General features: G+C 65.4%; 207 protein-coding genes, 7 tRNA genes, 1 other RNA gene and 1 pseudogene (2 of these 216 cut by a window edge). 115 read left to right on the forward strand and 101 right to left on the reverse strand.

Annotated elements, in window-relative coordinates:
- Both rph and rdgB read left to right on the forward strand, forming a co-directional pair.
- Positions 1–674 carry the 3' portion of a ribonuclease PH gene (gene rph, locus ACU0AG_RS04930; protein ID WP_482781144.1) on the forward strand. It extends 40 nt beyond the left edge of the window, so only the last 674 of its 714 coding nucleotides appear in the window; its start codon lies beyond the left edge, outside the window; it ends in the stop codon at positions 672–674.
- Complete coding sequence (rdgB, locus tag ACU0AG_RS04935; protein WP_482781145.1) at positions 671–1,297, forward strand: RdgB/HAM1 family non-canonical purine NTP pyrophosphatase; 627 nt, start codon at positions 671–673, stop codon at positions 1,295–1,297. Before rph ends, rdgB begins: the two co-directional genes overlap by 4 nt.
- A 4-nt stretch (positions 1,298–1,301) precedes the next feature.
- On the opposite strand, the gene ACU0AG_RS04940 is transcribed toward rdgB, so the two are convergent.
- Complete coding sequence (locus ACU0AG_RS04940) at positions 1,302–1,805, reverse strand: CAP domain-containing protein (protein ID WP_482781146.1); 504 nt, start codon at positions 1,803–1,805, stop codon at positions 1,302–1,304.
- Positions 1,806–1,910: 105 nt separating this feature from the next.
- On the opposite strand from ACU0AG_RS04940, the gene hemW reads away from it, so the two are divergent.
- Both hemW and ACU0AG_RS04950 read left to right on the forward strand, forming a co-directional pair.
- Complete coding sequence (gene hemW / locus ACU0AG_RS04945; protein ID WP_482781147.1) at positions 1,911–3,074, forward strand: radical SAM family heme chaperone HemW; 1,164 nt, start codon at positions 1,911–1,913, stop codon at positions 3,072–3,074.
- Positions 3,071–3,961: a tyrosine recombinase XerC gene (locus ACU0AG_RS04950; RefSeq protein WP_482781148.1), complete on the forward strand. Its 891-nt coding sequence runs from the start codon at positions 3,071–3,073 to the stop codon at positions 3,959–3,961. Before hemW ends, ACU0AG_RS04950 begins: the two co-directional genes overlap by 4 nt.
- Here ACU0AG_RS04950 and ACU0AG_RS04955 read toward each other — a convergent pair.
- Genes ACU0AG_RS04955 through rsmI form a run of 4 tightly spaced genes read right to left on the reverse strand, consistent with a single transcriptional unit; the run spans position 3,958 to position 6,817 of the window.
- Positions 3,958–4,575 carry a DedA family protein gene (locus tag ACU0AG_RS04955; protein ID WP_482781149.1) on the reverse strand — a complete coding sequence of 206 codons (618 nt, stop codon included), beginning with the start codon at positions 4,573–4,575 and terminating at the stop codon, positions 3,958–3,960. The two genes, ACU0AG_RS04950 and ACU0AG_RS04955, sit on opposite strands and share 4 nt — an antisense overlap.
- A gap of 25 nt (positions 4,576–4,600) precedes the next feature.
- On the reverse strand, positions 4,601–5,569 hold the full coding sequence (gene gshB / locus ACU0AG_RS04960; protein WP_482781398.1) for a glutathione synthase: 969 nt from the start codon (positions 5,567–5,569) through the stop codon (positions 4,601–4,603).
- Positions 5,570–5,591: 22 nt separating this feature from the next.
- A complete protein-coding gene (locus ACU0AG_RS04965) occupies positions 5,592–5,963 on the reverse strand; it encodes a YraN family protein (RefSeq protein WP_482781150.1) in 372 nt (123 codons plus the stop codon).
- Complete coding sequence (gene rsmI / locus ACU0AG_RS04970) at positions 5,960–6,817, reverse strand: 16S rRNA (cytidine(1402)-2'-O)-methyltransferase (RefSeq protein WP_482781151.1); 858 nt, start codon at positions 6,815–6,817, stop codon at positions 5,960–5,962. The genes ACU0AG_RS04965 and rsmI overlap by 4 nt, the downstream gene beginning before the upstream one ends.
- A gap of 42 nt (positions 6,818–6,859) precedes the next feature.
- Between rsmI and ACU0AG_RS04975 the strand changes: the two genes are divergently transcribed.
- The 6 genes from ACU0AG_RS04975 (at position 6,860) to ACU0AG_RS05000 (ending at position 13,606) form a co-directional block, all read left to right on the forward strand.
- Entirely contained in the window at positions 6,860–8,062 is a 1,203-nt protein-coding gene (locus ACU0AG_RS04975; RefSeq protein ID WP_482781152.1) for a penicillin-binding protein activator, read from the forward strand.
- A 57-nt stretch (positions 8,063–8,119) separates the two neighbouring features.
- Positions 8,120–10,120: a DNA topoisomerase IV subunit B gene (parE, locus tag ACU0AG_RS04980; protein ID WP_482781153.1), complete on the forward strand. Its 2,001-nt coding sequence runs from the start codon at positions 8,120–8,122 to the stop codon at positions 10,118–10,120.
- 76 nt (positions 10,121–10,196) lie between these two features.
- Positions 10,197–10,718, forward strand: a complete 522-nt coding sequence (locus ACU0AG_RS04985) for an RNA polymerase sigma factor (RefSeq protein WP_482781154.1) — start codon at positions 10,197–10,199, stop codon at positions 10,716–10,718.
- Positions 10,715–11,290, forward strand: coding sequence for a hypothetical protein (locus ACU0AG_RS04990; RefSeq protein WP_482781155.1), 576 nt, complete (start codon positions 10,715–10,717; stop codon positions 11,288–11,290). Before ACU0AG_RS04985 ends, ACU0AG_RS04990 begins: the two co-directional genes overlap by 4 nt.
- Positions 11,291–11,339: 49 nt before the next feature.
- Positions 11,340–12,656, forward strand: a complete 1,317-nt coding sequence (locus tag ACU0AG_RS04995) for a serine hydrolase (protein ID WP_482781156.1) — start codon at positions 11,340–11,342, stop codon at positions 12,654–12,656.
- 95 nt (positions 12,657–12,751) lie between these two features.
- On the forward strand, positions 12,752–13,606 hold the full coding sequence (locus ACU0AG_RS05000; RefSeq protein ID WP_482781157.1) for an AAA family ATPase: 855 nt from the start codon (positions 12,752–12,754) through the stop codon (positions 13,604–13,606).
- A gap of 6 nt (positions 13,607–13,612) precedes the next feature.
- Here the strand turns inward: ACU0AG_RS05000 and ACU0AG_RS05005 are convergent, their stop codons facing one another.
- Both ACU0AG_RS05005 and ACU0AG_RS05010 read right to left on the reverse strand, forming a co-directional pair.
- Positions 13,613–14,539, reverse strand: coding sequence for a L,D-transpeptidase family protein (locus ACU0AG_RS05005; protein WP_482781158.1), 927 nt, complete (start codon positions 14,537–14,539; stop codon positions 13,613–13,615).
- A 238-nt stretch (positions 14,540–14,777) separates the two neighbouring features.
- Positions 14,778–16,178, reverse strand: a complete 1,401-nt coding sequence (locus ACU0AG_RS05010) for a methyl-accepting chemotaxis protein (protein ID WP_482781159.1) — start codon at positions 16,176–16,178, stop codon at positions 14,778–14,780.
- Positions 16,179–16,303: 125 nt separating this feature from the next.
- Between ACU0AG_RS05010 and ACU0AG_RS05015 the strand changes: the two genes are divergently transcribed.
- Positions 16,304–17,488 carry a vWA domain-containing protein gene (locus ACU0AG_RS05015; RefSeq protein ID WP_482781160.1) on the forward strand — a complete coding sequence of 395 codons (1,185 nt, stop codon included), beginning with the start codon at positions 16,304–16,306 and terminating at the stop codon, positions 17,486–17,488.
- A complete protein-coding gene (locus ACU0AG_RS05020; RefSeq protein ID WP_482781161.1) occupies positions 17,489–18,346 on the forward strand; it encodes a DUF817 domain-containing protein in 858 nt (285 codons plus the stop codon). It abuts the gene before it with no gap.
- On the opposite strand, the gene ACU0AG_RS05025 is transcribed toward ACU0AG_RS05020, so the two are convergent.
- Positions 18,334–19,626, reverse strand: coding sequence for a spinster family MFS transporter (locus ACU0AG_RS05025; RefSeq protein ID WP_482781162.1), 1,293 nt, complete (start codon positions 19,624–19,626; stop codon positions 18,334–18,336). The genes ACU0AG_RS05020 and ACU0AG_RS05025 overlap by 13 nt on opposite strands.
- Positions 19,627–19,705: 79 nt before the next feature.
- Positions 19,706–20,905, reverse strand: coding sequence for an exo-beta-N-acetylmuramidase NamZ family protein (locus tag ACU0AG_RS05030; RefSeq protein ID WP_482781163.1), 1,200 nt, complete (start codon positions 20,903–20,905; stop codon positions 19,706–19,708).
- 71 nt (positions 20,906–20,976) lie between these two features.
- Between ACU0AG_RS05030 and ACU0AG_RS05035 the strand changes: the two genes are divergently transcribed.
- A complete protein-coding gene (locus ACU0AG_RS05035) occupies positions 20,977–21,459 on the forward strand; it encodes a TspO/MBR family protein (RefSeq protein ID WP_482781164.1) in 483 nt (160 codons plus the stop codon).
- Here the strand turns inward: ACU0AG_RS05035 and ACU0AG_RS05040 are convergent.
- Positions 21,456–21,971: a DOMON domain-containing protein gene (locus ACU0AG_RS05040; protein ID WP_482781165.1), complete on the reverse strand. Its 516-nt coding sequence runs from the start codon at positions 21,969–21,971 to the stop codon at positions 21,456–21,458. The genes ACU0AG_RS05035 and ACU0AG_RS05040 overlap by 4 nt on opposite strands.
- A gap of 77 nt (positions 21,972–22,048) precedes the next feature.
- On the opposite strand from ACU0AG_RS05040, the gene tyrS reads away from it, so the two are divergent.
- From tyrS to ACU0AG_RS05070, 6 genes are all read left to right on the forward strand, one after another.
- Positions 22,049–23,278 carry a tyrosine--tRNA ligase gene (tyrS, locus tag ACU0AG_RS05045; RefSeq protein WP_482781166.1) on the forward strand — a complete coding sequence of 410 codons (1,230 nt, stop codon included), beginning with the start codon at positions 22,049–22,051 and terminating at the stop codon, positions 23,276–23,278.
- Between the two features lie 93 nt (positions 23,279–23,371).
- Positions 23,372–23,710, forward strand: a complete 339-nt coding sequence (locus tag ACU0AG_RS05050) for a PilZ domain-containing protein (RefSeq protein WP_482781167.1) — start codon at positions 23,372–23,374, stop codon at positions 23,708–23,710.
- A gap of 76 nt (positions 23,711–23,786) precedes the next feature.
- Positions 23,787–25,055 (forward strand): MFS transporter, encoded by a 1,269-nt coding sequence (locus ACU0AG_RS05055; protein ID WP_482781168.1) that lies wholly within the window; start codon positions 23,787–23,789, stop codon positions 25,053–25,055.
- A complete protein-coding gene (gene cysK / locus ACU0AG_RS05060; protein ID WP_482781169.1) occupies positions 25,052–25,972 on the forward strand; it encodes a cysteine synthase A in 921 nt (306 codons plus the stop codon). Before ACU0AG_RS05055 ends, cysK begins: the two co-directional genes overlap by 4 nt.
- Positions 25,973–26,052: 80 nt before the next feature.
- Entirely contained in the window at positions 26,053–26,547 is a 495-nt protein-coding gene (locus ACU0AG_RS05065; RefSeq protein WP_482781170.1) for a hypothetical protein, read from the forward strand.
- A 182-nt stretch (positions 26,548–26,729) separates the two neighbouring features.
- A complete protein-coding gene (locus ACU0AG_RS05070; RefSeq protein ID WP_482781171.1) occupies positions 26,730–27,839 on the forward strand; it encodes a S8 family serine peptidase in 1,110 nt (369 codons plus the stop codon).
- Between the two features lie 73 nt (positions 27,840–27,912).
- On the opposite strand, the gene ACU0AG_RS05075 is transcribed toward ACU0AG_RS05070, so the two are convergent.
- The 4 genes from ACU0AG_RS05075 to ACU0AG_RS05090 form a co-directional block, all read right to left on the reverse strand.
- Complete coding sequence (locus ACU0AG_RS05075) at positions 27,913–29,718, reverse strand: acyl-CoA dehydrogenase C-terminal domain-containing protein (RefSeq protein ID WP_482781172.1); 1,806 nt, start codon at positions 29,716–29,718, stop codon at positions 27,913–27,915.
- A gap of 45 nt (positions 29,719–29,763) precedes the next feature.
- The gene (locus ACU0AG_RS05080) at positions 29,764–30,225 is read right to left on the reverse strand and encodes a MerR family transcriptional regulator (protein WP_482781173.1); all 462 of its coding nucleotides are present in this window, start codon (positions 30,223–30,225) and stop codon (positions 29,764–29,766) included.
- 31 nt (positions 30,226–30,256) lie between these two features.
- Complete coding sequence (hisI, locus tag ACU0AG_RS05085) at positions 30,257–30,685, reverse strand: phosphoribosyl-AMP cyclohydrolase (RefSeq protein ID WP_482781399.1); 429 nt, start codon at positions 30,683–30,685, stop codon at positions 30,257–30,259.
- 369 nt (positions 30,686–31,054) lie between these two features.
- Positions 31,055–31,735 (reverse strand): ComF family protein, encoded by a 681-nt coding sequence (locus ACU0AG_RS05090; protein ID WP_482781174.1) that lies wholly within the window; start codon positions 31,733–31,735, stop codon positions 31,055–31,057.
- Positions 31,736–31,791: 56 nt separating this feature from the next.
- Here ACU0AG_RS05090 and ACU0AG_RS05095 point away from each other — a divergent pair, with 56 nt between their 5' ends.
- Positions 31,792–32,562 carry a class I SAM-dependent methyltransferase gene (locus ACU0AG_RS05095; protein ID WP_482781175.1) on the forward strand — a complete coding sequence of 257 codons (771 nt, stop codon included), beginning with the start codon at positions 31,792–31,794 and terminating at the stop codon, positions 32,560–32,562.
- On the opposite strand, the gene ppdK is transcribed toward ACU0AG_RS05095, so the two are convergent.
- From ppdK to ACU0AG_RS05110, 3 genes are all read right to left on the reverse strand, one after another.
- Positions 32,559–35,231 carry a pyruvate, phosphate dikinase gene (gene ppdK, locus ACU0AG_RS05100; RefSeq protein WP_482781176.1) on the reverse strand — a complete coding sequence of 891 codons (2,673 nt, stop codon included), beginning with the start codon at positions 35,229–35,231 and terminating at the stop codon, positions 32,559–32,561. The two genes, ACU0AG_RS05095 and ppdK, sit on opposite strands and share 4 nt — an antisense overlap.
- A 123-nt stretch (positions 35,232–35,354) precedes the next feature.
- Positions 35,355–37,772, reverse strand: a complete 2,418-nt coding sequence (glyS, locus tag ACU0AG_RS05105; protein WP_482781177.1) for a glycine--tRNA ligase subunit beta — start codon at positions 37,770–37,772, stop codon at positions 35,355–35,357.
- Positions 37,772–38,704: a glycine--tRNA ligase subunit alpha gene (locus tag ACU0AG_RS05110; RefSeq protein ID WP_482781178.1), complete on the reverse strand. Its 933-nt coding sequence runs from the start codon at positions 38,702–38,704 to the stop codon at positions 37,772–37,774. Before ACU0AG_RS05110 ends, glyS begins: the two co-directional genes overlap by 1 nt.
- Before the next feature lie 200 nt (positions 38,705–38,904).
- On the opposite strand from ACU0AG_RS05110, the gene ACU0AG_RS05115 reads away from it, so the two are divergent.
- The 14 genes from ACU0AG_RS05115 to ychF all read left to right on the forward strand — a co-directional run bounded on the left by ACU0AG_RS05115 (position 38,905) and on the right by ychF (position 48,091).
- The gene (locus ACU0AG_RS05115) at positions 38,905–39,261 is read left to right on the forward strand and encodes a UrcA family protein (RefSeq protein WP_482781179.1); all 357 of its coding nucleotides are present in this window, start codon (positions 38,905–38,907) and stop codon (positions 39,259–39,261) included.
- A gap of 72 nt (positions 39,262–39,333) precedes the next feature.
- Complete coding sequence (locus ACU0AG_RS05120) at positions 39,334–39,816, forward strand: hypothetical protein (protein ID WP_482781180.1); 483 nt, start codon at positions 39,334–39,336, stop codon at positions 39,814–39,816.
- A gap of 46 nt (positions 39,817–39,862) precedes the next feature.
- A complete protein-coding gene (locus ACU0AG_RS05125; RefSeq protein ID WP_482781181.1) occupies positions 39,863–40,258 on the forward strand; it encodes a hypothetical protein in 396 nt (131 codons plus the stop codon).
- A gap of 4 nt (positions 40,259–40,262) precedes the next feature.
- The gene (locus ACU0AG_RS05130) at positions 40,263–40,457 is read left to right on the forward strand and encodes a helix-turn-helix transcriptional regulator (RefSeq protein WP_482781182.1); all 195 of its coding nucleotides are present in this window, start codon (positions 40,263–40,265) and stop codon (positions 40,455–40,457) included.
- Positions 40,444–41,094: a hypothetical protein gene (locus tag ACU0AG_RS05135; RefSeq protein WP_482781183.1), complete on the forward strand. Its 651-nt coding sequence runs from the start codon at positions 40,444–40,446 to the stop codon at positions 41,092–41,094. The genes ACU0AG_RS05130 and ACU0AG_RS05135 overlap by 14 nt, the downstream gene beginning before the upstream one ends.
- A gap of 51 nt (positions 41,095–41,145) precedes the next feature.
- Positions 41,146–42,057: a TraB/GumN family protein gene (locus tag ACU0AG_RS05140; protein WP_482781184.1), complete on the forward strand. Its 912-nt coding sequence runs from the start codon at positions 41,146–41,148 to the stop codon at positions 42,055–42,057.
- 16 nt (positions 42,058–42,073) lie between these two features.
- Positions 42,074–42,994 (forward strand): TraB/GumN family protein, encoded by a 921-nt coding sequence (locus tag ACU0AG_RS05145; RefSeq protein WP_482781400.1) that lies wholly within the window; start codon positions 42,074–42,076, stop codon positions 42,992–42,994.
- Between the two features lie 114 nt (positions 42,995–43,108).
- Entirely contained in the window at positions 43,109–43,711 is a 603-nt protein-coding gene (locus ACU0AG_RS05150) for a 50S ribosomal protein L25/general stress protein Ctc (protein ID WP_482781185.1), read from the forward strand.
- 93 nt (positions 43,712–43,804) lie between these two features.
- A complete protein-coding gene (gene pth / locus ACU0AG_RS05155; RefSeq protein ID WP_482781186.1) occupies positions 43,805–44,383 on the forward strand; it encodes an aminoacyl-tRNA hydrolase in 579 nt (192 codons plus the stop codon).
- Positions 44,380–44,802, forward strand: coding sequence for a DUF1330 domain-containing protein (locus tag ACU0AG_RS05160; protein WP_482781187.1), 423 nt, complete (start codon positions 44,380–44,382; stop codon positions 44,800–44,802). Before pth ends, ACU0AG_RS05160 begins: the two co-directional genes overlap by 4 nt.
- A 192-nt stretch (positions 44,803–44,994) precedes the next feature.
- Positions 44,995–45,267: a PEP-CTERM sorting domain-containing protein gene (locus ACU0AG_RS05165; RefSeq protein ID WP_482781188.1), complete on the forward strand. Its 273-nt coding sequence runs from the start codon at positions 44,995–44,997 to the stop codon at positions 45,265–45,267.
- 118 nt (positions 45,268–45,385) lie between these two features.
- Positions 45,386–45,895 (forward strand): AAA family ATPase, encoded by a 510-nt coding sequence (locus tag ACU0AG_RS05170; protein WP_482781189.1) that lies wholly within the window; start codon positions 45,386–45,388, stop codon positions 45,893–45,895.
- 25 nt (positions 45,896–45,920) lie between these two features.
- Positions 45,921–46,922, forward strand: a complete 1,002-nt coding sequence (locus ACU0AG_RS05175; RefSeq protein ID WP_482781190.1) for an SDR family oxidoreductase — start codon at positions 45,921–45,923, stop codon at positions 46,920–46,922.
- A gap of 68 nt (positions 46,923–46,990) precedes the next feature.
- Positions 46,991–48,091 carry a redox-regulated ATPase YchF gene (gene ychF / locus ACU0AG_RS05180; protein ID WP_482781191.1) on the forward strand — a complete coding sequence of 367 codons (1,101 nt, stop codon included), beginning with the start codon at positions 46,991–46,993 and terminating at the stop codon, positions 48,089–48,091.
- Positions 48,092–48,109: 18 nt separating this feature from the next.
- Here the strand turns inward: ychF and mutL are convergent, their stop codons facing one another.
- Positions 48,110–49,978 (reverse strand): DNA mismatch repair endonuclease MutL, encoded by a 1,869-nt coding sequence (gene mutL / locus ACU0AG_RS05185; protein ID WP_482781192.1) that lies wholly within the window; start codon positions 49,976–49,978, stop codon positions 48,110–48,112.
- Positions 49,979–50,209: 231 nt separating this feature from the next.
- On the opposite strand from mutL, the gene ACU0AG_RS05190 reads away from it, so the two are divergent.
- From ACU0AG_RS05190 to ACU0AG_RS05215, 6 genes are all read left to right on the forward strand, one after another.
- The gene (locus ACU0AG_RS05190; protein ID WP_482781193.1) at positions 50,210–51,253 is read left to right on the forward strand and encodes a rod shape-determining protein; all 1,044 of its coding nucleotides are present in this window, start codon (positions 50,210–50,212) and stop codon (positions 51,251–51,253) included.
- Positions 51,254–51,300: 47 nt separating this feature from the next.
- The gene (gene mreC, locus ACU0AG_RS05195; protein WP_482781194.1) at positions 51,301–52,236 is read left to right on the forward strand and encodes a rod shape-determining protein MreC; all 936 of its coding nucleotides are present in this window, start codon (positions 51,301–51,303) and stop codon (positions 52,234–52,236) included.
- Positions 52,236–52,790 carry a rod shape-determining protein MreD gene (gene mreD, locus ACU0AG_RS05200; protein WP_482781195.1) on the forward strand — a complete coding sequence of 185 codons (555 nt, stop codon included), beginning with the start codon at positions 52,236–52,238 and terminating at the stop codon, positions 52,788–52,790. The genes mreC and mreD overlap by 1 nt, the downstream gene beginning before the upstream one ends.
- Positions 52,790–54,931 carry a penicillin-binding protein 2 gene (mrdA, locus tag ACU0AG_RS05205; RefSeq protein ID WP_482781196.1) on the forward strand — a complete coding sequence of 714 codons (2,142 nt, stop codon included), beginning with the start codon at positions 52,790–52,792 and terminating at the stop codon, positions 54,929–54,931. Before mreD ends, mrdA begins: the two co-directional genes overlap by 1 nt.
- Entirely contained in the window at positions 54,928–56,064 is a 1,137-nt protein-coding gene (gene rodA, locus ACU0AG_RS05210) for a rod shape-determining protein RodA (protein ID WP_482781197.1), read from the forward strand. The genes mrdA and rodA overlap by 4 nt, the downstream gene beginning before the upstream one ends.
- A 118-nt stretch (positions 56,065–56,182) precedes the next feature.
- Positions 56,183–56,258 (forward strand) — tRNA-Lys (locus ACU0AG_RS05215).
- 21 nt (positions 56,259–56,279) lie between these two features.
- Here ACU0AG_RS05215 and ACU0AG_RS05220 read toward each other — a convergent pair.
- Entirely contained in the window at positions 56,280–57,107 is an 828-nt protein-coding gene (locus tag ACU0AG_RS05220) for a hypothetical protein (RefSeq protein ID WP_482781198.1), read from the reverse strand.
- Positions 57,108–57,232: 125 nt separating this feature from the next.
- On the opposite strand from ACU0AG_RS05220, the gene ribB reads away from it, so the two are divergent.
- From ribB to ACU0AG_RS05240, 4 genes are all read left to right on the forward strand, one after another.
- Entirely contained in the window at positions 57,233–58,480 is a 1,248-nt protein-coding gene (gene ribB / locus ACU0AG_RS05225; protein WP_482781199.1) for a 3,4-dihydroxy-2-butanone-4-phosphate synthase, read from the forward strand.
- A 5-nt stretch (positions 58,481–58,485) separates the two neighbouring features.
- The gene (ribH, locus tag ACU0AG_RS05230; protein ID WP_482781200.1) at positions 58,486–58,905 is read left to right on the forward strand and encodes a 6,7-dimethyl-8-ribityllumazine synthase; all 420 of its coding nucleotides are present in this window, start codon (positions 58,486–58,488) and stop codon (positions 58,903–58,905) included.
- Between the two features lie 186 nt (positions 58,906–59,091).
- The gene (locus ACU0AG_RS05235; RefSeq protein WP_482781201.1) at positions 59,092–59,259 is read left to right on the forward strand and encodes a hypothetical protein; all 168 of its coding nucleotides are present in this window, start codon (positions 59,092–59,094) and stop codon (positions 59,257–59,259) included.
- Positions 59,260–59,398: 139 nt separating this feature from the next.
- Positions 59,399–59,932 carry a MarR family winged helix-turn-helix transcriptional regulator gene (locus tag ACU0AG_RS05240; RefSeq protein ID WP_482781202.1) on the forward strand — a complete coding sequence of 178 codons (534 nt, stop codon included), beginning with the start codon at positions 59,399–59,401 and terminating at the stop codon, positions 59,930–59,932.
- A gap of 36 nt (positions 59,933–59,968) precedes the next feature.
- Here the strand turns inward: ACU0AG_RS05240 and eno are convergent, their stop codons facing one another.
- The gene (gene eno, locus ACU0AG_RS05245) at positions 59,969–61,255 is read right to left on the reverse strand and encodes a phosphopyruvate hydratase (protein ID WP_482781203.1); all 1,287 of its coding nucleotides are present in this window, start codon (positions 61,253–61,255) and stop codon (positions 59,969–59,971) included.
- A gap of 158 nt (positions 61,256–61,413) precedes the next feature.
- Between eno and ACU0AG_RS05250 the strand changes: the two genes are divergently transcribed.
- From ACU0AG_RS05250 to ACU0AG_RS05270, 5 genes are all read left to right on the forward strand, one after another.
- Complete coding sequence (locus ACU0AG_RS05250; protein ID WP_482781204.1) at positions 61,414–62,046, forward strand: hypothetical protein; 633 nt, start codon at positions 61,414–61,416, stop codon at positions 62,044–62,046.
- A 30-nt stretch (positions 62,047–62,076) separates the two neighbouring features.
- Positions 62,077–62,499 (forward strand): phage holin family protein, encoded by a 423-nt coding sequence (locus tag ACU0AG_RS05255; protein ID WP_482781205.1) that lies wholly within the window; start codon positions 62,077–62,079, stop codon positions 62,497–62,499.
- Entirely contained in the window at positions 62,496–62,861 is a 366-nt protein-coding gene (locus ACU0AG_RS05260) for a hypothetical protein (protein ID WP_482781206.1), read from the forward strand. Before ACU0AG_RS05255 ends, ACU0AG_RS05260 begins: the two co-directional genes overlap by 4 nt.
- Entirely contained in the window at positions 62,858–63,382 is a 525-nt protein-coding gene (locus tag ACU0AG_RS05265) for a hypothetical protein (protein ID WP_482781207.1), read from the forward strand. Before ACU0AG_RS05260 ends, ACU0AG_RS05265 begins: the two co-directional genes overlap by 4 nt.
- Before the next feature lie 82 nt (positions 63,383–63,464).
- Positions 63,465–63,695: a DUF4170 domain-containing protein gene (locus ACU0AG_RS05270; protein WP_482781208.1), complete on the forward strand. Its 231-nt coding sequence runs from the start codon at positions 63,465–63,467 to the stop codon at positions 63,693–63,695.
- Positions 63,696–63,803: 108 nt separating this feature from the next.
- Here ACU0AG_RS05270 and ACU0AG_RS05275 read toward each other — a convergent pair whose 3' ends face one another.
- The 5 genes from ACU0AG_RS05275 to carA form a co-directional block, all read right to left on the reverse strand.
- A complete protein-coding gene (locus tag ACU0AG_RS05275) occupies positions 63,804–64,091 on the reverse strand; it encodes a hypothetical protein (protein WP_482781209.1) in 288 nt (95 codons plus the stop codon).
- Positions 64,092–64,102: 11 nt separating this feature from the next.
- A complete protein-coding gene (gene greA, locus ACU0AG_RS05280) occupies positions 64,103–64,579 on the reverse strand; it encodes a transcription elongation factor GreA (RefSeq protein WP_482781210.1) in 477 nt (158 codons plus the stop codon).
- A gap of 114 nt (positions 64,580–64,693) precedes the next feature.
- On the reverse strand, positions 64,694–68,020 hold the full coding sequence (gene carB, locus ACU0AG_RS05285; RefSeq protein ID WP_482781211.1) for a carbamoyl-phosphate synthase large subunit: 3,327 nt from the start codon (positions 68,018–68,020) through the stop codon (positions 64,694–64,696).
- Positions 68,013–68,528: a hypothetical protein gene (locus ACU0AG_RS05290; protein WP_482781212.1), complete on the reverse strand. Its 516-nt coding sequence runs from the start codon at positions 68,526–68,528 to the stop codon at positions 68,013–68,015. Before ACU0AG_RS05290 ends, carB begins: the two co-directional genes overlap by 8 nt.
- Positions 68,528–69,706, reverse strand: a complete 1,179-nt coding sequence (carA, locus tag ACU0AG_RS05295; RefSeq protein ID WP_482781213.1) for a glutamine-hydrolyzing carbamoyl-phosphate synthase small subunit — start codon at positions 69,704–69,706, stop codon at positions 68,528–68,530. Before carA ends, ACU0AG_RS05290 begins: the two co-directional genes overlap by 1 nt.
- A 143-nt stretch (positions 69,707–69,849) precedes the next feature.
- Between carA and ACU0AG_RS05300 the strand changes: the two genes are divergently transcribed.
- The 5 genes from ACU0AG_RS05300 (at position 69,850) to ACU0AG_RS05320 (ending at position 75,198) form a co-directional block, all read left to right on the forward strand.
- Entirely contained in the window at positions 69,850–70,302 is a 453-nt protein-coding gene (locus ACU0AG_RS05300; RefSeq protein WP_482781214.1) for a GatB/YqeY domain-containing protein, read from the forward strand.
- Positions 70,303–70,421: 119 nt separating this feature from the next.
- A complete protein-coding gene (locus tag ACU0AG_RS05305) occupies positions 70,422–70,766 on the forward strand; it encodes a GIY-YIG nuclease family protein (RefSeq protein WP_482781215.1) in 345 nt (114 codons plus the stop codon).
- A gap of 49 nt (positions 70,767–70,815) precedes the next feature.
- Positions 70,816–72,666, forward strand: a complete 1,851-nt coding sequence (gene dnaG / locus ACU0AG_RS05310) for a DNA primase (protein WP_482781216.1) — start codon at positions 70,816–70,818, stop codon at positions 72,664–72,666.
- A 73-nt stretch (positions 72,667–72,739) separates the two neighbouring features.
- Positions 72,740–74,773: an RNA polymerase sigma factor RpoD gene (rpoD, locus tag ACU0AG_RS05315; RefSeq protein WP_482781217.1), complete on the forward strand. Its 2,034-nt coding sequence runs from the start codon at positions 72,740–72,742 to the stop codon at positions 74,771–74,773.
- A gap of 8 nt (positions 74,774–74,781) precedes the next feature.
- Entirely contained in the window at positions 74,782–75,198 is a 417-nt protein-coding gene (locus ACU0AG_RS05320) for a DUF4870 family protein (protein WP_482781218.1), read from the forward strand.
- On the opposite strand, the gene ACU0AG_RS05325 is transcribed toward ACU0AG_RS05320, so the two are convergent.
- Entirely contained in the window at positions 75,195–76,325 is a 1,131-nt protein-coding gene (locus ACU0AG_RS05325; protein WP_482781219.1) for a sterol desaturase family protein, read from the reverse strand. The two genes, ACU0AG_RS05320 and ACU0AG_RS05325, sit on opposite strands and share 4 nt — an antisense overlap.
- A gap of 111 nt (positions 76,326–76,436) precedes the next feature.
- Between ACU0AG_RS05325 and ACU0AG_RS05330 the strand changes: the two genes are divergently transcribed.
- From ACU0AG_RS05330 to rpsD, 8 genes are all read left to right on the forward strand, one after another.
- Entirely contained in the window at positions 76,437–77,672 is a 1,236-nt protein-coding gene (locus ACU0AG_RS05330) for an SEL1-like repeat protein (RefSeq protein WP_482781220.1), read from the forward strand.
- Positions 77,673–77,739: 67 nt separating this feature from the next.
- Positions 77,740–78,219: an RpiB/LacA/LacB family sugar-phosphate isomerase gene (locus ACU0AG_RS05335; protein ID WP_482781221.1), complete on the forward strand. Its 480-nt coding sequence runs from the start codon at positions 77,740–77,742 to the stop codon at positions 78,217–78,219.
- Positions 78,216–79,541, forward strand: coding sequence for a serine hydroxymethyltransferase (gene glyA, locus ACU0AG_RS05340; RefSeq protein ID WP_482781222.1), 1,326 nt, complete (start codon positions 78,216–78,218; stop codon positions 79,539–79,541). Before ACU0AG_RS05335 ends, glyA begins: the two co-directional genes overlap by 4 nt.
- 10 nt (positions 79,542–79,551) lie before the next feature.
- Positions 79,552–79,770 carry a hypothetical protein gene (locus ACU0AG_RS05345; RefSeq protein WP_482781223.1) on the forward strand — a complete coding sequence of 73 codons (219 nt, stop codon included), beginning with the start codon at positions 79,552–79,554 and terminating at the stop codon, positions 79,768–79,770.
- Between the two features lie 8 nt (positions 79,771–79,778).
- Positions 79,779–80,240: a transcriptional regulator NrdR gene (nrdR, locus tag ACU0AG_RS05350; protein ID WP_482781224.1), complete on the forward strand. Its 462-nt coding sequence runs from the start codon at positions 79,779–79,781 to the stop codon at positions 80,238–80,240.
- Positions 80,241–80,247: 7 nt separating this feature from the next.
- Positions 80,248–81,006, forward strand: coding sequence for an RNA methyltransferase (locus ACU0AG_RS05355; RefSeq protein ID WP_482781225.1), 759 nt, complete (start codon positions 80,248–80,250; stop codon positions 81,004–81,006).
- An 83-nt stretch (positions 81,007–81,089) separates the two neighbouring features.
- Positions 81,090–81,344, forward strand: coding sequence for a hypothetical protein (locus ACU0AG_RS05360; protein ID WP_482781226.1), 255 nt, complete (start codon positions 81,090–81,092; stop codon positions 81,342–81,344).
- 185 nt (positions 81,345–81,529) lie between these two features.
- Entirely contained in the window at positions 81,530–82,144 is a 615-nt protein-coding gene (rpsD, locus tag ACU0AG_RS05365; RefSeq protein ID WP_482781227.1) for a 30S ribosomal protein S4, read from the forward strand.
- 76 nt (positions 82,145–82,220) lie between these two features.
- On the opposite strand, the gene ACU0AG_RS05370 is transcribed toward rpsD, so the two are convergent.
- The 8 genes from ACU0AG_RS05370 to ACU0AG_RS05405 form a co-directional block, all read right to left on the reverse strand.
- Complete coding sequence (locus ACU0AG_RS05370; RefSeq protein ID WP_482781228.1) at positions 82,221–82,523, reverse strand: chorismate mutase; 303 nt, start codon at positions 82,521–82,523, stop codon at positions 82,221–82,223.
- Positions 82,523–83,659 carry a tRNA guanosine(34) transglycosylase Tgt gene (tgt, locus tag ACU0AG_RS05375; protein WP_482781229.1) on the reverse strand — a complete coding sequence of 379 codons (1,137 nt, stop codon included), beginning with the start codon at positions 83,657–83,659 and terminating at the stop codon, positions 82,523–82,525. The genes ACU0AG_RS05370 and tgt overlap by 1 nt, the downstream gene beginning before the upstream one ends.
- A gap of 111 nt (positions 83,660–83,770) precedes the next feature.
- Complete coding sequence (locus tag ACU0AG_RS05380; protein WP_482781230.1) at positions 83,771–84,310, reverse strand: outer membrane beta-barrel protein; 540 nt, start codon at positions 84,308–84,310, stop codon at positions 83,771–83,773.
- Between the two features lie 162 nt (positions 84,311–84,472).
- Entirely contained in the window at positions 84,473–85,510 is a 1,038-nt protein-coding gene (gene queA / locus ACU0AG_RS05385) for a tRNA preQ1(34) S-adenosylmethionine ribosyltransferase-isomerase QueA (protein ID WP_482781231.1), read from the reverse strand.
- Positions 85,511–85,552: 42 nt separating this feature from the next.
- Positions 85,553–86,278 (reverse strand): peptidylprolyl isomerase, encoded by a 726-nt coding sequence (locus tag ACU0AG_RS05390; RefSeq protein WP_482781232.1) that lies wholly within the window; start codon positions 86,276–86,278, stop codon positions 85,553–85,555.
- 89 nt (positions 86,279–86,367) lie between these two features.
- A complete protein-coding gene (gene coaD / locus ACU0AG_RS05395) occupies positions 86,368–86,880 on the reverse strand; it encodes a pantetheine-phosphate adenylyltransferase (RefSeq protein ID WP_482781233.1) in 513 nt (170 codons plus the stop codon).
- A gap of 25 nt (positions 86,881–86,905) precedes the next feature.
- The gene (locus ACU0AG_RS05400) at positions 86,906–87,817 is read right to left on the reverse strand and encodes a polyprenyl synthetase family protein (RefSeq protein WP_482781234.1); all 912 of its coding nucleotides are present in this window, start codon (positions 87,815–87,817) and stop codon (positions 86,906–86,908) included.
- Between the two features lie 5 nt (positions 87,818–87,822).
- A complete protein-coding gene (locus ACU0AG_RS05405) occupies positions 87,823–88,095 on the reverse strand; it encodes an exodeoxyribonuclease VII small subunit (protein ID WP_482781235.1) in 273 nt (90 codons plus the stop codon).
- 85 nt (positions 88,096–88,180) lie between these two features.
- Here ACU0AG_RS05405 and ACU0AG_RS05410 point away from each other — a divergent pair, with 85 nt between their 5' ends.
- From ACU0AG_RS05410 to purL, 3 genes are read left to right on the forward strand one after another with little or no spacing between them, the layout of a single operon-like run.
- On the forward strand, positions 88,181–88,588 hold the full coding sequence (locus tag ACU0AG_RS05410) for a DUF2177 family protein (RefSeq protein ID WP_482781236.1): 408 nt from the start codon (positions 88,181–88,183) through the stop codon (positions 88,586–88,588).
- A gap of 15 nt (positions 88,589–88,603) precedes the next feature.
- Complete coding sequence (locus ACU0AG_RS05415; RefSeq protein WP_482781237.1) at positions 88,604–89,278, forward strand: hypothetical protein; 675 nt, start codon at positions 88,604–88,606, stop codon at positions 89,276–89,278.
- A 30-nt stretch (positions 89,279–89,308) separates the two neighbouring features.
- A complete protein-coding gene (gene purL / locus ACU0AG_RS05420) occupies positions 89,309–91,561 on the forward strand; it encodes a phosphoribosylformylglycinamidine synthase subunit PurL (protein WP_482781238.1) in 2,253 nt (750 codons plus the stop codon).
- Between the two features lie 19 nt (positions 91,562–91,580).
- Here the strand turns inward: purL and ACU0AG_RS05425 are convergent, their stop codons facing one another.
- A complete protein-coding gene (locus ACU0AG_RS05425) occupies positions 91,581–92,378 on the reverse strand; it encodes a Coq4 family protein (protein WP_482781239.1) in 798 nt (265 codons plus the stop codon).
- Between the two features lie 106 nt (positions 92,379–92,484).
- Here ACU0AG_RS05425 and ACU0AG_RS05430 point away from each other — a divergent pair, with 106 nt between their 5' ends.
- Entirely contained in the window at positions 92,485–93,171 is a 687-nt protein-coding gene (locus tag ACU0AG_RS05430; RefSeq protein WP_482781240.1) for a nitroreductase family protein, read from the forward strand.
- 12 nt (positions 93,172–93,183) lie between these two features.
- Here the strand turns inward: ACU0AG_RS05430 and ACU0AG_RS05435 are convergent, their stop codons facing one another.
- Positions 93,184–94,020: a Coq4 family protein gene (locus tag ACU0AG_RS05435; protein ID WP_482781241.1), complete on the reverse strand. Its 837-nt coding sequence runs from the start codon at positions 94,018–94,020 to the stop codon at positions 93,184–93,186.
- Positions 94,021–94,155: 135 nt separating this feature from the next.
- Entirely contained in the window at positions 94,156–95,040 is an 885-nt protein-coding gene (serB, locus tag ACU0AG_RS05440) for a phosphoserine phosphatase SerB (RefSeq protein ID WP_482781242.1), read from the reverse strand.
- Here serB and miaA point away from each other — a divergent pair.
- The 9 genes from miaA (at position 95,033) to ACU0AG_RS05485 (ending at position 104,914) form a co-directional block, all read left to right on the forward strand.
- A complete protein-coding gene (gene miaA / locus ACU0AG_RS05445) occupies positions 95,033–95,989 on the forward strand; it encodes a tRNA (adenosine(37)-N6)-dimethylallyltransferase MiaA (protein ID WP_482781243.1) in 957 nt (318 codons plus the stop codon). The genes serB and miaA overlap by 8 nt on opposite strands.
- 174 nt (positions 95,990–96,163) lie before the next feature.
- A complete protein-coding gene (locus ACU0AG_RS05450) occupies positions 96,164–97,909 on the forward strand; it encodes an acetolactate synthase 3 large subunit (RefSeq protein WP_482781401.1) in 1,746 nt (581 codons plus the stop codon).
- Positions 97,910–97,925: 16 nt separating this feature from the next.
- The gene (gene ilvN / locus ACU0AG_RS05455) at positions 97,926–98,441 is read left to right on the forward strand and encodes an acetolactate synthase small subunit (RefSeq protein ID WP_073975495.1); all 516 of its coding nucleotides are present in this window, start codon (positions 97,926–97,928) and stop codon (positions 98,439–98,441) included.
- 106 nt (positions 98,442–98,547) lie between these two features.
- Positions 98,548–99,567, forward strand: coding sequence for a ketol-acid reductoisomerase (gene ilvC / locus ACU0AG_RS05460; protein ID WP_482781244.1), 1,020 nt, complete (start codon positions 98,548–98,550; stop codon positions 99,565–99,567).
- A gap of 97 nt (positions 99,568–99,664) precedes the next feature.
- The gene (locus tag ACU0AG_RS05465; RefSeq protein ID WP_482781245.1) at positions 99,665–100,324 is read left to right on the forward strand and encodes a YceI family protein; all 660 of its coding nucleotides are present in this window, start codon (positions 99,665–99,667) and stop codon (positions 100,322–100,324) included.
- 43 nt (positions 100,325–100,367) lie between these two features.
- Complete coding sequence (locus tag ACU0AG_RS05470; protein WP_482781246.1) at positions 100,368–101,519, forward strand: alpha-hydroxy acid oxidase; 1,152 nt, start codon at positions 100,368–100,370, stop codon at positions 101,517–101,519.
- A 177-nt stretch (positions 101,520–101,696) separates the two neighbouring features.
- The gene (locus tag ACU0AG_RS05475) at positions 101,697–102,155 is read left to right on the forward strand and encodes a hypothetical protein (protein ID WP_482781247.1); all 459 of its coding nucleotides are present in this window, start codon (positions 101,697–101,699) and stop codon (positions 102,153–102,155) included.
- A 210-nt stretch (positions 102,156–102,365) separates the two neighbouring features.
- Positions 102,366–104,054, forward strand: a complete 1,689-nt coding sequence (gene leuA, locus ACU0AG_RS05480; RefSeq protein WP_482781248.1) for a 2-isopropylmalate synthase — start codon at positions 102,366–102,368, stop codon at positions 104,052–104,054.
- A gap of 74 nt (positions 104,055–104,128) precedes the next feature.
- The gene (locus ACU0AG_RS05485) at positions 104,129–104,914 is read left to right on the forward strand and encodes a DUF2189 domain-containing protein (RefSeq protein WP_482781249.1); all 786 of its coding nucleotides are present in this window, start codon (positions 104,129–104,131) and stop codon (positions 104,912–104,914) included.
- Positions 104,915–104,917: 3 nt separating this feature from the next.
- Here ACU0AG_RS05485 and ACU0AG_RS05490 read toward each other — a convergent pair whose 3' ends face one another.
- Positions 104,918–105,442 carry an SEL1-like repeat protein gene (locus tag ACU0AG_RS05490; protein WP_482781250.1) on the reverse strand — a complete coding sequence of 175 codons (525 nt, stop codon included), beginning with the start codon at positions 105,440–105,442 and terminating at the stop codon, positions 104,918–104,920.
- Positions 105,443–105,620: 178 nt separating this feature from the next.
- Between ACU0AG_RS05490 and ACU0AG_RS05495 the strand changes: the two genes are divergently transcribed.
- On the forward strand, positions 105,621–106,664 hold the full coding sequence (locus tag ACU0AG_RS05495; RefSeq protein ID WP_482781251.1) for an amidohydrolase family protein: 1,044 nt from the start codon (positions 105,621–105,623) through the stop codon (positions 106,662–106,664).
- An 87-nt stretch (positions 106,665–106,751) separates the two neighbouring features.
- Complete coding sequence (locus tag ACU0AG_RS05500; protein ID WP_482781252.1) at positions 106,752–107,756, forward strand: NAD(P)H-dependent flavin oxidoreductase; 1,005 nt, start codon at positions 106,752–106,754, stop codon at positions 107,754–107,756.
- A gap of 1 nt (position 107,757) precedes the next feature.
- Here the strand turns inward: ACU0AG_RS05500 and ACU0AG_RS05505 are convergent, their stop codons facing one another.
- From ACU0AG_RS05505 to ACU0AG_RS05515, 3 genes are all read right to left on the reverse strand, one after another.
- On the reverse strand, positions 107,758–108,276 hold the full coding sequence (locus ACU0AG_RS05505) for an AHH domain-containing protein (protein WP_482781253.1): 519 nt from the start codon (positions 108,274–108,276) through the stop codon (positions 107,758–107,760).
- Positions 108,277–108,930, reverse strand: a complete 654-nt coding sequence (locus tag ACU0AG_RS05510) for a hypothetical protein (RefSeq protein ID WP_482781254.1) — start codon at positions 108,928–108,930, stop codon at positions 108,277–108,279. It abuts the gene before it with no gap.
- 232 nt (positions 108,931–109,162) lie between these two features.
- On the reverse strand, positions 109,163–109,660 hold the full coding sequence (locus tag ACU0AG_RS05515) for a flavodoxin family protein (RefSeq protein ID WP_482781255.1): 498 nt from the start codon (positions 109,658–109,660) through the stop codon (positions 109,163–109,165).
- Positions 109,661–109,742: 82 nt separating this feature from the next.
- On the opposite strand from ACU0AG_RS05515, the gene recJ reads away from it, so the two are divergent.
- The 8 genes from recJ to phoB all read left to right on the forward strand — a co-directional run bounded on the left by recJ (position 109,743) and on the right by phoB (position 118,294).
- Positions 109,743–111,548, forward strand: coding sequence for a single-stranded-DNA-specific exonuclease RecJ (gene recJ, locus ACU0AG_RS05520; RefSeq protein ID WP_482781256.1), 1,806 nt, complete (start codon positions 109,743–109,745; stop codon positions 111,546–111,548).
- A gap of 94 nt (positions 111,549–111,642) precedes the next feature.
- Positions 111,643–111,717, forward strand: a tRNA-Glu gene (locus ACU0AG_RS05525).
- Positions 111,718–111,816: 99 nt separating this feature from the next.
- A complete protein-coding gene (locus ACU0AG_RS05530; protein WP_482781257.1) occupies positions 111,817–113,088 on the forward strand; it encodes a sensor histidine kinase in 1,272 nt (423 codons plus the stop codon).
- A gap of 121 nt (positions 113,089–113,209) precedes the next feature.
- Positions 113,210–114,595, forward strand: coding sequence for a phosphate ABC transporter permease subunit PstC (gene pstC, locus ACU0AG_RS05535; protein ID WP_482781258.1), 1,386 nt, complete (start codon positions 113,210–113,212; stop codon positions 114,593–114,595).
- Positions 114,592–115,881, forward strand: a complete 1,290-nt coding sequence (gene pstA, locus ACU0AG_RS05540; protein WP_482781259.1) for a phosphate ABC transporter permease PstA — start codon at positions 114,592–114,594, stop codon at positions 115,879–115,881. Before pstC ends, pstA begins: the two co-directional genes overlap by 4 nt.
- Before the next feature lie 17 nt (positions 115,882–115,898).
- Positions 115,899–116,666, forward strand: coding sequence for a phosphate ABC transporter ATP-binding protein PstB (gene pstB, locus ACU0AG_RS05545; RefSeq protein ID WP_482781402.1), 768 nt, complete (start codon positions 115,899–115,901; stop codon positions 116,664–116,666).
- Complete coding sequence (phoU, locus tag ACU0AG_RS05550; protein WP_482781260.1) at positions 116,666–117,334, forward strand: phosphate signaling complex protein PhoU; 669 nt, start codon at positions 116,666–116,668, stop codon at positions 117,332–117,334. Before pstB ends, phoU begins: the two co-directional genes overlap by 1 nt.
- A 270-nt stretch (positions 117,335–117,604) precedes the next feature.
- Positions 117,605–118,294 (forward strand): phosphate regulon transcriptional regulator PhoB, encoded by a 690-nt coding sequence (phoB, locus tag ACU0AG_RS05555; RefSeq protein ID WP_482781261.1) that lies wholly within the window; start codon positions 117,605–117,607, stop codon positions 118,292–118,294.
- Positions 118,295–118,296: 2 nt separating this feature from the next.
- Here the strand turns inward: phoB and ACU0AG_RS05560 are convergent, their stop codons facing one another.
- From ACU0AG_RS05560 to ACU0AG_RS05590, 7 genes are all read right to left on the reverse strand, one after another.
- Complete coding sequence (locus tag ACU0AG_RS05560) at positions 118,297–121,791, reverse strand: error-prone DNA polymerase (RefSeq protein WP_482781262.1); 3,495 nt, start codon at positions 121,789–121,791, stop codon at positions 118,297–118,299.
- 1 nt (position 121,792) lies between these two features.
- The gene (locus ACU0AG_RS05565) at positions 121,793–123,241 is read right to left on the reverse strand and encodes a UdgX family uracil-DNA binding protein (RefSeq protein ID WP_482781263.1); all 1,449 of its coding nucleotides are present in this window, start codon (positions 123,239–123,241) and stop codon (positions 121,793–121,795) included.
- 148 nt (positions 123,242–123,389) lie between these two features.
- Entirely contained in the window at positions 123,390–124,628 is a 1,239-nt protein-coding gene (locus ACU0AG_RS05570) for a putative DNA modification/repair radical SAM protein (protein ID WP_482781264.1), read from the reverse strand.
- A gap of 73 nt (positions 124,629–124,701) precedes the next feature.
- Positions 124,702–125,040 (reverse strand): PilZ domain-containing protein, encoded by a 339-nt coding sequence (locus tag ACU0AG_RS05575; RefSeq protein WP_482781265.1) that lies wholly within the window; start codon positions 125,038–125,040, stop codon positions 124,702–124,704.
- Between the two features lie 33 nt (positions 125,041–125,073).
- Positions 125,074–126,666, reverse strand: coding sequence for a Y-family DNA polymerase (locus ACU0AG_RS05580; RefSeq protein ID WP_482781266.1), 1,593 nt, complete (start codon positions 126,664–126,666; stop codon positions 125,074–125,076).
- Positions 126,587–127,354 carry a recA-like protein gene (locus tag ACU0AG_RS05585; RefSeq protein ID WP_482781267.1) on the reverse strand — a complete coding sequence of 256 codons (768 nt, stop codon included), beginning with the start codon at positions 127,352–127,354 and terminating at the stop codon, positions 126,587–126,589. Before ACU0AG_RS05585 ends, ACU0AG_RS05580 begins: the two co-directional genes overlap by 80 nt.
- A 103-nt stretch (positions 127,355–127,457) precedes the next feature.
- Positions 127,458–129,020: an amino acid permease gene (locus ACU0AG_RS05590; protein WP_482781268.1), complete on the reverse strand. Its 1,563-nt coding sequence runs from the start codon at positions 129,018–129,020 to the stop codon at positions 127,458–127,460.
- Positions 129,021–129,215: 195 nt separating this feature from the next.
- On the opposite strand from ACU0AG_RS05590, the gene panB reads away from it, so the two are divergent.
- Together panB and ACU0AG_RS05600 are read left to right on the forward strand one after the other, a co-directional pair.
- Positions 129,216–130,088 (forward strand): 3-methyl-2-oxobutanoate hydroxymethyltransferase, encoded by an 873-nt coding sequence (gene panB / locus ACU0AG_RS05595; RefSeq protein ID WP_482781269.1) that lies wholly within the window; start codon positions 129,216–129,218, stop codon positions 130,086–130,088.
- 65 nt (positions 130,089–130,153) lie between these two features.
- Positions 130,154–131,221 (forward strand): DUF475 domain-containing protein, encoded by a 1,068-nt coding sequence (locus ACU0AG_RS05600; RefSeq protein WP_482781270.1) that lies wholly within the window; start codon positions 130,154–130,156, stop codon positions 131,219–131,221.
- On the opposite strand, the gene ACU0AG_RS05605 is transcribed toward ACU0AG_RS05600, so the two are convergent.
- The 6 genes from ACU0AG_RS05605 to ACU0AG_RS05630 all read right to left on the reverse strand — a co-directional run bounded on the left by ACU0AG_RS05605 (position 131,199) and on the right by ACU0AG_RS05630 (position 139,983).
- A complete protein-coding gene (locus tag ACU0AG_RS05605; protein ID WP_482781271.1) occupies positions 131,199–132,173 on the reverse strand; it encodes a bile acid:sodium symporter family protein in 975 nt (324 codons plus the stop codon). The genes ACU0AG_RS05600 and ACU0AG_RS05605 overlap by 23 nt on opposite strands.
- A 50-nt stretch (positions 132,174–132,223) precedes the next feature.
- A complete protein-coding gene (locus tag ACU0AG_RS05610; RefSeq protein WP_482781272.1) occupies positions 132,224–133,699 on the reverse strand; it encodes a tetratricopeptide repeat protein in 1,476 nt (491 codons plus the stop codon).
- Positions 133,683–135,050 (reverse strand): PEP-CTERM-box response regulator transcription factor, encoded by a 1,368-nt coding sequence (prsR, locus tag ACU0AG_RS05615; protein WP_482781273.1) that lies wholly within the window; start codon positions 135,048–135,050, stop codon positions 133,683–133,685. Before prsR ends, ACU0AG_RS05610 begins: the two co-directional genes overlap by 17 nt.
- Positions 135,050–137,176, reverse strand: a complete 2,127-nt coding sequence (gene prsK / locus ACU0AG_RS05620) for an XrtA/PEP-CTERM system histidine kinase PrsK (protein WP_482781274.1) — start codon at positions 137,174–137,176, stop codon at positions 135,050–135,052. Before prsK ends, prsR begins: the two co-directional genes overlap by 1 nt.
- Positions 137,173–138,558: a TIGR03013 family XrtA/PEP-CTERM system glycosyltransferase gene (locus tag ACU0AG_RS05625; protein ID WP_482781275.1), complete on the reverse strand. Its 1,386-nt coding sequence runs from the start codon at positions 138,556–138,558 to the stop codon at positions 137,173–137,175. Before ACU0AG_RS05625 ends, prsK begins: the two co-directional genes overlap by 4 nt.
- 66 nt (positions 138,559–138,624) lie before the next feature.
- On the reverse strand, positions 138,625–139,983 hold the full coding sequence (locus tag ACU0AG_RS05630) for a helix-turn-helix domain-containing protein (RefSeq protein ID WP_482781276.1): 1,359 nt from the start codon (positions 139,981–139,983) through the stop codon (positions 138,625–138,627).
- Between the two features lie 179 nt (positions 139,984–140,162).
- Here ACU0AG_RS05630 and ACU0AG_RS05635 point away from each other — a divergent pair, with 179 nt between their 5' ends.
- A complete protein-coding gene (locus tag ACU0AG_RS05635; RefSeq protein ID WP_482781277.1) occupies positions 140,163–141,761 on the forward strand; it encodes an isocitrate lyase in 1,599 nt (532 codons plus the stop codon).
- 96 nt (positions 141,762–141,857) lie between these two features.
- A complete protein-coding gene (locus ACU0AG_RS05640; RefSeq protein ID WP_069310113.1) occupies positions 141,858–142,043 on the forward strand; it encodes a hypothetical protein in 186 nt (61 codons plus the stop codon).
- A 77-nt stretch (positions 142,044–142,120) separates the two neighbouring features.
- Here the strand turns inward: ACU0AG_RS05640 and ACU0AG_RS05645 are convergent, their stop codons facing one another.
- Together ACU0AG_RS05645 and ACU0AG_RS05650 are read right to left on the reverse strand one after the other, a co-directional pair.
- Positions 142,121–143,434, reverse strand: a complete 1,314-nt coding sequence (locus tag ACU0AG_RS05645) for an amidohydrolase (protein ID WP_482781278.1) — start codon at positions 143,432–143,434, stop codon at positions 142,121–142,123.
- 23 nt (positions 143,435–143,457) lie between these two features.
- Complete coding sequence (locus ACU0AG_RS05650) at positions 143,458–145,293, reverse strand: SLC13 family permease (RefSeq protein ID WP_482781279.1); 1,836 nt, start codon at positions 145,291–145,293, stop codon at positions 143,458–143,460.
- Between the two features lie 212 nt (positions 145,294–145,505).
- On the opposite strand from ACU0AG_RS05650, the gene ACU0AG_RS05655 reads away from it, so the two are divergent.
- Together ACU0AG_RS05655 and ACU0AG_RS05660 are read left to right on the forward strand one after the other, a co-directional pair.
- The gene (locus ACU0AG_RS05655) at positions 145,506–146,558 is read left to right on the forward strand and encodes a fatty acid desaturase (RefSeq protein ID WP_482781280.1); all 1,053 of its coding nucleotides are present in this window, start codon (positions 145,506–145,508) and stop codon (positions 146,556–146,558) included.
- 35 nt (positions 146,559–146,593) lie between these two features.
- Positions 146,594–148,429 carry a DUF885 domain-containing protein gene (locus ACU0AG_RS05660; protein WP_482781281.1) on the forward strand — a complete coding sequence of 612 codons (1,836 nt, stop codon included), beginning with the start codon at positions 146,594–146,596 and terminating at the stop codon, positions 148,427–148,429.
- A 60-nt stretch (positions 148,430–148,489) separates the two neighbouring features.
- On the opposite strand, the gene ACU0AG_RS05665 is transcribed toward ACU0AG_RS05660, so the two are convergent.
- From ACU0AG_RS05665 to efp, 3 genes are all read right to left on the reverse strand, one after another.
- Positions 148,490–148,574: transfer RNA gene (locus ACU0AG_RS05665), tRNA-Leu, on the reverse strand.
- A 164-nt stretch (positions 148,575–148,738) separates the two neighbouring features.
- A complete protein-coding gene (locus tag ACU0AG_RS05670; RefSeq protein ID WP_482781282.1) occupies positions 148,739–149,557 on the reverse strand; it encodes an inositol monophosphatase family protein in 819 nt (272 codons plus the stop codon).
- A 98-nt stretch (positions 149,558–149,655) separates the two neighbouring features.
- On the reverse strand, positions 149,656–150,219 hold the full coding sequence (efp, locus tag ACU0AG_RS05675; RefSeq protein WP_482781283.1) for an elongation factor P: 564 nt from the start codon (positions 150,217–150,219) through the stop codon (positions 149,656–149,658).
- Positions 150,220–150,413: 194 nt separating this feature from the next.
- Here efp and ACU0AG_RS05680 point away from each other — a divergent pair, with 194 nt between their 5' ends.
- Complete coding sequence (locus tag ACU0AG_RS05680; RefSeq protein WP_482781284.1) at positions 150,414–150,863, forward strand: elongation factor P; 450 nt, start codon at positions 150,414–150,416, stop codon at positions 150,861–150,863.
- A gap of 163 nt (positions 150,864–151,026) precedes the next feature.
- Here the strand turns inward: ACU0AG_RS05680 and thiE are convergent, their stop codons facing one another.
- From thiE to tkt, 7 genes are all read right to left on the reverse strand, one after another.
- Positions 151,027–151,665 (reverse strand): thiamine phosphate synthase, encoded by a 639-nt coding sequence (thiE, locus tag ACU0AG_RS05685; RefSeq protein ID WP_482781285.1) that lies wholly within the window; start codon positions 151,663–151,665, stop codon positions 151,027–151,029.
- 55 nt (positions 151,666–151,720) lie between these two features.
- Positions 151,721–152,605, reverse strand: a complete 885-nt coding sequence (locus ACU0AG_RS05690; RefSeq protein ID WP_482781286.1) for a fructose bisphosphate aldolase — start codon at positions 152,603–152,605, stop codon at positions 151,721–151,723.
- Positions 152,606–152,728: 123 nt separating this feature from the next.
- The gene (locus ACU0AG_RS05695) at positions 152,729–153,181 is read right to left on the reverse strand and encodes a PaaI family thioesterase (RefSeq protein WP_482781287.1); all 453 of its coding nucleotides are present in this window, start codon (positions 153,179–153,181) and stop codon (positions 152,729–152,731) included.
- A 2-nt stretch (positions 153,182–153,183) separates the two neighbouring features.
- Positions 153,184–153,609 carry a DUF4440 domain-containing protein gene (locus ACU0AG_RS05700; protein ID WP_482781288.1) on the reverse strand — a complete coding sequence of 142 codons (426 nt, stop codon included), beginning with the start codon at positions 153,607–153,609 and terminating at the stop codon, positions 153,184–153,186.
- A gap of 3 nt (positions 153,610–153,612) precedes the next feature.
- On the reverse strand, positions 153,613–154,815 hold the full coding sequence (locus ACU0AG_RS05705; protein WP_482781289.1) for a phosphoglycerate kinase: 1,203 nt from the start codon (positions 154,813–154,815) through the stop codon (positions 153,613–153,615).
- Positions 154,816–154,951: 136 nt separating this feature from the next.
- Positions 154,952–155,959, reverse strand: a complete 1,008-nt coding sequence (gene gap / locus ACU0AG_RS05710; protein ID WP_482781290.1) for a type I glyceraldehyde-3-phosphate dehydrogenase — start codon at positions 155,957–155,959, stop codon at positions 154,952–154,954.
- Positions 155,960–155,974: 15 nt separating this feature from the next.
- A complete protein-coding gene (gene tkt, locus ACU0AG_RS05715; RefSeq protein ID WP_482781291.1) occupies positions 155,975–157,951 on the reverse strand; it encodes a transketolase in 1,977 nt (658 codons plus the stop codon).
- Positions 157,952–158,161: 210 nt separating this feature from the next.
- Between tkt and ACU0AG_RS05720 the strand changes: the two genes are divergently transcribed.
- From ACU0AG_RS05720 to ACU0AG_RS05740, 5 genes are all read left to right on the forward strand, one after another.
- Positions 158,162–158,368, forward strand: a complete 207-nt coding sequence (locus ACU0AG_RS05720; protein ID WP_482781292.1) for a hypothetical protein — start codon at positions 158,162–158,164, stop codon at positions 158,366–158,368.
- A 3-nt stretch (positions 158,369–158,371) separates the two neighbouring features.
- Positions 158,372–158,851: a cell division protein ZapA gene (locus ACU0AG_RS05725; RefSeq protein ID WP_482781293.1), complete on the forward strand. Its 480-nt coding sequence runs from the start codon at positions 158,372–158,374 to the stop codon at positions 158,849–158,851.
- A 10-nt stretch (positions 158,852–158,861) separates the two neighbouring features.
- Positions 158,862–159,035, forward strand: a non-coding RNA gene (ssrS, locus tag ACU0AG_RS05730) — 6S RNA.
- Positions 159,036–159,230: 195 nt separating this feature from the next.
- Positions 159,231–159,809: a 5-formyltetrahydrofolate cyclo-ligase gene (locus tag ACU0AG_RS05735; RefSeq protein ID WP_482781294.1), complete on the forward strand. Its 579-nt coding sequence runs from the start codon at positions 159,231–159,233 to the stop codon at positions 159,807–159,809.
- Positions 159,809–160,033: a DUF2842 domain-containing protein gene (locus tag ACU0AG_RS05740; protein WP_482781295.1), complete on the forward strand. Its 225-nt coding sequence runs from the start codon at positions 159,809–159,811 to the stop codon at positions 160,031–160,033. The genes ACU0AG_RS05735 and ACU0AG_RS05740 overlap by 1 nt, the downstream gene beginning before the upstream one ends.
- Positions 160,034–160,111: 78 nt before the next feature.
- Here the strand turns inward: ACU0AG_RS05740 and ACU0AG_RS05745 are convergent.
- The 5 genes from ACU0AG_RS05745 to ACU0AG_RS05765 all read right to left on the reverse strand — a co-directional run bounded on the left by ACU0AG_RS05745 (position 160,112) and on the right by ACU0AG_RS05765 (position 165,037).
- Positions 160,112–160,188 (reverse strand) — tRNA-Asp (locus tag ACU0AG_RS05745).
- Positions 160,189–160,306: 118 nt separating this feature from the next.
- Positions 160,307–161,605 carry a dihydrolipoamide acetyltransferase family protein gene (locus ACU0AG_RS05750; protein WP_482781296.1) on the reverse strand — a complete coding sequence of 433 codons (1,299 nt, stop codon included), beginning with the start codon at positions 161,603–161,605 and terminating at the stop codon, positions 160,307–160,309.
- 5 nt (positions 161,606–161,610) lie between these two features.
- The gene (locus tag ACU0AG_RS05755) at positions 161,611–162,663 is read right to left on the reverse strand and encodes an alpha-ketoacid dehydrogenase subunit beta (RefSeq protein WP_482781297.1); all 1,053 of its coding nucleotides are present in this window, start codon (positions 162,661–162,663) and stop codon (positions 161,611–161,613) included.
- On the reverse strand, positions 162,660–163,955 hold the full coding sequence (locus ACU0AG_RS05760) for a thiamine pyrophosphate-dependent enzyme (RefSeq protein WP_482781298.1): 1,296 nt from the start codon (positions 163,953–163,955) through the stop codon (positions 162,660–162,662). Before ACU0AG_RS05760 ends, ACU0AG_RS05755 begins: the two co-directional genes overlap by 4 nt.
- A gap of 113 nt (positions 163,956–164,068) precedes the next feature.
- Positions 164,069–165,037, reverse strand: coding sequence for a thymidylate synthase (locus tag ACU0AG_RS05765; RefSeq protein ID WP_482781299.1), 969 nt, complete (start codon positions 165,035–165,037; stop codon positions 164,069–164,071).
- A 112-nt stretch (positions 165,038–165,149) separates the two neighbouring features.
- Here ACU0AG_RS05765 and ACU0AG_RS05770 point away from each other — a divergent pair.
- Positions 165,150–165,226 (forward strand) — tRNA-Pro (locus ACU0AG_RS05770).
- A gap of 43 nt (positions 165,227–165,269) precedes the next feature.
- On the opposite strand, the gene ACU0AG_RS05775 is transcribed toward ACU0AG_RS05770, so the two are convergent.
- The 3 genes from ACU0AG_RS05775 to ACU0AG_RS05785 all read right to left on the reverse strand — a co-directional run bounded on the left by ACU0AG_RS05775 (position 165,270) and on the right by ACU0AG_RS05785 (position 171,395).
- Positions 165,270–168,239 (reverse strand): DUF2339 domain-containing protein, encoded by a 2,970-nt coding sequence (locus ACU0AG_RS05775; protein ID WP_482781300.1) that lies wholly within the window; start codon positions 168,237–168,239, stop codon positions 165,270–165,272.
- Positions 168,240–168,505: 266 nt separating this feature from the next.
- Positions 168,506–170,872: an EAL domain-containing protein gene (locus ACU0AG_RS05780; RefSeq protein WP_482781301.1), complete on the reverse strand. Its 2,367-nt coding sequence runs from the start codon at positions 170,870–170,872 to the stop codon at positions 168,506–168,508.
- Positions 170,873–170,975: 103 nt separating this feature from the next.
- Positions 170,976–171,395, reverse strand: a complete 420-nt coding sequence (locus ACU0AG_RS05785; RefSeq protein ID WP_482781302.1) for a DUF3429 domain-containing protein — start codon at positions 171,393–171,395, stop codon at positions 170,976–170,978.
- 113 nt (positions 171,396–171,508) lie between these two features.
- Between ACU0AG_RS05785 and ACU0AG_RS05790 the strand changes: the two genes are divergently transcribed.
- The 3 genes from ACU0AG_RS05790 to ACU0AG_RS05800 all read left to right on the forward strand — a co-directional run bounded on the left by ACU0AG_RS05790 (position 171,509) and on the right by ACU0AG_RS05800 (position 174,383).
- Positions 171,509–172,282, forward strand: a complete 774-nt coding sequence (locus tag ACU0AG_RS05790) for an SDR family NAD(P)-dependent oxidoreductase (protein WP_482781303.1) — start codon at positions 171,509–171,511, stop codon at positions 172,280–172,282.
- A 91-nt stretch (positions 172,283–172,373) separates the two neighbouring features.
- Positions 172,374–173,747, forward strand: a complete 1,374-nt coding sequence (locus ACU0AG_RS05795; protein WP_482781304.1) for an ABC1 kinase family protein — start codon at positions 172,374–172,376, stop codon at positions 173,745–173,747.
- 132 nt (positions 173,748–173,879) lie between these two features.
- Positions 173,880–174,383 carry a low molecular weight protein-tyrosine-phosphatase gene (locus tag ACU0AG_RS05800; RefSeq protein ID WP_482781305.1) on the forward strand — a complete coding sequence of 168 codons (504 nt, stop codon included), beginning with the start codon at positions 173,880–173,882 and terminating at the stop codon, positions 174,381–174,383.
- On the opposite strand, the gene recG is transcribed toward ACU0AG_RS05800, so the two are convergent.
- The gene (recG, locus tag ACU0AG_RS05805; protein WP_482781306.1) at positions 174,380–176,455 is read right to left on the reverse strand and encodes an ATP-dependent DNA helicase RecG; all 2,076 of its coding nucleotides are present in this window, start codon (positions 176,453–176,455) and stop codon (positions 174,380–174,382) included. The genes ACU0AG_RS05800 and recG overlap by 4 nt on opposite strands.
- 72 nt (positions 176,456–176,527) lie before the next feature.
- Here recG and ACU0AG_RS05810 point away from each other — a divergent pair, with 72 nt between their 5' ends.
- Together ACU0AG_RS05810 and mfd are read left to right on the forward strand one after the other, a co-directional pair.
- Positions 176,528–176,806, forward strand: coding sequence for an FAD assembly factor SdhE (locus tag ACU0AG_RS05810; protein ID WP_482781307.1), 279 nt, complete (start codon positions 176,528–176,530; stop codon positions 176,804–176,806).
- 54 nt (positions 176,807–176,860) lie between these two features.
- Positions 176,861–180,361, forward strand: a complete 3,501-nt coding sequence (mfd, locus tag ACU0AG_RS05815) for a transcription-repair coupling factor (protein WP_482781308.1) — start codon at positions 176,861–176,863, stop codon at positions 180,359–180,361.
- A 312-nt stretch (positions 180,362–180,673) separates the two neighbouring features.
- On the opposite strand, the gene ACU0AG_RS05820 is transcribed toward mfd, so the two are convergent.
- Positions 180,674–181,504: an EAL domain-containing protein gene (locus ACU0AG_RS05820; protein WP_482781309.1), complete on the reverse strand. Its 831-nt coding sequence runs from the start codon at positions 181,502–181,504 to the stop codon at positions 180,674–180,676.
- A 153-nt stretch (positions 181,505–181,657) separates the two neighbouring features.
- On the opposite strand from ACU0AG_RS05820, the gene ACU0AG_RS05825 reads away from it, so the two are divergent.
- The 3 genes from ACU0AG_RS05825 to ACU0AG_RS05835 all read left to right on the forward strand — a co-directional run bounded on the left by ACU0AG_RS05825 (position 181,658) and on the right by ACU0AG_RS05835 (position 187,219).
- Positions 181,658–182,452, forward strand: coding sequence for an NAD kinase (locus ACU0AG_RS05825; RefSeq protein ID WP_482781310.1), 795 nt, complete (start codon positions 181,658–181,660; stop codon positions 182,450–182,452).
- A 180-nt stretch (positions 182,453–182,632) separates the two neighbouring features.
- A tRNA-Asn gene (locus tag ACU0AG_RS05830) sits at positions 182,633–182,707 on the forward strand.
- Positions 182,708–182,902: 195 nt separating this feature from the next.
- On the forward strand, positions 182,903–187,219 hold the full coding sequence (locus ACU0AG_RS05835) for a Calx-beta domain-containing protein (protein WP_482781311.1): 4,317 nt from the start codon (positions 182,903–182,905) through the stop codon (positions 187,217–187,219).
- 61 nt (positions 187,220–187,280) lie between these two features.
- Here ACU0AG_RS05835 and ACU0AG_RS05840 read toward each other — a convergent pair whose 3' ends face one another.
- The 3 genes from ACU0AG_RS05840 to ACU0AG_RS05850 all read right to left on the reverse strand — a co-directional run bounded on the left by ACU0AG_RS05840 (position 187,281) and on the right by ACU0AG_RS05850 (position 191,236).
- A complete protein-coding gene (locus ACU0AG_RS05840) occupies positions 187,281–188,036 on the reverse strand; it encodes a sulfite exporter TauE/SafE family protein (protein ID WP_482781312.1) in 756 nt (251 codons plus the stop codon).
- A gap of 28 nt (positions 188,037–188,064) precedes the next feature.
- Positions 188,065–190,827: a preprotein translocase subunit SecA gene (gene secA / locus ACU0AG_RS05845; RefSeq protein WP_482781313.1), complete on the reverse strand. Its 2,763-nt coding sequence runs from the start codon at positions 190,825–190,827 to the stop codon at positions 188,065–188,067.
- A 121-nt stretch (positions 190,828–190,948) separates the two neighbouring features.
- Positions 190,949–191,236 (reverse strand): hypothetical protein, encoded by a 288-nt coding sequence (locus ACU0AG_RS05850; RefSeq protein WP_482781314.1) that lies wholly within the window; start codon positions 191,234–191,236, stop codon positions 190,949–190,951.
- Between the two features lie 89 nt (positions 191,237–191,325).
- On the opposite strand from ACU0AG_RS05850, the gene argJ reads away from it, so the two are divergent.
- Both argJ and ACU0AG_RS05860 read left to right on the forward strand, forming a co-directional pair.
- Entirely contained in the window at positions 191,326–192,552 is a 1,227-nt protein-coding gene (gene argJ, locus ACU0AG_RS05855) for a bifunctional glutamate N-acetyltransferase/amino-acid acetyltransferase ArgJ (protein WP_482781315.1), read from the forward strand.
- The gene (locus ACU0AG_RS05860; RefSeq protein WP_482781316.1) at positions 192,549–193,358 is read left to right on the forward strand and encodes an inositol monophosphatase family protein; all 810 of its coding nucleotides are present in this window, start codon (positions 192,549–192,551) and stop codon (positions 193,356–193,358) included. Before argJ ends, ACU0AG_RS05860 begins: the two co-directional genes overlap by 4 nt.
- A 79-nt stretch (positions 193,359–193,437) precedes the next feature.
- Here ACU0AG_RS05860 and trxA read toward each other — a convergent pair whose 3' ends face one another.
- The 8 genes from trxA to ahcY form a co-directional block, all read right to left on the reverse strand.
- A complete protein-coding gene (trxA, locus tag ACU0AG_RS05865) occupies positions 193,438–193,758 on the reverse strand; it encodes a thioredoxin (RefSeq protein WP_482781317.1) in 321 nt (106 codons plus the stop codon).
- A gap of 73 nt (positions 193,759–193,831) precedes the next feature.
- Complete coding sequence (addA, locus tag ACU0AG_RS05870; RefSeq protein WP_482781318.1) at positions 193,832–197,365, reverse strand: double-strand break repair helicase AddA; 3,534 nt, start codon at positions 197,363–197,365, stop codon at positions 193,832–193,834.
- Positions 197,362–200,400, reverse strand: coding sequence for a PD-(D/E)XK nuclease family protein (locus ACU0AG_RS05875; RefSeq protein WP_482781319.1), 3,039 nt, complete (start codon positions 200,398–200,400; stop codon positions 197,362–197,364). Before ACU0AG_RS05875 ends, addA begins: the two co-directional genes overlap by 4 nt.
- Positions 200,393–201,109 (reverse strand): nucleotidyltransferase family protein, encoded by a 717-nt coding sequence (locus ACU0AG_RS05880; RefSeq protein WP_482781320.1) that lies wholly within the window; start codon positions 201,107–201,109, stop codon positions 200,393–200,395. The genes ACU0AG_RS05875 and ACU0AG_RS05880 overlap by 8 nt, the downstream gene beginning before the upstream one ends.
- Positions 201,106–202,092 (reverse strand): aminoglycoside phosphotransferase family protein, encoded by a 987-nt coding sequence (locus ACU0AG_RS05885; protein WP_482781321.1) that lies wholly within the window; start codon positions 202,090–202,092, stop codon positions 201,106–201,108. Before ACU0AG_RS05885 ends, ACU0AG_RS05880 begins: the two co-directional genes overlap by 4 nt.
- The gene (gene tsaE, locus ACU0AG_RS05890) at positions 202,089–202,550 is read right to left on the reverse strand and encodes a tRNA (adenosine(37)-N6)-threonylcarbamoyltransferase complex ATPase subunit type 1 TsaE (RefSeq protein ID WP_482781322.1); all 462 of its coding nucleotides are present in this window, start codon (positions 202,548–202,550) and stop codon (positions 202,089–202,091) included. The genes ACU0AG_RS05885 and tsaE overlap by 4 nt, the downstream gene beginning before the upstream one ends.
- Positions 202,550–204,910, reverse strand: a complete 2,361-nt coding sequence (locus ACU0AG_RS05895) for a PAS domain-containing sensor histidine kinase (RefSeq protein WP_482781323.1) — start codon at positions 204,908–204,910, stop codon at positions 202,550–202,552. The genes tsaE and ACU0AG_RS05895 overlap by 1 nt, the downstream gene beginning before the upstream one ends.
- Positions 204,911–205,011: 101 nt before the next feature.
- Complete coding sequence (gene ahcY / locus ACU0AG_RS05900; RefSeq protein ID WP_482781324.1) at positions 205,012–206,436, reverse strand: adenosylhomocysteinase; 1,425 nt, start codon at positions 206,434–206,436, stop codon at positions 205,012–205,014.
- Positions 206,437–206,608: 172 nt separating this feature from the next.
- Here ahcY and ACU0AG_RS05905 point away from each other — a divergent pair, with 172 nt between their 5' ends.
- Positions 206,609–207,088 carry a redoxin family protein gene (locus ACU0AG_RS05905; RefSeq protein ID WP_482781325.1) on the forward strand — a complete coding sequence of 160 codons (480 nt, stop codon included), beginning with the start codon at positions 206,609–206,611 and terminating at the stop codon, positions 207,086–207,088.
- Positions 207,089–207,152: 64 nt separating this feature from the next.
- On the opposite strand, the gene ACU0AG_RS05910 is transcribed toward ACU0AG_RS05905, so the two are convergent.
- The 4 genes from ACU0AG_RS05910 to folE all read right to left on the reverse strand — a co-directional run bounded on the left by ACU0AG_RS05910 (position 207,153) and on the right by folE (position 209,673).
- Complete coding sequence (locus ACU0AG_RS05910; RefSeq protein WP_482781326.1) at positions 207,153–207,839, reverse strand: cytochrome b/b6 domain-containing protein; 687 nt, start codon at positions 207,837–207,839, stop codon at positions 207,153–207,155.
- A gap of 4 nt (positions 207,840–207,843) precedes the next feature.
- The gene (locus ACU0AG_RS05915; RefSeq protein WP_482781327.1) at positions 207,844–208,347 is read right to left on the reverse strand and encodes a c-type cytochrome; all 504 of its coding nucleotides are present in this window, start codon (positions 208,345–208,347) and stop codon (positions 207,844–207,846) included.
- A gap of 127 nt (positions 208,348–208,474) precedes the next feature.
- Positions 208,475–208,924, reverse strand: coding sequence for a hypothetical protein (locus tag ACU0AG_RS05920; RefSeq protein WP_482781328.1), 450 nt, complete (start codon positions 208,922–208,924; stop codon positions 208,475–208,477).
- A 125-nt stretch (positions 208,925–209,049) separates the two neighbouring features.
- Positions 209,050–209,673, reverse strand: a complete 624-nt coding sequence (gene folE, locus ACU0AG_RS05925; protein WP_482781329.1) for a GTP cyclohydrolase I FolE — start codon at positions 209,671–209,673, stop codon at positions 209,050–209,052.
- 223 nt (positions 209,674–209,896) lie between these two features.
- On the opposite strand from folE, the gene ACU0AG_RS05930 reads away from it, so the two are divergent.
- Positions 209,897–210,256, forward strand: a complete 360-nt coding sequence (locus ACU0AG_RS05930; protein ID WP_482781403.1) for a metallopeptidase family protein — start codon at positions 209,897–209,899, stop codon at positions 210,254–210,256.
- Between the two features lie 15 nt (positions 210,257–210,271).
- Here the strand turns inward: ACU0AG_RS05930 and ACU0AG_RS05935 are convergent, their stop codons facing one another.
- The 3 genes from ACU0AG_RS05935 to ACU0AG_RS05945 form a co-directional block, all read right to left on the reverse strand.
- Positions 210,272–211,237 carry an alpha/beta hydrolase gene (locus ACU0AG_RS05935; protein WP_482781330.1) on the reverse strand — a complete coding sequence of 322 codons (966 nt, stop codon included), beginning with the start codon at positions 211,235–211,237 and terminating at the stop codon, positions 210,272–210,274.
- A gap of 188 nt (positions 211,238–211,425) precedes the next feature.
- Positions 211,426–211,502 (reverse strand) — tRNA-Arg (locus ACU0AG_RS05940).
- Between the two features lie 61 nt (positions 211,503–211,563).
- Positions 211,564–211,974: a (deoxy)nucleoside triphosphate pyrophosphohydrolase gene (locus tag ACU0AG_RS05945; RefSeq protein WP_482781331.1), complete on the reverse strand. Its 411-nt coding sequence runs from the start codon at positions 211,972–211,974 to the stop codon at positions 211,564–211,566.
- Between the two features lie 99 nt (positions 211,975–212,073).
- Here ACU0AG_RS05945 and ACU0AG_RS05950 point away from each other — a divergent pair, with 99 nt between their 5' ends.
- Both ACU0AG_RS05950 and ACU0AG_RS05955 read left to right on the forward strand, forming a co-directional pair.
- On the forward strand, positions 212,074–212,256 hold the full coding sequence (locus tag ACU0AG_RS05950; protein ID WP_482781332.1) for a Flp family type IVb pilin: 183 nt from the start codon (positions 212,074–212,076) through the stop codon (positions 212,254–212,256).
- 115 nt (positions 212,257–212,371) lie between these two features.
- Complete coding sequence (locus ACU0AG_RS05955) at positions 212,372–212,560, forward strand: Flp family type IVb pilin (RefSeq protein ID WP_482781333.1); 189 nt, start codon at positions 212,372–212,374, stop codon at positions 212,558–212,560.
- A gap of 200 nt (positions 212,561–212,760) precedes the next feature.
- Here the strand turns inward: ACU0AG_RS05955 and ACU0AG_RS05960 are convergent, their stop codons facing one another.
- The 5 genes from ACU0AG_RS05960 to ACU0AG_RS05980 form a co-directional block, all read right to left on the reverse strand.
- Positions 212,761–214,233, reverse strand: coding sequence for a M48 family metalloprotease (locus ACU0AG_RS05960; protein WP_482781334.1), 1,473 nt, complete (start codon positions 214,231–214,233; stop codon positions 212,761–212,763).
- A 79-nt stretch (positions 214,234–214,312) separates the two neighbouring features.
- Positions 214,313–215,257, reverse strand: coding sequence for an acetyl-CoA carboxylase carboxyltransferase subunit alpha (locus ACU0AG_RS05965; RefSeq protein ID WP_482781335.1), 945 nt, complete (start codon positions 215,255–215,257; stop codon positions 214,313–214,315).
- A gap of 10 nt (positions 215,258–215,267) precedes the next feature.
- On the reverse strand, positions 215,268–216,155 hold the full coding sequence (locus tag ACU0AG_RS05970; RefSeq protein WP_482781336.1) for a tyrosine recombinase: 888 nt from the start codon (positions 216,153–216,155) through the stop codon (positions 215,268–215,270).
- A 9-nt stretch (positions 216,156–216,164) separates the two neighbouring features.
- Positions 216,165–218,099, reverse strand: a complete 1,935-nt coding sequence (locus ACU0AG_RS05975) for a hypothetical protein (RefSeq protein WP_482781337.1) — start codon at positions 218,097–218,099, stop codon at positions 216,165–216,167.
- The gene (locus ACU0AG_RS05980) at positions 218,096–218,296 is read right to left on the reverse strand and encodes a hypothetical protein (protein ID WP_482781338.1); all 201 of its coding nucleotides are present in this window, start codon (positions 218,294–218,296) and stop codon (positions 218,096–218,098) included. Before ACU0AG_RS05980 ends, ACU0AG_RS05975 begins: the two co-directional genes overlap by 4 nt.
- A 38-nt stretch (positions 218,297–218,334) precedes the next feature.
- Here ACU0AG_RS05980 and ACU0AG_RS05985 point away from each other — a divergent pair, with 38 nt between their 5' ends.
- Genes ACU0AG_RS05985 through ACU0AG_RS05995 form a run of 3 tightly spaced genes read left to right on the forward strand, consistent with a single transcriptional unit; the run spans position 218,335 to position 220,468 of the window.
- Positions 218,335–218,904 (forward strand): shikimate kinase, encoded by a 570-nt coding sequence (locus tag ACU0AG_RS05985; protein ID WP_482781339.1) that lies wholly within the window; start codon positions 218,335–218,337, stop codon positions 218,902–218,904.
- Positions 218,895–220,013 (forward strand): 3-dehydroquinate synthase, encoded by a 1,119-nt coding sequence (gene aroB / locus ACU0AG_RS05990; RefSeq protein ID WP_482781340.1) that lies wholly within the window; start codon positions 218,895–218,897, stop codon positions 220,011–220,013. Before ACU0AG_RS05985 ends, aroB begins: the two co-directional genes overlap by 10 nt.
- Complete coding sequence (locus ACU0AG_RS05995; protein ID WP_482781341.1) at positions 220,010–220,468, forward strand: GNAT family N-acetyltransferase; 459 nt, start codon at positions 220,010–220,012, stop codon at positions 220,466–220,468. The genes aroB and ACU0AG_RS05995 overlap by 4 nt, the downstream gene beginning before the upstream one ends.
- 15 nt (positions 220,469–220,483) lie before the next feature.
- Here the strand turns inward: ACU0AG_RS05995 and ACU0AG_RS06000 are convergent, their stop codons facing one another.
- Positions 220,484–221,611 (reverse strand): biotin/lipoyl-containing protein, encoded by a 1,128-nt coding sequence (locus tag ACU0AG_RS06000; RefSeq protein WP_482781404.1) that lies wholly within the window; start codon positions 221,609–221,611, stop codon positions 220,484–220,486.
- 27 nt (positions 221,612–221,638) lie between these two features.
- Positions 221,639–222,199, reverse strand: a pseudogene (locus ACU0AG_RS06005) (acetyl-CoA carboxylase biotin carboxylase subunit) (its annotated part continues 380 nt past the right edge of the window); the annotation flags it as partial.

The raw sequence follows: 222,199 nt of genomic DNA on the forward strand, positions 1-222,199 counted from the left end.
TCACCATCGAAACCGGTTTCACCCGCCACGCCGAAGGATCGGTGCTGATCGGCTTCGGCGATACCAGGGTGCTGTGCACCGCGAGCGTGGAAAAGGGCGTGCCGCCGTGGCTGCGGGGCAAGGGCGAAGGCTGGGTGACGGGCGAATATTCGATGCTCCCCCGCGCCACCCATACCCGCGGCGCCCGCGAGGCTGCCAAGGGCAAGCAATCGGGCCGTACTCAGGAAATCCAGCGGCTTATCGGGCGTTCTTTGCGCGCCGTTGTAGATTTGCAAAAACTCGGCGAGCGGCAGATCACGCTCGATTGTGACGTGCTTCAGGCCGATGGCGGCACGCGCACGGCGGCGATTTCCGGCGCGTGGATCGCGCTGCGGCTTGCCGTGAACGGCCTGATGGCATCGGGCGACATCAAGCACGATCCGATTTCCGCGCAGGTCGCGGGCATTTCCTGCGGCATCTACAAGGGCACGCCGGTGCTCGACCTCGATTATGACGAGGATTCGAACGCCGAGGCCGATGGCAATTTCGTACTGCTTTCGGGCGGCAAGATCGCCGAAGTGCAGGCCACCGCCGAGGGCGCGACCTATGACGAGGAAGGCCTGCTGCGCCTGCTGCGCCTCGCCCGGATCGGCGCCGACCGCATCTTCGCGGCGCAGCTGGACGCGGTGAAGTGACCAGAAGGCTCGGCTCCGGCAGCCTCGTGATTGCCACGCACAATGCGGGCAAGCTGAAGGAAATTTCGGCGCTGCTCGATCCCTACGGGGTCACGTGCATCTCTGCCGGATCGCTCGGCCTGCCGGAGCCTGCCGAAACCGGCACCACCTTTGCCCAGAACGCGCTGATCAAGGCGCGGGCGGCGGCGGAGGCTTCGGGGCTGGCGGCGCTGGCGGATGACAGCGGCCTTAGCGTCGCGGCACTTGATGGTCGCCCCGGCGTTTACACCGCCGACTGGGCCGAGCGGCAGTGGTTCGAGGGCGCTCCGGGGCGCGACTGGTACATGGCGATGGGCAAGGTTGAAGGGATGCTCGCCGACAAGGGCGCAGGCGCTGACCGTTCGGCCGCCTTCCACTGCGTGCTGGCACTGGCATGGCCCGACGGGGAATACGCGATTTACGAAGGCCGCTGCGACGGATCGCTGACATGGCCCCCGCGCGGGACGCTGGGCTTCGGCTATGATCCAGTGTTCGTGCCGACCGGAGCCACGCTGACCTTTGCGGAAATCCCGCCAGCAGAAAAGCACGCCATCAGCCACCGGGCCGATGCCTTTGCGAAGCTGGTGGCCGAACAGTTCGGGTGAGCCGCTAGCGCCGCGACAGCCGCTCTGCCGGATCGAGGCGGTAGCCCATGATGTTGCCTGCCGGAAAATAGCGGCACACCAGCACCTCATGCCGCGCATTGACCGCGGTGGCGCAGCCCACTTCGCGGGTTTCGGGCCAGATGATCTGGGTATAGTGCCCGACATCGCTCCACCGGCCCGTGGCCGAGACATCGGGAAAGACCCCGGGACGGAAATGGCGCTGTTCGGCAACGAACAGATCGATCATCTCCCACGGCGCGTGGCGTTCGCGGGTGCCCTTCCACAGGTTTTCGCCATGGCTCAGCATCCGCAGATCGGGATCGTGGCGGAAATCGCCGCGACGGGCGAGGGTTTCGGCCCATTGCGCAGCCGCCCGGCGCAGATCATGATTCCAGCGCAGCGGGCCCAGGCCCACATCGGCGCGGGCGGCATTGTGTTCGGAAAGCCATTCCTGCTCCGCCGGAAACAGCGGGCGCTGGTCTTGCGGGGTGGCTGGCGCGGCTGCCATAAAGAGGGCAAGGACCGAAAGGCGGGCGGCAAGGGGCATGATCGAGGAACTCCGCATGGCATCGAACTATCCCCCAACGATTAAGCGAGGCTGAAAATTCCCCCCTTGGTCCCCTCCACGGCGCGCGCGCTTTACATCCACTGGCCGTTCTGCGCGAAGAAGTGCCCCTATTGCGACTTCAACTCGCACGTGCGCGACGGGGTCGATGTCGCCGCCTGGCAGGCCGCGCTGATCGCCGACATGCGCGCCGAGGCCGAGGTGGCGGGCGGAGCGGCGCTGACTTCCATCTTCTTCGGCGGCGGCACGCCCTCGCTGATGCCCCCCGCCCTCGTCGCCGCGCTGCTGGCCGAGTCTGAAGCCCTGTGGGGGTTCGATCCTGCCATTGAAATCACGCTGGAGGCCAATCCCTCATCGGTCGAGGCCGCAAACTTTGCCGCGCTGGCGGGCGCAGGCGTGAACCGCGTGTCGCTGGGCGTGCAATCGCTCGACGATGCGGAATTGCGTTTCCTCGGGCGGCTGCACGGGGCTGACGAGGCGCTGGCGGCGCTCGACACGGCGCAGCGGCATTTCGGGCGGGTCAGTTTCGACATGATCTATGCCCTGCCCGGCCATACGCCCGAGCTGTGGCACGACCGGCTGACCCGTGCCCTGTCACTGGGCACCGGGCACCTGTCGCTCTACCAGCTAACCATCGAACCCGGCACCCGCTTTGCCAGCGACGTGCGGCGCGGGCGGCTTACTCCCCTCGATGATGACGCCGCTGCCCAACTTTTCGACATCACGCAGGAACTGACCACCGCAGCGGGCCTGCCTGCCTACGAAACGAGCAACCACGCCCGCGCCGGAGAGGAAAGCCGGCACAATCTCGTCTATTGGCGCTATCAGGATTATGCCGGGATCGGCCCCGGCGCGCACGGGCGGCGCGGCGGGGTGGCGACGGTGCGGCACAAGAAGCCGGAGAATTTCCTGAAGGCTGTGGCGGCGCAAGGCCATGGCATTGCCGAGGCGCGGCCGCTGGCCGTGGCCGATCAGGCGGCAGAGGCGCTGCTGATGGGTCTGCGCCTTGCCGAGGGGGTGGACCTTGCCGCCATGGGCGAACGCTTCGGCCTGCCGCGCGATGGGCTGGTGGATGAGGCCGCCCTCGCCCGCCTGACGACGCTCGGGCTGGTGTGGCAGGCGGGTGAGCGGATCGGGGTGGCGCCAGAGGGCCGCGGCGTGCTCGATGCGCTGCTGGCAGAGATTGTCGCCGACAGGCTGGTGGCGGCATGAGCGCTGCGGCGCTGATCGCGGCATGGCGCGCCCATCTGGCCAATAATCGTCGCCGCTCGCCCCACACCGTGCGCGCCTATGTTTCCGCTGCCGAAAATCTGTGCAGCAGTATCATGCCCGAAAACTGGGCAGACATCGCCCGCACCGAAACCCACCATCTGCGCAGCCACCTTGCGCGGCGCCGTGCCGAAGGATTGGGCAATGCCAGCGCCGCACGCGAATTGTCGGCGCTCAAGGGCTTCATCGCCTTTGCCCGCCAGCAGAGCGGCGATCCCGACCCCGCCCCGCCCCGCCTGCGCGGCCCGCGTCTGAAGAAAGGCCTGCCCCGCCCGGTCACGCCGGATGAGGCGGTGAACATCGCCGAACTGGTCGATGGCCTTGCCAGCACCGACTGGACCGGCGCGCGCGACCGGGCGGTACTTCTCTTGATGTATGGATCGGGCCTGCGCATCGCCGAGGCGCTGTCGCTGACAGGGCGTGAACGGATGCCGGGAGAGGTGCTGCAAGTGACCGGCAAGGGCGGCAAGCAGCGGGTGGTGCCGGTGCTACCGGTCACCCGCGCGGCAGTGGCGGAATATGTGCGGCTGTGCCCATGGCCGCTCGGCGATGGCGAGCCGCTGTTTCGCGGCGCGAAAGGCGGGCCGCTGTCTCCGGGGATGGTGCAGAAGGCCATGGCGCAGGCGCGCCGCGCGCTCGGCCTGCCCGACACGGCGACCCCGCACGCGCTGCGCCACTCCTTCGCCACGCATCTGCTGGGCGCGGGGGCGGATTTGCGCTCCTTGCAAGAGCTGCTCGGCCACGCCTCGCTGGGATCGACCCAGATCTACACCCGCGTCGATGCCGCCAGCCTGCTGGAGAATTACCGCAAGGCGCATCCCAGAGGTTAAGGCTGCTCCTCACGCACAGCGGCGGGTTTCCATGTCACCACGCGGTAGAGGTAAAGCGCCACCACGCCCGCGATCATCACCACCGCGACCCAGCCGTAATAATCGTCGAACTGGCTGAATTCGTTGCGCAGGATGTAGCCCGCGCCGATCAGCACCGAATTCCAGATGCCGGTCCCCAACAGCGTCCACATCAGGAACCGCAGCTGCGACATGATCAGCATCCCCGCAGGCAGCGAGATCATGGTGCGCACCTGCGGCAGGAACCGCGCCCAGAACACGATCGCGCTGTCGAACCGCTTGAAGATGCCGACGATCTTCTCGACCTCGGCCCAGTCGAGCGTCAGCCAGCGGCCGAAGCGGTCGATCAGCGGGCGGAAACGTTCATATCCGACCACCCGCCCGATCCAGTACCATACCCAGTTGCCCAGCACCGCGCCCAGCGTTCCGGCGGCGACGGCTCCGGCAAAGTCGAGCTTGCCGTCGGCCACGGCCATGCCGGTCAGCCCCATGATCACCTCAGAAGGGATCGGCGGAAACACGTTTTCGAGGAACATCGCGATCGCAACGCCAAGGTAGCCCCAGGCCTCGACCAGATCGATCAGGGTATCGGTCATTGTGTCATTATCCGTGCGGGAGAGATCAGGCCGCGGCGCGGCGTTCGGCCAGCCGCCGCTCGATCGCATCCCAGATCATCGCGGCTGTATCGGTATTGTTGAAGCGGTCGATGGCAACGATGCCGGTGGGCGAGGTGACGTTGATCTCGGTCAGCCACTTACCGCCGATCACGTCGATGCCCACGAAAGTGAGGCCGAGGCGCTTGAGGTCCGGGCCGAGCGCGGCGCAGATTTCCGCCTCGCGTGTCGTCAAGTCCGTCGCCTGCGCCGATCCGCCCATCGCGAGGTTCGACCGGAACTCGCCCTCGCCCGGAATGCGGTTGATCGCGCCGGCCACTTCGCCATCGACCAGCACGATGCGCTTGTCGCCTTGCGCGACCTCGGGGAGGAAGGGCTGGACCATGTGCGGTTCGGGCCAGGTCTGGTTGAACACCTCGAACAGCGCGGTGAGGTTTTCGCCGTTCTCGCCGATGCGGAAGATCGCCTTGCCGCCATTGCCGTGGATCGGCTTGACCACGATCGCGCCATGCTTGTCCATGAAGCGCCGCACTTCCTCGACCGAGCGCGTCACCAGCGTCGGGGGCATGAAGTGCCGGTAGTTCAGCACCATCACCTTTTCCGGCGAGTTGCGGACATTGGCGGGATCATTGACCACCAGCGTTTCGGCCCCGATGCGTTCGAGCATGTGGGTGGCGGTGATGTAGCCCATGTGGAACGGCGGGTCCTGCCGCATCAGCACCACATCGACATCGCGGCCCAGATCGATCCGCACCTTCTCCCCGCGCCGGAAGTGATCGCCTGCGACCCGCTGCACCGTGACCGGAAAGGCATGGGCGAACAGCCGGTCATCCTCGTCCAGCGTGAGGCTTTCGACGTGGTATTCATAGACCGAATACCCCCGCGCCTGCGCAGCCAGCATCAGCGCGAAGGACGAATCCCCGGCGATGTTGATCCGGTCGATGGGGTCCATCTGGACGGCGATTCTGAGCGACATCATTGACTTCCGTTGTGCTGGACTATGAAAACGGCATCCACGCGTTCTCGATGTGGTCGGGCTTGCGGCCCGGTGCAAGCAGGATCACGTCGATGCGGATATCCTCGCCCTCTCTGGCGTAATCGGGCGCGACGAGTTCGGCGGCCCTGGCCACCCGCGTCAGGCGCTTTTCGTCGATGGCATCGGCCAGCGCCGCAGCGCGGGCGCGCCATTTGACCTCGACAAAGGCGACAAGGCCGGGCTTGCGGATGACAAGGTCGATCTCGCCCGCCTTGGTCTTGACCCTTTCGGCGACCACCTGCCAGCCCTGCGCGGCGAGCCACATCGCCGCAGCCGCCTCGCCCTCGCGCCCGCGCTGGTCGGCCTCGCGCCGTTCGGGGGTTGAGCGGGTCACTGGCCCTTCAGCTCCAAAGCGCGGGCATAAAGCGTCGCCCGGTCGAGGCCGGTGGCCTTGGCGACGATCCCCGCCGCCTTGCCCGGCCCTGCATCGGCGAGCGCGGCGCGCAGCAGGCTGTCGGGATCGGCCACCTCCGCCTCTTCCCCGGCGGGCGGAGCGATGACCAGCACGATCTCCCCCTTGGGCGGATGCGCGGCGTAATGGTCGGCGAGCGCTGTGGCGGTGCCGCTGCGGCATTCCTCGTGCAGCTTGGTCAGCTCGCGCGCCACGGCAACCTCGCGGGCCGGCCAGAGTTCGGCAATGGCGCGCAGCGAGCGTTCGAGCCGCGGGGCGGTTTCATAGAACACAAGGCTGGCGGCAACCTTGCCGACATCCTCCAGCACCGCGCGCCGCGCCTTGTCCTTCACCGGCAGAAAGCCTGCAAACAGGAAGCGGTCGCTCGGCAGGCCGGCGATGGCGAGCGCGGAAACCGCGGCGCAGGCGCCCGGAATGCTGGTCACGGTGACGCCGCGTTCGCGGGCCTCGCGCACCAGTCGATAGCCGGGATCGGAGATCAGCGGCGTTCCCGCATCGCTCACCAGCGCAACCGCGCAATGCCTCGCCTCGTCGATCACCCGCGCCCGCACGTCCGGCGGCGCATGATCGTCGAGTCGCTGGAGTCGCGCCTTGATCCCGAAATGTTTCAACAGCTTGCCGGTGACCCGCGTATCCTCGCAAGCGACCAGCGCCGCGCCGCCCAGCACCTCGATGGCGCGCAGGGTCATGTCGCCCAAGTTGCCAATCGGGGTGGCAACGATATAGAGTCCGGGCGAGAGACTTCTGGACGGGACGGATGGAAGCTCGGTCGGCATGGCTGTCGCAAGCCATGAAGCAGCAGTGAGGGGTCGGCAAGGATGAAGCGCACAGGAACGCCGTTTTGGGCAGGATGGCTGGCCCGCATGGAAGGCGCGCTGCGCCCGCGCCATGTGGCACTGGCAGGGGCAGCCATGCTGGCGGCGGGCTGTCAGGTGATCCCCAAGACCGATGTCGCCACCGCGCCGCCCGCGCCTGCGCCCGAACCTTCGGCGACCGCGCTCCCCACCGATACCGGCCGCCACCGCATCGCGCTGCTGGTGCCGCTCAACGGCGAGACGGCAGCGGTCGGTCAGGCGATTGCCAATGCCACCACCATGGCGCTGATCGATACCAATGCGGAAAACCTGCGCATCACCACCTATGACACCACAACCGGTGTGCAGGGCGCGGCGCGGCAGGCGATTGCGGATGGTAACAAGCTGATCCTCGGCCCGCTGACCGCCGATGCCGTGCCTGCGGTGCAGGCCGCCGCGCGTGCGGCAGGGGTGCCGGTGATCGCGTTTTCCAACGATACCTCGGTTGCCAGCCCCGATGTGTTCGTGATGGGCCACAGCCCCGAACAATCGATCCGGCGTTCGGTGCAATTTGCCCGCAGCAAGGGCGCAAACCGCTTTGCCGCGCTGCTGCCCGAAGGCGATTATGGCACCCGGGCCGCCACGGCGCTCGACAATGCCCTGCGCGATTTCGGCGGCGCTCTGGCGCGGCGCGAGACCTATGCGCGCGGCAACACCTCGATCGTCAGCGCGGCGAGCCGCCTGCGCGCTGCCGGCGGCTACGACACCGTGCTGATCGCCGACAGCGCAAGGCTGGGCATCGAGGCGAGTGACGAACTCAACCGCGGCGCCCGCACCCGCGCCCGCATCCTCGGCACCGAATTGTGGAGCGGCGACGCTGCCCTCACCCGCGCAAAATCGATGGAAGGCGCGCTGTTCGCCGCCGTTTCCGACCAGCGTTACAAGCGCTTTGCCGAAAGCTACGAAGCCCGGTTCGGCGCGCAGCCTTACCGCGTGGCGACGCTGGGCTATGATGCCGTGCTGCTGACGCTGCGGATCGCGCGCGACTGGAAGGTGGGCAGCCCCTTCCCCAAGGGCGAGCTGTATGACAGCGGCGGGTTCCTTGGCGTGGATGGTCCGTTCCGGTTCGGCCGCAACGGGATCGCCGAGCGCGCGCTGGAAGTGCGCGCGGTGCGCGGCGGCGAGGTGATCGCGGTCGATCCGGCACCAACCGGCTTTACGCGCTGAGTAAAACAATGCGGGCGCGCTTGTGACGCGGCGCGGGGCGGGCCTATAGTCCGTCCCATGTCCGACACCACCCCCGACGATCTGTTCGCCAACACCCCCACCTCCAGCGGCGATTACAACGCCTCTGCCATCGAGGTGCTCGAAGGGCTGGAGCCGGTGCGCCGCCGCCCGGGGATGTATATCGGCGGGACGGATGACCGCGCCTTCCATCACCTCGCCGCCGAAGTGCTCGACAACGCGATGGACGAGGCGGTGGCCGGCCATGCGACGCGGATCGAGATGCGTCTCGACGAGGAAGGGCGGCTGTCGATTGCCGATAATGGCCGCGGCATTCCGGTGGACGAACACCCCAAGTTCCCCGGCAAATCCACGCTGGAGGTGATCCTTTCGACGCTCCACTCGGGCGGCAAGTTTTCAGGGAAGGCCTATGCCACCAGCGGCGGTCTGCACGGGGTCGGCATCAGCGTGGTCAATGCGCTCTCGGTCCACACGCGGGTCGAGGTGGCGCGTGACAAGCAGCTTTACGCGCAGGAATTCGCGCGCGGCGTAACCCTCGGCCCGATCCAGACCCTTGGCCCCACGCCCAACCGGCGCGGCACCACGGTCAGCTTCATCCCCGATCCCGAAATCTTCGGTGACCGCAAGTTCAACCCTAAGCGCCTGTTCAAGCTGGCTCGTTCCAAGGCCTATCTGTTCGCAGGGGTCGAAATCCGCTGGAAATGCGCGCCCTCGCTGGCGAGCGAGGAGGTGCCGGCCGAGGCGACCTTCAAGTTCCCCGGCGGCCTCGCTGATCACCTCGCCGAACAGATCGGCGGGCGCGAATGCGTAACGGCGCAGCCCTTTACCGGCTCGCAGGAGTTTCCGGCGGTCGATGGCGTGGGGCAAGGCCGCGCCGAATGGGCGATCGCTTGGCCGCTCTATTCCGACGGCTCGACCAGCTGGTACTGCAACACCGTGCCGACGCCCGATGGCGGGACGCATGAACAGGGCCTGCGCACCGCGCTCACCCGCGCCCTGCGCGCTTTCGGCGAGCTGGTGGGCGCGAAGAAGGCCAAGGATATCACCGCCGACGATGTGATGACCGGCGCGGAGGTGATGCTTTCGGTCTTCATCCGCGATCCGCAGTTCCAGTCGCAGACCAAGGACCGCCTGACCTCGCCCGAAGCGGCGCGTCTGGTCGAAAACGCGATGCGCGACCATTTCGACCACTTCCTCACCGACAATATGGAGCGCGGCAAGGCGCTGCTCGGCGAGGTGATGGAGCGCATGGACGAGCGCCTCAAGCGGAAGCAGGAGCGCGAGATCAAGCGCAAGAGCGCCACCAACGCCAAGAAGCTGCGCCTGCCCGGCAAGCTCACCGATTGCAGCGGCGAAGGCGGGCGCGAGACCGAACTGTTCATCGTCGAAGGTGACAGTGCGGGCGGCAGCGCCAAGCAGGCGCGTGACCGCAAGAGCCAGGCGATCCTCCCCATCCGCGGCAAGATCCTAAATGTCGCATCCGCCACCGCCGACAAGATCCGCGCCAACAGCGAAATCGCCGACCTCGCGCTGGCATTGGGCTGCGGCACCCGCAAGGACTGCAACGCCGACAATCTGCGTTATGACCGGATCATCATCATGACCGACGCAGACGTGGACGGCGCGCATATCGCCACGCTGCTGATGACCTTCTTCTTTCAGGAAATGCCCGACATCGTGCGGCGCGGCCACCTGTTCCTTGCCCAGCCGCCGCTCTACCGGCTGACTGCGGGCAAGGAGAGCCGCTACGCCCGCGACGATGCCCACCGCGCCGAACTGGAATCGACCGTGTTCAAGGGCAAGAAGGTCGAAGTCAGCCGGTTCAAGGGCCTTGGCGAGATGAACCCGCAGCAATTGCGCGAAACCACCATGGCCCCCGAAACCCGCGGGCTGATCCGCATCACGCTGCCGCAAGAATACGAAGACCGCGCCGGCGTTGCCCGTCTGGTGGACGAGCTGATGGGCCGCAACCCCGAACACCGCTTCAACTTCATCCAGAACCGCGCGGGCGAAGTGGACCGCGATCTGATTGATGCCTGATCCGCGCTCCGGCGGGGGCGGACGGAAAATCGCGGTCGCTGTGTAAGCAATCTGCGCCGGCAGCGACTAAAGGGGCATGACCGGCGCGATCGAACAGCTCTACAGGCAGGCAGGCGAACAATTCGCCCCCGCGCTTGCGCGCCTCGCCCGCTCGGTCGAGCGCGATGCGGACAAGGCCCGCGATCTCGAACAAGAAATGCATTGCGCGCTGTGGTCCAGCCTTGCGCGCTTCGCGGGGCAATGCAGCCTCAAGACCTGGGTTTACCGCGTCGCGCACAATGTCGCCGCCGATCATGTCGCACGGGCGGCGCGCGGCCCGAAGCGGGTGCCGCTGGAGGACATCGAGGCACTGCCGTCACCCGCCAACATCGAGGCCGAGGCCGGCGAGGCGCTGGTGCTGGCGCAGGTGGCCGAGCTCATCCGCCGCCTTCCGGCAATCGATATGCAGGTGATCGTGCTGTGGCTCGAAGGCGAGAGCGCCGCCGTGATTGCCGAAGTCACCGGGCTATCGACAGGCGCTGTCAATGTCCGGGTGCACCGGATCAAGGCGCTGCTGGCGAGCCATTTCCAATTCCCCGACACAGGAGAAACCCCATGACCACCCCCCCGCTGCCCCGATGGTGCGATACCGCGCCCGATGCTGCCTTCACGGCCCCTGCCGAATGTTCGCGCCAGGCAGACCGCTTTGCCCGCCGGATCCGGATCCGCAACGGCATCGAATATGCTGCCGGCGTGCTAGTGATCGCGTTGTTCGGCAGTTCCGCTGTCGGTGCCGCCGTCAAGGGCGAATGGCTGATCGCCGCCGCGCTGGCGTTGATCGTCGGCGGCTCGCTGGTGATCCTGCGCAATCTGCACCGGCGCGCCAGCAATGTCGAACGCCTGCCGGAAGAACCCTGCCTTGTGCATCTGCGCCGCCAGTATGCCCGGCAATACGCGGCACTGCGTGCGGTTCCGGCGTGGTATGTCGGACCGCTGATCCCCGGCTGCACGCTGCTTTATCTCGGCGTGGCCGCTGGTGTGGCCGAGAATGCGGGCTGGCGCACGGCGCTCACCGGAATTGCCCAGCCTGCCGCGATAACTTTCGGCATCTTCGCCGTGATTGCCTTGCTCAACCTCTTCGGGGCGCGCGGGCTGAAGCGCAAGCTCGATGCGCTCGACAGGCTGGCATAACCGCCGCGATCCGCTAGTCCCGTTGTGACGATTTGCCGGAGGACACCCGATGCAATTTTCATTCCTGACCGCGCCGCTGGCCGTGCTGGCGCTCGCTTTTGCTCCGGCGTTCAATGTTCCACTGGCCGCGCAGGAGCCCGTACCCGCTGTGGCCGAGGCGCCGACCGTGCTGGAGGCGCGCAGCCTTGAGGTGGTGGCGCTGCTCAATGGCAAGGCGGCGCCGGAGGATATCTTCACCAACGCCTTTCGCGCCGCGGTGGCCGATGCGCAGATCAAGGCGCTCAGCGCCAGCCTGACCGCGCAGTTCGGCCCCGCTCTCGAAGTCGCGCTGCTTGCCCCGCGCGATGGCACCCGCGCCGCGCTGGAAATCCGCTTCGAGCGCGGGCTGGCCAAGGGCGGGATCGCGATCGATCCGGCCGAGGACAACCGCATCAACGAACTGCGCTTCACCTCGGTCGATGCCGTGGCCGTGGCGGGCGACACGGCGGAGGCGATCAGCGCCGATCTTGCCGCCCTGCCCGGCAGCGTCAACGCATGGTTCGGCCCGCTGGATGGCAGCGCGCCCGCCATCAGCATCGCCGCCGACACGCGCCTCGCGCTGGGATCGACCTTCAAGCTCTATGTTCTTGCCGCGCTGGCCGAGGATGTGAAGGCAGGCCGCCGCAAGTGGACCGACGTCGTGCCGCTGACCGAGAAAAGCTACCCCAGCGGGCGCTTGCAGGACTGGCCCAAGGGGGCGCCGCTGACGCTCCACACGCTCGCCAGCCTGATGATGTCGATCAGCGACAACACCGCGACCGACCAGCTGATCGCCACGCTGGGCCGCAAGCGCATCCTGAAGCTGATGAAGGATAGCGGCCACAGCAATCCGGCGGCCAATGATCCCTTCCTCACCACCCGCGAGCTGTTCGTGCTCAAGACCATGGACCCGGCCTTCCTCGACCGCTGGCGCAGCCGCACGAGCGATGCGATCACCGCTGCCGAGGTGCTGATGGAAGTCGCCAACCCCTCGCTCGACGAGGTCAACGCTGCCTTTGCGTCCGGGCCCAAGGCGATCGACATCGAATGGTTCGCCTCTCCCGCGGACTTGCGCAAACTCTTCGCCCATATGCGCCGCACCGCCGATCCGAAGGTGTTCGACATCATGGCGATCAACCCTTCGGCCACAGCAGCGATCAAAGCGAAGTGGCGCTACATCGGCTTCAAGGGCGGCAGCGAGCCGGGGGTGATGAACCTCACCTGGCTTTTGACCGACACCGCCGGGCGCGATCACATCCTGACGCTGGGCTGGAACAATCCGGCGGCGGTGCTGGATGAAGGCAAGCTGGAGGCCATCGCCCAGCGCATCCTGCTGCTGCCCCGCTGATTTGCCCCATCATAAAAGGTGGTCCCCTGCCCCTTGCGCGAGGCCAAGCCGCCCCTTATCGCTGGCGTCCGAAATTCAGTCTCACAGGAAAACTCATGACCGAACAGCGTTTCGAAGGCACCAAGTCCTACATCGCGACCGAAGACCTGAAGGTCGCCGTCAACGCCGCTGTGACCCTGCGCCGTCCGCTGCTGGTGAAGGGCGAACCCGGCACCGGCAAGACCGTGCTGGCGCATGAAATCTCCAAGGCACTGGGTGCGCCGCTGATCGAATGGAACATCAAGTCCACCACCAAGGCGCAGCAGGGCCTTTACGAATATGACGCGGTCGCCCGCCTGCGCGATGGCCAGCTGGGTGACGAGCGCGTTCACGACATCCGCAACTACATCAAGAAGGGCAAGCTGTGGGAAGCCTTCACCGCGCCGCAGCTGCCCGTGCTGCTGATCGACGAGATCGACAAGGCCGATATCGAGTTTCCGAACGACCTGCTTCAGGAACTCGACCGCATGAGCTTCGACGTTTACGAAACGCAGGAGCGGATCGAGGCCAAGGAACGCCCGATCGTCGTGATCACCTCGAACAACGAGAAAGAGCTGCCTGACGCCTTCCTGCGCCGCTGCTTCTTCCACTACATCAAGTTCCCCGATCGCGAGACGATGCAGGAGATCATCGACGTGCACTTCCCCGGCATCCAGAAGGTGCTGGTGAAGAAGGCGATGGATATCTTCTATGACCTGCGCGAAGTGCCGGGCCTCAAGAAGAAGCCCTCGACGTCCGAGCTGCTCGACTGGCTCAAGCTGCTGCTGAACGAGGACATGCCGCTGGAAGTGTTGCAGGACAAGAACCCCGCCAGCGCCATCCCGCCGCTGCACGGCGCGCTGCTGAAGAACGAACAGGACATCATGCTGTTCGAACGCCTCGCCTTCATGGCGCGGCGCAATCCCAGCTGAAGCCCGCTAACTGACCGGAAAACAATCGATCCCGTCGCGTTTGAGCGCGGTGCAGGTGGCGTGTGCGCCCGGTGCCGAGAGGCGCAGGCGGTAGTATTGCGTGCCGTTGACGATTGCGGGGATCACCTGCACCTGCATCCCGGCCAGTTCCGGCCTGCGGGCTGAAACCTGCGCGAAGTGCGCCTTGGCGAGTTCGGGCGTCAGGGTCGCGGCGAGCTGGATGGTCTGCTGCCTTCCTCCGCCGGCGGGTGCGGGAATGGTGCGGGTGGCGGGCAGGCGTTCGGCGGCACTGGCTTCCGGTTTCGTCGCCGCCTTGCGTTCGCGGCGCAGCAGTTCGGGTGCAATCGGCACCACGATCGCGCTGCCCTTGGCCAGCGCCGCTGCCTCCGCCTCGCTCGTCAGCGGGCCTTCGACGATGATCACGGCCGTGGTGGTGGCGCCGGTGATCTTGAACAACTCGCTGGCGAATTCGCGCGGCAGGCGGATGCAGCCATGCGAGGCCGGATATCCCGGCAACTGCCCCGCATGGATCGCGATCCCGCCCCATGTCAGGCGTTGCATGAACGGCATCGGCGCATTGCTGTAGAGGTTGGAGCGGTGGAAGGTCTTTTTCTGGAGGATGGCGAACACCCCCGTCGGGGTCTCCTTCCCGCGCTTGCCAGTGGACACCGGGCTTGATCGCCAGAAGACGCCATCGCGGAACACGTGCATCTGCTGCGAGGCCAGGCTGACGGTGATCACAACGCCTTTCCCGAACACCTCGCCCACGGTCTTTTGCAGCGGCGGTTCGGGAGCGGGCGGCGGGGGCGGCGGGGTTGGCGCGGCGGCCTCTGCGGTCTGCGGCGCGCCTGCCCCTTGCGCTTCGGGCACGCAGGCCGTCACCAGCGCCGCACCACCGAGCAACAAGGCATCGAAAATCCGCCAGTGCCGCACGCTGCGCCTCCGTTAGCACCAATGGTTAACGGTTAGCCTTCTGCGGCTTACGCGGCAAGGGCGGGTTTGGTGGTGTGGGGCGCGCCTGATCCTACATGGGGCGTGGCAAGGCGATTGGCCAGACCCCGCCTAGGTCGTTCCAGACCCCCTCTAGACCCCCTCTAGACCCTTTCTAGGCCCTTTTCAGGGTGCTTTGGCGCGATGTTTCACGTGAAACATCGCCCTTTAGCGTGGCCGCTCAATCGAAGCTGTAGGCCAGTTCGAAATCGCCCCAGCGCTGGCCGCCGATCACCAGCGGGACATAGACGTTGCGCACCACGACATAGGAATTGCCGTCGCCTTCCTGCCGGTACACCGCCATCATGTAGGGCGCGGTGGAAGCCTTGGCCTTGCGGTCGATCGCCTCCAGCATGATCCGTCCGTTGCGACAGAACTGGGTGTCGTGCGCCAGATCGCCGGTGGGCGTGCGCGAACGCTCGGTCAGGTGGGTCGGCAGGAAGCCGTTCATGTCGGTGCAGGCGGCGGCCAGGACGCGGGAATCGCTCGCCTTTGCGCGGTCGAGGAAGGGGCGCCATTCGGCATGGGCCCAATCGGTCAGGCGGGTGCGGTAAAGCTGCGGATTGGTGCCCGGCACCGGCACGTAATCGCTGTCGAACAGCGCCGCCATGCTTACCGCGCCGCGTGCCAGTGCGGCCTCGGTATGGGCGGCGAGCGCCTGCATCATCTCCTGCGCCCGCGCGACCATCGCGCTGTCTTCGGGGCTGAGCCCGGCCTGCACGATGCGGTCGAACATTTCGGAGGCGGTGATCTCCAGCTCCTCCATCTTGCGGTGCGCGCCGTGGAGCCGGTCCTCGTTGGTGCGCGATGCGGCGTCATAGCTGGTCAGCACCCGCTGCACCTTGTCGACATGCCCGCTGATCGTGCCGGTCGAACGGGCGATGACATCGTTCTGCTTGTCGACCTCTTCCACCAGCGCGCCAACATTGGCCATGGTGCTTTCGATCCGGGCGACGCTGGCGCGGGCCTCGCCGCTGGCCCTGGCGCCGGTTTCGATCCGGCTGATCATCACCTCGGCCTCGCCGCCCAGGGCATCGATGGTCTGGGCGATTTCCTCGGTCGCCTTGCGAGTATCATTCGCGAGGCTTTTCACCTCGGCAGCCACCACCGCAAAGGTGCGCCCGGCATCCCCTGCCCGCATCGCCTCGATCGTGGCGTTGAGGGCGAGGATATTGGTCGTCTCGGCAATGTTGTCGATATCCTGCGCAGAGCGGCGCACCTGTTCCATCGCGGCGGAAAAGCTGGTGACGTGCTGGCCCAGAGTGTCGACCAGTTCGATCAGCCCGGCGATCTGGCCCAATGAGGACTGGATCAGCGCCGTGCCTTCGTTGAGGCGTTCGATCGCCCGTTCGGACAGCAGCCGCGCCTCGTCGCTCGCTTCGGCGACCTTGGTCTGGTCGGCCTCCAGCGCGCGCACGGTTTCGGCCAGCGCCTCATGCTCGCTGCGCAGGGTGCGCGAAGAGGCGATCACCGCTTCCACCACGCCTGCGACATCGGTGCAGCCGACCGTCACCGCGCCGCAGCTTTCGGGAATCATGCCCAGCGCATGGGCATTGGCGGTGTTGATGGCGAGCTGGTTCATTGCGCGGTCACGGCCCCGTGTTATTGCGGGCCGGAGCCTAGTCGCCGGATGGTAAGCGAAGGGTTAACCCCCCTGCCAAGAAAGGGGACTGGTCAGCACGGAACACGCGGGTTAAGCACGCCGCCATGTTCTTCAACTTCATCGACGAGCTGCGGGCGGCCGGGATCGGGGCCAGCTTCAAGGAACACCTCACCCTGCTGGAGGCGCTGGATCGTGACGTGATCGACCAGACTCCTGAGGCCTTCTATTACCTTTCGCGCGCGACCTTCGTGAAAGACGAGGGCCTGCTCGACCGCTTCGACCAGGTGTTCCACAAGGTCTTCAAGGGGATCATGACCGATTACGGCCAGAACCCCGTCGACATCCCCGAAGACTGGCTGAAGGCGGTTGCCGAGAAGTTCCTCACGCCCGAGGAGATGGAGAAGATCAAGTCGCTGGGCGACTGGGACGAGATCATGGAGACGCTCAAGAAGCGTCTGGAAGAGCAGGAAAAGCGACATCAGGGCGGCAACAAGTGGATCGGCACGGGGGGCACCTCGCCCTTCGGCAATTCCGGCTACAACCCCGAAGGCGTGCGCATTGGCGGGGAATCGAAGCACGGCAAGGCGATCAAGGTCTGGGAAAAGCGCGAGTTCAAGAACCTCGACAACACCAGGGAACTCGGCACCCGCAACATCAAGATGGCGCTGCGCCGCCTGCGCCGCTTCGCCCGCGAAGGCGCGGCGGACGAGCTCGACATTCCCGGCACCATCGAAGGCACCGCCAAGCAGGGCTGGCTCGACATCCGGATGCGGCCCGAGCGGCGCAATGCGGTGAAGCTGCTGCTGTTCCTCGATGTCGGCGGCTCCATGGACCCCTTCATCAAGCTGGTCGAAGAGCTGTTCAGCGCCGCCACGGCGGAATTCAAGAACCTCGAATTCTTCTACTTCCACAACTGCCTCTACGAAGGCGTGTGGAAGGACAACAAGCGCCGCTGGCAGGAACGCACCAAGACCTGGGACGTGCTCCACAAATACGGCCACGATTACAAGATCGTGTTCGTCGGCGATGCAGCGATGAGCCCCTACGAGATCACCCATCCGGGCGGCAGCGTCGAGCATATGAACGAGGAAGCGGGCGCGGTGTGGCTCCAGCGCGTGACCAACACCTACCCCGCGACCGTGTGGCTCAACCCGGTGCCGGAAAAGCAGTGGAACTATTCGCAGTCGACCAAGATGATCAAGCAGCTGGTCGGCGACCGGATGTATCCGCTAACGCTCGAAGGGCTGGACGATGCGATGCGGGAGCTGTCGCGGAAGCACGGGGCGTGATTGTCAGCGTCTGAGCGTCGCCACACCCGCTTCGAAGCCGTCCGCCTTCGGCTCGAAGCCTTCGACCCCGGCACGGGTTGGCGGCTGTGGCTGTATGAATTCCTGCTGTTCGGCTTCAAGCAGGGCTGGGCCTGCCTGTTCGGCGGCCTGCTGCTGGCGCTGTTGCTAGGAACGCACCTGTTCTACCCCGACAGCGCGCCCCTCCACCGCTATGACTTCCTGACCATCGCCGCCGTCGCCATTCAGGCCGGGATGCTCGCCTTCCGGCTCGAAACATGGCGCGAGGCGCGGGTGATCTTGATCTTCCACGTGGTCGGCACGGTGATGGAGCTGTTCAAGACCGCCGCCGGATCATGGACCTACCCAGAGGCAAGCGTGCTCCACATCGGCGCGGTGCCGCTGTTCTCGGGGTTCATGTATGCCGCCGTCGGCAGCTATATCGCGCGGGTGTGGCGGATCTTCGACTTCCGCTTCACCGGCTACCCGCCCGTGTGGATGACATGGGCCTTGGCGGCGGCGATCTACATCAACTTCTTCACCCACCACTTCACGGTAGACATCCGCTGGGGGCTGTTTGCCGCCACCGCGCTGATCTTCTGGCGCACCCGCGTCCACTTCAGGAACTGGCGGGTGCATCGCTGGATGCCGCTGCTGGTCGGCTTCGGGCTCGTCGCGCTGTTCATCTGGTTTGCCGAGAACATCGCCACCTTCGCCAATGCCTGGAACTATCCGGGTCAGGAGAAGGAATGGCAGATGGTCAGTCTCGCCAAATATGGCAGCTGGTATTTGCTGATGCTGATCAGCTTCGTGCTGGTGACGCTGGTCCAGCCTGTGCGGGAACCGGATCAGCCCTTCTGATCGAGTTCCTCGTTCAGCAGCAGCCCGCAGCGCCAGAAGAAAAACGCCGGCACCAGCCCCAGCACCGCGGCGCCATAGAGCACGTAGCGCACCGAATCCGCGCCGACCGCAGGCTGGATCCAGTCTGACAGCATCCCGAAGAACAGCGGCCCCAGCCCCAGCCCGATCAGGTTCTGGAAAAACAGCAGCGTCGCCGCCGCAATCGCTCTCGCCCGCAGCGGGACGAGGCCCTGTGCGGCCGAATAGGTCGGGCCGTAGTAGAAGGAATTGAACACCGTCGGCACGAACAGCAGCGCCAGTGCCAGCGGCCAAGTCGGCGCCTGATAGGCGAGCAGCGCCAGCGGCACCGCCAGCGCCATGCCGATCGCGGGCGCGCTCAGCACATGGCGGCGGTTCTTCGCGCCGAAGCGGTCCGCCAGATAGCCGCCGAGCCAGGTGCCGAGGATGCCCCCCACACCGCCCAGCAACCCGAACCACAGCCCCACCTGTCCCGGCGTCATCTCATGGGTGCGCTGGAAGAAGATCGTGGTCCAGGTGGTCTTGCCATAAGCGAGGAATGACGCTGCCGATCCGGCGCACAGCAGCAGGATGAAGGCACGCGATCCCATCACCTCGCGCAGGGCCTCGCCGATCGGCAGCGCGGCGGGCTGGTTCTGCGCGCGCAGGATCGCCTGGGCATCAGCCTGCCGCGGGTCTTTCAGCACGAACCACACGACCAGCGCGAGCGCGACGCCGGGCAGGCCGACGATCAGAAACGCCTCGCGCCAGCCAAGGAAATCCACCAGCGTCCCGCCGATGATCATGCCCATCAGCGTGCCGATAGGGATGCCGAGCGAATAGAACGCCAACGCCGAACTGCGCTTTTCGGGAGGCACCAGATCGCTGATCAGCGAGTGGGCTGGCGGCGTGCAGCCCGCCTCCCCCACGCCGACACCGATCCGGGCGAGCAGCAATTGCCAGAAATTCTGCGCCAGTCCGCACAGCGCGGTCATGGCCGACCAGACCGCCAGCGCGATCGCGATAAGTTTCGGCCTGCTGGTCGATGCGCGGTCGGCCAGCCGTGCGATGGGGATGCCGAGCACGGTGTAGAACAGCGCGAAGGCCAGCCCGGTCATCAGGCCGATCTGGGTGTCCGACAGGTCCAGATCGCGGGCAATCGGCTCGGCCAGAATATTCACGATCTGGCGGTCGATGAAATTGAAGATGTAGACGATCAGCAGGATCCACAAGGTCACCCTCACCCGGCGGTTGCCGGACGCCGCGTCCGCTGTCGTAGCCATTCTCAACTCTCCCATTGGTGGCGGTTCGTCCGCCATCCGTATTCTGCAGAAACTCCGGCTAGCGCCTGCCGGATTGGCGTCAGGCGTAGAGCAGGTGCTCGCGTGCCGCAGCGACCCATGCGGCTTCATCAAGTGACGTCATGGCGTCAAGGTCGTGCGGTGTCGCAGCAGGATCGTCGACCCATTCGCGCAAGGAAGGCCCGCCGTTGATGACGTCAATCGCAAGCCGCGTGAGTTCATACTCGTAAGGGAAATCGCGCCACAGCGGGTAATCGGGATAGAGCATCCGGATCGCCTTGAACGCCAGCGCCTGCATCCGCCACGGGCGGAAGGTGTGATGATCGTAAAACCGGCTTTCCGCGTGGATCATCAGCGCATTGCAGAGCTTTCCTGCGTGCTTGTGGAAAGTCGGTTCGAACCAGCATTCCCGCACCGCGGCACCCGCCAGCCAGTCCGGCGCGAGCTTGTGCATCACCTTCAGCACCCCGCCTGCGTCAACATCCGGCGCGCCGAACAGCACCTCCAGCGGACGGGTGGTGCCGCGCCCTTCGGACAAGGTCGTGCCCTCCAGCATCACCGTGCCGGCATAGCAGCGCGCCATGTTGACGTTGGCGGCATTGGGGGACGGGTTGATCCACAGGCGTGACGCCGGCCAGCCAAAGCCCTCGCCGTCAGGCTGCCAACCCTCCATCGCCACCACCTTGTAAGCGACGTCGAGCCCGAAATGCGCGATGAACCAGTGCCCCATCTCCCCCATGGTGAGGCCGTGGCGCATCGGCATCGGGGCGGCACCGACGAAACTTTCCTGCCCCGGCACCAGCAGCGTGCCCTCGACCGGGCGCCCCGCGGGGTTGGGGCGATCGAGCACCCACACCTCCTTGCCCGCCTTGGCTGCCTCTTCGAGCAGATAGAGCAGCGTGGTGACGAAGGTGTAGATCCGGCATCCGAGGTCCTGCAGGTCGAACAGGAAGACATCGGCGCTCGACATCATCTGCCCCGTCGGGCGCCGCACCTCGCCATAGAGCGAGAAGATCGGGATGCCGTAACGCGGGTCCATCTCGTCCGCGGTTTCGACCATGTTGTCCTGCTTGTCGCCCTTCAGCCCGTGCTGGGGGCCGAACGCGCTGTTCACATTCACCCCGGCAGCGATCAGCGCATCGAGGCTGTGCGTCAGATCGGCCGTGACACTGGCCGGATGGGCAACCAGGGCAACGCGGCGACCTTTGAGTTGGCGGAGCAGTTCGGGATCGGCCAGCAGCCGGTCAATTCCATTCTTCATGCGCCAAGGGGTGGAACAGGCGTGCGGCAAAGGCAATGGCATTTGCGTGCCTCATCCCTATATGTGTCGGCATGGATTGGACCTCAGCCCTCATCGCCGCCGCATGGGCTATCATTCTCGGCGGTGCTGGCGGCGCGCTGACCGATATTGGCCAGTGGTATCGGGACCTTCGCAAGCCGCCATGGCAACCGCCCGACTGGCTGTTCGGCCCGGCGTGGACACTGATCCTCGGCCTTGCGGGCTGGAGCTTCTATGTCGGATTGACCAGCGCCCCCTCGCCCGAAGCCCGCATGGTGGTGTTCGGCCTGTTCGGCGCGAATTTCGTGCTCCACTTCCTGTGGTCGCCGCTGTTCTTCAAGCTGCGGCGACCTGACTGGGCGCTGTCGGAAAACGTGTTGCTGTGGTGCTCGGTTGCCGCGCTGATGATGGTGCTGCCGCGCGTGGCGGGGGACAGTTTCGCCGGATGGCTCAACGTGCCCTATTTCATCTGGGTCAGCTTTGCCTTCGTGCTCAACTGGAAAATCGTTCGGCTCAACCGGCCGTTCGGAGCCTAACGCTCGATGATCAGCGTCCGGTTGGCTTCGGAATGGAATTCCGGGGCGCCGGGCGGAAAGCCCAGCGCCCAGAACTGCTTGCTGCCGTCGGCGTGTTCGACAATCGCATTCAGTGCGACCTGCGCCGGGGCGGGAAGTTCTGCGGCGATGCTGGCTTTCAGCACCAGCCCGCTCCCGTCATGCGAACAGGCAATCGCGATGGCCTCGACCGGTGCATCGCGCATCCCTTCGCGGAAGGAATCGAAGTCGTAGGCGGCCCAGCGGCCCGACGGCGAAAGGTTGAATTCGCGGTAGTATGTGTCGCCCAGCGGCTGCCAGAAGATTTCGAAGCAGGTGGTCTGCCACAGGTTGTCCATGCGTTCCGGCATGGCCGGTTCGGGCAGGACAATCGCCGGAACAGCGCCTTCAAGCCGGAACTCCGCCTCGCAGCCTTGCGCGGTGGCGGTGACGGAAGCGGTGACGGCGCGGATCGGGCCGGACTCGCAGGTGCGATGAAGCATGAGCGGGTGCATGACGCCGTAGTGCCGCTTTGCCCCTGCTCCGGCAAGCCACTTCCCGTTGCCCTTCCCCGCTGTTAAGCGCGCTGCCCATGACCAGCTACGATTCAGATCTCCTGCGCCTGCTCGAAGAGCGTGGCTACATCCACCAGATGACCGACGCGGCCGGGCTCGATGCCCTGGCGGCCAGGCAGATCGTGCCGGGCTATATCGGGTTCGATGCCACCGCGCCTTCGCTCCATATCGGCAGCCTCGTGCAGATCATGATGCTGCGCCGCTTGCAGCAGACCGGGCACAAACCGATCGTGCTGATGGGCGGCGGCACCACGCGGATCGGCGATCCCACAGGGCGCGACGAAAGCCGCAAGATGCTGACCGACGCGGTAATCGAAGCCAACGTCCGGTCGATCTTCACCGTGTTCGACAAGCTGCTGACTTTTGGCGACGGGCCGACCGATGCCGTGATGGTCAACAATCACGACTGGCTCGGCAAGCTCGGCTACATCGAACTGCTGCAGGAAGTGGGCACGCACTTCACCATCAACCGCATGCTGAGTTTCGATTCGGTGCGCCTGCGGCTTGAACGCGAACAGCCGATGACCTTCCTCGAATTCAACTACATGATCCTGCAGGGATACGATTTCCGGCATTTGTCGAAGACGATGGGTGTGCGCCTTCAGATGGGCGGCAGCGACCAGTGGGGTAACATCGTCAACGGGATGGAACTTGGCCGCCGGATGGACGGGACCGAGCTGTTCGGTCTCACCACGCCGCTTCTCACCACCGCGAGCGGCGCGAAAATGGGCAAGACCGCGGCCGGCGCAGTGTGGCTCAACGAGGAGCAGCTGCCCGCCTATGATTTCTGGCAATACTGGCGCAATGTCGACGATGCCGATGTCGGCCGCTTCCTCAAACTGTTCACCGACCTGCCGATGGACGAGATTGCACGGCTCGAAGCCCTTGAGGGGGCAGAGATCAATGCGGCGAAGATCGTGCTGGCAAACGAGGTGACGAAGCTCGTGCGCGGCGAGGATGCGGCGCAGCGGGCCGAGGCAACCGCCCGCGAGACCTTTGCCGGTTCGGGTGCGGGCGAGGATTTGCCCACGCTTGCGGTTGGTGCCGAAGGCATGCGGATGGCGGCGCTGCTGACCGAAATCGGTCTCACCGCCTCGAATGGCGAGGCCAAGCGCAAGCTTGCCGAGGGCGCGGTGAAGCTCGAAGGCGAAGTGATTTCCGATCCGGCCTATCTGGTCCTGCCCGAGGCAGGCCAGACCCTGCGCCTCAGCCTCGGCAAGAAGCGTCACGCACTGGTGACTCGCTGACTTTGTAACGCGCCTGTTACGCCTTTACCAATTATCAGCCTTTGTGCGGCAATCCTCGCCATCCCAGCGTGACGGATTGAAGGATCGCCAAGCGTGGCCGGTGGAGCAAACCTGAGTGTAACCGATCTGCGGCGGGCTGCCCGCCATCCGGTCGATTTTCCGGCCATCGTCGAGCATTTCGTGCACGGCGACCTGCACCTCCATGTCTCCAACCTGTCGGCCCACGGCTTCATGGTCGACAATGCCAGCAAGCTCCATCGCGGTGACCGGATCATCATCCGGCTTCCGGTGGTCGGCCGGATCGAAGCCTATGTGATCTGGACCCGCGACAATCGCGCCGGGTTCCAGTTCGAACGGATCATCCGGGTTGATGATTTCATGATGATCATCGACCAGCTCCAGCCCAATCCGCGCCTGCGCCGTCCGCGCTGAGGCGCGAAAGGCCAGCCATCCACCGCAAAAGTTTCACCTGCTTGGCAGCGGCGTTTGACCCTGCCATGGCGCGAGCGTGACCGAACCGACCTCCCCGCTTCAGATTGGCGATTACCGGCGTTACTGGCTGGCCCGCTTCATGGCGGTGTTTGCCACCATGTCGATGGTCGTCCTGCTCGGATACCAGCTCTACGAAGTGGCGCGTGACGATTACGGGATGAGCGTGGCGGCGGCATCGTTCCAGCTCGGGCTGCTGGGGCTGGCGCAATTCATCCCGCTGTTTGTGCTGACGCCCGTCGCAGGCCTTGCCGCCGACCGGTTTGACAGGCGCCACGTTGCCGCCTTTGCCAACGGGATCGATGGCTGTGTGGCGGTGCTGCTGGCGGTGCTGACCTGGGCCGATGGGCTCAATATCCCGATCCTGTTCGCGCTGGCGGCAGCCCATGGCGCAGCGCGGGTCTTCGTCGGCCCTTCGATGAGCGCGATTGCGCCGAACATCGTGCCCCCTGCCCTGCTTCCCAAGGCGATCGCGCTATCCTCGATTGCCTGGCAGACGGCGACTGTGGCGGGTCCTGCGGTAGGCGGTTTGATTTTCGCCAAGGCCGCGTGGCTCCCCCATGCGATTTCTGCGGGGCTGCTGCTGGCCGCGATGGCGATGATCCTGACCGTTCGCCCGATCAAGGCCCGCCACGAAGGCCCGCCGTTGAAGCCGCTGCGCCAGATTATCGAGGGCATGGTCTATGTCTGGCGCGAGCGGTTTCTGCTGGGGTGTATCACGCTCGATCTGTTTGCGGTGCTGCTGGCCGGAGCAACGGCGCTGCTGCCGGTGTTTGCACGCGACATCCTGTTTGTCGGCCCGGAAGGCCTCGGCCTGATGCGGGCGGCGCCTGCGCTTGGGGCGGCTGCTGTCGCTCTGTTCCTGTCGTTCCGCCCGCTCGAACGCGAAGTCGGGATCAAGATGCTGTGGGCCGTTGCCGGTTTCGGCGCACTGACGGTGGCGTTTGCCTTCTCTCGCAGTTTCGCGCTGTCGCTGGCCATTCTCGCGCTGATGGGAGCGGTGGACATGGTTTCCGTGTTCATCCGCAGTTCGCTGGTCCAGCTGTTCACGCCTGACGACAAGCGCGGGCGGGTTTCGGCGATCTCCGGTCTCGCCATTTCCGCCTCCAACGAGCTCGGTGAAATGCAGTCAGGCCTTGCTGCTGCCATCCTCGGCGCGACCGGTGCGGTTGTGTTCGGCGGCGCGGGTGCGATAGTCGTGACATTGATCTGGGCGTGGTATTTCCCCGAATTGCGCCGCGCCCGCAGCTTCGAGCCGCAGGCGCTCAAACGAGAGGTATCGACATGAAGGCTGACAATATCCTCGCCACCATCGGCAGCACTCCGCATATCCGCCTTGCGCGGCTGTTCCCGGACCACGAAGTGTGGGTGAAGTCGGAACGCTCCAATCCCGGCGGCTCGATCAAGGACCGCATCGCGCTCGCGATGGTCGAAGATGCCGAGGCGCGCGGCGCGTTGAAGCCGGGCGGCACGATTGTCGAGCCGACCAGCGGCAACACGGGGATCGGCCTTGCGATGGTGGCGGCGGTCAAGGGTTACAGGCTGGTTCTGGTCATGCCCGAATCGATGTCGGTCGAACGGCGGCGCCTGATGCTGGCCTATGGCGCCAGCTTCGATCTCACGCCGCGTGAAAAGGGCATGAAGGGCGCGATCGAGCGGGCTCAGGAGCTGGTCGAGCAGACCCCCGGTGCATGGATGCCAAGCCAGTTCGACAATGCCGCCAACCCCGCAGTCCATGCCCGCACCACCGCGCAGGAAATTCTCGCCGATTTCGCAGACAGCCCGATCGACGTGATGATCACCGGCGTGGGCACCGGCGGCCATCTTACCGGCTGCGCGGAAGAGCTGAAAAAGCACTGGCCCGCCTTCAAGGCCTATGGAGTCGAACCGGCGCTTTCGCCGGTGATCAATGGTGGCCAGCCCGGCCCTCATCCGATTCAGGGGATCGGTGCAGGGTTTATCCCCGGCAACCTTCACACCGCCGCAATTGACGGCGCTATCGCTGTCGATGCCGACGAAGCCAAGGACATGGCCCGCCGTGCCGCGCGCGAGGAAGGGATGCTGGTGGGCATTTCGAGCGGCGCGACTCTCGCCGCGATCAAGACGAAGCTGGCAGAACTGCCGCCGGGCTCCCGTGTGCTCGGCTTTAACTACGATACGGGTGAGCGTTATCTCTCGGTCCCCGATTTTCTGCCTGTAGAATAAACCCTTTCCTTAACCGGCTCGCGCTATGGCTTGCGTCAGGACGCGAGGCAATCGCGCGAGCTGTTCGGAAAGCGGAGCCCATGAAGTTCATCAAGCTGGAATCGCGCGGGGGCAATTACCTCGTGGTCGCAGCCAACGTCGCCTGGCTGCGCACTGCGGAAAACGGCCAGACCAGCGTCGGCATCATCGGCGGTCAGCCACTACTGGTGGTCGGTTCGGTGGAAGAGGTCGCAGCCAAAATTCTCGCAGGCGTCGCCGAGGGAGAGACGGCAGACGAAGCTGGCGCTGACAAGGCTGCCGAACAGCGGGCGCCAGCGCCAGCGTCAGCGTCAGCACCCGAGGAACCGGCGGAAGCGGTTGTGGCAGCCGAGATCGAGGCTCCCGAAGCTGTGGCCCCCGAACCTGTTCCTGTGGTGAAAGCGCCTGAAGCCGCGCCGGTTGCTCCGGCAGTTCCGGTGCCGCCCAAGCCTAAGGCCAAATCAGGCGCGCCCCTGACGCTGGCAGATCGCCTTGCCCGTGCGGCGGCCCCGTCGGTCAAGGCCGGGACGCAGCGATTCATGTCGATGTCCGAATAGGTTAAGCGTCGCTTTACCGCCGTTCTTAGCGATATTACGCCTCTTGCCGAGCCTGCCAAACTGCGTCATCTTCCCACCTGCAAATCTCGCGGGTCCGGCAGGAGGGGCGTTCGCGCACCCGCGGTTGGTGCGTTCGACACAGGCTGTGTGAGCCGGACACGCAGCGAACAGGGGCTGACTCAATGAAAATGACAAAGATTGCCTTGGTTGCAGGCGTTACTCTCGCGGCGCTCGCCGCTCCCGCTCACGCACAGAAGGCGGGTGACAAGATTGCCGGAAGCTACATCTGCGTGTTCGATGCCAGCGTCACCCGCGGCAATGTGACCGCCGAAGCGAACCGTTCGGCCAAGGCCGCCCAGGCACAGCTCAAGCATGTCTATTCGACCGCGCTGCGCGGCTTTGCCGTCAATGCTTCGGCACAGGGCGTGGCAAACATGCAGCGCGCCAACCCCGCGATCAAATATTGCGAGGAAGACCAGATCGTCTCGACCGTCCAGAAGGGCAAGCCGGGCGGCGGCGGCACCACTCAGCCCGCGCAGACCGTGCCCTGGGGGGTCACCCGCGTGCGCGGCGGCGCAGCCGGCACCTTTGCCACCGCTTGGATCATCGACAGCGGGATCGACCTCGATCACCCCGACCTGAATGTCGATGTCGCCCGCTCGCGCAGCTTCGTTTCGGATTCTTCGCCCAATGACGCGAACGGCCATGGCACCCACGTTGCCGGGACCGTTGCCGCGATCAACAACACCATCGGCGTGATCGGCGTTGCGCCGGGCGCTCCGGTGGTCTCGGTGCGCGTGCTCGACCGTCGCGGTTCGGGTTCGAACTCGGGCGTGATTGCGGGTGTCGATTATGTCGCAGCCAATGGCCGCGCCGGCGATGTCGCCAATATGAGCCTCGGCGGCGGGGTCAGCAGCGCGCTCGACACGGCGGTGCTGAATGCGGCGGCCACCGGGATCCGCTTCACGCTGGCAGCGGGCAACAGCTCGACCAGCGCGACCACTTCCTCGCCCGCACGGGTCAACGGGCCGAACATCTTTACCGTGTCGTCCTTCGCATCGGGTGATCGCTGGTCGAGCTTCTCGAACTTCGGCAACCCGCCGATCGACTTTGCCGAGCCGGGTTCCTCGATCCTGTCGACCTATCTCAATGGTGGCTATTCGACCCTTTCGGGCACTTCGATGGCGGCTCCGCACCTCGCAGGCATCCTGCTGCAGGGCGCAGTCGGCAACGGCGGTGTCGTGAGCGGCGATCCGGACGGCAACCCCGATACCATCGGCATCGTCAACTGATCGGCTGATCATTGGCAAAGAAAAGGGGCGCCGGTTGCACGGCGCCCCTTTTTGTTTCCCGCTTTCGAAGCGATCAGGCCGCCGTGGCGAAGGCCTCTGCCGGCAGCTTCATCATGTATTCGCTGCCCGCTTCCAGCTTGCGGCGCAGCGCGCCCGCATCGGGCAGGAAACGTTCAGCGTAGTAGTTGGCCGAAACCAGCTTGGCTTCGTAGAACGCCTTGTCCTCCGGCTCGCCCGCAAGCTTGGCCAGTGCCACCTTGGCCATCTTCAGCCAGAAGAAGCCGAGCGTCACGATACCCATGATGTGCATGTAGTGATGCGCGCCCGCGCCGAGGTGGTTGGGGTTGGCCATCGCGTTCTGCATGAACCACATGGTCGCCGCCTTCTGCTCGCCCAGCGCCTTTTCGAGGCGTTCTGCGATGGGCTTGAGGGTCTCGTCCTGCTTGGCCGCGGCGATTTCCTCGTCGATCATGGCGAAGAAGGCCTGAATCGCCTTGCCCCCGCCCGCAGCGAGCTTTCGCCCGCACAGGTCCATCGCCTGCACGCCATTGGCGCCTTCATAGATCATGGCGATGCGGCTATCGCGCACGAACTGCTCCATGCCCCACTCGCGCACGTAACCGTGGCCGCCATAGACCTGCTGCATGTTGTTGGCGATGTCATAGCCCTTGTCAGTGCCGTAGCCCTTGATCACCGGAGTCATCAGCCCGATCAGCAGATCGGCCATTTCGCGCTCTTCGGGGGTCTGGGCCTTGTGGGTCAGATCGACCTGCAAGGCGCCCCACAGGCAGAGCGCCCGCATCGCTTCGGTGAACACCTTGGCATCCATCAGCATTCGGCGCACGTCGGGGTGGACGAAGATCGGATCAGCCTTCGCCGCAGGGTCAGCCGGGCCGGTCAGCGCGCGGCCCTGACGCCGGTCGAGCGCATAGGTGACCGCGTTCTGGTAGGCGACTTCGGCCTGGGCATAGCCCTGAATGCCGACCCCAAGGCGCGCCGCGTTCATCATGATGAACATTGCGGCAAGACCCTTGTTCTCCTCGCCCACCATGTAGCCGGTCGCACCGTCATAGTTGAGCAGGCAGGTGGCGTTGCCGTGGATGCCCATCTTCTTCTCGATCGAACCGCAGGTCACGCCGTTGCGCTGCGCGGGGTTGCCGTTCTCGTCGAGCAGGAACTTGGGCACGATGAACAGCGAGATTCCCTTGGTCGAATCCGGCGCGCCCGGGGTCTTGGCCAGCACCAGATGGATGATGTTGCTGGTGAGATCGTGCTCGCCGGCCGATATGAAGATCTTGGTGCCGGTGATCGCGTAGGTGCCATCGCCATTGGGAACGGCCTTGGTGCGGATCATGCCCAGATCGGTGCCGCAATGCGGCTCGGTAAGGTTCATCGTGCCCGACCATTCACCCGAGATCATCTTGGGCACGAAGGTCGCCTTCTGCTCGTCCGAACCCTTGGCAAGGATCGCCGAGATCGCGCCAGCGGTGAGGCCGGGATACATCGCAAAGGCCTGATTGGCGGTGCCGGTGTATTCCTCGAGCACGAAGCCGAGCACGTGGGGCAGCCCCTGACCGCCGAATTCCTCCGGTTGGGCAAGTGTGCCCCAACCGCTTTCGACATAGGCCTGATAGGCCTCCTTGAAGCCCGGCGGGGTTGTGACGCTGCCATCTTCGTGACGGGTGCAGCCGTGCTCGTCGCCGGCCTGATTGATGGGGGCGAGCACCTCGGCGCAGAACTTGCCGGCCTCGTTGATCACGGTGTCGATCATGTCGGGGGTCGCGTTCTCGAAGCCCGGCAGGTTGCCGTAGCTGGCCAGGTCGAGCACTTCATTGACGATGAAGCGCGTGTCGCGGGTGGGCGCGGTATAGGTCGGCATCTCGTGATCCCTTCGGTATGCAGTCTTGATGAGGCGGGTTGCGGCTCAGCGCAGATCGAGCTTCTCGATCTCGGCGACGAAATCGGTCAGCTCGTTGATCGAGCTGTCGATGTCGTCGCGCTGGGCCTTGAGCTTGGCGATATGGGCGCGGCACTTCTCGATCGTGACGCGGCGCTGTTCGACACGGCCATCGTCGAGATCGTAGAGGTCGATCATTTCGCGGATTTCGGTGAGGCTGAAGCCCACATTCTTTGCCCGCATGATCCAAGCGAGGCGCGCACGGTCACGCTTGGAATAGACGCGGGTCAGGCCGACGCGCGCGGGGCTGATCAGCCCTTCGTCTTCGTAGAAGCGCAAGGCGCGGGCCGTGCAGCCGAATTCGGAGGTAAGATCCGAGATCGTGAATTGTTCGCGCTCGTGGACATCGGGCCGGTCAAGGTGCGCCCCGTTACGGCGCGTTTCGCTGGCGGAATCCGGAGCGGAAGTCTGTGCAGGAGCGGTAGCCATGCCCGTGCCTTACCTTACCTTTACGTGAGCGTCAAGTCTTGACCTTAACGAGAGCGGGAGATCCGCTCCCTGTTTCAACACGCCTGTAGAAGCAGCTTCTCGCGCCTGTGTGGCATGTAGGGCCGGCAGGCACGGCGCGAATCAGCAGCGCGTCCTGATCGCAATCGACCAGCATCCCGACCATCTCCAGCACATGGCCGGACGTCTCTCCCTTCATCCAGAGCTGCTGCCGCGAACGGGACCAGAAGGTCACCTTCCCGCTTTCAAGAGTGCGATCGATCGCCTCGCGGTTCATGTGGGCGACCACCAGCACATTACCTGACGCATCATCGACCACGACCGCGGTCAGCAGGCCATTGTCATCGAACTTCGGTGCGAAAGTCGCACCATTCTCGCGTTCGTCGGTGGACAGGGCTGTGTCAGGCACAGGTAACTCCTCGGGGAAAGACCGGCGCACCATGGAAGCCCCGGCGAAAAATGTCACGAAGGCGGCTCCATTGCGAGGAATGTTGCACGATCACAACAGCCTTTTGCAAAAAACGCGAAGTATGAAGGTTTGATCTTCCGCCTTTGCGATCGGAGTGGAAAAAGGCCAACGGAGCTTCCGCAAGGGGTTCTCCACCGAACAACGGCATCGCCTGATGCCAGTTCAGGGGGCGACCGGAGCGCAGGCTGGCAGCGGGGTGCCAGAGCGACCGGTTGAACGATGAGGGACAGGATCCCGGCAGCGAAGTTAGGGGGTCGCTGCCATGGCCCGAAAGGGTGGATCCAAACCGTTTCGTCACGTGGCGCCCGGGGTCGAAAGACCTCGGGCGTTATGTTTTGGGCCTCAAGCCTCGCCATCCACGCGTGCGAAGCAGGCCACCGCGAGGCCCTCCGGCATTGCCTGCGCAAGTGCGGCAAGGCAGGCTCTGCTCGTGGCGCCGCTGGTCAGCACATCATCGACAAGGATCACATCGCGCCCGGCAATGACCCCGGCGCGAGCGGGGTTGAGAGCAATGGCACCGCGCAGCGCCTGTTCGCGTGCCTCGCGCCCTAATCCGCCGAGGTTTGGCGTTCGCCGGTTGCGGACCAGACCGTCGACCAGCACCTCGCCCTTCCCCAGCCTTGCCAGTTCCGCGCACAGCAACGCCGCCTGATTGAACCCGCGCTGCCACAGCCGCCAACGATGGAGCGGCACGGGGACCAGCAATGGGGGCTCCCGCCCCTCGGGCAAGGGCGGGATGCGCGCTGCGATCAGGCGGGCAAGCAATCGCGCCAGTGCGATCCGGCTGCCATGCTTGTATGCCAGAACCAGCTTGCGTGATGTCTCGTTGTAAGCGGTCGCGGCGTAAATCCGGCTTCCTCCGCTGCTTTCGGGCATATCGGCCAGCAGCACCAGTTCGCCCCAGCAATCACCGCACAACCCGTCCTGCGCGGCGATGGCAGCACCGCAAGCAGGGCATCGCGGGGGATAGACCAGATCGATGACCGGTCCCAGGGTGCTGGCAAGGCGTGCGACCGCATGCATGGTTCGGTGTGTCGCACGCCTTGCGCCGGACTGGCAAGCACGGCAGGGCGAATCCCATGATGATGCCTTCACAAGTTCCGGTCATCTTCTCCGAGCAACGCCGTCTGGCGCGATTGCGGCGCGCCGGCGTGCGCCGACGGGACATCCGCGATGCGGCCTCGTTCCTGCTCGACGACATCGCCGAGGACATGGTTGATCGCCTCGGCTTTGTGCGGCATGCTCCGGCGCGGTCGCTTGTGATCGGCCATTGCCGTGAGCCGCTCGCCGGCTTTCTGCAAAGCGGCGATGCGAGTCTTGCCATCACCACCACTGCCGATCCCGCTGCACCGATCGAAGGTGGCCCGTTCGACTTTATCGGCGTCATCGGGCAGCTTGATGCGGTCAACGATCTGCCGGGCGCTCTGGTCCATTTCCGCAACGCGCTGGTTCCGGGCGGGTTGATGATTGCCAGCTTTATCGGCGGACAGAGCCTTCCTGCCTTGCGCGCCGCGATGCTGCAGGCAGAGCCGGATCGTCCTGCCGCCCGCCTGCACCCGATGGTCGATCCTCGTGCCGCGCCGCAACTGCTTCAGCGCACCGGATGGAAGGATCCGGTGGTGGATTCCCACACGCTGACCGTCCGCTACTCCAGCCTCGACCGGCTTGTTGCCGATCTGCGCGATCAGGGGCTGGGCAATGCGCTGGCCCGCCCGGCCCCGCCGCTCGGCAAAACCGCCCTCGCCCGTGCCCGCGCCGCCTTTGCCGCCCGCGCCGATGGGGATGGCAAGACGCCCGAGACGTTCGAGATCGTCACCCTCACCGGACGGCGATCCCTCGCCGGCACCTAGCTTCGCGCCAAGGCCGCCTGTGCCGCCGCAAGCCGCGCAATCGGCACGCGGTAGGGCGAGGCGCTGACGTAATCGAGGCCCACGCTTTCGCAGAAGGCGATGCTCGCCGGATCGCCGCCATGCTCGCCGCAGATGCCCAGCTTGATGTCGGGCCGCGTCGCCCTGCCCCGCTCCGCCGCCAGTTCGACCAGCTGGCCGACGCCTTCGATATCGAGGCTGACGAACGGATCGCGCGGGAATATGCCCTTGTCGACATAGACACTCAGGAACCGCGCCGCATCGTCGCGCGATACGCCGATGGTGGTCTGGGTGAGATCATTGGTGCCGAACGAGAAGAACGCCCCCTCTTCGGCAATCTCGCCCGCCATAAGTGCGGCCCGCGGCAGTTCGATCATCGTGCCGACGAGGTAATCGACCCTCGTGCCGACCTCGGCAAACACAGCTTCGGCGGTGGCGTCCACCAGCGCCCGCAGCAGTGCCAGCTCGCGCTTGGTCGCCACCAGCGGGATCATGATTTCGGGTAAAGGCGCCTCGCCGCTCGCCTGCTTGACCGCACAGGCGGCCTCGAAGATCGCCCGCGCCTGCATCTCGTAGATCTCGGGGAAGGTGATGCCCAGACGGCATCCGCGATGGCCCAGCATCGGGTTGAATTCATGAAGCTCGCCCGCGCGCCGCTTGAGGTGATCGACTCCCAGCCCGGTCGCATCGGCCAGTTCGGCGAATTCCTCGTCCGCGTGGGGGAGGAACTCGTGCAGCGGCGGATCGAGCAGGCGGATCGTGCACGGCAGGCCCGCCATCACATCGAAAATCGCGGTGAAATCGGCACGTTGTTCGGGCAGCAGCTTGACCAGAGCCCGCCTGCGACCGGCCTCGTCATCGGCGAGAATCATCTGGCGCACCGCGCTGATCCGGCTCGCCTCGAAGAACATGTGCTCGGTCCGGCACAACCCGATGCCCTCCGCGCCGAACTGCCGCGCCATGCGGCAATCGTCGGGGGTTTCGGCATTGGTGCGCACGCGCATTCGCCGCAGCTCGTCCGCCCACACCATCAGCGTCCCGAAATCGCCCGCCAGCTCCGGTTCGACCGTGGGGACGATGCCGAGCATCACCTGGCCCGTCGCCCCGTCGAGCGTGATCGCATCGCCCTCCTTCAGTTCGGTCGCGCCGATCCGCAGGCTGCGGGTTGCACGGTCGATCGACACGGCACCGGCGCCCGACACGCAAGGCCGACCCATGCCGCGGGCGACCACCGCCGCGTGGCTGGTCATCCCGCCGCGCGCGGTCAGGATGCCCTGCGCAGCGTGCATCCCGTGAATATCCTCCGGCGAGGTTTCCACCCGCACCAGAATCACCTTCTCGCCGCGCCCCGCCCATTGTTCGGCGGTGTCGGCATCGAGCACGATCCGGCCCGCTGCCGCCCCCGGAGAAGCGGGAAGCCCCGTGGTGAGCACATTGCGCGCCGCATTCGGATCGAGCGTGGGATGGAGCAGCTGGTCCAATGCCATTGGATCGACGCGCCGCACCGCTTCGCGGGTGTCGATCAGGCCCTCTGCCACCATGTCCACCGCCATCTTCAGCGCGGCCTTGGCGGTGCGCTTGCCCGAGCGGGTTTGCAGCATCCACAGCTTGCCGCGTTCTACTGTGAATTCAATGTCCTGCATGTCCTTGTAATGACGTTCCAGCAGGTCGAACACGCGGGCGAGTTCGGCATAGGCATCAGGCAGAGCCTCTTCCATCGACAGCGGCTTGGCATTGGCAGCCTCGCGCGCCGCCCTGGTCAGATATTGCGGGGTGCGGATGCCTGCGACCACATCCTCGCCCTGCGCGTTGATCAGGTATTCGCCATAATAGGCCCGCTCGCCCGTCGCCGGATCGCGGGTGAAGGCAACGCCGGTGGCGCTGGTTTCGCCCATGTTGCCGAACACCATGGCCTGCACGTTCACCGCGGTGCCCCAATCGGCGGGGATGTTGTTGAGGCGGCGATAGACCTTGGCCCGGTCGCTTTCCCAGCTGTCGAACACGGCGCGGATCGCACCCCACAGCTGTTCGGTCACATCCTGCGGGAACGGGCGGCCCAGTTCCTGTTCCACGATGCCCTTGTATTCGCCGACCAGCGCCTGCCAGTCTTCAGAAGCCATCTCGGTATCGTTGTAGAAACCCTTGTCTTCCTTGGCGATCTCCAGCGCTTCTTCAAACAATCCGTGATCGAGGCCGAGCACCACGTCGGAATACATCTGGATGAAGCGGCGGTAGCTGTCCCATGCGAAGCGCGCATCGCCCGATGATGCCGCCAGCCCCTCGACCGTCGCATCATTGAGGCCGAGGTTGAGCACCGTGTCCATCATCCCCGGCATCGAAACCCGCGCACCCGAACGCACCGACACCAGCAGCGGATCGCCCGCATCGCCAAAACGCTTGCCCACGGTGGCTTCGACATGGGTCAGCGCGGCGGCGACTGCGGCGCGCAGATCGTCCGAAAAATCCGCGCCATCCTTCAGATAACGCACGCATTCTTCGGTGGTGATGGTGAAGCCCGGCGGCACCGGCAGGCCGATGCTTGCCATTTCGGCAAGGTTGGCGCCCTTGCCCCCTGCGACGGTCTTGTCCTTCTGGCGCGGATCGGAGTGGTCGGCGTTGCCTCCGAATACATAGACCGTCTTCAGTGTCATGGCAGTTCCTGCGCTGTGTTATGTGGGTGACAAAGGTTACACCCTGTCACCCCGAAAATCAGAACCAAGCCCCTGATATTGAACACCCTTTACAAAGGTGACGGACAGGGGAACGGGCGGCTTTCATCCTTCGATCCGGCTGAAATCGGCGACGCGGTGCACGGCATCGCGAAAGGCGGCGAGCAGCGACAGGCGGCTGTTGCGCTTGTCGGCCTCGTCGGCGTTGACGGTCACCTCTTCAAAGAACCGGTCGATGGGAGCGCGCAAGGTGGCGAGCGCCGCCATCGCATCGGCAAACCGCTCCGCCTCCACCGCCTCGGCAGCGCGAGGCGCGGCGGCGGCCAGCGCGTCGATCAGCGCCTTTTCCGCCGGTTCGGGGGTGTAGGAAAGCGCGGCAAAGCCGTTCGCGTCGAGCGAAGTCGAGACGCCCTCGCCTTCGGTCTCTCGACTACGCTCGAGACGAACGGATGTGGGTTCGACGCCTTCCTTCTTGAGGATATTCGCCGCACGCTTGTAGCCCGCGAGGAGGTTGGTGCCGTCCTCGGTAGTGACGAAGGCTTGCAGGGCATGGACGCGGGCGAGCAGGCGGACGAGATCATCCTCCCCGCCGAGCGCAAACACCGCATCGATCAGGTCGTGGCGGACACCGGCCTCGCGCTGCTGGACCTTGAGGCGGTCGGCGAAGAAGGTGACAAAATCGGCGATCAGCACATCGCGGGGCTTCCAAGGATGGACACCTTCTGCACCGACAAACGCCATTTCATCATCAGTACCGACCGGCGAGTATGGGTCTCGTGCGCGACCGAACATTACGTACCAGTCACGATTTAGCCAATCGACCTCGAACGACTCTGGGTGGGCCGTGATCAATTGTTCGTTCGGTTCGTCGCCGTCCCAAGAGAAAGCGCGGTTTTGATCAGCGATCTGCCACAGCAGCAGCGAAGTCGCGTCAAATGCAGTCTGGGCTAGCGGAAGGCGAAGTCCGTTCTGCTGAATTAGCGCCAAAATTCCAAGCGCCGCTCTTCGAAGCGCGAACGGATCTTTCGAGCCAGTCGGCAACTCACCGATGGCAAAAAACCCTGCCAACGTATCCAGCTTGTCCGCCAGCGATACCGCCACCGTCACCGGCGCGGTCGGCACATCGTCCCCCTGCCCGACCGGCTTGTAGTGATCGCGGATCGCCTCGGCGACCTCGACCGGCAGACCTTCCTTCGCGGCGTAATAGCCGCCCATAAGGCCCTGCAATTCAGGGAATTCGCCGACCATCTCGGTGACGAGATCGGCCTTGCACAGGTGTGCGGCCTGTTCGGCGAGGTCGGCCAGATTCCCCTCCCGCTTGCGGGAGGGGTTAGGGGTGGGACTGTCGGCGGGTGAGGCTTCGTGCCCACCCCCGGCCCCTCCCGCAGGCGGGAGGGGAGTATCGGTGACGATACCGGATTCAACCAGCCAGCGCGCCAGCTTGGCCACGCGCTCGACCTTGTCGGCCACAGTGCCGAGTTTCTCGTGGAAGGTGATCCGCGCCAGCTTCTTCGCGTGCTCCGCAAGCGGCGTCTTCTGGTCCTGCTCCCAGAAGAAGCGGGCATCGGACAACCGCGCCGCGAGCACCTTGCGGTTGCCGTCCACCACCACGGCGGGGTCGCGCGGCGCGATGTTGGCTGTGCAGACGAAGGCATTGGCGAGTTTGCCCTGCCCATCCTCACACACGAAATACTTCTGGTTCACCCGCGCGGTGAGCTGGATCACTTCGGGCGGTACGTCGAGGAACGCCTCGTCGAAGCGGCCGAGCAGCGGCACGGGCCATTCGGTCAGGCCCGCATTCTCGATCACCAGGCCTTCATCCGCGACCAGCGCGAGGCCCGCGTCCGCCGCAGCCTTGGCCGCGCCTTCGCGGATCAGGCGGCAGCGTTCGGAGAAGTGGACGATCACATGGGCGGCGCGCAGGGTTTCCACATAGGCTGCGGCGTCGGCGATTTCGACCGGGCCGGAATGGTGGAAACGGTGCCCCATGGTGGTGCGACCGCTCGCAATCCCGTCCACCTCGAACGGCACGATTGCGCCATCAAGCAACGCGATGATGCCCGACAGCGGGCGCACCCAGCGCAAGCTTTCGGTGGTGAGCGAAGCGGCGCCCCAGCGCATCGACTTGGGCCAGGGGAAGGCGCGGATGATTGCCGGGATGGCTTCGGCCAGCACCACGGCGGTCTCACGCCCCGGCTTTTCGACCACGGCGAAATACACGCCGTCACGCTCGACCAGCTGTTCGGTAGCGAGGCCGACCTTGCGCAGGAAGCCCTCCAGCGCCTGCGGAGGTGCGCTGACCTTCGGCCCCTTGGTCTCCTCACTGACCGCCATGGTGGCGAGCGGCAGGCCCTTTGCGATCAGCGCAAGGCGGCGCGGGGTGGCGAAAGCTTCGATGTTTTCCGCCTGCAATCCGGCCTTGGCCAGCGCCTCGGTAAACAGCCGCGCCAGATCCTCCTTGGCCTTGGGCTGCATCCGGGCGGGGATTTCCTCGCACAGGAGTTCGAGCAGGAAGTCGGCCATCAGACGAGACTCCACCCGGGATACTTGGCCTGCCATTCCGGCGACATCTTCTCGGCATAGGCCTCGCACGATGAGCGCGCCAGATCGCGCACGCGGCCCATGTAGCTGGCGCGTTCCTGCACCGAGATCACGCCGCGGGCCTGCAACAGGTTGAACACATGACTCGCCTCGACCGCCTGTTCATAGGCAGCAATCGGCACCCCTGCGGCAAGGGCATTGCGGCACTCGGCCTCGGCCTTGGCGAAGAGATCAAACAGCGCATCGGTGTTCGCCACCTCGAAATTCCACTTGGACATCTGGCGCTCGTTTTCGAGGAAGACCTCGCCGTAAGTCACGCCCGCCGCGTTGAAGGCGAGGTCATAAACATTGTCCACGCCCTGGATATACATGGCGAGGCGTTCCAGCCCGTAGGTCAGCTCGCCCGCCACCGGCTTGCAATCGAAGCCGCCCATCTGCTGGAAATAGGTGAACTGGGTGACTTCCATCCCGTCACACCACACTTCCCAGCCCAGCCCCCATGCGCCGAGCGTGGGCGATTCCCAGTCGTCTTCGACAAAGCGGATATCGTGCGCCAGCGGATCGATGCCGATCGCGGCGAGGCTTTTGAGGTAGAGGTCCTGAATGTCCGGCGGGCTCGGCTTCAGGATCACCTGATACTGGTAGTAATGCTGCAACCGGTTGGGATTTTCGCCATAGCGTCCATCGGTCGGGCGGCGGCAGGGCTGCACGAAAGCGGCATTCCACGGCTCCGGCCCCAGCGCGCGCAGCGTGGTCGCGGTGTGGAACGTGCCGGCCCCCATGCGCATGTCATAGGGCTGGAGAATGACGCAGGAGCCGTGCTGGCTCCAGAAGTCATGCAGCGTCAGGATCATGTCCTGAAACGATCGCGCCGGATCGCGCGGCGCGGGGGTAAAGAGGGGTGCGGCACTCATGGCGGCTCGCCATGGCCGAACACCCCCACAGCGTCAATGCCGCAGCGCAGCAAGAAGGGTGCAGAACCGCCGATAGTCAGGCGATAACGACACAAAGTCAGGTTATCTTGACATGGTCAGCGAATCGCGACATAAAGTCAGGGCAACCTGACATTCCGGAAGGTTGTTCTGACAAACTCTTCCTCCCCAGGAGAACCCCTATGTCGCTTCGTTTGCCCTTTGCCGCTGCTGCTCTCGCGCTGATCGCCGGTGCCCCCGTCATGGCCAACCCTGTCAATGCGACGCCGTTCGAAACCGCAATCGCGCATGATGATCTTGACCTCGGCACCAACGACGGCGTGTCGCGCCTCGATGAACGGGTGCGCACCAAGGTTCGCCAGATGTGCCGCAATGGCGGACGCGACGGCGCCTCGCTGCGGCTCGAGCGTGAATGCCAGGCCGGTGCGCTGGCCGCTGCCGCTCCGGCGATCCGCGTCGCGGTTGCCAATGCCCGGCTTGATCGCGTGCGCCTCGCTGCCAACACCCCCGCGTCGCCCGCCGCCACTCCCGGCGCGTGACACCCCCGCAGGCGGAGGGGCTCGCCCCGCCCCTCCGCCCGCTTCGCTTATTCACTAGGACCGTAACCGACGATGGAACTGCCCCGCCGAACACCTAGAGAGCTGCGCTACCGCGCTTACTTCCGGCTTATGGATGCAAGCACGCTCGCCCTTGGCATCGGGGCTGCGGACTTTTTCGCCGCCGCCCTGTTCGACGCGGGATTGGAAGCCTTCGTGCCCGCGCCGTGGATCTACGTGATCGGGCTTCCCGTGCTGTTCTTCAATTTCCTTGTGCCGATGGTGCTGGTCGTTGCGCGGTTCATGCGCGACGATTATGCCGAGGGCCTGTGGCGCCGCGCCATGCTGGTCGTGGGTTACGGGGTCGCGGTCGGCCCGATCGCCCTGCTGGCGATATCCTGGCTGCTGTATCTGGCCGTCGGCCCGGTCACGCCGGAGTGGCTGCGCCCGGTGATTGACGAGCAGCAGCCGGTGAGCGTCCTCCTCGTCCTGTGGCAGGCGCATCTGATGCTGTTCGTGTGTGCCTTCCAGTTCCTGCGCTGGAGGGATGCACGATGAACAAGGCCGGGACCAATGCCATGTGCCGCCTGTTTGGAGACATGTAATGCCCTATCGACCGCGCGGCTTTAGCACAGGCAACTTCACGCCGGACGCTGACGATCGCTCCTTTGCCTATGCGGCGCTGTGGGCCGGACTGCCAGCGTCGCTTATCCTGCTGGCGAGCTTGGAATTCGGGCGGATCCCGATCCTCTCCTCGCTGGCCTCGGGCGTCACCGCTGGCAGCCTGATCGGGCTGGCGATCAGTTGGTCGAACGACGAGTTTGCACGCGCGCAGATCGCCTTCGCGGCCAACTGGGCGCTGGCGTTTGCTGGGCTGATCCTGTTGCTCGAAGTCATTCCTTCGTTGGGTGACCACGCGCCCGAACAGCGCTGGACTCTCGCGATCATGGCGACCATCTTTCATGTCGCTTTGGCATGGCGACGGTGGCGGGATAGATGATCCCATGAAGAACCGCCTCAAAGTGCTCCGCGCCGAACGTGACTGGTCACAGGCCGATCTGGCGATGCATCTCGATGTCTCGCGTCAGGCCGTGAACGCCATCGAGACCGGCAAGCACGACCCTTCCCTCCCCCTCGCCTTTCGTATCGCCCGGCTGTTCGACATGCCGATCGAGGAGATTTTCCATGACGAAGCCTGATCTGACCGAAACGGAGAGCTCCCTTTCGGACGGCGCGATCATCCTCCGGCGCGCGCTGCTGGCGATCGGCGGCGTGTTTGCGCTGACCTTCATCGCCGGGATAATCGCCGGCTATTCCAGTGTCATGATCGAAAACGGCCGGGTCGATCTGATCGACGTCGGCATGCTGGGCGCGATGCTGGCAACCGCTGCGGCGGTTGGCTACGGCATGTGGCGGTTCTGGCCGTCATCGAGCGGAGAGCCGGTCGCCCCGCGGGTCAGAAACGCCCGCCGGTTCATGCTTGTCGCCGTGGTTGTGAGCGTGCCGCTGGGGATTCTCATCGCTCTGGGGACGGACGGGCCGCCCAGTGTATTCTCGAATGCCCCGATCAGCCCGGCGATTGCAGCGGTTGCCATCGGCTTGTGGCTGATCGCCGGGCCCATTTCGACATTTCTGTGGCTGCGCAACGTCGATGAGCATGAAGCCGGTTCCTACCGCGAGGGCGCGTTTGTTGCCCTTCACGCCTACATGTTCGTGACCCCCGCCTGGTGGATGGCAACACGCGCCGGATGGCTGCCTGCGCAGGATCCGATGCTGGTGTTGCTGCTCGTCAGCGGGCTGTGGCTGATCGTCTGGTTCATCCGCCGTTACCTTTGAAATGACCAATACCCGCCTCATCTTCCCCCTAGCCCCCCAAGGAGACTACCGATGAAACTTGCCTCGCTGCTTGCCCTGACCGCCGCCCCCTTCGCCCTGTTTGCGGCAAATCCCGCGCTCGCCGATAACCACGCCCCCGCCGAAGCGGCGGCAACGGTTGCCGCCAAGGGCCCGGCGCTGTGGAAGGTCGCTGACGAGGACACCACGATCTATCTGTTCGGCACGGTCCACGTGCTGCCCACCGGGATCGAGTGGTATGACGATACCATCGCCGAGGCGCTCAACGGTTCGGATATCGTCGTTACGGAAATCCCGATGGACGAAGCCAGCAATGCGACGCTGACGCAGCTGACCATGACCAAGGGCGTGCTGCCTCCGGGCACCACGCTGCGTTCGTTGCTGACCCCCGAACAGACCGCGACTTATGAAGCCGCGCTCGCCAAGCTTGGCGCGCCGCCTGCGGCCTTCGATCCGTTCAAGCCGTGGATGGCGGGCCTCACCCTGTCGCTGCTGCCGCTGATGCAGCAGGGTTACAATCCCGAAAGCGGGGTGGAAAAGGTGCTGCTCGGCAAGGTCGCCGACAAGCCCAAGGGCGCGCTGGAAACCGCCGAATTCCAGCTCGGCATTTTCGACAGCATGCCGCAGGATGCGCAGATCACCTTCATGATGGACGCGGCAACCGGCATCGACGAAGTCAAGCCGATGCTCGACCGGATGGTGGCCGAATGGGTCAAGGGCGATGCCGATGCTCTGGCTGCGGTGATGAATGAAGGCATGAGCGATCCTGCCGTCGCCGAAGCGCTGCTTTACAGCCGCAATGCCAACTGGGCCGAATGGATCGACGCCCGCATGGACGAACCCGGCACTGTGTTCATCGCGGTCGGCGCGGGCCACCTTGCAGGCGCGAAAAGCGTGCAGGATTACCTCGCCGAAAAGGGCATCGCGGTTGCCCGCGTCAAGTAAGCGGAAAAGGCCTGTGATGGTGGGCAAGGCAGGGTCGATGGCGCAGCGGATTGCCGCGACCTGCCTTGCTCCGCTCGCCCTTTTCGCGCTCGCCGGATGCAGCGATGCCCCCGGGAGCACGGCAGACGGCCCTCCCCGCGATCCGCTGATCTACGAAATCGCCAGCGCCGATGACAGTGTCGAGGGCTGGATGCTTGGCACCATCCATGCCCTGCCCGAAGGCACCGAATGGCGCACCCCTGCCATCGGCAAGGTGATCGACACCGCCGATGTTCTGGTGGTGGAGATTGCCGATCTGGACGGCGGCGGGGAAGGCGCTTCGCTCTTCGCCAGCCTGTCGCAGACGCCCGGCCTGCCCGCCATCGCAGACCGCCTACCCCCCGATCTGCGGCCCAGGCTCGCCGGGATGATCGATCGCGGCGGGCTGGACAGTGCAGGTTTTGCGACAACGGAAACATGGGCCGCAGCGATCATGCTGGCCCGTGTCGATGCGACCGGCGATCCGGCACAGGGCGTTGACCGCGCACTGATCGACGCATTCGAAGGGCGGCCGCTCCGCGAACTCGAAGGCATGCGCGCCCAGCTTTCGATCTTTGACCGTCTGCCCGAAACCGCGCAGCGCACGATGCTCGCCTCGGTGGTGCGCGAAAGCGACCGGACGCGCGAGGATCCCGAACGGCTACAGCGGGCATGGCTGGCGGGCGATGCGGCGACAATCGAACAATCGACCCGCGAGGGTTTCCTTGCCGACAATGTCCTGCGCGAAGCCTTGCTGACCGGGCGCAACCGGCGCTGGGCCGAAGCGATTGCGCCGATGCTGGCCGAACCGCCCCGCCCGCTGATTGCGGTGGGCGCCGCGCATCTGGTCGGGCCGGAAGGTCTGGCGGCCTTGCTGGAGGCACGCGGTTACCGCGTCCGGCGCATCGGGGGCCGCTAAAGCGGTTGCCTTTCGGGCCATGTCCCTCTAAGGGCCCGCGCTTCGGCGCTCCGGACATCCCTGGAGGCGGTGCGCACGATAACGTCTATCAACACGCATTCGAAAGGCATTCGTATGAGCGAGACTCTTACCCTGCCGGCTGAAGCGCGCGAACGGGCTGGCAAGGGAGCCTCCCGTGCAATTCGCCGCGAAGGTCGGACTCCTGCTGTCATCTATGGCGGCAAGGAAGAACCCACCCTGATCCACGTCGAGGAAAAGGAACTGGTCCGTCAGCTGATGACCGGCCACTTCATGAACTCGATCGTTAACATCGAGATCGGTGGCAAGACCATTCGCACCCTGCCCAAGGATGTGGCCTTTCATGCGGTCACCGACCGCCCGGTGCATGTCGACTTCCTGCGCCTGACCGGCGACAGCCTGGTCGAAGTGCAGGTGCCGGTGGTGTTCGTGAACGAAGATGCCTCGCCCGGCCTGAAGAAGGGCGGCGTGCTCAACATCGTGCGTCACGAACTGGAACTGTCGTGCCCCAACGCCGACATTCCGGAAGAGATCAAGATCGATGTCACCGGCAAGGAAATCGGCGATTCGATCCACATCAGCGAAGTGACCCTGCCCAAGGGCGTCAAGAGCGTGATCACCGACCGCGATTTCACCATCGCCACCCTGATCGCGCCTTCGGGCCTCAAGAGCAGCGAAGGCGAAGCCGCTTCCGAGTAAGCGCGCCGCCATCAGCAGCTTCAGCAACGCCGGGCTTCCTTCGCGGGAAGTCCGGCGTTTCACTTTGTGCAAGGTGCAGGTAGGAGACACGCCATGCAAATCTGGGTCGGCCTCGGAAATCCCGGACCGCGCTATGCGCTTCACCGGCACAATGTCGGGTTCATGGCCGTGGATGTGATCGCGGACATGCATGGCTTCGGCCCGGTGCAGAAGAAATTTCAGGGCTGGGTGCAGGAAGGGCGGATCGGAGCAGCGAAGGTGCTGCTGCTGAAGCCTGCCACCTTCATGAACGAAAGCGGCCGTTCGGTTGGCGAGGCGCTGCGGTTCTACAAGCTCGGCACCGATGCGCTGACGGTGTTCCATGACGAGCTCGATCTCGCCCCGTTCAAGATCAAGGTGAAACAGGGTGGCGGGCACGCGGGGCATAATGGCCTGCGTTCCATCGACCAGCATTGCGGCGCCGACTTCCGCCGCATCCGCCTCGGCATCGGCCATCCCGGCCACAAGGGCCGTGTGACCGGCCACGTGCTCGGGCCTTTCGCCAAGGCGGAGGAGGATGATCTCGCCGCCATGCTCGGAGCCATCGGTGCCGAGGCGGAATGGCTCGCCAAGGGCGATGACGTGCGCTTCATGAACGATGTGGCGCTCAGAATGCAGGATATGACCCCGTGACCGGCCGCGTCCCTTTTTTCGAGGTCAGCCCGCAGCAGGGCGCGGCCTTCTTCGGCAGCCCCGAAACCGGCCCGGTGGTGATGCTCAACCTCCTGCGTTTCCGCGAGCGGGCAGACTATTCCCATGCCCCCGGCCTTGAGCCCGTTGGCGGTTGCTCGGGGCGCGAGGCCTATGATCGCTATATGCGAGAGATGCTGCCGCTGCTGGAAGCAAGTGGCGGGGCGGTGCTGTTTTCGGGCACCAGCGCGCCCTTCCTGATCGGCCCGCAGGACGAGATCTGGGATCACGTGCTGCTGGTGCGGCAGGCGAGCAAGGCTGCCTTCCTCGCTTTCGCCAGCGACCCTGATGCCCAGCGCATTACTGCGCACCGAATGGCTGCCATCAGCGATTCCCGCCTGCTGCCGATCCGCGAGGATTGATCAAGGGCAAGCGCGCAAGCGGAACGGCGTGCCAAGGGCGATCTCGTGCGCCTCGTGAACGATGCTGCGTTAAGGATGCAGAGCCAGCCCTGAACCATTGCGGGACAGCCGCGAGGAACGGGAAGACAGGATTTCCAACCTGTTATAGTGTCACCTCAATCGTTTGAAACCAAGGATTGGGGACACCACACAATGCTGAAGATGCTTAACCGTGCACGCACCGATGCCCTTTGCGGCCTGTTTGCTCTGTCGCTGGCAGGCGTGGCTTTCGCCGCCCCCGCGCAGGCAATGAAGCCCCCGCCGCAGGATCCGGGCAGCAGCTCGTCGACCTCGGGCGGCTCCACTTCGGGTGGCTCCACTTCGGGCGGGACTTCGGTGCCCGAGCCGTCGAGCCTCGCGCTGTTCGGTGCCGGTGCGGCTGCCTTCATGATCGCCCGCCGCCGCCGCGCCGCGAAGAAGGACTGATCGTCTCTCCGGCCTACCGGAAACGCCGGCAGGATCAGGACATCCCGCAATCGCCCGCCATGCAGCAATGCCTGGCGGGCGTTTTGTTGCGAGGCGCCAAGGCCCGGCCTACAGCGGCATGATGAAGCGCGTCCTCATCATCGGCCCTTGCGGTTCGGGCAAGAGCACCCTCGCCCGCGAACTCGCGCCGCGCATGGGGCTGCCGCTGGTCCACATGGACCAGCTGGGTTGGCAGCCGGGGTGGGTCGAAACCGGGAGAGCCGAACTCCATGCGCGTCTCGCCGAGGCGGTGGCAGGCGAGCGCTGGCTGATCGAAGGCAATTACGGCAGCACCCTCGCTCCCCGGCTCGAACGGGCCGATACCGTCATCTACCTCGATTTTCCGGTTCGCCTGTGTCTGCGGCGGCTGATCAAGCGCATCGTCACCTTGCGCGGCCAGTCCCGTCCCGACATGCCCGAAGGCTGCCCCGAACGCTTCGACGCGGCATTTTTCTTGTATGTGATGAACTGGAACAGCGGACCGAGAGTGCGGACCGAAGCGCACATCGCCCCCCATGCCGCCAAGGTGATCCGCCTGACCAGCCCCCGCGCCCTTGCACAATGGCGCGAGGCCAATAATCTGGCCTGAGACCATCCAGCCAAGGACGCCCCCAATGAGCCTCGACCGCCGCACGCTCCTCGCCGGAGCCGGAGCCGCCGCCACTGCCTCGCTCCTCACCGCCGCTCGCACTTCGGCGGCAGAGCCGGTTTACAGCCCCGATCACAGCTTCAGGGGCAAAAGCGTGCTGATCACCGGCTGCTCTTCGGGCTTCGGTCGCCTCGCGGCGGAATTGCTGGCGCGGCAGGGGGCGAAGGTGTTTGCCACGATGCGCGCCCTGCCCCGCACCGAGGCCGAGCAGCTGCGCATCCTCGCCCTGAACGAGCGGCTCGACCTGCACGTGATCGAGATCGATGTGACCTCGGACGAACAGGTCACCAATGGCGTGGCCGAAGCCGAGATGATCAACGGCGGCCCGATCGACGTGCTGGTCAACAACGCGGGCATCGGGATTACCTCTCCGGTCGAGGTGCAGGACATGGAAGCGACCCGCCTGATGTTCGAGACCAACGTCTTCGGAGCGCACCGCATGGCCCGCGCCGTGCTGCCGGGGATGCGGAAAAAGGGCGGCGGCCTGATCATCCAGATTTCGAGCCAGCTTGGCCGCGTGATCACGCCCTATTCGGGGCATTATTCCGCCACCAAATTCGCGATTGAGGCGATGGGCGAACAGCTCGCCTATGAACTGGTGCCGCACAAAATCGATGTCAGCATCATCGAACCGGGCGGTTATCCGACGAAGGTGTGGGTCAACCGCAACGCCTATTCGTCGGCGCTCAAGGAACGGGCAGAGGCGAAGCACACCGATGGCTATCCGCAGCAAGTCGCCGCGATGGGGACCGAGGATGGTTCGGGCCGCAGCAATGATCCGATGGATGTCGCCAAGGCAATCGCGGGCCTCGTCGCCCTGCCCGCCGGCACCCGCCCGCTGCGTCTGCCGGTGTCGCCGGGCAACAAGCCGCAGGTGCCGATCAACGAAGTGACAGCGCGGGTGCAGACCGAATGGCTGGGGGGCTCACGCGCCGGACCGCTGATCCGCGCCGTGCATGAACGGTGAGGCTCTAGCCAGCGCGCCGCCCGCCCGCTAAGGGGCTGCGCTTTCCCAATAGCCAAGGCACAATCATCATGGGTTTCCGTTGCGGGATCGTCGGCCTGCCCAACGTGGGCAAGTCCACTCTGTTCAATGCGCTGACTGAAACGCAGGCGGCGCAGGCAGCGAATTATCCCTTCTGCACGATCGAACCCAATGTCGGGCAGGTCGCGGTGCCGGACGAGCGGGTCGCGAAGATCGCGGCCATCGCCAAGAGCGCGAAGATCATCGAAACCCAGCTTGGCTTTGTCGACATCGCCGGCCTCGTGAAAGGTGCGAGCAAGGGCGAAGGCCTTGGCAACCAGTTCCTCGGCAATATCCGCGAGGTCGATGCCATCGTCCACGTGCTGCGCTGCTTCGAGGATGACGATATCCAGCACGTCGCCAACAAGGTCGATCCCATCGCCGACGCCGAAGTGGTCGAGACCGAGCTGATGCTGGCCGATCTCGAAAGCCTCGAAAAGCGCGTGCCTGCCGCGGCCAAGCGCGGGGCTGCGGGCGACAAGGAAGCCAAGGCCATGGCGAGCGTGCTCGGGCAGGCGCTCGACCTGCTGCGCGAAGGCAAGCCTGCGCGGCTGACGGTGCCGAACGATGACGAGGAGGCCCGCCTGTTCCGGCAGGCACAGCTGCTCACCGCCAAGCCGGTGCTCTATGTCTGCAACGTTGCCGAGGAAGATGCGGCAGAAGGCAATGCCCTGTCCGCCAAGGTCTTCGAAAAGGCGGCGGCCGAGGGCGCGCAGGCCGTGGTCGTCTCTGCCGCGATCGAGGCCGAACTGGTCGCGATGCCGGTCGAAGACCGCGGCGAATTCCTCGAAGCCTTGGGCCTTACCGAAAGCGGCCTCGCCCGCGTGATCCGCGCCGGATACAAGCTGCTGGGCCTCAAGACCTTCTTCACCGCTGGCCCCAAGGAAGCCCGCGCCTGGACCTTCCCCGATGGTGCCAAGGCTCCGCAGGCGGCAGGCGAGATCCACTCCGACTTCGAACGCGGCTTCATCCGCGCCGAGACGATTGCCTATGATGACTACGTCACGCTGGGCGGCGAAGCCGGCGCGAAGGAAGCGGGCAAGCTGCGGCAGGAAGGCAAGGAATACGTGGTGCAGGACGGCGACGTGCTGCTGTTCAAGTTCAACGTTTGAGGACGGCGGCGCGGCAGATCAATGCCGCCCGAACAGCTTCTCGACGTCTTCCATGCTCAGCTTCACCCAGGTCGGCCGCCCGTGATTACACTGGCCTGAGCGCGGGGTGGCCTCCATCTCGCGCAGCAGCGCGTTCATTTCCGCCACGCTGAGCACCCGCCCTGCCCGCACCGATCCGTGGCAGGCCATCGTCGCCAGCACCAGTTCGAGCCGCTCGGCCAGCAGCAGCGCGCCACTGTCTTCCTGCTTGCCGTGCTTGGCGATGTCGTCGGCGAGGTCGGTCAGCAGCCTGGCGGTATCAGCCTTGGCTATGGCCGAGGGCACGGCGCGCACCAGCATGGCGGAAGGCCCGAAGCGTTCGATCACGAGGCCGTAGCGCGCCAGCCCCTCGGCAGCGTCTTCGAGGCGGTCGCAATCGACCTCGTCCAGCTCGACCACATCGGGCACCAGCAAGGCCTGCGAGCGACGCACGCTCTCGTCCCCTCCTGCGGCGCGCAGGCGTTCGAGCACAAGGCGCTCGTGTGCGGCGTGCTGATCGACCAGCACCAACCCGTCGGCGGCTTCAGCGACTATATAGGTGTTGGCCACTTGCCCGCGCGCGATGCCGAGGGGGTATTGCTGCGCCTCGGCGGGCACGGGCGCGGCTTCCTCGGCGCGGCCTTGGGGTTGGGCCAATGGCGCGCTCCATTCCGGACGCGCCTCGCCAAGCCGCGCTTGCGGCGCTGCCCAGTCACGACCTGAAAAGATGGTCTCCACCATCGGCGCGACAGGAGCAGGAACGGGTGCGACCGGCTCAGCCTGCCATCTTTGCATCGCCGCACGGTCCGGCCCTTGCGCAGAGCGACGGTCGCCGGTCGCCAGCGCCTGCCGCAGCCCGCTGACGATGAACCCCCTCACACCCGCAGAATCCCGGAACCGCACTTCGGTTTTCGCCGGGTGGACGTTCACATCGACATCCTGCGGTGGCAGGTCGAGGAACAGCGCCAGCACCGCGTGGCGATCCCGCGCCAGCATGTCGGCATAGGCACCCCGCACCGCGCCCACCAGCAACCGGTCCTTCACCGGACGGCCGTTGACGAACAGGTACTGATGATCGGCCACCCCGCGATTATAGGTCGGCAGCCCCGCTACGCCGGTCAGCCGCATCGTCCCATGGGGCGTTTCGCGCAGCTGCTCGATGACAACCGAATTGTCTTTCAGCTCATGCGCGATGATCCGCGCCACGCGGATCGCCAGCTCCTCGCCCGCCTGAAGCGAAAGGACGGTGCGTTTGGCCGCCTCGCCCCCCAAATCACTGAGCGTTTCCAACGTAAAGGCGATATCCGGCCGCGCCATGGCGAGCCTGCGCACGACATCCAGACAGGCCGCATATTCGCTGCGCGCAGTGCGCAGGAACTTGCGGCGGGCGGGCACCTTGGCGAACAGCTCCTCGACCCTGACGCGGGTGCCCGGCGGAAGCGCGGCGGGTTCATCCGCAAGCAGTGCACCATGATCGACCACGCGCCGCCAACCTTCCGCAGCGCCCTGTTCGCGGCTCTCGATGGTCAGCCGCGCCACGCTGGCAATGCTGGGCAGCGCCTCGCCGCGAAAGCCGAGTGTCGTGACCAATTCGATCGCGCCATCGGGACCGATCAGCGAATCGGGCAGCTTCGATGTCGCGTGCCGCTCCAGCGCCAGCGCCATCGCCGCAGGGGACATGCCGCAGCCGTCATCGACCACCTCGATCCGCTGCAAGCCGCCCTCTGCCAGCACCACCCCGATTCGCCGCGCACCGGCATCAATCGCGTTCTCGACCAGCTCTTTGAGCGCCGCGGCCGGGCGTTCGACCACCTCGCCCGCAGCAATACGGTTCACGAGTGACGAAGGCAGGCGGCGGATTTCGGGCATTTGTCGCACGCTAGCCTTCGGCAGTCGCAAATTCGAGGGCCAACCCCCGGAAATCACCAAGCCAGTGGACAAATTTTTTGGCGTTTTGTCCGTGGATTCGCTAGGCGCTGCGCATCATGTCATAAACGGGCGCGGAACGTCTCTTTGCCAGGCTCCGGACCCGGCTGTGCCTTGCTCCGAAAGCATCTGAACTCCGCATCGAAAAACCACCATCGCAATACTGGGATCACAATGAGCTTCCTGTCCAACTTCTTCAAATTCGGCTCGCAGAACATGGCGATCGATCTCGGCACGGCGAACACGCTGGTTTACGTGCAGGATCAGGGGATCGTCCTGAACGAGCCTTCGGTGGTGGCAATCGAAACGATCAACGGCATCCGTCGCGTCAAGGCGGTGGGCGATGATGCGAAGATGATGATGGGCAAGACCCCCGACAGCATCGAGGCAATCCGCCCGCTGCGCGACGGTGTGATCGCCGACATCGAAGTGGCCGAGCAGATGATCAAGCACTTCATCCAGAAGGTGCATGGCAAGAAATCGATGTTCCGCTATCCCGAAATCGTGATCTGCGTGCCTTCGGGCTCGACCTCGGTGGAACGCCGTGCGATCCGCGATGCGGCCTCGAACGCCGGGGCTTCGGACGTTCACCTGATCCTCGAACCCATGGCAGCGGCGATTGGCGCCGATATGCCGGTGACCGAGCCGGTTGGCAGCATGGTCGTCGATATCGGCGGCGGCACCACCGAAGTCGCGGTGCTTTCGCTGCGCGGCCTTGCCTACACTACCTCGGTGCGCACGGGCGGCGACAAGATGGACGAGGCCATTGTCTCTTACGTCCGCCGTCACCACAACCTGCTGATCGGCGATGCTACCGCTGAACGCATCAAGAAGGATTACGGCATCGCCATGATCCCCGAAGACGGTGTGGGCGAGACCATCACCCTCAAGGGCCGCGATCTGGTCAATGGCGTGCCCAAGGAAATCACGATCAACCAGGCGCATATCGCCGAGGCGCTGTCCGAACCCATCGGCGCGATTGTCGAAGGCGTGCGCATCGCGCTGGAAAACACCGCGCCTGAACTCGCCGCAGACATCGTCGATCAGGGCATCGTGCTGACCGGTGGCGGGGCGCTGATCCGCCGTCTGGACGAGCACCTGCGCGAGGAAACCGGCCTGCCGGTCTCGGTCGCGGAAGATCCGCTGCTGTGCGTGGCGATCGGCACCGGCCGCGCCATGGAAGACCCGATCTATCGCGGCGTGCTGATGACCGCGTGATGCGGGCAGGCATCAGCCGGGAGCACTGGCAGAAGGGATCATAAGCCATGGCGCCCCCCTCTTCGCGCCGCTCGGGCTTTTCGAAAAAGGCACAGTATTCGCTGTTCACCGGCTACCTGCTGGCCGGTGCTGCGGCCTTGCTGGGGCTTGCGCTGCTGGTGCTGTCGTTGTGGCAGCCGGCGGCGTTTGCGCCCTTGCGCGGGGTGGCGGGTGAAGCGGTTGCCCCGGTGGGTGCAGGCAGCGCCGAAGTGCGCACCCGCTCGCAGGGGCTGTTGTCCGGCATCGGCGACTACTTCAACGCCGCCCAGCAGAATGCCGCGCTGCGCGAGGAAGTGGAGGTTGCCCGCATCCGGCTTGCAGAAGCCGAAGCCGTCAAGGCAGAAAACCGCCGCCTCAAAAGCCTGATCGGCCTTCGCGACACCGCAACAAAGCCGGTAACGATCGCCCGCCTCGTCGGTTCGACCGCCACCAGTGTGCGGCGTCATGCCTATCTGGGGGCGGGATCGACCGACGGGGTGAGGCCGGGCATGCCGGTGGTGTCAGAGCGCGGGGTTATCGGCCGGGTGCTTGAGACCGGGCGCAATTCCGCCCGCGTGCTGCTGCTGACCGACAGCGAAAGCGTGCTGCCCGTGCGCCGCGCCAAGGATGATGTCATCGCTTTTGCCGAAGGGCGCGGCGACGGGCTGCTGCGGGTGCGACTGGTCAATCTCGGGATCAACCCGCTCAAGGTCGGCGATGTGATGGTGACAAGCGGCGCGGGCGGATATTACCGCCCGGGTGTGGCCGTGGCCGTGATCAGCAAGATCACGCCCGATGGCGGTATTGCAAGGCTGGTCGCGGAACCGGCGGCCACGGCCTTCGTCGCGGTCGAACCGGTGCACCAGCCCGCAGCCGTGGCAGCCCTGCGCGGCAACGCAGCGGGTGACGGTGCCTCCGGTGAGCCTCCAGCGTCGGCCCCATCCCCTTCGCCAGAGAGCGATTGATGGAGCAGCTCGATCCCAGAGCGCGATCGGACATCTACGGGCGCCGCATCAACCGCGCGCCTTACCCGTGGCGCATGCGCAGCGTGCCCTATGCCTCGATCATGCTCGGATCGCTGCTGCCGGTGTTCCTGCTGGCGGATCTTATGCCGCTCTTGCCGCCGCTGGGGTTTCTGATGCTGCTGGGGTGGCGTCTGGTGCGCCCCGGCCTGTTGCCGCTATGGGCCGGCGCGCCGCTGGGCGCGTTCGACGATCTGGTGAGCGGCCAGCCCTTCGGCTCGGCGATCCTCCTCTGGTCGCTCGCGATGATCGCCATCGAACTGATCGAAACCCGCTTTCCGTGGCGCGATTTCTGGCATGACTGGTTTACTGCCAGCGTGCTTGCAGTTGCCTACTGGCTGGCCGCACTGCTGGTTTCGGGGGCGAGCGTAACGCCGGAAATGCTCAACGTCGCCGCACCGCAGGCCTTGCTGTCGGTGCTGCTCTATCCGATAATCGCCCGCATGGTCGCCCGGCTTGATCGCTTCCGCCTATCGCGAGCGCGGAAGCTCGACTGATGAAGATCCCGTTCCTGCGCGATGGTCCGCAGCGCCCCGCCCGCGTGATCAACGCCTCGATCCTGCGCGCCACGTTCGAACGGCGTGCCGTGCTGATCGGTGCAGTGCAAGGCGGCATCGGCGTGCTGCTGGCGCTGCGGCTCGGCTATCTGGCTGTGGCCGAGAACGAGAAATACCGGCTCGAATCCGAAAGCAACCGCGTCAACCTCACTCTCATCCCGCCGCGCCGGGGCTGGATCCTTGATCGCGACGGCGCGCCGCTGGCTTCGAACCGCGCGGATTTTCGTGTCGATCTCATCCCCGAACGGCTTGAAGATGCCGAGGCGACGATTGACCGGCTCGGTGAGTTGCTGTCGCTTGAGCCGACTCGCATTGCCGATATCAAGGACAAGGTCAGCACCGCACGCGGGTTTCAGCCGGTCGAAGTGGCCAGCGGCCTCAATTACGAACAATTCGCCGCACTCAGCGTGCGCCTGCCCGATCTGCCTGGCGTGGTGCCGCAACGGGGCTTTTCGCGCTTCTATCCGACCGCCTCCAGCGTCGGCCACCTGATCGGCTATGTCGGCCCCGCCTCTGCGGAGGAATACGAGAAAGACCCCAATCCGCTGCTGATCACCCCGGGGTACAAGATCGGCAAGGATGGCCTTGAAAAGCAGTTCGAGAAGGATCTGCGCGGGATACCGGGCGCGCGGCGGGTGGAGGTCACGGCATCGGGCCGGATCGTGCGCGATCTGGAAACCCGCGAGGATGTTCAGGGCGCGCCGATCCGTCTGACCATCGACGGGCCCTTGCAGGACTATGCTGCCCGCCGCATCGGGCTGGAAAGCGGCTCGGTGGTGGTGATGGATTGCATCACCGGCGACCTCCTGTGCATGGCTTCGATGCCGAGCTTCGACCCCAATTCCTTTTCCGACGGGATCGGCGGGGTGGAATATGCGATGCTGCGCGAGGATGAGCGCGTGCCGCTGCGCAACAAGGTGCTGCAGGGGCTCTATCCCCCCGGTTCGACCATCAAGCCGATGCATTGCATGGCGTTCCTTCAGGCCGGCGTGAAACCGACCGACACGATCGTGTGCGGCGGCGGGCGGCGGATCGGCAACCGCTTTTTCAACTGCCACTCCAGCCATGGCGTGGTCGACATGAACAAGGCCATCGCCCAGAGCTGCGACAGCTATTTCTACCACTTCGCACAGGCGGTCGGCTTCGATCAGGTGGCGAACATGGCCAGCCTGTTCGGCATGGGCAAACAGTTCGAACTGCCGGTGAACAGCCAGTTTTTCGGCACGGTGCCCAATGCCGCCTGGAAGGAAAAGAAGTTCGGGCGCCCGTGGGAACCGTTCGATACGGTCAATGCCTCGATCGGACAGGGCTATTATCTTGCCAGTCCGCTGCAACTCGCAGTGCTGAGCGCGCGGCTCGCCACCGGCAAGGTGCTCAATCCCCGGCTGGTTATGGGCGGCGCGGCCAAGACTCCGCCCGATTACAATTTCAAGCCTGACGATATCGCCTACATCCGGCAGGCGATGAGCGATGTGGTCAACGGCGCGGGCACGGCGCGGCGCGCGCAATTGCCGCTGCCCGATGTCAAGATGGCGGGCAAGACCGGCACGGCCCAGGTGGTGTCGCTGAGCATTTCCGACGGGCGAAGCGGTCCGTGGAAGTACCGCGATCACGGCCTGTTCGTGTTCTTCGCGCCGTTCGACAACCCCCGCTATGCCGGGGCGGTGGTGATCGAGCATGGCGGCGGTTCGGGTTCGGCCTATCCAATCGCCCGCGACGTGATGACCTTCATGTTCGATCCGCAAAAGGGAATGGAGGCCCTGCGCGCACTGGAACAGCAGTGGGGCGGCACGGCGCAGCAACGGCTCGATGCGCGCTATGCGGCCTATGCGGCAGCACGCGGTGCCACCGTCAGCCGTCCCCCGCGGCGCGAGAAGGAAATTTTCGACCGGGTCGAAGCCGAAGCGCGCCTTGCCGCCCGCCAGTCGGAAGCCATTGCCACCGATGCGATCAAGCCGCGCGGCGAAACCAGTTCGGTTGGGCCCGCGCCCAGCCCTGTCGAAACGTCGCCTGCCGCGGTGCCGGATACGCCCGCTCCAACCCCCGGTTCAGCGCCAGTTGTGCCCGAGACACCGCAATGAACACCCTCACCGCCCGTAGCGGGATTGTTCCCGAGCCCATCGCCCGCCAGCCGTGGGAGATGCTGATCCCGCTGGTGCTGTTGACGGCGTTTGGCGGGCTGGTGCTCTATTCCGCAGCCGGCGGAGCGATGCAGCCTTTTGCCACCTCGCACTTCGTCCGCTTTCTGGTGTTTTCGGTGATGACCGCGATCATCGCCGCCATGCCGCGCGAAGCGATCCGCGTGCTGACCTATCCGGCCTATCTCGTGGTGCTGCTGATGCTGCTGGGGGTGGAGATTGTCGGCCAGGTCGGCGGAGGCAGTCAGCGCTGGCTCGAATTCGGGCCGATTCGCATCCAGCCTTCGGAACTGATGAAGCCCGCGGTGGTGCTGGCCATGGCGCGGTTTTACGAGACCCTGCCGATGGGAATGATCGGATCGTGGCGGTCGCTGGTGCCGTCGGGGATGCTTATCGTGCTGCCGATTTCGCTGGTGCTGTTGCAGCCCGATCTGGGCACGTCGGTGGCGATTGCCTTTGGCGGCGTCGTCGTGATGTTCCTCGCCGGCCTGCCCTTGTGGTGGTTCCTGCTGGCGGGTGGCACCGGGGTCGCGGCGATGCCGCTGATCTATTTCTTCGCGCTTCGCCCCTATCAGCAGGCGCGGGTGACGACCTTCCTCGATCCGGAAAGCGATCCGCTGGGCGCAGGCTACCACATCGCCCAGTCCAAGATCGCGATCGGATCGGGCGGCATCTTCGGCAAGGGCTTCAACGAAGGCACCCAGAGCCACCTCAACTACCTGCCCGAACCGCACACCGACTTCGTCTTTGCCACCATGGCCGAGGAATGGGGGCTGATGGGCGGGCTGTTCGTGCTGGCGATGTACACGCTGATCCTGCGCTGGGGCTGGAAAGTGGCGAGCGAATCGCAGGACCGGTTCTGCGCGCTGCTGGCCGCGGGGGCGACCGCCACGATCTTCTTCTACATCGCGATCAATCTGCTGATGGTGATGGGCATGGCCCCTGCCAAGGGCATTCCGCTGCCGTGGATGAGCCATGGCGGGTCTTCGATGATGACCAACATGATCTGCATCGGCCTGCTGATGATGGTGAACCGCTGGAACCGCGAGGCACCACGGCGCGGATTGTCGGTGTGAGCACGATTTTTCGCGATTAGGGCCTTGCCAGCATCGCCCGACGCGCTAAATGCAGCGCCTCACGCGAATCGGGACGCGGCTTCGACCCCGCCCGCCGCGTTTCCGACCTGATCGGAATGGACGCATAGCTCAGTTGGTAGAGCAGCTGACTCTTAATCAGCGGGTCCTAGGTTCGAGCCCTAGTGCGTCCACCATTCCTTGAAAATCGGCAACTTCTATCGACCTGGTAGGAATGAAGGGCCCGAAGGCCTGTTCCGGAGCATATCGATTGCAGAAAAGCCGAACTGCGACGGCTTCTGGGCACCGCTACAGGCGGCAAGATCGCGTTCCAGCCCTGCGATTTGACCGGATATCTGATCGATTTGCCGCTTCGCCACAGCAATTCCGGTGGCAAAGACATCACTCAAGTCGCCACTTTTCCACTCGTCGTACGCAGCCTTGTAGGCGAGGGCTGCTTTGGCTACGGCAATTCCGGAATTCATGACGGTCGAGACGTCGGCCTTTGTGGTAAGGTCCGCCACCCATCCAGCCATCAAGAGCTGTCGATCGATTATTGCCTGAACCACGCCATCAGCATCCCCCGCCACCGCGTTTATGAAAATGTCGGTTTTCAACTGGTTGAGGTCGGCAAGGTTCACCATGTCGGAATCGACACCAAGGCGCACCTTTATGCCGGCATGAATGCCTGCATTAAGGCCGGTCGCCCACTCCGCCATGCTTACTGATTGGCCTGAAATGGACTTGCCGAGCAATTCGGCACTCGGTTGGGCGCCCGAATAAAGTGTGGAGATGACCTTCATCGGCGGCGGTCCGAATTCTCCTGCCACCGTTACGACGACATCGCACGTCGCTTTGACGAGTTGCAGACCAAAAAGGACATGGCGTTCGAGAGCGGCGGTGTCTTGGTTTTGCTCCGCCTCCCGTATGTCAGCATGCAACATCGAACGAATCTCGCTCAGACGAATGAGTTGTCCTCGCATGATTGTGATGTTGCCCGCGCTGCAGGTTTGCGTGGCTAGCTGCTTGATGATGGTCGGATCCATTGCTTTCCCCCCCCGGAAGAACATTGCCTCGATAATTGTTCGCGCATTTGTCTGCCGGACACAAGCCGTTACCATATGCCCCTCGCCCAGCTTGCTATCACATCGAAATGTGATAATGCGCCCGTATGAACACATCGCTCATCACACGCGTTCGCGATCTCGTCACATCGGGCACCATGACCAAGGCCGGGCTCGCCCGCGCCGCCGGTCTTCACGCCAACACCTTGCGTGACTGCACCGAGGATAGCTGGAACCCCACGGCAGAGACCCTCGCCAAGCTCGAAGCTTTCCTTGAGGCCAACGAGGACCGGCCCGTGCTCGCCACGATCGAGGAAATCATCGACGAGGCGCGCAACGGGCGCATGTATATCCTCGTCGATGACGAAGACCGCGAGAACGAGGGCGATCTGATCATCCCGGCGCAGATGGCCACCCCGCAGGCGATCAACTTCATGGCAACCCACGGGCGCGGGTTGATCTGCCTCGCGCTCGCCAAGGCGCGGGTCGATCAGCTGGGGCTCGAACCGATGAGCCGCAACAACAAGGAATCGATGCAGACCGCCTTCACCATCTCGATCGAGGCGAAGGAAGGCGTCACCACCGGCATCTCGGCGGCGGACCGCGCGCGCACCATCTCGGTGGCGATCGACGCGACCAAGGGGGCCGAGGATATCGTCACCCCCGGCCATGTCTTTCCGCTGATGGCCCGCGATGGCGGCACGCTGGTGCGCGCCGGGCACACCGAGGCGGCGGTCGATATCTCGCGGCTCGCAGGTCTCAACCCTTCGGGCGTGATCTGCGAGATCATGAACGATGATGGCACCATGGCCCGGCTCGACGATCTGGTGAAGTTCGCGCGCAAGCATGATCTGAAGATCGGCACGATCCGCGATCTGATCGCCTACCGGATGCGCAACGATCACCTCGTGGAGCGCCTCGGCGAGCGCAGCTTTGCATCGGATTACGGCGGCCAGTGGCGCATGATCACCTATCGCGACCGCGTTGCCGGCAACGAGGCCTATGTGCTGCAAAAGGGCCATGTCGTGCCGGGCGAGCCCACCCTCGCCCGCGTCCATCCGATTTCGGTGTTCGACGACGTGCTCGGCCAGCCCGGACCTCGCAAGCGAACCTTGCAGCGGGCCATGCAGGCCGTGGGCGATCACGGGTCGGGCGTCATCGTGATCCTCACCGGCCGCGTCGGCACCGGCGAATGGAGCCGCGACGAGGAACTGCGCAGCATCGGCATCGGCTCGCAGATTCTGGTCGATCTCGGCGTCTCGGATATGGTGCTGCTGTCGAACAGCCGCCCCGATCTTGTCGCGCTCGAAGGCTTCGGCCTCACCATCACCGATTTCCACCCCATTCCGGAGTAAGCACCATGGCCCGCATTCTGATTGTCGAAGCGCGTTTCTACGCCCACCTCAACGATATGCTGATCGCCGGTGCACGGGGCGCGCTGGAAGCGGCAGGGCATGAGGTCGAGGTGCTGACCGTGCCCGGCGCGCTCGAAATCCCCGGTGCGATTGCTCTGGCGGCTGAAAGCGACCTCTACGACGGTTTCGTCGCCATCGGCGTCGTGATCCGCGGCGAGACCTATCACTTCGAGATCGTTGCAGGTGAAAGCGCGCGGGCGATCATGGCCCTGACGATGGACGGCATCGCAATCGGCAACGGCATCCTGACAGTCGAGAACGAAGCGCAGGCGCTCGTCCGTGCTGACCCGGCACAGAAGGACAAGGGTGGCGAGGCGGCAAAGGCGGCACTGGCCCTGATGGCGCTTCAGGAACGCTTCGGCTGAGCTGTCACGACCTTTGTTGACGGTCGGGCACGGGCCTGTCCCGTTTTGGCTCCGACCCTCAACTACGTAGTTTCCCTCTGTAGCATTCCATAAGGGATTAACGCGATATCGCCCCAGCCACTGCCCCCTGAAACCCGCTGGTCGCGCGGGCGGGCAGAATGATGAAACGATAGTTGGGATTTTACCTTGGAACAGAATGCTCCGGCCACGACGGGCGACCCCGGCGTCAGCGCGATTATTGCCGCCCTGGAGGCACAGCTGACAGCACTCGATGCCATGGGCGCCCGCATCGCGGCGGCTCATCTGGATGCCGCGATCCAGCAACTGAGACTGGATCAGGCGCGGCGGCAATAGCCCTTCCCACATCCTGTATTTCCCCGACGAAAAGCACCTGCTGCGTATTTCCCCGTAAAGCCACATCCCGCGCAAACCCCTATGTTTACACCAAGAAACAACGGGCCTGACAGGGCCGGATACGTCCGGAGGCGATTGGATGGGCGATACACCGGGTTACGCCGCTCGCCCATTTGACGAGAGCGGGTTGGCCGAACAGCAGGCGATCCTCACCCCGCTTGCCGACGAGTTGATGAGCATCGCAGCCCGGCTGCGGGAAGCCGCGGCAAGCAATGACAGTGTTGACGAGGCGAAGCCCCGCATCCCCGCCCGGCCGAACCGCGATTCCCGGCCCTTCCTTGCCATGGCGCGCAAGACCTATGCGCTGCGCCGCAAACGCGCTGCGATCTTCGGCAATGCCGACCTGTTCGGCGAACCGGCGTGGGACATTCTGCTCGATCTGTTCATCGCCCAGGCAGAGGGCAAGCCGGTATCCGTATCGAGCGCCTGCATCGGATCGGCCTCGCCGGCCACCACCGGCCTGCGCTGGCTGGGCGTGCTGGCCGATGAAGGCCTTGTGGTGCGCGAAAACGATCCCGAGGACCATCGCCGCGTGCTGGTGCGGCTGACCGCCCGGGGCATTGCGGCAATGGAGCGCTTTTTCGAAGCGATGCAGGACGCCGGGGGCTTCTAAAGCGGCCGGAAACCGCTCTAGCCCCCGGGCAACCGGTCAGCAGCGCCCGCCAAAGCAACCGCGCCCGGCATAGAATGCACTGTCGCCCAGTTCTTCCTCGATGCGGATCAGCTGGTTGTACTTGGCAAGCCGGTCGGAACGGGCGAGCGAGCCGGTCTTGATCTGGCCGCAATTGGTCGCCACCGCGAGATCGGCGATGGTCGCATCCTCGGTTTCGCCCGAACGGTGGCTCATCACGCAGGTGTAGCGCGCACGGTGCGCCATATCGACCGCGGCGAGCGTTTCGGTGAGCGTGCCGATCTGGTTGACCTTGACCAGCAGCGAGTTGGCCAGCCCCTTGGCGATCCCGTCAGACAGGCGGGCCGGGTTGGTCACGAACAGATCGTCGCCGACCAGCTGGACATTGTGCCCGATCTTCGCGGTCAGCGCGGCCCAGCCTTCGAAATCGTCCTCGCTCATGCCGTCCTCGATCGAACGGATCGGGTAATCGGCGGTCAGCTTCGCAAGGTAATCGGCCATTTCGTCAGGCGACAGGCTGAGGCCTTCGCCCGAGATTTCGTACTTGCCGTTCCTGAAGAATTCGGTCGCGGCGCAATCGAGCGCCAGAACGATATCCTCGCCCGGCTTGAAACCCGCCTTGGCGATCGATTCCATGATGAAATCGAGCGCGGCGCGGGTGCTGGCGAGATCGGGGGCAAAGCCGCCCTCGTCACCGACGCTGGTGGCGAGGCCTTTCTGGTGCAGACCCTTCTTGAGGGTGTGGAACACCTCCGCGCCCCAGCGCACCGCCTCGGCAAGGCTGTCCGCGCCGACGGGCATGATCATGAATTCCTGGATGTCGATCGGGTTGTCTGCGTGTTCGCCGCCGTTGATGATGTTCATCATCGGCACCGGCAGCACGTGCGCCGATACCCCGCCGAGATAGGAATAGAGCGGCAGGCCCCGCGCATTGGCCGCCGCCTTGGCCACTGCAAGCGAGGTGCCGAGGATCGCGTTCGCCCCCAGGCGCGACTTGTTGGCGGTGCCATCGAGCGCGATCAGCGACAGGTCGATATCGCGCTGATCTTCGGCATCGAAATTGTCGACCAGCAGTTCGCGGATCTCGGTGTTGACCGCTTCTACTGCCTTCAGCACGCCCTTGCCGAGATAGCGCCCGGCATCGCCGTCGCGCAGTTCCACCGCCTCGTGCGCGCCGGTCGACGCGCCCGAGGGCACGGCGGCGCGGCCGAAACTGCCGTCGTCGAGCAGCACATCGACTTCGACGGTGGGGTTTCCGCGGCTGTCGAGAATCTCGCGGCCGTGCAGGTCGATGATGGCGGTCATGTTTGGCTCCGGCAGTAATGTGTTGTAGACTGATAAGACACTTTGCAGAACGTGATTCTGGACGTGCCGCGTTGTCTATCGCCGTATGCTCTGGAACATGGGCGTGCAAGCGCACTTCAGCCCCTGCATACGAACACATAGCGAATGAAGGTGAGATAATGGCCGAAGAAACCACCCCGCCCGCCGCCAAGCCCAAGACCCGCAAGACCCCGGCCAGCCCGGCCAAGGGCGGCGCCGCCAAGGCCAAGGCGCCGGCCAAGGCAACCCCGCGCAAGACCGCCGCGACCGCCAAGAGCGCCGATGCTGCCCCTGCCCCGGTTGCCGAAGCCAAGGGCCGCTTCAACGCCGCGCTGGAAGAGGCCAAGGCCGGTGCTGCCGCGCTGCGTGCCGAGGCGGAAACCCGCCTTTCTGCCGTGGGCGAACAGGCCAAGGGCAAGAGCACCGATCTGGTCGCCGAAGCCAAGGTCTATGGCGAACAGGCACTCGGCAAGGCGGGCGAGCTCGCGGTCGAGGGCAAGCAGGTCGCCAGCGACGCCATCGCTTCGCTCGGCAAGGTGGTGGGCGAAAGCGCGTCCCAGATCGACGAGAAGCTGGGCGAACAATACGGCGATTACGCCCGCAAGGCATCGCGCACGCTGCAGGAAACCTCGGCCAAGCTCGAAGCCAAAAGCGTCGAGGAACTGGGCGAGGACGCGCGCGAGATGGTGCGCAAGAGCCCCGGCGTCGCCGTGGGCCTTGCCGCCGTGGTGGGCTTCTTCATCGCCCGCCTGTTCCGCGGCCGGAAGGGCTGATCGCGGCGCAGGCATTGGCAGGGACTGGCCATGCACGATAGCGAACCCGGCCCGCTGCGGTCGCCGGAGGAGAGCGCCGCCGATCCGGCGGATGCCGCGCCCGAAAGCGACAACAGCTTCACCGCGCTGCGCGACGATGTCGCCGCGCTGGTCGAGGATGCGCGCACCTATGCCGAGGCGGAAATCGCCTTCCAGAAGACCCGTGCCGGGCTGGCCGGCAAGGCCGCCGGGCGCGCCATTGTGCTGCTGGTGCTGGCGGTGGTGCTGCTCCACATCGCGCTGATCGCGCTGGCGGTGGGCGCGGTGATCGCGCTCGCGCCGCTGGTGACGATCTGGGGCGCGATTGCGATTGTTGTCGGCGTGATGCTGGTCGGGGTCGCGGTGCTGGTCTACGGCGCGCTCGGCAAGGGCAAGCTGCTGGCGGCGATGTTCGGCGGGAGCGAGGCGCAATGACCGCCCTGCCCCCGCGCTTCACCGAAGACCGCGCCCTGCGCGATGCCGCCCGCGCCGTGCTGGCCGAGGATGTCGAGCGGCTGCGCGCCAGCCTGTCCGAACAGGGGATCGCGAGCCGCGTTTCGTCGGGCGTCAGTTCAACGATTACCTCGCGCATGAAAGCCGGCGCCCGCGATGTGCTGGCGCAGGCCACCGCGCAGGCGGGCGATCACAAGGGCGTGCTGGCGCTGCTGGTCGGCGCGATCATCCTGTTCCTTGCCCGCGGGCCAATTCTCGAATGGATCGAGGAACTTGACGACAGCGGCGCGGGTGACGACATCGTGCCCGACACAGAACCCGCCTCAGGAGGAGACCCCGCATGACCGTTCAACCGCGCTTCCTCGCCGATCCCAAACGGGATTCGCTGCGCGCCCGGATCGAAGCGGCAGAGCGCCGCAATGCCGAACGCACCCTCGCCGACAAGGCCCGCACGGCGGCAGAGGCGGCGGTCGATTACACCCGCGCCCATCCGCTGACAGTGATCGGCGGGGCGCTTGCCATCGGGCTGGCGATCGGTCTGCTCACCACCCCCGGACGGCGGGTGGCCCGGCGCGTGGCGGGCAGCGCGGGCGGCGCGGTATCGGGCGCTGCGGCGAGTGCGACCTCGGGCGTCAAGGAGCTTGCCGCCAAGGGCGGTTCGCGGATCGGCACCCTGCTGGGCGAAGCGGCGGTGGCCTATGTCATGACCCTGATCGACGATGCGCTGGAGGCCGCCCGCGAAGGGCAGGAACGCGCCGGCGAGCTGGGCAATGCAGCGGGATCGAGAGCGCGCGACATCGCACAGAAATCCCGCGATACCGCAGGGCGCGTCGCAGGCGAAATCCGGCGCAAGACCAAAGGCTGATACGCCCCGCAGCCCCGCGGACTTGATGTTGCCGTGCGAGGCGTTAAGGGGCGCGCATCGTTCCTCCCCAAGGACTTGTGACATGGCAGAAACCACCCCCACCCAGCGGCTCCATCTCGTGATGGGCGGCCGCGTCAAAGACCCGCGCGGCATCGAATTCCAGGACCCCGAAAGCATCCACGTCGTCGGCGTGTTCAGCACCTATGAAGCGGCGGTCGACGCTTGGCGCGCACAGGCGCAGCGCACGGTTGACGATGCCGAGATGAAGTATGTCGTCGTCCACATCCACAAACTGCTGACCCCGGAAGACTGAACGGCCGGCACCATTTGCGCCGATGTTTCACGTGAAACATCGGGCAAAAGGGGCCTGAAAAGGGTCTAAAGGGGGTCTAGACGGACCTAGAGGGGGTCTAAACCGGGCCTAGCGCAGCGCCGCGAAGGCCCCCGCAGCCGCCACCGCGAGCATCGTCAGCACCACCCGGGTGCGGCGATCGGAGCGATGCTTGCCCCACTTCGCTTCGTCGAGATACCAGCGGCCCTGCCCGTCGGTCTTCAGCACGTCAGCGCCCTTCAGCCGCTCGAAAGCGCGCTGGCGGGCAGTCGTGCCGGGGGTGTAGGCAACCGCGTCGGCCATGCTGACCGCGCCTGCATCGATGAAGGCCTGCGCCACCCGACGCTCGGCCAGCGGCCTGACGGGCGGCACGGCCATGCCGGTCGGCCTCAGATGAACTCGATCTTGTCGACGAGGTAGAACTTCTCGCCCGAAGGCACCGTCACCTCGATCTCGTCGCCCACCTGCTTGCCGATCAGCGCGCGCGCCAGCGGCGAGGAATAGGAAATGCGGCCCTTGTTGGCATCCGCTTCGGTCTGGCCGACGATCTGGTAACGCACCGGCTTGTCGTTCTCGTCAAGCAGGGTCACGGTCGCGCCGAAGATGATCTTGTCGCCCGAAAGCGTGGCGGGATCGATGATCTGGGCACGGCTCACCATGCTTTCGATCTCGCCGATCATGGCTTCGACCTGGCCCTGACGTTCCTTGGCGGCGTGATATTCGGCGTTTTCCGAAAGATCGCCGTGGGCACGCGCTTCCTCGATCGCCTCGACGATTTTCGGGCGTTCCTCGCGCAGCACCTTGAGGTCGGCGGTCAACCGCTCGTAACCCTCGGCCAGCATCGGCACCTTTTCCATCGTCGCCATCTTCCTGTTCTTTCGTCCGTTTCCCGAAACGCCTTACCCGACACCGAGGAAAAGACGCCCGGCCGCATGAAGATTACGGCATGAGGCGCTTTCGATGTCGGGGGAAAGTCTCAGTCAGGTTGCATAATAGTCCTGCAACGAGCGGACTTCAAGCTGATCGGGGCTGATCGCCGAAATCGCCGCCGCTGCCGCGACCGATCCGGCTGCCGTGGTATAGTAAGGCACCTTGTTCGCCAGCGCCGCCTGACGGATCGACTTGCTGTCCATCAGCGATTGCCAGCCTTCGGTGGTGTTGAAGATCAGCGCGATGTCGCCATCGATGATCTTGTCAACGATGTGCGGCTGCCCTTCGGCCACCTTGTTCACGCGCTCCACGGCAAGCCCCTGTTCGGCAAGGAAGCTTTGCGTGCCGCCGGTGGCGATCACGCGGAAACCCTTGTCGATCAGCTGGCGCACAGCAGGGACAATCGCGGTCTTGTCGGTGTTCTTGACGCTGACGAACACCGTGCCCGATTGCGGCGGCACCATCCCGGCGCCGAGCTGCGATTTGAGGAAGGCCGCCTCGAAGCTGGAATCGATCCCCATCACCTCGCCGGTGGACTTCATTTCGGGGCTGAGCACCGGATCGGCACCGGGGAAGCGCGCAAACGGGAACACCGCTTCCTTCACCGCCATGTAATCCAGCTCGCGCTTGAACGGCGGGAAGGTGGCGAGCTTTTCGCCCGCCATCACCCGCGCCGCGATCTTGGCGACCTGCTGACCGATGGCTTTCGCCACAAACGGCACGGTGCGACTGGCGCGAGGGTTGACCTCGATCAGGTAAACGGTGTTGTCCTTCACCGCGAACTGGATGTTCATCAGGCCCTTGACGCCCAGCGCGAACGCCAGCGCCTCGGCCTGCCGCTCCATCTCGGCGATTACCTCTGCGGGCAGCGAATAGGGCGGCAGGGTGCAGGCGCTGTCGCCCGAATGCACGCCCGCTTCCTCGATATGCTGCATCACGCCCGCCACGCGCACTTCATCGCCATCGCACAGCGCATCGACATCGCATTCGATCGCATCGCGCAGATACTGGTCGATAAGCACAGGGCTATCGCCCGACACATTCACCGCCGTGGCGATGTAGCTGTCGAGTTGGGCTTCGCTGTCGACAATTTCCATCGCGCGGCCGCCAAGGACGTAGGACGGACGCAGCAGCACCGGATAGCCGATCCGCGCCGCCACGGCAGCGGCTTCATCCCGGCTGCGGGCGATGCCGTTGTCGGGCTGCTTCAGCTTCAGCTTGCTGACCAGCTTGGCAAAGCGTTCGCGGTCTTCGGCAAGGTCGATCGCATCGGGCGAGGTGCCGAGGATCGGGATGCCCGCATCTTCCAGCGCCTGCGCCAGTTTCAGCGGGGTCTGCCCGCCGAACTGGACGATCACGCCCACCAGCTCGCCGTTCTGCTGTTCCACCCGCAGGATTTCGAGCACGTCTTCCGCCGTGAGCGGCTCGAAATAGAGCCGGTCGGAGGTGTCGTAATCGGTCGAGACGGTTTCGGGGTTGCAGTTGACCATGATCGTCTCGAAGCCCTGTTCGGCCAGCGCGAAACAGGCATGGACGCAGCAGTAATCGAACTCGATCCCCTGCCCGATCCGGTTCGGTCCGCCGCCGAGGATGACGATCTTGCGCCGGTCTGACGGTACGGCTTCGCATTCGGGTTCGCCGAAGCTGGGGGCTTCGTAGGTCGAATACATGTAGGGCGTGATCGCCTCGAACTCGGCGGCGCAGCTGTCGATCCGCTTGAACACGGGATAGACGCCGAGCTTGTGACGCAGGGCGCGCACCTCTTCCTCGCTCGTTGCGCCAGCCATGGCGACCAGCGCATCGTGGAGCAGCCCCGAACGCTTGGCCTGCGTTTCGGCCAAGCCCCCCGCCACCCCGACAGAGCGCACAGCGAGGGTCGCGAGCCGCTTGTCGGAAAAGCCCATCGCCTTGAGGCGGCGCAGGCCAGCTGCATCGCGGGGCAGGCCATCCTTCTGCACTTCGCGTTCGGCGGCGATGATCTGCTCGATCTGGCGCAGGAACCACGGATCGTAGAAGGTGACAGCGGCGATCTCTTCCACCGACAGCCCCTCGCGGAAGGCCTGTCCGACCTTCAGCAGCCGGTCGGGCGTGCGGCGCGACAGGGCGGCGTTGATCACATCGCGGGGCTGGCCTTCCAGCTCGGGCACGCGGTTGAACCCGTCGAGGCCCGTTTCCAGCCCCCGCAGCGCCTTCTGCATCGATTCCTGGAAGCTGCGACCGATCGCCATCACCTCGCCGACCGATTTCATCGCAGTCGAAAGGTCATTGGCCGCGCCCTTGAACTTTTCGAAGGCGAAGCGCGGGATCTTGGTCACGACGTAGTCGATGGTCGGCTCGAAGCTGGCAGGCGTCGCGCCGGTGATCTCGTTGGTGAGTTCATCGAGCGTGTAGCCGACCGCCAGCTTGGCCGCGACGCGGGCAATGGGGAAGCCCGTCGCCTTCGAAGCCAGCGCCGAGGAGCGCGACACGCGCGGGTTCATCTCGATCACGATCAGGCGGCCATCCTTGGGATTGACCGCGAACTGGACGTTGGATCCGCCCGTCTCCACCCCGATCTCGCGCAGGCACGCGATGCTCGCGTTGCGCATGATCTGGTATTCCTTGTCGGTCAGCGTCAGCGCCGGGGCGATGGTGATGGAATCGCCGGTGTGGACGCCCATCGGATCGACGTTCTCGATCGAGCAGACGATGATCGCGTTATCCTTGCGGTCGCGCACCACCTCCATCTCGAACTCCTTCCATCCGAGGAGCGATTCCTCGATCAGGACTTCGGTGGTGGGCGAGGCGTCGAGGCCCTCGCGCACGATCTGGTCGAATTCGGCCTTGTTGTAGGCGATCCCGCCCCCCGTGCCGCCGAGGGTGAAGCTGGGCCGGATGATCGAGGGCAGGCCCGTGCGTTCGAGGATCTCGCGCGCCTGTTCGAGCGTGTTGGCGACGCCGGAGCGGGCGGATTCCAGCCCGATCTTGTCCATCGCATTGCGGAACCGCTGGCGGTTTTCCGCCTTGTCGATCGCGTCGGCCTTCGCGCCGATCATCTCGACGCCGTATTCGGCCAGCACGCCCATTTCATCGAGCTTGAGCGCGCAGTTCAGCGCGGTCTGCCCGCCCATCGTGGGCAGCAGCGCATCGGGCCGTTCCTTGGCGATGATCTTGGCGACGATATCGGGCGTGATCGGCTCGATATAGGTCGCGTCGGCAAACTCCGGGTCGGTCATGATCGTCGCGGGGTTGGAGTTGACGAGGATGACCCGGTAGCCCTCCTCCTTCAACGCCTTGATCGCCTGCGTGCCGGAGTAATCGAACTCGCAGGCCTGCCCGATGATGATCGGGCCAGCGCCAATGACGAGGATCGAGGAGATGTCGGTTCTTCTAGGCATTGGCGAATACAAGACCTTTGGTAGAGGAGAATTGACGGTGAGCGATGGTGTTGCCGGTAACTTGGCGGACACGCCCTTCAGCCGAGTCGTCGATCAAGAAAGTCTTTGCTTTGGGGGAATGAGCGAGCACCCAGTGCTGCGGTGCCGGAATAAGAGCCATCACACCTTCATTCGATTTCAATTCCCTGAGAACTTCGAAAACGTTGCTTGCGTCGAAACGACGCGAATAGCTCGAGAGAGTATGTGCTCGGACTGGGAGCCTTTCGTGCTCTGCCATGTAATCAAATGCTTGACGGAGCTTCCCTTGACCAATGCCGCCTCTGATTTTCTGCGGCAGCAATGCATTAGCATTTGCTAGACCTTCCAGCGTAAGGTTGAAAACTCTGCTCGCTACCAGGCCAGAATCCGTACACTTATAGCGAAGCACAAAGTGAACGATAGAATACACCCCGCAAAGGCCATCTAGATCGCCCTGCTGTCTGATCCGGATGTTGTCGCACAGCGCCATCACAGCCCCCCCACGAACTTCTCGAACAGGTAGAAGCTGTCCTGCGGCCCCGGTGACGCCTCAGGATGATACTGCACCGCAAACGCCCGCTTGCCCTTGATCGCGATGCCGCAGTTCGTCCCGTCGAACAGGCTCACATGGGTCTGCTCCACTCCCTCGGGCAAAGTCGCGGCATCCACAGCAAAACCGTGGTTCATCGAGGTGATCTCGACGAGGCCGGTGGTCTCCCCCCAGCCCTCGCCAACCCGCTGGACGGGGTGGTTTGCGCCGCGGTGGCCCTGGTGCATCTTGATCGTCTTGGCGCCCGCGGCCAGCGCGAGCATCTGATGGCCAAGGCAGATGCCGAACAGCGGCACGTCGGCGTCGAGCAGCGCGCGGATCACCGGCACGGCATATTCCCCGGTCGCCGCCGGATCGCCCGGGCCGTTGGAGAGGAACACGCCGTCGGGCTTCAGAGCCATGACCTCGTCGAACGAGGTCTTGGCCGGCACCACCGTCACCCGCGCACCGGCCTTCACCAGATTGCGGAAGATATTGTCCTTCGCGCCGTAATCGATCGCGACCACGTGCGGCTTGGCATCGAACGCCGCCCGTCCGTATCCCTTGCCGAGCGTCCAGTAGCCGCCCTCCCAGCCCTCGCGCCCCTCGCGGGTGACGCGGATGGCGAGGTCCATGCCTTCCAGCCCCGGCCATTCCTGTGCGCGCCTAAGCAGCGCAGGCAGATCGAACTTGCCGTCCGGCGCGTGCGCGATCACCGCGTTGGGTGCGCCGGACTGGCGGATGCGGCGGGTGAGCGCACGGGTATCGACCCCCGAAAGGCCGATCTTGCCGTTGCGCACCATCCAGTCGGCGAAACGCTCGATACTGCGGAAATTGCTCGGCTCGGTCACGTCCTCGCGCACCACGCAGCCGACCGCGCCTTCGACCTTGCTCTCGATATCCTCGCCGTTCGCGCCGACATTGCCGATGTGCGGGAAGGTGAAGGTGACGATCTGGGCGGCGTAGGAAGGATCGGTCATCACCTCCTGATAGCCGGTCATGGCGGTGTTGAAGCACACCTCGCCCACCGCGCTTCCGGTTGCGCCGAAGCCGCGGCCCCAGACTACGGTGCCATCGGCAAGAACCAGAACGCCGGTCGCCCCTGAAGGTTGCGCACGAAAAGTTGCGGGGTCGGCCATTGGGGCGCTCCGTTTGCGGGTGTTGCCAGCGATGTTGCTAAGTTTTGCCCGCTAGGGCCAAGCACCCCCCGCGTCAACCTAGGCTAGGCCCGATATTTGCGTTAGAGGCGCGCACCATACCCCAATCCACAGGAAATGACGTAATGATCCGTGACGATATCAAGGCCGCCACCATCGCAGCGATGAAGGCGGGTGAGAAAGACCGCACCGCCGCGCTCCGCCAGATCAGCGCCAAGATCAAGGACCGCGATATCGAGGAGCGCACCAGTGGCAAGGCGATTCCCGATGATGAACTGGTGGTCAGCGTGCTCCAGAAGATGGCCAAGCAGCGCCGCGAATCGATCGAGATGTATGAAAGCGGCGGGCGGCAGGAACTGGCCGACAAGGAAAAGGCCGAACTCGCCGTGATCGAGGAATTCCTGCCGCAGATGATGGACGAGGCCGCGACCAAGGCCGCGATCGAGGCGATCAAGGCCGAGACGGGCGCGTCGAGCATGAAGGACATGGGCACCGTCATGGCCGAACTGAAGGCCCGCCACGGCGCGGTGCTCGATGGCAAGCTGGCGAGCACGCTGGTAAAGGCGGCGCTTTCCTGATTATCGTCGCCCCGGACATCTTAAGCAACCTCCGTTCGTGTCGAGCGTAGTCGAGACACTCCTTGCCTTGGGGCAAAGGCCTCTCGACTTCGCTCGAGGCGAACGGTTAGGGTGAGGACATGGCCTTCTGGTGCTACATTCTGCGCTGCTCTGACGGCCTCTATTACACCGGCCACACCGATGATCTGGAACGCCGTCTGGCCGAGCACCATCATGGCGGATTTTCGGAGTTCACGTCAAAGCGCCGTCCGGTGGCATTGCTTTGGGCACAATACTTCCCGACCCGCCACGAAGCGTTGGAAACCGAGCTGAAGGTCGAGAAGTGGTCAAGGGCCAAGAAGGAAGCGCTTGCCCGTTCCGACTGGCAGGCCTTGTCTCACTTTGCCAAGCCGCCATCCGAACGATCCACAGACGCTCCGCCGCAAGGTGTCTCGACTGACGACGAAGTCGGCAGTTCATCCTGAGCCTGCCGAAGGGCTCGACACGCACGGACTTGAGGGGCAGTAGAAGCCCATGGCCATCACCCCGCAATGGAAGGACGAGCTGCGTGCGCGGATCACGCTGTCGTCGCTTGTCATGCGCACGGTCAAGCTGACGCGGGCGGGGCGGGAGTGGAAGGGGTGCTGCCCGTTCCATGACGAGAAGACGCCGAGCTTCTACGTCAACGACCAGAAGGGCTTCTACCACTGCTTCGGCTGCGGGGCGCACGGCGATGCGATCGGCTGGATGGTCGATCATGCGGGCCTTGGGTTCATGGACGCGGTCAAGGAACTTGCCGGAATGGCCGGGATGGACGTCCCCGCGCCCGATCCGCAGATGGCCCGCCGCGCCGAACAACGTGCCAGCCTGATCGATGTGACCGAGGCAGTGCAGCGGTTCTTCGTCGAAAGCCTTGCCGGGCCTTCCGGCGGCGCGGCGCGGGAATACCTGGCACGGCGCGGATTCTCCCCCGCGATCATGCGTGAATTCGGCTTCGGCTGGGCGCCCGATGACCGGCAGGCGCTGCCCAAAGCGTTGTCGCAATTCGGCGAGGATATGCTCGAAGGCGCAGGGATGCGCGCCGCCAACGAGGCGGGCGAGCGTTACGACCGCTTCCGCGGCCGCGTCATGCTGCCCATTCAGGACGCGCGCGGGCGGGTGATCGCCTTCGGGGGGCGGGTCCTCGACAAGCGCGACGGGGTAGCGAAATATCTCAACTCGCCCGACACCGAATTGTTCGACAAGGGCCGCACGCTCTACAACCTCCACCGCGCCGCGCCCGCTGCCCGCCAGAGCGGGCGCGTGGTGGTGGTTGAAGGCTACATGGATGTGATCGCGCTCGCCAATGCGGGGATCGCGGATGCGGTCGCGCCGCTCGGCACGGCGCTCACCGAAATGCAGCTGGAGATGCTGTGGCGCATGGTCGAGGTGCCGGTGCTGTGTTTCGATGGCGATGCGGCGGGGCAGAGGGCGGCGATGCGGGCGATTGCGCGGGCGCTGCCGATGCTGGCGCCGATGCGCTCGCTGGGGATCGTGCGCCTGCCTGCCGGGCTCGATCCGGACGATCTGTTGAAGCAGCAGGGCAAGGGCGCGATGGAGCGGCTGCTCGCCGCGCCCGCCAGTCTGATCGATACGCTGTGGGAGGTGGAGCGCGATGCCCAGCCCCTCGCCACGCCCGAAGCCAAGGCGGGGCTGAAGGCGCGACTGATGGCGCATGTCGAGACCATCGCCGATCCTGAGATCAAGAGCCTCTACCGCCGCGAGCTGTCAGACCGCTTTTCCGCCTTCGCCTACCCCCCGCGCGCACCCCGCCAGCAGGCGCCGCAAGGTGTCCAGCGCAAGTGGACACCGCAGCCGCAGGGGCTTTCCGAGGCGGCCCGTTCGCAGCTTTCCGGCATCATGGCAGGCGGCCAGCGGCAGGGGTTGCTTGACGCCGTGATCGCCGGGCTCGCCCGCTTTCCCGACCAGATCAACCGCCATGCCGAGGCGCTTTCGGCCCTTGCCCGGCATGACCGCAAAACCGCCGACCTGATCGAATCGCTGTTCGAACTTGCAGAAACGCTTGATTCGCACGGGGCAGACGCCATATGCACGGCGCAAGGCCAACCTGCCCCGCCGGCAGATATCCGCTACGCCTTTCTTGATGAAGGCACCGATCCCGGCGCTGCGTGTGAGGAACTGGCTGAAGCTGTGTCGCTGCTGGTCGAACGGCCGGCGCTTGAGGCTGCGCTTGCGGCCACCATTGCGCGTTTCGACAGCGATCCGGAAGGATCGTTTGCCGAACAATCGCGTTTGCGTGCACAGCTCATGACAGTCGAAGAACGCCTGAAAAGCTTCGGGCGGCGCAAGGCCGGTCTGCCGGCCGCGGGCAAGGATACCGCCTGACCGGGCGGACATGGGATCAACAGGCGGCCTTCCGATCCGGCGGGCCGCCCGGCAACGGATAGACATACAGAATATGGCCGAGAAGGAAGACGCCCCGCTGATCGATCTCAACGAGGCTTCGATCAAGAAGCTGATCAGCAAGGCCCGCAAGCGCGGCTATGTCACCTATGACGAGCTGAACGAGGCGCTGCCCTCGGGCGAAATGAGCCCCGACCAGATCGAGGACATCCAGACCGCGCTCTCCGAAATGGGTGTGCAGATCGTCGAGACCGACGAAGACGCCGAAGCGGAAGCCGAGGGCGAGGACGGCGAGGTCGAGGATATCGTCGCTGACGACGATGATGACGACGATGACGAGGATGGCGAAAAGAAAGGCCCCGCCAAGGACGCCCGCGCCGCCAACCGCAAGCTCGCCACGGGCGAACGCACCGATGATCCGGTGCGCATGTATCTGCGCGAGATGGGCGCGGTCGAACTGCTCAGCCGCGAGGGCGAAATCGCCATCGCCAAGCGGATCGAGGCCGGGCGCGACATGATGATCATGGGCCTGTGCGAAAGCCCGATCACCTTCCACGCGATCATCCAGTGGTCCGAAGCGCTCAACAACGGCGACATGCAGCTGCGCGAGATCCTCGATCTCGACGCCATGCTCTCCAAGGAACCCCCGGCCGAGAAGATGGCCGAGGGCGCCGAGGATGATGACGACGACGAAATCTCCGAAGCCACCGCCGGCCCGACCATCCGCGAGGATGACGAGGTCGAGGAAGAGGCCGAGGAATCCGACGAGGACGAGGACGGCGAGCCCCGCGTGAAGCGCGAGGAGGAAGAGGAGGAAGACAACACCCTCTCGCTCGCGCAAATGGAAGCCGCGCTGAAGCCCGAGGCGCTCGAACGCTTTGCCCGCATCACCACCCTGTTCAACGCCTTCGAAAAGCTTCAGGCCGAACGCGTCGATACGCTGGCAGCCGGCAACGCCTTCCCGCCCGCCAAGGAAACCAAGTACGAGAACCTGCGCGAAGAGCTGACCGCCGAGGTCGAAAGCGTGCAGTTTCACGCGACCAAGATCGAATTCCTGGTCGACAACCTCTATGCCTTCAACCGCCGCCTGACCACGCTGGGCGGGCAGATGCTCCGCCTTGCCGAGCGTCACAAGGTCAAGCGGATGGACTTCCTCAACGCCTATATGGGCAACGAGATGGACGACGCGTGGATCAAGGAACGCGCCAAGAAGGACAAGAAGTGGGCCGCCTTCGCCGAGCGCGAGGAAGACGCGATCGAGCGCATCCGCAGCGAAATCGCCGATATCGCCGCGCAGACGGGCATGAGCCTCCCCGAGTTCCGCCGCATCGTCAACATGGTGCAGAAGGGCGAGCGCGAGGCGCGGATCGCCAAGAAGGAAATGGTCGAGGCGAACCTGCGTCTGGTGATTTCCATCGCCAAGAAATACACCAACCGTGGCCTGCAATTCCTTGATCTCATTCAGGAAGGCAATATCGGTCTGATGAAGGCGGTCGACAAGTTCGAATACCGCCGCGGCTACAAGTTCTCGACCTACGCCACCTGGTGGATCCGGCAGGCGATCACCCGCTCGATCGCGGACCAAGCCCGCACCATCCGTATTCCGGTGCACATGATCGAGACGATCAACAAGCTGGTGCGCACTTCCCGCCAGTTCCTCCACGAGGAAGGCCGCGAGCCGACGCCTGAGGAAATGGCGCAGCGCCTCTCCATGCCGCTCGAAAAAGTGCGCAAGGTGATGAAGATCGCCAAGGAGCCGATCTCCCTCGAAACCCCCATCGGGGACGAGGAAGACAGCCACCTCGGCGATTTCATCGAGGACAAGAACGCGATCATCCCGGTGGATGCCGCGATTCAGGCGAACCTCAAGGAAACCGTCACCCGCGTGCTGGCGTCGCTCACCCCGCGTGAAGAACGCGTGCTGCGGATGCGCTTCGGCATCGGGATGAACACCGACCACACGCTGGAGGAAGTCGGCCAGCAGTTCTCGGTGACCCGCGAGCGTATTCGCCAGATCGAAGCCAAGGCGCTGCGCAAGCTCAAGCACCCGAGCCGGTCGCGCAAGATGCGCAGCTTCCTCGATCAGTGAGGCCGTCAATGGCGGGCCAGCGCGGCAATGGTTCGAACTGGCTCGCCGATACGCTGGGCAACCGGCCGTTCATTGTCGCCGTGCTCTATCTCGCCAGCTTCTTTCTGCCGGTGATGTTGCTGGTGGCAGTGCCGCTCGCCTTCATCTTCCGGCGCGAGCCTGCCGAAGATTGGGAAATGAGCCACTATCGCTATCTGGCGCGGACCTTCGGGATAGCGCTGGGGCTTTGCGTGATCATTGTGGTGCTCGCGCTGGCGGCATTCATGACGCTTGGTGCGGATGAGCATGTCGGCCTTCCGGTCGCGCTCGTCGCCGGTCTGGCGGTGATGGCGGTTCTTGGCCAGTTCGGCATCCGCAGCGTGCTGTCGATGGCGCGGGCCGTGGCGCGGGAGCCGATGCCGAACCCGGCAACGCTGCTGTTCTAGAGCGGTTTCCCGAACGGCCACACCAGCTGCCGCGCCCAGCCTTCGGGCGCACGCTCGCCTGCAATGCCGTAGCCCGAAGGCCAGCGCCCGTCCGGCATGTGATACGTCCCGAACCAGCGGTCGATCACCGGCAGGTGCACGGCAAAGTTCACATCCCGCGCCTCCGGCTCGATCCCGTGGTGCCAGTGGTGGAAGCGTGGGCCAGCGATCCACCGCTCAAGCCACCGTGAACGGGGCGCGAAGTTCGCGTGGATGAACACCGCGTGGAAGCTGACGAAAGCGAGATAGGCATAGACCGCTCCCGTCTCGAACCCCAGCACCATCAGCGGCAACAGCACGAGGCCCCGCGTCACGACCACATCGACCAGATGCAGCCGCGATCCGGCGAGCCAGTCCATTGTCTCGACCGAATGGTGCACCTTGTGGAACCGCCACAGGAAGGGGATCGCGTGGAAGGCACGGTGCACGCCATATTGCGCCAGATCCGCGACCAGCACGGCGAGCGCAAACTGCACCGGCACAGGCAGGCTCTGCACCACGCCCTGCGCCGAAGGCACGGCCAGCACGCTCCCCAGCATCACCGCGGGGGCCAGCACCGCCACGCTCATCACCTGTGCGAGCACGTGGCTGGCAAAGAAATACTGCGTGTCGGTCAGCCAGCCCCGCCGGAACGCGCCCTGCTCGCGGCGCAGCGGAAAGGCGCGCTCCAGCGGCACGAACACCGCCGCGGTGGTCAGCACGCCGAGCACGAACCAGTCGATCCCGAGATAGACCGCACTGGCCTGCCCGCGCGGAATCTCCACGCCCCCTGCCCCCAAGGCCAAGGCCGCCCCCGCAAGCGCAAGGCCCGCCGCCCCCAGCGCCTTCTTCCGGCGCAGCAGCATCGAAAGCCCCGCCAGCCCCATCGCCGCCAGCAGCCCCACATCGATCGCGAGCCGCACCAGCCCCAGCGGATAGCGGCTGCGCAGTTCGGGCAGCGTGAGATATTGCGGAAAGTGCAGGCACAACACCGCCAGCAGCGCCAGCAGGGCAAGCACAATGCCCAGCACACCGCTGATCCACCCGCTGCCGAAACGGCGCGGGGCATCATCGCCCAAGGTGCGGTTCAACCATTGCTCTGCGCTCATGCGGCAGGATTATCGCCGCAATTGGCGAAGGAATGGCTAACCCCCCCGTTCCGGGCCTTGACGCTATTGCTGCGGCAGCCCTAGCCGGATCAGATGTGATCGGGGGGCTTTATGAAGGGTTTGAGGCGTCTGGTGCTGGCGTGGCTGGTGCTGGCTGTGGCGGCACCGGCGACAGCGCAGGTGGTTTTGCCCAATGGTGCGGTGATCCCCGATGATGCCGTGCGCCGCGCCCCGTCCGCCTGCGAGAAGGGCGATTCGCTCGCCTGCCTCGTCACCGGCCTTGCCGCGCTCGAAGGGCGGGCGCAGATGGTCGATGTGGATGCTGCCGCTGCCGCCTTCCGCAAGGCCTGCGATCTGGGTTCGGACATCGGCTGCGAGCGCGAGGCGTTCATCGCCAGCTTCCGCCACGACAAGGCGCAGGATCTCCCGCTGGCAGAGGCGCGCCGGAAGCAGGCCGCAGCGATGCTCGGCAAGACCTGCGACGAGGGCACCCCGCTCGCCTGCCACTGGTTGGGGACAATGCTGGAGGGGCAGTCCGCGCTTCAGGATCAGCCCCGCGCCGTCGGCCTCTATGCCAAGGCCTGTTTCGATCACGGCTTTGGCGCGGCGTGCCGCAATGGCTATCAGCTGACCAACATCTCGGTTTCAGCCGTGCGCGACAAGGCCGCCGCTGGGCGCTTCGAAGCCGCCGCCGAAACGGCGATGGATGCCGAATGCCAGGCGGGCAAGGCCGGGGCCTGTAACGTCTTGGCAGCATGGGTCAGGCAGCAGCGCGGCGAGGCAGAGGCTTTCTACATCGCCGAACTGGGCGAAAAGGCCTGCGATGGCGGGGTTGCGGAAGGCTGCATGACAGCGGGCGATCTCGCCAACCGGCTGGACGAAAGCGCTGCCGGGTGGGACAAGATGTACAGCCTGTTCGAACGCGCCTGCTGGATGCGACAGGCAGATTGCACCGGCGTCGCCAACATCCTGCGCAAAGCGCCCGCCGGCAAAGAGGCCGACCGCAGCACCATCTTCCTGTTCGACATGCGCGCCTGCACCGGCGGGGTCGAGGGATCCTGCTGGCTGATGTTCGAATATGGCAACCAGATCAGGCCTTCCGATGTGGAGCCTTTCATCATGGCGTTTGACCATGCCTGCCTGAAAATGCTCCGGCCCTCGGCGGAAATCTGCGCAACCGCGGCGAAGAACCATGCCGAACGGGCCGGCGCGATACCCGCCGGTGCCGCGGCCGACCGGGCCGAAGCGCATCGCCTTTACACCCGCGCGCTGGAACTGCCCGAGGACGAGGAATACGAGCCCTACGCCCATGCGCAGGCCCGCGAATACCTGATGGCCGCGCGCTGAGACATTCCTGCCCAAAAAGCGCTGCTACGGGGTGGAGAATCCCGGCCTATGCGACTATGGGGCAGCCATGCGCATCGCCATCGCCTCAGACCACGCCGCCACCGAACTCAAGGCCGATCTTGCCGAATGGCTGATCGAGGAAGGCCACGAGGTCGCCGACCTCGGCCCCGAACCGGGGGTGAGCGTCGATTACCCCGATTACGGCTATCGTCTGGCCGAGATCATTGCCGAAGGCACGGTCGAATTCGGGGTGGCGCTGTGCGGCAGCGGCATCGGCATCTCGATCAGCGTCAACCGCCACCCGCAGGTGCGCTGCGCTCTGGTCAGCGAGCCGCTGTCGGCCGCCCTCGCCCGCGAACATAATGATGCCAATTGCATCGCAATGGGCGCGCGTCTCGTAGGGATAGAGATGGCCAAAGCCTGCGTTGCAACTTTCCTTGATACCGAATTCGCCGATGCCGGCGATCCGGCCGGACGCCACCAGCGCCGCGTCGGCAAGCTCGGCAAGCCCCCGTTCCAGCCCGATCATATCGAGACCCATCAATGAGCACCGCGCCCGTAGATTTCGCCGCCCGCACCGCAGTCCAGCAGATGGACGGGTTCTGGAAGGATGATCTTGCCACCGCCGATCCTGAAATCGCGGCAGCCGTGGCCAAGGAACTCGCCCGCCAGCGCGACAAGATCGAACTGATCGCGTCCGAAAACATCGCGAGCCGCGCCGTGCTCGAAGCGACCGGCTCGGTGTTCACCAACAAGTATGCCGAAGGCTATCCGGGCAAGCGTTACTACGGCGGCTGCGATTATGCCGATGTGGTCGAAACCCTCGCCATCGAACGCGCCAAGCAGCTGTTCGGGTGCAATTTTGCCAACGTGCAGCCCAATTCCGGCTCGCAGATGAACCAGGCGGTGTTCCTCGCTCTGCTTCAGCCGGGCGATACCTTCATGGGCCTCGACCTGAACTCCGGCGGCCACCTCACCCACGGCTCGCCCGTGAACATGAGCGGCAAGTGGTTTAACGTCGTCTCCTACGGCGTTTCCCGCGAGACCGAGACCATCGACATGGAGGAGGTTGCGGCCAAGGCACGGGAAAACAAGCCGAAGATCATCATCTGCGGCGGCACGGCCTATTCGCGCACCTGGGATTTCCCCGCCTTCCGCGCCATCGCCGATGAAGTGGGCGCGGTGCTGCTGTGCGACATGAGCCATATCTCCGGCCTCGTCGCAGGCGGCGCGCACCCCTCGCCCTTCCCGCATTGCGACATCGTCACCTCGACCACCCACAAGAGCCTTCGCGGTCCGCGCTCGGGCATAATCCTGTGGAATGACGAGAAGTACACCAAGCCGCTCAACATGGCGGTGTTCCCCGGCCTTCAGGGCGGCCCGCTGATGCACGTCGTCGCGGCCAAGGCGGTGGCTTTCCGCGAGGCATTGCAGCCCGAATTCAGCGCCTATGCCCACCGCATCGTCGAAAACGCCCGCGCGCTGGCGGCGAGCCTTGAGGAAAACGGCCTGCGCATCGTTTCGGGCGGCACCGACAACCATTCGATGCTGGTTGACCTCACCGCAAAGGACGTCACCGGCAAGGACGCCGAGAAGGGCCTCGACCGCGCCTTCCTCACCTGCAACAAGAACGGCATCCCCTACGACACCCGTTCGCCCTTCGTCACCAGCGGCATCCGTCTGGGCACCCCTGCCGGCACCACCCGCGGCTTTGGTCCGGCCGAGTTCCGCACGATCGGCAAGCTGATCGCCGAAGTGGTTGAAGGCCTTTCCAAAAACGGCCCCGAAGGCGACGCGCAGATCGAACAGAGCGTGCGCGCCCGCGTCAGCGAGCTGTGCGCCGCATTCCCTGTCTATCCCGGCATGTGAGGCCCCCGCGATGAACGATCACGAACCGCGCCAGACCCCCGAATGGGTTGAAGACGCCAAGGCCGAAATCACCGGCATGGCCAAGGAAGGCATGCACCATCCCTCTACCAAGCCGGTGCTGATCGGTGCGGGTATCGGCGCGGTCGCCGGTGCGTTGATCATCGGTGGTCCGATCCTTGGCGGTCTGGCCGGCGCAGGCATCGCACTTTATCAGAGATTGAAGAAATAACCCCCTGAATGCGCTGCCCCTTTTGTGCCCATGACGATACCCAGGTGAAGGACAGCCGCCCGACCGAGGATAATGCCTCGATCCGGCGGCGGCGGCAGTGCTCGTCCTGCGGGGCGCGGTTCACCACCTTCGAACGGGTGCAACTGCGCGAGGTTGTGGTGGTGAAAAGCGGAGACCGGCGCGAGCCGTTCGACCGTTCCAAGCTCGAACAATCCATCGCGCTCGCCTCGCGCAAGCGCGGGATCGATCAGGAACGGCTCGACCAGTTGATTTCCGGCATCCAGCGGCAGGTCGAAACCTCGGGCGAGGCCGAAGTGCCCTCGTCCCACATCGGCGAGCTGGTGATGGAAGGTCTGCGCCAGATCGACTCGGTTGCCTATATCCGCTTTGCGAGCGTGTATCGCGATTTCTCCGAAGCCCGCGACTTCGAGGAATTTGCCAGCACCGTCCAGCAAGCCGCCAAGGATTAAGCGGAATATGGCCGACCTCAACAAGCCGGTGATCGTGCTCGTGCGCCCGCAGCTGGGCGAGAATATCGGCAAGGCGGCGCGCGCGATGCTCAATTTCGGGCTGACCGAGATGCGGCTTGTCGCCCCCCGCGATGGCTGGCCCAACCCTTCGGCAGGTCCGGCGGCGGCAGGGGCCGATCAGGTGCTGGCCGAAGCCAAGGTCTATGCCACCACGGCAGAGGCTGTGGCGGATTGCGCCCATGTCCATGCCACCACGGTGCGCAAGCGCGGCGTGACCAAGCCGGTGATCGGCCCTGACGAGGCCGGGCGGCAGGTGCACACGCTGGCGGGCCGCCACGCGATCCTGTTCGGCCCGGAACGCTCGGGGCTGGAAACCGAGGATGTGGCGCTTGCCCGCACGATCCTGACCGTGCCGATCAATCCGGAATTCGGCTCGCTCAATCTGGCGCAGGCGGTGATTCTGGTGGCCTATGAATGGTCGCGCATGGGCCGCGAACTGGCCGGTGCGGGCGCAGATGCAGGCGGCGCGCTGGTGCAACCGACCGCCGAGGATACCCTGCCCCCTGCCCCACAGGCTGAGCTGGAAGGGCTGATCGAACACTTCACCCGCCTGCTGGAGCCGCGCGACTATTTCCTTCCCGAAACCCGCGCCGAGGCGACCCGCCGCACGCTGCGCGGTCTGCTGACCAAGCCGGGCTGGAACCATCTTGAGGTGCGCACCCTGCGCGGCATCCTCAGCGCGATGGAGCGCGAACCACGGCGTTGAAGTCGTTGGTCGAAACGAGGGTGGACAGACCTGCGCTGTCGGGTAACTCTCTGGCTCCCCTCTCAAATCACACAGGATTGCCGATGATTTCCCTGCGTTCGCTTGCGCTCGCCACCGCCATGCTGGTGGCTCCCCTTGCTGTGATGGCCGCCGATCCGGACACCGCCACGCCGCCGGCTGCCGAAGACAGCGCCGAACCGGCCGAGGCGAAGTCGGACGACACCGCTGCCGAGGACAAGCGCATCTGCCGCTATGTGAAGCTGGAAACCGCAAGCCGCCGCAAGACCAAGGTCTGCCGCACCACCGAGGAATGGCGCGAACTCAACAACCCCCGGTGAATGGGTCGCGCTGATCCTGCCCCTCAATGCTTGACCCGGCGCGCATTCCTGCTATGCGCGCCGCTTCGCAAATGGGCTCCGCACCCCGGTGAAGCGGTGGCCGCGTCAGGAACGATGCCTGACGGAGCGATGCCGGGTTGAATGTCTGCCACAGGGGCAGGCCAGCAATTTGAAGGATACGACTTATGTCGAAGCGCAAGAGCGCCAAGTACAAGCTTGACCGCCGGATGGGCGAAAACATCTGGGGTCGCCCGAATTCCCCGGTGAACAAACGTTCCTACGGCCCCGGCCAGCACGGCCAGCGCCGCAAGGGCAAGATGAGCGATTACGGCCTCCAGCTGCGCGCCAAGCAGAAGCTGAAGGGCTATTACGGCGACGTCACCGAAAAGCAGTTCAAGCGCACCTATGCCGAAGCCTCGCGCATGAAGGGCGACACCAGCCAGAACCTGATCGGCCTGCTCGAGCAGCGTCTGGACATGGTGGTGTATCGCGCCAAGTTCGCGCCGACCATCTTCGCCGCGCGCCAGATCGTCAGCCACGGCCACATCTATGTGAACGGCCAGAAGTGCAACATCGCCTCGCGCCGCGTGGTGGTGGGTGACGTGATCAGCCTCGGCAGCAAGGCCAAGGAAATGGCTCTGGTGATCGAAGCGCAGGGCCTGGCCGAGCGTGACATTCCCGACTACGTCCAGCCCGACGGCAACGACAAGGTGACGTTCACCCGCGTGCCGAAGCTCGACGAAGTGCCCTATCCGGTGACGATGGAACCGAACCTGGTGGTCGAATTCTACTCGCGCTGATCCTTCGGGGATAGCAGACACACAAAAAGGGCGGCCTTCGCGGGCCGCCCTTTTTCGTTGGAGCGTCTGCGGGTGGTCAGCCCCGCGTCCGGTCCCACTCGCCGAATTCGTAGGCGATCGAGCCTTCGACGAGGCGTTCCCAGATGTCGGCGATGACATCGGCAGGGATGGCATGGGCTTCTGCCTCGGCCACAGCGGCGGCGATCACGCTGGCCTTGCGCGCCTCGTCCCGCACCGCATCCCGCGTCGGCTTGATCCGTGCAGCGGCGCGCATGTAGCCGAACCGCTTTGCCAGCAGCGCCACAAGATCGCGGTCGAGCGCATCGACGCCCTCGCGCACTTCGGCCATCGTCTGGCACTCTTCAGGCAGTTTGGGCATCAAACGGAACTTCCAAGGTAATCGCGGCGGAAAGCGGCGGCAAAATCGGCAAAGGTCCCTGCCGCAATGGCATCGCGCATCCCCTGCATCAAGGCCTGATAGAAGCTGAGATTGTGCTCGGTCACCAGCATCGCGCCGAGCATCTCGCCCGACTTCACGAGGTGGTGGATATAGGCGCGGCTGTAGGTGGTGCAGACCGGGCACTGGCAGCGATCATCCAGCGGGCCGGTATCCTCGGCAAAGCGGGCGTTGCGCAGGTTGAGGGGACCGTTCCATGTAAACGCCTGCCCGTTTCGGCCCGATCGGGTGGGCAGCACGCAATCGAACATGTCGATCCCGCGCTCCACCGCGCCCACAAGGTCATCGGGCTTGCCCACGCCCATCAGGTAGCGGGGCTTGTCGGCGGGGAGCATGGCGGGCGCATAGTCGAGCACGCCGAACATCGCCTCCTGCCCCTCGCCCACTGCAAGCCCGCCCACGGCGTAGCCATCAAAGCCGATGTCGATCAGCTTGTCGGCGCTGATCCGGCGCAGGTCTTCGTGCAGCGCGCCTTGCTGGATACCGAACAGCGCGGCGCGGGCGGCGTGTTCCTCGCCCGCATCGAAGCCTTCGCGGCTGCGCCGTGCCCAGCGCATCGAAAGCTCCATCGAAGCGGCGATCTCGTCTCGTGGACGGTCGGCGCGGGGGCATTCGTCGAAGGCCATGACGATGTCGCTGCCCAGCAGCCGCTGGATTTCCATGCTGCGTTCGGGCGTGATCATGTGCTTGCTGCCATCGAGGTGGCTTTTGAACTCCACCCCCTGTTCGGTCAGCTTGCGCAATTCGCTGAGGCTCATCACCTGATAGCCGCCGCTGTCGGTCAGGATCGGGCGCGGCCAGTTCATGAATTTGTGCAAGCCCCCCAGCCTCGCCACCCGCTCCGCTCCGGGGCGCAGCATCAGGTGATAGGTGTTGCCGAGGATGATGTCGGCGCCGGTCTGGCGCACGGCTTCGGGCTTCATCGCCTTGACCGTGGCGGCCGTGCCCACGGGCATGAAGGCGGGCGTGCGGATTGCGCCGCGCTGCATCGCGATTGTGCCGGTGCGGGCCTTGCCACAGGTGGCGTGGAGGGTGAACTGGAAGCGCGGGGCAGTCATGGCGCGGTCGCCCTAGCGCCCCGTCGCGGCGCTGTCACGCCCATGCAAAAAGGGGCAGGGAAACGTGCCTCGTATCCCCTGCCCCTTCGCAAGTCAGCCTAAGCGGGACGCTTAGAACTTGTAGAGCACACCCACGGTTGCGCGGGTCGAATCGAACGCGATGGTGTCGATCCCGGCGCGGAAGGCAACCGGGCTGTCGCCGAGGCCGAATTCGATGCCGGCGCCGACGAGGTAATCACCGTCGGTATCGTCAATGCCGACCACCGCCGGGACAGCGAACCTGCCGAGGTCGAAATCGACTTCCTGATAACCGCCGCGCACGAACAGCTTGGTGCTGTCGCCAACGCGCACACCGGCGCGGGCAGCGATGCCGTATTCGCTGTCGATTGCGCCGTCACCGATGTGGTAGTTGCCTTCGGCACCGATGAAGAAGGTTTCGCCGACCGGCACATCCACCCCGGCGAACACGCCGTAGATGCCGCCGTCATCGTCGGGCAGGCCGCTGCCGAGATCGTGGATACCCGCCGATGCGCCGACATAGACTTCGGTCTTGGGCGCTTCGTTCGACTGCGCCTGTGCGGCGGCGGGGAGAGCCACAGCGCCGAGTGCTGCGCCAGCAACTGCGAACTTGGTGAATGCGATTTTCCGCATGATTGTTTTCCTTGTGTCTGTCCGGTCGCAGGGGATGCGTCCGGGCCCAAGCATTTAGGAATCCCCGTCTTTCTCCGCAATGAACGACCGGACAGGTTGCCGTTAATGTCCGCCCGACAGTGCAATCTGTCCGACGAAAGACATTTGCCGACGCGCCGGCCGTTACGGCAGCAGCAGCGAGGAATCGCCGTAGGAGTAGAAGCGGTATCCTTTCGCGATGGCGTGGGCATAGGCAGCCATCATCCGTTCGCGCCCCATCAGCGCGCTGACGAGCATCATCAGGGTCGATTTGGGCAGGTGGAAATTGGTCATCAACCCGTCAACCGCCTTCAGCCTGTATCCCGGCGTGATGAAAATGCTCGTGTCACCGGCAAAGGGATGGATCACGCCGTCTGCGTCCACCGCGCTTTCGAGCAGGCGGAGCGAGGTGGTTCCCACGGCGATAATCCGGCCACCGGCGGCGCGGGCGGCGTTGAGCTGATCGGCGGTGGCCTGCGAAATGCGGCCGAATTCGGCGTGCATCCGGTGATCGTCGGTATCCTCCGCCTTCACCGGCAGGAAGGTGCCCGCGCCCACGTGCAGCGTCAGCATGGCCCGCCCGATTCCGGCTGCGTCGAGGGCGTCGACCAGCCTCGGCGTGAAATGCAGCGAGGCTGTGGGGGCGGCGACCGCGCCCTGCTCTGCCGCGAACATCGTCTGATAGTCTTCCAGATCCTGGCTATCGACCCCGCGCTTGGAGGCGATATAGGGCGGCAAGGGCATGGTGCCGGCGCGGTCGAGCAGCACTTCGACCGGCTCTTCCCCTTCGAACAGCAGCGTCACTGAGCCATCATCGTGGCGCGCTTCGGCAATGGCGGTGACGCCGCCGCCGAACATCAGCTGATCGCCCACCTTCACCCGCTTGGCATTGCGGATGAACGCCTGCCAGCGCCGCAGGTCGATCCGCTTGTGCAGGGTCGCGCCGATCTTTGCCTCGCCATCGGCACGGCGGCCTTCGAGCTGGGCGGGGATCACGCGGGTATCGTTGAACACCAGCACATCGCCCGCGTTGAGCAGCGAGGGCAGATCGCGCACGCCGCGGTCCTCGAACGGGGCATCGCCGCCGCGAACCACCAGCATCCGCGCCGCATCGCGCGGGCGAACGGGGCGCAGGGCAATGCGTTCGGGCGGAAGCTCGAAATCGAACAGGTCAACCTTCATGGGCGCGGCGCCTAGCGCCCTCTGTGCCCAAGGGGAAGAGCCTTAGCCGATCGGCGCGCTCAGCATGTCGGCCGAAATCGGCGCGTCGATTGCAGGCGCGGGCGGGGGTGGCGGAGCCTTGTTGTCCGCGGCGATCGAGGCCTGGACGATATAGGTCGGCTCTGCCGGCGGCTCGCCGCGGTTGATCGCGTCCACGGCTTCCATGTTCTCGATCACGCGGCCGAAATTGGTGTATTTCTTGTCGAGGCTGAAGCGCGGGTAGAACACGATGAAGAACTGGCTGTTGGCGCTGTCTTCTTCCGATGCCCGGGCCATCGACAGGGTGCCGCGCACGTGGGGCATGGGGTTGAATTCGGCCTTGAGGTCGGGAAGCTCGCTGCCCCCCTGCCCCGTGCCGGTCGGATCGCCGCCCTGCGCCATAAAGCCTTCGATCACGCGGTGGAACACCACGCCATCATAGAACCCGCGGCGGGTGAGCGTCTTGATGCGCTCGACATGGCCGGGCGCCCAGTCGGCCTGAAGCCGGATCTTGACCCGCTGGCCGTTCGACAGGTCAAGCACCCAGACGTTTTCGGGATCGACCGCGGGATCATAATTGATCCCCTTGAAGGTGCGCATCGGTGCAGGCGCGGCTTCATCCTTCTTGCCGTCATCGTCCGATGCCGCCTCGGGCGCGGCGGTGCTATCCTGCTGCGCGGCCAAAGCGGCAGGCGGGGCGGCCAGCAGAAGCAGGGCAGCAAGGGCAGGCGAAAGCTTGGCTGTGATCATGGTTCCATCCGGATTAGGCTGGTCGTGTAGCCATGCCCGCCTGACACTTCAATGAATGATCGGCGGGTTGTGTAAAAGCGCGAGCGGTTTCAGCGATCGCCCTTAAGCCCCCGTTCGCGCACCCGGGCGTTCACATCCGCGCACACCGGCGGGCTGACGAACTTGGCGATATCGCCGCCATAGAGCGCGATTTCCTTCACCAACCGGCTGGCAATCGGCTGGAGGCTCACGTCGGCCATGAGGAAGATCGTCTCGACCTTATCGTTGAGCTGCCGGTTCATGCCTGTGAGCTGGTATTCATACTCGAAGTCGGTCACTCCGCGGATGCCGCGGATCACCACCGAGGCCCCCTGCGCGTCGGCGAAATCGACCAGCAGCGCGTTGAAGCCGACGACCTCGACGTTCGAAAGGCCAAGGCTGGCAACCTCGCGCTCGACCATGGCGATGCGTTCGGGGTCCGAAAACATCGGGCTCTTGGCGATATTGGTGGTCACCCCGATGATCAGGTGATCGACCAGCTTCGATCCGCGCCGGATGATGTCGGCATGGCCCAGCGTGATCGGATCGAAGGTGCCGGGATAGATCCCGATGCGGCGTGTCATGATAGGTGTCCCTCTCCCGAAAGGATCAGCGGTCGCGCTCGACAATGTAACGGGCGAGCGCGCGCAGCACGTCGGCCTCGGCGCCATAAGAGGCAAGGCGTTCGACCGCCTGATCGACCAGCGCGCGCGCCTGTTCGCGGGCCTTGTCGACCCCCATCAGGGTGACGAAGGTCTGCTTGCCCTGTTCGTTATCCTTGCGCAGCGCCTTGCCCGCCTTTTCGACATCGCCTTCGACATCGAGCAGATCGTCGGCAATCTGGAAGGCAAGGCCGATATCGCGGGCATAGGCGCGAAGGTGCGCCCTGCCCTGCGGCGCGACCTTGCCGAGGATTGCGCCCATCTCCACCGACGCGGCCAGCAGCGCGCCGGTCTTCAGCTGTTGCAGGCGGGTGATGGTGTGGAGATCATAGGTCACGCCTTCTTCGTCGGCGACCATGTCCATCATCTGCCCGCCGGCCATGCCATGCATCCCCGAAGCCTTGCCGAGCGTCATGATCAGCTCGCTGCGGGTGAAGGGGTCTTCGCTGGTGGCGTCATCGGCGAGGATTTCGAAGGCCAGCGCGTGGAGCGCATCGCCTGCCAGCACCGCCGTCGCTTCGTCATAGACCTTGTGCAGCGTCGGCTTGCCGTGGCGCAGATCGTCATTGTCCATGCAGGGCAGATCATCGTGGATCAGCGAATAGACATGGATCGCCTCGATCGCGGCGCCCGCCCGCAGCGCCGCATCGCGCGACACGCCGAACAGGCTGGCGGTGCTGACGACGAGCAAGGGGCGCACCCGCTTGCCGCCGCCGATCGCGGCATAGCGCATCGCCTCGACCAGTCGCGCGCTGGTATCGTCAGGCACCGGCAACAGCGCATCGAACAGCGAATCAATATCGGCCTGAACGCCCGCAATAGCGTCCTTCAGCACCGCGCCCCCCGTTTCCACCGGCATGACGATCAGCTTTCCGTGTCGAACGGGCGGGTAGAGGCGGCGCGGCCATCGGCACCGGTGACGATGCTCTCGATCCGCGCCTGCGCCGCATCGAGCCGCTGCTGGCACGCCGCCCGCAATGCCTCGCCACGTTCATAGAGGCTGATCGACTGGTCAAGCGGCACATCGCCGCGTTCCAGCTGTTGCACGATTGTTTCGAGCGCGGAGAGCGCCTGTTCGAAACTCATCTGCGAAATGTCCTGCCCTGCGGCAGCCGGTGATGCTGTGCCCTCGTCCATGCCATGGAGCATTGACGGGGCGGGCGGGCGCGGTCAAGGCTGGCGGTGACGGGCGGATCATCCCAACACAGGAATTGCACGCAATATGCTCAAGTGGATCATCGCCTATGTCACGGCGGCTGTGGCTTTCGGCGCAATGGATGCCGTGTGGCTGCGCTGGGCATCGGGAAATCTCTACAAACCGGTGATCGGCGAGATCATGGCCAAGAATTTCAACGTCGGCGCGGCGGCGGCCTTCTATTTCATCTACCTTGCAGGGATGACGTGGTTTGCGATCAAGCCCGGCATCGAAACCGGCACGGTGCAGGCTGCGCTGCTCAATGGCATTCTGCTGGGCGGGCTGTGCTATGCCACCTTCGACCTGACCTCGCAGGCGGTGTTCAAGGTGTGGGCCACCCATGTCAGCGTGCTCGACATCCTGTGGGGCGCCTTCGCCACCGGCGCGGCGAGCGCGATTGCGACCTTTGTCGTGCTGCGTTTCGCCCCGGCCTGAGGCTTAGCGCCCGCAATGTTCATCGGCCACTTCGCCCCCGCCTTCGCCGCCGCTGCGATCAGCCCGGAACGTCCGCGTCTGGGCACGATGTTCGTTGCGGCGCAACTGGTCGACTGGGGGTTCTTCACGCTCGCGACCATCGGTGTGGAGCGGATGCGGGTCGATCCTGCGGCGAGCGTGATGGTGCCCTTCGATCTCTATCACATGCCTTATACCCACAGCCTGCTGGGCGCCGCGATCTGGGCGGCGGCGTTTCTGGGCGTGGTGGCGGTGTACCAGCGCAACCTGATGGTCGGCGCGCTGGCGGGTCTGGTGGTGCTGTCGCACTGGCTGACCGACTGGCTGGTGCATGTGCCGGACCTCACGATTGACGGCACCCCGCCCAAACTCGGCCTTGGCCTGTGGAATTATCCCTGGGTGGCGATCCCGCTGGAACTGGGGCTGACGCTGGGGGCCTTTGCCTTCTACCTGCGCCGCACCCGCGGCCCCGTTGGCCCGCCCGCGGTGCTGATCGGGGTGATGCTGCTGCTGCAGGCGATCAACTGGATCGGACCGCACCCTGAAAGCGCAGGCCCCTTCCTCTACCTGCAAGCCCTGTTCGCCTTCGGCGTGTTGACCGCGCTGGCGGTCTGGGTGGGGGAGAATCGCTGGTTCCGCAAACGCAGCGGCTTGGCCTTGTCGGGCAGGTGATCTAGGGGGCCTGCCCAAGGAGTCCCGACCATGACCACCATCACCCCCGAAATCGTCGAGAGCCACGGCCTTTCTCCCGAGGAATACGAGCGTGTGCTCCATGCACTGGGCCGCGAGCCGAACCTTGTGGAACTCGGCATCTTTTCGGTGATGTGGTCGGAGCATTGCAGCTACAAATCCTCGCGCCTGCATCTGAAGAAGCTGCCCACCGAAGCCCCCTGGGTGATCTGCGGCCCCGGCGAGAATGCCGGCGTGATCGACATCGGTGACGGGCAGGCGGCGATCTTCAAGATGGAGAGCCACAACCACCCCTCCTACATCGAACCCTATCAGGGCGCGGCGACCGGTGTGGGCGGCATCCTGCGCGATGTCTTCACCATGGGCGCGCGGCCCATTGCTAATGCCAACGCGCTGCGTTTCGGCCGGCCGGAACACCCGCGCATGAAGCATCTGGTGCAGGGCGTGGTCGCGGGGATTGGCGGCTATGGCAACTGCGTCGGCGTGCCGACTGTCGCGGGGGAGACCAACTTCCACCCCGCTTATGATGGCAACATCCTCGTCAACGCGATGACCGTGGGCGTCGCGGATCAGGACAAGATCTTCTACAGCGCCGCGACCGGCCTCGGGAACCCGATCGTCTATGTCGGCAGCAAGACCGGGCGCGACGGCATCCACGGCGCGACCATGGCGAGCGCCGATTTCGGCGAGGATGCCGAGGCCAAGCGCCCGACGGTGCAGGTCGGCGATCCCTTCACCGAAAAGCTGCTGATCGAGGCCTGCCTCGAACTGATGGCGACCGATGCCATTGTCGCCATTCAGGACATGGGCGCAGCGGGGCTGACCTCCTCCTCGGTGGAAATGGCGTCAAAGGGCGGCGCGGGCATCCGGCTCGACATGAACAAGGTGCCCTGCCGCGAAACCGGCATGACGCCCTATGAAATGATGCTCTCCGAAAGCCAGGAGCGGATGCTGATGGTGCTGAAGCCGGGCAAGGAAGCCATGGCCGAAGCGATCTTCCGCAAGTGGGAACTCGATTTCGCGGTGATCGGCGAAGTCACCGATACCGGGCACATGGTGCTCGAATGGAATGGCGAAGTGGTGTGTGACATCCCCCTCGCCCCGCTGGCGGACGAAGCGCCCCTGTATGACCGGCCCTATCTCTCCAAGGAGGAATACAAGGTCTGGGCAGGCGTGAAGCCGCTGGGCGAAGTGCCTGCGACCGATGATGTCGCCGCCGATCTTCTCACGATGATGGCCTCCCCCGACCTCGCCTCGCGCCGCTGGATTGCCGAGCAGTATGATTCGCAGGTGGGCGCCGATACGCTCCAGACGGGCGGTGATGCCGGCGTGGTGCGGGTGCACGGCAGCCAAAAAAATGGGGGCGGCAAGGCGCTGGCGATCACCACCGATTGCACCCCGCGCTATGTCTTTGCCGACCCCTATGAAGGCGGCAAGCAGGCGATCGCAGAGGCCTATCGCAACCTGTGCGCCGTGGGGGCAAAGCCGCTGGCGGTGACCAACTGCCTCAACTTCGCCAACCCGCAGCGTCCTGAAATCATGGCGCAGATCGTCCACGCGCTCGAAGGCATGGGCGATGCCTGCCGCGCGCTCGACTTTCCGATCGTGAGCGGCAACGTCAGCCTCTACAACGAGAGCAAGGCCACCGGCGGCGGGTCGGCGATCCTCCCCACCCCGGCCATCGGCGGGGTCGGCATCATCACCGATCTCGACAAGATGATGACGATGCACTTCAAGAATGAAGGCGACGCGATCTACCTCGTCGGTCCCGAGTTTTGGGCCAAGCCCGATCCCACCCGCTCGCACCTCGGCCAGTCGCTGTGGCTGCGCGTGGTCAAGGGCATGGAAGCCGGCCGCACGCCGCCGACCGACCTCGTGATCGAGCGCACGGCAGGCGAGATCATCCACGAACTGATTGCCGACGGGCTGGTCAACGCGGTCCACGATCTCAGCGATGGCGGGCTGGCCGTGGCACTGGCCGAAATGGCGCTGGCGGGCGGCATCGGGGCCGAAACCGAAGCGGCCAACCCCGCCTATACCCCGGCGCAGTGGTGGTTCGGCGAGGATCAGGGCCGCTATCTGGTGACCGTGCCCGATGTGGCGGCGCTCAACGCCGCGCTCGCCAAGGGCACCCGCAACGAGGATACCGCGCAGATCGGCTTCCAGCGGATCGGCACGGTTGGCGGGGATGCGGTGCTCGGCGTGCCGCTGGCAGAGCTGCGGGCGGCAAACCAGCGCTTCTTTGCGGAATGGATGGAGGGGTAATCAGCCCCTCCGGCAGGGCTCAGGCCGCCTGCGCCCCCGCTCCGCCCAGTGTCAGCTGTTCTCGGGCGACGCCTTCGCTTTCGAGGATCGCGAGGCACTGGCGGTAAACGTCCGGCGAGCCGATGTTCAGCCTTGCCCGCGCCGCGTCGATATCCTCGCGCATCAGCGCCGCGATATCCTGCTGCGCGATCTTGCCTGCGGCCCTGCCGAGCTTGCGACCCTCCTTGATCGCGGCGAACAGCGGCGCCCTGGTGCGGCTGACCTTGCCGATCTGGCGCGCCCCCGCATAGGCGATGAACAGGATCCCGCCATTGTGGTTCTGTTCGTAGGAAAAGGCCAGCAGGCTCGCCTCGCCCAGCGCATCGCGGCCATAGCCGGTCAGCACGTGGAACAGATCATGCGTGTCGCGCAAGCGGTCGAAATACCACTGCGTCTGGTCTTTCGGCAGGCTTTCGGGCGGTGCCCATTTGTGGCTTTCGGCCACCAGCCCTGCGGCCGACAGCCCTTCCCGCTTCATGAAGGCGATGTAGTGCGCCGCCACCGTGTTCGGCCCGCAATCGGCCCAGCGGGCGTGATCATCGAGCATCGCGGGAATATCCACCGCTTCGGCCAGAAAGCGCTGACCTTCGGGCGAGCGGATGAAGTCCCACGCCTGCTTGTGCGAGCGCTTGCCCTTGGTCGCCTCGATGATGTGGAACACCTGCTCGGTGTCTTCCTTGTCCTCGACCAGCTTGCCGAAATGGTGCAGCACCTTGAGCGGACGAAAGCCCGAAGTCTTGCGTTCGGGGGCAACCAGCGGGAGATCGGTCAGCGCCATCGTGTCACGTCCTTTGCGCGAGTCGCGGAACAGGTTCACTATTCGCCACTTACACTGATGTCAGTTAACTGTCCATCAATGCTTGATCGAGGTCAATCGCCAGCCCATGCCAGCCCACGACACCCTGCCCTATGACCTCCCCCGGCTGCCCGATGACGAGGCCATCGCCCGCGCACGGGCGTTCGCTGACAGGCTGAAACAGCGCCGCACCTGCCGCGATTTCGCGCCCGATCCGGTCCCGCGCGCTGTGATCGAAGCGGCCATCGCCGCCGCCGCCAGCGCACCGAGCGGAGCCAACCACCAGCCCTGGCACTTCGCCGTGATCGAAACGCCGGAAACCAAGCGCGCGATCCGCGCCGCCGCCGAAGAGGAGGAGCGCCGCTTTTACGGGGCCGACGGCAGTGATCCCAAGGCGTCGGAAGAATGGCTCGCCGCGCTCGCCGGTCTCGGCACGGATGCCGACAAGCCCTTCCTCGAAACCGCGCCCTGCCTGATCGTCGTCTTTGCCCAGCGCAAGGGCGGGATCGCGGAGGACGGGCAGACGCAGAACTACTACGTCAACGAAAGTGTCGGCATCGCCTGCGGAATGCTGCTGGCGACCTTGCACGAGGCGGGGCTTGCCACCCTCACCCACACGCCTTCGCCGATGGGGTTCCTGCGCGAGATCTGCCGCCGCCCGGAATGGGAAAAGCCGCTGATGATCATCGTCACCGGTCGTCCCGCAGCCGGAGCCACGGTGCCCGCCAAGGCCTTGCAGAAAAAGCCCTTCGGTCAGATCACCAGCTGGCTCTGACCGCTTCGCCTGTCAGGCGGCGAGCAGTTCCGGCTCTGCGGGCTTGGTGGCGAGCAGGTCATAGGGGTCGATCCCCTCTTCCCGCCAGATGCGGTGGCATTCGCGATATTCGGTCGGCTGCGGAATGCGCAGCTGGGCGCGGACTTCATCGACGGGGCGTTCAAGCAGCTGGCGGATCGGCTGTGCCATCAGCTGCGGCGCGCCCTTGCCGGTGCGATGGGCCTGCCGCACCGCGCCGAACACCGGAGCCGCGCTGCCCTTGACCATCTTCCGGATATTCGCTGCCCCTGCATAGCCGATCAGCAGATGCCCCTGGCTGGGGGACTGGCCGTGGGTAAACAGCAGCACGCATTGTTCGCCCAGCGCATCGCGGCCATAGCCGGTCAGCACGTGGAACAGATCATGCGTATCGCGCGAGCGGTTGATGAACCATTCGACGAGATCGGGATATTTCGGGCGGCCCAGACGCTCGGCCTCGGCCACAAGGCCCGCTGCCGAAAGCCCTTCGGCTTCCATGAAATCGCAATAGGCGTGGGCAAGGCTGCCCTTGGGCGTGCGGCGCAGCGCGGCGTGATCGTCGAGGATTTCGGGCAGGCTCGGCTCGGTCGCACGCAGGAATTCGCCGCGTTCGGACAGGGCCAGATCGCGCACCCGCTCCATGAACCCGCCCGAGGGCAGCGATTCGAAAATCTTGAAGACCAGCGAAGTGTCTTCCTTGTCCTTGATCAGCTTCTGGAAATTGCGCACCGCACGCAGCGGGCGATAGCGCGGCTCGGGCCGGTCGGGGTGACGCAGCACCGTGCCATCGGCGGCAAACATGTTGCTGTAATCGGTCGAGAAAGCGGTCATGCCTGGGCTATTCCTGAAGTCGCTCAATGTTCAAGCAAGGCTGCGGGATGTCACGGCTTGCTTACATTTGTGTAAATAACCGATTCGCGTCTCCAAAGAAAACCCTTTTTGCGCCCTTCCGGTTCCCGTGTGCGATCAGACGATGCGCCATTGGCTGCGCGGAATGCCCAGAAGCGTGAGAACGGCCGTCAGATCGCCCGTATCGATCCGTCCGTTTGCTGCCGCCCGCGCCTTGGGCTTGGCGCGGTAGGCGAAGCCGTAGGTCGCCAGTTCGATCATCGGAATGTCGTTCGCGCCGTCGCCCGTGGCAAGACTGTGCGCGCCCTCGCCCAACGCGCCTGCCTCATCGCGCAGCACGGCGGCCTTGACCGCACTGTCGGTGATCGGACCGATCAGCCCGCCGGTCAGCTTCCCGCCTTCCACGGCAAGCCGATTGCCCACCACCCGGTCAAACCCCAGCATCTGCGCCACCGGATCGGCAAAGTGGTGAAAGCCGCCCGTCACCAGCACCGTGCGCGTGCCGAGCGCCGAAAGCGTCGCCACCAGCGTCCCCGCGCCGGGCTCGGGCCGGATGCGCTCGTCGAGGCATTGGCGGATTGCGCCTTCCGCCAGCCCTTCGAGCAGTGCCACACGTTCGCGCAAGGCGGCCTCGAAATCGAGTTCGCCCTGCATGGCACGCTCGGTAATCGCGGCGATCTGCGGCTTGATCCCGGCGTAATCGGCCAGTTCGTCGATGCATTCCTGCCCGATCATGGTCGAATCCATGTCGGACACGAACAGGCGCGGAACCGCGATTTCGCCGCGGCTCACCAGCATATCAGCCGGCGCGAAGACCGCGTCGATCGCCGCCAGCACCGCCGCCTGATCGCCGTCATCGAACCGCAGTTCGAGCACTCCGGCATCGCCTTCGGGCATGGCGGCAGCGGCCAGGGGCACGCCCCCCTGTTCCAAAGCGCCCGACAGCGCATCGAGACGCGTTTCACATTTGTCCGTCTCTGCTATCAGCCGCGCAATGAGCATTCCAACTTCTCCAGCTTTACCGGTCGCGCTCATTGCAGGGCCGACCGCCAGCGGCAAGAGCGCGGTTGCGCTGGCCCTCGCCCACCGGCTTGCAAAGGGCGGGCGGCGCGGGGTCATCATCAATGCCGACAGCGCGCAGGTCTATGCCGATTTGCAGGTGCTTTCCGCCCGCCCGTCCGATGAGGAGATGGAAGGCATCGAACACCGCCTGTTCGGCGCGTGGGACGGGGCAGAGGCCTGTTCCGCTGCCGCATGGGCCACCCGCGCCAAGGCGGAGATTGCCGATTGCCATGCATCGGGCGCAGTGCCGATCCTTGTCGGGGGCACGGGGCTTTATCTGAAAGTCCTGCTGGAAGGGATTGCGCCGATCCCCGAAATCGATCCGGCGGTGCGGGCCATGGTGCGCAATCTGCCTGAAGATAATGCCTACAAGCTGCTCCAGCTCGAAGACCCGCTGCGCGCTGCCGAGCTTGATCCGGGGGATCGCCAGCGGATTGCCCGCGCGCTCGAGGTCAAGCGCTCGACCGGCGTGACGCTGTCGGACTGGCAGCTCGCCAAGGCGGGCGGCATCGGCGAGGTGATCGATCTCAACCCGCTGATCCTGCTGCCCGACCGCGCATGGCTTTACGAGCGCTGCGACCGGCGGTTCGAGGCGATGCTGGAAGCCGGCGCGATTGCCGAGGTCGAGGCGCTGCTGGCGCGCGAGCTTGATCCCGATCTGCCCGTGATGCGCGCTATCGGCGTGCCGGAAATTGCAGGCTTTCTGGCCGGAATCCTTGATCGCGATGCCATGATCGCCGCCGGACAGCAGGCGACGCGCAATTATGCCAAGCGCCAGTTCACCTGGTTCCGGCGCCAACCCCCGGCAGAATGGCCCCGCATTGCCATCGGGGATGAATCCGAAAATATCGACATTGACACCCATTTTGCATCATTATTGCGCGAATAGGGGTTGACCCATCAGATTATAACCGATAGCGGCACATTCACTCGGTCCGATGCAATCCCCCCTGCATCGGGCCGGTTTTGTTGTTAAGGCCCCTGCAAACCAACAGGATTGGAGTTCCCCGTGCCCGGTCAGCCGGATCCCGCCGCAGCGCAGACTGCCCCCGCAACCGCCGCCATGAGCGGTGCGGCGATCCTTGTGCAGTGCCTGATCGAACAGGGGGTCGAATATGTGTTCGGCTATCCCGGCGGCGCGGTGCTGCCGATCTATGACGAACTGTTCGGCGATGAACGCATCCGCCACATCCTCGTCCGCCACGAGGCTGGCGCGGCGCATGCGGCTGAAGGCTATGCCCGCGCCACCGGCAAGCCGGGCGTGGTGCTGGTCACCTCCGGCCCCGGCGCGACCAACGCGATCACCGGCATTGCCGATGCGTGGATGGATTCGATCCCGCTGGTGGTGATCACCGGACAGGTGCCGACCGCGCTGATCGGGACCGACGCCTTTCAGGAAGCCGACACCATCGGCATCACCCGCCACTGCACCAAGCACAATTATCTGGTCAAAGACCCGGCCGATCTCGCCGCGACGATCAAGGAAGCCTTCCTGATCGCCACCACCGGCAGGCCCGGCCCGGTCGTGATCGACATTCCCAAGAACGTGCAGATCGCCGTCCCTTCGGAGCGCCGTGCACTGGTCCGTGCCGGATCGCACCGCTACGCGCCGCAGACGGTGGCTCCGGCAGAGCAGATCGTCGAGGCGATCGAAATGATTGCGCAGGCGCAGCGCCCGATTTTCTACACCGGCGGCGGTGTGATCAATTCCGGGCCCGAGGCAAGCCGGCTCTTGCGGCAGTTGCAGGACATCACCGGCGCACCCGTCACCTCGACGCTCATGGGCCTTGGCGCCTTCCCCTCGCAGCATCCTGACTGGCTGGGGATGCTGGGGATGCACGGCACGTTCGAAGCCAATATGGCGATGAACAAGTGCGACGTGATGGTCTGCATCGGCGCACGTTTCGATGACCGCGTGACCGGCAGGCTCGATGCCTTCTCGCCGGATTCGAAGAAGATCCACATCGATATCGACCGTTCCTCAATCAACAAGACCGTGGCCGTGGACCTCGGCATCGTCGGGGATTGCGGCACGGTGCTGGCGCAGCTGATCGAGGCCTGGGGCACACGGCAAGCGCAGAACCTTGGCGAGTGGAAGGCGCGCATCGCCGGATGGCGTGCCCGCGAATGCCTCGCCTATCCCGAACGCTCGGCCAAGAACCCCGGCATGATCATGCCGCAGCACGCGGTCGAGCGGCTCTATGCCCTGACCCACAAGCGCAGCCCCATCATCACCACCGAAGTGGGCCAGCACCAGATGTGGGCCGCGCAGTATTTCGGCTTTGAAGACCCGAACAAGTGGCTCACCAGCGGCGGCCTCGGCACGATGGGTTATGGCTTGCCCGCCGCTATCGGCGCGCAATTGGGCCACCCCGATGCGCTGGTGATCGACATTGCGGGCGAAGCCTCGATCCAGATGAACATCCAGGAACTCGGCACGGCAAGCCAGTATCGCCTGCCGGTCAAGATCTTCATCCTCAACAACGAATACATGGGCATGGTCCGCCAGTGGCAGGAACTGACCTATGAAAGCCGCTATTCGAACAGCTACTCGGACAGCCTCCCCGATTTCGTAAAGCTGGCCGAAGCCTATGGCTGGAAGGGCATCCGCATCACCGAAGAGAAGGATCTCGACGACGGGATCATGCGGATGCTCGATCATCCCGGCCCGGTGATCGTTGATTGCCTTGTCGCGCAGGATGCCAACTGCCTGCCGATGATCCCCTCCGGCGCGGCACACACCGAAATGCTCCTCTACGGCGACAAGGTCGACGGCACGATGGACGATGAAGCCAAGGCACTGGTCTAGGACACGCGCAATGCCCATGAAAATCGCCGAAGCCGCATCCGAGCGTCATGTGCTCGCTGTCACCGTGGATAACGAACCGGGGATCCTCGCCAAGATCACCGGCCTGTTCACAGCGCGCGGCTACAACATCGACAGCCTGACCGTGGCCGACATTACCGAGGATCACGCAGTCAGCCGCATCACCATCGTCACCAACGGGCCTCCGTCGGTGATCGACCAGATCGAGGCGCAGCTTGAACGGCTGGTGCCGGTGCACAAGGTCACCGACCTCACCACCGCCGGCCCGCACGTGGAGCGCGAGCTGGCGCTGATCAAGGTCACCGGAACCGGCGAAAAGCGCGTCGAGGCGCTGCGCCTTGCCGATATCTTCCGCGCCCGGCCGGTGGATACGACCACCGAAAGCTTCATCTTCGAAATCACCGGCCCGCCCGACAAGGTCGACAGCTTCATCGCCCTGATGCGCGAACTGGGGCTGGTGGAGGTCGGGCGCACCGGTATCGTGGGCATGATGCGCGGGGCGCAGGGGGCCTGAAAGCTATTTCGTCATGCCAGCGAAAGCTGGCACCTCAAGCAACAAGGGCCGCACCTTGCCGCCCTGGATCCCAGCTTTCGCTGGGACGACGTGGAAAGAAGAAGAAATGAAGGTTTATTACGACGCCGACGCCGATCTTAATCTGATCAAGCCCAAGAAGGTCGCCATCGTCGGCTATGGCTCGCAGGGCCATGCCCATGCCCAGAACCTGCGCGATTCCGGCGTGGCCGAAGTCGCCATCGCCCTGCGCGAAGGCTCGGCCACCGCGAAGAAGGCGGAGGGCGCTGGCTTCAAGGTGCTCTCCAACACCGAGGCCGCCAAGTGGGCCGACATCATCATGATCCTCGCGCCCGATGAACATCAGGCCGCAATCTGGGAAAACGACCTCAAGGGCCACATGAAGCCCGGCGCCGCGCTCGCCTTCGCGCACGGGCTCAACATCCACTTTGGCCTGATCGAAGCGCCCGCCGATATCGACGTCATCATGATCGCCCCCAAGGGCCCGGGCCACACCGTCCGCAGCGAGTATGTGAAGGGCGGCGGCGTGCCGTGCCTTATCGCCGTGCATCAGGACGCGAGCGGTGCGGCGCATGACGTCGCTCTCGCCTATGCCTCTGCCGTCGGCGGCGGGCGCAGCGGGATCATCGAGACCAACTTCCGCGAGGAATGCGAGACCGATCTGTTCGGTGAACAAGCGGTGCTGTGCGGCGGGATCACCCACCTGATCCAGGCCGGTTTCGAAACGCTGGTCGAGGCTGGCTACGCCCCCGAAATGGCCTATTTCGAGTGCCTCCACGAAACCAAGCTGATCGTTGACCTGCTCTATGAAGGCGGCATCGCCAACATGCGCTATTCGATCTCGAACACCGCAGAATATGGCGACATCACCACCGGTCCGCGCATCATCACCGCCGAGACCAAGGCCGAGATGAAGCGCGTGCTGGCCGACATTCAGTCGGGCCGTTTCGTGAAGAACTTCGTCCTCGACAACCGCGCTGGCCAGCCCGAACTCAAGGCCGCGCGCAAGCAGGCCGCCGCTCACCCGATCGAGCAGACCGGCGAAAAGCTGCGCGCCATGATGCCGTGGATCGCGGCCAACAAGCTGGTCGACAAGGCCAAGAACTAGGCCTGAAAGATTTCCTCCGCCCGTCGGCTTCGGCGGGCGGTGGAACCATCACGGGGCGTCGCGTATTGGTCTGCCATATCACAAGGAGACCAACCCGATGAACCGCAACACCCTCGCCGCTGCGGCGGCCGCCACTCTCGTCGCTGTTGCCGGCGGCATCGCCGCTGCCCCCGCGATCTTCGCGCAGGATGCGCCGCAGCTGCCCGGCGTTCAGGACGCCTCGCGCGTTACCGCCGGCACCTATGCCGCCGATCCCGGCCACTCGCTGATCGGGTGGGAAGTCAACCACTTCGGCTTCAACGATTACTACGGCATCTTCGGCGATGTGGCGGGCACGCTCACCATCGATCCGGCCAACCTCGATGCCGCCAAGGTCGATGTGACCATTCCCGTAGGCAGCGTCACCACCGCCAGCAAGGGCCTCACCGAGCACCTGCTGCGCGCCGGCAAGGATGGCGGCAAGCCCGATTTCTTCGGCCCCGCGCCTGCCCCTGCCCGCTTTGTCTCGACCTCCGTCAAGGCCACCGGCATGACCGCGGTGATCACCGGCGATCTCACGCTCAATGGCGTGACGAAGCCGGTTACCTTCGAGGCCGCGTTCACCGGCGCGGGCAACAATCCGTTCAACAAGAAGGCAACCATCGGCTTCGAGGCTGAAACGGAGATCAAGCGTTCGGACTTCGGCGTGAACTACGGCATCCCCTTCGTCAGCGACGAGGTGGAGCTGGATATCAGCGTCGCCTTCGAGAAGCAGTAAACCCCTCTCGACAGTTTCGCCCCGATCAGGCAGGCGCACAGCGATGCGCCTGTCCGATTGCCACAATATCGACGATTTCCGCAGGCTGGCGAAGGCCCGCCTGCCCTTCCCCGTGTTCGATTACATTGACGGGGCTGCCGATGACGAGTTGACCAAGGCGAGGAACACCGCCGCCTTCGATCATGTCGATCTGGTCCCCGATGTGCTGGCGGGGGTGGAGAGCATCGACACCTCCTGCACCATCCTCGGGCGGCGCTCTGCCCTGCCGCTGATGCTGTCCCCCACAGCCGTGCAGCGCGCCTTCCACTGGCAGGGAGAGCGCGCCGTGGCGAAGGCGGCGGAGCGGTTCGGGCTGTGGTTCGGCATCTCCAGCCTTGCAACCCGCAGCATCGAGGACATCGCCGCGCTGACCAGCGGGCCGAAGCTGTTCCAGCTCTATGTCCACAAGGACAAGGGGCTGAACACCCACATGATCGAACGCTGTCAGGCGGCAAGGTTCGATGCGCTGGCGCTGACCGTGGACACCATCGTATCGGGCAAGCGCGAACGGTGCCTACGCAGCGGCTTCACCACGCCCCCGCGCTTCACCCCTGCCAGCATCGTCAGCTATGCCACCCGCCCGCGCTGGACGCTGGATTATGTGCTGCGCGAGAAATTCCGCCTGCCCAATCTCGATACCCATGTGACCGAAGGCAGCGGCAAGGCGGTGAGCATCGCCGAATATTTCAACACCATGCTCGATACCTCGATGACATGGGACACCGCCGCCGCGATCCGCGAGCAATGGGGTGGCACCTTTGTGCTCAAAGGCGTGATGAGCGCCGCCGATGCGCGCCGGGCGGTGGCAATCGGTGCGGATGCGATCATGATTTCCAACCACGGCGGCAGGCAACTGGATGGCAGCCGCGCACCCTTCGACCAGCTGCCCGAAATCGTCGATGCTGTCGGCGGGCGGATCGAGATCATCTGCGATGGCGGCGTGCGGCGCGGCACCCATGTGCTGAAGGCCCTGTGCAGCGGCGCGAGCGCGGCATCGGGCGGGCGGCTCTATCTCTATGCGCTCGCGGCGGCGGGACAGGAGGGGGTCGAGCGGGCGCTGGGCATTCTGAAGGACGAGATCGAGCGCGGGATGCGCCTGATGGGGGTCACGCGGGTAGATCAACTGACCGCCGACCGGCTGCGGCGGCGGGGATGATCCCGCCCTCAAGCAGCGTAGCGGTAGGGCAAACAAGACCCCCGCCCTCAAGTAGCGAAGCGATAGGGCGACAGGGACTCCCTCAAGCAGCGAAGCGATAGGGCCAACAAGAATGTCATAAACCGGTAACGCAAAGCGGGCTTTGGCAGAATCGCCCGAATTGAGGATAAACCCGTCATGATCACCGCTGCCCGCGCCTTTGCTCCGGTTCTTGCCCTTGCCCTTGCAGCCTGCGGCAGCCCCGATCCGCAGGCGGGTAACGAGGCTGAGGATTTCGCCGCCCGCATCGGACAGGGCGATCCGGCCTCCGGAGCAGCCGCAACGCCCGCACCCGCCGCCACCGCCACGCCCGTGATCGTCAAACCGCTGCCCGGCGCTGCCCCCGGACCCTTCGCGCGCGGCACGCTGACCGATCCCGCCGCTGCCACCTGCGGCGCGCCGCTGATGGGCCCGTTCATCGGCAAGCTGGCCGATCAGCCCACCCGCGCCGAAATCGCCAAGGTCCTCGGCCGCACCGACAATCTGCGGTTTGTCGCCTATGGCGGGGGCGGCAATGTCAACCCCGATCCCACCAATCCGCGCCTGTCGATCATGCTGGATGCCCAGAACATCATCCGCGACGCGCGCTGCGGTTAGACCGGCGGGTGGTTAGAATAACGGGCATTCCCGGCTTGCACATCGCGCAATAATCGGCAAAGACGCTGGCCATGACGGGACACGGACTTTCGCTGCTTCGACTTATGCGCCCTTGGGCGTAGGCAGCCGCGTGCACAGGTCAGCGCGGCACCGCTCCCAAGGGTAACAGCCGCAGCTTCCCCATCCTCTGCCCGCGAAAAGTCTTTTTCCATGCCCATGCTCAAGAACCCTGCCGCCAAGTATCGCCCCTTCGGCCAGATCAATCTGCCCGACCGCCAATGGCCCTCGAAGCTGATCGAGACAGCGCCGCGCTGGCTTTCGACCGATCTGCGCGATGGCAACCAGTCGATCATCGATCCGATGGACGCAGTGAAGAAGCGCCGCTTTTTCGATCTGCTGGTCGAAGTGGGCGTGAAGGAGATCGAGGTCGGTTTCCCCAGCGCGGGCGCGACCGAATTCGATTTCATCTCCGGCCTCGTCAAATCGGGTGCGATCCCGGACGATGTGATCGTGCAGGTCCTCACCCAAAGCCGCGAGGATCTGATCCGCACCAGCTTTGCCAGCCTCGAAGGCGCGCGGGCGGCGATCGTCCACCTTTACAACGCGGTCAGCCCGGCGTGGCGCGACATCGTGTTCCGGATGAGCAAGGACGAGGTGAAAGCCATTGCCGTCGCGGGCGCCAAGGTGATGCGCGACGAGGCGGCCCGCTATCCCGGCACAGACTGGCATTTCCAGTACAGCCCCGAAACCTTCTCCACCGCCGAACTCGATTTCAGCATCGCGGTGTGCGAGGCGGTGATGGAGGTGCTGGCGCCCACGCCCGAACATCCGATCATCCTCAACCTGCCCGCCACGGTCGAGGCGGCGACCCCCAATATCTACGCCGACCAGATCGAGTATTTCTGCCGCAACCTGCCGAACCGCGAGAGCGCGGTGATATCCTTGCACACCCACAATGATCGCGGCACCGGCGTGGCTGCGGCGGAACTCGGCCTGATGGCCGGGGCCGACCGCGTCGAAGGCTGCCTGTTCGGCAATGGCGAGCGCACCGGCAATTGCTGCCTCGTGACCATGGCGCTCAATCTCTACACGCAGGGGATCGATCCGGGCCTCGATTTCTCGGATATCGACCGGGTGATCGAGACGGTGGAATATTGCAACGACATCCCCGTCCACCAGCGCCACCCCTATGGCGGCGAACTGGTCTACACCGCCTTTTCCGGCAGCCATCAGGATGCGATCAAGAAGGGCTTCGAGGCCCGCGAGACGCAAAATGACGAGGCTTGGCGCGTGCCCTATCTCCCCATCGATCCGGCCGATCTGGGGCGCAATTACGAAGCGGTGATCCGGGTCAATTCGCAGTCCGGCAAGGGCGGGTTCGCCTGGGTGCTGGAAAAGGATCAGGGCCTCAAGCTGCCCAAGAAGATGCAGGCGGACTTTTCGAAGCACGTCCAGCAGATGGCCGACGAACTGGGCCGCGAATTGAACGCCGCCGACATCTGGGATGCCTTCCGCCGGGCCTACCACGTCAAGATCCACCCCAAGCATTTCCAGCTGGTCCGCTACGAGGAAAGCCGCGCCTCCGATGGCACGCGGATCTTTGCCGGCACTATCGCGGTCGACGGACAGGAGCAGAGCGTTTCGGGGCGCGGCAATGGCCTGATATCCAGCGTCATGGGCACGCTGCGCGAGGCGTTCGGCGTCGATCTGGATGTGGTCGATTACACCGAACACGCGCTGGGTGCGGGCACGGATGCGCGGGCGGCGGCCTATCTCGAATGCCGCGCACCCGACGGACGCACCATCTGGGGCTGCGGGATCGACGAGGACATCGCCACCGCCTCTGTGCGCGCGGTGCTGAGCGCGGCAAACTCCGCAGTCGCAGCTGTGGGCGGCTGATCCCGCGCAGGCTTGCGCACACGATGATTTGCGCGCAACTTCGCCCCGCCTGATCTTGGGGAGAGGGGCCTGCGATGGATACGCTCGATCACAATCCGGCTGCGCCTGCGCCAGCAGCAGCCTCGCCGGTTGCCAATGATCTGGGGTGGGCCGATCTTGCCGCCGCGCTGGGTGCAGGCTGGCGCGATTTTTGCGCCATGCCGCGTTTCGGCCTGTTTTTCGGCGGGGTCTATGTGCTGGCGGGCCTTGCGATCGGCTGGGTCACGGTGACGGGCGGCGAGCTGACCTGGCTGATCCCGGCGATGGCAGGCTTCCCGCTGGTCGCGCCCTTTGTCGCGGTCGGCCTGTATGAAGCAAGCCGGCGGCGGGAGGCGGGCGAGCCGCTGGCCTGGCGCGCCGTGCTGGGCGCGCTGAAGGGACACGGGGATGACCAAATCCTGTCGATGGGGGTGATCGTGTTCGTCGCCTTCTCGTTCTGGATGATCGTCGCCCACGCCATCTTCGCGGTGTTCATGGCCGAAAGCGGGATGGGCGGCGAATCGCTCGATGCGTTGCTGACGCCCACCGGCCTGATGATGCTGGGGGTGGGCAGCGCGGTCGGCGCGGTGATGGCCTTCGCCTTCTACGCCATGACCGTGATCAGCCTGCCGATGCTGGTCGAACGCAAGGTCGATTTCCTCACCGCGATCATTGCCAGCCTTGCCGTGGTGCGGCGCAATCTCGCGGTGATGCTGGGCTGGGCGGCGGTGATTGCCGTGCTGCTATTCGTGGCGATGCTGCCCGCATTTCTCGGCCTGATGGTGGCCCTGCCGGTGCTGGGCCATGCGACATGGCACCTTTACCGGCGGGCGGTGGGCTGAGAATCAGTCCGCAGCACGCCGCCGCAGATTCCACAGCCGCTCCTGCGCCTCGGCCAGGGCGACCGCACGCGGCCGTGAGTAGATCGTGTGCCCGCCGATCCCCGAAACCTGAAACGTCGCCAACCCTTCCCCGTTGACCGGCGCACCGCGCCGCGGTTCACGCGCCGCCATCCGGTAATAGCGCCGCGCCAAGTCGTAATCCTGCGCAACTCCGCGCCCATCCTCGAAGCGCTTGCCGAGTTCGAGCTGGGCCTGCTTGTTGAACGAATTGCGCGCCATGTCGGCAAGGATCGGCAGCGGCACGACTTCGCACGGGATACGGGTCGGCCCATTGGTCACGGGGTGTACCCAGTCGCACTGACCTGAACCGAGATCGCCGCGCTGATAGGCGGCGGCAAGCGCCCGCAATTCAGCGTCGCTCACGGGCCGATCAAGCTCGGAAGCGTTGACGGGAGCAGACACTGCGGCGCCCGCTGCCAGGACCACAGCCGTGCTCATCCCCAGCCATTTCACGACCACCTTCATCATCGGAGCGCTCCCTGCAAATATCCGTATTCACATATAAAATCTCGAACAGCGCGGCTTAATCGGTGATGAATTCCAATCTTGCGAGATTTGCGACGGACAGCGCATTCCTTCCCCAATTTTCGCAATGACGCCGGCGACGGTGACGGTTAAACCTGCTCCCCACACCAGGGGAGAGACCATGACCGAAGCCATCCTTGAACCCGATCTGCCGATCATCGATCCCCATCACCACCTGTGGGATTTGCGGCCGATGCTGCCGATGTTCCCCGAACCGCATCACCATTTCATTGCCGCGCTGGTGGATAATGCACATTACACCTTCGATCAGCTGCACGCGCATCTGACCACCGGCCACAACATCATCGGCACGGTGTTCATGGAATGCGGCGCGTTCTACAACGGCGCCTATGGCGAGGCGCTGAAGCCGGTGGGCGAGGTGGAGTTCGTGAACGGCGTCGCGGCCCAATCGGCCAGCGGGCTTTACGGCCCTTCGCGCTATTGCGCGGGGATTGTCGGCCATGCCAACCTGATGCTGGGGGGCGGGGCTGGCGCGGTGCTCGATGCGCTGCACGCCGCCTCACCGCGCCGGTTCAAGGGTATTCGCCATGCCGGCGCGTGGGACGCCGATCCGGAGGTGCTCGGCCCGCCGTTCCACCATCCCGAAGGCCTCTACCGCGATGCCACCTTCCGCGCCGGCTTTGCCGAACTCGGCAAGCGCGGGATGACCTTCGATGCCTGGGTGCTCGAACCGCAACTGCCCGATGTGATCGACCTCGCCCGCGCCTTCCCCGATCAGCCGATCTGCCTTGACCATTGCGGCACGCCGGTCGGGGTTGCGGCCTACAAGGGCCGCTTGCACGAACGCTTCGATGTCTGGCGGCACAATATCCGCGAGCTGGCGAAGTGCGAGAACGTGGTGGTGAAACTCGGCGGGCTGGCGATGGCCTTCTGCGCCCTGCCCGAAGATGGCCCTGCAGGCGGGCACGGATCAGAACACCTCGCTGCGTTGTGGCGGCCCTATATCGAAACCTGCATCGAAGCCTTCGGACCGCAGCGCGCCATGTTCGAAAGCAATTACCCCGTCGATTACTGGGGCGCGGATTACGCGGTGCTGTGGAATACCTTCAAACGCCTCACCCGATCGGCCAGTGCGGACGAGAAGGCGGCGCTTTATGCCGGCACGGCGGCGCGGTTCTACGGGCTGGAGGATCTGCTCGGCTGACGCCGCGTCACCATCAAAAACACGCTTGGCAGTCTTGGAACCCGCGCTAGAGACATGGGTTAAGCAAACAGTTTTCAGGAGAAACCCATGCCCCTTCCCGCTCCGTTCGATCGCCTGCGCCTGCCGCTGATCGGATCGCCGCTGTTCATCGTGTCCGGCCCCGAACTGGTGATCGCACAGTGCAAGGCGGGGATCATCGGCAGCTTTCCGGCGCTGAACGCGCGGCCCCAGTCGCAGCTGGATGAATGGCTGCACCAGATCACCGAGGAACTGGCTGCCCACAACCGCGCCAACCCCGATCGCCCGGCGGCGCCCTTCGCGGTCAACCAGATCGTCCACAAGACCAACGACCGCGTCGATGCCGACATGGCGACGTGCGAGAAGTGGCAGGTGCCGATGGTGATCACTTCGCTCGGCGCGCGCGAGGATATCTACACCGCGGTGCGCAACTGGGGCGGGATCACGATGCATGACGTGATCAACAACCGTTTCGCGATGAAGGCGATCGAAAAGGGCGCGACCGGCCTCATCCCCGTGGCAGCCGGAGCGGGTGGCCACGCCGGTTCGCTTTCGCCCTTCGCGCTGATGCAGGAAATCCGCGAGTGGTTTGACGGGCTCGTCGCGCTGTCCGGCTCGATCGGCCACGGTGCCTCGATCCTTGCCGCACAGGCCTTGCGCGCCGATTTCGCCTATTGCGGCAGCGCCTTCATCGCCACCAAGGAAGCCAACGCCGCCGAAGGTTACAAGCAGGGCATCGTCGAAGGTTCCTCGGAAGGCATCGTCTACACCAACCTCTTCACCGGCGTGCACGGCAACTACCTGCGTTCCTCGATCGAGGCGGCAGGGATGGACCCTGACAACCTGCCCGAAAGCGATCCCAGCAAGATGAACTTCGGCAGCGGCGGCAACACCAAGGCCAAGGCGTGGAAGGACATCTGGGGTTCGGGCCAGGGCATCGGCACGATCAAAGAAGTCGGCACGGTCGAAGACCTCGTCGCCCGGTTCGAGCGCGAATATCACGCCGCCAAGGCGCGGCTTGCCGACAATTCGGGCTATGCCGCGTGGGCGGCGATGGCCGAGGCGGCCGAGTAACTCAGCCCGTTTGCCACAGGGTCTCGGCCATCGCGTCGAGCTCGGTGAAATCGAAACCGGTGCCGAGCGGGTCGTTGCGATTGAGCAGCACCCGCCGGCGTGCCGACAGCAATTGCCTCCGCAGCGCGCCCTGCAACAGCAGCAGCCGCATCAGCGCCTCGCCCAGCGCGGCATCGCTGTCGGCGCGGGCGGCGCGCACCCAGCGCTCCTCGATCATCCCGACGCGGGCAATCACCACCTCGTTGTAACGCCGGTGCGGCCCGCGATGGAGCGGCATGCCGGTGCGGATCGTCGCTGTCTCGGTCGCGGGCAGCAGCAGGCCGTTGCGGCGGAAATCGTCGAAGCCCACGCGCGCGCGGCCGATGGCGGCGAACATCGGTCCGAAGCAGCTGCGCCCCAGCAATTGGCGCGGCAGCAAGTGGTGGCGTTGCAGGCCCGGATCATAGGCCCGCGTGCCCGGCAGGTTGACCGAGCGGAAGGCGATGACAGTGCGGAAAACGGTGCGACCCGCGGCCTCCATCTATTCCCGCCACACGCTGATGGATGCCCGGTTGCGCGACGGGCGCAGCACCAGGCGGGTGCCGTCCGGGGCCATGATCCGTTCGTCCGTATCAAGCCTGCCCGCCAGCACCAGCTGGTTGACGAGCCGGATGCCGAGCCGGGTTGCCGCCACCCTGTCGAGCGCAAGCGGCGGTTCGATCCGCAGCTCCTGCCCGATCCAGTATGTCAGCCCGACGCTTGTCAGCGCGCCGTCGCCCGCCTCGGCAAAGGCAGTCAGGCCAAGCGCGGGGAACGCCCCGCCGTCGAGCCACGCCGCAGTGACCGATTCGAAGAAGCGCCGTCCGATCGCGCTTTGCGACGGGCCCCAGCTGACCGCGACGATATCGCCGAAATGGCGCACCAGATCGCAGGCCAGCGCCAGCATGGCGCGCACGACCGGAATGTTGAGCGCCGACGTCGCGATGTGCGGGCCGGGCACGAGCGCCACGGCTTCGAGCGTGTCCGACACGGGTATGGCGGCAAGGTCGAAGCGGTGGGCAATGGCGGGAAACGGCGCCGCAGGGCCGGGCGCGAGACCGGCAAGATCGAAACCGAGGCCGTCGCGCAGCAACTCCGCCCGCTCCAGCCCGTCATCGCCTGCAAAGCCGGACTGGCCGAGCATCAGCAGAGACATCTGGGCGGCAAGTCCGGCGATGGCAGCATGATCGGGCCGTTTGCCCGCGGCAAACAGCAGACGCAGCTCTGCGGCATCGGCACGCTGAGACTGTGAAATCGCGCAGGCCCCCCTCGTAACGCGCCCGACAGAGCCAAATCTCTGACCGGACATTGGCGCTTTTGCTGCCTAGCGTCGAGTCCCCAATGGGTTATCCCGTCCCGTTTAGGGACATACCCCTATCCGCAGGGGATCAGAACACCCCGATCCGCAGCCCTTCGGCAAGCGCCGCGCCAAGATCGCGGCAGGCTTGCAAATCCGCCTGCGGCACATGTTTGGGCGCGGCAATCTGTTCCGGAGTCTGCGCCCCGAGGCCCACGATCAGCGGGTCGGCCACGCGCCGCAGCCGCCAGCCTGTCACGATCCGGTCGATCTGCCGCTGCGCCCCCGCACCGTCGGATCCGGCCGCGATCATGCTGGCGTAGGCGCGCCCCTCGATCCGGCCGAGCACGGGGTAATAGCAGCGGTCGAACATCTCCTTCATCGCGCCGCTCATGCTGCCGAGATTTTCCGGACAGCAGAAGATGTAGCCCGCGCCGGCCAGCAGCATGGCAGGACCGACATCGTCCGCCGCGACCAGCCTTGCGCTGTCCCCCGCCCCGGCAGCCGCCGCCTGCGCCATCGCAGCGCTTGCGCCGGTGCGGCTGTGCCAGATGATCAGCAGATGCGGCGGAGCGGGATTTTCGGCCATCGGCAAAGGCTTCCCCGCGCACCTGTCGATTGTCAACCGCGCAAGCCTGTCGGCAACGAGGGGATTGGGATACAAGCGCCCCATGGCCACCTCCCCGCTTCATCCCCCTGCCCTTGCCCCGGTTCTGGGTGTCACCGCCTCGCTTTCGGGCAAGGCCTGGCGCTGGCGCGGCGGCAATATGGAACTGGCAGAGACCCACGGGCTGGATCGCACGATCCTCGATCAGCTGCTGCTGACCCGCGGCGTGGCCGAAGACGATCTCGAACGTCATGCCCGCCCGACCATGCGTGCCTTCCTGCCCGATCCTTCGACCTTCCGCGACATGGACGCCGCCGCCCGGCGCCTGGCGCAATGCGTGATGAACGGCGAGCGGGTGACGATTTACGGCGATTACGATGTCGATGGCGCGACCAGCGCGGCGCTGCTGGTGGAACTGCTGCGGCAACTGGGCCACGAAGCGGGTTACTACATCCCCGACCGCCTGCTCGAAGGCTATGGCCCATCAGGCGAGGCGCTGGTGAAACTGGCGGAAAGCGGATCGCAGCTGATCGTCACGGTCGATTGCGGGGCGATGGCGCATGAGGCGCTGGGCATGGCCAAGGCTGCGGGCATCGATGTGATTGTGGTCGATCACCACAAATGCTCGCCCGAACTTCCGCCCGCCGCCGCGCTGGTCAACCCCAACCGCCTTGACGAGAGCGATCTGGGCGCGGCGCATGGGCACCTTGCCGCGGTGGGCGTCGCCTTCCTGCTCGCCATCGCGCTGGTGCGCGAATTGCGCGGGAAAGGCTGGTTCGAACAGCGGCGCGAGCCCGATCTGATGGGCCTGCTCGATCTGGTGGCCCTGGGAACGGTGGCCGATGTCGCCGCGCTCCACGGCCTCAACCGCGCCTTCGTGGCGCAGGGGCTCAAGGTGCTGGCAAAGCGCGAACGGATCGGCATGGCGGCGCTGATGGATGCAAGCCGCCTCAACCGCGCGCCCCAGTGCAGCGACCTCGGCTTCGCGCTCGGCCCGCGCATCAATGCCGGCGGGCGGATCGGCGAATCGACTCTGGGCGTGCGGCTGCTCACCACTTCCGACCCGGAAGAAGCCCGCGAAATCGCCGCGCAGCTTTCGCAGCTGAACGAGGAACGCCGCGCCATCGAAGCCGCGGTGCAGGAAGCCGCCGAGGCGCAGCTGGCGGGCCAGCACAATATGGCCGTTCAGGTGCTGTCGGGCCATGGCTGGCACCCCGGCGTGATCGGTATTGTCGCCGGACGGATCAAGGAAAAGACCGGCAAGCCCGCCGTGGTGATCGCGCTGGACGAGACGCAGGGCAAAGGCCAAGGGAAGGGAAGCGGCCGCTCGATCAGCGGAGTCGATCTTGGCGCTGCGATCATCGCCGCACGCGAGGCCGGGCTGCTGGTCGCAGGCGGCGGGCATGCGATGGCGGCGGGGCTGACGATCGATGCGGCACGGCTCGCCGATTTCGCGGAATTCCTCGACACCCGGCTGGCCCGCGATGTCGAGCGTGCCCGCGCCGGACAGGCGATGCTGCTCGATCTAGCGCTGGCGCCGGGCGGGCTGACCCCCGATCTGGTCGAGACGCTGGAGGCCGCAGGGCCTTACGGCGTCGGCTGGCCCGCGCCGCGAATCGCGGTCGGGCCGGTGCGGATCGTGAAGGCGGACATTGTCGGCAAGGATCACCTGCGCGTGGTCGCCAGCGGCAATGACGGGCGCAGCTTCAAGGCGATCGCCTTCCGCGCTGCCGAAACCGAAATGGCGCAAACCCTGCTCCACCGCAGCAGCGGGCGGCGATTCCACCTCGCTGGGCGCGTGAAGCTGGACGACTGGGGCACGCGCCCGGCCGCTGAACTGCATCTCGAAGACGCGGCTTTTGCCGACTGACACGGGCACTTGCGAGATTTTTCCGCGAAGGCTTGCATACGGGGGTTGACCGGCTCGCAAGCCCCCCCTAAAGGCGCGCTCTCGCAACCGAGACGGCCCCTTCGTCTAGCGGTTAGGACGCGGCCCTTTCACGGCTGAAACACGGGTTCGATTCCCGTAGGGGTCACCATCGGTAGCGACTGAAAAGGGCGGCAGGCTTCGGCTTTGCCGCCCTTTTTCGTTTACGTTGGCACTGCTCGCCGCTTCCCACCGCGCCGGTCTGGCTGTAATGGCCTCGCCCATGGGCAGCGGCCAGAATCTTCCGATCGCAGGCATTGCGCTGGCGACTGTCACCTTTCTCGCGATGCTGCTGACGGGAATCGACTTCGTGGTCGCGCTCGCGGTGCTGGTGGTGTGGGTCGGGTCGCTGTTGCTTGCCGCAGGGCGCCCGCCGGAGCCGCCCCGCGCGCGGACCAAGCAGCCGGTCAGCCTCGATTCGATTCGCGATCTGGTCGAAAACTCCACCACGCCGCTGCTGATCACCGATCGCAACACCATCGCCATCGCCAACCGCGCCGCGCGCCGCATCATCGGCCCGCATGTTGTCGGCCAGGACACCCGCGTCGCGCTGCGCCAGCCCGAGGCGATCTCGCTGCTCAACAATATCCGCCAGAGCGAGGCGATCGTGCGCGGGCTCGTGCGGCGGGGGGATATCTGGCAGATCAACCGCCAGTCGATCGACGACCGGCTGGCGATGCTCGAATTCATCAACCAGACGGCCGAAGCCGACATCAGCCGCGCCCACACCGATTTCGTCGCCAATGCCAGCCACGAATTGCGCACGCCGCTGGCCGCGATCATCGGCTATGTCGAAACCCTGCAGGAAGGCGACGGCAGGATCGACACCCCCACCGCGCAGAAGTTTCTCGGCATCATCGCGCGCGAGGCGCAGCGGCTTCAGGCGCTGGTCAGCGATCTGATGAGCCTGTCGCGGGTCGAGGCGGAAAAGCACGATCTGCCGACCGAGCGGATCGACCTCGCCGCGCTGGTGGAGCGTGCCGCACGCGACGCCGCCGGATCGAACCGGTTCGAACGCTTGCAGATCGACATTGCCGCGCAGCCCTGCGTGCTGGGCGATCGCCAGCAGCTGGAACAGGTGGTGCGCAATCTGGTCGACAACGCGTTCAAATATGGCGCGCCCGATACGCCGGTGGCGGTGACGCTCGATCTGGCGCAGGCCGATCAGGCACGCATCGCCGTGGCCGATCAGGGCGAAGGCATCGCGCCCGAACAGATCCCGCACCTCACGCGGCGCTTCTATCGCACCGATCCGGGTCGCAGCCGCGCATCGGGCGGCACCGGGCTTGGCCTTGCGATCGTGAAGCATATTGTGGAACGCCACCGCGGGCGGCTCGACATCACCAGCGAGCTGGGCAAAGGCACGCGGGTGGTCGCGCGGTTCCCGCTCGCCGAAACACAGATCGACGAAACACAGGCCGACAACGAAAATCCCGATCCGTCCGTCCCCGAACAGGCCGGGCAACCGCAGCAATCGCAATAACTGTCACACTAGTGTCTTATTTCTTCAACATGGGCCCGCCATGGCATAAGGGCCGGGGCGCAGGGGCGTTGCCGGTTGGCTCCGGTTTGCGCTCCCCCTGCAGGAAACACAGGTCTTCTTCATGTCGCCGATCACGCTGATCCTGATTGCGATTGGTCTCGGACTTGCCGGATGGCTGGCCGGACGGGCCAAGGCGTGGAGCTTTGCCTCGGCCGATCCCGCACAGCGCCCGGCATCGCGCCCGGTCTATCACGCCTGGTATGTGGCGCTGTGGGTGGTGATCCCGGTGCTGCTGTTCGTGGTGATCTGGACCGCGATTGCCCCGCAGCTGGTGCTGCAATCGGTGCTCGCCTCCTCCGCCGCAGAGGCGCTGCCCGCCTTCGGGTTCGAACGCGACGCCTTCCTTGCCGAAGCCCGTGCGGTCGCGCTCGGCCAGGCGCCGGGCGTGTTCAACGAAGAGGCCGAGGCCCTGATCGCCCCGTTCCGCGAGGCCAACAGCCGCTATTCGATCATCGGCGTTGTGGTGACAGTGCTGGTCGCGCTCAGCGGCGGGGCCATTGCCTTCCTGCGGCTGCGCCCCGATTTCAGCGCCCGCACGCGAGTCGAACGGGCGGTGATGATGATCCTGCTGATCGCCTCGCTGGTCGCGATCCTGACCACGCTCGGCATTTTCGGCAGCCTCGTGTTCGAGACGGTGCGGTTCTTCGGCTATGTCTCGCCGATCGATTTCCTGTTCGGGGCCGTCTGGGGTCCGGACACCATGGTCAGCCCCGAAGCGACCGACGCCTCGCGTTATGGCGCGGTGCCGCTGTTCTGGGGGACGATCTTCATTGGTGCGATCATCGCCATGATCGTGGCGATTCCGCTCGGCCTGATGAGCGCGATCTACCTCACCCAATATGCCGATCCGCGGGTGCGCGCATGGGTGAAGCCGCTGCTGGAGATCCTCGCGGGCGTGCCCACCGTGGTCTATGGCTATTTCGCCGCGCTGACGCTCGCCCCGATTATCCGCGATGCGGCGGTGGCAATCGGCATCACCAGCGCCTCGACCGAAAGCGCGCTCGCAGCCGGCGTGGTGATGGGGGTGATGATCATCCCCTTCGTTTCCTCGATGGCGGACGATTCGATGGCAGCCGTGCCCGGCGCGATGCGCGACGGGAGCCTCGCGATGGGCGCCACCAAGTCCGAAACGATCCGCAAGGTGCTGTTCCCCGCCGCATTGCCGGGCATCGTCGCCGGGATCATGCTCGCGGTCAGCCGCGCCATTGGCGAGACGATGATCGTAGTGATGGCCGCCTCGCCTGCCGCCAACCTCACCGCCAACCCGCTTGAGCCGATGTCCACCGTGACGGTGCAGATCGTCAAACTGCTGACCGGCGAACAGAGCACCGATCACCCCGCCACCCTCAGCGCCTTCGCCCTGGGCTTCGTGCTGTTCATGGTGACGCTGGCGCTCAACTTCATCGCCCTGCGCGTGGTCAAGCGTTTCCGCGAGGCTTACGAATGAGCACTCTTGCACCTTCCGCCCCTGATGCCGGCACCGCCGCCGCAAGCGAGCGCCCCACCCGCACCCCCGCATTCGAAGCGCGGCTGGCGAAGCGTTACCGCGCCGAACGCAATTTCCGCCTGCTGGGGCTGGCCGCGGTCGCCTTTTCGCTTTCGGTGCTGGTGTTCCTGCTGGGCAACATGCTGTCCAACGGCATCGGCGGGTTCCAGCGCGCCGAGCTGGCGGTCACCATCGACTTTCCCGAAAGCGGCATCACCGGCGATGCCAACTCGCTGACCGCGCCGAGCGCGGTGCAGACGCTGGAAATGCAGGGCCTGCCCGATGTCATCGAATTCTACGCCGAACAGCAGCTGGGCGCGGATGCAGCGGCGGAGATTTCCACCGATGGCTGGCGCGATGTCGCCGCCGCGCTCACCACCGATCCCTCGCTGATCGAACGCAGCGCGAATTTCGAACTGCCCACCACATCCGCGCTCGCTGCCGGGCTCCAGGGCGAAGGCTCGCCCGAAATGCAGGCGCTTGCCAAGCGGCTGTCGGCCGAGGGCAAGCTGGCGCGCAACTGGGACTGGGGCTTCCTCGCACGTTCTGATGCGACCAGCCCGCAGGCGGTCGGCATATGGGGCGCGCTCAAGGGTTCGATGCTGACCATGCTGGTCACGCTGGTGCTGGCCTTCCCGATCGGGGTGCTCTCGGCGCTCTATCTCGAAGAATACGCGCCCAAGAACCGCTGGACCGACATCATCGAAGTGTCGATCAGCAACCTTGCCGCCGTGCCTTCGATCATTTTCGGCCTGCTGGGGCTGGCGGTGTTCCTCGCGATCTTCCCCAACCTCAGATCGGCGCCGCTGATCGGCGGGATGACGCTGGCGCTGATGACCATGCCGGTGATCGTCATTTCGGGCCGCAACGCGATCAAGGCGGTGCCGCCCTCGATCCGTGACGGCGCGCTCGCCATCGGTGCCTCGCCGGTGCAGGTGGTGTTCCATCACGTGCTGCCGCTGGCATTGCCGGGGATGCTGACCGGCACCATCATCGGCATGGCCCGTGCGCTGGGCGAAACCGCGCCGCTGCTGCTGATCGGGATGCGCGCCTTTGTCGCCACTCCGCCCGAAGGCTTTACCGCCCCTGCGACCGTGCTGCCGATGCAGATCTTCCTGTGGTCCGACGAAATCGATCGCGGCTTTGTGGAACGCACCAGCGCGGCTATCATCGTGCTGCTGGTGTTCCTGCTCGCCATGAACGGCCTTGCCATCTACCTCCGCAACAAGTTCGAGAAACGCTGGTGACTGTAATCCATCCCAACATGACCGACGAAAGCGCGAAGATCCGCGCCCGCGACGTCTGCGTCTATTACGGCGACAAGAAGGCGATCGACGAGGTTTCGATCGACATCTCGCCCAACTACGTCACCGCCTTCATCGGCCCTTCGGGCTGCGGCAAATCGACCTTCCTGCGGTGCTTCAACCGCATGAACGACACCATCGGCGCGGCCCGCGTAACGGGCCTGATCGAGCTCGACGGGGAAGACATCCACGCCGACCGGATGGACGTGGTGCAGCTGCGTGCCCGCGTCGGCATGGTGTTCCAGAAGCCCAACCCCTTCCCCAAGTCGATTTACGAAAACATCGCCTATGGCCCCAAAATCCACGGCTTTGCCGAGAAGAAGGCCGATCTCGATGTGATCGTCGAACGCTCGCTGACCCGCGCAGGCCTTTGGGACGAGGTGAAGGACCGGCTCGACGATTCGGGCACGGCCCTGTCGGGCGGGCAGCAGCAGCGCCTGTGCATTGCCCGCGCCATCGCGGTTGACCCCGAAGTGATCCTGATGGACGAACCGGCGAGCGCGCTCGATCCGATCGCGACCGCCAAGATCGAGGAGTTGATCGATGAACTTTCGGGGCGTTACGCGATCGTGATCGTCACCCACTCGATGCAGCAGGCCGCCCGCGTGAGCCAGCGCACCGCCTTCTTCCACCTCGGCAAGATGGTCGAGTATGGTCCCACTTCGGAAATCTTCACCAATCCCATCGAGGAGCGGACGAAGGATTATATTACAGGACGTTACGGCTGATGGCTGAACATACCGTCAAGGCATTCGATGAAGACATCACCCGGCTGCGCGGCCTGATCGCGGAGATGGGCGGCCTTGCCGAAGTCGCCATCGCCGAATCGCTCGATGCACTTGTGCGCGGGGACGAGGCGCTGGCCGAACAGGTGGTGGCCCGCGACAAGCGCATGGATGCGCTCGAAATGGAGGTCGACAAGCTCGCCGTGCGGATCATCGCCCTGCGCGCACCGATGGCGGATGACCTGCGCGAGGTGATCGCGGCGCTCAAGATCGGCGGGGTGCTGGAACGCATCGGTGACTATTCCAAGAACATCGCCAAGCGGGTCGGCATGATCGAAGGCCGCGCCCGGTTCGAACCGCTGACCCTGCTGCCGACGATGGGCGAACTCGCGGGGGAGATGGTGCACGATGTGCTCACCGCCTACGCCGCGCGCGATCCCGATCTGGCGCGCGAAGTGATCGCCACCGATGCCAAGGTCGACGGGTTCTACAACTCGATCTTCCGCAATCTGGTCAGCTACATGGTCGAAAATCCCTCGACCATTTCGAGCGCGGCGCAGCTGCTGTTTGTGGCGCGCAACATCGAACGGATCGGCGATCACGCGACCAACGTGGCCGAAATGGTGCACTTTGCGGCGACCGGGACCTATCCGCCCGAAGGCGACCGCTGAGCTGCATCGGCATTCAGCCCTGACGGCCTGCAAATGGCGCGTCATCATCTGAATGTCGATACAGCCCAGACCCCGTCTAGGTCCGTCTAGACCCCCTATAGACCCCTTTTAGGCCCCTTTTCGGGGTATTTTGCGCCATGTTTCACGTGAAACATTGCAGCTTTGCTCGGGCGTGGTTGAAAACCCGGCGGGTTTCATCAAACTGTCGCGCAAGTGACACATAGGCGCTGGCATTGCCCGCGCCTGCGGGCCTGAGGAGGCACCCTGCGCATGTCCGCTGCCAAACTGCTGCTGGTCGAAGACGATCCCGCTCTGTCGGAACTGCTCGAATACCGTTTCAGGAACGAAGGCTATGCCGTGCGCTGCACCGGCGACGGGGACGAGGCGCTGATCCTCGCCAGCGAGGAAGTGCCCGATCTCATCATCCTCGACTGGATGATCGAAGGCACCAGCGGCATCGAGGTGTGCCGCCGCCTGCGCCGCGACAAGGAAACCGCCCACGTTCCGATCATCATGCTCACCGCCCGCGAGGCCGAGGATGACCGGGTGCGCGGGCTGGAAACCGGTGCGGATGATTACCTGACAAAACCCTTTTCCCCCCGCGAGTTGCTGGCCCGCGTCGCCGCCGTCATGCGCCGCATCCGCCCCGCGCTGGCGGGCGAGACGATCGAAGTCGGCGACCTCAAGCTCGATCCGGTCGCGCACAAGGTGCAGCGCCGCGGCCGCGCCCTGCAACTGGGTCCGACCGAATACCGCCTGCTCAAATTCTTCATGGAAAGCCCCGGCCGCGTGTTCAGCCGCGGGCAGTTGCTCGACGGGGTGTGGGGCAACGGGTCGGACATCGAATTGCGCACGGTCGATGTGCACATCCGCCGCCTGCGCAAGGCGATCGGCATCGATGGCGCGAAGGACCCGATCCGCACGGTCCGCTCGGCGGGATATGCGCTCGAACCGGCCTGAAACTAATGAAAGTCGCGTGATTTCGGGATGATCCGGGCATCGCGCGGGTGCCCGCCCGGCACGTGTTGCGGCCCGCGATCCGGCATAGGGCGATTGACCTCGTCGGCCCGGGCGAGCGGGGCATCGAGCAGATCGTCGGACAGGGCGTGAAGCCGGTGGGTTGCGTCGGTCAGGTGGGCGGCGATGACGTGGATCACCTCGTCATCATACTCGACCCTTCCCCGCACCTCCATCAGCCGCGCGCCCATCACCACCTTGCGCTGCTTCTCCTTGAGATCGGGCCAGACCACGAGGTTCACCACCCCCGTTTCATCCTCCAGCGTGATGAAGGTCACGCCCTTGGCGCTGCCGGGCCGCTGGCGGATCAGCACCACGCCGGCCACCTGCACCATGGAGCGGAACTTGCGCACTCTCAGATCACAGGCGCGCACAAACCCGCGCTGGGCAAGATCGGCGCGCAGGAAAGCGAGCGGGTGCGCCTTGAGGCTCAGACGGGTGGTCTGGTAATCGGCCACCACCTCCTCCGACAGCGGCATGGCAGGCAGCGCGATCCGGGCGCGCTCGGCCCCCTCCTCGCGCACGCCTGCGGCGCGGAACAGCGGCAGATCGGGCGCGGCAATCAGGCTTCGCGCATCCCACAAGGCCTGCCTGCGGGTGAGGCCCAGCGAGGTGAAAGCATCGGCACTGGCGAGCCGTTCGACATGGGCCGGTGACAGCCCTGCCCGCACCCGCAGATCGGCAATATCACGGAACGCCCCGCCCGCCTCGCGTGCACTCACCAGCGCGGCGGCGACATGTTCGGGCAGGCCGTCAATCTGTCTGAGGCCGAGGCGCAACGCGCCGCCCTCCAGCGTGCAATCCCACCCGCTCGCGTTCACATCCACCGGCAACACCCGCACCCCGTGCTCCGCCGCATCGCGCACGATCTGGGCGGGCGCGTAGAAGCCCATCGGCTGCGAATTGAGCAGCGCGCAGGCGAAGGCCGCCGGGTAATGGCACTTGAGCCAGCTTGAGACATAGACCAGCTGGGCAAAGCTCGCCGCGTGGCTTTCGGGGAAGCCATATTCGCCGAAGCCCCTGATCTGGTTGAAGCAGCGTTGGGCAAAGTCGCGGTCATATCCGCGGGCGACCATGCGTTCCACCATCATGTCCTGAAGCTCGTCCACCATCCCGCGGCTGCGGAAGGTCGCCATCGCCTTGCGCAACCGGTTGGCCTCGAGGCTGGAGAATTTCGCCGCATCCAGCGCGATCTTCATCGCCTGTTCCTGAAAGATCGGCACGCCCAGCGTGCGCCCGAGGATGCTGGTGAGCTCGTCCGACGGCCCGTGTTCGGGCGCGGGCGCGGGAATCTGGACGGGCTCCGCACCCCTGCGGCGCTTGAGATAGGGGTGCACCATGTCGCCCTGAATCGGCCCGGGCCGCACAATCGCGACCTGGATGACGAGATCGTAGAACTCCCTCGGACGCAGGCGCGGCAGCATGTTCATCTGCGCCCGGCTTTCGACCTGGAACACCCCGAGCGAATCGCCGCGGCGCAGCATCGCGTAAGTCTCCGGATCCTCGCGCGGGACGCTCGCCAGCGTCAGATTGCGGCCATGGTGTGCCCCCAAGAGATCGAGGCATTTGCGGATGCAGGTCAGCATCCCCAGCGCCAGCACGTCCACTTTCAGGATACCGAGCGCCTCGATATCGTCCTTGTCCCATTCGATGAAGCTGCGTTCGGGCATGGCGCCGTTGCCGATCGGCACGGTCTCGCTCAAGGCGCCTTCGGTGAGGATGAAGCCGCCGACATGCTGGCCCAAGTGGCGCGGCATCCCGATCATCTGTTCGGTGAGTTTCAGCACCCGTTTGAGGTGGGGATCGGTGATGTCGAGCCCGGTTTCAGCGGCGTGCTTCTCGGAAATCTCGCGCCCCCACCCGCCCCACACGGTGCGGGCGAGCGCGCCGGTGACATCCTCGGAAAGGCCCATCGCCTTGCCCACCTCGCGGATCGCCATGCGCGGGCGATAGTGGATCACCGTCGCGCACAGCCCGGCGCGGTGGCGGCCATATTTGCGGTAGATATACTGGATCACCTCCTCACGCCGCTCGTGCTCGAAATCGACGTCGATATCGGGCGGTTCCTTGCGCTCTTCTGAGATGAAGCGATCGAACAGCAGCTGGTGCTTGGCCGGATCGACACTGGTGATGCCCAGCACGTAACAGACCGCGGAGTTGGCCGCGCTCCCCCGTCCCTGACACAGGATCGGCGGATCGCACCCCCGCGCGAAATCGACGATGTCCTTGATGGTGAGGAAGTAGCGGGCGAGATCGAGCTTGGCGATCAGCGCGAGTTCGCGTTCGAGCGTGGCGCGCACACTTTCAGGCAGGCCTTCCGGGTAACGCCGCCCTGCCCCCTTCCAGACCTCTGCCTCAAGGAAAGCCTGCGGGGTCTGGCCGTCGGGGTAGATGTCCTCGGGGTATTCGTAAGCCAGTTCATCGAGGCTGAAGCGACACCGGTCCGCCACCTCGCGGGCAGCGGCGATGGCGTGGGGCCAGCGCGCGAACAGCCGCTGCATCTCCTGCGGCGACTTCAGGTGCCGTTCGGCATTGGGGTGGAGCAGGTGGCCCGCCGCCGCGACGGTGGTCTTGTGGCGGATCGCGGTCATCACGTCCTGCAACGCACGGCGTTCGGGCGCGTGGTAGTGGACGTCGTTGGTGGCGAGCAGGCCGAAGCCGTGCGCGCGGGCGAGTTCGTCCAATCGCTCGATCCGGGCGATATCGTCGCCGCGATAGAGGTAGCTGGCAGCGATGTGGCGCAGGCTGGGAAGCTGGCGGGTGAGGTGCGGGAGGAGGTCGGCAAAGGGGGCTGTGAATTCAGTGGGGCCGAAGGGGCTGCCGCTAATACTCCCCTCCCGCTTGCGGGAGGGGTCGGGGGTGGGCCTGTCTTCAGGCTCGCTGCGCTCGCTCCCACCCCTAGCCCCTCCCGCAAGCGGGAGGGGAATCACGTTGCTCGGCACCGCGATGGTGAACGCGGCGTCGAGATCATCCGGCGGCAGCAGGATCAGCTGCACGCCTTCACTGTGCGCCGCGAGCAGCGCGAGGTCGATCTCGCACACCCCCTTGTCCTGCCATTCGCCGCTGAGCGTCTGCATCCGGCCCGCGCTGATCAGGCGGCACAACCGGCCATAGGCGGCGCGGTTTTCGGGGTAGGCGAGGAAGGCGAGGCCCTCTACCGTCTCAATCCGGCAGCCGATCACCGGGCGCAGTTTGAGCGTCCGTGCCTCGGTGTGGATGCGCACCACGCCCGCCATCGAATTGACGTCGGCAATGCCCAGCGCGTCATAGCCTGCCGCATGGGCAGCCAGCACCAGATCGACCGCGTCCGAGGCGCCGCGCAGGAAGCTGAAGCAGCTGACCAGCCCCAGCTCGACGAAGGGCGCGCGCGACGGAGCGGCGACGCCATCGGGGTCGATGTCGAGCCTGCGCTTGTCGGGGGTGAGCGGGGCGTCGGGCATGTCAGCCCGCCAGTTCTGCGAGCCGCCCGCGCACCAGCGCCAGATCGGCGGCGAACAGGGCGGCCTGTTGCTCGCGTGCGGGGCCGTCCAGACGCAGCAGATAGGAGGGATGCACCGTCACCCACAATTCGCCTCCGTCATCGAGCGGGATCGCCCGCCCCCGCTCGCGATTGACGCTGACCGTGCGCCCCAGCAGGCCGCGTGCGGCGCTCGCCCCCAGCGCCAGCACGATGCGGGGCCGCACCAGCGTCCGTTCGGCATCGAGCCACCAGCGGCAGGTGTCGATCTCCTTGGCGCCCGGCGACTGGTGGAGGCGGTGCTTGCCCTTGAGCACGAACTTGAAGTGCTTCACCGCATTGGTGACGTAGGCCGCGCTCCGGTCGATCCCGGCGCGGGCGAGGTGATCGCCCAGCAATTGCCCCGCCGGGCCGACAAAAGGGCGGCCCGCGATGTCCTCCTGATCACCGGGTTGCTCGCCGACGATCATCAGGGCGGCCTGCTGCGGCCCCTCGCCGGCCACGGCGCGGGTGCTGCATTCGGCGATCGGGCAATCGCGGCAGGCGGCGGCCCCTTGCGCGACCTCGGCAAGGGTCGCAGGCCGCGCCCGCTGCTCCCGCGCACCCGCCGCCACCATCGCCGCCTCACGCGCCTGCGCGCCCGCGATGAGCTGCGGGATCAGCTCGGCTTCGGGCAGGTTCTTCCAGTATTTCTTCGGCATCTCCGAGAGCATCGCGCCGACCTTCAGCCGCGCCGGGTTGAAGATCGAGGCGTAGTAGGAGCGCCACAGCGCCTCGACCGGATCACCCCCCGGTGCATCCTCGCGGCGTGCGGGCGGGCCTTCGCGCATCACCTCGCCATCCCAATGCACGCTCCCGCGCGGGGTCAGGATCGACCAGCGCATATTGGCGAAGCGGCGCATGAAAAAGGCGGCTTCGGCGCGCACGATGTGGTGATCGGGCTCGAACCAGGCGACGAAATGCGGGGTGCCGTCTTCTTCAGTAACTTCGCGGAAGCGGACGAAGGCGTGCATCTTGTGGGCATCCCGGCGGACCGACTTGGCGAGCTCCTCAAGGCGGCGCACCTCGGGGTCGGCTGTGTCCTCCATCAGGCGAGGATTGCGCTGCAAGCGCCACAGCACGCGGTAGAGCAGCCCGAAGCGTGCGGGATCGGAATGCAGCGCGGCACTGCGGGCGACGGTCAGGAACCGCTGGCTGGCGCGCACGGGGCGCGGGTCGACGGGAGGCGCGGGCAGGCGCTTCTCGCCGCGTGAGGGGCCTTCGGCGGCGAACAGATCGCCCGTGCCGCCCGGCTCGATCCAGCTCACCCGGTCTGGCGGCACATCGCACTGCACCAGCCCCCGCGCCCGTTCGCGCCAAAAGGCGAAATCGTCGGGCGCGGGGAGATGCACGGCGTAGTGCGCGCCGAGGGAGACGTGCTGCATCGCGGTCATTCCACTCCCCTCCCGTTCACGGGAGGGGCTGGGGGTGGGTGCGCGAAGCGCTGGGCCGGGAGGCCCACCCCGCTGCGACTAGCGAGCAAGCTCGCAAGTCTCGCTGCCCCTCCCGCGAGCGGGAGGGGAGATGAGAGCGTCCGCACCATCAGAACAGCTCCAGCTGCTCGGACTTCTTCACCAGCAGCCCGCGCAGATCGGCGCGGTCCGTCAGCAGCGTCGGGCGCCAGTCGACGGTGCAGATGAAGGGCCGCACCTTGGCAACCGAAGCGGTCAGCCGCGCCACATCGTCGAGCCGCAGGTTGCGGTGCCGGCGGACGCTGAGGATGCGCGCCACCGCCTTCGTCCCCAGCCCCGGCACCCGCAGCAGCATCTCTCTGGGCGCGCGGTTGACGTCGACGGGGAAGCTTTCGCGGAACTTGAGCGCCCACGCCAGTTTCGGGTCGATATCGAGCGGCAGATTGCCGTCCGCCTCCGCCGCGTCCGCCACCTCCTGCGCGCCGAAACCATAGAACCGCATCAGCCAGTCGGACTGGTACAGCCGGTGTTCGCGCAGCAAGGGCGGGCGCTTCAGCGGCAGCACGGCGGAGGCATCGGGGATCGGCGAGAAGGCGCTGTAATAGACCCGCCTCAGGCCAAAGCTGCCGTAGAGGCGGCTCGCCTTGCCGATGATCGCGGCGTCATTGGCATCGTCGGCGCCGACGATCATCTGGGTCGATTGGCCTGCGGGCGCGAAGCGCGGCGCGTGGCGGAAGCGCTTCCTTTCATCCTTGGCCTCGATGATCCGCGCCTTGGTGCGGCCCATCGCGCCTTCGATCTGGCCTGCGTTCTTGTCGGGCGCGAGGCGGGTCAGGCCGGCGGTGGTGGGCAGCTCGACATTGATCGAGACACGGTCGGCATAGAGCCCGGCGGCATGGATGATCTCGGCATCGGCCTCGGGGATGGTCTTGAGGTGGATGTAGCCGCGAAAGTCATGCTCCTCGCGCAATATCCGCGCCACCTCGACCAGCTGCTCCATCGTATGGTTCGCGCTCTTCACGATGCCCGAGGACAGGAACAGCCCCTCGATATAGTTGCGGCGGTAGAAATTGAGCGTCAGGTCGACCACTTCCTGCGGGGTGAAGCGCGCCCGCGCCACATTCGAGCTCTTGCGGTTGATGCAGTAGTGGCAATCGAAGATGCAGTGATTGGTCAGCAGGATCTTGAGCAACGAGATACACCGCCCGTCCGGCGCATAGGCGTGGCAGATGCCCATCCCCTCGGTCGAACCCACACCCTTGCCGCCCAGCGAATTCTTCTTCGCCGTGCCGGATGACGCGCAGGAGGCATCATATTTCGCCGCATCGGCGAGGATTTCGAGACGCTGGCGGAGAGATTGCTGGGCCATGGAACTGCGGGAACACCTTTCTTGTGTTCCTTATATGTTCCACAACCTGCCCTGCCAAATGCAAAGCTTGCAATCACATCTCGAGAAAGCGGCGGCGCTGCGGCCCTTCGCGAAAGGTGCCATCGAGGCTGCATAGATGATCGACCACCGCCGGGTGCATCGCGCCTTCGAAGGCGACACCGGCAAACGGCCCTTCGACCCAGGCAATCGAGCCCAGCGGAGCGTTGATCGCCCCCACCTTCATCGTCACCCGGTCACCCACATCGGCAAATCCCGGCTTGCCGCGGATCTTGCACCCGCCTTCGGAGATGTCGATCAGATCGACAAAAACCTCCCGCGAACGCACACGGCTTTTGACCATGAGGCTCATCGGGCGGCGCTCGGATGCACGCGGGATCGAATGCAGGTTCATGGCGAAAGCATCGCACAAACCGGTAAAAGAAATCTAAGTGCAAAGCCCGTGCAGGAACCAGTCGGGCACCCCGCCGCGCCCGTCACCGGCAATGCCCTGGCGGTAGATCCAGTAACGCTGCCCGGCTGTATCCTCGATCCGGTAATAGTCGCGCAGGCGCACGGTCGAGCGTTCGCGCCACCATTCGGGTGCGATCCGTTCCGGCCCCTCCACCCGCACCACCTCGCGCACCGCGCCGCGCCAGCGGAATCGCTGCGGATAGCCATCGGGCGAGGCATAGAGCACCGCGATCGGCTCTGCCCGGTCGAGCAGCTTGAGCGGGCGGGTGTGGAAAGCAAGCTGCCCCTGACTGGGCGGCACAGGATCAAGCGGCGGCTGCCAGCCCTGCGCGCGTTCGGGGATATGGCTGGCACGGGCAACCGGACGGGTGATCGCCGCCGGTCCGAGCCGCACGCCCAAGCGGTCGATGCACGCCGCCAGCGATGTGCCGTGCTGTTCGGCAGCGGCATCAAGATCGGCCTGCGACAGGGCCAGCGGCTCGCTCCAGCTAGCGCGCAACTGCACGGCCTCGATCCCGAAACCCGCCTCCACATCGTCGAGCCGGGCGGCGAACAGCCGGGTGATGTGCGCCGCCTCGCGGGTGGCGGCAGCCAGTTCGATCCGGCGCAGCAGCACCTCGCCATCGACCCGCCACAGCCCCAGTTCGAGCCGCCGCGCGCCCTCGCCCCGCGCTTCAAGCGTGCGCACCATGTCAGCGGCGAGATCATCCACCACCCGGTCGAGCAGGTCACGATGACGCAGTGGCTCCATCAGGCGGCGCTGCACCATCGGGACGGGGCGGGCGATCACCGGCAGCAGCGGTTCGGGCACGCGGCCGAGCAACTGGTCAAGCCGCAGCAACGGATTGGTAGCAGGGGCGCGGTGATTGCGGAACCGGCGGCGCAGCGCATCGCGGGCGGCGGCCTGCGCGGCGGGATCATCCCCCTCCCCGCCAACCCCGGCAAGATCGCCAAGCCGTTTGACGCCGAGGCGCCGCAGCACTGTCAGCACATCGCCATCGAGCCGCAATGCCGCCACCGGCAGATCGCCGAGCAGGCGCAACGGATCATCCCCCGGTGCAAGGATCGCGGCAGACGGGCCGTAACGGGCCAGCGCCCAGGCCGCCCCCGCAGTCGGTGCCAGCGCGGCGCGCACCGTCAGCCCGCGGGCGGCGAAAGCGGCGGCGGCATCGCCAAGCAGGCGCTCCTCCCCGCCGAACAGATGCGCCGCGCCTGTGACATCGACCAGCAGACCATCGGGCGGATCAAGCGCGCTCCACGGGCCCCAGCGCTGCGCCCACAGCGCCAGCTTTTCCAGCGCCGCCAGATCGCCTGCCGGATCGGACGGGACCGCGGCCAGCTGCGGGCACAGCGCCCGCGCATCGGCCAGCAGCATTCCCGCGCGCGCTCCGGCAGCCAGACCGGCATCATTGGCAGCGGCAATGCGCGGACCGTGCGCGGTATCGGCCACCAGTGCGGTGGGCAGTGCCTCGGCAGCAGCGCGGGCCTCAGGCGCGAGCGCGAGCCGCCAGCGATCGACCGACAGTCGGGCGAGCCAGACGGACAATATCCGGCGTGGCAGCGCCATCGGTATCGCGGCGGATGCGCAAGGTTCCGTCGTCATCACTCAGCATCCATTCGCCCGGCGCATGGCCGCGGGCGCGGAACAGTTCGGCATGCCAGCTGGCAGTGCCGGGGGCAGCAGGGTTCCAGCGTGGGGGCACCGAAGGGGCGGCACGCACCCGCCAGCGCATCCTTGCCGAGGAGAGGTCCGGCGCAGCGTCGATCCGCACCAGCCAGAGCCGCACGCCATGCCGTTCCGCCACGAGGCTGAGGCGGCGCGAAGCGGTGAAGGACAACGCACGCGGATTGCCCGCAATCTCGCCGATCACGCAGGCGAGATCGCGGCATTTCAGCCCCTCCTCCAGCGCGAACAGCGCGTCTTCGGGCGTGGCGGCAGCAACATGGATCAACCGGCAGCGCAAATCGGGTGGCAGGCCTGCGAGGCACGGGCGCCCGCCCAGCCTTATCGCCTTGCGGTCCTGCACCCACAGCACGCCGCGACTGTCCTCACCCTCACCGGTTGAGGCCATGGCGTCACGCGCCAGCGCCAGCGCCAGCCCCGCCCCGCTTGCCTCGGCCGAGGAGGCAAAGATTTCGGAATGGAACGGCTGCACGCCCAGCCCCGGCCGCCAGCGTGCGTCAGACAGGCGGGCAGGCAGAACACGGACGGGTGAGGGCTTGGAGGGCGCAAAGGGCATGGGCGAACGACTCATTTGTTCGCATTATGTTCCAACATTGGCCGCAGTGCAATGCAAAGGGCGCGGGATGCACAACCGCACCCCGCGCCCTGCAGAACCCGCCGGCAATGGGGCCGGATCAATCCTCGACCACAGGCCCCGGAAATTCACCCATGTCCGGCGCGTCATCCTGCGGATCGCCATGCTGGAGATTGGAGTTGCGCATGCCGTAGATGAAGTAGAACGAGGTGCAGATCACCATGTAGATCAGGAGGTGTTGCAACACCTGCCACGGCACAGTGGTGATGAGATAGATGCAGGACACAATGCCCAGCACCGGCAGCACCGGATAGAGCGGGACATTGAAACCGCGCGGCAGATCAGGCGCGGCCCGGCGCAGATAGATCACCGAAAGGCACACCACCGCAAACGCAGCCAGGGTCCCGACCGATGTCATGTCGCCCAGGAAGTTGATGTCGAGGAAGCCTGCCGCAACCGCCGTAACCGCCCCCACCAGCATGGTGTTGACCGCCGGGGTGTGGAAGCGCGGGTGAACCCGGCTGAACACCTTGGGCAGCAGACCATCGCGGGCCATGGTGTAGAAGATGCGGGTCTGCGCATACATCAGCACCAGCACCACCGAAGTGAGACCGATGATCGCACCGACCTTGATGATCTTCGCGAGCCAGCCCCACTGCGCCCCGAAATTGTCGACCACCACCGCAACAGGATCGGGCACGTTCAGGGTGTTGTAGGGCACCAGCAGCGTCATGATCGCGGCCACCAGCATGTAGATCACGGTGCATACCACAAGGCTGCCGATGATGCCGAACGGCATGTCCTTGGCCGGATCCTTGGCTTCCTGTCCGGCGGTCGAGACCGCTTCGAAGCCGATATAGGCAAAGAACACGATCGAGGCGGCGCGCATGATGCCATCCACCCCGAATTCGCCGGGTCCGGTATTCTCCGGAATGAACGGCACCCAGTTGGTCGCCACCAGTTCAGGCAGGTTGCCGAGCACGATGGCTCCGCCCACCAGAATGAAAGCCGCCAGAACGCTCACCTTGATCGCGACGATGATGTTGTTGACCTTCGCGCTCTCGGACACGCCAACCACCAGCAGCGCGGCCAGCAGGCCGCAGATCAGAAAGGCCGGCAGGTTGAAGATGGTGGTCACCGGCTGGCCATCGATCAGCACCGGCACGCCGTCCTTCATCAGCGGATAGCCCGCAGGTCCGGTGAACTGGGGCGGGATTACGATGCCGAAATCGGCCAGCAAGCTGACCACATACCCGGACCAGCCAACTGCCACGACCGATGCGGCAAGCCCGTATTCAAGCAGCAGCAGCGCCCCCATGATCCACGCCACGAACTCGCCCAGCGTGGTGTAACCATAGGTGTAGGCAGAGCCCGACACCGGCAGCGTCGAGGACAGCTCCGCATAGCACAGCCCTGCAAAGGCGCAGACAATGCCTGCAACCACGAAGCTGAGCATCACCGCAGGACCGGCATGGAGCGCCGCTGCGCTGCCGGTCCGCACGAAAATACCTGCCCCGATGATACAGCCCACGCCCAGCAGCAGCAGGTTCCACTTGCCCAGCGACCGCTTAAGCTCGCTGGTCTGGGTTTCACGCTGCACCTGCGCGATCGATTTGCGGGCGAACATCCGTTCGAAGATGCCGCGATTGGGTGTGCTCGCCATTACCATTCCCCCCTGCACGCCTGACCGGCGCACGGATTGATCCTGTCAAGAAACATCGGATTAAGAACTCCCATTGATCGCAGGCAGATCCCCCGCGCGATCGTCAGGCTGCAACGCTAGCGCAACAGCCAAGCAACACAAGCCGTAATGCGCGCTCTTTCCCCCGCCGCACGCAAGCGCTAGAGGCTGGCGATCATGTCCACCACCTTCCAGCTCGACACGAGCACAAGCCGCGCCAACCCCACTCCGCAGCCGATGAAGCGGCTGACGGTGCCTGCGATCCGCGCCCGCAAGACCGATGGCGTGACCGGCGAGCCGCTGGTGATGCTGACGGCCTATACCGCGCGGCAGGCGCAGCTGCTTGATGCGCATTGCGATCTGCTGCTGGTGGGAGATTCGCTCGGACAGGTGATCTATGGCCTGCCCTCCACCATTCCGGTGACGCTGGAGATGATGGCCAACCACGGCGCGGCGGTGGTGCGCGGATCGTATCATTCGGTGGTGGTGGTCGACATGCCTTTCGGCTCTTACGAAGCCTCGCCGGAACAGGCCTTCGAAAGCGCGGCCTTCCTGCTCAAGCAGACGGGGGCGGCGGCGGTGAAGCTTGAAGGCGGGGCGGCGATGGCGCCCACGGTCGCTTTCCTCAACCAGCGCGGCATTCCGGTGATGGGCCATGTCGGTCTGACCCCGCAGGCGGTCAATGTGCTGGGTGGCTATGGCGCACGCGGCCGGTCCGAGGCCGAAGCGGAGAAGATCGTCTCGGATGCCATCGCGCTCGATCAGGCCGGTGCCTTTGCCGTCGTGATCGAAGGCGTGGTCGAACCCATCGCCATCGCCGCGACCAGAGCAGTCTCCTGTCCCACCATCGGCATCGGGGCCTCGGCGCAGTGCGACGGGCAAGTGCTCGTGACCGAGGACATGCTGGGCATGTTCGAACGCGTGCCCCGCTTCGTGAAGCGGTATGAAGACATTGCCGGGGTGATCGACCGCACCGTGGCACACTATGCCGGCGAGGTGCGCAGCCGCGCCTTCCCCGGTGAGGACCAGACCTACCAGCCCAAGGGCTGACACATCACAGACAATACCGGCGTGACGGAATTGTCCGCACGCCCTTTCAAGGTTCGATTTGCATCATGCAGACGCTGCTTCGCTATTACACCTTCTCGCTGATCTTCACCGTCATCTGCCTTGGCCTTGCCGGTTACTACGGCTTTGTCAGTTCCGGCACGCTGGGCGGCATGGCGCAGGTGCTGTGGATCGTGGTGATCCTGTCCGTGCTGGAAGTGTCGCTCAGCTTCGACAATGCCGTGGTCAACGCCTCGGTGCTCAAGGAGATGGACGAGGTCTGGCAGAAGCGCTTTCTGACATGGGGCATCGCCTTTGCGGTGTTCGGGATGCGGATCGTCTTCCCGCTCGCGATTGTCGCGATTGCCGCCAATATCGGCCCGATGGAGGCGCTTGACCTCTCGCTCAACGATCCGGCCAAGTACGAAGAACTGGTCAGCTCCGCCCATATCGGCATTGCCGGCTTCGGCGGCGCGTTTCTGGCGATGGTGGGGATGAAGTTCTTCTTCGACGCCGACAAGGATGTGCACTGGATCAATTCGATCGAAAGCGCGCTGTCCAAGGTGTCGAACCTGCCCGCCATCGAAATCGCCATCCTGCTGCTCGGCATGTGGGGCATTTCGTCGCTGCTGCCGGTCGAGGAGGCGCACACCTTCCTCGTTGCCGGGATGCTCGGCCTTGTCACCTTCATCGCGGTGGAAGCGGTGAGCCACTGGCTCGAAATGCGCGAAGAAGCCGCGCGGCTTGCGGGCGCCGTGGTGCGCAGCGGGCTTGGCGGGTTCCTCTACCTCAACATCCTCGACGCAAGCTTCAGCTTCGACGGGGTGATCGGTGCCTTCGCCCTTTCGAACAACATGGTCGTGATCGCGCTGGGCCTTTCGATCGGGGCGATGTTCGTGCGCTCGATGACCGTGCATCTGGTGCGTCAAGGCACGCTGGCGGAGTATCGCTATCTCGAACACGGTGCCTTCTGGGCCATCGTCGTCCTCGGCGCGATCATGCTGGTGTCGGCTGTGTTCCACATTCCCGAAACAATCACCGGCCTGATCGGCGCGATCCTGATCGGCCTGTCGTTCTGGTGGTCGGTTCGCCACCAGCGGGCCGAACGCGCCGCTAGCCCCGCGCCAGACGCATAGCCAGCGGCGCGGCCAGCACCAGCTGCGCGAGGTGATAGAACAACAGCGGGGCAATCACGAACCCCGCTGCCGAGGCCGGGAACAGGATGGCCGCTAGCGGCGCACCGATGGCGACGCTTTTCTGCGATCCGGCAAACAGGAAAGCGATCCTGTCTGCCCGCGCAAGCCCCAGCGATCCGCTGACCACCCATGCCGCCGCCAGCGCCAACGCCAGCAGGCCGAGCACCAGCGCAATCAGGATGCCCCAGTCCGCCGGTGCGAACATCTGCCCCAACCCCTGCTCGACAGCGCCCGAAAAGGCGACATAGACCGCAATCCCGATCACGGCGCGGTCCAGCCAGGCAATCCGTGCGCGGTGCCGGGCGACCCGATCGATCACCTTGTCCTGCACCACCTGCCCGATCACGAAAGGCAGCACGAGGATCAGACCGATCCGGACAATCGCCTCGTTGCCGATGTCTCCTGCCGCACTGCCGCCGAGCAGCGCGAACAGGGGCGCGCTGATGAAAACGCCCGCAATGTTGATCAGCGCGGCGCCCACCACCGCCAGCGCGACATTGCCGTCGGCCAGGCTGGTATAGGATGTCGCCGATTGCACGGTCGATGGCAGGCAGCCGAGGTAGATGAACCCCAGCGCGACCAGCGGCGGCAGGGCACTGGCGGCAAGGCTGGCGGCACCGATCCCTGCCAGCGCCATCGCGCCGAACACGAACAGCAGCAACGGCCCGAAATAGCGCCAGTTTGCCAGCCCCCGCGCAATCTCGCTGCGGCGGATCCGCATTCCGTTGATCAGAAACAGCAGGAATATGCCGCCATTGGAGATCAGGCTGGCGATGCTGCGCGCCTCTCCGGTGGCGGGCAGCAACACGGCGAGCAGCGTGGCGATAACCAGCACCGCGATCATCGGGTCGGTCAGGAACGGCAGGCGGGGCAAGGCAAACGGCTTGGACATGGCAGCAGCGCCCTGCCCTGCCCGCACCCGATTGTCGAGCAGGCAGCGGGTCAGCGCACCGCCATCGCAGGTGGTCGCACCTGTGCGAGCATTCCGGCAAACCGGCGCACATCGTCTTCGTCTTCGAGCATCTGCGCGACCTTGATCCGCAAAGTCAGCAAAGCAGGGTCATGCCCTCCGCCAAGCGCAATGGCGTGATCGAGCAGCAGGGCCGCCCGCTCCGCCTGCCCCGATCCGGCCTGACGCTCCGCCAGCATCACCACTCCGGTGATCGCATCAGGCTCGCCTGCGACATGCCGGGCCAGCAGCGTATCGGCTGCAAGATCGTCGCCCGCCTGACGATAGGCAAGCACAGCCTTGCGCGACAATGGCCAGGGGCGCTTGACCCGCGCTGCCTTCGCATAGGCTTCGAGCGCCGCCAGCGGGTCCCCGGAGCCGAGCCGGGCATCGCCTGCAAGGATGGCAACATCGGCCGATAGCGGGAACCGGTCGGCCAGCGCCTGCCCGCCGGCAACGGCTCCCGGCCAGTTACCGGCCTGCGCAAAGCTGCGCATTTCGGCGGTCGGCCCCGGGAGCCCGTCTCGCACAACCAGAGCCGCTGGCGCGCCCGCACCGCCGCCATAGGCCTTTGCCAGCAATGGTGCGGCAGCCGCGCGGTCACCCATTCGTTCATAAGCACGCGCCACCAGCATCACCAGATAGGGCGAGGTTTCCGGCCGCCCGACATCATCGGCAAAGCGGGCGATCACGTCGCCTTCCCGCCCGCCCAGCAGCAGCGCCCGGGCCAGCAATTCGCGCAGGCGGGAATTGGCAGGCTGACGCGCCGAAAGCGCCTCCAGCGTCGCGGCGGCGCTGTCGATATTGCCGACTTCAAGGCTGATCATCGCATCGAGCAGCATGGCGGAAGGCACGCCGCGAACCGCCATACCGCTGCGGGTCAGCAGGCTGCGCGCCAGCGCCTGATCGCCGGCACGCGCTGCCAGCACCGCCTGAAGATAGAACACCCGCGGATCATCCGGCGCGACCTCGGCAAGTTTGCGCACCGCCTGCAGCATATCCTCTGCCCGCCCGCTGTCGCCGAGCGCTGCGGCATATTCGGCCCACGCCTCGGCATTATCGGGATCGGCAGACAGTGCCGCCTCGAACCACGGCAGCGCGGCGGCAAATCCGTGGGCATCGCGCACCAGCAGCGCCCGCATCAGTAGCGCCGGGGCATAATCGCGGCCAAGTGCCAGCGCCCGGTCAGCCGCCTCCAGCGCGGTGAGATGTTCTCCCCCGCGATAGCGCAGTCTGGCAATCGCCACCCACAGATCGGGATCGTCGGGAGCCAGCGCCCGCGCCTCGTCGAGCTTGCGCCCGGCATCGGCAAGCGCCCCGTCAACCATCAGTGCCTGCGCTTCATCGAGCAGGATATCGAGTTCAGGGTTCGGAGGCCCGCCCGCAGATCCGGAACCGCCGTCCGCACAGCCGGTCAGCGCGAAGGCCAGCGCGAGCGCGGCAAGAAGGGGGTTACGCTTGGAGGTCATATTGCTTCAACAGATCATAAAGGGTCGGACGGCTGATCCCGAGCAGCTTGGCGGTGCTGGAGATGTTGCCTTCACTTCGGGCGAGCGCATGTCGGATCACGCGCCGGTCCGCAGCCTCGCGCGCAGCCTTGAGGTTGAGCACGTCCGCGTCCTCCTCGTCCGCCTTGCCGAAATCGAGATCCTCAGCACAAACAAGCTTGCCGTCAGCCATGATCACCGCACGCTTCACCCGGTTTTCCAGTTCGCGCACATTGCCCGGCCAGTCGTGCGCATCGATCGCGGCGAGCGCATCGGGGGCAAAGCCGGTGACGGCAGGGTTCATCTCGGCAGAAAAACGCTTGAGGAACGCCTTGGCCAGCAGCACCGCATCGCCGTGCCGCTCGGCCAGCGCCGGGATACGCACCACGATCTCGGCAAGGCGGTAGAACAGATCCTCGCGGAAGCTGCCCTGCTGGATCATCGTTTCGAGATCCTGGTGGGTGGCGCACACGATCCGGGTGTTGACCGCAATCGCCTTGCGACCGCCAATGCGTTCGATGGTGCGTTCCTGCAAAAAGCGCAGCAGTTTGACCTGCAGGGGCAGCGGTATGTCGCCCACCTCGTCAAGGAACAGCGTGCCGCCATTGGCGCTTTCGATCTTGCCCTCGGTGGTCTTGATCGCGCCGGTAAATGCACCCTTTTCGTGCCCGAACAATTCGCTTTCGAGCAGGTTTTCGGGGATCGCCGCGCAGTTGATGGCGACAAACGGCCCGTCGGCACGGTCGCTGGCATCGTGCAGGCCCTGCGCCAGCAATTCCTTGCCGGTGCCGCTTGCGCCGAGCAGCATTACCGAAACGCTGGTCTTGGCGACCCGTTCGATGGTGCGGGCGACCTTCACCATTTCCGGCGCGCCGGTGATCATCCGGCCCAGCACGGTCTTGTCGGCACTGCTGCTGGCGACCAACCGGCGGTTTTCCTCTTCAATCGCACGCAGATTGAAGGCGCGGCGCACGATCAGGCCAAGCGCATCGATATCGATCGGCTTCTGGTAGAAATCGTAAGCCCCCCGCGCAATCGCCTCCAGCGCGCTTTCGCGGGCGCCGTGACCACTGGCGACGATCACCTTAGTATCGGGCTTGAGCGTCATGATCGCATCGAGCACGGCAAAGCCTTCGCTCGTCCCATCAGGATCGGGCGGCAGACCGAGATCGAGTGTCACCACGCCCGGCGCCTCGGCCCGCAGCGCCGCAAGCGCGCTGTCGCGGTCACCGGCGATGACCACCTCGAAATCGTCATAGGCCCATTTGAGCTGGGCCTGCAGACCCGGATCATCCTCGATCACGAGCAGCACGGGTTTCTTCTCAGTAGCCATCAGGCGACCTCTTGCGATAGGGGTTGCGGCGTGTCCTGCGCGCCACTCAGGCGCAGGGCATCGGCCAGCGGAACGGAAACGGAAAAGTGGGTGCCCAGCCCTTCGCGCGATTCCACCGCGATCCGCCCGCCCATGGCGCGGACGAGTTCGCGGGCCTCGAAGGCACCGATCCCGAACCCGCCCTGTTTGGACGAGACAAACGGTTTGAACAGGCCGGTGCGGACAAATTCGGCGCTCATGCCATGGCCACTGTCGACCACCGCGATCACACCGTTCAGGCCCTCAGCCACCACATCGAGCATGACAGGAGCATCAGGCTGGCTGGCATCGATGGCATTCTGCACCAGATGGATCAGCGCCTGTTCCAGCGCTTCGCGATTGCCCATCACCACGACAGGCTCGTCGCGGGTCAAAAGGACCGGATGGGCCGGGGCAAAACGGTCCGCGATTGCCCTGGCCATCCCGGCCAGATCGAAAGCCGAGGGTTCATGCACCTGCCCCGCGCCGTAGCGCCCCAGGCGCGCCAGCAGGGCGGAAAGCTTGTCCGCCGAATTGCGCAGGGTCACCAGCATATCGGCGCGGAAGGCGGGATTGTCGGCATGCTTTTCCGCATTGGTGGCCAGCAGCGAAAGCTGGCTGACGAGGTTCTTGATGTCATGCATCACGAAAGCCATGCGGCGGTTGAATTCGTCGAAGCGGCTGGCGTCCATCAGCGCCTGCTGCCCTGCCTGTTCGGCCAGATAGCTTGCCAGCTGTTGTCCGGCGACGCGCAGCAGATCGAAGTCCTCCCAGTCGAGCTGGCGCGCGGTGCGCGGTCGGGCGAGAACGATCACGCCCACCAGACGGTCGAAATGGAGCAGCGGTACCAGCGCCCAGGCGTCCTCTGCCTCGAGCAGCCAGGCCGGCATCTGACCGGCCTCGCCATGGTGGTCGATTCCGGCACGCGCCTCGTCAAAGGCAATGATCAGGTTGTGCTGTTCGAGCAGGCCGGAAAAGGCGTAATCCCCGGCCACCGCAGGAACGGCAATCGTGGGCCAGTTCCAGCGCGCGGTGAGTTCGAGCTGGGCCTCCTCGTTGGGCATCAGCAAGAGACCGGCGGGGCTTTCGGTAATGTCGGCCAGCGCCTTCACGGCACGGGCCTGAAGGCTGGCACTGCCGGTGCCGCCATGGCCGATGGTTCGGGTGAACCGCAACCATTCCTCGCGATAGTCGTAGCGATGCTGGAACAGGTGCTTGCTCGCCATCACCCGCAGCCATCCGCGCAAGCGCGGCGACGGCAAGGCCACTGCTGCGCCCATCACGGCCACCACCACGAACATGATCTGGCTCGCACGGGCCACATCGCCGCCGATCAGGGCCAGCGCCTTGGTCACCAGCACCATTCCGGCCAGATAGCCACCGATCAGCAGCAACGAAAGCGTGCGGAAGGTGACAGCGCGCGACGGGCTGAACTGCATCCGCGGCCCGGCGGCGTTCATCCCGAGCGCAAACAGCACCGCCATCACGCCCGCGAACAGCCCGCGCAGATCGCCGATCAATCCGGGCACTTCCCCACCGAGATAAGCGATCGTGCTGAGGTTCAGATCATAGGCAAAGATCCCCGCAAGCCCGACACCGGTCCAGCGCAACACCGGTCGCAGACCGGCCGCCGCACCGGCGTAAAGGTTGTGCAGCAGCATCAGCGCCCCGATCGACACCAGCGTATCGATCACCACGCGCACCTCGAACACGGCGGCGGCAAGTTCAGGCACACCCGCAGCGCGCAGCTGGAACAGCAGCACCACCGGTTGCAACAGCTGCACCAGCACCAGCGCAATGATGACAGGCCGGATCGGTTTCAGGCTGTTGCTGCGGCCATCGGCGGAAAACAGGCTGAAGATCGCCGCAATCAACGCCAGATTGCGCGCCATCGCGGCAAGGATCGACGCGCCGTGATCAGGCCCGAGCGAAGCTGCCAGCGCGCACCAGATCGTGCTCGCCATGGCCGCTGCCAGCAAGGCGGCACGATCGGGCCGCGCACGCTCCCCGTGCCGCCAGATCCACAGCATCGCCCCGGCGCTCAGCAGCGCACCCGCCAGCCAGGCAAGCGAGGCCGCCAGCGGCATCAGGGCCCCGGCACCGATCACCGTGCACCCTCCGGCCACAGGATCACCCGCAAGGTTTGCAGCAGGATCACGAAATCGAGGAACGGCGTATAATTCTTGGCGTAATAGAGATCATACTCAAGCTTGCAGCGGCTATCCTCGACCGATGCGCCATAGGGGTAATTGATCTGGGCCCAGCCCGTGATCCCCGGCTTCACCATGTGCCGTTCGCCATAGAAGGGGATCACCTCTTCGAGGCTTTCGACAAAGGTGGGCACTTCCGGTCGCGGGCCGACAAAGCTCATCTGGCCTTTGAGGACGCTCCAGGTTTGCGGCAATTCGTCGATCCGCACCTTGCGGATAAACCGGCCGAGGCGCGTGATGCGCGGATCGTTTTCTTCCGCCCATTTCGCCCCGTCCTTTTCGGCATCGGTGCGCATGGAGCGCAGCTTGATCAGCGTGAACGGCTCGCCATAAAGCCCCACGCGGGTCTGGCGGAAAAACGCCGGACCCTTGCTGTCGAGCTTCACAAGCCCCGCAAACAGGATGATCACCGGCAGGGTCAGCACCAGCAGAACGAGGCTGGCGACGATATCGAAAATGCGTTTCACCGCGCTCGAAAACATGCGCGAGCTTGAAAAGCCGTCGGAAAAGATCAGCCAGCTCGGGTTGACCGTGTCGAGATCGACGCGCCCGGTCTCTCGCTCGATGAAGCTGGAGAAATCGTTGACGTGAACGCCCTTGGTCTTGATCCGCAGCAGGTCTTTCAGCGGCAACGCGTTGCGGCGTTCCTGAAGCGCAAGCACCACCTCCGACACGCCGAGATTTTCGACAAACCGGCCCAGATCGTGGATCGCCGTGCGCGGGATTGCTTCCTCTACCACGCGGTTATCGTCGCTCATCGAGATATAGGCGACGATCGCAAAGCCGGTTTCGGGCTTTTCGCCCAGTTCACGCAGCCGCTGCGCCCGCGGCCCCGCGCCCAGCACCATCACCCGGCGGCGGAAGGCGGAGGAACCGAGGAACGAATTGAGCAGCAGCCGGTCTGCCACCAGCACAAGGATCGCAAGGCCCATCGTGTAAAGCAGCGTCGAACGCCAGAACAGGTCGGTGCGGATGACGAAGTCCACCACCGCCAGCGCGATGATGCCGAGGCTGATCGCAACCAACACCCGCGCTCCGGCAAAGCGCAGCGACCGCAGTGCATTGGGGCCGTAAACCCCGACCGCGATCATCGCCAGCCAGATCACCATCGCCGTACCGAGCAGCGCAAGGCCCCGTCCGCCAAGCGCACCAAGATCCATGCCGATCTGGTGCGCGCGCCATTGCCAGGCAACCTCGCTCGCCAGGATCAGCAAGCCGAGATCGAGCAGGCCGAGCAGCAGCACGGCGTGGGGTATGTAATGCTTGAACAGGCGGATCATCTGACAGGCGGCCTTTGGTATTTGCCGGCTCTGTCTTAACCATGAGACCTTAAGTGTCGGTAAACTTTACACCGCGCGCCCCCGCCCGCCTCCGGGCGTGCTTGCCAGACGCGCAGGGGCGGGCGTCAGGCACTCGCTCCGCCCGCAACGACCGCAAGGCGTCCCCAGCGGCACCGCGTCTGCGCGGTCGAGCGATACGCCGCGAGCATGGGCCAGATCGCCGGCAAAGCGCGCCTCGATACCCAGCACCACCGCCCGTCGGCCCGAACACATCACCCCGTCACCATCGACTGTGCGGGTTATGGTAAACCAGTGACGTGGCGCACCTTCGCCCTCGCCAAAGGTGACCGCCTGGGTCAGCACCGTGCCGGGCCGCTCGAACGCGGCATAGGGCACCCAGGCGGGCCAGCGTGCGCCGTCAAGCGGGTAGATCGCCCCGCTGCCCCCGGCGGTGAAGTGGGTCATCCGGCCTGCGCGGTCGATCGTGGCGGTGAAGAACGGTAAGCCGCGTTCGCCCACCCGGCCCAGCGTCGTCAACCGCTCGGCCACCTGATCGAAACTCACGGCAAACCGCCGCTGCAGCACCGCGAGATCGTAGCCGGTGGCCTCGCACGCCCGCAGAAACCGGCGATAGGGCAGCAACAGCGCGCCTGCGAGATAGTCGGTGATGTGTTCGCGGAAAGCCTCGCGCGCTTCGGCGGATGAAAGGTTGGCCCCCGCCACCAGTGCCTCGATCCCCTCGCGCATTTCCAGCGCGCCCACCTGCCGGGCAATCTGGAACCGCCGCGCCGCGCCCGGCAGCATTTCCGAAAGCTGCAACTGGCGGGCGTGAAGGTCGAGCCGGTGCACCTGGCCCGGCATGACCTCTGCCGGAAGGATGCGGACGGAAAGCTGGTGCTTCTCGCGCAGCCGCTCGGACAAGGCGGCGCTGATTTCTCCGCGTGAAAGGCGCAACTCGTCGGCGAGGTCCTCGGCGGCATGGTCGAGATCGGCAAAGTGGTTCTGCCAGCGTTCGATCGCCCGTCGGGCAGCAGCCACGGCATCTTCGCTCTCGATCCGCCCGCCACTTCCGCCCGTATCGTAAAGCCGGGCAAAGGCGGCAGCGACCTGCGGGGCGACGGAGAGAAACTCCTGCACTTCCTCGCGGTCGATGCCGAGATCGGCGAAGCGCTTGTCCGCCATGCGGCGAACCAGTCCGTCGATCCCGCCGATCGCGTCGTCCTCACGCAGGGAACGCGGATCGAAGTCGAAACGCTCGATCACCCGCACCAGCACCTTGGCCGACAGCGGGCGCTGGTTGCGTTCGATCAGGTTGAGATAGGACGGCGAAATGCCCAGCGCCGTCGCCATGGCCGCCTGCGTGAGGCTTTCGCGTTTGCGCAGTCGCCGGAGCGCCGGTCCTGCGAGGAGAGTCGTGTCTGCCATGGGGTTTTTGTAAATTACTTTACTGATTTACACAATATCGCAGCCAAAAGTCCGCATAGCGACACGATTTCCTGTAATTTTTCCTGTAATGCTGCGCCGCAGCACGGCAAAGCCTGCCCATCCGATGGCGCGAGTCACAACCGACGCGGGCCGCTCCCCAGGACGGACAGGAGAACGCTATGACCTACCAGAACACCATCACCCGGATGCGCGACGTGGTGACCGCCAACGGGCCGAGCTGGGCTGCCATCGACCCCGAAAGCGCTGCCCGCATGGCGATCCAGAACCGCTTCGCTACCGGCCTCGACATCGCCAAGTACACCGCCAAGATCATGCGTGCCGACATGGCCGCCTATGACGCAGACACCGCGAACTACACCCAGTCGCTCGGCTGCTGGCACGGCTTCATCGCGCAGCAGAAGCTGATCGCGATCAAGAAGCACTTCGGCACCACCAAGCGCCGCTACCTCTACCTCTCGGGCTGGATGGTTGCCGCGCTGCGCAGCGAATTCGGCCCCCTGCCCGACCAGTCGATGCACGAGAAAACCTCGGTGCCCGCGCTGATCGAGGAGCTCTACACCTTCTTGAAGCAGGCCGACGCCCGCGAACTCGGCATGATGTTCCGCGCCCTCGACGCTGCCCGCAAGGCAGGTGACGCGGTCGAAGCCAAGCGCATCGAAAACGCGATCGACAACTACGAAACACACGTCGTGCCGATCATCGCCGACATCGACGCGGGCTTCGGCAATGCCGAGGCGACTTACCTGCTCGCCAAGAAGATGATCGAAGCTGGCGCCTGCGCGCTCCAGATCGAGAACCAGGTCTCGGACGAAAAGCAGTGCGGCCACCAGGACGGCAAGGTTACCGTGCCGCACGAGGACTTCCTCCAGAAGATCCGCGCTTGCCGCCACGCCTTCCTCGAACTCGGCGTGGAGGACGGCATCATCGTCGCCCGCACCGACTCGCTCGGTGCCGGCCTGACCAAGCAGATCGCCTTCTCGAAGGAGCCGGGCGATCTGGGCGACCAGTACAACAGCTTCCTCGATTGCGATGAAGTCGATCCGGCCAACATCACCAATGGCCAGGTGTTCATCAGCCGCAATGGCAAGCTGCTGGCCCCCAAGCGCTTGCCCTCGAACCTCTACCAGTTCCGCGCCGGAACGGGCGAGGACCGCGTCGTGCTCGATTGCATCACCTCGCTCCAGAACGGCGCCGACCTGCTCTGGATCGAGACCGAGAAGCCGCACGTCGAGCAGATCGCCGGCATGGTCGATCGCATCCGCGAAGTCGTGCCGAACGCCAAGCTGGTCTACAACAACTCGCCCAGCTTCAACTGGACGCTGAACTTCCGCCAGCAGGTGTTCGATGCCTGGGAAGCGGCGGGCAAGGATGTGTCGGCCTACGACCGCGCCAAGCTGATGAGCGTGGACTACGACGGCACCGAGCTGTCGAACGAAGCCGACGAGAAGATCCGCACCTTCCAGCGCGATGCCGCTGCGCGTGCGGGCATCTTCCACCACCTCATCACCCTGCCGACCTACCACACCGCCGCGCTCAGCACCGACAACCTCGCCCGCGAATATTTCGGTGAGGCAGGCATGCTCGGCTACGTCAAGGGCGTGCAGCGCGAGGAAATTCGTCAGGGCATCGCCTGTGTGAAGCACCAGAACATGTCGGGCAGCGACATCGGCGATGATCACAAGGAATACTTCGCCGGTGAAGCAGCCCTCAAGGCGGGCGGCGTCCACAACACGATGAACCAGTTCGAGGCAGCCTGATTGGGAGAGAATCCCGGGAGGCCGGCACGATCCGGCCTTCCGGGATGCCATGGAAGCGCCTAAGGACACGCGGGTAATCACCCAGCGGAGAGTGACATGACCGATACCGATACCCCGAAGACCGAACCGGCCCGCGCCCGCGCGCTGCTTTCGACTGCCGACATGAAGCTGCTGCGCCGCGCGCTGGAGAGCCACGCCCGCGCCACCGAAGACCGCGAGGAGCTGGCCAAGATCAACGCGCTGCACCACCGCCTGGGCACTTACGTCCCCGCTTCGGAATAACCCGTTTCACAGTTCTCCTGGGGAGGAGAAACGGCCGCCGGAATGGTCCCGCAAGGGGCACGTTCCGGCGGCCGAATTTATTTCGGCATCAGTTGCAACGTCGCCGCCGTCAGCGCCTCGGTCGCGGTGGCGATCACCACCGGCGCATCGGGTGCCCAGAACGGGGAATGCAGCGAAGGCAGTTCGATCTCGCCTTTCTGCGCCCTCTCCCATTCGCTCTGGCGCACGCCGCCGACCCAGAAGATCAGCGCCTCCACATTGTCGCGATCGGCGCGGTAGAACTGGCTGAAATCCTCGCCGCCCATGACAGCCGGGGTTTCCGATACCCGTCCTTCAAAGCGCGATTTCAGCCCTGCCATCACGCGGTCGGTGAACTCCGGGGTGTTGTAGGTGGCAGGCGTATAGGGATCGGCCACGCTGACTTTGGGCAGCTTGTCATCGGGCATCCCTGCGGCCATCGCCTCGGCCTTCGCGATCCGCGCAATCCCTTCGAGCAGGTGCTGGCGGGTCTTGTCGGCATAACTGCGCACCGTGATCTGGAGCCGTGCTTCATCGGGGATGATGTTGTGCTTTGACCCGGCCTGAAAGCTGCCGACTGTCACGACAGCGGATTCGGTCGGATTCAACTCGCGGCTGACCAGCGTTTGCAGGCGCATCACGATGCTCGATGCAATGACGATCGGGTCCTTGGTGGTGTGCGGATAGGCCCCGTGGCCGCCCACGCCGGGCACCACGATATCGACGCTGTCCACATTGGCGAGCGCAAACCCGCGCGAATAGCCGATCTGGCCGGCCGGAAACTGCGCCGCATCATGGAAGGCGAGCACGTAATCGGGCTTGGGAAAGCGGGTGTAGAGCCCGTCGTCGAGCATCGCCTTGGCGCCTTCGCCGATTTCCTCGGCCGGTTGCAGGATCATCACCAGCGTGCCCGACCACTGGTCGCGCCGCTCTGCCAGCAGTTGCGCAGTGCCGACCCATGCGGTCATGTGGGTATCGTGCCCGCAGGCGTGCATCACTCCGGTCTCGATCCCGGTCGCTGGCACAGCGCGGCGCTTGGAGGCATAGGGCAGGCCGGTCTGTTCGATCACCGGCAGCCCGTCCATGTCGGCGCGTAGCATCACGGTGGGGCCCTCGCCGTTGCGCATGACCGCAACCACGCCGGTCTTGCCCACCCCCTCGGTCACCTCGAACCCCAGCGCACGGGCGCGGGCAGCGAGCTTTTTCGCGGTCTCGACCTCCTGAAAGCTCAACTCGGGATTGGCGTGGAGATCCTGATAAAGCTCCACAAGAGCAGGCAGATCAGCCGCGACCGCATCGCGCAATTCGTCCGCCTGCGCCGGAGCCGCCACCAGAGCCAGCGCGCTCATCCCTGCCCATCGCCAAACCGTCATCGAGATTCTCCCCGTCATCCCCGTCACAAGCCATACCACAGCGCCAGCAGCACCGAGAGCACAGTCACCATCAGCGCCACCAGCGGAACCCCGGCGCGCACGTAGTCGGCGAATTCATATCCGCCTTCGGACATGATCAGCAGATTGGTCTGGTAAGCAATCGGCGTCGCGAACGAGAGATTGCAGCCGAACAGCACCGCCAGCACCAGCGGTTCGGGCGGCAGGCCCAGTTGCATGGCGATGCTATAGGCAATCGGGGTGCCGATCGTGGCAGCGGTCGCGTTCGAGGCGAAGTTTGTCACCACGGTCACGAACAGCATGATCGCCGATAGGACCAGCGCGGGCGGCAGATAGGCAAGGCCCAGCGAAAGTGCCTGCCCCAGCCATTCCGCCGCCCCGCTTTCATCGATCACCCTCCCGATCGCAAGGCTCGCCGCGATCAGCACGATCACCTTGGCAGAAAGCGCACGGCCCACACGGTCGAACTTCACACAGCCGGTCAGGAACATCAGGATCGCGCCCGCCAGCGCCGAAATCGCGATCGGCAGCTTGATTGGCGCATAGGTCATGCCGTCAAACCACGGCAAGCCGAGCGAGGCAGTCGCAATCGCGCCCAGCATGATCGCCCCTGCCAGCGTCGCCTTCGACCGGCGCGGCAATTCGCGCGCGCCTTCCAATCGCAGCAGACCATCGGTGCGGGCGAAGGTCTGCAAATCCTCCTCGATACCCATCACCAGCAGCACATCGCCTTCGAGAATGCGCAGATCGCCCGCTTCGGTATAGGTATCGCGCTCGCCCAGCACCCGGTTGGGCCGGTGGATGCCGAGCACCGCGACGCCATAGAGATCGGCGATCCCGGAACTCGCCAGCGTGCGGGTGATCAGGCGCGAATCCGAGGTCACCGTCATCTCGACCGCAACAATGTCCTCGCCCTGCGATTTCGAGATGCGGCGGATGCGGTCGATCACCCAGCTTGGCGCAAGCTCGCCTTTCAGCACCCGTGCAGCCTCTTCCAGCGCCTCGTGCGTGCCGGAAATGTGCAGCCGCTGTTCCGGTTGGAGAGGGCCGGCGGGCACATCGTGAAAGGTAATGCCCTGCGGCAACTTGTCGCGGATGGCGGCGATCTCTGCCCCCGCCAGCAGGCTGCTGGTGCCGACGCGCAGGCGGGTGTGAAAGGTGCGGCGCAGATTGTCGGGCGTCACGCTGTTGTCGCGCAGCATCCGCGGCATCACCAGCCACAGATAGGGAACCGCCACCAGCCCGGCGGTCAGCACGATCGGCGTAAAGGCAAACACCCCGAAGGGCGCCATCCCGAGATCGGCCGCGATGGTGGCGACGAGGATATTGGTCGAAGTGCCGATGGTCGTCGCCATCCCGCCGAGCAGAACCGCGGTGTTGACCGGCATCAGGATCTTGGACGACGCCATCAGGCCCTTCGCAGCAATCGCCACGATGATCGGGATCAGCAGCACCATCACCGGAGTGTCATTGACGAACATCGAGAGGAAGAACGCCACCAGCAGCGCCGTCAGCAGGCCGATCTGCGGGTTGAAGCGGAACACCCCTTCCAGCATACGCGCAAAGGGTTCGAGCGCGCCGGTCACCACCAGCCCGCGCCCCATGATCATCAGCGCGCAGATCGTGATCAGTGCCGAGTGGCCGAACCCGCCGAAGGCTATCGCGAGGCCATCAGTCGGCTTGCTGCCTTCCAGCGGCGCGAAATAGAGCCCCACGCCGATCACAGCGATGGTGATCAGCGAAATGATCTCCTCCGGATAGCGCCCGCGGGCAAAGGCGATGAACATGGCGATGGTCACCGCCATGGCCGCAATCGCGTGATAGGATGGAGCTTCCAGCATGGCCTGTCCCAGGGGCTAGCCAATTGGGCAGGCGTTCGACAAGCAGTTTGTCGAAAAGTCCTGCTCGCAAACCCCCGCGCAATCCCGTCCCGCGCAATTAGCGCTTGCCTCGAACGAGGGGCCTCTAGATGAAGGGCGCGACCGGAGGGGCCGGGCTGCAAGGCTTGTGGCCACGGCGATCCCGACCGGCTGAAAATCTGGAAATCACACTCTTGAATCACACTCTGACGACCGATCGCCCGTCCGCCCCCGTTGCGGATGCCGCCGCGATCAACCCGCGCAAGCTGATGGCTGATCTGAAGCCTTTCACCAAAACCCATACGGGGCGCAGCATCTGGGAACTGGCGGTGACGCTGCTGCCGTTCTGCGCCGTGATCCTCGTGATGCTGTTCGCCATCGACGCGGGCTATCTGATCGCGCTTGCACTTTCGCCGGTGGCCGGTCTGCTGCTGCTGCGCGCCTTCATCATCCAGCACGATTGCGGGCACGGCGCGTTCTTTTCGCGGCGCGGCGGCAATGACTGGACGGGCCGCGTGCTCGGGGTGCTGACCTTCACGCCCTACGATTGCTGGCGTCGCTCGCACACGCTGCACCACGCCAACACGGGCAATCTCGATGCCCGCGGATATGGCGATGTCGATACGCTGACAGTGCGCGAATTCTATGCGCGCAGCTGGCTCGGGCGGCTGGGCTATCGCGCTTATCGCCACCCGCTGGTGCTGTTCGGGATCGGGCCGGCCTACCTGTTCCTGCTCCGCCACCGCCTGCCGGTCGGCCTGATGAAACAGGGCGCGATCTACTGGATCAGCGCGATGGGCACCAATCTGGCGACCGCGGCGGTGCTGGCAGTGCTTGTCTATTTCTTTGGCCTCGCCACCACTGTGATGGTCGTGCTTCCCGCGCTGCTGATTGCTGCCTCGACCGGTGTGTGGCTGTTCTACATCCAGCACCAGTTCGAACAGGCACATTGGGACAAGGGCGATGACTGGTCGTTTCACGAGGCGGCGCTGCATGGCAGCACGCACCTCGATCTGCCGCAGCCGCTGCGCTGGTTCACCGGCAATATCGGCGTGCATCACGTCCACCATCTGGCGAGCCGCGTGCCCTTTTATCGCCTGTACGAGGTGCTCAAGGCCTTCCCCGAACTGCGCGACATGAACCGCTTCACGCTGTGGCAGACCTTTGCCCCGATCGCGCTGGGCCTGTGGGACGAGGATCGCCGCCAGCTCATCACCTTCCGCGAGGCGGCAGCGCGTTACGCCTGACGCCCCTTCCCACCATCCGACGACAGGAAATACCCATGAAGCGCACCTTGTCCTTCAGCCTTGCCTCCGCCCTTGCTGCCACAATGGTGCCGTTCGTGCCGGCGCTGGCGCAGGCCACCCCTGCCGCGCAGACACAAGCCGCGAGCGAGGATGCCCGGCTTACCGCCTTCCTCGATGGCGAATTTGCCGAAATGGTGCGGATGCAGCCGCAGCTCGCCACGCGCCTCGGGATCAAGGAAGGCGGGGATCGCTGGAACGACAACAGCGATGAAGCTGCCGAAGCGATGGTCGCCTGGCGCGAGGCCAGCGCGGCTAAGATGAAGGCGCAATTCGACCGCAGCAAGCTGTCGCCCGAAGCGCAGGTCAATTTCGACATCTGGGCGCTGGAGGCAGAGCGGACGCGGATGCAGATCGCCAACCGCATCTACCGCCCGCCGTTCTATTCGCGGCTCTATTCGGCGCACAGCCAGCTGCCCGACTTCCTCGTGAACACGCATACCGTGGCGGACGAGGCTGACCTCAGGAACTACATCGCCCGCTTGCGCGGCCTGCCTGCGCAGCTGGACCGGGCGCTGGAACAGACCCGCAAGAGCCAGGCCGCAGGGATCGTCCCGCCGCGCTTCCAGATCGAGACGATCATCGCCGGCAGCCGCAAGCTGACGTCCGGTGCGCCCTATGGCGAAGGCGCGGACGCCGCCCTGTGGGGCGACGTGAAGGCCAAGGCCGAAGCGCTGGTCACCTCGGGCAAGCTCACCCGCGAAAACGCCGATGCCCTGCTGGGCGAGGCCCGCAGCGCAATCCTCGATCTTGCCCCTGCCTACGCCCGCGTGATCGCATGGGCCGAGGAGACCCTGCCCTCCGCCCCCAGCGGCAAGGTTGGCGCGCTGACCCTGCCGGGCGGCCTTGCCTATTACGCCAACGAGCTGAAGCTGGTCACCACCACCGATATGACGGCCGAAGAAATCCACGCCACCGGCCGCGCCGAAGTCGCCCGGATCGAGGCGGAGCAGGATGCGCTCGCCCGTCAGGCCGGGTTTGCCGACCGCCACGCCTTCTATGCCGAACGCGCGCGCCTCAACCCGCCGCGCCAGTATGACGATGCGGCGCGCAAGACCTATCTCGACACCGCCAACGCTTTCGTCGCGCACACCCGCAGCCTGCTGGCGCCCTATTTCGGCACCCTGCCCGCCTACGGGATCGAGGTGGTGCGCGAACCGGCCTTCTCCGAGGTCGCAGGCGGTGCGGCCCATGCATCGGCCCCCAGCCCTGATGGCTCGCGTCCGGCCAAGACCTATGTGCACCTCGTCGGCACCGTGCCCGACCCTGCGGCGATGTACACGCTGATGTGTCACGAGGCGGTGCCGGGGCATAACATGCAGGGCGATATCCAGGTGCGCCAGCAGGGCGGCCCGAAGTTCCGCAGCGTCACCGGCTATGTCGCTTTCGGCGAAGGCTGGGCGCTTTATGCCGAGGCTTTGTGCAAGGAAATGAACGCCTTCCCCGATATCGCCGCCGATTTCATGCGGCTCGATGCCGAGCTGTTCCGCGCCGCGCGGCTGGTGGTCGATACCGGTATCCACGCCATGGGCTGGACCGAGGACGAGGCCGTCACCTACATGAACACCACCGGCCGTCAGCCGATCGAGCGGTCGCGTTCCGAAGTGCGCCGCTACATCACCCTTCCGGGTCAGGCGACGGGGTACAAGATCGGCATGCTCAAGATCATGGAACTGCGCGCCCGCGCCGAAAAGACGCTGGGTAACCGCTTCGATATCAAGGGTTTCCACGACCTTCTGATCGCATCCGGATCGCAGCCGCTGTCGATCCTCGAACGCCGCGTCGATGAATGGATTGCCCGCTCGGCAAGCTGAACCCGGCTGCCGCTGCGCCCCCGATCAAAGCGGCGCGGCGGCGGCATTTACGGCTGGTGATGGTGCCCCTGGCCAGACTCGAACTGGCACATCTTTCGATAACCGATTTTGAGTCGGTCGCGTCTACCAATTCCACCACAGGGGCGCCGGAAGCGGCTGGCAGGGCTGTTAGCGGGACGGCGTTCCGGCATCAAGCCTGCTTGGCCCTGCCGGCCAATGTTCCACGTGAAACATTGGCCGAAAAGGGCCTAAAAGGGGTCTAGCGGGGGTCTGGAGCGACCTAGACGGGGTCTAGGCTGTCCAACATTCCTACCGCAGCGCGCCTGCCAGCAGCTTGTGCAGCTTGGAATGCAGCGCGTCGTTCGCGGCCAGCACCTGCGCCGAATGGATCTGTTCGCTGCGGCCGCGGAAGTCGCTCACGAAACCACCCGCCTCGCGCACCAGCAGGCAGCCTGCCGCCGTGTCCCAATCCGACAGGCCGCTTTCCCAGAACCCGTCGAACCGGCCCTGCGCCACGTAAGCCAGATCAAGCGACGCTGCGCCGAACCGGCGGATGCCTGCCACTTCGGGGCCGATCGCACCGAAAATCTTGCTCCATTCGGCAAAGTCGCCGTGGCCGAAGAACGGCACGCCGGTTGCCACCAGCGCATCGGTCAGGCGCGAGCGTGACGAGACGCGCAGGCGCGCATCGTGCAGCCACGCCCCGCGGCTCTTTTCCGCCCAGAAGGTCTGATCGGTGATCGGCTGATAGACCACGCCTGCGACCACATCGCCCCAGCCCTTGCCGTCAGGGCGCGGCTCCTGCGCGGCGATGCTGATCGCGAAGTGCGGGATGCCGTGCAGGAAATTGCTGGTGCCGTCGAGCGGATCGACAATCCAGCGCGGCATGCCGGGATCGCCCTCGATCACGCCCGCCTCCTCCATCACGAAGCCCCAGCCCGGGCGGGCGGCGGAGAGCTCGTCATAGATCGTGCGCTCGGCACGCATATCGGCCTTGCTGACGAAATCGGCCGGCCCCTTGCGGGAGACCTGAAGGTGTTCGACTTCGCCGAAATCGCGCCGCAAACGCCCGCCCGCCTTGCGCGCGGCGCGTTCCATGACGCGGATGAGGCCGGAAATAGCTGCCATTACAATACTCTCTGCCGTTCGCCTCGAGCGTAGTCGAGAGGCCTGGGTGACGGCGCTATTGTGTCTCGACTTCGCTCGACACGAACGGGATCAGGGTTTCAGCCGGCCTTGCCGATATAGGCCTGCTCATAGACATCGACGATGATGCGCGTGCCGCTGCCGATGTGCGGCGGCACCATGATGCGCACGCCGTTATCGAGGATCGCGGGCTTGTAGCTCGAAGAGGCGGTCTGGCCCTTCACCACCGCATCAGCCTCGACGATGGTGGCTTCGACCTGCGCGGGCAATTCGACGCTGATGGGCTTTTCATCCCACAGTTCAAGCGCGACCTGCATCCCGTCCTGCAGGAAGGGGCGCGCATCGCCCAAGAGATCGCCGGGCAGCTGGATCTGTTCGTAGGTGTCGTTGTCCATGAACACCAGATCATCGCCCTCGGCATAGAGGAACTGGAAGTCCTTGGTGTCGAGCCGCACGCGTTCCACCGTGTCGGCGCTGCGGAAGCGCACGTTGGTCTTGCGGCCGTCCTGCAGGTTCTTCATTTCGACCTGCATATAGGCCCCGCCCTTGCCGGGTTGGGTGTGCTGGATCTTGGCGACCTTCCAGATGCCGCCTTCATATTCCAGAATGTTGCCGGGGCGAATGTCGACGCCGCTGATCTTCATGGGCTGGGCCTTTATACGAGGTGAAAAGAGCGAGAGGGCGCGCCGCCGCAAAAGGGGGCACCCGCAAATGATGCGCGCCCATAGCCGAGCCGGACCATCCCGGCAAGCGGTGCGGCACGACAAGGCAGAAGGCGGCACACCCGGCTGCAAATTCATGGCGCAGCCAGTTGGGTGCTGATAAGGGCGCGGGCGACATGAAGAACCGCTACATCTTTCTGCTGATGCTGGGCGCTGCGGCAATGGCAGCCTTCCTGCCCGGCGATGTGCATGGCGAAGGGTTAGGGCAGGTCACGGGGCAGGATCGCGCCGCAAGCCGCCCGCGCCCCAACCCTGCCGCACCTTCCACCGGCGTGCTCGGCATTCTCCAGCATGGCAACTGGCAATGCACCCTGCCCGGCGATGCCGGCGGCGCTGCCTTTGTCGATGTCCCTGCCGAAGGCTTCCGCATCGGCACCGCGTCAAGCTACATCAACCCCGAAGGCAGCGGCATCTACCTGCTGCGCGGCAACGAGGTGGTGTTCACCCGCGGCCCCAAGAAAGACCAGCGCTTCCAGCGACTGGGCGACAACACCCTGCAAAAGCTGAACCCTGACGGGACGCTGAGCAAGCTGATCTGCACGCGGCTGGGCGGGGCAGCGAACTAGCGCCCGCCTGCCCTGTCCCGTCACCCCAGCGAAAGCTGGGGCCTAGGGCCTCATAGACCAATGCTTGCCGCTTTAGGTTCCAGCTTTCGCTGGGATGACGACTGGTGTTCGATGTTCGCCCGGCCCCGTGTCAGGCACGGGGCGACGATGGTGAGGGACAGACCTACCCCCGCATCACTTTCGCAAAAGCCTCGATCGCCGCGACCTCGTCCCCGCCCCACACCGCGTGGCTGACGGCGAGGAAATCCGCCCCCGCCTCGACTAGCGGCTGGCAATTTTCGGGCGTGATCCCGCCGATGGCGACGCAGGGGATTTCGAACAGGTTTGTCCACCACCGGAGCAATTCGGGCAGCGGGCGTTCGGCATCGCCCTTATCCTTGGTGGCAGACGGGAAGAACGCTCCGAAAGCGACGTAATCCGCGCCCGCTTCGCCCGCTTCCATCGCCAGATGGCGGCTGGCGTGGCAGGTGACGCCGATCTGCGCCTCGCGTCCCAACTCGGCGCGGGCATCCTTCGGAGAGCCGTCGTCCTGCCCCAGATGCACCCCGTCAGCCTTGATCCGCTTGGCCAGCGCCACCGAATCATTGACGATGAAGGCCACATCATGCGCCGCGCAGATCGCCTGCAACGGCGCGGCGAGGCGGGCGGCCTCGTGCTGGTCGATACCCTTCACACGGAACTGGAACGCGGTGACAAGATCGCCATGTCGCCGCGCCCCTGCGGCCAGCGCGCGTTCAAGCCGGGCCGGAAAATCGCCGCCCACATCGAGGGGGCTGATGAGATAGAGCTGGGTCTGTGTCATGGGGGCGTGTCGCTAACGCCTCACGCCCCGCCTGTCACCTGTCAGCTTTCACCTGTCAGACGCTGGCCGCCGCGATCTGATCAATCGCCTTGCCGAGCACCGCGTCGAATTCCTCGTCCGATTGGCCCTTGCGCAGGTCCTGCAACAGCCCGCGGCTGAAGCTGGCGATCATGCCGGGGTTCTGCGACAGGCGCGCACAGGCATCATCGGTCGAAAAACCGCCCGACAGCGCGACCACGCGCAGCACCTTGGGGTGTTGCACCAGCGGGGTGTAGAGGCCGGGAGTGGCAGGGATCGAGAGCTTCAGCATGACCTGCTGGCCCTTCGGCAGCGCGTCGAGGTGCTTCAGGATCTCGGCCAGCAGGATCGCCTCACCCTCGGCGCGGTCTTCGGCGGTGATGTCATATTCGGGCTCGATGATCGGCATCAGCCCTGCGGCGATGATCTGCGCGCCCACTTCGAACTGCTGGGCGACCACGGCGGCGATCCCGGCGGGGTTCGCGGATTTGATCACCGAGCGCATCTTGGTGCCGAACATCCCTGCCGCCACCGACTTTTCGAGCAGCGCAGGCAGCTTCACCATCGGCTTCATCAGCTGCACGCCGTCCGCCTCGTCGGCCAGCCCTTCATCGACCTTGATGAAGGGCACTATCCCGCGCGCCTTCAGCGCATCGCCGGTGGACTTGCCGTCCACCTCGCCATCCATGGTGCGTTCGAACAGGATCGCGCCGATCACCTTGCCGCTGCCGAAGCAGGGCGAAGTGATCACGCGGGCGCGCATGGCGTGAATTTGGGCGAACATCTCCTCGTCGCCCGACCACTCGGAGTCCTCCACCCCGTAACCGCGCAGCGCCTTGGGGGTCGATCCGCCCGACTGGTCGAGCGCGGCGATGAACCCCTGTCCGGTGGCGATGCGGTCGGTCATTTCACGGGTGTTCATGGCAAGCGTCTCCAATTGCGCGTTGGCGGTGTGCGGGGCGGCCCTGCGGTCTCATGCATACCTATGCATAAACCTTCGGACGCGCCCTTAGCGGGGGCTGCGCGATGCTGCAACCGCGAACAATCAGCGTTTCGAAAGGCGGCGGATGATGCCGGTGAAGCTCAGCGCAGGCGCGCCGTCCCCTGTCACCAGCCCGCGCACGAAGATCGTCTTGCCCCCGCCCCGCGTAACCTCGCCGCGCGCCTCGACCAGCGCGCCCGATTGCACCGAGCCGAGGAAATCACCCGCCAGATTCAGCGTCACCGCATGATCGCCCGCCAGCGCATCGGTGGCGATGGCAAACAGGGCGAAATCCGCAAAGGTCAGCAGGCACCCGCCATGCATGAAGCCGCCGCCGTTCATGTGGCGCGGTTCGGCGCGAAAGGCGCTGGTGTAGCTGCCGTCATCCTCGCGGCGGTAGAAGAACGGGCCGGAGCGCGTTTCGAACGGATCGCCCTCCCAGAACCGCCATCCGGCAAACTCGCCCGATTCCATCACCTTGAGGGCGCCGTAGGAGGTTTCAACCGCTTCGCTCATGCTCACTTCCACAATTGCAGCGCCCGCACCGAATCGGCGAGGCGATCGCCTTCATCGAGCCGGGCGAGGCCCATTTCGGCCAGTTTCCATCCCCACAGTGCGCCGCAGCGCCACATCTGGGTGACCAGAAAGCGCCCTTCCCATACCTTTCCGCCAAGCCGCATGTCAAGTTCCGCCCCGGCGACGAACCACGCCGCCTTGCCATGCTGGCGCACCAGCACCCCGCGGAACGTGAAGCCGGTGCAGACGAAATCGCGCTCCATCGCGGCAAGAAAACTTGGCCGGTCAAGCAGTTGCGGCGGCAAGGTGCCGATCATCATCATGCAGTCCCGCGCCGTCAGCTTCTTCATCGCCTTGACGTTGCCCGCCACCCAGGCGCGCATCATGGCGAGCGCCAGCGCCTCGATTTCGGCAGGCGTATCGGCCATGTGTCAGCCTTCGAGCGCGGCCACGCCGGGCAATACGCGACCTTCCATCCATTCGAGGAATGCGCCGCCAGCCGTTGAGATATAGGAGAAATCCTCCGAAACGCCCGCCTGCGCCAGCGCCGCGACCGTATCGCCGCCGCCGGCCACGCTGACCAGCGATCCCTCAAGCGTCAGCGCGGCCGCGGTGCGGGCGAGCGCCACAGTGGCCGCGTCAAACGGCTCGGTCTCGAAGGCGCCCAGCGGCCCGTTCCACACCAGCGTGCGGCAGGTCTTGAGCACATCCGCCAGCGCCTCGGTCGCCTGCGGGCCGAGGTCGAGGATCATTTCGTCTTCGGCCACCTCATGCACGTTGCAGGTGCGCAAGGACGCCGGGTTGGCGGCAAATTCTTTCGCCACGACAACATCATAGGGCAGATGAATGGTGCAACCGGCGTGCTCCGCCTCGTCCATGATCCGCGTCACGGTGGGGGCAAGGTCGTGTTCGCAAAGGCTCTTGCCGACTTTCACGCCGCGCGCGGCGAGGAAGGTGTTGGCCATGCCGCCGCCGATGATCAGGTGCTGCACCTTGCCCACCAGATTTTCGAGCACGGCAAGCTTGGTCGAAACCTTGGCCCCGCCGACCACTGCGGCAACCGGCGTTTCGGGATTGCCGAGCGCCGCATCGAGCGCCTTCAGCTCGGCTTCCATCGAGCGCCCGGCATAGGCGGGCAACAGATGCGCCAGGCCTTCGGTGGTGGCATGGGCGCGGTGCGCGGCGCTGAAGGCGTCGTTGACGTAGACGGTGCCATGCGCGGCGATTGCCCTGGCAAGGTCAGGATCGTTCGTCTCCTCGCCCGGCCAGAAGCGCGTGTTATCGAGCAGGCCGATGTCACCGGCGCGCAGGATGCCGAGGGATTGCTCCACCACCGGCCCCGCGATCTCGGGGATGAACATGATCTCCTCGTCCAGCACCCGCTCCACATCGCCGATCACCATGCTGGTCGACAGCACCGAGGAACGCTGCCCGCCGGGACGTCCGAAATGGGCCAGCAGCAGCACCTTGGCGCCCTTGCCCGCGAGTTCGAGAATCGTCGGGCGCACCGCCTCGACCCGCGTGACATCGGTGGCCGAGCCATCCTTCATCGGCAGGTTGAGATCGACGCGCACCAGCGCGACCTCGCCAGTGAGGTCGGCGGGCAGATCATCGAGGGTCTTGAACTTGGGCATTGCTCACTCCTTCTCCCCTCCCGCCTGCGGGAGGGGCCGGGGGTGGGCACGAGCGCAGTGCAGGCCCACCCCGCTGCGACTAGCGAGCAAGCTCGCAAGTCTCGCTCCCCTCCCGCAAGCGGGAGCGGCGTTCAGTTCAAAGGAACTTCGCCATCACCCCGGCGGTGTCGATCATCCGGTTGGAGAAGCCCCATTCGTTATCATACCAGCTGACCACGCGGGCAAGCTTGCCTTCCATCACGCTGGTTTCCAGCGAATCGACGGTAGAAGATGCCGGGTAGTGGTTGAAATCGCTCGAAACGAGCGGCTGGTCGGTATAGTCGAGCACGCCCTTCATCGCCCCTTCGGCAGCGGCCTTCAGCGCGGCGTTGATTTCTTCGGCGGTGGTATCGCGGCTGGGCACGAAGACGAGATCGACCATCGACACGTTCGGGGTCGGCACGCGCACGCTCGACCCGTCAAGCTTGCCCTTCAGTTCCGGCAGCACCAGCCCGACCGCGCGCGCGGCACCGGTGGTGGTGGGGATCATGTTCTGCGCACCCGCCCGCGCACGGCGCAGGTCCGAGTGGATCTGGTCGAGCATGCGCTGGTCGTTGGTGTAGCTGTGGATCGTGGTCATGAACCCGCGTTCGATCCCGATCACATCGTTCAGCACCTTGGCCACCGGCGCGAGGCAGTTGGTGGTGCAGCTGGCGTTGGAGATGATCACGTCATCGGCGGTAAGCGTCTCGTGGTTCACGCCGTAAACGATGGTCTTGCTGACGCCGGTGGCAGGGGCGGAGATCAGCACGCGCTTGGCCCCGGCGGCCAGATGCGGGCGGCTCGCCTCGTCCGACTGGAAAAAGCCGGTGCATTCGAGCACGATGTCGACGCCCATCGCTGCGTGCGGCAGGTTGGCGGGATCGCGCTCCTTGGTCACCGCGATCCGCTTGCCGTTGACGATGATCGCATCGCCATCGGCGGTCACTTCGCCATTGAAGCGCCCGTGGATCGAATCATGCGCGAACAGCAGCGCATTGGCCTTGGCATCGGCCAGATCGTTGATCGCGACCAGATCGAGATCGTGATCGGTGCGTTCGAGGATAGCGCGGGCGACAAGGCGTCCGATGCGACCGAAGCCGTTGATGGCAACTTTGGTGGCCATGAGAGGTTCTCCTGCTTAAGCGTTCAGTTTGTTCTGGATTTGCGGCACGATCGCCGCAGCGGTAAGGCCGAAATGGGCGTAAAGATCGGCAATCGGGGCGGAAGCGCCGAAGCTGTCGATCCCGATGTTGAGGCCATCGCGCCCGGTGTAACGCTGCCAGCCAAAGGTGCTGGCCGCCTCGATCGACACGATCAGCGCGTGATCGGGCAGAATATCGGCGCGGTAGGCTGCGTCCTGTTCGTCGAACAGTTCGGTGCACACCATCGAGACGACATCCACGCCCACGCCCGCAGCTTCCAGCCCGGCGGCGCAGGCGATGGCGATTTCGACTTCCGAACCGGTGGCAAGGATCACCACCTTGCGCGCGTTTTCCGCGGGTTTGATCCGGTAGGCGCCCCTGGCCGAAAGGTTCTCGACCGCCTCTGTCCGCAGCTGCGGCAGGTTCTGGCGGGTGAGCGCCAGCACGGTCGGGCGATCCTTCTGCCTGAGGGCAATGTCCCAGCATTCGGCCGTCTCGACCGCATCGGCAGGGCGCATCACCAGCAGATTGGGCATGGCGCGCAGAGAAGCGAGGTGCTCGATCGGCTGGTGGGTCGGCCCGTCCTCGCCCAGACCGATGGAGTCATGGGTCATCACATAGACCACCCGGCAATGCTGGAGCGCCGAAAGCCGGATCGCGCCGCGGGCATAGTCGGTGAAGACAAGGAAGGTGCCGCCATAGGGGATGACACCGCCATGCAGCGCCATGCCGTTCATCGCGGCAGCCATGCCGAATTCGCGGATCCCGTAATAGACGTAGCGGCCCGTGTAATCGTCCCTGGAGAAGGTGCCGATCCCGCCCGCCAGCGTGTTGTTCGATCCCGTCAGGTCGGCGCTGCCGCCGATGGTGTCGGCAAGCTGGGGGTTGATCGCAGCGAGCGCGATTTCCGAGGCCTTGCGGGTGGCGATCTTCTGCGGGGCAGCGATCAGACCGTTGATGTGGGCATCGAGGCTGAAGGCTTCCGGCAGGTCGCCCGCCATGCGGCGTTCGAATTCCGCCTTGTGCGGGCTGGCTTCGAGCCGCCCTGCCCATGCGCCATGCGCTGCCCGGCCCGGCTCGCCCGCCATGTGCCAGTCCGCCAGAATGTCCGACGGGATCACGAAGGGCTCGGCGCTCCAGCCCAGTTCGGCGCGCGCTGCGGCCACTTCCGCCCCGCCAAGCGCCGCGCCATGCACGCCGCTGGTGCCCTGCTTGTTGGGCGCGCCCTTGCCGATCAGCGTACGGCAGGCGACCAGCGAGGGGCGCGGATCGGCCTTGGCTTCCTGCAAGGCACGCTCGATATCGGCGAAATCATGGCCGTCACACTCGGTCACGTGCCAGCCTGTCGCGGCATAGCGGGCCTTGATGTCCTCCGAGGTCGAAAGATCGGTCGCCCCGTCGATGGTGATGCGGTTGTCGTCCCACAGCACGTTGAGGTTGCCGAGGCCGAGATGCCCGGCCAGCCCGATCGCTTCGTGGTTGATGCCTTCCATCAGGCACCCGTCGCCCGCGATCACCCAGGTGCGGTGATCGACCAGATCGTCACCGAACACCGCGTTCAGATGCCGCTCGGCCATGGCCATGCCCACCGCCATCGCAATCCCCTGCCCCAGCGGACCGGTGGTGCACTCCACCCCGTCGAGCAGGAAGTTTTCGGGGTGTCCGGCGCAAGGGCTGGAAAGCTGGCGGAAATTGCGGATGTCGTCCATCGTCGGCGCGGCATAGCCCGACAGGTGCAGCAGCGCGTAGATCAGCATCGAGCCGTGCCCTGCCGACAGCACGAAGCGGTCACGGTCGGCCCAATGCGGCGCGGCGGGATCGAACTTCAGATGGCCGGTGAAGAGCACCGTCGCCACATCGGCCATACCCATCGGCATGCCGGGGTGGCCGGAATTGGCGGCCTCGACCGCATCCATCGAAAGCGCACGGATGGCGTTGGCCATCTGCTGGAGGCGGGCGGCGTCAAGGCTCATGGGCACGCAATTCTCCTGCGGGAGCCTCCGTGCGAGCGCGCGCGATTCGGCCCCGGTTATGTCGGGCGTGCCATTGCCGAGCCATCGGGTGAGGTCAACCTTGCGCGGCACTCTTGCCCGGTGCAGTTCGCCCTGCCGCGCTTGCACAATTATCAACAGACCCAATCAAGGCTTTGCGCGCTCTGTCCTATATTGGTATCGGTGTCGGCCATGAGTGCCGAGCGTATCGACAATGCGATGAAGCGTATCGAAGCCGCCATGCAGCGGATCGAAGCCGTTCGCGATGCGGCGGCGGGCAAGGGTGCGGGCGGATCGCCCCGCGTGATCGGCCTGATCAACACCCACGAAAAGCTGCGCGAACAGGTGGCCGAAACCCTGCGCGAACTCGACGATGTGCTGGCCAAGCTGGAAGACTAGCCGATGAGCACGGTGACCCTCACGATCGGCCCCAAATCCTACAGCGTCGCCTGTGCCGACGGGCAGGAAGCGCACATCACCGCTCTTGGCGCGATGATCGCCGAGAAATACGCCCAGCTCGGCAGCGCCCGTGCGCCGCTGGAAGCGCAGAACCTGCTGTTTGCCGCCCTGTTCCTCGCGGATGAACTGGCCGAGGCGCGCAAGACCCTCGCCGAGCCGCCGCCAGAGCCAGAGCCCGAGCCCGAGCCTGCGGACGAGGCAGCGATGGAGGCACTCCGCAACGCCATCGCCGCGCTCGAAGCCGATCTCGCCGCAGCCCGCGCCGCGCCGCCTGCGCCGGTGGCCGCGGCGCAAACCGATCTGTTCGGCGGCCCGGCACCCTCTGCCATCGCGAACGAGAGCCTCGCTCTCAGGCTCGAAGCCCTTGCCGATCGCGCCGAAGCCGGTGCCGCCGCGCTTGAAGCTGCTGCCGCAAGCGCCTAGATAGGCAGCGGCGGGACTGCCCGGCACGAGCCGATTGAATATCCCTGAGGCTATAAGTAATCCAAATGGGAGTTGTCCCTGCCCTTGTCTGCCGGTTCGCCCGGAAGGCTCGGGTATACGGCGCCCACCTGACGTACCACGCGTCAGAGGATTTCTAGCGCAAACGACCCATGGTGGTTCCGTCACTCTCTTGTTTTCCGCATCGCCTCCGCGATGCGGTTCCTCCAGGGGCCCGACCCCTGCGGGGCCACCCTTCCGGGCGGGCGGTCGCCCTTGCGGCCCTTTGGGCCGTTAATCCTCCCGTTGAGAGGAGTTGGTGGGTGGGTGAACGGCGCTTGGCCTTGTCGCCTGAAAAGCTGAGGTCTACCGCCTTCCAGCAATGACCAACCTCACCAAACCCATCCTCCGCAAAACCCTTCGCGCTGCCCGCAAGGCCCATGTCGAAGGCCTGCCCGATGCGATTCGCGGGTTGTTGTTCCATCGTCCGCCCGCGCCCCTGCTGGCGCGGATTGGCGATGAAGCGGTGATCGGGCTGTATCACGCAGGGCCGTTCGAGGCCCCGGCACACGGCTACGCCAAATTCTTCCACGACGCGGGCCACACCCTTGCCCTGCCCCGTTTCGCCGGTCGCGATGCGCCGATGGCTTTCGCCCGCCACACCGATCCCTATGGCGAAGCCGATCTGGAGGTCGGCCCCTTCGGAATGCTGCAACCCGCCGCTGATGCGCAGCCGCTGGTGCCCGATGTGCTGTTCGTGCCGCTGGTCGGCTTTACCGCCGATGGCTTGCGGCTGGGACAAGGCGGCGGGCATTATGACCGCTGGCTGGCGGAACATCCGCCCGCGCTGGCGGTTGGGCTGGCGTGGGACGTTCAGCTGTGCGACGCCCTGCCCGCCGAACCCCATGACAGGCCGCTCGATGCGGTTGTCACCACAACCCGGATCTATGGACTGAACTAATGCGCGAAACCCCGACCTGGCGAATCCCTTTCGGCATTGTCAGCCTGTTCATCGCGCTGATGGTCTATGGCGTGGTGATCGCCCGCTATGCTCCCGGCCTGATCGGGACATGGTCAGGCGCAGCGCAGACGGTGGTCTACGTGATCCTCGGCCTCGTGTGGCTGCTGCCGCTGAAGCGCTTTCTGATCTGGATGGAAACCGGCCGCTGGAGCCCGCCGGAATAGGTCTGCGCTGCCGGCAAAAGAAAAGGCGGACCGAAGCCCGCCTTGTCGCTGCCCTTCCGGGCTTTTCCGTGGAACAAGTGGCGCGAGTGACGGGGCTCGAACCCGCGACCTCCGGCGTGACAGGCCGGCGCTCTAACCGACTGAGCTACACCCGCGCATCTTGTCCTTCCGAGCGTTCCGGCTGTGCCGTGCCGCCCGTGGAGCAGCGCCATTAGGGCCGGTGCATCGGGCTGTCAACGCCCTCTTGCTACCCTTTGGCGCAATATTTTTCCTCTAGTCGACCAGCAACAGCGCCGGGGTTTCGATCAGGCGTTTGATCGCCTGCACAAAGCTCGCCGCATCATGGCCATCGACCACGCGGTGATCGCAGGAAATCGAGATGTTCATCAGCTTGCGCTTGGCGATTCGCTCGCCGCCCATGCCGTCGGGCACGAACATCGGACGCTCGACAATGCGATTCGGGCCGATGATCGCGACCTCGGGCCGGTTGATCACCGGCGTGGTCGCCACCCCGCCGAGGGGGCCCAATGAGGTGACCGTCAGCGTCGAGCCGCTGAGCTCCTCCGAAGTCGCCTTGCCCGTGCGCGCCGCTTCGGCCAGGCGCCCGATCTCGCGGGCGAGCTGCCACAGGTTGCGGCTCTGCGCGTCGCGAATCACCGGCACCATCAGGCCGGCATCGGTCTGCGCCGCCATGCCGAGATGCACGCTGCCATACCGCGTCACCACGCCTGCCTCGTCATCGTAGCGGGCGTTGATCATCGGAAAAGCGGGGATCGCCTTGCAGATCGCGGTGATCAGCAGGGGGAGCATGGTCAGCTTGGGCCGGTCGCCGCGCGCGTCATTCAACTGGGCGCGCAGCGTTTCGAGGTCGGTGACGTCGCATTCCTCGACATAGGTGAAGTGCGGAATGTGACGCTTGGCGGCGGCCATGTTCTGGGCGATGCGCTTCCTGAGTCCGATCACCTTGATCGTCTCGTCGGCCCGCGCCTTGCCCGCCGCGCCAAAGCCGCTGCCGGCGTTGTAGGCAAGAAAGGCGTCGAGATCGCCGTGACGCACACGGCCATCCTCGGCAGGCTTTACCTGCGCCAGATCGATCCCGAGATCGCGGGCGCGCTGGCGCACCGCGGGGGATGCGAGAACTTTGGCACCGTGATCCGTTCGCGCTGGACCTGCCGAAAGGCTGTCCTGCTCCTGGACAACCGGTTCGGACACGGAAGGCAGTTCTTCGACCGGCTCGGCACGAACGGGTTCAGCCTCGCCCTCATCCGACATCTCGTCTTCAATCCGCGCGGTGGCCGCTTCGGCGTCTTCCGAGGTTGCCTCGCCCTCGCCGTCGGTCTCGATCACCAGCAGCATCGCGCCGATCGCGATCACATCGCCAACCTCGCCCGCCAGCGCGGTTACGACGCCCGACACCGGACTTTCGATGTCGATCGTCGCCTTGTCGGTCATCACGTCGACAAGGTGCTGGTCCTCCTCCACGCGGTCACCGACCTTCACGTGCCATTCGACGATTTCCGCCTCGGCCACGCCTTCGCCCACGTCGGGCATGTTGAATGTGAACTTCGCCATTGCGGTCAGTCCTTGAGAAGCTTGTCGATCGCCTCGCCGATGCGGACAGGGCCGGGGAAGTAGGCCCATTCGAGGCTGTGGGGATAGGGCGTGTCGAAGCCGGTAACCCGCTCGACGGGGGCTTCGAGGTGGTAGAAACAGCGTTCGGTAACCAGCGCCGACAATTCCGCGCCGAAGCCGGAAGTGCGGGTCGCCTCGTGGACGATCAGGCAGCGCCCGGTCTTTTCCACCGAAGCCTCGATCGCCTTGATGTCGAGCGGCACCAGCGTGCGCAGGTCGAGGATTTCGGCATCGACACCCTTGGCCGCGCACACCGCCTCGGCCACGTGGACCATCGTGCCATAGGCCAGCACCGTCAGCGCCTCACCCTCGCGCACGGTGCGCGCCTTGCCGAGCGGGACCTTGTAATAGCCCTCGGGCACGACGGAATCGGGGTGCTTCTTCCACGGCTCGACCGGCTTGTCGTAATAGCCCGAGAACGGGCCGTTATAGATGCGCTTGGGCTCGAAGAAGATCACCGGGTCATTGTCTTCGATGGCGGCGATTAGCAGTCCCTTGGCATCGTGCGGCGTCGCGGGGATGACGGTCTTGAGGCCTGCCACGTGGGTGAACAGCGCCTCGGGGCTTTGGCTGTGGGTCTGGCCGCCGAAAATGCCGCCGCCAAAGGGCGAGCGCACCGTCATCGGCGCGATGTAGTCCCCCGCCGAGCGGTAACGCAGGCGCGCTGCTTCGGAAATCAGCTGGTCGAGGCCGGGGTAGATGTAATCGGCAAACTGGATTTCGGGCACGGGCCTGAGGCCATAGGCCCCCATCCCCACCGCCACGCCGATGATCCCGCATTCGGAAATCGGCGTGTCGAACACGCGGGTCTTGCCATGCTTGGCCTGAAGCCCCGCTGTGGCGCGGAACACCCCGCCGAAATAGCCGACATCCTCGCCCATGATGATCACATCGGGATCGCGGGTCAGCATGATGTCGAGCGCTTCGTTGATCGCTTCGATCATGTTGAGGCGGCGTTCGGCCTGTGCTTCGGCCACGGTTGCAATATCCTCGCTCATCCGAAGGGCCTTTCCGTGCCGAATTTGGCGATGCGTTCGCGGATCGCCTGTTCGGCCTGTTCCTCGAGGTGCCAGGGCAGTTCCTCGTAGACATCCTCGAACATGGTGTGGAACGGGTGGTGGAGGCCGTGGCCGAGGATGCCGTTCTTTTCGGCCTCCTTGGTCGTCGCCTTCACCCGCTCGGCGCATTCGAGGTCCATCGCCGCGTGACGTTCCTCGTCCCATTCGCCAAGCGCGATCAGGTGCTTCTTGAGGCGCATCACCGGATCGCCGAGCGGCCATTCCTCGCGCTCCTGCGCAGAGCGGTAGCCGCTGGGATCATCCGAGGTGGAGTGCCCCTCGGCACGGTAGGTAAAGTATTCGATCAGCGTCGGGCCGTGATTGCCGCGCGCGCGGTTGGCAGCCCATTCGGCGGCGGCATAGCAGGCCAGCGCGTCATTCCCGTCCACCCTGAGCGCGGCGATGCCATAGCCGAGGCCGCGCGCGGCAAAGGTGGTGCGTTCCGCCCCGGCAAAGCCTGAAAAGCTCGAAATCGCCCACTGGTTGTTCACCACGTTGAGGATCACCGGCGCGTTGTAAACCGCGGCAAAGGTGCAGGCGGAATGGAAGTCGCCCTCTGCCGTGCTGCCCTCGCCCACCCAGCTCGCGGCAATGCGGCTGTCGCCGCGCACCGCGCTCGCCATCGCCCAGCCCACGGCTTGCGGGCATTGGGTGGCCAGGTTGCCCGAAATCGAGAAGAAGCTGTGCTGGCGGCTCGAATACATGATCGGCAGCTGGCGACCCTTCAGCTTGTCGGCCTTGTTCGAGTAGATCTGGTTGATCATCTCGATCAGCGGATAACCGCGCGCGATGAGGATGCCCTGCTGGCGATAGCTGGGGAACACCATGTCATCGCTGGCGAGCGCCATGGCGGGGGCGATCGAGGTCGCCTCCTCGCCGGTGCACTTCATGTAGAAGCTGGTCTTGCCCTGCCGCTGGCCGCGGAACATGCGTTCATCGAAAGCCCGCACCAGCGCCATGTGGCCGAGCATGGTGCGCAGGGTGTCGGGCGAAAGACGCGGGTTCCACGGTCCGTGCGCCTGATTGTCATCCCCCAGCACCCGCACCAGACCATAGGCAAGGCCTGCCATCTGCGACGGGTGAATGCCTTCATCGGGACGCGGCTGGTCACCCGGCGCGCCAATGTCGATATGCGAGAAATCGGCTGTGTCGCCGGGGCGATATTTCGGCTCCGGCACGTGCAGTGCAAGGCTTGGGCGATTGCTGTCTGCCGGTTTCGCTGGATCGGCCATGCCTTGCGCTCTCCCCTCGCCTGTCACCCGCCCGCGGCAGGTGCAATCATTGCTTGCATACGTATTTTTATTTCAACGCCGGGGAGCGGTCAAGGAGCGTGCGGGGGCAGGGGCTAAACCGCAACAGGGGCGCTGATCGGAGGCAGCGGCGCGTAATCATGCACCACGAAATCCTCGATCCGGTAATCGAATATTGTTTCGGGCTTACGGGTGATCTCCAACCGCGGGTGGCCTTGCGGCTGGCGGGACAGCTGTTCCTCGATCAGGTGGGCGTGGTTGAGATAGAGGTGCACATCGCCGCCCATCCACACCAGCTCGCCCGGCTGCATCCCGACCTGCTGCGCGATCATCGCGGTCAGCAGTGCTGCCGACCACAGGTTGAACGGCAGGCCCAGCGCGACATCGCAGCTGCGCTGGTAAAGCAGGCAATTGAGGCGGGCATCTGCCCCCTCCCCCGCGACATGGAACTGGTAGGTCTTGTGGCACGGCGGCAGCGCCATGCGGTCAAGCTCTGCCACGTTCCAGCCTTCGATGATGTGGCGGCGGCTGCCGGGGCTGGTGCGCAGCGATTCGACCACCTGCGCAATCTGGTTGATCCCCTCGCCCTTCTCGTAGAGCCCGTCAGGGCGATAGCGATAGGTCGGCCAATCCACCCACTGCTTGCCGTAAACCGGCCCGAGATCGCCCCAGCGCGCCGCAAAACCCTCGTCCGCAGCGATTCGCGCCACGAAATCATCAAGGCTGATCGCATCGCCGGTTTCGCGGACATAATTGGCGTGGGGCCATTCGTTCCAGATCTTCACCCCTTGCAGCACCAGCGGGCGGATATTGGTCTCCCCCGTCAGGAACCACAGCAATTCGCGGGTGGCGGTTTTCCAGTAGACGCGCTTGGTGGTGAGGAGCGGCATCGCGCCGCCGCCCAGATCGAATCGCAGCATCGCCCCGCACACCGAGCGTGTGCCGATGCCCGTCCGGTCGATCCGCTCGCTGCCGCCCTCCCAGATCTGCCGCATCAGATCGAGATACTGCTGTTCGGGGTGCTGCCTGTCAGAGAGGGAAAGGGGAATCGCGGTGCTGGCCATGGCTGTGACTATAAGCCGCAATTGCCCGCTTGCCACTGTGCTCATCCACACCTATAGGGCGCGCCTTGCCTCGCTCCGCAGGGCCTTTACAGGTCAGCGGAGCCGACACGGTCGGGGAGTAGCTCAGCCTGGTAGAGCACTGTCTTCGGGAGGCAGGGGCCGGAGGTTCGAATCCTCTCTCCCCGACCAATTTCGGCCCTTGGCCCATCGCGATAGCCGATATCTTGTCCGCTCAGGCCGCGGCCTCGTGCCGGCGTGACAGCTGGCGCGAATAGACCCAACCGATCCCGATCAGGCTGAAACCCAGCGCCATGAAGCTGGCGATCCGCAGCAGGCCTTCGAGCCCGGCCGCATCGATCAGGAACACCTTGATCACCGCCGCCAGCATCAGCACCAGCGAGCCGATCCGCCAGCTGCGCAATTTGCGCCACGATCCCCACCACAGGAAGCCAAGCGCCAGCACGATGCCGAGCAGCGACATCAGCAGGCTTTCGGTCGGCCCAATGCTGCTTGCTGTCAGCACCGGACCAGCGAACATCTGGCGCAGCAGCGAGAATGCCAGCAGCGTCACCAGCGCCATGAGCACTGCATCAACGGTGACGCGCACCGATCCCGACACGAAAGCCCACTCGCGGCCCGCCAGCCATACGCCTGCCATCGCGGCAAGGTAGGCGAGCGTCAGCCAGTTGGCGACCGGCGTCGGGCCGACATGCTGCACGCTCCAAAGCGGGTTGTGCAGGATCAGCGTGAACCACCCGAAATGCGCCAGCGCAGCCGCCAGCAGTCCGGTGACGACGGGCCGGCGCAGGCCATCGGACAGCCGCTCGCCCGCGCCAAAGGCCGTTGCCACCAGCACCGCCTGCCAGATCGTCCGCTCGCCCATGGCGAAATGTTCGAAACGGAACAGCGAGGTGATCGCGAAGGCCTGCTTGTAGAGGCTGTGAAGCGCGATCACGCCGACTGCGCCCAGCCCCAGCCAGACCGCAAGGCGAACATCGAACCGGCGATCCTGCCCTCGCCAGGCGATCACGCCCAGCACCGCCAGGACCGGCGCGACCCGCAGGGCGAGATCGAGCGGTGCGATCGCCTCCGTCGCAAGGAAAGGTTCTCCGAACAGCGCAAGCGTTCCGGCAGTGGCCCACTTTGCCACCGGCACCAGCGCCCAGGCGGCGGCAATGGCCAGCGCGGCGGTCCATCCCGCAACGCGGGCAGGCTGGAGGATCAGCAGAGCGATGGCCCCCGCAGCCGCAATCCATGCCAGCACCGGCGATGGCACCACCTGCGCCACCAGCCCGTAGGCCAGCGCCACGCCAATCGCCTCGCCCGTGCTGCGCGAAGCCATCTGCCGTGACAGCAGCGCCATCGCGGCAAAGGGAACCGCCGCCGCAGCCCATCGCAGCACGGCCCGCAGGGGCTCTACCGGTTCGGCCAGATCGCCCAGCTGGGTGTATTCCTGCGCAAAGCCCGGCGTGGCGATCAGGCTCACCAGTGTCACCGCTGTCCCCGCCCAGGCCGCCGCGTGCAGAGCGGGCGCGTCGCGCCGGGCATGACACCACAGCAGCGCCGCACTCACCGCCAGCGCCGCCAGCGGCGCGGTCCATGCCGGTGTCACCAGCAGCAGCGCGCCGAAGGCCAGCAGCGCGGCGGGGGCGAGCACGACCAGCACCTTGCGGGCATCCCCCTCCTCGCCGCGGCGCCAGGACAGGGCGAAAGCCGCTGCGGGCACAATCGCAAGGCCCGCCATCGCGGCCGCCAGCACCGGATCGAACGGATCGTAAATCCAGCTGCCATAGCGGGCATTGATCGCAATCCCCGTGATCAGGCCGACCGCTCCCAGCTGGCCCAGATCGAGCAGCCCTGCCCGCCCGCGCCAGTGAAGCGCCAGCGGCACGCCTGCGAAGATCACGACCAGCGCCGCTGCGACTGCCGCGTAGAGGCGCGGATCGGGTTCGGGCCAGATCGCCAGCAGCCAAAGCCCTGCGCCTGCCGCGACCAACGTGCCGAGGCGCAGATTGTCGAACCGCCAGCCCAGCCCCGCCAGCGCTGCCCCGATCAGCAGATAAAGCCCCCATGTCAGCGGCGCGAAGCCGGCATCGCTCACCAGCACCGCCATCTGCAAGGTCGCAAGGCCGCCGGCCACCAGATGCGGCAGGCGCGGTCCGCCGCGCGCGTGAAGGAAGGCGGGCAGCACCGCCCCAAGCACCACCAGATAGATGCCGAGCGCCGCAAGGTCCGAACTGGCCGAAACCCCCGCCACCATCATCAGCACGCCCCAGACCAGCCCGGCGGCCAGCGCGGCATAGCCCAGCCAGGGCCGCCCCTGCGCCTGCCCGCTCCACGCCAGCCCGCCGGTGATCAGCGCAAGGTAGAACGACAGCAGCGGCACATTGGCGCTGTCGCTGTTGACCAGCAGCGGCGCAGCGAACCCGCCGACCAGCCCGATCACCGCGCTCGGCAGGCCGAAGCGGAACGACAGGGCAATCGCGCCCGCGGTCACACTTGCAAGGCCAAGGAAGGCCGCGCCCGCACCGATCAGCCCGTAAGTGGTGCCCGCGAGGTAGAACGCGCCATAAAGCGTCGCCAGCCCCGCCCCTGCGAGCGCCTGCCGCACACGCGGATCGGCGAGCCGTTCATGCATCCGGTAGGCAGCTTCCGCCCCGCCAAGCAGCGCCAGCCCGAACACAAAGCTGAGGCCGACGCGCACCGCAGGCGTCAGCAGTCCGGCCTCGATCGAAAAACGCACCAGAAAGATCCCGGCAACCGCGAGCGCGAAACCGCCGCCCCAGATCGGCAGACGGCGACCGAAAATGTCCTCGAAATCGAACGACCAACCGCGCGGCTGCGCGGCCCCGGCATCCTGATGCAGCGATTCGGCGGGCTGCGCGGCCAGCGCGACCGGCTCGGCGGCAGGGGGTAGTTCCGCAACCGGTTCGGCGGTTGGCGAATCGCTTGGAGGCGATTCGGCTTCGGGTGATTCGTTCGAAAGGTCGGGCGAATCGGCCGATGAAACCTTCGCTGGGGTGGCAGGCGAATCAGTGTCTGGCGCTGCTGCTGGTGCAGCATCGAAGGCCTGTGACCTGCCGCGGAAACGCAGCGCGTCCAGCTCGTCCACAAGCTGCGCCACCCGCCGTTCGAGCTTGTCGATCCGGACCCAGGCGGCGGCGATAAGTCCGCCGAGCAGAAGGACGAAAAAGAAATTCATGACCCCGCCGCCTTCATCGCCAAGGCGCAGAGACAATGCAATCGGCAATCGCAAGGGGCAGTCCGACCGCCCTGATCGGCAGCGTAAGCTGATGGTGCCGGCCCGCTTCGGGCATGAAAAAAGCCCCGGTTTCCCGGGGCTTTCCAAACCTTTGCGACGCCGTCTTAGCGGCTACCGAAGAGATGCGAGAAGTACGCCCACATTTTGTTTCTCCTATCAGCGCCCAAATTTGCTGTAGGAGTGATTTAACACATTATTAACCCTAATCAAGCGTTAACTACGTTCCTGCCGCCGCCCATCATCGAGAGCAGTTCGGCCATGGTGATCGCGCGCGAGAACAGGTAGCCCTGCGCATGGTCGCAGCCCATCGCCCTCAGCGTCGCGGCGACCGCCTGGTTCTCGACCCCCTCGGCCACCACCACCTTGCCCAGCGAATGGGCAATCTCGATGGTGGCGCGCACCACCGCACGGCTTTCTTCGGAGGTGGTCATGTGCTGGACGAACTTCTTGTCGATCTTGAGCTCGGAGCTCGGCAGCTTTTCGATGTATTCGAAGTTCGATTGGCCCGTGCCGAAATCGTCGATCGACAGGCTGATCCCGCGCTGCTTGAGCGCCTTGATCTGCGGCGCGATGCGTTCGTCTTCCAGCTTGGCGGTTTCGGTCAGTTCCAGCGTCAGGTTTTCCGGCGGGAATGCATGGCGGCCAAGCATAGTCATGATCTCGAACAGAAGATCGGTGTCCGAAAGGCTCTTGGCCGACATGTTGACCGCCAGCTTGAAGCCGGGATCGAGCATGATCGCCTGCTTGCTTTCGGCCAGCGCGGCTTCCATCACCACCAGGGTCAGCTCGTTGATCCGGTCGCCTGCCTCTGCCGCGAGAACCAGATCCTGCGGGTTGACATATTCGCTGCCATCCGGCCGCCAGCGGATCAGCGTTTCGGCTCCCACGATCCGGCCGGTCGCCAGCTCGATCTTGGGCTGGTAGGCGACCGAGATGCTGCGATCGCGCAGGCCCTTTTCCAGCACCCGCAACAATTCGATCCGCTGGTTGCGCGCTTCCAGATGCGCGGCATCATTGACCACGAACCGCGCGCCCCGGGTGGCCGCTTCGTCGGCAGCCTGCATCGCCTTCTTGATCCGCTGGCCGAGCGGAAGTTCGTGATTGGTGTCGATCCCCAGCGCAGGCGCGCTGTTGGCGGATTGCCAGTCATGGCTGATCGCGGTCTTGATCATCAGCGCCAGCCCGTCGGCGTGACGCTCAAGCTCGATGGTGTCCATGCGCGGGGCGAGCCACACCAGCGTGTCGCGCTCGAAGGCGATATCGCCCGGGGCGCCCGGACCCTTGATGTAGGCAATCAGCGAATTGACGAACTCGCCAAGCTCGCCCGCGCTCCAGTCCTCGGACATTTCGGCGAGATTGGCGATCTTGAGCGCATAGACATCCTGCGCGGTATCGATCTTGTCGGAACTGATCGCGGAGGTGCTGATCGCATCGACTTCGCTGCTGAAATATTTCTGCGCGATCCGGTGCGCCCCGATCATCGCCCAACCGGTTGCCAGCAGTGCCGGCATGATGTCGATATTGACCCCGAATTCATCGAAAACGAAGGGAGCGGCCATCAATCCGCCGGCGGTCAGCACGAGGACGCGGATCGATTTCGAACCCCGCCGCGCCTGCACGAAAATCGCGATCGCGGCTGCCAGCAGCGCAGGATACCACACCAGATCGAGCGGCACCCCGCGCTTGAGGGTGTGGGCGCCCATGATGTGGAAATAGGCGCCCGGAACCCGTCCCTGACGCAGCGGCATCACCAGATAGTCGCTCGATTCGAAGTAGCTCTTGCCGATGATCACATTGACGCCGGACAGCGCCCCTTCAGGCACATTGCCGCGCAGGACATCGATGTAGCTGAAAGTCGGAATGGTGACGGGGTCAAACGCATAGTCAGGCCGGTAGATCCGCTCCGGCCCGCTATACTCGGCGAGCGCCGCCGACAGCGAAGGATGCGGCACGCCATCCAGTTCGACATGGGTCTGGAACGCCACCGAAAGCAGGAAGGGCGAAACCCTGCCGTTCATCGCCGCAATCGCCGCATGGCCTGAAAACTGCTCGAGCGGGATCAACTGGTCGACTGTCTGGAATGCTTCGGAGTGTTCCGGCGCAAATCCCAGCCACACCCTGCCCTCGTGCTTTTCAAGCGTGCGGGCGAAGGCGGCATCGGCGGCAGGGCTTTCCGGATCCGCGTGCGCGCGGTCGAAGGTCACCCGTTCCACTCCGGATGCGACCAGCGTGTCGATCAGACGGCTATCGTCCGCACGGGACGGCATGTTGCGGTTGAAGGCATTGAGCGTCCTGTCGTCGATCGCGATCATCACGATGTCGCGCGGCGCGGGGCGACTGCGCACCTCGGCGCGCACGGCGCGGTAGAAATCCTCGGCGGGCAGCGGCAGGTCGATCACGGCGGCAACAAGGCCGAAAATGATCGCGAACACCGCAACCCTGATCCGCTTGCGCCGCAGCACGCCGATGTTGGAGTTGCGCCCGCCGGCAGCGTCGCGACGCTCCGCCTCGTCAGCCCCAAAGCCGATAACACCGCGCAGGGCGTTGGCCAGTGAATGCAGTGCTCCGGTCATCAAACGCGTCATCCCAAGGGAAACCCGGAGTTAACCCTAGGTCGCTTTGGTTAACGCATCGCAAAGACAAGCCTTTTGGAAGGCACAGCGCGGTGCGCCTGCCTCAGATCACCTGTCCGGCCAGCATCCCCAGCGCAATCGTCAAACCGCCCAGCCCCAGCGAAAGATGCCAGCGCAGACGCAGGAAATCGGGAGCGGCAAAGCCCAGCGCACGGTCGATCAGCGGCGATCCGAGGATGAAGGCCCCGAGATAGGCGAGCGCCGGACCGGGCCATTCCCACCCGAAAGTCCACGGCAGGAACAGCGCCACCGCAATCAGGCTCGGCATGACGGCAAGGCAATAGGCGCCCGTGGTCGCGCGGCCCGATTGCACCGCCTGCCCCCACCATACCCCGCCAAGAAAGCTGAAGATCGCAGCCGCATAGGCAAAGCCGCCTGCCAGCGCGGAATAGCGCCATTCGTGCCCCGATAAGACCATGGCGACACAGATGATCTGGGGCAAAAGGCCGGCATAGCCAAGCATGCGGGCCGCCGGTGAAAGCGAAGTTTGTCCGTCCATCCCGCGTCAAATCCTGCCGCGCCTCGCGGTTCCCGCGATGCTTGCTTGCGGCCTGCATTTGCGCCACGTGATGGCCTATGGAACTGTTCGATCTGACGGGCCGCACGGCCATCATCACCGGCGGCAATGGCGGGCTTGGGCTTGCCATGGCCCGCGGGCTCGCCAAGGCGGGTGCCAATGTGGCGATCCTTGCCCGCAACGCCGAAAAGAACGCCGCCGCCCGCGCCGAACTGAAGGCACTTGGCCGGGGCGAGGTTATCACCCTTGCCTGCGACATCGCCGAAGAGGCCGACATCGAGGCCGCCATCGCCGCGACACTGGAAGCACTGGGCCGGATCGATGTGTGCTTTGCCAATGCCGGGATCTCGGGCGCGGGCACGGCCATCCCGGATATCACCGCCGAAGGCTGGGACCGGACGATGAACGTCAACACCCGCGGCGCGGCGCTGGTCTACAAGCATGTCACCCGCCACATGATCGCCCGCGCAAAGGAAGGCGATGCAGGCGGCAAGCTGATCGCCACATCGTCCGGCCAGTCGATCATGGGGGTCAACCGCTCGTCCGATTACGCCGCCTCGAAAGCCGCGCTCAACGGGCTGACCCGTGCGGCCGCTTTCGAACTGGCGCGATACCAGATCACGGCCAACGCGCTGCTTTTCGGCTATTACGAAACTGACATCACCGCCAAGGCCGATCCGCGCTTCGGCGAATGGATGGCGAGGCGCATTCCGCTGCGCCGCCCCGGCGATCATGCCGGGCTGGAAGGGCTGGCGGTGTTCTTCGCCTCGCCCCATTCGGATTACATCACCGGTCAGTGCCTGCCGGTCGATGGCGGGCTGTGCATCAGTTGAACCTGCGCCGGCACGCACCAACTTAGCCGGAACAGGCGGGCCGCAGGGCCGTTGCCGCACAAAGCCTCTTGCCGATGAAAGTGCCCTCCCCGTGGCCGATGATGACATCCCCGATTTCGACAATCTCCCGCAAGACCGGGAGCGCCAGCGTGCCGTGCCGGCGGGCCGCGTGGCGCGGCTTGGCACGTTCGGGCGGCTGGTGGGCGGCGTGGCGGGCGGCATGGTGGCCGAAGGCGCACGGCGGCTGGTGAGCGGCGAAGGGATTTCGGCCCGCGACCTGATCCTCACCCCCGGCAATGTCCAGCGCCTGACCGACCGGCTCAGCCACCTGCGCGGCGCGGCGATGAAAATGGGGCAGATGATCAGCCTCGATGCAGGCGATTTCCTGCCCGAAGAGCTTTCGAAAATCCTCGCCACCTTGCGCGATCAGGCCAATTTCATGCCGACCCGCCAGCTCGATCAGGTGCTCAAGAGCGAATGGGGGCCGGACTGGCGCAAGCAGTTCCGCTGGTTCAACCCGCGCCCGATTGCCGCCGCCAGCATCGGTCAGGTGCACAAGGCGCTGACCCGCGATGGCGAGGAACTGGCGATCAAGGTGCAGTATCCGGGCGTTGCCAAAAGCATCGATTCCGATGTCGATAACGTGATGACGCTGCTGAAGGTCGCAGGCTTTGCGCCCCCCGAACTGGAAATGGGCAAGCTGATGGCGGCGGCCAAGCAGCAGCTTCACGAAGAGGCCGATTACCAGCGCGAAGGCGCGCAGATGGCGCTCTATCGCGAACAGCTGGCGGGCGTGGAAGGCTTTGTCGTCCCGCGCCTGCACGAAGGCCTGACCCGCGGCTCGATCCTCGCCATGAGTTTCGAGGACGGCGTGAGCATCGAGGAACTGGGCAACGAGCCGCCCGAACGCCGCGACGAAGTCTTCGCCCGGCTGATCCGGCTGGTAACCCGCGAACTGTTCGATTTCGGGGTGATGCAGACCGATCCCAACTTCGCCAATTTCCGTTACCGGCGCGAAACCGGCGAGATCATCCTGCTCGATTTCGGGGCCTGCCGTCCGGTCGATCCGGTGGTCGCGAACGGCTATCGCAAGATGCTGCTCGCCGGATTGGAGGGCAATGCCGACGAAGTGCTCGCCGCCACGATCGAGGCCGGGTTCATGATGCCGATCGTGGCCGAAAAGCACCCCGAACGGGTGCGCCGGATGATCGATATCGTCATCAACGAAATGCGCGCCGATGCCCCGTTCGATTTCGGCGACCGCGCCTTCATCCCGCTGCTGCGCGAGGAAGGCTGGGCGATCGCGCAGGACAAGGACACCTGGGCCTTCCCGCCGATCGAAACCCTGTTCGTGCAGCGCAAGGTTTCGGGCACCGCCCTGCTGGGGGCGCGGCTGAAGGCGAAGGTCAATATCCGGCGGATCACCGAAGAGGTGCTGGCCAGCACCGCGCCGATGCCGGTCTAGACCCGTCCAGACCCCCTCTAGACCCCCTTTAGGCCGGTTTAGCCCCCTTCAGCGGCATGATTTTACATTGTTTCACGTGAAACTTGCCCCGGCAACATGGACAATTCGGCCACCTTGTCATAAGGCGGCCACATGATCGGGGGGGTCGCAGATAACCGCATGTCGGTGCTCTTCGTGTGTCTCGGCAATATCTGCCGGTCACCGATGGCCGAAGGTGCGTTCCGCGTTGCGGCATCGCGCAGCGGGCTGGAATGCGCGGTGGATTCCGCCGGGACCGCTTCCTATCACATCGGCAGTCCGCCCGATCCCCGCGCAGTTGCGGTGGCCCGCGCCAATGGTGTCGACATCACCGGACAGGCGGCACGGCAGGTCATTGCCGAGGATTTCCATCGCTTCACCCACATCATCGCACTCGACCGCGCCAATCTGGGCGGGCTGAAGGCCCGTGCCCCGCGCGGTGCGAAGGCCCGCTTGTCGCTGTTGCTCGATGCGGTCGAAGGGCGTCAGGGCGAAGCGGTTGCCGATCCCTACCACGGCGACATTGCTGCCTTCGAGGTGGCCTGGGCAGATATCAACCAGGGCGTCGATGCGCTGGTCGCCCGGCTCTTGCGCGAACGGGCTGCCCTCGGGGCCTAACCTCCGCGCAGCAGCTGCACGCCCCAGTCGCGTTCGAACAGGTACAGCAGCAGCCGCGCCGCTTCCCCGCGCTCGCTCGTCAGTCCGCCGTCGCGGTCCATCAGCAGCCGGGCGTCGGCATGGGCGAGCGGCAGCAGCTTCTGCATCTGTTCGAGATTGGCGATCCGGAACGCCGCCTCCCCCGATTGCCGCGTGCCAAGCAATTCGCCGCCACCGCGCAGGGCAAGGTCTTCCTCGGCAATCCGGAACCCGTCCTGCGTCTCGCGCATCAGGGCAAGCCGCCGCTTGCCGGTTTCGGACAATTCATCGCCGCGCAGCAGCACGCAACGGCTCTTTTGCGACCCGCGCCCCACCCGCCCGCGGAGCTGGTGCAATTGCGCAAGGCCGAAGCGTTCGGCCTGCTCGATCACCATCAGCGTCGCGCTCGGCACATCGACGCCGACTTCGATCACGGTAGTGGCGACCAGCAGCCGCGCCTGCCCGGTAACGAACCGCTCCATGGCCGCGTCCTTGATCTCCGGGCGGAGCTGGCCATGGACCATCACCACCGCATCGCCGAACCGCTCCTTGAGGCCCGCATAGCGCGCCTCTGCCGCAGCAATATCGGCCAGATCGGGCACGCCGTCGATCTCGCGCACCATCGGGCAGACCCAATAGGCCTGCTGCCCGCTCGCCAGATGCCGTTTCACACCCGCAACCATCTCGTCGAGGCGCGCCTGCGGGACAACCAGCGTCTCGATTGCCTGCCGCCCGGGTGGCAGTTCGTCGAGGCGGCTCACATCCATTTCGCCATATTGCGCCAGCGTCAGCGAGCGCGGGATCGGGGTGGCGGTCATGGCGAGGGTATGCGGCGCACGCCTGCCCTTGGCCGCCAGCGCCAAGCGCTGCGCGACGCCGAAGCGGTGCTGTTCGTCGATCACCACCAGCCCAAGGTCGCGATAACTGACGCTGTCCTGAAAGATCGCATGGGTGCCGACCAGCAGCTGGATCGAGCCATCGAGCAGCCCCATCAGAATGCTCTCGCGCTCCCGCCCCTTGGCGCGGCCGGTGAGCAGCGCGATCTCGACCCCCGTCGGCGCGAGCATCTTGCGCAGGGTTTCGAAATGCTGGCGTGCAAGGATTTCGGTGGGGGCGAGCAGCGCGGCCTGCTTGCCCGCCTCGACCGCGATCAGCATGGCGTTTAGCGCCACCACCGTCTTGCCCGCGCCGACATCGCCTTGCAGCAGGCGCAGCATCGGGGCTTCCTGCGCCATGTCGCCTTCGATCTCGGCGATCGAACGCGCCTGCGCCCCCGTCAGCGCGAAGGGCAGGTGCAGCCTCGCCCGCAAAGCGCCGTCGCCCGCCAGCGCCTGCCCCTTGCGGCGGCGCCCCTCCGCCTTGACCAGCAGCAGCGCGAGGGAGTTCGCCAGCAATTCATCATAGGCGAGCCGGTCCCGTGCCTTTTCGTCGGTGGTCTGATGGGCCAGTGCCAGCGCATCGCGCCACGCGGGCCAGCCAGAGCGCGCCAGCTGCCCCGGCTCGATCCATTCGGGCAGCGCCGGCAAGCGCGCCAGCGACTGCTCGACCAGCCCCGCCACCCGCGGCTGGGTCAGGCCTTCGGACAGGCGATAGACCGGCTCCGACAGGCGCCCCATATTGGCCGCGCTCTCGACCTCGATATGATCGGGATGGACGATCTGGAGCATGTCGCCATAGCGGTCGAGCCGTCCGGCAATCCACCGCCGCTCGCCCACCGGCAGCAGCTTTTTGGCGGTATAGGCGGCTTTCCCGAACCACGTCAGCGCGCAGATATTGCCGACTGCGTCCTGCGCCAGCACACGATAAGGCCCGCGGCTTCCCGCCCGCGGCGCGCGGTGTTCAACCGGCGTGAGCGCGACGATCACCTGCTCGCCCTCGCCCCCCTCGTCCAGATTGGCAATCGCATGGCGGCTGACGAAGCGTTCGGGCAGGTGGTAGGCGACATCCTTGACGCGGCCGAGGCCAAGCCGTTCGAGCGGCTTCATCAGCTTCGGCCCGACGCCTTCCAGCGTCGTGACTTCGGCAAACAGCGGATTGAGAGCCTCGGGGCGCATTGTGCATTTGCTACCACCGACATTGCGTCTTTGCGAGTTGAAGCGGCGGGAAGCTGTGGCTAGGTGCAGCCCATGACCGAGCAACCCTCTTTCGAACAACGCCTCGCCCGCGCCAAATTCCGCGCGTGGCATCGCGGCACGCGGGAAGCCGATTACATGATCGGCGGCTTCTACGATCGCTATCACGCCGGCTGGGGGGAGGCAGAGCTGGCGTGGTTCGAGGCGCTGCTCGACGCCGATGATGTCGATGTGATGGCCTGGGCCTTGGGAACGCAAGCGGCGCCGGAGCACATTGCAGGCGATCTGCTGACGGCAATGCAAAGGCTCGATTACGTCGATATTCCCCGCTAGGCGCGGGGCCAAGCGCGGGAACGCTTTGGACCTGCGCGGCTTGTCTGGAAACCCATGCCCGATCTGAACCGCATTCTCGCAGGCACCGAGCCGCTGACGCTGTCCTCGCTGCCCCGCGGGAGCCTGCCGCTGGTGCTCGCCGATCTGGCGCGGGCGGCCAAGCGAAGGGCAGTGTTCATCGCGCCCGATGATGCCGCGATGCGCGCCGCGGCAGAGGCTGCGCGGTTCTTCGCCCCCGAAGTCGAAGTGTTCGCCTTCCCCGCTTGGGATTGCCTGCCCTATGACCGCGCCAGTCCCGCGCTGTCGATCAGCGCGGAACGCCTCGCCGCGCTTCACAGGCTGCAGCAGCCGGGCGGTGCGCAGCAATTGCTGGTCACCACTGTCAACGCCGTGCTCCAGCGGGTGCTCACCCCGTTCCGGGTGCGCGAAAGCGTACGCGAGTTCCGCACCGGCGTGCAGATCGGCCACGAAAGCCTCGCCGCGCTGCTCGTCCGCCAGGGTTACAGCCGCACCGACACCGTGATCGACCATGGCGAGTTTGCGGTGCGCGGGTCGATTGTCGATATCTTCCCCTCCTCGCTCGACGCAGGGCTAAGGCTCGATTTCTTCGGCGACGAGCTGGAGAGCCTGCGCCTGTTCGATCCCGCCACCCAGCGCACCGTGGAACGGATCGAGAGCCACCTGCTGCTCCCCGCCTCCGAAGCGCTGGTGGACGATGACAGCATCAAGCGGTTCCGCAGCCGTTACCGCGAGCTGTTCGGCGCGGGCGCGACCCAGGATCCGCTCTACGAGGCGGTGTCCGACGGGCGGCGGCAGGCGGGGATGGAACACTGGTTGCCGCTGTTCGAGGAACGGCTCGCGACGCTGTTCGATCATCTCGCCAAGGACGATGTGGTGGTGATCGACCAGAGCGCGCTCGGTGCCGCCGAGGAACGCCTGACCGATATTGCCGATTACCACGAACAACGCGGCCGGATCGCGGGCGAGAAGAAAGGCTCCTATCGCCCGCTCGCGCCCGACGCGCTCTACCTCACCCGCGCCGAATTCGATGCCGCACTGGCAGCGATGCCCGCCCACCGCGCCACCGGCTTTGCCGCGGAAGAACAGGCCGGTACGCTCGATTTCGGCTTCCGTTCGGCCCGCGATTTTGCGCCGGAACGCGGGCGCGGCGAGAATGTCTACGAAGCCGCCGCCGCGCACCTGAAAGCCGTCGCCAAGGCGGGCCGCAAGCCGCTGGTCGCGGCCTATTCCACCGGCAGCGCCCGCCGCATCGCCGCGATCATCGACGAAGCCGGCGCGCCGACCGCCATTGCGGATAACTGGCAGCAGGCGCTGGGACTGGCCGCCAAGGCGAAGACGGCAGTGGTCGTCCTCCCGCTCGAAACCGGGTTTGCCAGCGATACGCTCGAACTCCTGACCGAACAGGACATCCTCGGCGACCGGCTGGTGCGCCGCAAGAAGAAACGCAAGGACTCCGACGCCTTCCTCGCCGAGCTTCAGGCGCTGGGCAAAGGCGATCTGGTGGTCCACGTGGAACACGGGATCGGGCGCTATCTCGGCCTCGAACCCATCCCCGTGGGAAAGAGCCAGCACGATTGCGTCGCGCTGGAATATGCGGGCGGTGACAAGCTGTTCATTCCGGTCGAGAACATCGACGTTCTCACCCGCTACGGCTCGTCCGAACAGGCCGTCCCGCTCGACCGGCTGGGCGGCGAGGCGTGGCAGCGGCGGCGGGCGAAGCTCAAGGAACGTATCACCGCCATCGCAGGCGAGCTGATGCAGGTTGCCGCCGCCCGCGCCCTGCGGCAGGCCACGGTCCTTCCCACCGATCCCGCGACCCTCGGCCAGTTCACCGACCGCTTTCCCTGGTCCGAAACCGAGGATCAGGAGCGCGCCATTGCCGACGTTCTGTCTGACCTCGAAAGCGGGCGCCCGATGGACCGGCTGGTGTGCGGCGATGTCGGCTTCGGCAAGACCGAGGTGGCCCTGCGCGCCGCCTTCGTCGCAGCGATGGCGGGGCAGCAGGTCGCGGTGGTCGCTCCGACTACGCTGCTTGCCCGTCAGCACTACCAGAACTTTGCCGAGCGGTTTGCCGGCTTCCCGCTGAAGGTGGGCCGCCTCTCCCGCCTCGTTTCGGCCAAGGAAGCCGCCGAGACCCGCGAAGGGCTCGAAAACGGCCAGATCGACCTTGTCATCGGCACCCACGCGATCCTTTCAAAGAGCACCAGGTTCAAGAACCTCGGCCTCGTGATCGTTGACGAGGAACAGCGCTTCGGCGTCACCCACAAGGAAAAGCTCAAGCAGCTGCGCGCCGACGTTCACGTTCTCACCCTCACCGCTACCCCGATCCCGCGCACGCTCCAGATGGCGATGAGCGGCCTGCGCGAACTCTCCACCATCCAGACCCCTCCGGTCGACCGGCTCGCGGTGCGCACCTATGTGATGGAGTGGGACGACATGGTGATGCGCGAGGCCTTGCTGCGCGAACATCACCGCGGAGGGCAGAGCTTCATCGTCGTGCCGCGCATTTCCGACATGGCCGATGTCGAGGAATGGCTGCGCGAACACGTGCCCGAGATCAAATCCGTCTCCGCCCACGGCCAGATGTCGCCCGGCGAGGTCGAGGAACGGATGGGCGCCTTCTACGACCGCAAGTATGACGTCCTGCTCTCGACCACCATCGTCGAAAGCGGGCTGGATATCCCCTCGGCCAACACTATCATCATCCACCGTGCCGACCGCTTCGGCCTCGCCCAGCTCTACCAGCTGCGCGGCCGTGTCGGGCGGGCCAAGCTGCGCGCCTATGCCTATCTGACGCACGAGGCAGGCGTGGCCCTGTCGGAAGTGGCGCAGAAGCGGCTGAAGGTGCTTGGCGATCTCGACAGCCTTGGTGCAGGCTTTCAGCTGGCCAGCCACGATCTCGACATTCGCGGCGCTGGCAACCTCCTGGGCGACGAGCAATCGGGCCACATCCGCGAAGTCGGCTTCGAGCTCTATCAGGCAATGCTGGAGGAGGCGATCCTTGCCGCCAAGGCGGGCGAGATGGGTCTGGAGCGGCCACGCGACAAGGTCAGCCCGCAGATCACTGTCGATGCCCCGATCATGATCCCCGAGGACTACGTTCCCGATCTCGCGGTGCGCATGGCGCTCTACCGCCGTCTCAATCAGGCCGAAGGGCAGAACGAGATCGAAAGCCTCGCCGCCGAGATGATCGACCGCTTCGGCGATCTGCCGCAGCCCACGAAGAACCTTATCCGCCTGATCGAGATCAAGCATCAGGCGATCGCCGCCAACATCGCCAAGATCGATGTCGGCGCGCGCGGCACGCTGGTGGGCTTCCACAATGACGATTTCCCCGATCCGGCGGGCCTGATCGCCTATGTCGAACGGCTGAACGCCAACGCGAAGGACACCGCCAAGCTGCGCCCCGACATGAAGCTCGTCATCAACCGCGCATGGGGCGATCCGCTGAGCCGGTTGAACGGGCTGTTCCAGCTGACCAAGGGGCTGAGCGGGATCGTCAGGAAGGCGGCAAAGGGAAAGAAGGTGGCCTGATAGCCGCCCTGCCCCGTTGCTCTGCCCCGTTGCTCTGCCCCGTTGCTCTTGTAGGTGACAAAAGTTACACCCTGTCACCCTGACGACTACAACTTTTATAGCTTTCTTTCAATGTTATAGGCGCAATCCAGTCAGGCGGACGGACAGGAGAAAGGGGCCTTGCTTTGCCCGCGGCGGTCGTGCGACCACCCTGTTAGCGATGCGAAAGAGCCGGCGCTGAATAGTATCGGGTAGGCTCTGTGTAGGAAATGGCGGTTTTTGGCCATGTTCTGCCGCAAGCCGCTGGTCGGAAACCGCTCTAAGGGCCGGTTCCTACCCGTGCCCCATGCCCCGCGCCGTGCGGGACAGCGCGACCACGCTCTGGCTCGGCATCGGCTGGGCGCGCAGGAAGCCCTGCCAGTAATCGCAGCCTTCCGCGGTGATCGCGGCGCGCTGGATCTCGTCCTCGATCCCCTCGGCATAAACCGCAAGGCCCAGCGCCTTGGCCAGCGCCACGATCGCCCGCAGCACGGCGAGCGCGGTGGCATCGGCAGGCACGCCTTCGACCATCGCCTTGTCGAGCTTGAGCGCATCGAGTGGCAGTTCACGCAGGTAGCGGAAGTTGCAGAACCCCGCGCCGAAATCATCGAGCGCGGTGCGAAATCCGAGGCCGCGCAGCGCCTTCAGCGCGCTTGCCGCCTGCGCGAGGTTGCGCAGCAGCAGATCCTCGGTGATTTCCAGCATCAGCCGGCCCGGCGCAATGTCCGACTGCCCGATCAGCGCCGCGAAATCGGCCGCAAATCGCGGGTCGCCCAGTTCCTCGGGCGTGATGTTGAGTGACAGGGTCAGATTGTCGGGCCAGGTCGCCGCGTCCTCTAGCGCACGCGCCACGACATGGCGCGACAGCGGGGCGACCAGTGCCGCCCGCTCGGCCACGGCGAACAGATCGCGCGCGCCGATCTCGCCCAGCGTCGGGTGGCGCCAGCGGGCCAGCGCCTCCGCCCCGACGACCGCGCCGGTAACGCAGGAGAATTGCGGCTGGAACAGCACCTCGATCTCGCGCCGGTCAAGCGCCCGCAGCAGATCGGCCTCGAGCACGCCGGGCCGCACGCCGGGAAAGCGCCCGCGGCTGTTGTCCCGTAACGATGCCCCTGCCTGCTCCATCGCACTCCCTCTGGCCGAACCGCCTTAGCGTTTGAACCTGCCCCTGCCATGCATCAATTGCAATCCGCGCCGATATGGCACATCAGGGCAACCCGCCTGCAACGCGCCGGGGATAACCGGGCGCGCCTGCCTTTATTCCCGGGAGGGGGACACATGGCCAGCAATGGAACAAGCTTCGAACGGCTGGCGCTGCTCGCCTCGGAGACGCCGCGGGCGCAGGAAGCCTATGACGCGCTGCAAGCGCAAGGCGGCTGGGTGCCGCTGGCGGATGCCGATGCCGCGGTGGTCCTGGGCGGCGACGGGTTCATGCTCCAGACGCTGCACGCGATGCTCGATTCCGGGCGGGTGATCCCTGCCTATGGCATGAACCTTGGCACAGTCGGCTTCCTGATGAACCGCTATGACAAACGCGCCGCGATTGCCGCGCGGATCAACAAGGCGCGCCGCTGGACGATTGCGCCGCTCAGGATCGAGGCGATCACGCAGGACGGCGAAAGCCACGAATTGTGCGCGATCAACGAAATCTCGCTGCTGCGCGAAACCCGCCAGACCGCTAAGATCGAAGTGACCGTGGGCGACCGGGTGCGCATCCGCGAACTGGTGTGCGACGGCGTGCTGGTGGCAACGCCGGCGGGCTCGACCGCCTATAACCTCTCCGCCAACGGCCCGATCCTGCCGCTCGACAGCCGGATGCTGGCGCTGACCCCGATCAGCCCGTTCCGTCCGCGCCGCTGGAAAGGCGCGATCTTGCCTGACCGGATGAAGATCGTGCTGCGCGTGCTCGACCCGGCCAAGCGCCCGGTGGCTGCCGTGGCCGACCAGAAGGAACTGCGCGACATCGCCGAGGTGCGGCTCGAAATCGCCCGCGACCGCGAATTGACCCTGCTGTTCGATCCCGGCCAGAGCCTTGAAGAGCGCATCGTCGCCGAGCAATTCATTACGTCCTGATTCTTGCACCCGCCTTGCGCGGGTGCGTCCTCGCTAGACGCGCAGCACGCTGCGCGACCGGGGTGTCTTGTCCTGAATTTTCGTTCGCCGTCGGGCGGTCAAATGCAAAAACCCCTCTTGCAATCCCCTGCCCTGCCCCATATAGGCGCGCCTCTGCCAGCGGTTCCGGCCGCCGGTTGCTCCCCGATAGCTCAGCGGTAGAGCATTCGACTGTTAATCGAATGGCCGTAGGTTCGAATCCTACTCGGGGAGCCACTTTCTTCCGCACATCATCGGCTTGAACAGATCGCGCCGCGCCGTCCGCGTGCTGTCTTGCTGTATCCACAGGAAAAATTTCGCTGACCTGCCAGACCGTAACCGTGCTGACGCGGTTCGGTTATAGCCCTCCCGCGTTTGTTGCGCTTCCGGCCCTTCCTTCGGGCCAAGCGCGTTGCAGCAAGGGGCTTGATCATGGTTGCCGGTACCACTTCCACCACCTTCATCAACGAATTCCACTACGACAACAACGGCACCGACATCGGCGAATTCATCGAGATCGTGGCCCTTGCCGGAACCGATCTGACGGGGTGGACCGTGGTGCTCTACAACGGCAGCAACGGGCAGTCGTACAGCACCACCCTACTGACCGCGATCACCCCGACCCGCGTGGGCAACCGCGATTTCTACGTGATCAACTATCCCTCGAACGGCATCCAGAACGGATCGCCCGACGGGATCGCGCTGGTCGATGCGAACGGCAATGTGGTGCAGTTCCTGTCCTATGAAGGGGTGATGACTGCCACCAACGGGCCGGCCGCGGGCATGACCAGCACCGATATCGGTGTGAACGAGGCGGGCACGGAAGCCCCCGGCCTGTCGCTTCAGCTGACCGGCAGCGGGAACACGGCGGGCGACTTCACATGGGCGCTTGCTCCGGTTGCCGCGACAGCGGGCGCGGGCAACGCCGGGCAGACCTTTGGCGGCAACACCGCGCCCCAGCCCGGTGCGCTGGCCATTGCCGATGCGAGCGTGATCGAAGGCAACAGCGGCACCACCGCGCTGGTGTTCACGGTCACCCGCAGCGGCGGATCGAACGGTGCGGTCACCGCCGATTACGTGGTCGAGCTCGGCACGGCGAGCGGGTTCGATGTCACCGGGCCGCTGTCGGGCACCGTCAGCTTTGCCGATGGACAGACCACCGCCACCATCACCGTCACGGTCGTCGGCGATACCGAGATCGAGGGCGACGAAACCCTGACCGTCACCCTCGCCAACCCCACCGGCGGGGCCACCATCACGACTGCGAGCGCGACCGGCACCATCATCAGCGACGATCTGCCCCCGCAGGGCCCGGCGGAAGTGTTCATCAACGAAATCCACTACGACACCGCAGGCACCGATGTCGGCGAGTTCATCGAGGTTGCAGGGCCCGCCGGCACCAACCTCAGCGGCTGGACGCTGGTGCTCTACAACGGCAACGGCGGGGTGGTTTACGGCACGGTGGTGCTGGGCGGGACGATCCCCGATCAGGATGACGGCTTCGGCACCCTCGCCTTCCTCGTCCCCGGCATCCAGAACGGCTCGCCCGATGGCGTGGCGCTGGTCCGTCCGGATGGCACGGTGGTGCAGTTCCTGTCCTACGAAGGGGAAATGACCGCCACCAACGGCCCGGCCGCCGGCATGACCAGCACCGATATCGGGGTGGCCGAAATCTCCGCGCCGCTCGGCACTTCGCTGCAGGCAGGCGGCACAGGCTTTACCGCCAACGACTTCGTGTTCCAGCCTTCGCAGAACGCCACCTTCGGCCAGATCAACGCCGGGCAGGATTTCGTTGCGGCCAACCCGGCCGGCACGCTGTTCGTGGAAGATGCACGGGTGGTCGAGGGCAATGACGGCACCACCGCGATCACCTTCAACCTGTTCCGCGTCGGCGGCAGCGCCGGCACGGTATCGGTCGATTTCGCCGCCGAATTCGGTCCGGCCTTCACCGATGCCGATGCGGCCGATTTTGTCGGAGCCACTTCGGGCACGGTGACCTTCGCCGAGGGCGAAACCTACAGCGCGATCACGTTGCGCGTTGCCGGGGACGTCGATGGCGAACCGGCAGAGTTCTTCCGCCTGCTGCTGAGCAATGTCACCGGCGGCGCGAGTATCGGCGATGGCACCGCGATCGGCACGATCCTAAACGATGATCCGCTGGTGCTGCGCATCGGCCAGATCCAGGGCGCAGGGCATATCTCGCCCTTTGTCGGCAACGAAGTCACCACATCGGGGATCGTCACCGCGGTCGCCAGCAACGGCTTCTACCTTCAGGACCCCGAGGGCGACGGGAACCGCGCCACCTCGGACGCGATCTTCATCTTCACCGGCACCGCGCCCACTGTTGTCGCGGGCGACGGGATCACGGTTCGCGGCACGGTGAACGAGTTCCGCGGCGGGAATGATCCGGCCAACCTCACCATCACCCAGCTGACCGGCCCGGTGATCACCGTCAACAGCACCGGCAACGCCCTGCCCGCCGCCATCCTGATCGGCCCCGATGGCATCACCCCGCCGACCGAAACGATCGACGACGACAATTTCGCCGTGTTCGATCCCGAAAATGACGGCATCGACTTCTTCGAAAGCCTCGAAGGGATGCTGGTCACGGTGCAGAACCCGGTCGCGGTGGATTCGACCAACAACTTCGGCGAGCTTTACACCGTGGCAAGCGACGGCGCGGGCAACTTCGCGGCCAGCAACGTGTCCGAAGGCGGGCTGCTGACCGTGCGCGGCGGGGTCGATAATTTTGGCTCGCTCAATTCGGGGGCCGGATCGGATTTCAACCCTGAACGGCTCCAGATCGACGAATCCGGCCCGATCAACGGCGTGGTCTACACCGTGCCCAATGTCACGCCGGGCACGGTCCTCAACAATGTTACGGGCGTGGTCGATTACGGCTTCGGCAACTACCAGATCCGCCCGACCGAAGCGATCACCGTGGCCCGCGCAAGCACCAATGTGGCTGAACGCACCACGCTGGTCACCGGCGCGGTGAACCAGCTTTCGCTGGCGACCTACAACGTCCTTAACCTCGATATCCGCGCCGATGACGGGGATGACGATGTCGGCAACGGCCGCCTTGCCGGCATCGCCTTCGACATCGGCGTCAACCTGTCCGCCCCCGATATTGTGGTGCTGCAGGAAGTGCAGGACGATAGCGGCGCGATCAATGACGGCATGGTTTCGGCGCAGTTGACGCTGGAGGCGCTCGCGCAATCGATCTTCGAGCAGACCGGCGTGCGCTATTCGGTGCTGGACAATCCCTTTGTGGCCAACGGCCAGACAGGCGGGCAGCCGGGCGGCAATATCCGTGTGGCGTTCCTGTATCGCGAAGACCGCGTCGAACTCGATCCGGCGTCGGTGTTCACCATCACCAATCCCGATGATGGCGCGCTGGCCGCGGCCTTCCAGGGATCGCGCGCACCGCTGGGGGCGAACTTCATCTTCAACGGCGAGACCGTGACGGTGATCGGCAACCACTTCACCTCGCGGATCGGGTCTGAAACCACCTTCAGCGCATCGCAGCCCCCGCTCGCGGCGGCAGAGCTGACCCGTGCGGCACAGGCGGCGGCGGTCAACGACTATATCGACCGGCTGCTTGCGGCCAACCCGGATGCAATGATCGCGGTGGCGGGTGACTTCAACGAATTCCAGTTCGAAGAACCGCTGCGGGTGCTGACCGGCGAACTCGATTTCGACGGGGCGCAGGTCACCGGCGGAGGCACCGAGGTGTTGCAGAACCTCACCTTCCTGCTGGCCGAGGAAGAGCGTTACAGCGCGCTGTTCGAAGGCAATGCCCAGATGATCGACCACATCTTTGCCACCCTTGGCCTTGCCGAGGGCGCACAGATCGACGCGGTTCACACCAACACCATCCTCGGCAACATCAACGCCGATCACGACCCGATTTTGGCGCTGTTCAACATCGGTTCGCGGGTGCTGGACGGCACGTCGGGCAATGACACGATCACCGGCAACGCCGGACGCGACATCATCAACGGCGGCAACGGCAATGACGTGATCGACGGTGGCGGTGGCCACGACACGATCAATGCAGGCAACGGCAACGATTTCGTCCAAGGCGGCGCGGGCAATGACGTGATCGACGGCGGCAACGGCAACGACACGATCAGCGGCGGCAGCGGCGACGACACCATCGACGGCGGCAACGGCAACGATGTGCTGTCGGGCGGCGACGGCGCGGACATCATCCGCGGCGGCAATGGCAACGACCGGATCGACGGTGGCCGGGGGGCCGACACGCTGTTCGGCGGCACCGGCAATGATGTCTTCGTGCTCCACGCCGATCACGGCGCTGGCGATGCCGACATCGTGGCGGATTTTGCCTTCCGCAACGACCGCATCCGGATCGAAGGCGCGGGCGACCGCGTAATCACCTTCACGCAAGACGGCGCCGATACGCTGATTGCTGCCGATGGTGTGGTGATCGGCACGGTCCGCAACGCGCTCGCCTCGCGGGTCGAGACTGCGACCGAGATCGATAGCGGCGCCGATTTCGCCGCGCGTCAGAGCGCAGGCGACAACCGCGTGTCGCTGGCCGACCTGTTCGGCGGCGATGTGCTGGCGATGCTGCCGGGCGGCAAGGAGAACGTCTTCGCCGAACTGTTCACCGCCCCGCCGGCTGAACCGGCCTTTGCTCCGGACGCATCAATCAATGTGCCGATGGCAGGGTCGCTCGATCCGTGGCTGATCAACAGCCATATGGGTTTCGAGCATCTGATCTGAGGTCAGGGAAAACGTCGCGAAAGGCGGGGGCGCAGACAGCGTTCCCGCCTTTTTTCTTGCCTCAAATCCCCGCGAGCAGGCGCACACCTACCACCAGCACCAGCAAGGCCGTCAGCCAGCGGATCCATTTCGGCGGAAGCAGGCGCGCGGCCAGCAGGCTGCCGATCTGTCCGCCGATCACCACCGCGACGAGCAGCGGCAAGGCAGCGCCAATGGCTGCGCCAAACAGGCCGGGACCGCTCTTCAGCAATTGTCCTGCCAATCCGAACAGCGAGTTCACCAGAATGAACAGGCTCGCGGTCGCGGCGATCCCCCGCGCATCGTGCCAGCGTGCCAGATGCAGCAGAGGCGCAAGGAAAATGCCCCCGCCGATCCCGACCAGCCCTGCAAAATAGCCGAGCGGAGCGGCGGCCAGCGGCATCCAGCGGGCGACCTTCGTGTGTGATCCATCCGCATTCTCTCGCACCGGCACCAGCATCGTCAGGGCTGTCAGCACCAGACTACCGCCGAGCAGCGCAAGGAACGTCGCCTCCCTCACCGGGGTCAGCCCGCCGAGAAAACTCGCCGGAGCGCCCAGCGCCACGATCACCAGCGTCTTGCGCCAGGGGGTGACCCCTGCCCGGGCGAAGCGGATACTGCCGCCCGTCACCACCACGATATTGCAGGCGAGGCTGACGAGCGGGAGCAGCCGGTAATCCAGCCCCGACAACGCCAGCAGCGCCGAATAGGTCGATCCCCCGCCGAACCCGACGCTGGCATAAAGCAGCGCGGTGACCAGAAAGGCCAGCGCCAGCAGCGCCGGAACCGCCCCGATCATCACCGCTCTGCCCTAAATGCGCGACCGATCAGACGGTCTGCGCCCCCGCAATCGCGCCGTGGCAATGCTTGTACTTGTTGCCGCTGCCGCAGGGGCAAGGTGCATTGCGGCTGATGGCGAGGTTGGCCCAGGGGTTGTCGGTGTTCGCCCCGCCCGGCCCGGTCGCCGCGCGCGGCGCGCCTGCGAGGGAGCCGAACAGTTCGGGCCGCAGTTCAGATCCGTCGCCATCCCCCGAATTGTCAAGCCCGGTCAGCGGGTCGATATGCCCGGTCAGGAAATCGGGCAGATCGGGCAGCGATTGCGGCTGCGGCGGCTCGATCCGCAGTTCGGCGCGGAACAGGATCTTGGTCACTTCCTCGCGCAGGGTATCGAGCATCGTCTCGAACAGGCCAAAGGCTTCCTGCTTGTATTCGTTGATCGGCTGCTTCTGCGCGATGCCGCGCATCCAGATCACCTGGCGCAGCGCATCCAATGTGGCGAGGTGTTCCTTCCAGTGGTGATCGAGCTGGCGCAGCAGCACGTCCTTTTCCACGATCCGCCAGATCGCCGGATCGGAACGGGCGATCTTTTCCTCGGTCATTTCATCGGTGAGCGTGCGCAGACGCTCTTCGATCAAATCGGGTTCGACCTGGTCTTCGGCCAGCCATTCGTCGATCGGCGGCGCAATGCCGAAGATTTCGTCGATCTTCGCCTTCAGCCCGGCAATGTCCCATTGTTCGGGGTAGGAGCCCGGCGGGCAGGCGGTGCCGACAATGGTGTTGATGGTATCGTGGCGCATGTCGATCACGACATCGTCCACCGCTTCCGAATCCATGATCTCGGCGCGCTGTTCATAGACCACCTTGCGCTGGTCGTTCATCACATCGTCGTATTGCACGACCTGCTTGCGGGTGTCGTAATTGCGTGCTTCGACCTTTTTCTGCGCGGTCTCGATCGCCTTCGACAGCCACTTGGAGCCGATCGCCTCGCCATCGGCGAGGTTCGAATTCATCATCTTGGCGAACAGTGTGTCGGGGCCGAAGATGCGCAGCAGATCGTCTTCGAGGCACAGGTAGAAGCGCGACAGGCCGGGGTCGCCCTGACGGCCCGAACGGCCGCGCAGCTGGTTGTCGATGCGGCGCGATTCGTGGCGTTCGGTGCCGAGCACGAACAGGCCGCCGGCAGCGATAACCTTCTGCTTTTCCTCGGCCACTTCAGCCTTGATGCGCGCGATGGCGGCGTCACGCTCCGGCCCTTCGGGCAGTTCGGCGAGTTCATCGCGGATGCGGTATTCGACATTGCCGCCCAGCTGGATGTCGGTGCCGCGCCCGGCCATGTTGGTGGCGATGGTCACCGCACCAAGGCGGCCCGCCTGTGCCACGATCCCGGCTTCCTGTTCGTGGAAACGCGCGTTGAGCACCGCGTGCTTGACCCCTTCCTTGTCGAGGAACTGGCTGAGCAATTCGGACTTTTCGATCGACACCGTGCCGACCAGCACCGGCTGGCCAATCTGGTTCTTCTCCTTGATCGCCTTGGCAATCGCCGAGAACTTGTCGAGCGTGTTCTTGTAGAATTCGTCTTCCTCGTCGATCCGGGCGACGGGCAGGTTGGTGGGGATTTCGACCACGCCGACCTTGTAGATGTCCCAGAATTCGGCCGCTTCGGTCGCCGCGGTGCCGGTCATGCCGGCCAGCTTGGGATACATCCGGAAATAGTTCTGGAAGGTGATCGAGGCCATCGTCTGGTTTTCCGGCTCGATCCGGACGCCTTCCTTGGCCTCGACCGCCTGGTGCAGGCCGTTCGACCAGCGGCGGCCATCCATCATGCGGCCCGTGAACTCGTCGATGATGACAACCTTGCCGTCCTTGACGATGTAATCGGTGTCGCGCTTGCGGGCGAAGTTGGCGACCAGCGCCTGATCGAGGTGGTGGACGACCTGCGTGTTTTCGACATCATAGAGGTTGTCGGTGGCCAGCAGACCCTTTTCGAGCAGCAGCTTTTCGACTTCCTCCAGCCCTTCCTCGGTCAGCTGGACGCGCTTCACCTTCTCGTCGATGTCGAGCCACTCGACCGGAATTTCCCGCGCCACCTGATCGAGCGCGACGTAAAGCTCGCTCTTGTCGTCGGTCGGGCCGGAAATGATCAGCGGCGTGCGCGCCTCGTCGATCAGGATCGAGTCCACTTCATCGACAATCGCGAAGTTGAACGGACGCTGCGCCATCTGGCTGCGTTCGTGCTTCATGTTGTCGCGCAGGTAATCGAAGCCGAATTCGTTGTTGGTGCCGTAGGTGATGTCGGCGTTGTAGGCATCGCGCTTGGTTTCTTCCGGCATCCCCGGAACGATCACGCCGACTGTCAGCCCAAGCCAGTTGTAGAGCTGGCCCATCTCCGCCGCATCGCGCCGCGCGAGGTAATCGTTGACGGTGACGACGTGGACGCCCTTGCCTTCGATCGCGTTGAGATAGACCGCGAGCGTCGCCATCAGCGTCTTGCCCTCGCCCGTGCGCATTTCCGCGATCTCGCCGCGGTGAAGCACGATCCCGCCGATCAGCTGCACATCGAAATGGCGCATCCCGAACACGCGCACCGAAGCCTCGCGCACGGTGGCGAAAGCTTCAGGAAGGATCTCGTCGAGCGTGGCGCCGTTATCGACAAGTCCGCGCAGCTTGGCGGTCTGCGCCTGCAATTCCTCGTCCGAGAGCGCCTGCATCTGCGGCTCGAGCGCGTTGATCTGGGCAACGATCTTGCGCAGCGACTTGACGTAGCGGTCGTTCGAGGAGCCGAACACGGATTTGATGATGGCATTGAACATGGAAATCAGACCTTTGGCAGGACACGGCCCGGCATGGCGGAACCGAAATGTGCGATAATCGGAAGGGGCGCACGACCAGAGGGCCGCTGCGCAAGAACAGGGGGGCTACAGGAACGGGCGCCTATTCGTAGGCGCGTTCAATCCCCATCAGCACCGGCAGGCGCAGCGCGGGCGGCACCGCAGGGCGACGTTCCGGCACCTCGGCCTTGCGGGTGGCACGGATCGTAGCGGGGACGGATTGCGCAGGCGCAGCCTCTCCGCCCGAAGCCTCTTCCCCGGCGGCTGCCGTGATGCTCGAATCGCACGCCAGCGCCTCGGCCAGCGATGACGCCATCGATGCTTGGGCCGGGCTGCCGAAAGCAGCAAGACCGGTCAGCAAGGCCAGCAGGGCGAGAATGTGGCGCGTCATAGCCCTGCCTAAATAGGCAAACTCGCCCGCTTCGTCCACCAGCTTTGCCGATTTACTGCACGCCCTCCCCCGCCTAGAGGCTTGGCCCCATGGATATCACGCGCTCGCCCCTCGCCCGCCCCTTCCCGGAAATGCCCGCGATTGCCGGGGTCACCTTGCGTGTCGCGCGTGCGCAGTACAAGGCATGGGACCGCTGCGACCTCACCTTTGCCGAACTTGCCGAAGGCACCAGCGTGGCGGGAGTCTTCACCAGATCCGCCTGCGCCTCTTCCGAAGTCGAACTGGGGCGCGAGAGCGTGAGACAGGGCCGCGCCCGTGCCCTGATCGTCAATGCGGGCAATTCGAACGCCTTCACCGGATACCGCGGGCGCGAGGCGGTGGAAGCGATCATCGCGCAGGTGAGCGCGGCGCTCGGGTGCCCCGCCGAGGAGGTGTTTGTCTCCTCCACAGGCGTGATCGGCGTGCCGCTCCCCAAGGACAAGGCGCGTGCCGGAATCGCCGCCGCTCTGGTGGCCGGGCCCTGCGGGTGGGAGGATGCGGCGAACGCCATCGGCACCACCGATACCTTTGCCAAAGGCGCGGGTGCGAGCGCGATGATCGGCGATACCCGCGTGGAACTGGCCGGTATCATCAAGGGCAGCGGCATGATCGCACCCGACATGGCGACCATGCTCGGCTACATTTTCACCGATGCCGATGTTGCACCGGCGTTTCTGCAAGAGGCCCTGGAACGCGCCAATGCCGCGACCTTCAGCTGCATCACGGTTGATGGAGACACCTCGACCAGCGACACGGTGATGGCCTTTGCGACGGGCAAGGCGGGCAATGCGCGGATCGAGAACTGGGACAGCCCCGGCGCCGATGCCTTTGCCGCCGCGCTGGCCGATGTGTGCCGCAACCTTGCGCAGCTGGTGGTGCGCGATGGCGAAGGGGCGCAGAAATTCATCACCATCCGTGTCAGCGGCGCGGCGAGTGACGACAGCGCCCGCCGTGTGGGCCTCGCCATCGCCAATTCGCCGCTGGTGAAGACCGCGATTGCAGGCGCAGACGCCAACTGGGGCCGCGTGGTCATGGCGGTGGGCAAGGCGGGCGAACCGGCGGACCGCGACCGGCTCTCGATTGCATTCGGCGGGGTGTGGACGGCGAAGAACGGCCTGCCTGTCGATGGCTATGACGAGGCCCCCGTGGCTGCGCACCTCAAGGGCGAGGAGATCGACATCGCAGTCGATCTCGGCCTCGCAGAAGGCCGCGCCACCGTGTGGACCTGCGATCTCACCCACGGCTACATCGCGATCAACGCCGATTACCGGTCATGAGCGCGCTGGGCCTTTCTGCTCTGGATGGGGAAATCCGCGATCTGATGCGCTTTGCGGCGCAGCGTTCGATGCTGCCGCGCTTTCGCGCACTCGCCGCGCACGAAGTCGAGATGAAGGGCGAGGATGATCCCGTCACCATCGTCGACCGCGAGGTGGAGGCCTTCCTTACCGAAGCCCTGACCAAACTGGCTCCGGGCGTGGCGGTGGTGGGCGAGGAGGCTGTGCACGCCGATGCCAGCGTGCTCGGACATCTCAAGGGCCAGTGCTGGATCATCGATCCGCTCGACGGCACGGCCAACTTTGCTGAAGGCAGGGAACCGTTCGGGATCATCGTGGCGCTGGCAGATAGCGGCCGGACGGTTGCGGGGTGGATCTATGATCCGGTCAAAGACCGCTTCTGCCACGCCCGCGCAGGCGAAGGTGCCTTCGTGAATGGCGAGCGGATCACGGCGCGCACCACCGGGCAGCTGCCCCCCGTCACCGCCGTCAGCCGCATGTTCCTGACCCCCGAGCAGTCAGCCATGGTCGATGCGAGGCTCGCGCCGCATTACACGCTGGTCGACATCCCGCGCTGCGCCGCCGAGCAGTATCCAAGGCTAGCGCTGGGCGAGAACGACATATCGAGCTTCAAACGCACGCTGGCATGGGATCATGCGGCGGGCGTGTTGTGGCTCAATGAAGCAGGCGGCAAGGCAGCGCGGCTTGATGGCAGCGAATATCGCGTGGACCAGCACGATGCCCCCGGTCTGGTAGGGGCATCCTGTCCGGCAATCTGGGACCAATTTGTCGAACGGGTGCTGACTTAGTCTGCATCCGTCACCCCAGACTTGATCCGGGGTCGCTTGGCTAAAGCGGTCCCGGGTCAAGCCCGGGACGACGACTTGTTCAAAGCTCGCTTTCAAGCCATGCCTTGAGCTGGCTCTTGGGCGCAGCGCCCAGCTTGCGCGCCACGGCCTCGCCGTTCTTGAACAGCACCATGAGCGGGATCGACTGCACGCCCATCTGCGCGGCGATATCGGTGTTTTCCATGATGTCGATCTTGGCGATCTTCACCTGACCGGCCAGCTCGTCGCTGATTTCTTCCAGCGCGGGCGCGATCATCTTGCACGGGCCGCACCAGTCAGCCCAGAAATCGACGAGGACAGGCGTGTCGCTGTCCAGCACATCGGCCTTGAAGCTGGCATCGGTGACATTGACGGTGGCCATTACGGTGTTCTCCTGTTTGCCCGCAGCAGAAATGCGCGCGCGGCTTGCGTTGCAATCTAGTGCGGCGCGCCGTTCACTCAAGTGCGAGCGGGATATAGCTTTGCTGCGCTGTGTCCAACTGCTGCTTGTGCAAGGCGATTGTGTCAGCCGGGATTTCGAACAGCACCGGCGCATGGGTATAGAGCACCCCTGCCCGCACCACACGATCGGGATAGATCGCCTCCAGCGCGGCGACATAGGCCGCCATCTGGCGCAGGGTTGCCGAAGGGATCGCATCGAGGCTGGCAGGCGGGCGGCGGGTGGTCTTGAAATCTACGACGGTGATCGTGTGGCTTTCGATCAGCAGCCGGTCAGCCGTGCCTGCGACCACGACGCCGCCGATCGTGGCTGCCAGCGGCACTTCGGCCAGGGCTTCGGGCGAGAAGATCGCGGCAAAACCGGGGTGGTCGATCACGGCCAGCGCCGCCGCGACCATCTCCGCGCATGAGGCCGCGTCCAGATCGCCTGCGCGCCGTTCGAGCCAGCGGCGGGCGGTGGCCTCGCGCTGGTCCGGCGCAACGTCGGGCAGGCGTTCGAGCAGTGCGTGGATCAGGCTGCCGCGCCGGGCCGCATCGCGCAGCGCATCGGATGGCAAGGGCGGCTCTGCCCCCGCATCCTCGCCTGCCGATGACGGGGCAAGCGGGCGCGGCGGGCGCGGTTCTGGGCCGATGGGCGATATCGCCCAACGCGGCAATGCCGGGGCAGCGGGCGAACCGGTCTCCACATCGCCGGAAGGCACCAGCGGCGCAGCGCGCTCGCCCCACTCCTTGCGCCAGCCCCAGATCGGATCGGCAATCTCCTCCCCCTCGAACAGCGGCGCGAGGCGTGCGTGCCAGCTGTCTTCGTGGGGAACACCCTTCTTCGCCTCTGTCTTGTTGAGCGAACCGCCAATGAACAGCGCCTCTTCCGCGCGGGTGAGCGCGACATAGAGCAGCCGCCAGTGTTCCTGCATCGCAGCGATCGCAGCACCCTCGCCCGCAGCAGCAATCGGCCCGACAAGTTCGCCCTTCGACAACGGGGGCAAGGGCACCTTGCGCACGCGGTCGGCCTCGGCAGCAAGGCCCCATGCATCATCGTCAAGCGCCAGATCGACGGAATCGCCCGGCGCGCCGGCTGCATCGGCGAGGATCACGATCGGCGCCTGAAGCCCTTTGGAGCCGTGCACCGTCATCACCCGCACCTGCCCCGTGGCGCTATCCGAATCGCGCTTCAGATCGCCGGTTCCGGCGTCGAACCATTGCAGGAAACCGGCAAGGCTCGGCCAGTGTTCGGCTTCATAGGCAAAGGCGGTGTTGACCAACTCGTCGAGCGGATCATTGGCTTCGATCCCCAGCCGCGCCACCAGCTGCGCCCGCCCTTGCCAGGGGCCGGTGAGCAGCCACATGATCAGTGCCTGCGGGGTCTGGTAATCGGCCAGCCGCAGCAGATCGCGGAGCTTTGCTGCCGTCGCCTGCACGGGCGGCGGAGCATCGTCGCGGCGCAGATGATCCCACAACCGCACGCCTTCGTCACGCGGCACGTGGGCAAGGATATCGTCCTGTGTCCATCCGACCAGCGGCGATGCGAGCAGGTTGGCGAGGCTGAGATCGTCGAGGGGCTGCGCGGCAAACCGCAAGGCCGCCAGCACATCGCGCACCGCCAGCGGCGCACCCAGTCGCAACCGGTCCACCCCCGCCACCGGAACGCCGCGGGCGTGCAGCTTGGCGACGATCTGCGCGGCAAGCTCCTTGCGCTTCTGCACCAGCACCATGATGTCGCCCGCCTGCGCGTGGCGGCGTGTGCCTTTCTCCAGCACGAAAGGCTCAGCCCCGCTGACCCAGTCATGCACCTGATCGGCGATCTTCTGCGCGAGGATCGTATCATGCTTGGGCAACCAGTCACGCTGTCCCTCGGCTTCGCTTTCGTCATCCTCGCCATCGCGGCTTTCGGGCACAACCGGCGGCCACAGCGTCACAAGTCCGGGACGAACCGCGCCAGTGTGCGGTTCAGGCTTCTTGTCGAGGCCGAAGGCCTCAAAACCCAAGGCGCCGATCATCCGGTTGACGAAACCGAGCACCACATCGGCAGTGCGGAACGACTGGCCAAGGTCGAGATCCTTCCAGCCGGGCTCAGTCCGGTTGGTGCGGCTTGAACGGATGCCCTCGCGAGCCTGCTTGATCCGCGCTTCGACTTTCGCCTTGGCGCGGGCGAAGTTTTCGGGGCTGGTGCCCTGAAAGCCAAAGATCGCCTGCTTGTAATCGCCCACGGTGAAGATCGTACGCAGCTTGTCGCCCCGCGCACCCTCGCCGCTGAAGAAATCGTCGATCAGGGCAAAGACGATATCCCACTGGCTCTGGTTCGTATCCTGCGCCTCGTCGATCAGGATGTGATCGAAATGGCGGTCGAGCTTGTAGCGGATCCAGTCCGCCGCCTCGGCATTGCCGAGCAGGTGGGCGGCCTTGCGGATCAGGTCTGAGAAATCGAGCATGCCCTCGCGGGCCTTCCGGTCTTCCCAGCGCAAGGCGAAAGCCCGCCCGATTTCCATCGCTGCGGTCACGGTTTCGGCGGTGGCGAGCAGGGCGCGGCGGATGTCCACCTCCTGGATCGCGGCGGAAATCACTTCCTGGTTTTCGGCAAAATCGGGATCGCTTTCGCGCGGCTTCTTGAGTTGCAGGCTGGGGGTGCCATCAGCCTTCAGCAAGGTCCCGCGAAAGCCCGCTGCTGCTGTCGCCCGCGAAGCTGCATCCAGTTCAAGCCATTCGCGCATGAACGCCAGACATTTGGCCGCAGTCGCGGTGTTCCACGCTTCGAGCGGCGGAATCAACGCCATCAGGTGATCATCGGGGAAGATGTCGGGATGCAGCGGTTCAACCGCCCAGTCCTGACCCGCATCTGCGGGCATGCCGAGCATCTGGCGCACGCGGGCATCCATCGGGGGGAGCCATGCATCCCTGCCGAACCACAGATCATGCGCATCGGCAGCACGCATCAGCCACCTTTGCAGCGCGGCAGGTTCCTTGCGGGTGGTGAACAGCGTGAAGGCGTCGATCAGGCGGGTGTCACCGGCCTTCTCGGCATCCTCGATGAGGCCAGTCAGCACATCGCGCGCCAGCAGGTCGCGGCTGCGATCATCCATCACCTGTGTGCCCGGGGCGAGCCCTGCTTCTTCGGGGAAATTGCCGATCAGGAACTGGGCGAAGGCATGGATGGTATCGATCCTCAGCCCGCCGCCGGGACAATCGAGCACGCTGGCAAACAGGCTGCGCGCGCGTTCGATCGTGGCAGGGCCGTAATCCGCGCCCAGATAGCGCAGCTCCTTCGCCAGGGACGCTTCGGGCAGTCGCACCCAGCGTGCCAGCACCGCATTGATGCGGTTGGCCATTTCGGCAGCACCCGCCTTGGTGAAGGTGAGGCACAGGATCTGCGATGGTGCGACATCCTCGCACAGCAAAAGGCGCAACACACGGGCGGAAAGCACCTGTGTCTTGCCTGTCCCCGCCGATGCCGAAAGCCAGACATTGTCCGCCGGATTGGCAGCCAGCAACTGGTTGTCCTGCAACGGAAACACCAGACCGCCCCCGCCGCTCATGCCGAAACCTCGTCGTCACCCAAAGTGGTGATCCATTCCTCCAGCCGCATAAGCTGGTCATAATCATTATAGCCTGCGTAATCGGGATTCTCGCGGGCGCTGAAGGGTTCGGTCCCGTTGATGTAACGCGCGATCGCTTCGGCGAGCTTTTCGGCATGGAATGGCAGATACTGGTCGGGTTCCAGCCCTGTGGTGGCCTTGCCCTCCTTCATCGGCGTCTGCCAATAGCCGAAGGTGCCTGCCTTGCTGTCCTTCGCAAGCGACCAGTATTCGAACCGCGTGGGCGTGCCGGTGACGACCTTGCCATCACGCTCGAAACGGCCCTGCTGCGCGATCAGGCCGAGAATGCCCAGCTGCAAGGCATAACCGGCGGTCACCTGCTTCTTCTGCGGCGGGCCGCCCGTCTTGTAATCGACAATCGCCAGCGTTCCGTCGGCAAGGCGGTCGATCCGGTCGGCGCGGCCTTTGACGATGATGCCGTCGACCGTCATCTCGCCCGAGAATTCGGTGGCGAGCACGGTCCGGCCCTCGGCAGCGGCGGCTTCGATCAGTTCCGCAAACCGCTCCAGCGCGGCGATCAGGCGCGGTTGCCAAAGGGCGCGGAACAGCGGGTGCACCTGCGCGGCAGCAAAGTGCGCAGCGGCGAAGGGCGCAATCGGCAGCGCCGGATCAGCCTCGCGGGCGCGGTGCCACTTGTCGAGAATCTCGTGCACCAGTGTGCCGCGCAGCGCCGGATCGCTGAACGGATCGGCGGCCAGCGGCTGCATCTTTTGCAGCCCGAGGATCGCCTGCGCATAGAACTGATAGGGATCGCCCAGCAGCCGGTCGAGCGCGGTGACCCGGATCGGCACCTTGCGCAAATCCGGCGCAGGATCGGGCGCGGGGCGCGGATAGGCATCGGCACGCGGCACATCGCGGTCGAGCAGCGGGAGCAGCGCGGGGATCGCCGTTTCGCGGTGTTCTTTTGCCAGATCATCGCCCAGCAAAGCCTCGACCCGCAGCAGGAAGCGCGAGGGCAAGGTCGGCCCGTCGGCATCGCGCAGCGCCCGGCTCAGCACCACCTCGGGCGCGCCCAGCGCTCCGGCCAGGTCATGCGCGGCAAGCCCGATGCGAAACTCCGTCCCCGGCACGCCCAGAGCGCGCAGGATCGCCGGGGCGAGCAGCGGATCGGCGGCGGGCGGCTGCGGCCAGCTGCCTTCGTTGAGCCCAGCGCAAATCACCAGATCGGCGCGGGCCATGCGCGCTTCGAGCAAGCCGTAGATCGCCACCCGGGGGTGTCCGCCATAGCCGGGGCGCACGGCCACTTCGTCCATCGCATCGCGCAAGATCCCGGCAACATCGCTGCTCTCGATGGGCGTGCCAAGCGCCTCGGCCTCACCGCGCAATTGCTCGATCATCGCGCCAAGCGCCCGCCCGTCCTCGCGCTCCCATGCCAACAGACCGGCAAAACTCTCCGCGACCCCGGAAAGGATGCCCAGTGCATCGGCAAGCGCGGTCTGGCGCGGCCAATCGAGCAGGGAGGCGATCAGCGTCTCGGCCTCGTCCCACCATGCCTCGACCTGCGCCTTGGCAGCCGCTTTACGGAGCGGCGCAAGACCGGGCGCGAGCGCAGGCCCGCGCAACTGGCGGTCGAAGGCGCGCAGGCCGGTCAGCCACGCCTGCCGCGCCGCGCCATCGGCAGCGCGCACCAGCGGGTGGCCAAACGCCGCCACCAGCCTGTCGGGCTCCGGCCCATGCGCGGCAATATCTGCGAGCAGGCCCAGCAGGCGGCCTGCGGGTGTCAAGGAGAGCGGGCGGCCTGCGGTATCGTCCGCGGCGATGTTCCAGCGCGCCAGATGCTGCGCTACCCGCCGCGCCAGACCGCGATCTGCCGTCACCACTGCGATACGCCGTTCGGGCTGCTCCAGAGCCTCACGCACCATCAGCGCAATCGCCTGCGCCTCGACCTCGATCGTGGCGCTGGTCATCAGCCGCACACCCGACAGGCGCCGATGATCGGCAGGAAGCCCTGCCCACGACCGGCTGGCTTGCGGCGGCAGGAACAGCGAGGAAATCGCACGGCTGCGCGCAGGCTCACCAGCGCCGATGCCGCGCCGGTGCCACTGCTGCACCTCCTCGCGGTTCACCCCCATGCGATTGAGCAGCAGCTTCAGGTGATATTGCGGGTGCGATAGCACATCATCCGCGCCGAAGACCGCACCGCCGGGTTCATCCGCTGCCCCTGCCCGGCCCAGTTCGGCCCAGGCGGCATCGTCCATGGCCAGATCAAGATCAGGCAACACCACCGCACCCTGCGGCAATTCCGCCACGACCCTGAGCATGCGGGCGAGCGCGGGCGCGGCGCTGGTCACACCGGCAGCGACGATCGCGTGCGGCGGCGGGTCCTCCCGCCAGCGCCGGGCTGCGCGGTCGAACAGCAGGTTGCGGCGCGCAGCCGCGTCAACCTCGCCCTGCCCCCCCAGTTCGGCCTGCCAGCGCGCATTGACGCGGGCGAACAGGCGAATGGCGCGCTTCCAGTGATCGGCAACGCCTGCGACGCTATCGAGCACCGCTTCCCCCAGCAGATCGTCGGCGGTTTTCTCCTCGACCAGCAGCCGGTCCATGGTGCGCGCAATTTCCCGCGCCAGATTGAGCCTTGCGCGCCCCGGTAACGGGTCCATGCCTTCGGCGGCACGCTCCTCGGCGATCAGGCGATCGAGCGCGAGCCAGCGCCGCACCGGATCGCAGGCGGGCGGAATGTCGTCCGCGCCCAGCGGATCAAGCGCCGCGCCCAGCTTTTCATCGAGATCAAGATCGCCCACCGCAATCATGCGCGGCATCAGCAGCCCGCCCTCGCCGCTTTCCCCCGCGTGGCGGATGAAGGCCTCTGACAGGGTGCGGGCGGCGCGGCTCGATGGCACCAGCAGGGTCAGCCGTGCCAAGCTGAACCCGGGTTCGCGGTAACGCGGCACCAGCCCTGCCACCAGCGCATCGGCAAACCCGCGGTGGGCGGCAATCGAATAGACGAGCGGGCCGGTTGCGCGGGCTTCAGCCACCCAGCAACGCCTCCTCGGTCGGACGGATCATCTGCGGCGTGCCGACTTCGAACCACAGGCCGGTGAAGCTGATTCCGAACAGGCGGCCTTCGGCCATGGCGCGGTTCCAGAGGATGTTGGTCGAAAACGCACCCTCGGGTGCATCACGCAGCAGGCGATGGCTGACCAGCTGGATGCCGGTGTAGATGAAGGGCGCGATCCGCCCGTCGCGGCGGCGCGAGAGGCGGCCGAGCGGGTCCATGTGGAAATCCCCCGGCCCGCTGAAATTGGCAGCGCGGGCGTGCGGCACCACCAGCAACAGCGCGTCCATAACCTCGGGGTCCCACCGGCGCGAGAGATCGTGGAATGCACTCTTGGGCCCGTCGAGCCAGATATTGTCGGCGTTGAGCGCGAAGAAGGGATCGGGCAGATCGGGAAGCGCCTTGATCATCCCGCCGCCGGTTTCGAGCAATTGCGCCCGCTCGTCCGACACTGTCACCTGCGGCACCTTGCGTGCCAGCACATGGGCTTCCAGCGCATCGGCCAGATAGTGGACATTGACAACCGCGCGGGCCACGCCGGCTTCGGCCAGGCGGTCCAGCGCGTGATCGATCAGCGCCTTGCCCGCAACCCGCACCAGCGGCTTGGGCTGGCTGGCGGTAAGCGGGCGCATCCGCTTGCCAAGGCCGGCCGCAAGGATCATCGCCGTATCGGATGCAAGCGCGGTCATGCGGCAAAAGCCCCGTTGGCAGCGCGAAGCTCTGCCGGGATATTGGCATCGAACCAGCGCGCCACGGGGGCCAGCGCAGGGTGTGCCAGATCGCGTTCCAGCGCCGCCCAGACGCGGGGGATCATCGCCAGATAACGGGGTTTGCCATCCCGCCGGTCAAGCCGGGTGAAGATGCCCACGATCTTGGCATTCCGCTGCGCACCAAGACGGGCGTAGTCGGCGCGGAAATCATCTTCGTTCACACCGGTGGCCGTGCAGTAATGCGCCAGCATCGCTGCCTCCAGAGCCTCCGGCACATCGCGGCGGGCATCCTGCAACAGCGAGACAAGATCATAGGCAGCATGGCCGACCAGCGCGTCCTGAAAGTCGATCAGACCCTGCGGCGCATCCGCTTTGCCACCCAGCAACATGATGTTCTCGGCATGATAATCGCGCAGCACGGCCACGCCGGGGGTCTGGCGCGGGAGCATGGGCGCGAGCGCCTCGTCCCACGCAGCAGCATAGCCCGCGGCGTCGACATCCAGCCCTTGTGCCGGGCAATACCATTCGGTCAGCAGCGCCGCCTCGCGCTGATAGACAGCCATGTCATATGCGGGAAAGGGTCCCGGCGGCAGGCGGTGCAGCGCGACCAGCGCGTCCACCGCAGCGGCATAAGCGGCGCCCTCGTCAGCGGGATGGTGATCGAGCCAATCGCGCATCCGGTCATTGCCGAAATCCTCGGTCAGCACCCAACCCTTTGCCGCATCCTCGGCAAGGATTTCAGGCCCGCGCATCCCGTTATCGTTCAGCCAGCGGGCCACGTGCAGGAATGGCGCGGGGTCTTCGTGCGGCGGCGGGGCGTGCATCAGCATCGCCGTTTCCGTGCCGCGGATCAGCCGGAAATAGCGCCGGAACGAGGCATCGCCGGGCAACGGGTCGATTGCGGCGCCCTCCCATCCGGCAAGGGCAACAAATTCGGACAGGCCATCGGGAAGCACGTTCATGGCATCCGCCCTACCCAATCCGCGCCGCCATCCGCAATCGCAATCCGCCCGCCTGCGCCGCTTTCCCCCACCAATTCGAGCCGGATTGCAAGGCACGCGGCCTCGTGCCGGAAGCCGCCGGCATGATCGGGCCATTCGGCCAGCAGCACCGCGCCTTCGCGGTAATCATCGAGGCCGATTTCCGCGAGTTCTGACGGGTCTTCGAGGCGGTAGAAATCGGCATGGGCCACCGGCAGCCGCAGCGGCGGCGAATCATAGGTTTCGATGATCGTGAAGGTCGGCGACGGCACCTCGCCGGCATGGCCGAGCGCAGCGAGGATGGCCCGCGCCAGCGTCGTCTTGCCCGCCCCCAGCCCGCCTTCGAGCGCGACAACATCGCCTGCGCGCAGCTGCCCTGCAATCGCCGCACCATAGGCAGCCATTGCCGCCAGATCGGGCAAGGGCGTGCGCCTTTCCATCAGGGCAGACGGATCGTCGCAGTGGTGCCAGCGCCCTTGCTGCTTGCGATGTCGAGCGTCCCGTCATGGGCCGCGATCAGCTGCCGGGCGAGCGGGATGCCAAGTCCGTTGCGGCGCTCGGGCGTTCCGTCCTTCGCAGGCCGTGCACCGCCCTGTGCCCGTGCCAGCTCCTGCGCGCTCATGCCCCGGCCATTGTCGGCAATCACGATCTCGACACCCGCGCCTTCGCCCTCGGGCAGTTTGCGCAGTTCGATCACGATCCGTCCGCCATCGGGGGTATGAAGGATCGCATTATCGAGCAGGTTACCGATCGCCCGGCCCAGCTGGCGCGGATCGGCATCGACAATCCGCCCCCGCCGTCCCTTGAGATCGAGGCTCAGGCCCGCCGCGATGATCGCCTGTTCGCGCTCACGCACCAGCGTGGTGAGGAAATCGAGCAGGTCGAGGCGCTCCTTGCGGATTGGCAAGAGGCCCGCCTCGCTCTGCGACAGGTCGAGCACGTTTTCGACCTGTTCGGTCAGCCGTTCGACCGCGCTGAGGATCGCATCGACATATTCTCCCGCCTGTGCAGGATCGCTCGCCACGCCAGATTTCAGCAGCTCGGCATAGCCGCCGATGGTGGTGAGCGGGGTGCGGAATTCATAGGACATGTTGGCGAGGAAACGCGCCTTTACCGCGTCGGCCTCTTCCAGCGCCTCGGCGCGTTCCCGCAAGGCCTGTTCGGCCTTCTGCGAGGCAGTGATGTCGAGCACGGTGAGGAGGCCATTGCCGTCGGGGAGCGGAATGCCGGCAAAGCGCAGGGTGCGCCCGTCGGCCAGTTCCACCTGCCCGCCCTTCTCGCGCCGGTCGAGCGTGGCCGAACGGACTGCCGCGCCGATCATCGCGGCATCGCCGGGCCGTACCAGATTGCGGCCGATCGCACCCAGCAGTTCATCAGCGCTCGGATGCTGATCGAGCAGTTCGGGTGACAGGCCCCAGGTGCCTGCGAAGCTGCGGTTCCACAATTGCACCGAACCATCGGGTGCAAAAATCGCCAGCGCCTCGAACAGGCTGTCGAGTGTCGCAGTGCGGGTGCGCAGCAACGTGTCGCGCACCGCCGACAGGGCGAGGCTTTCGGTCCGGTCCTCGGTAATCAGCACCAGCCCGCCATCGGGCATCGGCTGGGCAACAACCCGCAGATGGGTGCCGCCGGTGAGCGGCCATGCTTCCTCATGGGCGACGCTCGAACCGAACCAGGCCGCCCGTTCGCGCCGCCATTCGGGGAAATCGCGCACTTCGGGGGTCTGCCCGCGTTCGCGCGCCTCGGCCAGAAACCGCTCGAACGGGGTGCGCGCATCGATCGCGTCGTCGGTCAGCGAAAACAGGCGGCGGAACGGCAGGTTCGCAAAGGCCAGCCGTTCTTCCGGATCAAACAACGCCACCCCGACCGAAAGCTGGTCGAGCATTGCGCGCTGGGCATCGCGGAAGGCGCGGAACTCGCGCGAGACCTGCTGCTGTTCCTCGATGTCGATGGCATAACCGGCCACGCCTTCCTGCCCCAAGGGCAGATCGCTGACGCGCAAGGTGCGGCGCGCCCCGAACATGGTGGCGGTGACGATACGTTCGTGCTTGTCCTGATTTTGCAGCGACAGGCCCGCGATGTCGGCGGGAGTGCGCCCGTCTTCGGGCTCCAGCAGCTCGATCTGGCCTTCCACCACATCGGCTGCAGAGGCTGCGCCGACGGCATCGACATAGGCCTGGTTGACCAGTTGCAGCGTCAGGTCGCTGCCCCGGAACCACATTGGCATGGGGGCAGCCTCGATCAGGCCGACCAGCGCCGCGAAATCGCCCGTGGCCCGTGCCGCCGCCGCTCGCAGGCGCGCCATTTCCGAGTGGCTTTCGGTAAAATCGAACACCCACACCAGTGCCGCTCCGCCCGGCGAGACCTGCGGATCGGCCAGCGTGCCGTAGAGCGCAAGGCTGCGCTGCGATCCCGGCAGGTTGATTGCCATGCGGAACGGGGCTGCGCTTTTCTGGGTGGTCTGGACCTTGGCCCAAAGCTGGTCGAGCTGATCAGGCGAAAACCCGCCGCCCCGCGCATTGCCGGGCGCTGCGGCCAGTTCGCTGAGGTATTTCGGCATGGCCGAAAGGCCGAGCGTACGTGCCAGCCGGTCCGGCGCTTCGATCCGCCCGTCCACCCGCACCAGCAGAGGCAGCGCGGGCGCAACGTCCATCAGCGTCTGCATCCGTTTGAGACTGGCCTTGAGCGCCTTGGCCCGCTTCATCCCGCGATTGGCCCGCAGGATGACCAGCGCAGCGCCCGCCGCCCATGCGGCAAGTACCAGCGCGATCAGCACAAGCGAGAGAGGAGAAGCGTCCATCGCGTAACCGCTATGCGCGCCGCGCCGCCAGCGCAACGGTGATGAACCCGCCCGCCCCCAACCCCGTGAAAAAACGGGGCGGAGCGGGCGGTGTCAGCGACTTAGTAACGGTAGTGATCGGGCTTGAACGGGCCGGCCTGCGGCACGCCGATGTAATCGGCCTGCTTCTGGCTGAGCTGCGTCAGCTGCACGCCCAGCTTGGCCAGGTGCAGCGCGGCGACCTTCTCATCGAGGTGCTTGGGCAGCACGTAGACGTCGTTCTCGTATTCGTCGGCCTTGGTGAACAGCTCGATCTGGGCGAGAGTCTGGTTGGTGAAGCTTGCGCTCATCACGAAGCTCGGGTGGCCAGTGGCGCAGCCGAGGTTCACCAGACGGCCCTTGGCGAGAATGATGATCGACTTGCCATCGGGGAAGGTGACGATGTCGGTGCCTTCCTTGATTTCCTTCCACTCGTAGTTCGAGAGGGCCGAAATCTGGATCTCGCTGTCGAAGTGGCCGATGTTGCAGACGATCGCCATCGGCTTCATGTTCATCATGTGCTCGGCGGTGATCACGTCTTCGTTGCCGGTGGCGGTAACGAAGATATCGGCACGCTTCACGGCGTCTTCCATCGTCACGACCTCAAAGCCGTCCATCGCCGCCTGCAGCGCGCAGATCGGATCGATCTCGGTCACCATCACGCGCGCGCCGCCGTCACGCAGCGAAGCAGCGGAGCCCTTGCCGACATCGCCGTAACCGGCAACGCAGGCGACCTTGCCGGCCAGCATCACATCGGTCGCGCGGCGGATCGCGTCGACCAGCGATTCCTTGCAGCCGTAGAGGTTGTCGAACTTCGACTTGGTGACCGAATCGTTCACATTGATCGCCGGGAACGGCAGCTTGCCCTGCTTGGCGATCTGGTAGAGGCGCATGACGCCCGTGGTGGTCTCTTCCGAGACGCCCTTGATCGCCTTGACGGTGCGGGTGAGGTAGCCCGGCTTGGCAGCGACGAAGGCCTTCAGCGCGCGCTGGAATTCGATTTCCTCGGCATTGCCGGGGGCGGGCATTTCCTCGCCCGCTTCGATGCGAGCGCCCCACAGCGCGAACATGGTGGCATCGCCGCCATCGTCCAGGATCATGTTGCAGGTGAGATCGGGGTCAGCTTCGCTCGACCAGTCGAAGATGCGGCTCACATAATCCCAGTATTCGCCCAGCGTTTCGCCCTTGATCGCGAAGACGGGGATGCCGCGAGCGGCGATGGCGGCAGCGGCGTGATCCTGCGTGGAGAAGATGTTGCAGGTCGCCCAGCGCACTTCCGCGCCGAGTGCCACAAGCGTTTCGATCAGCACCGCGGTCTGGATGGTCATGTGCAAGCTGCCGGTGATGCGCGCGCCCTTGAGCGGCTGAGCTGCGCCATATTCCTCGCGCAGCGCCATCAGGCCCGGCATTTCGGTTTCGGCAATCATGATCTCGTCGCGGCCGAACTGGGCAAGCGCGATGTCCTTGATGACATATTCGTGGGTCGGATTGGCGGCGAGAGTGGCCATTGCTTTTGTCTCCTGCGCAGCTTTGCGCTTGGGGGGTAAGTTGATGACAACGCCCCTAGCTGCGCCTGCGGCAAAGGGCAAATATAAACTTATCTTTATATGTCTATTTGTTGCCCGCATACGGCACAGGCGATAGAGAGCGCGTCACACCCCAAACGAGGATGCACACACAATGACGATTTCCGTTGGCGACAAACTCCCCGAAGTCACACTGGTCAAGGCCACTGCCGAAGGCCCGCAGGCGGTGAAGTCCTCCGAATACTTCGCCGGCAAGCGCGTTGCGCTGTTCTCGGTGCCGGGCGCCTTCACCCCGACCTGTTCGGCCAAGCACCTGCCGGGCTTCGTCGAGAAGGCAGCCGACCTCAAAGCCAAGGGCGTTGACGAGATCGTTGGGACCGCCGTTAACGATGCCTTCGTGATGGGTGCCTGGAACAAGGCTGCCGGCAGCGATGACATCACCATGCTGGCGGACGGCAACGCCGAATTCGTCGAAGCGATCGGCCTCACGATGGACGGATCGGGCTTCGGTATGGGCAAGCGCGGCCAGCGTTTCTCGATGGTGATCAACGACGGCGTGGTCGAACAACTCAACGTCGAAGAGCCGGGCGATTTCAAGGTGTCGAGCGCGGATTACATGCTCGGCCAGCTCTGAGGTTCCAGCCACAGCCATCTGGAAAAGGGCGCCTTCCCGAAACGGAAGGCGCCCTTTTTCGATGTCACGTCAACGGCGGTGCGCCGTAAGTCACCCACAGAGCAAGGCCTGCGGCCAGCCCTGCTGCGAGCAGCCCCCGCACCCATGGCGTCGGACCGATGCCCGTCACGTCAGCCATCGGCGGGCGATCACCGCCCACCATCGGGCTGAGCAGATCATTGCCCTTCACGGCGTAGAACGTGATCGCCGCCAGATGCAGGCCAATCAGCCCCGCGATCACCCAGAAGAAGGTCTCGTGCAGATCGGTGATCGTATCGGCCACCATCACCCCGACCAGCGGGTTGAGCGGCCCGGTCATCCCGTCATAGGGATCGCCGGAAAACAGCCCCATCGAAACTTGCGCCAGCATCGCCCCGATCAGCGCCAAGGTGCTCCACCCGCCGACCGGTGAATGGCCGATGGAAGGCCCGCCCGCGCCGCTGCGCAAATAGGCCAGCACCGCCCCTGGCCCCTTCACGAACTGGCTGAACCGCGCGGTCTCAGGCCCGACAAAGCCCCAGATGACCCGGAACACCAGCAGGCCCAGCAGCACCAGACCAAGTTGCCGGTGCAGCGCCCACTTGGAGTTTTCCGCTGTCCACCACATCGCCGGGATCAGCAGCGGGAAGCTCCAGTGGGTGAGTCGCAGGAACGGATCCCACACCCGCACATCGCGCAAGGGTGAAGCCGGAGCGCCAGCCGGATCCTCCATCGGCCTATTTCTCGTCGTCGAGCCGGAACTGATCATGGCAGCCCTTGCATGTGCCGCCCATCGCCATGGCCTGCGCTGCGGTGGCAGCCTTGTCGCCCGCGCCCGCAACCGTGGCAAGCTTCGCGCTTTCGTCGATCAGCTTTTGCCCCGCAGCCTTGAACTCTTCGGGCTTCTGCCAGATCGTCGCCAGTGCCTCGGTCTTGTAACCGTCATCCACGCTGGTGCCGGCCGGGAAGTGGGCTTCGATCTTCATCGCACGCGCGTTGATATCGTTCGCCTTGGCCGCGATCAGCGTGAAATCGGGCGCATCCTTGTCCAGCTCGCCACGCACCGCCTTGAAGGCATCACCGATCGCCTCGAAATTGTCGTGCCGTTCCTTGAGCACGGCGGGCGCTTCGCCGGCGGGCTTTGCCGGAGCTTCGCTGCCGGTATCGCCGCCCGAACAGGCAGCCAGCAGACCGGCACATGCGGCGGCGACAAGAACATTTCGGGCAGGAATACGCAGCATCGGGATCCTCCTCTGACAGGCCATCGGGCCGACCAGGCACAGGCTATGCCGCTTTGCCGCTGATCGCAAACACGAAAAAGGGCGCCCCGTTACCGGAGCGCCCCTTTCGCATTGGCAGCGCGAAGGTTCAGCCTTCGCGGTTGCCGGCGCGCACGCTGTCAGCTTCGGCAAGGATAGCGCTGCGATCCTGCTCGACCATGGCAAGCATGGCGGTGCGGAAGGTGTCACGGCGCGAATCGACGAGGTTGTCGATGGCCTTGGCCTGGCTCGCGCACCAGCCCGGACGCGATCCGGTGGCGACATCGTCACGCGCCATCGAGCGGCGCGATTGCAGCGTCTCGCCCACCTTGGCAGTGCGCTCGACACTCAGCGAGGCCGTCCATTCGCAGCGCAGCGTGCTCGGGCGACCGGCCACGCCGGCGGTGCCGACCTGCCGGGTTTCGACCTTAACGGTACCCGCGTAATCGGCGGCAATGGTGCCGGCGGCATGTTCGATCACGACTTCGTGTTCGAGGGCGGCAGCAGGCGTGGCGAGGCACGCACCGATGGCCAGTCCCGCAAATGCGAGTTTCTTCATCATCATGTCTCCTGCGATGTCCCGCCCTTGTGTGGGCAGTGACGTTATATCACTAGCAGGTCGACTCGTGGATTCCAAGCCACAACTGATGCAAAAACAACACAGGCAAGAGAATTATCCGCAGATCAATAGCCCATCAGGCTCATCACTTCCTTGCGGCTGCGATCATCGTCCAGAAAACAGCCGAGAATCCGGCTGGTGATCATGCCGACACCGGGGGTCTTGACCCCGCGCCCGGTCATGCAGCCGTGCTGCGCCTCGATCACCACAGCGACGCCATGCGGTTCAAGATTGTCCCAGATGCACTGCGCCACTTCCGCGGTCAGCCGCTCCTGGATCTGCAGACGCTGGGCATAGCCATGAAGCACGCGGGCGAGCTTCGAAATGCCCACCACCTTCTTGTTCGGCAGGTAGGCGATGGCGGCCTTGCCGATGATCGGCGCCATGTGGTGTTCGCAATGCGACTGGAAGGGAATGTCCTTGAGCAGCACGATCTCGTCATAGCCGCCCACTTCCTCGAAGATTCGCGACAGGTGGATCGCCGGGTCTTCCTTGTAGCCTTCACAATACTCGAGCCACGCCCGCCCCACCCGCTTGGGGGTGTCGAGCAATCCTTCGCGTGACGGATCATCACCGGCCCAGCGGATCAACGTGCGAATCGCATCCTGCACCTCTTCGGGCACTTCGGGCTTCCCGAGCGGGTTTTCCGGATCGAATTCGTCGTGGTCGTGGGCAGAGATGTAATTCATGGCTCGATGTCTTTCTTCACTCATGGCTCTGTCGGAGCCCCCTCACCTGTCGATCCCGAATGACGTCAACCCGCGTAGGCCAAAGGCGTTCCGCACGCGCAAAGCAATTGCGCAACGGGCGTCGCATTCCCATGAAAGGATGTAGGAACAAACTTCACCAATTCATCCCCCTGTGGATTGCAGGAGAACGCTTTTGTCCGATCCGGGCACTGCCGAATTCGAAATGGCCGCCCGTGCCGTGCTGGCCCGCCTGCCCGCGCTGTTCCGCGAAGGCTTGCGCGACATCGTGCTGCGGGTCGAGGAATTCGCCACGGAAGAACAGCTCGCCGCGGTCGGACTCGACGATCCGTGGGATCTGACCGGTCTGTACGAGGGCGTTCCCCTGACCGAGCGATCTCAGGAAGACAGCGGGATCATGCCGCCGATGATCACACTGTTCCGGCAGCCGTTGCTTGAGGAAATGGCGGATACCGGCGTCAGCTTTGTCGCGCTGGTTCGGCATGTCGTGATCCACGAAGCGGGGCATCACTTCGGCCTTTCAGACGATGATATGCACGCGTTGGAGGATAGCGTCGCGGACTGAGGCGGCCCGCCGGAGCTATTGCAGCGCGCCGGTGACAAGCCTGTAAAACGCCCAGTTATCCTCGCCCATCGCTGCAAACAACGCGAGGACATTGTGCCCCACACCGTCGATTTCGACATAGTCATGGGCAATTCCCTGCCGTTTCAGGTGCTGGTGAAAGCGCAGATTGTCTGGCGCGGTAAAGTCGGCCGAGCCGATGACCTGACGAAAAGGGCCCTGCGTCCCGCCCTGACCGGCCCGCAAGGTCGACAGCTCCCAAGCGCTCTCGGCGCGGAACCGCGCAAGGCTTCCGGCATAAACGCTGTCCAGCACACGCCGCCGCAGGTCAGGATTACGGCGGGTCTGGGGGCCCATGAAGTCCGGATCCAGCGGACCTGCCGCAATCATCGAAATGGCACCGAAAATCCCGGGATGCCGGAACCCGATCCGGGCAGCCCCCAGACCGCCCATGCTGAACCCTTCGATGATACGCCCGCCGGGGTCCGCGATGGTCCGGTAGTTGCGATCTACATGCGGCACGATTTCCTTCACGAGCACGGTTTCGACCGGCCAACGACCATCAGCCGAATCGGTCCACATGCTTTCGGAAAGACCGTTCGGAAAGACCACGATCATCGGCGCGATCTTTCCTTGTTCAATTGCTGCATCGAAATGGGCGGCCAAGGGCGCGATGCCGCGCAGTCCACCCCCTGTTCCGTGGAGCCAATAGAGAACAGGAAAGCGCCTGGCTTGTTCGGCCTCGTACTGCGGCGGGGTATAGATGTGAAAACCCACCCGCGCCTGCGCAGCCTCGCTTTCGTAAGTCACGAAGGACAGGCCGGGCCCCGTCCCGCGCGGCGTCATCCATTGCGACCGGGTTGCCTCAGCGGCTTCGCTCGTGTCTGTCCGGCTTTGCGCTGCTGCTGCGTCAGCTTGCCCAAATGCTGCCAGAATCAGGCTCAAACTGGCGATCAGCGATAAAGATCGGGAGGTCGGCCGCATGCCTCCTTATCCTCGCCCGGTCTATTGCCGGTCAACAACCTATGGCGCGATCGGCATAGGGGGGCGAGAATTCAACGTCCGGATGGCCCGCTCGTCTGCCGCGGTTGCGATGCCTGGGATGCCGGAAGGGTCAGGATTTGGCCCCATAACCAACAGCGCCCGCCCCTTTTGCAAGGAGCGGGCGTTGTTGGCGCACCCGAAAGGATTCGAACCTCTGACCCCCAGATTCGTAGTCTGGTGCTCTATCCAGCTGAGCTACGGGTGCGCGTTGGAGCGCGGCACATAAGGGGGTCTCTCCAGCTTGGCAAGGCCGAATGTTGCCGCAATCAGAACTTTTGGAACAGCTGCGCGGCCAGCGCGATATCGAGCGGGGGTTTCGGCAGTGCGGCGATCTGCTCAGGCGTGAACCAGTCCACGCTGCCGCCTTCGAGCGCTGCCGGTTCGCCGTTCCACGAACCCACCTTGTAAAGCAGGATGACAATCGCCCCAGTCTCGCCGGCAATGCCGGAATGCGCGAAGCCCGCCGGCGCGCACAGGCCGGGATTGACGGCGACTCCGAGTTCTTCCTCAAGTTCGCGGACCAGCGAATCAAGAGGCATTTCAGCCGGTTCCACCTTGCCACCGGGAAACTCCCACAAGCCCGCGTGGTGCTTTCCTTCGGGCCGCCTGTGCATCAGCCAGCGCCCGTCGCCCCGCTGCAAGGCACCGGCAACCACTGTGAGCCAGCCGGTCTTCATGTCGGATTTTTTTCCATCCCGTGCACGGTCATCAACCTTTTCTTAACGGACTGCGGCGATTTTAGGCCTCGTCAGGAAGCAATCTTAGGTGGTCTCACCATGAAATCGACAGTGATGAAAAACCTCGTCGATGACACGACCGGGGCGACCTCCATTGAATACGGCCTGATCTTGGCTCTCATTGCCATCGCAATCAGCGTTTCGGTGCAAGCCTTTGCAGGCGAAGCGATCGAGATGTGGGATGGGGTGTCGAGCGATGTCGTTGAAGCGACCGGCGGGTAAACGGGAAATTTCGCAAGTTAGGAATTTCTCAAGAACTGCCGGTTAAGTTGAAATTCGTCGGATCGCCAGGGGGTGATCGGCACGGGTACCGAAGACCAAAACCAGGAGACTACACATGACCTTCTTCAAGAACCTCGTTCGTGACGAGCAGGGCGCCACCGCCATCGAATACGGCCTGATCGCTGCTCTGATCGCCGTCGCCGCGATCACCGCCATGACCGCTCTGGGTGGCAGCCTCAACACCACCTTCACCAACGTGTCGGACACGCTGAACGAAGCCAACGGTGGCGGCGGCGGCGAATAATCCTCGCCATACGCGAAACGAAGACGGCGGGGAGAAATCCCCGCCGTTTTTGTTTGTGCGGTGCTGATAAGCGGCCACCTTTGGTGGCGCAGACCGCCCGCCCCGCCTCCCCACCCGGCCACCACAGCATAGTGGACCCACTGGTGGCCGGGTGGGGAGGCGGGGCGGGCGGTCTGCATCGCGCAGCAGCCGATCGAGACCTAACGCGCGCGCACCACGATCTTGACCTTCTGCCCGGGTGTCAGCTGGTCATTGCTGCCCAGCGCATTGAGCACGCGGAAGCGTTCTTCCTGGGCTGCCGGATAGGCCATTCGCCGTGCAAGGCTGGCCACGCTATCGCCGCGGGCGACGGTTACAACTTGCAGCTTCTTGGGCACCACAGCGCTGGCTTCACTGTCCGTGATCCGCCGCATCGAGCGGAACATGGCGTTGAAGGTGCCAGCCTGACCGGCGGGGGTGATCGCAACGAAGTGGTAGGCCCGGTCGCGCGCGAATTCATAGGCGAAAACCACCACGTCAACCTGTGACTGGCCGTTGTTCACCCGCGCCGTGCCATAGACTGCGGGCAGCCCGTTTACCGTCGTGCGTTCGATCTGTTGCGGCGCCAGCGTGCTGTTCTCGCCCCCAAGCGCCGTGAAGACGGAACGGACATAGGTTTCCAGATTGCCGTTATAGGTCGCCAGTGTCAGCTGCGCCTGCCCGCCCTGCCCCTGCACGCTCACCGCACGCGGGCTGTTGATCATGTAGAAGCCCTGGGGCGCGGTGAAGCCGAAGCGCAGTTCGGGGTGAATGAAATTGCTGCCCTCGATCAACCCCTGCGCCGGATCGTCTCCGTACAGCAGACCATCGATCCGGGTGAGGAAGGTGTCGCGATTCGTGACACCGCCGGTCTGGGTTCCGGCCTTGGTCAACGCAGCCTGCACGCGGCTGGCAGGATCGGGGTGGGTCGAAGCCCATTCGGGCACGCTCGCATTCCTGCCCTGAAGCCGCGCGTCGAGCGCATTCTGGGCAGCAAGGCTTGCCAGAACGGTGCCCATGGCGCGGCGATCGTATCCGGCCTTGGTCAGATACTCGATCCCCAGATCATCGGCTTGCAACTCCTGCGCGCGCGAGAAGCGCAGCGTCAGCAACTGCGAGCCTTCCATGAAGGTGCGCGACAGCGTGTTCCCCAGCCCCGAATCGCCCAGCAGGATCGAAGAACCGATTGCCCCCAGCACGCCGAGGATCGAATTGCGCTGCGCTGCCTGCTGGCGACGCTGGCTGTGGCGGGCGGCGACATGGCCGACCTCGTGCCCCAGCACAGCCGCCAGCTCCGCCTCGTTGTTCATCAGCGTCACCAGCTGGCGGGTGGTGTAGATATAGCCACCCGGCACCGCGAAAGCATTATGCACCGGAGAGTTCAGCAGGCTGACGGTGAAGCTTTCACGCGCATTACCGAGGCCCGATTGCACCGCGATATTCTTGCCCACCTGCTCGACATACTGGGCGTGGGTCCCCGTCATCGCACCGCCGAATTCGGCAAGGAATTGGGGATGATACTGCGCGCCCATCTGGGCTTCTTGCTGGGTGATCGGGGTCGACGCCGAGGGGATTGAACCGCCCCCGCCCATGCAACCTGCCAGCGCCAGCGGCGCCGCGCCAAGCGCCAGCATCTTGCGTGAAATTCGTGCCATGGACTCTGCTCCCGCCAATGTTTTCTGCTCCCAGCCTATCGGGAAAGCAGCTGCGGGCAAAGCCTTGGCAAACGAAAGCTTAACCCCCGATGGCGAGGAACCGGGCTTCGCGCTGGGCGATCAATGCTGTGCCGCTCTGGCCGCTCAACTGGTCGATTTCCTCGGTCAGCGCCGTGCCGAGCAACCGCGCCGCCGCCACCGGATCGCGGTGCGCGCCGCCCACAGGCTCTTTCACGATGCGGTCGATCACGTTGTCGCGCTTGAGATGCTGGGCGGTGATCTTCATTGCCTGCGCGGCATCGGCTGCCTTTTCCGAGGTACGCCACAGGATCGAGGCACAGCCTTCAGGGCTGATCACCGAATAGACGGCATGCTCCATCATCAGCACGCGGTTGGCCGAGGCCAGCGCAACCGCGCCGCCCGAACCGCCCTCGCCCACGATCGCGGCCACCATCGGCACCGGCAGATCGAGGCAGGCTTCGGTCGCACGGGCGATGGCTTCGGCCTGTCCGCGCTCTTCCGCCTCGATCCCGGGAAACGCACCGGATGTATCCACCAGGGTCACCACCGGAAGGCCGAACCGGCCCGCCAGTTCCATCAGGCGGATCGCCTTGCGATAACCTTCGGGCTTGCCCATGCCGAAATTGTGCCGGATGCGGCTTTGCGTGTCGTGGCCCTTTTCGTGGCCGATCAGCATCACCCGCCGCCCGTTCAGCCGCGCAAACCCGCCCATGATCGCCTGATCATCGCCATACAGACGATCACCGCCCAGCGGCACGAATTCGCTGAAGGCGTGCGCGACATAATCACGGAAATGCGGGCGCTGCGGATGGCGGGCCACCTGCGTCTTCTGCCATGGCGTGAGCGAGGCATAGGTGCTGGCAAGCAGTTCGGTGCTTTTGGCTTCGAGCCGCCCAATCTCGCTGGCAACATCGACATCATGCAGCGCGTTAACGCCCCGCAGCTGTCCGATCCGCTCTTCAAGCTGGGCAATCGGCTTCTCGAAATCGAGGTAGGAAATCATGCCGCCTGCGCTAGTCGGATGCGGGGCGCGTTGCAAGCGGGTGACAGGAATTCACGAGGGCAACCAGCCGGGCGCTGTCCACATGGGTGTAGATCTGGGTGGTGGCGATGTCGGCATGGCCCAGCAGCGTTTGCAGCACGCGCAGGTCTGCCCCGCCTTCGAGCAGGTGGGTGGCAAAGGCATGGCGCAGCACGTGCGGGCTGATTGCGGCGGGATCGAGCCCGGCGCGCCCCGCCAGCGCCTTCAACAGCTGGAACAGGCGCACACGGCTGAGATGTTGGCCGCCTTTCGACGGGAAAAGATAGCGCGATGCGGGCGTCGCTGGACGCAGCGCTGCCCAGCGCGCAAGCGCTTCCAGCGCCCGCGCCCCCACTGGCACCAGCCGGGTTGCTCCGCCCTTTCCGGTCACCGTCAGGAACGGCGCGTCTCGCGGAACCGCGCTGAGCGTCAGAGCCACCAGCTCGGTCGCACGCAAGCCCGAGCCATAAAGCAGCTCGATCAGCGCGAGCAGCCGGACCGCCTTGGGATCATCGCCCGCCGCCTCTTCCTCGGCGCGGGCGAACAGCGCGGCAATCTGGTCATGTCCCAGCACCTTCGGCAGCGGACGGCGGGTCCGCGGGGCCGGCAGCGCGCCTGATGGATCATCGCGCCGCCAGCCTTCATCGAGAGCAAACCCGAAAAACTGTCTGAGCGCCGATGCCTTGCGGGCTACACTGGAGGGAGCAAGGCTACTCCATTCCCCCGCGAGGCTGGCAACGGCATCACGCGAGGCATCGGCCAGATCACCGATCGCGTCTTCCGCCCCGTCCAAGTCGCGGCGATAGGCCGCCAGCGTGTTCAGCGCCGCGCCGCGTTCTGCCGCGAGCATCGCGAGGAACGCCTCGGTCGCGGCAGACATAGCCCGGCCTCAGCCGCGTGCCACCGCCTCGGCGGCGATCATGCGAGCCTCGGCCTCCAGCCCGACGCGGGTCAGCGCCGAGGTGATGTGATAGAGATGCAGCGGCGTCATCTGCTCCCAGCTTGTGCCCTGCATCCCGAGCCCGGCAAGCAGCGCGACCATCGCCGGATTGCCGACCTCGGCAGCGCGGGAAATAGCGCGGCTCCAGCGGGTCTGGCGGGCGAGATCGAAGCCGAGATCGCCTGCGAGCGCATTGGCAGCGCCGCTATCCAACCGTCCGATCCCGGCGAGCCCGGCGACCAGAAACGCAGATTTGCGCGATTCTTCGCTTTCATCGTCGCCGATAAAGCTTTCCACCGCGCCTTGTCCCACGCCGTTGCTGCGCGGCGCGGAAAGCACGATCAGCGCCCAGCCAAGCGAGCCTTCCTCGACCACGCCGCGCCAGGCGAGCGCATCGCGATCGAGCCCGGCGGCCAGCATCGCCGCGATCAGATCGCCCGCCGCATCGGCCTGCGCCGCGTCCGCAGGAATACGCGCCGCCGCATAGGCGGTCAGCACCCGCGCGCCGTAACCATCACCTCCGCCCAGCGCGTTTCCAGCCGCCCACAGGCGCTGCATCGCGGCAATCCGCGCTTCCGGATCATTGGCAAGATAGGCTTCGCGCAGGGCACGCGCCTGATCGGCCGCATCGCCCTTTGCCGCCGGATCGGCATAGACCTCGCTGAAGATGTCGATCATCGCATCGGCGGACAGGATCCCCTCGCGCCCCGCGCGCCCGGCAAAACGGGCCCGCGACGCGGCAGGCAGCATCGGCAGCAAGGCACCGGAACGAGCATAATAGGCCCCGCCTCGCGCCTTCAACGCGCCATCGAGCAAGGCTTCGGGCACAGGCTCACCCAGCGTCGTGGCAAGCGCAAAGCGCCAGGGGTTGAGATCATCGACCCCGTCCCATTCGATCTCGACCGCCCGTTGCCCGCGCCCGGCTGCGCCGGCAAACCGCCGCGCCAGCAAGACATCGATACGCGGCGCAATCCCGCGGCCCAAAGCGCGGTCCAGCTGCGAAGCGGCGAGCGCGGTTTCCCCGGCATAGGCATTGCAGATCGCCTGCAGCATCTGCCACTCGCCGTCCTCACGTGCAGAACCTTGCAGCCGAACCGCCGGACAGGCGCCGGTGACATCCCCGCTGGCAAGATAAGCGGTCAGCGCCTCGGCGGTAAGATCGCCTGACCAGTTGGCCGTATCGATATCCTGCACCAGCGCCCGGGCGAGCGCATATTCGCCCATCCTGTTGAGCACTTTGGCCCGCAGTGCGGCAAATTCGACCGGGTCCATGCCCAGCGGCGCGGCCAGCCGGCTCGCCAGTGCACGGCGCAGCAGGATGTGCCCCCAGCGCGAGACCAGCGGGCCTTTCGTCCCCGCCAGCGTCGCCCGCACCAGCGCTTCGGGCTGGTTGAACAGGGCAACCGGCGGCAAGCCGCCCTCCTCGCTCGCCAGCACGCCGGTGCGGGTCAGCGCGCGGCGGGCACCGGCGGGAATATCGGACTTGGGCTTGAGACCGAGAAGCTGGTCCAGTTCCTCGGTCGACATGCTTTCCAGCTTTTCAAGGCTGGGCAGGCTGGCCAGCTGGTCGCGGGTGATCGAAGGCAGTGGAGCAGCGCTGACCGGATCGGCGGGCGTGGTTGAACCTGCAGGAACACCGGGGACAAACACGATTCCGCCTTGCGAAGGGCGCTGCTGGGGCGTCACGCCCTGGCTCGGCGAAGGCGCGGGCGCCGGACGCGGCGGCTGGGGCGCCGGATCGTCGAAGCCAGGCGGCAGGATCGATTCGGGCTTTTGCTGGGCCGCGGCAAATCCGGCCAGCCCCGCCCCGCCCAGTGCGCCCAGCAATCCGAGTGATGCGACGCCGAGGGCCAGCCGCAGCTTGTTCTTTCGGGCACCGATCACTGCTGTTCTCCCGGCAGGGCCACCGGTGCCGCAATCGGGCGGAGCGGCTCTTCCCCGCCCTCGATCCACGCAAGCACGAGGCCTGCCAGCGTCAGCACGGCGGCAATAACCGGCCAGCGCCGGACACCCGCCTGACGCAGCGGCGCTGCCGGTGTAAGGCCTTGCAACGATGAAGACGAGCGACGCAGGTTTGCCATATTGCGCCCGCCCTAGCCCATCTATAGGCCATGCGGCAATGTCCGGCGCACCCTCCTTGCCTAACGAAAGCGATCTTGCCGCCATTGCTGCCCGCATTACCCGTCCGGTGGTGCTGGTGGGGCTGATGGGCGTGGGCAAGTCCACCGTCGGGCGGAAGCTCGCCGCGATGCTGGGGCGCGATTTCGTCGATGCCGACGAGGCGATTGTCGAAGCGGCGCAGCGCTCGATCCCGGAAATCTTCGAGACCTTCGGCGAGGCCTATTTCCGCGATGGCGAACGGCGCGTGATCGCCCGCCTGATCGATGAGGGCCACGGCGTGATCGCCACCGGCGGCGGAGCATTCGTCGATCCCGATACTCGCGCCGCAGTGCTGGAAAAGGGCATTGCCGTGTGGATCGATTGCGATGTCGACACGCTGGTGGAACGCACCGCAAGGCGCGGCAACCGCCCGCTGCTGAAGCAGGGCGATCCGAAGGAAATCCTCACCCGACTGGCGCGGGAACGTGCACCTTTCTATGGGCAGGCCCACATCCGCATCGTGAGCGAGAACGGCCCCCATGCCGACACCGCCCGCGCCATTATCGAGGCGATAGACCAATGGCTGTAGTTCCCGTTGCGCTGGCCGGGCGCTCCTATGACGTAATGATCGAGGAGGGGCTGCTTGCGCGCCTGTCCGATGAGGCAGCGCCGTTTCTGCGCGCTTACGCTGGCGGACGGGCGGTCCCGCTCGTGGCCGACACCAACACCCACCGCCTGTTTGCGGCCACCGTCGATGCCGGTCTGGCCGCCCGGGGCCTTGCTGCCGAATGGTTCGTGGTCGAATCCGGCGAAGGCGCCAAGACCTGGCCCGTGCTCGAACGGTTGTGCGACTGGCTGCTGGCGCTTGGCATCACCCGCAAGGACCATGTCTTCGCGCTCGGCGGAGGAGTTGTCGGCGATCTGGTCGGGTTTGCCTGTGCGATCACCAAGCGCGGTTGCGGGTTCGTGCAGATCCCCACGACACTGCTGGCGCAGGTCGACAGCTCGGTTGGCGGCAAGACCGCGATCAACACGGCGGCGGGCAAGAACCTGATCGGCGCCTTCCACCAGCCCTCGCTGGTGTTGATCGACCCGCAGGTTCTCGCCTCCCTGCCCGACCGCGAGATGCGCGCCGGTTATGCAGAGGTAATCAAATACGGCCTGCTTGGCGACGCGGCCTTCTTCGCCTGGCTGGAGGCTAACGGCGACAAGGTGCTCACCCGCGAGCCCGCCGCGCTCGAACACGCCATCGCCACCAGCATCGCGATGAAAGCTCGGATCGTTGCCGCTGACGAGCGCGAGACGGAAGACCTGCGCGCCCTGCTCAATCTCGGCCACACCTTCGGCCATGCGCTTGAGGCGGAAACCGGCTTTTCCGATCGCCTGCTGCACGGTGAGGGCGTTGCCATGGGGATGGTGCTCGCCGCGCGCTATTCTGCCCGCCGCGGGGAAATCGCCGCTGCCGATGCCGAACGGGCGGCTGAGGCGATCGCGACGGCGGGACTGCCCGCGCATCTGCCCGACCTTGCCCTTGCCTGCGACGGCGCAAGGCTGGTCGATCACATGCGCCACGACAAGAAAGCCGAAGGCACAACCTTGCCGTTCCTGCTGCTGCGGGCGCTTGGGGAGGCCTATGTCGCCCGCGATGTCGATCTTAGGGACATCGCAGCATTTCTCGACCAAGAACTCGCCGCATGATCATCGCACAGGCCGACCTCGCCGACGCGCAGGTGCAGGCCCTGATCGCCTACCATCAGCAGGCGATGCGCGACGGTTCACCCGAAGGCATGAGCTTCGCGCTTGATCTGAGCGGATTGCAGGATCCGGCAGTAACGGTCTGGGCCGCGCACGCTGGAAACAGCGTTGCCGCGATCGGCGCGCTCAAGCGGCTGGATCACCGCTGCGGCGAGGTCAAATCGATGCGGACCCATCCCGATTTCCTGCGGCAGGGGCTGGCGGCGGCCTTGCTTGAGACCATTATCGCCCATGCCCGCGACGAAGGTCTTTCAGTGCTCAGCCTCGAAACCGGCACCGGCCCCGCCTTTGAACCGGCGCTGGCACTCTATCGCAAACGTGGCTTCACCAATGGCGAGGCTTTCGCCGACTACACGCTGACCGACTTCAACCAGTGCCTGCATCTGACACTGGATTGAGCCAGCGCGGCAGGCCTACTCCAGTTCGAGGATCACCGCATCCACCGCGAGGCTTTCGCCCTCGGCGGCGTTGATCTTGGCGATGACGCCCTCCTTTTCGGCGCGCAGGATGTTTTCCATCTTCATCGCTTCGACCGTGGCGAGCGGCTGACCGGGCTGCACGGTTTCGCCCTCAGCCACGTGGAGCTTCACCAGCATCCCCGGCATCGGGCAGATCAGCAGCCTGGAAAGATCGGGCGGGACCTTTTCGAGCATGAGAGACTCATGCCGCGCCAGCCTGAGCGGCAGCACCAGCGCGGTGTGCGCCGCGCCGCGGGTGGTGACCTTCCACCGGTTGCCGACCCGCTCGACGATCAGGCCAAGCCGCTGCTCTGCCCCGTCCTCGACCTTGCCGGTCGCTTCGGCCTGCACCATGCCGGGGAGCCAGTTGCAGGTGCCTTCGACCCGCACCCCGTCCACCATCGCATGGCCATCGCCCAGGGTGACTTCGAAGCGTTCGTCGCCAAGCTTCACCAGCCATTCGGTGGTGACACGCAGCACGCCCGCTTGCCCGTCATCGCCGTCAAGCTGGCCCGAAATCCGGCGCGCGCGCGATTGCAGGGTGAATTCGTTGCCCGCACACACCGCCGCGAGAATGCGTTTCATATCATCGCTGGTCGCCGCGCCGTGGAAGCCTTCTGGGTATTCCTCGGCGATGAAGCCGGTGGTCAGCTCGCCCGAGCGGAAGCGCGGGTGCTGCATGATGGCGCTGAGGAAATCGACATTGTGGCCGAGGCCCTTGATGCGGAAATGGTCGAGCGCCTCGATCTGCAAGTCCGCCGCCTCGTCGCGGGTCGGGGCCCAGGTGATCAGCTTGGCGATCATCGGGTCGTAGAAGCGGGAGACTTCGCCGCCTTCATAGACACCGTCATCGACGCGCACGCTGCCATTGCCCCGCGCCACGCCGCGGCGCGCCTTGCCCGCGACGGTTTCATCCTCGGTCCAGCCGGCGAGCGGCGGCTGATAGTGCACCAGACGGCCCGTAGAGGGCAGGAAGCCGCGATAGGGGTCTTCGGCATAGACGCGGTTCTCGATCGCCCAGCCGTCGATCCCGATATCGTCCTGCGTCATCGCCAGCTTCTCGCCCGCCGCGACGCGGATCATCTGCTCGACCAGGTCGATGCCGGTGATCGCCTCGGTGACGGGGTGTTCAACCTGAAGGCGGGTGTTCATTTCGAGGAAGTAGAAGCTCTCCCCCGTCGGGTCCGCGCCGCTGACGATCAACTCGACCGTCCCTGCGCTGTAATAGCCCACCGCGCGCGCCAGAGCGACGCATTGCTCGCCCATCGCCTTGCGCATCTTGGGCGTGACGAAGGGCGACGGCGCTTCCTCGACCACCTTCTGGTGGCGGCGCTGGATCGAGCATTCGCGCTCGTTCAGGTAGAGGATATTGCCGTGCTGGTCGCCGAGGATCTGGATCTCGATATGGCGCGGATTGAGGATGAACTTCTCGATGAAGACGCGGTCATCGCCGAAGGAATTCAGCCCCTCGCGCTTCACGCTCTCGAAGCCTTCACGCACGTCGGCCTCGTTATAAGCAAGGCGCATCCCCTTGCCCCCGCCCCGGCGCTGGCCTTCATCATCACCGGATAGCCGATCTCGTTGGAGATGCGCACCGCGTGTTCGGTATCCTCGATCTCGCCGACGAAGCCGGGGACGACATTGACGCCCGCTTCCTTGGCGAGTTTCTTG

The organism is Erythrobacter sp. RANMB8, assembly GCF_056848235.1.

What these genes read in the sequence shown, in the direction of transcription:
- ACU0AG_RS04940 (WP_482781146.1), bottom strand. Translation starts at nt 1,805, where the DNA reads ATGGCAGCCGCGCCAGCCACCCCGCAAGACCAGCGCCCGCTGTTTCCG.
- ACU0AG_RS04950 (WP_482781148.1), top strand. Translation starts at nt 3,071, where the DNA reads ATGAGCGCTGCGGCGCTGATCGCGGCATGGCGCGCCCATCTGGCCAAT.
- ACU0AG_RS04955 (WP_482781149.1), bottom strand. Translation starts at nt 4,575, where the DNA reads ATGACCGATACCCTGATCGATCTGGTCGAGGCCTGGGGCTACCTTGGC.
- gshB (WP_482781398.1), bottom strand. Translation starts at nt 5,569, where the DNA reads ATGTCGCTCAGAATCGCCGTCCAGATGGACCCCATCGACCGGATCAAC.
- rsmI (WP_482781151.1), bottom strand. Translation starts at nt 6,817, where the DNA reads ATGCCGACCGAGCTTCCATCCGTCCCGTCCAGAAGTCTCTCGCCCGGA.
- ACU0AG_RS04975 (WP_482781152.1), top strand. Translation starts at nt 6,860, where the DNA reads ATGAAGCGCACAGGAACGCCGTTTTGGGCAGGATGGCTGGCCCGCATG.
- parE (WP_482781153.1), top strand. Translation starts at nt 8,120, where the DNA reads ATGTCCGACACCACCCCCGACGATCTGTTCGCCAACACCCCCACCTCC.
- ACU0AG_RS04985 (WP_482781154.1), top strand. Translation starts at nt 10,197, where the DNA reads ATGACCGGCGCGATCGAACAGCTCTACAGGCAGGCAGGCGAACAATTC.
- ACU0AG_RS04990 (WP_482781155.1), top strand. Translation starts at nt 10,715, where the DNA reads ATGACCACCCCCCCGCTGCCCCGATGGTGCGATACCGCGCCCGATGCT.
- ACU0AG_RS04995 (WP_482781156.1), top strand. Translation starts at nt 11,340, where the DNA reads ATGCAATTTTCATTCCTGACCGCGCCGCTGGCCGTGCTGGCGCTCGCT.
- ACU0AG_RS05000 (WP_482781157.1), top strand. Translation starts at nt 12,752, where the DNA reads ATGACCGAACAGCGTTTCGAAGGCACCAAGTCCTACATCGCGACCGAA.
- ACU0AG_RS05010 (WP_482781159.1), bottom strand. Translation starts at nt 16,178, where the DNA reads ATGAACCAGCTCGCCATCAACACCGCCAATGCCCATGCGCTGGGCATG.
- ACU0AG_RS05015 (WP_482781160.1), top strand. Translation starts at nt 16,304, where the DNA reads ATGTTCTTCAACTTCATCGACGAGCTGCGGGCGGCCGGGATCGGGGCC.
- ACU0AG_RS05025 (WP_482781162.1), bottom strand. Translation starts at nt 19,626, where the DNA reads ATGGCTACGACAGCGGACGCGGCGTCCGGCAACCGCCGGGTGAGGGTG.
- ACU0AG_RS05030 (WP_482781163.1), bottom strand. Translation starts at nt 20,905, where the DNA reads ATGAAGAATGGAATTGACCGGCTGCTGGCCGATCCCGAACTGCTCCGC.
- ACU0AG_RS05035 (WP_482781164.1), top strand. Translation starts at nt 20,977, where the DNA reads ATGGATTGGACCTCAGCCCTCATCGCCGCCGCATGGGCTATCATTCTC.
- ACU0AG_RS05040 (WP_482781165.1), bottom strand. Translation starts at nt 21,971, where the DNA reads ATGCACCCGCTCATGCTTCATCGCACCTGCGAGTCCGGCCCGATCCGC.
- tyrS (WP_482781166.1), top strand. Translation starts at nt 22,049, where the DNA reads ATGACCAGCTACGATTCAGATCTCCTGCGCCTGCTCGAAGAGCGTGGC.
- cysK (WP_482781169.1), top strand. Translation starts at nt 25,052, where the DNA reads ATGAAGGCTGACAATATCCTCGCCACCATCGGCAGCACTCCGCATATC.
- ACU0AG_RS05065 (WP_482781170.1), top strand. Translation starts at nt 26,053, where the DNA reads ATGAAGTTCATCAAGCTGGAATCGCGCGGGGGCAATTACCTCGTGGTC.
- ACU0AG_RS05070 (WP_482781171.1), top strand. Translation starts at nt 26,730, where the DNA reads ATGAAAATGACAAAGATTGCCTTGGTTGCAGGCGTTACTCTCGCGGCG.
- ACU0AG_RS05075 (WP_482781172.1), bottom strand. Translation starts at nt 29,718, where the DNA reads ATGCCGACCTATACCGCGCCCACCCGCGACACGCGCTTCATCGTCAAT.
- ACU0AG_RS05080 (WP_482781173.1), bottom strand. Translation starts at nt 30,225, where the DNA reads ATGGCTACCGCTCCTGCACAGACTTCCGCTCCGGATTCCGCCAGCGAA.
- hisI (WP_482781399.1), bottom strand. Translation starts at nt 30,685, where the DNA reads ATGGTGCGCCGGTCTTTCCCCGAGGAGTTACCTGTGCCTGACACAGCC.
- ACU0AG_RS05090 (WP_482781174.1), bottom strand. Translation starts at nt 31,735, where the DNA reads ATGCATGCGGTCGCACGCCTTGCCAGCACCCTGGGACCGGTCATCGAT.
- ACU0AG_RS05095 (WP_482781175.1), top strand. Translation starts at nt 31,792, where the DNA reads ATGATGATGCCTTCACAAGTTCCGGTCATCTTCTCCGAGCAACGCCGT.
- ppdK (WP_482781176.1), bottom strand. Translation starts at nt 35,231, where the DNA reads ATGACACTGAAGACGGTCTATGTATTCGGAGGCAACGCCGACCACTCC.
- glyS (WP_482781177.1), bottom strand. Translation starts at nt 37,772, where the DNA reads ATGGCCGACTTCCTGCTCGAACTCCTGTGCGAGGAAATCCCCGCCCGG.
- ACU0AG_RS05110 (WP_482781178.1), bottom strand. Translation starts at nt 38,704, where the DNA reads ATGAGTGCCGCACCCCTCTTTACCCCCGCGCCGCGCGATCCGGCGCGA.
- ACU0AG_RS05115 (WP_482781179.1), top strand. Translation starts at nt 38,905, where the DNA reads ATGTCGCTTCGTTTGCCCTTTGCCGCTGCTGCTCTCGCGCTGATCGCC.
- ACU0AG_RS05120 (WP_482781180.1), top strand. Translation starts at nt 39,334, where the DNA reads ATGGAACTGCCCCGCCGAACACCTAGAGAGCTGCGCTACCGCGCTTAC.
- ACU0AG_RS05125 (WP_482781181.1), top strand. Translation starts at nt 39,863, where the DNA reads ATGCCCTATCGACCGCGCGGCTTTAGCACAGGCAACTTCACGCCGGAC.
- ACU0AG_RS05130 (WP_482781182.1), top strand. Translation starts at nt 40,263, where the DNA reads ATGAAGAACCGCCTCAAAGTGCTCCGCGCCGAACGTGACTGGTCACAG.
- ACU0AG_RS05135 (WP_482781183.1), top strand. Translation starts at nt 40,444, where the DNA reads ATGACGAAGCCTGATCTGACCGAAACGGAGAGCTCCCTTTCGGACGGC.
- ACU0AG_RS05140 (WP_482781184.1), top strand. Translation starts at nt 41,146, where the DNA reads ATGAAACTTGCCTCGCTGCTTGCCCTGACCGCCGCCCCCTTCGCCCTG.
- ACU0AG_RS05145 (WP_482781400.1), top strand. Translation starts at nt 42,074, where the DNA reads ATGGTGGGCAAGGCAGGGTCGATGGCGCAGCGGATTGCCGCGACCTGC.
- ACU0AG_RS05150 (WP_482781185.1), top strand. Translation starts at nt 43,109, where the DNA reads ATGAGCGAGACTCTTACCCTGCCGGCTGAAGCGCGCGAACGGGCTGGC.
- pth (WP_482781186.1), top strand. Translation starts at nt 43,805, where the DNA reads ATGCAAATCTGGGTCGGCCTCGGAAATCCCGGACCGCGCTATGCGCTT.
- ACU0AG_RS05165 (WP_482781188.1), top strand. Translation starts at nt 44,995, where the DNA reads ATGCTGAAGATGCTTAACCGTGCACGCACCGATGCCCTTTGCGGCCTG.
- ACU0AG_RS05170 (WP_482781189.1), top strand. Translation starts at nt 45,386, where the DNA reads ATGATGAAGCGCGTCCTCATCATCGGCCCTTGCGGTTCGGGCAAGAGC.
- ACU0AG_RS05175 (WP_482781190.1), top strand. Translation starts at nt 45,921, where the DNA reads ATGAGCCTCGACCGCCGCACGCTCCTCGCCGGAGCCGGAGCCGCCGCC.
- ychF (WP_482781191.1), top strand. Translation starts at nt 46,991, where the DNA reads ATGGGTTTCCGTTGCGGGATCGTCGGCCTGCCCAACGTGGGCAAGTCC.
- mutL (WP_482781192.1), bottom strand. Translation starts at nt 49,978, where the DNA reads ATGCCCGAAATCCGCCGCCTGCCTTCGTCACTCGTGAACCGTATTGCT.
- ACU0AG_RS05190 (WP_482781193.1), top strand. Translation starts at nt 50,210, where the DNA reads ATGAGCTTCCTGTCCAACTTCTTCAAATTCGGCTCGCAGAACATGGCG.
- mreC (WP_482781194.1), top strand. Translation starts at nt 51,301, where the DNA reads ATGGCGCCCCCCTCTTCGCGCCGCTCGGGCTTTTCGAAAAAGGCACAG.
- mreD (WP_482781195.1), top strand. Translation starts at nt 52,236, where the DNA reads ATGGAGCAGCTCGATCCCAGAGCGCGATCGGACATCTACGGGCGCCGC.
- mrdA (WP_482781196.1), top strand. Translation starts at nt 52,790, where the DNA reads ATGAAGATCCCGTTCCTGCGCGATGGTCCGCAGCGCCCCGCCCGCGTG.
- rodA (WP_482781197.1), top strand. Translation starts at nt 54,928, where the DNA reads ATGAACACCCTCACCGCCCGTAGCGGGATTGTTCCCGAGCCCATCGCC.
- ACU0AG_RS05220 (WP_482781198.1), bottom strand. Translation starts at nt 57,107, where the DNA reads ATGGATCCGACCATCATCAAGCAGCTAGCCACGCAAACCTGCAGCGCG.
- ribB (WP_482781199.1), top strand. Translation starts at nt 57,233, where the DNA reads ATGAACACATCGCTCATCACACGCGTTCGCGATCTCGTCACATCGGGC.
- ribH (WP_482781200.1), top strand. Translation starts at nt 58,486, where the DNA reads ATGGCCCGCATTCTGATTGTCGAAGCGCGTTTCTACGCCCACCTCAAC.
- ACU0AG_RS05240 (WP_482781202.1), top strand. Translation starts at nt 59,399, where the DNA reads ATGGGCGATACACCGGGTTACGCCGCTCGCCCATTTGACGAGAGCGGG.
- eno (WP_482781203.1), bottom strand. Translation starts at nt 61,255, where the DNA reads ATGACCGCCATCATCGACCTGCACGGCCGCGAGATTCTCGACAGCCGC.
- ACU0AG_RS05250 (WP_482781204.1), top strand. Translation starts at nt 61,414, where the DNA reads ATGGCCGAAGAAACCACCCCGCCCGCCGCCAAGCCCAAGACCCGCAAG.
- ACU0AG_RS05255 (WP_482781205.1), top strand. Translation starts at nt 62,077, where the DNA reads ATGCACGATAGCGAACCCGGCCCGCTGCGGTCGCCGGAGGAGAGCGCC.
- ACU0AG_RS05260 (WP_482781206.1), top strand. Translation starts at nt 62,496, where the DNA reads ATGACCGCCCTGCCCCCGCGCTTCACCGAAGACCGCGCCCTGCGCGAT.
- ACU0AG_RS05265 (WP_482781207.1), top strand. Translation starts at nt 62,858, where the DNA reads ATGACCGTTCAACCGCGCTTCCTCGCCGATCCCAAACGGGATTCGCTG.
- ACU0AG_RS05270 (WP_482781208.1), top strand. Translation starts at nt 63,465, where the DNA reads ATGGCAGAAACCACCCCCACCCAGCGGCTCCATCTCGTGATGGGCGGC.
- ACU0AG_RS05275 (WP_482781209.1), bottom strand. Translation starts at nt 64,091, where the DNA reads ATGGCCGTGCCGCCCGTCAGGCCGCTGGCCGAGCGTCGGGTGGCGCAG.
- greA (WP_482781210.1), bottom strand. Translation starts at nt 64,579, where the DNA reads ATGGCGACGATGGAAAAGGTGCCGATGCTGGCCGAGGGTTACGAGCGG.
- carB (WP_482781211.1), bottom strand. Translation starts at nt 68,020, where the DNA reads ATGCCTAGAAGAACCGACATCTCCTCGATCCTCGTCATTGGCGCTGGC.
- ACU0AG_RS05290 (WP_482781212.1), bottom strand. Translation starts at nt 68,528, where the DNA reads ATGGCGCTGTGCGACAACATCCGGATCAGACAGCAGGGCGATCTAGAT.
- carA (WP_482781213.1), bottom strand. Translation starts at nt 69,706, where the DNA reads ATGGCCGACCCCGCAACTTTTCGTGCGCAACCTTCAGGGGCGACCGGC.
- ACU0AG_RS05300 (WP_482781214.1), top strand. Translation starts at nt 69,850, where the DNA reads ATGATCCGTGACGATATCAAGGCCGCCACCATCGCAGCGATGAAGGCG.
- ACU0AG_RS05305 (WP_482781215.1), top strand. Translation starts at nt 70,422, where the DNA reads ATGGCCTTCTGGTGCTACATTCTGCGCTGCTCTGACGGCCTCTATTAC.
- dnaG (WP_482781216.1), top strand. Translation starts at nt 70,816, where the DNA reads ATGGCCATCACCCCGCAATGGAAGGACGAGCTGCGTGCGCGGATCACG.
- rpoD (WP_482781217.1), top strand. Translation starts at nt 72,740, where the DNA reads ATGGCCGAGAAGGAAGACGCCCCGCTGATCGATCTCAACGAGGCTTCG.
- ACU0AG_RS05320 (WP_482781218.1), top strand. Translation starts at nt 74,782, where the DNA reads ATGGCGGGCCAGCGCGGCAATGGTTCGAACTGGCTCGCCGATACGCTG.
- ACU0AG_RS05325 (WP_482781219.1), bottom strand. Translation starts at nt 76,325, where the DNA reads ATGAGCGCAGAGCAATGGTTGAACCGCACCTTGGGCGATGATGCCCCG.
- ACU0AG_RS05330 (WP_482781220.1), top strand. Translation starts at nt 76,437, where the DNA reads ATGAAGGGTTTGAGGCGTCTGGTGCTGGCGTGGCTGGTGCTGGCTGTG.
- ACU0AG_RS05335 (WP_482781221.1), top strand. Translation starts at nt 77,740, where the DNA reads ATGCGCATCGCCATCGCCTCAGACCACGCCGCCACCGAACTCAAGGCC.
- glyA (WP_482781222.1), top strand. Translation starts at nt 78,216, where the DNA reads ATGAGCACCGCGCCCGTAGATTTCGCCGCCCGCACCGCAGTCCAGCAG.
- ACU0AG_RS05345 (WP_482781223.1), top strand. Translation starts at nt 79,552, where the DNA reads ATGAACGATCACGAACCGCGCCAGACCCCCGAATGGGTTGAAGACGCC.
- nrdR (WP_482781224.1), top strand. Translation starts at nt 79,779, where the DNA reads ATGCGCTGCCCCTTTTGTGCCCATGACGATACCCAGGTGAAGGACAGC.
- ACU0AG_RS05355 (WP_482781225.1), top strand. Translation starts at nt 80,248, where the DNA reads ATGGCCGACCTCAACAAGCCGGTGATCGTGCTCGTGCGCCCGCAGCTG.
- ACU0AG_RS05360 (WP_482781226.1), top strand. Translation starts at nt 81,090, where the DNA reads ATGATTTCCCTGCGTTCGCTTGCGCTCGCCACCGCCATGCTGGTGGCT.
- rpsD (WP_482781227.1), top strand. Translation starts at nt 81,530, where the DNA reads ATGTCGAAGCGCAAGAGCGCCAAGTACAAGCTTGACCGCCGGATGGGC.
- ACU0AG_RS05370 (WP_482781228.1), bottom strand. Translation starts at nt 82,523, where the DNA reads ATGCCCAAACTGCCTGAAGAGTGCCAGACGATGGCCGAAGTGCGCGAG.
- tgt (WP_482781229.1), bottom strand. Translation starts at nt 83,659, where the DNA reads ATGACTGCCCCGCGCTTCCAGTTCACCCTCCACGCCACCTGTGGCAAG.
- ACU0AG_RS05380 (WP_482781230.1), bottom strand. Translation starts at nt 84,310, where the DNA reads ATGCGGAAAATCGCATTCACCAAGTTCGCAGTTGCTGGCGCAGCACTC.
- queA (WP_482781231.1), bottom strand. Translation starts at nt 85,510, where the DNA reads ATGAAGGTTGACCTGTTCGATTTCGAGCTTCCGCCCGAACGCATTGCC.
- ACU0AG_RS05390 (WP_482781232.1), bottom strand. Translation starts at nt 86,278, where the DNA reads ATGATCACAGCCAAGCTTTCGCCTGCCCTTGCTGCCCTGCTTCTGCTG.
- coaD (WP_482781233.1), bottom strand. Translation starts at nt 86,880, where the DNA reads ATGACACGCCGCATCGGGATCTATCCCGGCACCTTCGATCCGATCACG.
- ACU0AG_RS05400 (WP_482781234.1), bottom strand. Translation starts at nt 87,817, where the DNA reads ATGCCGGTGGAAACGGGGGGCGCGGTGCTGAAGGACGCTATTGCGGGC.
- ACU0AG_RS05405 (WP_482781235.1), bottom strand. Translation starts at nt 88,095, where the DNA reads ATGGACGAGGGCACAGCATCACCGGCTGCCGCAGGGCAGGACATTTCG.
- ACU0AG_RS05410 (WP_482781236.1), top strand. Translation starts at nt 88,181, where the DNA reads ATGCTCAAGTGGATCATCGCCTATGTCACGGCGGCTGTGGCTTTCGGC.
- ACU0AG_RS05415 (WP_482781237.1), top strand. Translation starts at nt 88,604, where the DNA reads ATGTTCATCGGCCACTTCGCCCCCGCCTTCGCCGCCGCTGCGATCAGC.
- purL (WP_482781238.1), top strand. Translation starts at nt 89,309, where the DNA reads ATGACCACCATCACCCCCGAAATCGTCGAGAGCCACGGCCTTTCTCCC.
- ACU0AG_RS05425 (WP_482781239.1), bottom strand. Translation starts at nt 92,378, where the DNA reads ATGGCGCTGACCGATCTCCCGCTGGTTGCCCCCGAACGCAAGACTTCG.
- ACU0AG_RS05430 (WP_482781240.1), top strand. Translation starts at nt 92,485, where the DNA reads ATGCCAGCCCACGACACCCTGCCCTATGACCTCCCCCGGCTGCCCGAT.
- ACU0AG_RS05435 (WP_482781241.1), bottom strand. Translation starts at nt 94,020, where the DNA reads ATGACCGCTTTCTCGACCGATTACAGCAACATGTTTGCCGCCGATGGC.
- miaA (WP_482781243.1), top strand. Translation starts at nt 95,033, where the DNA reads ATGAGCATTCCAACTTCTCCAGCTTTACCGGTCGCGCTCATTGCAGGG.
- serB (WP_482781242.1), bottom strand. Translation starts at nt 95,040, where the DNA reads ATGCTCATTGCGCGGCTGATAGCAGAGACGGACAAATGTGAAACGCGT.
- ACU0AG_RS05450 (WP_482781401.1), top strand. Translation starts at nt 96,164, where the DNA reads ATGAGCGGTGCGGCGATCCTTGTGCAGTGCCTGATCGAACAGGGGGTC.
- ilvN (WP_073975495.1), top strand. Translation starts at nt 97,926, where the DNA reads ATGAAAATCGCCGAAGCCGCATCCGAGCGTCATGTGCTCGCTGTCACC.
- ilvC (WP_482781244.1), top strand. Translation starts at nt 98,548, where the DNA reads ATGAAGGTTTATTACGACGCCGACGCCGATCTTAATCTGATCAAGCCC.
- ACU0AG_RS05465 (WP_482781245.1), top strand. Translation starts at nt 99,665, where the DNA reads ATGAACCGCAACACCCTCGCCGCTGCGGCGGCCGCCACTCTCGTCGCT.
- ACU0AG_RS05470 (WP_482781246.1), top strand. Translation starts at nt 100,368, where the DNA reads ATGCGCCTGTCCGATTGCCACAATATCGACGATTTCCGCAGGCTGGCG.
- ACU0AG_RS05475 (WP_482781247.1), top strand. Translation starts at nt 101,697, where the DNA reads ATGATCACCGCTGCCCGCGCCTTTGCTCCGGTTCTTGCCCTTGCCCTT.
- leuA (WP_482781248.1), top strand. Translation starts at nt 102,366, where the DNA reads ATGCCCATGCTCAAGAACCCTGCCGCCAAGTATCGCCCCTTCGGCCAG.
- ACU0AG_RS05485 (WP_482781249.1), top strand. Translation starts at nt 104,129, where the DNA reads ATGGATACGCTCGATCACAATCCGGCTGCGCCTGCGCCAGCAGCAGCC.
- ACU0AG_RS05490 (WP_482781250.1), bottom strand. Translation starts at nt 105,442, where the DNA reads ATGATGAAGGTGGTCGTGAAATGGCTGGGGATGAGCACGGCTGTGGTC.
- ACU0AG_RS05495 (WP_482781251.1), top strand. Translation starts at nt 105,621, where the DNA reads ATGACCGAAGCCATCCTTGAACCCGATCTGCCGATCATCGATCCCCAT.
- ACU0AG_RS05500 (WP_482781252.1), top strand. Translation starts at nt 106,752, where the DNA reads ATGCCCCTTCCCGCTCCGTTCGATCGCCTGCGCCTGCCGCTGATCGGA.
- ACU0AG_RS05505 (WP_482781253.1), bottom strand. Translation starts at nt 108,276, where the DNA reads ATGGAGGCCGCGGGTCGCACCGTTTTCCGCACTGTCATCGCCTTCCGC.
- ACU0AG_RS05510 (WP_482781254.1), bottom strand. Translation starts at nt 108,930, where the DNA reads ATGTCTCTGCTGATGCTCGGCCAGTCCGGCTTTGCAGGCGATGACGGG.
- ACU0AG_RS05515 (WP_482781255.1), bottom strand. Translation starts at nt 109,660, where the DNA reads ATGGCCGAAAATCCCGCTCCGCCGCATCTGCTGATCATCTGGCACAGC.
- recJ (WP_482781256.1), top strand. Translation starts at nt 109,743, where the DNA reads ATGGCCACCTCCCCGCTTCATCCCCCTGCCCTTGCCCCGGTTCTGGGT.
- ACU0AG_RS05530 (WP_482781257.1), top strand. Translation starts at nt 111,817, where the DNA reads ATGGCCTCGCCCATGGGCAGCGGCCAGAATCTTCCGATCGCAGGCATT.
- pstC (WP_482781258.1), top strand. Translation starts at nt 113,210, where the DNA reads ATGTCGCCGATCACGCTGATCCTGATTGCGATTGGTCTCGGACTTGCC.
- pstA (WP_482781259.1), top strand. Translation starts at nt 114,592, where the DNA reads ATGAGCACTCTTGCACCTTCCGCCCCTGATGCCGGCACCGCCGCCGCA.
- pstB (WP_482781402.1), top strand. Translation starts at nt 115,899, where the DNA reads ATGACCGACGAAAGCGCGAAGATCCGCGCCCGCGACGTCTGCGTCTAT.
- phoU (WP_482781260.1), top strand. Translation starts at nt 116,666, where the DNA reads ATGGCTGAACATACCGTCAAGGCATTCGATGAAGACATCACCCGGCTG.
- phoB (WP_482781261.1), top strand. Translation starts at nt 117,605, where the DNA reads ATGTCCGCTGCCAAACTGCTGCTGGTCGAAGACGATCCCGCTCTGTCG.
- ACU0AG_RS05560 (WP_482781262.1), bottom strand. Translation starts at nt 121,791, where the DNA reads ATGCCCGACGCCCCGCTCACCCCCGACAAGCGCAGGCTCGACATCGAC.
- ACU0AG_RS05565 (WP_482781263.1), bottom strand. Translation starts at nt 123,241, where the DNA reads ATGACCGCGATGCAGCACGTCTCCCTCGGCGCGCACTACGCCGTGCAT.
- ACU0AG_RS05570 (WP_482781264.1), bottom strand. Translation starts at nt 124,628, where the DNA reads ATGGCCCAGCAATCTCTCCGCCAGCGTCTCGAAATCCTCGCCGATGCG.
- ACU0AG_RS05575 (WP_482781265.1), bottom strand. Translation starts at nt 125,040, where the DNA reads ATGAACCTGCATTCGATCCCGCGTGCATCCGAGCGCCGCCCGATGAGC.
- ACU0AG_RS05580 (WP_482781266.1), bottom strand. Translation starts at nt 126,666, where the DNA reads ATGGCGCTGCCACGCCGGATATTGTCCGTCTGGCTCGCCCGACTGTCG.
- ACU0AG_RS05585 (WP_482781267.1), bottom strand. Translation starts at nt 127,354, where the DNA reads ATGAGTCGTTCGCCCATGCCCTTTGCGCCCTCCAAGCCCTCACCCGTC.
- ACU0AG_RS05590 (WP_482781268.1), bottom strand. Translation starts at nt 129,020, where the DNA reads ATGGCGAGCACACCCAATCGCGGCATCTTCGAACGGATGTTCGCCCGC.
- panB (WP_482781269.1), top strand. Translation starts at nt 129,216, where the DNA reads ATGTCCACCACCTTCCAGCTCGACACGAGCACAAGCCGCGCCAACCCC.
- ACU0AG_RS05600 (WP_482781270.1), top strand. Translation starts at nt 130,154, where the DNA reads ATGCAGACGCTGCTTCGCTATTACACCTTCTCGCTGATCTTCACCGTC.
- ACU0AG_RS05605 (WP_482781271.1), bottom strand. Translation starts at nt 132,173, where the DNA reads ATGTCCAAGCCGTTTGCCTTGCCCCGCCTGCCGTTCCTGACCGACCCG.
- ACU0AG_RS05610 (WP_482781272.1), bottom strand. Translation starts at nt 133,699, where the DNA reads ATGACCTCCAAGCGTAACCCCCTTCTTGCCGCGCTCGCGCTGGCCTTC.
- prsR (WP_482781273.1), bottom strand. Translation starts at nt 135,050, where the DNA reads ATGGCTACTGAGAAGAAACCCGTGCTGCTCGTGATCGAGGATGATCCG.
- ACU0AG_RS05625 (WP_482781275.1), bottom strand. Translation starts at nt 138,558, where the DNA reads ATGATCCGCCTGTTCAAGCATTACATACCCCACGCCGTGCTGCTGCTC.
- ACU0AG_RS05630 (WP_482781276.1), bottom strand. Translation starts at nt 139,983, where the DNA reads ATGGCAGACACGACTCTCCTCGCAGGACCGGCGCTCCGGCGACTGCGC.
- ACU0AG_RS05635 (WP_482781277.1), top strand. Translation starts at nt 140,163, where the DNA reads ATGACCTACCAGAACACCATCACCCGGATGCGCGACGTGGTGACCGCC.
- ACU0AG_RS05640 (WP_069310113.1), top strand. Translation starts at nt 141,858, where the DNA reads ATGACCGATACCGATACCCCGAAGACCGAACCGGCCCGCGCCCGCGCG.
- ACU0AG_RS05645 (WP_482781278.1), bottom strand. Translation starts at nt 143,434, where the DNA reads ATGACGGTTTGGCGATGGGCAGGGATGAGCGCGCTGGCTCTGGTGGCG.
- ACU0AG_RS05650 (WP_482781279.1), bottom strand. Translation starts at nt 145,293, where the DNA reads ATGCTGGAAGCTCCATCCTATCACGCGATTGCGGCCATGGCGGTGACC.
- ACU0AG_RS05660 (WP_482781281.1), top strand. Translation starts at nt 146,594, where the DNA reads ATGAAGCGCACCTTGTCCTTCAGCCTTGCCTCCGCCCTTGCTGCCACA.
- ACU0AG_RS05670 (WP_482781282.1), bottom strand. Translation starts at nt 149,557, where the DNA reads ATGGCAGCTATTTCCGGCCTCATCCGCGTCATGGAACGCGCCGCGCGC.
- efp (WP_482781283.1), bottom strand. Translation starts at nt 150,219, where the DNA reads ATGAAGATCAGCGGCGTCGACATTCGCCCCGGCAACATTCTGGAATAT.
- ACU0AG_RS05680 (WP_482781284.1), top strand. Translation starts at nt 150,414, where the DNA reads ATGAAGAACCGCTACATCTTTCTGCTGATGCTGGGCGCTGCGGCAATG.
- thiE (WP_482781285.1), bottom strand. Translation starts at nt 151,665, where the DNA reads ATGACACAGACCCAGCTCTATCTCATCAGCCCCCTCGATGTGGGCGGC.
- ACU0AG_RS05690 (WP_482781286.1), bottom strand. Translation starts at nt 152,605, where the DNA reads ATGAACACCCGTGAAATGACCGACCGCATCGCCACCGGACAGGGGTTC.
- ACU0AG_RS05695 (WP_482781287.1), bottom strand. Translation starts at nt 153,181, where the DNA reads ATGAGCGAAGCGGTTGAAACCTCCTACGGCGCCCTCAAGGTGATGGAA.
- ACU0AG_RS05700 (WP_482781288.1), bottom strand. Translation starts at nt 153,609, where the DNA reads ATGGCCGATACGCCTGCCGAAATCGAGGCGCTGGCGCTCGCCATGATG.
- ACU0AG_RS05705 (WP_482781289.1), bottom strand. Translation starts at nt 154,815, where the DNA reads ATGCCCAAGTTCAAGACCCTCGATGATCTGCCCGCCGACCTCACTGGC.
- gap (WP_482781290.1), bottom strand. Translation starts at nt 155,959, where the DNA reads ATGGCCACCAAAGTTGCCATCAACGGCTTCGGTCGCATCGGACGCCTT.
- tkt (WP_482781291.1), bottom strand. Translation starts at nt 157,951, where the DNA reads ATGAGCCTTGACGCCGCCCGCCTCCAGCAGATGGCCAACGCCATCCGT.
- ACU0AG_RS05720 (WP_482781292.1), top strand. Translation starts at nt 158,162, where the DNA reads ATGAGTGCCGAGCGTATCGACAATGCGATGAAGCGTATCGAAGCCGCC.
- ACU0AG_RS05725 (WP_482781293.1), top strand. Translation starts at nt 158,372, where the DNA reads ATGAGCACGGTGACCCTCACGATCGGCCCCAAATCCTACAGCGTCGCC.
- ACU0AG_RS05735 (WP_482781294.1), top strand. Translation starts at nt 159,231, where the DNA reads ATGACCAACCTCACCAAACCCATCCTCCGCAAAACCCTTCGCGCTGCC.
- ACU0AG_RS05740 (WP_482781295.1), top strand. Translation starts at nt 159,809, where the DNA reads ATGCGCGAAACCCCGACCTGGCGAATCCCTTTCGGCATTGTCAGCCTG.
- ACU0AG_RS05750 (WP_482781296.1), bottom strand. Translation starts at nt 161,605, where the DNA reads ATGGCGAAGTTCACATTCAACATGCCCGACGTGGGCGAAGGCGTGGCC.
- ACU0AG_RS05755 (WP_482781297.1), bottom strand. Translation starts at nt 162,663, where the DNA reads ATGAGCGAGGATATTGCAACCGTGGCCGAAGCACAGGCCGAACGCCGC.
- ACU0AG_RS05760 (WP_482781298.1), bottom strand. Translation starts at nt 163,955, where the DNA reads ATGGCCGATCCAGCGAAACCGGCAGACAGCAATCGCCCAAGCCTTGCA.
- ACU0AG_RS05765 (WP_482781299.1), bottom strand. Translation starts at nt 165,037, where the DNA reads ATGGCCAGCACCGCGATTCCCCTTTCCCTCTCTGACAGGCAGCACCCC.
- ACU0AG_RS05775 (WP_482781300.1), bottom strand. Translation starts at nt 168,239, where the DNA reads ATGAATTTCTTTTTCGTCCTTCTGCTCGGCGGACTTATCGCCGCCGCC.
- ACU0AG_RS05780 (WP_482781301.1), bottom strand. Translation starts at nt 170,872, where the DNA reads ATGACCGGAGCACTGCATTCACTGGCCAACGCCCTGCGCGGTGTTATC.
- ACU0AG_RS05785 (WP_482781302.1), bottom strand. Translation starts at nt 171,395, where the DNA reads ATGCTTGGCTATGCCGGCCTTTTGCCCCAGATCATCTGTGTCGCCATG.
- ACU0AG_RS05790 (WP_482781303.1), top strand. Translation starts at nt 171,509, where the DNA reads ATGGAACTGTTCGATCTGACGGGCCGCACGGCCATCATCACCGGCGGC.
- ACU0AG_RS05800 (WP_482781305.1), top strand. Translation starts at nt 173,880, where the DNA reads ATGATCGGGGGGGTCGCAGATAACCGCATGTCGGTGCTCTTCGTGTGT.
- recG (WP_482781306.1), bottom strand. Translation starts at nt 176,455, where the DNA reads ATGCGCCCCGAGGCTCTCAATCCGCTGTTTGCCGAAGTCACGACGCTG.
- ACU0AG_RS05810 (WP_482781307.1), top strand. Translation starts at nt 176,528, where the DNA reads ATGACCGAGCAACCCTCTTTCGAACAACGCCTCGCCCGCGCCAAATTC.
- mfd (WP_482781308.1), top strand. Translation starts at nt 176,861, where the DNA reads ATGCCCGATCTGAACCGCATTCTCGCAGGCACCGAGCCGCTGACGCTG.
- ACU0AG_RS05820 (WP_482781309.1), bottom strand. Translation starts at nt 181,504, where the DNA reads ATGGAGCAGGCAGGGGCATCGTTACGGGACAACAGCCGCGGGCGCTTT.
- ACU0AG_RS05825 (WP_482781310.1), top strand. Translation starts at nt 181,658, where the DNA reads ATGGCCAGCAATGGAACAAGCTTCGAACGGCTGGCGCTGCTCGCCTCG.
- ACU0AG_RS05835 (WP_482781311.1), top strand. Translation starts at nt 182,903, where the DNA reads ATGGTTGCCGGTACCACTTCCACCACCTTCATCAACGAATTCCACTAC.
- ACU0AG_RS05840 (WP_482781312.1), bottom strand. Translation starts at nt 188,036, where the DNA reads ATGATCGGGGCGGTTCCGGCGCTGCTGGCGCTGGCCTTTCTGGTCACC.
- secA (WP_482781313.1), bottom strand. Translation starts at nt 190,827, where the DNA reads ATGTTCAATGCCATCATCAAATCCGTGTTCGGCTCCTCGAACGACCGC.
- ACU0AG_RS05850 (WP_482781314.1), bottom strand. Translation starts at nt 191,236, where the DNA reads ATGACGCGCCACATTCTCGCCCTGCTGGCCTTGCTGACCGGTCTTGCT.
- argJ (WP_482781315.1), top strand. Translation starts at nt 191,326, where the DNA reads ATGGATATCACGCGCTCGCCCCTCGCCCGCCCCTTCCCGGAAATGCCC.
- ACU0AG_RS05860 (WP_482781316.1), top strand. Translation starts at nt 192,549, where the DNA reads ATGAGCGCGCTGGGCCTTTCTGCTCTGGATGGGGAAATCCGCGATCTG.
- trxA (WP_482781317.1), bottom strand. Translation starts at nt 193,758, where the DNA reads ATGGCCACCGTCAATGTCACCGATGCCAGCTTCAAGGCCGATGTGCTG.
- addA (WP_482781318.1), bottom strand. Translation starts at nt 197,365, where the DNA reads ATGAGCGGCGGGGGCGGTCTGGTGTTTCCGTTGCAGGACAACCAGTTG.
- ACU0AG_RS05880 (WP_482781320.1), bottom strand. Translation starts at nt 201,109, where the DNA reads ATGACCGCGCTTGCATCCGATACGGCGATGATCCTTGCGGCCGGCCTT.
- ACU0AG_RS05885 (WP_482781321.1), bottom strand. Translation starts at nt 202,092, where the DNA reads ATGAACGTGCTTCCCGATGGCCTGTCCGAATTTGTTGCCCTTGCCGGA.
- tsaE (WP_482781322.1), bottom strand. Translation starts at nt 202,550, where the DNA reads ATGGAAAGGCGCACGCCCTTGCCCGATCTGGCGGCAATGGCTGCCTAT.
- ACU0AG_RS05895 (WP_482781323.1), bottom strand. Translation starts at nt 204,910, where the DNA reads ATGGACGCTTCTCCTCTCTCGCTTGTGCTGATCGCGCTGGTACTTGCC.
- ahcY (WP_482781324.1), bottom strand. Translation starts at nt 206,436, where the DNA reads ATGGCCACTCTCGCCGCCAATCCGACCCACGAATATGTCATCAAGGAC.
- ACU0AG_RS05905 (WP_482781325.1), top strand. Translation starts at nt 206,609, where the DNA reads ATGACGATTTCCGTTGGCGACAAACTCCCCGAAGTCACACTGGTCAAG.
- ACU0AG_RS05910 (WP_482781326.1), bottom strand. Translation starts at nt 207,839, where the DNA reads ATGGAGGATCCGGCTGGCGCTCCGGCTTCACCCTTGCGCGATGTGCGG.
- ACU0AG_RS05915 (WP_482781327.1), bottom strand. Translation starts at nt 208,347, where the DNA reads ATGCTGCGTATTCCTGCCCGAAATGTTCTTGTCGCCGCCGCATGTGCC.
- ACU0AG_RS05920 (WP_482781328.1), bottom strand. Translation starts at nt 208,924, where the DNA reads ATGAAGAAACTCGCATTTGCGGGACTGGCCATCGGTGCGTGCCTCGCC.
- folE (WP_482781329.1), bottom strand. Translation starts at nt 209,673, where the DNA reads ATGAATTACATCTCTGCCCACGACCACGACGAATTCGATCCGGAAAAC.
- ACU0AG_RS05930 (WP_482781403.1), top strand. Translation starts at nt 209,897, where the DNA reads ATGGCCGCCCGTGCCGTGCTGGCCCGCCTGCCCGCGCTGTTCCGCGAA.
- ACU0AG_RS05935 (WP_482781330.1), bottom strand. Translation starts at nt 211,237, where the DNA reads ATGCGGCCGACCTCCCGATCTTTATCGCTGATCGCCAGTTTGAGCCTG.
- ACU0AG_RS05945 (WP_482781331.1), bottom strand. Translation starts at nt 211,974, where the DNA reads ATGAAGACCGGCTGGCTCACAGTGGTTGCCGGTGCCTTGCAGCGGGGC.
- ACU0AG_RS05950 (WP_482781332.1), top strand. Translation starts at nt 212,074, where the DNA reads ATGAAATCGACAGTGATGAAAAACCTCGTCGATGACACGACCGGGGCG.
- ACU0AG_RS05955 (WP_482781333.1), top strand. Translation starts at nt 212,372, where the DNA reads ATGACCTTCTTCAAGAACCTCGTTCGTGACGAGCAGGGCGCCACCGCC.
- ACU0AG_RS05960 (WP_482781334.1), bottom strand. Translation starts at nt 214,233, where the DNA reads ATGGCACGAATTTCACGCAAGATGCTGGCGCTTGGCGCGGCGCCGCTG.
- ACU0AG_RS05965 (WP_482781335.1), bottom strand. Translation starts at nt 215,257, where the DNA reads ATGATTTCCTACCTCGATTTCGAGAAGCCGATTGCCCAGCTTGAAGAG.
- ACU0AG_RS05970 (WP_482781336.1), bottom strand. Translation starts at nt 216,155, where the DNA reads ATGTCTGCCGCGACCGAGGCGTTCCTCGCGATGCTCGCGGCAGAACGC.
- ACU0AG_RS05980 (WP_482781338.1), bottom strand. Translation starts at nt 218,296, where the DNA reads ATGGCAAACCTGCGTCGCTCGTCTTCATCGTTGCAAGGCCTTACACCG.
- ACU0AG_RS05985 (WP_482781339.1), top strand. Translation starts at nt 218,335, where the DNA reads ATGTCCGGCGCACCCTCCTTGCCTAACGAAAGCGATCTTGCCGCCATT.
- aroB (WP_482781340.1), top strand. Translation starts at nt 218,895, where the DNA reads ATGGCTGTAGTTCCCGTTGCGCTGGCCGGGCGCTCCTATGACGTAATG.
- ACU0AG_RS05995 (WP_482781341.1), top strand. Translation starts at nt 220,010, where the DNA reads ATGATCATCGCACAGGCCGACCTCGCCGACGCGCAGGTGCAGGCCCTG.
- ACU0AG_RS06000 (WP_482781404.1), bottom strand. Translation starts at nt 221,611, where the DNA reads ATGATCCGCGTCGCGGCGGGCGAGAAGCTGGCGATGACGCAGGACGAT.